Consider the following 227731-nt stretch of genomic DNA (forward strand, 5'->3'; position numbering starts at 1 on the left):
CGTCGGGCGCCGTGCAGACCAGTCGCAGGCCGGTCGGGTCCGAAGCGCCCTTGGACTGCTGCGGGTCGGGCATCGACGGCGGGCGGTTGCCGGTCGGCGTGGCACCCTCCTCCTGGTCCGGCTGCTGTGGCGGCGGCGGTGCGGGCACCGTGCCGGCGGGCAGCGCGGCGATCGTGCCGAGGAGCGCGCAGTCGAACGGCCCGGGGCCGTTCTTGATCTGGGCGCGGATCGTGCCCGTCGAGGCGTCGGAGATCTGGTACGCCTGCTCGCCGTTGAGGTCGGCGACGATGCCGTAGCCCGCGTACTTGGCGGAGGCGATCGGCATCCCGGCGGTCACCGTCGACCGGTCGTCGACCAGCCGGCCGCCGAACGTCGAGCCGGCCGGGGCCTCGACGTAGTTCGGCGTGCCGTCGGCCCAGACCGTGGCGACGCGCGTCGGTTTCGTCGGCGTGCTCTTGGCTTCCGGCACGTCGAAGTAGCGCACCTGGCCGGCCACGGGCGCGGTGAGCCCGAAGACCGGGTTCATCGTCACCTTGCCGGTGAGGCTCACCTTGTTGGTGAGGTCCTGGCGGGACGGTTTGGCGGTGGTCATCGTCGTGCCCCGGGGAGCGAATTCGGGATTGGCCGCCTCACCGCCCCCGGATGAACACCCTTGCGCGGCGACCAACACCGCGGCCACGCCGACCACAAGCCCCAAACGAGACACCGATTTACCCCCACCCAGAAAATCCGCCGGTCCGGCCAACCTACCGACATGACGCGCCACCCCCGCACGGGGTTGCTCCCGAGCCGCGCCGTCGCCGAACCTCCGCCGAATTGTCTCCGTTCCGACACCCACTTCCCATCTCCAATGCGATGGGCGGCCCGTCTGGTTTACCTGTTGCGGAGGGTTCACTACATGAGGTGAAAGGGGCGTCAACCAGGCACTTTTCGGCCATGCTGGTCGTTGCCGGTGAAAAAACACGGCGCGGCGGCCCGGCGGCCCCCTCCGCTCGGATCGGCGCGTGCGAGCCCGATGCGTGGCGGGAGGTTGCTCGGGGGACGGGGACGAAGGAGAGGCCGGAGAGATCGGCGGCGCGGCCCGAGGTGACGGTGGCGCGACCCGGGCTGCGCGGCCCGCGGCACAGCCCGGAGTGGCGGTGCTTCGCGGGACTCGGCGCGGCTCGCGGTCGGCACGGCCTCGCGGAGACCGCGGTCGGGTCGGCCTGACGTGGTCGGTGCGGTCCGGGGCAGTGTCCAGCCCGGTGCCCGGCGCGGCCTGGAGAGGTGTGGGTCGGGGGCGCATGGGGCGGCCCGGGGCTGGGGTGGCCCGGGGTCTGACTCGGTGGGCGATTGGCGCCGCGTACATCGCTGGCGCGTCCGGTCGCACGGTTGGCGGGCTGGCGCGTCCGGTGGGCGCGGCTCGCGACCGGGCGTGCGCGGTCCGACATGGGCCACGGTTCGACATGGACATGGCCGGGTTCGGGTTGGGCTCAGGTGTGGCTGCGGCGCGCTGCCGATCGACGGGCCTGTGTGGTGCGACGGCGGCACGCGATGAGGAAGCCCGCGGTGGTGCGGGCTGCTTGCGTCCCCTGATGTGCCCGGTATGCGGCGAAGTCCAGCACGAGTCCAGCACGGGACCCGAGCGTCCCGAAGTGGTTGGTCGGAAGGGCGGACGGGGGGTGTTGGGCGGGAGGCGAGGCGTGGATGGCCGGTGGCGTGTGAGTGGCACGCGAGGCGCTGGGGGTGCGGCGTGGAGCGGGGCTAAGGGGTGGAGTGGGAGGTGTGGGGTTGTGGGTTACGGGGATTGGGTGCCGGCGATGTTGACCATCCAGGTGATGCCGAACCGGTCGACGCAGGCGCCGAACTCGTCGCCCCACATCTGCTTTTCCAAAGGCACCGTCACCTGGCCGCCCGCGGACAGTTGGTCCCAGTAGCCGTGCAGTTCGGGGGCGTCGTCGCCGCTCAGGCTGATCGTGATGTTGTCGCCCGGGTTGTGCGGCATGCCGGGCGGGGTGTCGGCGCCCATGAGCGTGAAGCCACTGGGGGTCTCCAGTTGGCCGTGCATGATGTTGTTCGCCTCTGGTGCCTCGGGTGGGCCGTAGTCGCCGAAAGTGCTCAAGGTCAGGGCTCCACCGAACACCTCCTTGTAGAACTCCATCGCCTCGCGCGCATTGCCCGCGAAGCTGATGTACGGGTTCAGCCGGGAAGCCATCGGGTCCTCCTCTGACTCGCCCCCTCCACGTGTCAGCCATCGTCGCAAGTGGTTGACCAACCCGCGACTGGAAGTGCACCGACCCGCGACTGGAAGTGCGGGGAACTGGAAGTGCGGGGAACCGTTAGTGGTCGACCGGGGTGAGGGTTTCCGCCGCCACGTCCGCCGTCACCTCCGCCGCCACGTCCGCGGACGCCTCCGCCGCGGGTTGGCCGCTCAACCGGGCGAATCTCGCGATCGCCTGCCGGGCCAGCCTCGTCGCCTCCACGGCCAGCGCCCGCCGGTCCCCCACCCCGTCCACCACCCTCGCCGCCAACCGCGCCAACTCCTCCGCCTGCCGGGCGATCGCCACGTCCCCCTCATCACCGCCCAACGGAAACCGGTGCGACGGCGGCAACCGGACGCTCTCCCCCAACGCCCGCCGGTAGAGGGCACGCTCCAACGCCTCCACGGTGCGCGGCTCGGCAGGCCACAACTCGGCCTCCGCCACCGGATCCAGCAGCAGCTCCAGGCGAGCCCGCACGGTCGCGCCCAGGGTGCCCTCCGCCTGCCCGATGAACACGACCTCCCCATCCGGCCCGTACAAGGCGAAGCACCCCACCTCCACATCCCCCCACCGCCGCCCGGCGTCGTCACGTGCCGCGAGGCCCCGGTCCAACGGGGTAGGGGTCGGCCGGGGACGGAGAACAGCCTGCTGCCACCTGCGCCGCCACCGGGCGACCTCGTCGTCGTGCCGCCGCAGGTCACCACCGTCGCGGTGACGCAGCACGGCACGCACGAAAGCCTGCACGAACTCGGCCTTGGGCATCCGCTTCCCGGTGAGCACCTCGCTCACGGTGGCGGGCGGCAGGGCGGCCAGCTCGCGGATCCGCGCGTAGCTGGGTTTGCCGCACTCGACGTGGAGGGCGCGCAGGCTCTCCGCGAACTCGTAACCGGACACTCCGCTTCCTTTCCGGATCGGTCGGTGCACCCGCACAACCGCCCGAGCGCCGGAAAGGATTCGGGCCTCCATTCGGGAACGTTCGGCGCGCCCACCCGCTGTTAACCGACGGTGATCAACCGGCACCACCCGCGAGCTGCGGAGTTAACAAACCGTTGCGAGAAGTTTCATCACCGACCACCAACCCGGTACGCCGTTCAGGGGAATCACGCAACCACCGGACGGCGTCCCACCCATTGGTCGCCGTTTGACACCCCGCAGGGCCGGCGCGACTATTCCGGCCATTCGCCGCGCCCATTTCCCGACTCATTTCGGCAACCGAGGGGTGTGCATGTTGTCCAACTCGCCGCCAAGGCGAAAAATCCTGATCAGCGCCGTCGCGGTCGTGCTGGCCGCCGGTGCGGTGACCTACCCCGGCGGCACGCCGAGCGCGTACGCCGACGTGCGGACCACGACCGACACGAAGACCGCCTCCGACGGCAAGCAATACTGGGTGAAGAACCACCTGGTGGGCGGTTCGGCGGCGCCCGGTCAGCAGCGGAAGAAGTGGTTGCTGGTGTGGGCCGGTGACGAGAACGTCGCCGACACCCTGGTGAAGGACGTCAAGAACCTGCCGGGCTCGCTGGGCGGCGGCCTCGGGAAGGTCGTGAACGCCTTGCCGGGCCCCGATTTCCTGGCCGTCATCGACGCCACCGAGGGCTCGCCGTCGTACGGCAAGGTGGTCAACACCGCCACCGTCGGCCCGCTGGTCGAAAACGAGCCGCACCACATGCAGTACGTGTGGCACAAGGGGGACACCGTCTACGCGGGCGCGTTGTTCGCCGCCGCGACGTACGCGTTCGACGTGTCGGCGCTCCCCGAGTTGCGGCTCAAGGGGATCAGCCTCCCGACGAACACGTTGGGCGGCTCGGTCCCGGACGCGTACTGGACGTTGAAGGACGGCACGGCGTACGGCACGTACATGGGCGGCCCGGTGGTGCCCGGACCGCACGTGTACGCGAACGGGCAATCCGTGGTGGGCAACGGTTTCGCGGGCAGTCCGGGCGCGCTGGTGCGGTTCGACCGGACCGGCCGGGTGCTGTCCCAGACCTCGGCGGCCACGCCGCAGGGCGACAACGCGGAGCTGTGCGCGAACCTGCCCCGGCTGTCCGCGCCGACATGCGCCAACCCGCACGGCATCCAGGCCCGCGAGGACCTGAACACGTTGGTCACCAGCGACTACGCCGAGCCGCGCAACATCATCCTGGACCCGGTGAAGCAGCCGTCGCCGTACCTGCGCCGCCCGACCGTGCGGACGTGGGACATCACCGACCGGGACAACCCGAAGCTGCGCGCGGTGTCGTACCTCCAGGACGGGCCGCGGGCGGATCCGGCGGACCCGCTGCACGCGGAGTCGCGTGCGGTCATGGAGACCACGGTGACGAACCTGCCGCACCACAAGGGCGCGTTCGCGCAGACCATGCAGGGCGGTGCGGTGCACTACACGCCGGACATCACGGCCGCCGAACCGCACTGGTACGAGGTGTTCGACGACGGCGCCGCGAACAAGGCGATCCACGCGGGCAACGACAGCAACGGCGGCGGCTCGAACGGCGGCTGGATCCAGACCAGCCCGGATGACAAGTACCTGTACCGCGCGATCTCCGGACGGGCGAAGGGCGCGCTGGGTCCGAACGACCCGGGCACGACGGGCGGCGTGTACGTGCTGGACATCCAGCGGTTGCTGGCCGCCGGTCCGGACTTCCGGTGCCGCGTCGACACCTTGGCCGAGGCGCGCAACGGTGGTGCGGAGGCGGACTGCCCGACGTTGGCGGGCGCGGCCCCGATCAACCCGGGGCAGCCGGCCGCGGGACCGCACTGGGGCGCGTACGACAACTTCGAGCTGGACTCGGACGGCCTCTACCGGGAGACGTCGTCGCCGCGGCGGATCGCCGTGTCGAACTACTTCGTCGCGCGGTCCGGTTTGGACGGTGACCACCGGGTGAACGTGCTGTCGGTGGACCCGGACGGGAAACTGGCCCTGGACAACGACTTCAGGGACGAGTTCAGCGGCCAGGTAGGCGTGAACTTCAACCGGCGGGACTGGCCGCACGGCCCGTTCGGCAACGCCAAGCCGCACTCCGAGCTGTTCGTCGTCGCCGACGCCGACGTGAAGTGATGGAGCACCCCCACGGCGGTCTCGACGTGGTCGGGACCTCTTCCTGGACGCTGGCGCTGCGCCTGGTCCTGTTGCTGGCGACGGCTTTCGTGGCGGGTGCCGGTCTGGTCACGCGAGTGCCGGTGCCGGGCGGGGCCACGACGCGGAACACGGCGCGGGAAAAGCGGAACACGGCGCGGGAAACGACCGAGACGCGCGAAACGTCCGAGGCGCGGCAAAGCACGGTGCCGGACACCATCGGTGCCGCGCAACCGCCCATGGCGCGAAGCAACACGGCCAACGCGGCGCGATCGACTGTGCTGCAACGGAACGCGGTGCGCGTCACGGTGGGCGCGGCGGCGGTTGCGGTCGTGTTGGCGGTGGTGTCGGTGGCGGTGCTGGGTGTGCACGTCGCGGGTGCGGCGGTGCATGTCGGGCTGGTGGTGGCGGTGCCCGCGTTGTCGCGGTGGCCCGGGTTGGCGCGCGGAGCCGCGGTGCTGCTGGTGTTGCTGCTGGTGGTCGAGACCGCCGCCGGGGGTTCGGGTGTCGAGTTCGTGGTGGACACCGCGTACGTGGCGGCGGCAGCCGCGTGGTTCGGGGTGGCGCTGTCCGGTTCGGGCACCCGGCCGCTCGTGCTCACCCTCGGGGTGGCGCTGGTGGCGGCGGGCGTGACGCGGTTGGTCACGTCCGGCGTGGCGGTGGACCGGCGGCTCGTGACGACGCCGCTGGGCCTGGTGCTGCTGGCGGCGGTGGTGTCGCCGGTGGTGGCGGTCGCCCTGCGGGGACGTCGGGTCGCGGTGGTCGGCGTGGTGCTCGGGTTCGTGGCGTGGAGCGCGTTGGCCGCGGTGCCCCGGCCCGCGGAGCTGCCGACGCCGGGTGTGCCCGTGCTGGCGGAGGTCACCCTGGCCGGGCAACGGGTACCGGTCCTGGTGACGCCGCACCGGCCGGGCCGCAACCTGGTGCACCTGCCGGCGAGCGCGGTCGACGGCGTCCGGGTCGCGGCGGGTGGTCCACCTTCGCCCGCGCTGCCCCGGGTGGGCGCGGAGGGCACGTGGGCGGAGGTGGACCTGCCGGCGGGACGCGGTGACGTCGTGCTGTCGGTGGGCGACGACTCCGCCTCGGTCGACGTCGACACCGGTGACGGCCCGGCGGTCGTGGTCGACCCGGAGTGCGCGAGCGCCGCGTTGGGCGGCCTGATCGCCGGGCGGCGGGAACCGCTCACCACGTGCCCGGCCGACCGACTGCCCACCGAGGACGAGGAGTCGCTGCGGCGGCTGGTGGACTTCCTCCGGGACCGCGGCGCGCCCGGCGTCACGCTCGCCGCGGACACCACCACGCGTGGCACGCGTGCCGCCGCCGCGGTGCGTGCCGCGGCGGCCGAAGCCGGTATCCGGGTCGACGCGGAACCGAAGGAGGACAACGCTTTGCTGGTCGTGTCGGGGTGGGAGGCGGCCCACGCGGCACTCGACACCGCCACCGCCCAGCAGGCGGAACGGCCCGTCTACGCGCACGGCCTGTACGTCGCGCCGTGGCTGCTGACCACACCGCTGGTCAGCGCGGTGACGACGGTGTCCGTACCACTGCGGTTCGACCCCCGGGAGCCGCTTCCGGTGGGGTACGCGGTGGCGCTGGGCAACGGGTTCGGCGGCGCGAACCCCACCCCGGCGGGGTTCACCGCGTGGCAGGGCGGACGACCGGCGGCCGGTGGTGTGCGGGTGTTCGCCGCCGCGCAGGTCACCGTGATGCCGATGGGTCCGGGTGAGCCGCACGCGCCCGGGATGCCGATGTCCGAGGAACTGGCCGGCCAGTGGGTGCCGAAGGCGACCGTGGTGCCGGTCAGCGAACTGCTCACCTGAGGAGGGAAACGACGTGAAACGCGTGACGGCAGTGGGTTTCGCGGTGCTGGCGCTGTGCCTCGCCGCGTCGGGTGTCGCGAGCGCCGACACCCCGGTCTGGGTGCTGCCCGGGGTGGACCTGGGCGGTGTGCTGGGCCCGACGACCGGTGTGCCCGGCGGGCTCGCCCCCGTGTTCGACCTGGTGAAGCTGATCGGCGGCTAGGAACCGCCACCGAGGGAGGAGAACCATCGTGAGGAAAGCCGCACTCGCCGCCGCACTCGCCGGGCTGCTGCTGACCGGGGCCGCGGCCCCGGCGTGGGCCGACCCGGCGGTCGTCGACGAACCGGACACCAGCGACCTGCACAACGTCTGGACGTTCACCCCGGTACTGGGCGTGCCCCTGCTCGGGCTCGTGCAGTCGGTGGTGAAGGCGCCCAACGGGATCATCCCCAACTGATGGCAGACCGGCCCGGTCGCCCCGCGCGGCCGGGCCTCTCCCCAAGGAGCAAACCGTGGCGACGGTCAACAGGTTCCTCTCCTCACCCACGTCGTGCGCCGCACCCGTGCCGAAGCCGGAAGAACCGGTGCGCGTCGTGCCGCTCGCCGTCTCGGGCGTGCTCGCGGTCGGCCTCACCTGGTACGTGTGGGCCGCGCACGGCGGCCGGTACGGCGTGCTGCTGGCGCTCGGGCTGGGCCTGGGTTTCGCGTTGTTCCACTCCCGCTTCGGCTTCACCTCCGCGTGGCGGCAGCTCGTGGCGGTCGGCAACGGGCAGGGCGTGCGGGCGCACAGCCTCCTGCTGGGCACCGCGGCGACGTTGGTCGCGCTCGTCGTGTCCACGGGTTCGGGCTTGTTCGGCGCGACGCCGAAGGCCACCGCGGGACCGCTCGGGCTGGCGTTGCTGGTGGGCGCGGTGTTGTTCGCGGTGGGCATGCAGCTGGGCGGCGCGTGCGCGTCCGGCACGCTGTTCGCGGTCGGGGCCGGTCAGTCGGCGATCGTGTTGACCCTGGGCGGGTTCGTGGCCGGTTCGGTGTTCTACACGTGGGCGTTCCCGGTGTTCGACGGGTGGCCCGCGATACCGGGCGTGCTGCTGGCGGACCACGTCGGCTGGTTCGGCTCGTGGGTGGTGACGGTCGTCGCGCTGCTCGGGATCGTCGCCGTGACGCGGGTCGTGCAGGCCCGCCGCAACCCGCCGCCGACGGACGTCGTGCCGACCGCGAGCGGTCTGGCGCGGGTGGTGCGCGGCTCGTGGCCGCTGCTGGTCGGCGCGGTCGTGCTGGGTGTGCTGGCGGGCGCGGTGTTCCTGGTGTCCGGCGGCACGTGGGGTGTCACGTTCGCGTTCGCCCTGTGGGGCGCGAAGCTGCTGCAACTCGTCGGGCTGCACCCGGAGACGTGGGAGTTCTGGCAGGCGCAGGCGAACGCGCGGTCGCTGGCCGCGCCGATCTGGACCGACCGCACCAGCCTCACCGACATCGGCATCATGGTCGGCGCGGCGGTGGCGGCGTCGGCGGCGGGCACGTGGCGGGCGCACCGCGACATCCCGTGGCGGACGGCGCTCGCGGCTGTGCTCGGCGGTGTGCTGATGGGCGTGGGCGCGCGGCTCGCGGGCGGCTGCAACATCGGCGCGTACCTGGGCGGGATCTCGGTGGGCAGCCTGCACGGCTGGTTGTGGGGCGCGTTCGCGCTCGGCGGCACGTGGCTCGGGCTGCGGCTGCGCCCGTTGTTCGGGCTCGGCGTGCCGAAGCCCGCCGACAGCGTCTGCTAGGCCAGGCAGGCACGGACGGCGGCCCGGTACACCGCCGTCGCGATGTCGTGGTGGCGGTCGCCCGCCTGGCTGAAGTGCTCCAGGGTCACCCCGCTGTTGACCTCCAGCACCGACAGCCCGCCCGCGACCGCCACCACGTCGACGCTCGCGAAGCGCAGGTCCAGCACGCGCATCGCGTTCCGCGCCACGGTGCTCAGCTCGGCGGTCGTGGCGGGGTCCACGGCGAGGTCCGGTCGCGCGCCGAACCGCAGGTTGTGCCGCCACTCGCCGGGTGCGATGGCCTTGCGGTACACCAGGAGCACCACGTCGTCGAGCACCACGACGCGGTACTCCTCGGCGACGTCGAGGAACGGCGACACCGCGATGGCCCGGTAGCGGACCGACAGGTGGTGCAGGTGCTCACGGGCCTCGACGTCGTCACGGGCGCGCAGCACGTCCACGCCGCTGCTCTCGCGGTGTGGTTTCAGCACGGCGGGCAGGCCCACGGCGGTGCGGGTGAAGCCGAGCGGGTCGGCCAGGCCCGCGAACCGCAGCAGCCGGTGCGGCACGGCGCGCACGCCGCCCGCGGTGAGCAGTTCGAACGTCGCCACCTTGTCCGTGGCGATCTGCGCCGCCGCGGCGTTGTTGAGCGGGAACACCTGGCCGATGAGCAGCACGCGCCGGTCGCCCGCGACCAGTTCGGCCAACCAGTGGTCGGAGTGCCACCGGACCCGCGCCCCGGCCGCCGCGCCCGCCTGTTCGATCTGGGCCACGAATCGCCGCAGCCCGGTCTGCTGTCCGCCCGCCACGGGCCAAGCCAAGCACGCGTGTGGTCGCGCGGCGTTTCGGGGGCGGTGCCGCGTGCCCCGGCCGAGGTGGGAGGGCGGTGGTGGGTGGGTGGTCCCCGGAACCGCGACGGGTGGGTGCCGCGGCGGGTGGGTGCCACGCGGCATGATCGTTTCATGCGGATCGTCGTGGTCGGGGCGAGTGGGCTGGTGGGGCAACACGTGGTGGCCGCGGCGGGGCGCCGCGGGTGGGCGGTCACGGCGGTCGCCCGGACCAGCCGGGACGGGGTGGACCGGGTGCTGGACGCGACGTCCGCCTCCACCGCCGAGTGGCGGGAGGTGGTCGCCGGGCACGACGGCGTGGTGTTCGCCGCCGGGGTGGACGACCGGGACGTGCCCCGCCGGCCCGCCTACCCCGTGTTCCACCGGGGCAACGTGCGGCCGGTGGAGCGGCTGTTCGCGGCGGCGCGGGAGGAGGGGCTGACACGGGGCGTGGTGCTCGGCTCCTACTTCACGCACTTCCACCGCGCGCACCCGCGGTGGCGGCTCGCGGAGCACCACCCCTACATCCGCAGCCGGGTGGAGCAGGCGCGGGCCGCGCGCGTGGCCGCCGGGTTCCCGGTCGCCGTGCTGGAGCTGCCCTTCGTGTTCGGCCGGGCGGGCGACCGGCTGCCGAACTGGTCCGCTCCGCCGGCCCGGTGGGCGCGGTCGCGTTTCCCGCTGGTGGCGCCGCCCGGTGGGACGGCCGTGACCAGCGCCGGACTGGTGGCCGACGCGGCGGTCGAGGCGCTGGAGCAGGCGTCGGGCGCGGACGTGCCGGTCGGTGGTGAGGACATCACGTGGCGGGAGATGTTCGCGCGGGTCGCGGACGCCGTCGGCCGCCCGCGCCGCGTGCGTGGGCTGCACCCGGCGGTGCTGCGGGGCGCGTTGCGGCTCACGGGAGTGGCACACGCGCTGACCGGCCGGGAGTCCGGGCTGGACCCGCGCGTGCTGGGTGACCTGCTGACTCAGCCGCTGTTCCTCGGCGACGCGCGGCCGGGTGCGGTGGCGGACGCGTTCCGCGAGACCTTCCGGGACTGACGTCCACCGATCGGCCCAATCTGACCGGGCAGGTTGAGTTGATCGCGCCGAACGTGAACCATTGGTTCCACCAGGGGGATTCCGGCACGGGGAACTCGGGGGGGAACCATGGTCGGCGAACACGACGTCACCGGGTCGACCGCTATGGGCCGGGCCGCACGACGTCGTTCGCCGGAACACGGGGAGCTTTCCCGCTGAACGGCATCCGCACATCGAACCTCTCGTGCGCGCGGTCCCGGTGATGCGCCCGGACCTGCCTGAACGGTGTCGCGCGCACCTCGGGCTTGGGGGGCCGACGCTGTGGACGACGCGCCCATCGGCACGCGCACGAGGATAGTCCTCGCGGAACGCAGGACGCTTTTCCGGATAGGTATGCGGAAATTGCTCGACGAAGCACCGTGGGCCGAGGTGACGCACCAGGTCGACACGTTCGCCGGCCTCACCCGGCACACCACGCGACCACCCGACGTGGTGGTGCTGGGCTGCCTCGCCGACGTGCCGCGCCCACCGCTGGCCGCCCGCCGCTTCCTGGCCGGCCGACCGAGTTCCAGCGTCCTGCTGGTGGACGACCACGCGGACCTGCCGGACACGCCGCGGGTCGGTGTGCTGCCGCTGTCGTCCGGCCCGGACGAGTTCCTGTGCGCGATCCGGCTGCTGGCCGCGGGTTACGCGTTCTCCGCCGCGCCCACCCCGCGCGACCGCCCGCCGCCGGAGCGCATCACGCGTCGCGAGACCGACGTGCTGCGCCTGCTGGTGTGCGGGCGGACGAACTCGGAGATGGCTCGGCAGCTCGCGCTGACCGAGAGCACCGTCAAGTTCCACGTGCAGAACCTGCTGCGCAAGCTGCGCCTGCCCAACCGGGCCAGCGCCGTCGCCTACGCCTACGAGACGGGCCTGATCAACGTGGGCGAGCTGTCCGACACCGCGCGGAGGCGGTGAGCCTTGGTCACCCTCACCGACGGGCAACGCGGCGCACTGGGCGCGGCGACCGCCATGTTCTGCGTGGGCACCTTGACCGGCGTGTCGCCCGCACTGCACCACTACCCGGTCTACGGGGGTCAAGCGGTCCGCTACCTGGTGGGCGCGTTGCTGCTGCTCGTCGTGGCACGGGTGTTCGGCAAGGGGTTCGTCCGGCTCACCCGGCGTGAGGTGTTGTTCCTGGCGGCACTGGCGCTGACCGGGTTGACGGCGTTCAACGTGCTGATCGTGGAGAGCACCCGGCACGCCGACCCGGCCGCGGTGGGCACGGTGGTGGCGGCGGTCCCGATCGTGCTGGCCGTCGTGGGCCCGGCGGTGGAGCGGCGCAGGCCCGCGCCGCGGGTGCTGGTGGCGGCCGTGGTGGTCGTGGCGGGTGTCGTGGTCACCGGCGGGTTCGGCGGCGGTTCGCCGGTGGGGCTGCTGCTCGCGTTCGGCGCGCTGGCCTGCGAGGCGGGTTTCTCGCTGCTGGCGCTGCCGGTGCTGGGCAGGCTCGGCGCGATCCGGGTGTCCGCGTACTCGGCGGCGCTGGCCGTGCCGCAGCTCCTGCTGGTGGGTGTCGTGGTGGACGGCGCGGCGGTGCTGCGCGTCCCCACCGCCGCCGAGGCGCTGGCGCTGGCGCACCTCGCGGTGGTGGTCACGGTGTTCGCCTTCCTGTGCTGGTACGCCGCGCTGCCCCGGCTCGGCGCGGACCGCGCCGGGTTGTTCTCCGGTTTCCTGCCGGTCGGCGCGGTCGTGTCCGCGGTCGTGCTGGGCACGGGTCAGCCGCGGTTCGCCGACCTGGTCGGCGCGTGCCTGGTGCTGGTGGGGTTGGCGATCGGCCTGCGGCCGGCGCGGCGGCGGGCGGCGGTGGCCGCATGACGTCCCACCAGGTGGTGGCGCTGCTGGTGGCGCTGGCGGCGGTGGTGTTGCTCGCGCGTGCGTTCGGCTGGCTCGCCACGCGGGTCGCGCAACCCGCTGTGGTGGGCGAGATCGTGGCGGGCGTCCTGGTGGGGCCGACGTTGTTCGGCGGCGCGTTGTCGGACGCGTTGTTCCCCGTCGACATCCGGCCGATGCTCAGCTCGCTGGCCAACGTCGGCCTGGTGTTCTTCATGTTCCTGGTGGGCCTGGAGTTCAACCGGGACCTGCTGCGCGACCGGGTCGGCACGATCACCGCGCTGTCGCTGGGTTCCATGCTCACGCCGTTCGTGCTGGGCCTGCTGCTGGCGACGGCGATCCGCCCGGCGGACGACCGGGTGGCGTTCGTGCTCTACCTGGGCACCGCGATGGCGGTGACCGCGTTCCCGGTGCTGGCGCGGATGATCTCCGACTGGGGCATGGGCGGCACGCGGGTCGGCGTGCTGGCGCTGGGCGCGGCGGCGCTGGGCGACCTGCTGGCGTGGTCGATGCTGGCGGTGGCGATCGCGGTGCTCGGCGCGGGCGGCGCGAGCCAGTGGCGGTTGCTGCTGGTGCTGCCGCTGGCGGCGGTGAGCGTGCTGGTGGCGCGCCCGCTGCTGGCGCGGCTCGCCCGCGCGCGGCGCGACATGTTCGCCGCCGTGCTGATCGGCCTGCTGGCGTGGAGCGCGTTGACCGAGTGGATGGGGCTGCACTTCATCTTCGGCGCGTTCCTGTTCGGGTTGATCATGCCGCACGGCACGGACCTGCGTGGTCACGTGACGCAGCGCATCGAGCAGGTCGGGAAGGTGTTGCTGCTGCCGGTGTACTTCGTGATCGCCGGGCTCCAGGTGGACCTGTCCGGCGCCACGTGGTCGGGGCTCGCGGAGTTCGGCCTCGTCATGCTGGTCGCGGTGGGCGGCAAGTTCGCGGGTGCGGTCGGCGCGGCCCGGTTGTGCGGCCTGGACTGGCGGCGGTCCGCGACGCTCGGCGCGTTGCTCAACACCCGCGGCCTGACCGAGCTGGTGATCCTCGGCATTGGCCTGCAACTGGGCCTGCTGGACCGGCCGCTGTACTCGCAACTGGTGCTGATGGCCGTGCTGACCACGGTGGCGACCGGACCGCTGGTGAAGCTCCTGCACCGGGAGCGGGAGCCGGTCGCGGTCTGAGGTGGGTCAGCCGGCGACGTCGGCGAGCACCGGGTCGACCAGTGCCACCAGGCTCGCCGCCGCCACCTCGATGGTCTCGTCGGCACGCCCGCTGCCGCAGTACACCGTGCCCATGTCCGGCACGGAGGTGTGGAACACGACGGTGCGGTCGGCGACCTCGGTCAGCGGGCTGATGCCGCCGGGCGCCATGCCGAGCACCGCCAGGTCCTCCTCGTCCGCGCGACGCAGCCGGGCGCGGGGCACCCCGGCCGCCCTGGCGATCCGGCCGTAGTTCGCGGGCAGCGCCATCGGCATGGACACCAGCACGAACCGGCCGTCGGCGCGGAACGCCAACGTCTTGAGCAACTGCGCGGTGGGCAGCCCGAGTTCGCGCTCGACGTCCTGGTGGGTCCGGATCGGGGTGTGCCGGAAGGTCGCGAACGGCACGCCCGCGGCGGACAGGATCTGCGCCGGCGTGGCTCCGCTCATCGGCCGAGCATATCCGGCGCGGCCACCGGGACGCGGCGGCGCATCAGGCCGTCGAACACCAACCGCATGACCGGGCGGCCGGAGTCGTCGGCGAGGTCGCCGCGCTGCCGCACCACCCCGCGGTCCGGGCGGGCCAGCGCCGGCGCGACGCCGAGCACCGTCACCCGCCCGACCAGGAGGTCACCGGCCCGCACGGGGCGCAGCCAGCGCAACTGCTCGACACCGGGCGACACCTCGGCGGCGGAGTCCAGCACCACGGTCGCCACGTACAGGCGCATGAAGACAGCGGCCACGTGCCACCCGCTCGCGACAGGCGGTTCACCCGCACCGCCGACGTGCCGGGGTTGCGGGTCGTACTGGTGGGCGAACGCGTGGATCTCGGCCGCGGAGAACCGGTGGCCGCCCAGTTCGTGCACGTCGCCGACCCGGAAGTCCTCGAAGTACCGCACCGTCAACCCCTCAGGCGCGGGAACAGCGCCGCGGCGGCGGCGCCGATGCCCGGCCGGTGCGCCGCCACCTCGCGCCGGGTCCGCTCGACCACGGGCGCGGTCATGAACGGGAAGTCGGTGCCGAACAACACGTGCCCCGGCGCGGCGACGGCGTCCACGCACGCCAGCGCGCCCGGTGCCGACGACTGGGCGGTCTCGTAGTAGAGCCGGGCGAGGTCGTCGGCGACCGGCGCGTCCCGGTCGGGCAGCACCCAGGTGCGGGCCAGTTCCAGCCGCCCGGCCAGGAACGGGATGGCGCCGCCGCCGTGGGCGAGCACGAACCGGATGCCGGGGAACCGCCGCAGCGCGCCCCGGAACAGCAGGTTCGCCACCGCGCGGGTGGTGTCCGCGACGAAGTCGACCAGCGGCGGCGGCACGGCGGTGGCGAAGTCCGGCGCACCCGTGCAGGAGCACCGGTAGCCGGGGTCGGGGTGGACGAGCGCGACCGCGCCGCGCCGGTCGAGTTCGGCGAGCAGCGGGTCCAGGCCGGGATCGCCGAGCAGCGCGCCGTCGGCGAGGCTCGCGGGCAGCACCACGCCGTCCGCGCCGAGCACGTCGAACGCGTGCGCGACCTCGGCCAGCGCGGCGGGCACGTCGGGCAGCGGCAGGGTGGCGAGCAGGCCGAACCGGTCCGGGTGGGCACGCACCACGTCGGCGGTCCACCCGTTGACGACGCGGACCAGGCGTGCCGCGTCGGGCAGCAGCAGCGCCCGGTCCGGCAGGAGCACCGACAGCACGGCGGCGGCGATGCCGTGCTCGGCCATGACCCGCAGCGAGTCCTCGGCCGCCCAGCGCGGCACCGGCACGCCGGGTGCCAGGTGGGTGACGCCGCGCGCGGCCAGCTCGTCGGCCAGCCGCCCGTGGTAGGCGTGGTGGTGCACGTCCACCCAGCCGGCGGGCAAGTCAGGCCCCCGCCGCCGTGACGTCGGGCAGTGCGGACAGGGCCGCCTCGATCTGCTCCGCCGGCAACGCGTAGTCCTCCAACCGCCCGGCCAGGAACTCGTCGAACGCGCCCATGTCGAAGTGGCCGTGGCCGGAGAGCCCGAACAGGACGGTGCGCGCCTCCCCCGCCTCCCGCGCGGCCAGCGCCTCGGCGACCGCGCCCCGCAACGCGTGCGCCGACTCCGGCGCCATCACGAAGCCCTCGGCGCGGGCGAACCGCACGGCCTCGGCGAACACCTCGTTCTGGTCGTAGGCGCGGGCCTCCACGTAGCCCTCGTCGTGCAGCAGGCACAGGGTGGGCGCGTCGCCGTGGAAGCGCAGGCCGCCCGCGTGGATGGGTGGCGGGATGAAGCCGTGGCCCACGGTGCGCATGGGCAGCAGCGGGCCGAGACCGGCGGTGTCCGGGTGGTCGTAGGCGAGCCGGCCGCGGGTGAGCGTCGGGCACGCGGCGGGTTCGGCGGCGACGAACCGGGTGCCGGTGCGCGTGCCGGTCAGGGTGTCGGCGAGGAACGGGAACGCGAGGCCCGAGAAGTTGGAGCCACCGCCGACGCAGCCGACCACGACGTCCGGGTAGTCGTCCGCGATCTCCAGCTGCCGCTTGGCCTCCAGGCCGATCACGGTCTGGTGCAGCACCACGTGGTTCATCACGGAGCCGAGGGCGAACCTGGTGTCGTCGTGGGCGAGGGCGTCCTCCACGGCTTCGCTGATGGCGATGCCGAGGCTGCCGGGCGAGTCCGGGTCCCGCGCCAGGACGTCCCGCCCGGCGCGCGTGCGCGTGCTCGGCGACGGGTGCACCTCGCCGCCCCACGTCGCCATCAGCGTCTTCCGGTGCGGCTTCTGCCGGAACGACGCCCGCACCATGTAGACGGTGACCTCGACGCCGAACAGGCTGCCCGCGAACGACAACGCCGAGCCCCACTGGCCCGCGCCGGTCTCCGTGGTCACCCGCCGCACGCCCTGCCGCGCGTTGTAGAACACCTGCGGCACGGCGGTGTTCGGCTTGTGCGAGCCGGCGGGCGACACCGCCTCGTACTTGAAGTAGATCCTGGCGGGCGTGTCCAGCGCCTTCTCCAGCCGGTCGGCGCGCACCAGCGGCGAGGGCCGCCAGATCCGGTAGACCTCGCGCACCTCGTCGGGGATGTCGATCCACCGGTGCGGGCTGAACTCCTGCGCGACGACCTCGTCCGCCAGCAGCGGCGCGAGGTCCTCGGGCCGGACCGGCCGGTGCGTGGCGGGGTGCAGCGGCGGCGGCAGCGGCCGGGGCAGGTCGGGCAGCACGTTGTACCAGCGGGTGGGCAGGTCGTCCTCGGACAGCAGGTACTTCTTCACGGCCAACAACGTCCCCTCAGAACATCGGCGCCTGGCTGGGCGCGCGCAGGGTGCCCAGGTGCTTGTGCCACAGGTGGTCCGGGTTGTTCTCCACCTCCCGGGTGATCTCCCGCATCCGGGTCAGGGCCGCCGGCTCGTCGCCGTCGTAGACGTCGCCCTGGAGCATCCGGAGCACGTCGAGGCGGTAACGCGGGTCGGCGACGAACGCGGTGAACAGGATGTTGAGGCGGTAGTAGATCGAGATGAACTCGTACCAGTTGCCGACCGCGCGACGCAGCTTCGACTCGTAGCGCCCGAACGAGGGCTTGCCGAAGTCGCCGGTCTCCGCCGCGTCGAGGATGTCGTGGGACGCCAGGCGCGCGCTGTTCATGGCGACGCTGACGCCGCTGGAGAAGATCGGGTCCACGAACCGGGCCGCGTCGCCGACCATCAGCCAGCCGTCGCCGCACACCTGCCGCATGGCGTAGCTGTAGTCGCCCTCGGGTCTGAACGGCCGGACGCGCTCGCTCGCGCGCAGCGCCTCCGCCAGCTCGGGCCGGGTCCGCACGGCCTGCTCGAAGAACGCGCCCCACTGCCGCCCGGCGGCGGTGAAGTGCTTCTTCTGCGTCACCACGCCCACGCTGGTGACCGTGTCCGTGATGGGTATCTGCCACACCCATGTGTCGGTTATCGGCAGGAAGTGGATGAAGATGAAGTCCGCCCGCGCGTGGTCCACCGCGAGCGCCGCGCGGTCCAGGCCCTCGAACCAGGTGTGGATGGCGTACTGGTTGAACACCGGGTCCGGCGCCTTGAGCCTGAGCTGCCTGCCGAGCAGCGTGCCGCGCCCGCTGGCGTCCACCACCAGGCGCACCCGCAGCCCCACCTCGCGCCGGCCCATGGCGAACACGACCCGCTTGCCGCGCCCGTCCGGTTCGACGCGCCGGACCCGCACGCCCTCGTACACCTTCGCGCCCATGGACTCGCTGTGCTGCAACAGGAGCAGGTCGAACCGGCCGCGGTCCACGTGGTAGGTGTAGTCCTGGGAGACGCCCCGCTGGTCCCGTTCCCGGAACGCCACCTCGGCGGCCCGGAAGCCGTGCGCGAGCCGGAATCCCAGGGTCGGGACGTCACCGCTGGTCGCCGACGTCCACGCCGCGCCGTACTTGCGCGGGAAACCCGCCGCGTCCACCTCCGCCAGGGCGCCGATGTCGGCCAGCACGGGCGTGGTGGCGGGTATCAGCGACTCGCCGACGTGCGGTCGCGGGAACAGCTCCGCCTCCAGCACCACGCAGGACAGCCCGGCGCGGGCGAGGTAGGAGGCGATGGTCGAGCCGGCGGGCCCACCGCCGACGACACCGACGTCGAAGTCGAACTCCGGCACCGCGCCTCACCCCCGGATCCCGCGGTGTTCCCCCGCCAGCTCCAGCACGAGCCGGGTGATGCCGTCCAGGTCCCGGAAGTGGTGGCCCACCATGCGCTCGGCGGGCACGTCGACGCCGAACCGCTCGCCGATGAACACCACCAGCGCCGTCGTGGTCAGGCTGTTCAGGATTCCCCACTCGAGCAGCGGGGTGCGCGGTCCGATCGTCACGCCGGGCGAGTCCAGCACCCGCTCCCGGATGAACGCCGTCAGCGCGTCGAGCACCTCTGCGTGTTCCATGCGCGTCGTCTCCGTGTCCGCACCGCCGAATGGGCCTCGGATGCTATGCAGTGTGGAAAACGGTTGTCTTCCTTCGAAGTGGTGGGCGACGCCGGCCGTTCGGCGGTGCGGGCACCTGTCCGTGCGGCCGGGTGCGGGCCGTTATTCCAGTGGAGGACAACGCCGACCGCCCCGCCTACGCTTCCGTCGCGTGGACCTCGGGTGGCAGGCGGCGACGCAGGCCGAGCACGACCGCATCCGGGCGGAGGTCGCGGCGTGGCCGGACGACCGGTCCCGGTGGCGGCGCGCCGGGCACGCCGGGCTGCTCGGCTACAGCGTGCCGGTCGCGCACGGCGGGTCCGGGCGCGGTTTCCTCGACACCGCACGCGCGATGGAGGCGTTCGGCGCGGGTTGCGCCGACATGGGCCTGGTGTTCGCCGCGTTGGCCCATCTGTTCGCGTGTGCCATGCCGATCGCCGAGCACGGCACGCCGGCGGTGCGCGACCGGGTGCTGCCACGCCTGTCGTCGGGCGAGTGGGTGGGCGCCAACGCGATCACCGAGGCGGACGCGGGATCGGACGTGGGCGCGCTGCGCGCCACCGCGCGGCGCGCCGGCGACCACTACGTGCTGGACGGCGTGAAGACGTTCGTCAGCAACGCTCCCCTGGCCGACGTGCTGGTGGTGTACGCGTCGACGGAACCGGCGTTCGGTCACCTGGGTGTGACGGCGTTCATCGTGCCGCGGGACGCGCCGGGGCTGTCGGTGGAGCCGTTCGACAAGGCCGTGCTGGCCACGTGCCCGGCGGGCGAGGTGCGGCTGACCGCGTGCCGGGTGCCCGCGGACCACGTGCTGGGCGCACCGGGGCGGGGCGCGGCGGTCTTCCAGTCGGCCATGCGGTGGGAGCGGACGTGCTTGTTCGCCGCCTTCCTGGGCCGGGCGGACCGGTTGCTGGCGCGGTGCGCGGCACACGCGCGGGAACACCGCCGGTTCGGCCGGCCGATCGGCGCGAACCAGGCCGTGTCGCACGGCCTCGCGCGGCTGCGGGTGCGGCTGGAGGCCGCGCGGCTGCTGCTGTGGCGGGCGTGCGCGCGGCTGGACCGGGCCGAGCGGGCGGTGTTCGACGTGGCGGCGGCGAAGCTCGCGGTGAGCGAGGTGGCGGTGGACGTGGCGGCGTTCGCGCTGCGCCTGCTCGGCGGCGCGGGGGTGCGCGCGGGTTCCGGCGTGACGCAGGACCTGTTGGACGCCATGGCCGCCACCACGTTCTCCGGCACCACCGAGATGCAGTTGGAGCAGATCGCCGGGGAGACGGCGTGGTGACGCTCCTGCACGACCTCGTCCGAGCGCACGCGGGCAGCACCGCGACCGCCGTGACCGCCGAGGACGGCCGCCTCACCTACGCGGAGCTGGACGCGGCGGCCGACCGGCTCGGGCACGCGCTGGCCGCCGCGGGCGTCGGTCCGGGTGACCGGGTGGCGTTGTGGCTGCCCAAGTCGCCGGCGGCCGTGGTCGCGACGCAGGCCGTGCTGCGGCTCGGCGCGGCGTACGTGCCGGTGGACCCGCTCAGCCCGCTCGACCGGGTCACGCGCGTGCTCCGGGACTGCGCGCCCGCGGTGGTGGTCACGACACCGGACGGCGCGACCGCGCTGGGCGGCGGGTTCCCGACGCTGTGCCCGGAGCCGGGCGGCGGACCGGTCGACCCGCTCCCGGACGTCCGGTCGTCGCCCGACGACCTCGCGTACGTGCTCTACACCTCCGGCTCCACGGGCACGCCGAAGGGCGTGCGCATCTCGCACCGCAACGCGTTGGCGTTCGTGGACTGGGCGGCGGCGGAGCTGGCGGCCGGGCAGGCGGACCGGTTCGCCAACCACGCGCCGCTGCACTTCGACCTGTCCGTGCTCGACCTGTACGCGGCGTTCCGGGTCGGCGCGTCGGTGCACCTGGTGCCGCCGGAGACCGCCTACGCGCCCCGGCTGCTGGTCGACCTGCTGGCCCGGCGGCGGATCACCGTGTGGTACTCGGTGCCGTCGGTGCTCGTCCTGATGGCCCGCGCCGGCGGTCTGCTCACCGCCGACCTGCCGCACCTGCGTGCCGTGCTGTTCGCGGGCGAGCCGTACCCCGTCGACCACCTGCGCGACCTGCGTGCGCACTTCCCGGCCGTGCGGCTGCTCAACCTGTACGGGCCGACCGAGACGAACGTGTGCACCTACCACGAGGTGGGCGACGTCCCGGACGGCTGGACGCGCCCGGCGCCCATCGGCCGGGCGTGCTCGGGCGACCGGGTGTGGGCCGTCCGGGACGACGGGTCGCCCGCGGCGGAGGGCGAGGAGGGCGAGCTGCTGGTGGCCGGGCCGACCGTGATGCTCGGCTACCACGGCGCGCCGCCGCACCGCGGCCCGTACGCGACGGGCGACCGCGTGGTGCTGCGTGACGGCGTCTACCACTACCTGGGCCGTCGCGACGGCATGGTGAAGGTCCGCGGCAACCGCGTCGAACTCGGCGAGGTGGAGGCGGTGGTGCAGTCCCACCCCGACGTGAGCGAGGTGGCCGTGGCCGTCGTCGGCACCGGGGTGGACGCCCTGCTCACGGCGTACGTGGTGCCGGTCGAGGGCCGCGTGTTCGGCCTGCTGGACGCCAAGCGCCACTGCGCGGCCCGGCTGCCCCGCCACCTGGTCGTGGACCGCGTGCGCGTCGTGCCCGCCCTGCCCCGCACGGCGAACGGCAAGGTGGACCGCCGCGCGCTGGCGACCGGCGCGAGGTGCGGCGCGCCCCGTTGACCGGATACTGGTGGTCGTCGGGAGGAGCGGCGATGCGGGTACTGGTCACCGGCGGCACCGGTGTGCTCGGTGGGCGGGTCGCGGCCCGGCTGCGTGCCGCCGGGCACGACACGCGGGTGATGAGCAGGCGGCCCGGCACGGAGGCGACCGCCGACCTGCGCACCGGTGAGGGCGTGCGGCGCGCGGTCGCGGACGTGGACGCCGTGGTGCACTGCGCGACCGGGCTGCGGGGGCGCGTGGAGGTCGAGATGGCGCGCAACCTGGTGACCGCCGCGCACGACACCTCGCCGCACCTGGTGTACGTGTCGATCGTGGGCGTCGACCGCGTGCCGCTCGGCTACTACCAGGGCAAGCTCGCCGCCGAGCAGGTGTTCGAGCGGTCCGGGCTGCCGGTCACGACGCTGCGCGCCACCCAGTTCCACCACCTGCTCAGCCGCCTGTTCGACGGCATGTCCCGGCTGCCGCCCGCGGTGCCGCTGCCGCGGCTGCGGGTCCAACCGGTCGACCCGGGCGAGGTGGCGGACCGGCTGGTGGCGCTCGCCGTGGCCGGGCCGGCGGGTCGCGTCGCGGATTTCGGCGGCCCGGCCGTGCGGGACACCCACGACCTGGTGCGCGCGTTCCTGCACGCCCGCGGGCGGCGGCGGGTCGTGGTGCCGGTGCCCGCGGTGGGCCGGGTGTTCCAGGCGTTGCGGGCGGGCGGCAACCTGTGCCCGGAGCACACCGACGGCCGGCTCACCTACGAGCAGCACCTCACCGGCGCGCAGCCGTAGCCGCCCTGGACCGTTCAGCGCACCGCCGTCGCCATTCCCACGCGCGGTGGCCGTAAACCCTACGTACGGATCTGTTCATCAACTGCTACGCATGGTTACTTGGCTCCGGGAGCCACCCCCTGTTGCAAGGGCTCCCAGCAGTTCCCTGCCCACAAGGAGATCACCATGCTCGTGCGAAAGGTCGCGCGCGCGGCCGTGCTGGCACTGGGCGCGATGTTGCCGCTCGTCGCGGTCACCGCGCCCGCCGCGAACGCGGCGGAGCCCCAGGTGTTGGTGCGGACCCTGTACTACGACACCAGCCAGGCCCAGGAGTTCGTGGCCGACTGGGACAAGGCCGCGGAGAACTGGAACAACTCGGTCAGCAACGTCAAGCTGGCGAAGAAGGGCCCCGGCACACCGACCAACATCCGGATCTACGCGGACAACGGCTGGCCGCGGGCGATGCCGACCTCGCTCGGCAACGGGACCGTGTACATGGGCCGCCAGGCGGTCCAGCAGGGCCACTACCGGCCCCGCATCACGACCCACGAGATCGGCCACATCCTCGGCCTGCCCGACCGGCGGACCGGCCTGTGCACCGACCTGATGTCGGGTTCGAGCGCTCCGGCGACGTGCAAGAACGACCTGCCCAACAGCGCCGAGCGCGCCGAGGTGGACCGCAAGTTCCGCGGCCAGCTCGCGACCGCCGACGTCCGGGCGGCCGGCTACGCGAGCACGGAGTGCTTCGTGTACTGACCCGCCCCGTTCTCGGGACGGACCCCGCGGGGCGGCCACCCGCCGCCCCGCGGGGTTCCCGGCGGTCCGGACACCCGCCCTCCGCCCGGCTCGGCGGACACGGGGTTCACCGCCCGCGCCGGTCCACCCCGCGCCACAGGTCCCCGGCCGACGCCGGACCCCGCCGACACCGCAGGCCCCGGCCGCACCGGTCCTCCCCCGCGCCGAACCTCTCCGCGCCGAACCTCTCCGCGCCCCCGGTCCCCCGCCTGCCCGGCTCGCCCGATGAGCGGCGATCAGGCGTGCCACGCCTCCCGGCCGTGCCAGGGGGACGCGGCGACGTCCGCACGGGCGCGGCGCAGGGCCCGGCCGCCCAGGCGTTCCAGGTAGACCTTCCCGTCGAGGTGGTCGACCTCGTGCTGGAAGCACCGCGCTAGGTACCCCTCGGCGGTGATCGACAGCTCCTCCCCCGCCAGGTCCAGGCCGGTGCACCGGACGTGCATCGCGCGTGGCGTCGGGTAGGCCAGGCCGGGCGCGGACAGGCAGCCCTCCTCGCCGTCCTGGAGACCGCCGGGCAGCCGTTCCAGCACCGGGTTCACCACGCACCCGCGTGCGCCCGGCCCGCAGTCGTACACGAACACCCGCAGGTCGACACCGACCTGGTTGGCGGCCAGGCCCGCGCCGGGCGCGGCGTCCATCGTCTCGAACATGGCCTCGACGAGCCGGCGCAACCCGTCGTCCACCCGCTCCACCGGCCGGGTGGGCGTGTGCAGGACGGGTTGGCCGAACAGGACGATGGGCAGCCGGTTCACCGCGGCAACTCCTCGGGCGTGACGAGCGGGAACAAGCGGGTGACCAGCGCGACCGGCACGGCGTCCGGCGGGCGGGACGCGGGGTCGTCGGCGCGGTCGAAGTAGGGCGCGACCAGGTCCAGGATCGACGCGGCCAGGGCGTCCACCTCGTCGGGCGTGAGGTGCGCGGTGTACGCGGTCGCCGCCTGCCGCCGCCACCGCGCCGGGTAGCGGTCCCGGTCCGCGCGCCACCGCGCGTACCGCCGGTCGTCGCGGGCGTCCAGGGCGTCGGCCACGTCCGCACCGCCCACGAGCCGCCACGGCTTCTCGCGACCCGCGCCGTCGACCGCCTCCACCAGCCCGAACCGGGCGAGCCGACGCAGGTGGAACGACGTCGCGCCGCTGTTGGTGCCCAGTTCGGCGGCGGCGCGCGTGGCGGTCAGCGGTCCGCCGGCGAGCAGGTCGAGCAGCGCGAGCCGCACCGGGTGGCTGTGGGCGCGGGCCAGGTCCTCCTCGGTACCCATGACCGCAAAGTACACTTTGCAAAGAAAACTCTGCAAACCCGGCGGGCTCCCGACCTCGGGCGCAAGCTACGTTCTCGGTCATGACGCCCAGCCCCGACGTCGACCCCGACTGGAGCCAGTGGCGGCGTCCGGGCCCCACCGCCGCCCAGCGGCGGCGTGACGGGTGGCTCGCGCTCGCCGTCGTGGCCGGGTCCGCCACGGCCACCGTGCTGGTCAACAGCACGGGTGCGACCGCCGTGCCCGCGCTGCCCGAGCAGCTGCTGCTCGGCATCGCCGTGGCCGCGCCGCTGGCGGTGCGCCGGCGTTACCCGCTGGTGGTCCCGGTGCTGGTCGGCATCGCGTTCATCGCCGCGCAGTGGCGGCAGGTCGGCGACAACCTGCTGCCGTCGATCGCGTTGTTCATCGCCATCTACACGGCGGGCGCGTGGGGTGCCGACCGGGTCGCCGCGCGCCGCGTGCGGATCGCGGTCATCGTGGCGATGTTCGCGTGGCTCGGGTTCGGGCTGGTGCGGTTCCTGGTGCGGCCGTCGCCGTTCGAGGGCGTGGTCGGACCGCTCGACCCGGTGCTGGCCTCGGTGCTCTACAGCATCGGGTTCAACATGATGTTCTTCCTGTCCGCGTACTACTTCGGCGGCATGGCGTGGCTGTCCGCCCGGCGGCAGGCCGAGCTGGCGCACCGCGCCGAGCAGCTGCGGCTGTCCCAGGAGCAGAACACGCGTGGCGCGCTCGTCGCCGAACGCGTCCGCATCGCCCGCGACCTGCACGACGTGGTCGCGCACCACGTGTCCGTGATGGGCGTGCAGGCGGGTGCGGCCCGGCGGGTGCTGGACCGCGACCCCGAACTCGCCCGCTCCGCCCTGCACACCGTGGAGGAGACGGCGCGCACCGCGATCGGCGAGCTGCGCGGCCTGCTCGGCGTGCTGCGCGACGAGCCGGACGAGGACCCCGGCACCCCCGACGAGTCGCCCGGCCTGGCGCAGCTCCCGGAGTTGGCGGCGCTGGCCCGGTCCACCGGGCTGGAGGTGGCGCACGGCGTGTACGGCGACCCGCGCCCGGTGCCCGAGGGCGTGGCGTTGTCGGCGTACCGGATCGTGCAGGAGTCGCTGACCAACGTGGTGAAGCACGCGCACGCCCGCAAGGCCGACGTGCGGGTCCGGTACCTGGAGGAGGCGCTGGAGGTGGAGGTCGCCGACGACGGCCGCGGACCGTCGGGCGCGCCCGGGCGCGCCGGGTTCGGCCTCGTCGGGATGCGTGAACGGGTCGCCGTGCACGGCGGCAGGCTGGAAGCCGGCCCGCGGCGCGGCGGCGGCTACCGGGTGCGCGCGAGGTTCCCGGCATGAGCGCGTTGCGGGTGGTGCTCGCCGACGACCAGGAGCTGGTGCGGGCGGGTTTCCGGGTCATCCTCGGCACGGAGGACGACATCGCGGTGGTCGGCGAGGCGCGGGACGGCCTGGAGGCGGTCGACGTGGTCGACCGGCTGTGCCCCGACGTGGTGTTGATGGACGTGCGGATGCCCGGTGTGGACGGGTTGGAGGCGACCCGCCGCATCCTCGGCCCGGCGGGCGCGGAGCACCCCGTCAAGGTGGTCATCCTGACCACGTTCGACCGGGAGGACTACCTGTTCGAGGCGTTGCGCGCGGGCGCGAGCGGTTTCCTGCTGAAGAACTCGTCGCCGGAGGACCTGGTCGAGTCGGTGCGCGTCGTGGCGCGTGGCGACGCCCTGCTCTCCCCCGAGGTGACCCGGCGGGTGATCGCGCGGTTCTCCGCGCCCGGCCCGGCGGCGGGGCGGCGGCCCGACGAGCTGACCGACCGCGAGTTCGAGGTGCTGGTGCACCTCGCGCGTGGCGCGAGCAACGCGGAGATCGCGAGCGCGTTGTTCCTCGGCGAGACGACGGTCAAGACGCACGTGTCGCGCATCCTCGCGAAGCTGCGGCTGCGCGACCGGACGCACGCCGTGGTGTTCGCCTACGAGCACGGGATCGTCGCTCCCGGGCAGCGGTGACCGGGCGGGGTCCTCCGCGCGGAGGACCCCGGGTGTCGATCGCGCGCCGGACGTGCGGAGCACCACCCGCCGCATAGCGTCGGGCCATGCTCACAGTGACGTCGATCGGTCGCAGCTTCGGCGACCACCGGGTCCTGGACGGGGTGTCGTTCGAGGTCCGGTCCGGGCGGATGACCGGGTTCCTCGGCGCGAACGGTTCCGGGAAGACCACCACGATGCGGATCGTGCTCGGCGTGCTCGCCGCGCACAGCGGCACCGTGACCTGGCGCGGCGAGCCGATCACCGGCGCCGTCCGGCAGCGGTTCGGGTACATGCCCGAGGAGCGCGGCCTGTACCCGAAGATGGGTGTGGCGGAGCAGATCGCCTGGCTGGGCCGGCTGCACGGCCTGGACACCGCCGCCGCGCGCCGCAACACCGACCGGCTGCTGGACCAGCTCGAACTCGCGCACCGCGCCAAGGACAACCTGGAGGAGCTGTCGCTGGGCAACCAGCAACGCGCCCAGGTCGCCGCCGCGCTGGTGCACGACCCGGAACTGCTGATCCTGGACGAGCCGTTCTCCGGCCTCGACCCGATCGCCGTGGAGACCGTGCTCGGCGTGCTGCGCGACCGCGCGGCGAGCGGCGTGCCCGTGTTGTTCTCCAGCCACCAGTTGTCCGTCGTGGAACGCCTGTGCGACGACGTGGTCATCATCTCCGGCGGCCGCATCGCCGCCGCCGGGGCCCGGGACGAACTCCGCACCCGGTACGGCAAGCCGCGCTACGAGCTGGTCGTGGCGGCCGACGCGGGGTGGGTGCGGGACGTCCCGGGCATTTCCGTGTCCGATGTGGACGGACCGCGGGCCGTGTTCGAGGTGGTCGCCGAGGGCGCGGAGCAGACCGTGCTCGACGCGGCACGCCACCGCGGACCGGTCCGCGGTTTCACCCCCGTCGTGCCGACGCTCGACGAGATCTTCCTGGAGGCGATCTAGATGGCGGACGGCAACCGGGGCTTCGTCGCGGCGACCCGGCTGGTGGCCGAGCGCGAGGTCCGGACGTTCCTGCGCGCCAAGGGTTTCTGGATCGGCCTCGCCGTGGTGGTGGTCGGCCTGTTCGCGTTGTCGGTGCTGCCCTCCGTGCTCGGCGGCGGGCCGACGAAGGTCGCCGCGGTCGGCGCGAAGGCCGCGGCGGTGCTGGCGGACAGCGGGCTGGAGGTGCGTGCCGCGGACGACGTCGACGCCGCGCGGGAGCTGGTGCGGTCCGAGGAGGTCGTGGCTGCGGTCGTGCCGGACGACGCCGGGCAGTCGGCGACCGGGTTGCGGGTGGTCGCGTTGAACGACCCGCCGGTGGACGTGCTGGCGTCGCTGCGCACCGCTCCCCCGGTCGACCTGCTCGACCCGTCCGCCGTCAGCCAGGGGCAGCGCCAGCTCGCGATCATGGTGTTCGCGCTGGTGTTCCTGCTGTTCGGGATGAGCGGGTCGGCGATCGCGCAGAGCACGGTCACCGAGAAGCAGACCCGGATCGTGGAGATCCTGGTGTCCACCATCCCGGTGCGCGCGCTGCTCGCGGGCAAGATCGCGGGCCACACCCTGCTCACCCTCGGGCAGGTGGTGGTGGTCGCGGTCGTCGGACCGGTGGCGTTGAGCCTGGGCGGGCACGCCGAGCTGCTGCACCTGGTCGCGCCGGCGCTCGGCTGGTTCGTGCCGTTCATGGTGCTGGGCTTCGTGCTGCTGGCCGGGATGTGGGCGGTCGCGGGCTCGCTGGTCAGCAGGCAGGAGGACCTGGGCTCCAGCATGGGCCTGGTGATGCTGCTGGTGTTCGGGCCGTACTTCGCGGTGATGTTCCAGTCCGACAACGCGGGCCTGATGACCGTGCTGTCCCACGTGCCGTTCTCGGCGGCGATCGCCATGCCCGTGCGGATGTTCGCGGGCCAGGCGCAGGCGTGGGAGGCGGTCGTGTCGCTGGGCGTGCTGGCGGCGACGGCGGTGGTCGTCGTGCTGCTGGCGAGCCGGCTCTACGCCGGTTCCGTGATGCACACCGGCGGCAAGATGGCCCTGGCGAAGGCGTGGGCCGGCCGCGACCAGGCGTGACGCGACGCGTGCGCGGGTGGGCGACACCAGCCCACCCGCGCACGCGTGCCGTGATCAGGCCGCGGCGAGCACCGGCGCGGGCCACGAGTCGACGGCCCACTCCACCGGCCCGTCGGCCGCCCGCGCGTCGAAGCCGCGCGCGAAGCTCTGGTTGACCCAGTTCGCCTCGGCCGCGCTCGGGTTCGGGTTGCGGCACGCCGTGCCCGCGCTGCCGCCCGACATCAGGATCGAGCAGTCGCCGTTGTAGTTGTCGCGCAGGCCCAGCGAGTGGCCCATCTCGTGCACGACCACCCGCAGCGGCGAGTAACCCTGGTTGATCTGGTTGCGGTCCAGGTAGATGACGCCGGAGCCGTGGCCGATGGAGGCCCGCGACCCGCCACCGCTGACCACGTAGATCTTGATGTTGCCGCTGCCCTGGGTCTGCGACATGCGGATGTTGGGCACGTGGCTGTTCCAGATCTGGATCGCCTCCGGCAAGTACGAGGCGTACTCGCCGCCGCCGCTGACGGTGATCGCGCGTGGCGCCGCCGCCGACGCGGACGGCGCGACGACCACCAGCGCCGCCAGGGCGACGCCCACCGCCGCACCGAGAACTCTGCGAAGCAATGCAGGCTCCATTCATTGCAGGGAATCGACACCGGTGGTTCTCCCGCACCAGCCGGGGAAATCGGCCGGGAACCACCGGGAAACGCAGGGACGACTTCACCGTAGCGAGCCGGTCCGGTGGCGCAAGGAGCCGTGCTCCCACCACGCGGACTCGTCGGAGCGGCCGTTCGGCGCGGGTCCCGTCGGCCCAGGTCCGCTACCCTGCTCCGGGTCGGCTGCCCGGAAAAACCCTGGAATTCCGGGGCGGATCGGTGCGACGGAGGTGCGGCGTGGGACCGGACACCGGTACGGCGTTCAGCGGCGCGCTCAGGTCCGCCATCCGCGCCAGCGGGCTCACCCTCCACGGCGTGCAGGCCAGGCTGGCGCGTCGGGGCGCGCGGGTGTCGGTGGCGGCGTTGAGCAGCTGGCAGTCCGGCCTCAACCGGCCCGAGCGGCCGGGCTCGCTGCGCGCGGTGGCGGAGCTGGAGGACCTGCTCGGCCTCGCGCCCGGTGAGCTGGTCGCGCTGCTCGGCCCGCGCCGGCCACGCGGCAGGCGGTCACCCGGGCGGCCCCGCGTCGACGTGCTGCCGCAGTCCGCCGCGGTGACCGCGATCGTGGACGAGATCAGCCCGGACCGGTTCGACGGCGTCCGCCTGCTGTACGTGGAGGAGCACGTGCGGGTCAACCCGGACCGCTCCCTGCGCGAGGTCACCACCCGGTCGGTCGTCCAGGCCCGGCGCGACGGCGTCCGCCGCTGCTTCGCGGTGAACTTCGCCGATTCCGCCGCCGACCTGGACCTGGTGCGCACCGTACCGCTGCACCGCTGCCGGCTGGGCCGGGTGCGCCGGGACCACGCCCGGCGGGTGGTCGGCGCGGAACTGCTGCTGGACCGCGCCTACCGCGCGGGCGAGGTCTTCACCATCGAGTACAAATCGGTCATGGGCCAGCCGGTGTTCGACGCCGAATACTTCCGGGCGTTCACCACACCGGTTCCGCTCTACGTGCTGCAAGTGGATTTCGCGCGGTCCATGCTGCCGGTGCGCTGCCACCGGTTCGAGACCCCGACCTGGGCGCACCCGCGGGCCGACCGGGAGATCGACCTGCTGGACCAGCACAGCGCGCTGGTCGCCGCGGAGGACATCACGGCCGGCATGTACGGCGTCCGCTGGGAGTGGTCGTAGCCGGGCTTCCCGGGCACGTCACCACCCGCGTCGCGTGGCGTGTGCGGCGGGTCACCCGATCGACGGGACGCGGGTGGCCCGCCGCCGACCCGGGCCTTCCGCCACGCCGCTGTTGCGTATAGTTCGGGCGGATTCCGCTGGCCTGGTGGCCGAGCGCCCCCCACGTCACGAACACGAAGGACGGTTGGCTTGTGACCGCCGAGGCGACCTCGACCGGCGAGAGACGCACCATCACGTACGTCTTCCCGATCTACAACGAGGCCGGGAACATCGACCTGCTGCACAAGACCGTGTCGGCGGTCGTCGAGCCGCTGTCCGACCGGTACCACGTGAACTTCATCTACGTGGACGACGGCAGCAAGGACGACTCGCTGACCCGCCTCCGGGCGCTGGCCGACGTGGACGACCGGGTCACCGTGGTCGAGCTGGCCCGCAACTTCGGCCACCAGATGGCGGTCACGGCCGGTCTCGACCTGGCCGACGCCGACGCCGTGGTCATCATGGACAGCGACCTCCAGGACCCGCCGCGGGTCAGCCTGGAGCTGGTGGCCAAGTGGGAGCAGGGCTACGAGGTGGTGTACGCCCAGCGGCGCTCCCGGCAGGACACCGCGTTCAAGAAGTTCACCGCGAGCGCGTTCTACTGGCTGCTGCGCAAGGTGGCGTCCATCGACATCCCGCGCAACACCGGCGACTTCCGGCTGATCGACCGCAAGGTCGTGGACGAGCTGCGCAAGTTCCGCGAGCGCGACCGCTTCCTGCGCGGCCTGGTCAGCTACATCGGGTTCCGGCAGACCGGCGTCCTGTTCGACCGCGACGAGCGGCACTCGGGCGTCACCGGCTACCCGCTGAGCAAGATGGTGCGGTTCGCCGCGGACGGCATCCTCGGCTTCTCCGTCGCGCCGCTGCGGCTGATCAGCCGCATGGGCTACTTCATCTCGTTCCTGAGCTTCCTCGGCATCCTGTACGTGGCCGGGGTGAAGCTGTTCGCGCCGGAGACGGCCGTGCCGGGCTGGGCGTTCATCACCATCGGCATGTTCTTCCTGGGCGGCATCCAGATCACCATGCTCGGCGTGCTCGGCAGCTACATCGGCCGCACCTACGCGCAGGTGCAGGGCAGACCGCTCTACAGCGTCGCTTCCGTGTGGACCGCGGCGAAACCACCCGCGCCCGCCGTGAGCGCGGAAAGCCTCGTGCCGTGACGCCGGGACTCGCGACCAAGCTCCGCTTCGGACTGGTGGGCGTGGCCAACACGCTGGTCGACCTCGCCCTGTACGCGGTGCTGTCGCTGGCGGGCGTGCCGCTCTTCCCGGCCAACCTGGTGTCCACGACGGCGGGCATGGCGTGCAGCTTCACGCTGAACCGCGGCTTCACGTTCCGCGCCCGCGCCGGTGACGTGCGCGCGCAGGCGGTGTTGTTCTTCGCGGTCACCGCGTTCGGCCTGTGGCTCGTGCACCCGGTCGTGATCGCCCTGACGGCCGACCTGTTCACCGGCGCACACCCGGTGGTCGCGACCACCGGCCCCAAGATCTGCGCGCTGGTCTTCGGCCTGGCGTGGAACTACCTCCTCTACAGCAAGGTCGTCTTCAGACCGAAGGAAGCCGCCTGATGACGGACTTGATCACGCCCGCGCCGACCGCGGCGGAAGCGCGCCGGCCCGCGACGCGGTGGCACGCCCTGGCTGCCTCGGACTGGGCGCGGACCCTCGCGCTGGTGCTCGCCTGGCACGCGGTGCTGACCGCGGTCGCCGTGTTGTTCCAGGGTTCCCTGCCGATCGGCGAGGGCTACCCGGTGCGGGTGCTCGGCCCGGACGCCACGCTGCTGTCCCACACCTACCGGTGGGACGCCGAGAACTTCCACCAGATCGCCAACGGCGGCTACGCGAACCCGGCGACGCCGTGGGTGCACGCGTTCTACCCGTTCTTCCCGTTCTGCGTGTGGCTGGTGGAGACGGTCACGTTCGGCGCGCTCGGCTTCCTCGCCGCGGGCATGGTGGTCAACCTGGTGGCGACGTGGCTCGCGGCCACCGCGCTGCTGCGGATCGCCCGGCACTTCACGGCGGGCGAGCGTGCCGCGTGGCTGACCGTGGCGGCGTTCCTCACCGCGCCGACCGCGTTCTTCCTGCACGCGTTCTACAGCGAAGCGGTGTTCTGCGCGCTCGGGTTCTGGGCGTTCCTGTTCGCGCTGCGCAGGCAGTGGGTGTGGATGGGCCTGTGCCTGATCCCGCTGACCGCCACCCGGATCACGGCCGTGCTGTTCGTCGGCCTGTGCTTCCTGGAGTTCTGGCGGTCCCGGGACTGGCGGTGGCGCGGCCTGCTGTCCTGGCACCTGCTGTGGTTCCCGGCCGCGGGGCTGGGCGTGGTGGCGTACGCGGTGGTGCTGAAGGTCGTCACCGGTGACCCGCTCGCCATGTTCCACGCCTACGAGACCGTCTCGACGTGGGGCTACCACGTCGCGGACCCGAACATCCCCGGCACGGTGCTGCGCGAGCTGACCGAGTCGTGGCGCGCGGTCGCGAGCGGGCGGCCGACCAACTGGCAGCTCCTCAGCCACCTGCTGCCGATGGTGGGCCTGGTCGTGCTGGTCGCCTCCTCGGTGTACGCGTTCGTGGCGCTGCGCAAGGACGGCATCCCGCTGGCGGCGTTCGGCCTGGCCTCGTTCGTGATGTTCACGCTGAACAGCAACGTGGTCTCGGTGCACCGCTACCTGCTGCCGTGCCTGGTGATCTACGTCGCCATGGTGCTGGCCGCCCAGCGCCGCCGCGTGCTGCGCCCGGTGCTGCACGGCTGGATGTACGCCACGACCATGGTGCAGGCCGCGGTGTTCCTGCTGTTCGTCTCCGGCAACTGGGCGGGTTGACCGCGTCGAAAGCTCCCGTCGACCCGCCACGTGCGGGATGATCCGGATCGCAGCGGGTGCGGCGAGGGGGATGTTCGATGGCGCGGGTGGTCGGCGACCGGTACGAGCTGGTGGCACCGCTGGACTCCGGCGGCATGGGCCGGGTGTGGCGGGCGCGTGACCTGGTGCTCGACGTCGACGTGGCGGTCAAGGAGGTCTGGCTGTCCCCCGGCGTGACGGGCGACGAGCGCGCGCGGCGGCTGGCGCGGGCCAAGCGGGAGGCGCGGCACGCCGCGGTGCTGCGCGACCACCGCAACGTCGTGGCGGTGCACGACGTGGTGGTCGAGGACGACGTGCCGTGGATCGTGATGCGGCTGGTGCCGGGCGAATCGCTGGACAAGCGGCTCGCGCGGGGACCGCTGACCGCGGTCGAGGCACGCCGGCTCGCGGGCGACCTGCTGGACGCGCTGGAGGCCGCACACGCCGCCGGGATCGTGCACCGCGACGTCAAGCCCGCCAACGTGCTGCTGTCCACCGGCGGCGACGCCCTGCTCACCGATTTCGGCATCGCCGTGCGGGACACCGACACCACCATGACCGCCGCCGGCGCGTTGATCGGCTCCGTCGAGTACATGGCGCCGGAACGGCTCAACGGCGAGGACGGCTTACCGGAGAGCGACCTGTACTCGCTCGGCGTCACCCTGTTCCACGCCGTGGAGGGGATCTCCCCGTTCCACCGCGACACGCCCACCGCTACGATCACCGCCGTCCTGCTGGCCAAGCCGCCGCGGCCGGTCCGCGCGGGTCGGCTGGCCACCCTGATCGGCCGCCTGATGGAACGCGACCCGGCGGCACGCCCCACGATCGCCGAAGCGCGGGCGATGCTCGCCACACCGCTGAAGGCCACCCGCGTGATCAGGAGGCCGCCGGCCGCACCACGACGACGACCCGCACCCGCCAAGCGCACGTGGCCGAAGGCCGTGGCGTGGACGGCGGTCATGCTGATCGTGCTGCTGTTGTTCACGTTCCGGGACCAGTTGTCCTCCACCGCGTCGCGACTCGACGCGACCGGCGCCACGACGACCACGACAGCGGTGCCGACGACCGACGAACCGGCGACCCGCACGACCACCCCGCCGGCCACCCCGACCACGGTCACCACCGACGGCTTCGGACCGTCCGACCTGGACGACGCGTCCACCGACGACACCCCGGTGACGGCGGACGCGTTGCTGCCCGAGACGTTCACCGACGCCGAAGGCGTGGTGTACGAGCGGAAAGCGGGCGGCACGCGGGCGTGCGTCACCGACTACCTGGGCCCGAAGGTGCGTGCCCTGCTGACGCGGTCGGGCTGCGCGCAAGCCGTCACCGGGACGTTCGTGGACCGGTCGGGGCAGGTCCTGGTGATGGTGTGGGTGGTGCCGATGAAGGACGACACCACCGCGAGAACCGCTTACAGCTCCTACGAAGCCGACACGTGGGGCATCATCTGCCCGCCCGACGGTCCCGGCGGGTCGGTGTGCGCACGGGGCGCCAACACCACCGACGCGGTGAAGAGCAGCTTCACCCGCCGCACGCACCGGTACCTGGTCCACGCCACCGCGCTCCGCATCGACCTCACCACCGACCGCGGCGCCGAACCGCGGCTCGACGCCGCCGCCGAGCAGGCCGTCGACGTCGCCGGACCGGTCAACCACCCCGGAAACCGCTGACCGTCCACGGAGGACGCACCGCGCGGGGGATGATGGGATCATGAAGCCGACCTTCGTGTTCGTGCCCGGTTCGAGCAGCAACTCGTTCAGCTGGGCCCCTTTGCAACGGGAACTCGCCCTGCTGGGACAACGCTCGCTGGCCGTCGACCTGCCGGGGCACGGCTTCGCCGGCGGGTACACCACCGCCTACCAGTCGCCCCAGGACGCCACCGCGCTGGCCACCACGCCGTCCGCGCTCGCCGGCGGCACCCTGGCCGAGGCCGTCTCCCACGTGCTCGACGTCGTCCGCCGGGCACGCGAGCACGGGCCGGTGGTGCTGGTCGGCCACAGCCGCGGCGGGCTCGCGGTCACCGCCGCCGGCAACGCCGAGCCGGACCTGCTGGACCGGGTGGTGTACGTCGCGGCGTGGTGCCCGGTGGACGTGTCCGTCGACGAGTACATGCGGTCGCCGGAGAACTCGACCAGCGTGCTGCTCACCCACCTCGGCAACGCGCTGGTCGCCGACCCGGCGGAGATCGGGGCGCTGCGGATCAACTGGCGCACGGCCGACCCGGAACTGTTGGCGGCGTTGAAGACCGCGTTGCTCGCGGACGGCACGGACGAGGAGTTCCTGGGCGTGCTGAGCACCATGCAGCCGGACGAGATCCTGGACGCGGGCGGCGACGCCGACCGCGCGCGTGTCGACACGTGGGGCCGCATCCGGCGCACCTACGTCCGGCTCACCCGCGACGAATCGCTGCCGCTCGCGCTCCAGGACCGCTTCATCCGCGAGGCGGACGCGCTGACCCCGGACAACCCGTTCGACGTGCGGTCGCTGGAGAGCAGCCACGTCGGCTTCCTGGTCCGGCCGCGGGCCGCGGCGGAACTGCTCGCCGGTCTCGCCGGCTGATGGTCGGGTGCGGTCCACGCGCCCCGAGCACGTGGACCGCACCCCCGGTGCGGTCGGCCGGTCCCGATCCGGCCGACCGGTGGTCACGCCGGCGCGTCGCCCAGGCGGTCCACGACGGCCGTCGTGGCGGAGCTGGACTGACGCACCGTGCCCCGGGGCAACCGGCCACCGTCCTCGGCCACCACTTCGCGCCCGCCGATGAAGTCACCGTTCGACGGGTCGACGATGACCTCCACGAAGTCCTCCCGCCAACGCACGCCGAGCGCGGTGCCGGCGCGGCCGTCCAGGTTCGCCCGCTCCTCGGTGACCCGCAGGTCCGGGATCAACGCGAGCGCCCGGTACAGGCGTGCGCGCACCGCGGCGGGCAGCCGACCGGACATCAGGGCGTCCCGGGCGGTCATCAGCACACCGCCGGGCCCGTCGCCGCGGTCGCTCGCCAGCAGGTCGTAGAGGGCCCGCGGGTCCTCGGGCAGCGACGCCAGGAAAGCGGGTGTCGGGTTGCCCCAGTCGCCGTGCGCGCACCGGTCCGGCTGGTCCGCGGCGAAGTAGGCGAAGTTGCCGCACGGCGCGCGGAACTCGCCCTCGCGGTTCGACGGGCCGCCCGGCGTGCCCGTGCCCTCGTGACCCGGCAGCCACGTCGCGGGCCCCTCCACCACCTGCCGCTCCAGCCACTCACCGTCGAGGGCGGCCGGGATCCACTTCTCGTTGCGCAACGCCTGCTCGTACGCGGCGGTGCCGGCCACGTCGACCAGCGTGATGCCCTCGTACCGGCTGCGGACGTAGCGGTACTGGTCGGGCCGCATGGGTTGGTCGGTGACCGACGTCGCGAGGTCGGCCGCGCGGATCAGGGACGCGGCGGCGGCCGTGTCCGCCTGCTCGACGCCCTGCACCAGCACACCGCCGACGGCGACCGCGACCGCCGCGGCGGCGACGGCCACCCACCGGCGGCGCTTGCGGGTCGCCGGCCCGCCCGCCAACGCGGCGGCCAGTTCCGCCCGGCCCTCCGCGAGCCGCGCGGCGGTGGGTTCCGCCTCGTCCGCGGCGACGCGGTCCAGGGTCCGGTCCAGCAGCAGGTCCAGGTCACGCATGGTCGTCCCCCGTGTCGGTGAGGTGGTCGGCGAGCCGGGTGCGCAGGCGGGCCCGTGCGCGGTGCAGCCGCGTGCGGACGGTGGCGACCGGCACGTCCAGCGCCACCGCGATCTCGCCGGGCGAGAGCTGCGCCCAGGCGGTCAGCAGCAGCACGTCCCGCTCCTCGCCGCGCAGGTCGGTCAGCCAGCGGGTGAGCGGGCCGGCGAGGGCGTCGGCGTCCGCCGCGCCGGTGGCCCGGTCGCCGACGTCGGCCACGTCCGTGCGGCTCGCGTGCTCACGGCTCCACGCACGCAGCTTCCGCTCCTCCGACCGCACGTGGCGGCGCAGCAGGTTGGTCGCCACGCCGTACAGCCAGGCCCGCAGGGTGTCCGCTTCGAACACCTGGCCGGCGCGCTGCTCCCAGAGCGCCAGGAACGCCTCGGACACCACGTCCTGCGCGGTGTCGGCGCCCACCCGGCGCGCCACGTACCGGTGCAGTCGCGCCGCTGTCGACTCGTAGAGGGTCAACAGCGACTGCTCGTCCAGCACCACCCGGGCGGGTGGTCGTGTGGGCGCCATCGGCGCTACGTCGCTTCGCACACCGGTACCTGCCCCCGGACGCGGTTCGCGTTCCCGGCCTGTGGTCACCGGCACACCCCGTGACGACGACCGGGCCGGTCGCGTGCGCGGCCGGCCCGGTGCGTGAGGGGGGATGTCAGTCGTTGCCCGCTTCGAGTGCGGCGTGGTCGAGCAGTTCGTCGTCGGCGACCTTGCCGCGTGACGCGATCGCCTCCGCGCCGCCCTCCGGCATCGCGCCGATCAGCTTGGTCGGGGCCACGCGGGCCGCGCTGATCAGGCTCGACTGGCGGCTGCCGACCATGCCCAGCCCGGCGTACTGCTCCAGCTTCGCGCGGGAGTCGGCGATGTCCAGGTTGCGCATGGTGAGCTGGCCGATGCGGTCGACCGGGCCGAACGCCGAGTCCTCGGTGCGCTCCATGGACAGCTTGTCCGGGTGGTAGCTGAACGCGGGGCCGGTGGTGTCCAGGACCGAGTAGTCCTCGCCGCGGCGCAGGCGCAGCGTCACCTCGCCGGTGACGGCCGTGCCGACCCACCGTTGCAGCGACTCGCGCAGCATCAGCGACTGCGGGTCGAGCCAGCGGCCCTCGTACAGCAGCCGGCCGAGCTTGCGGCCCTCGTTGTGGTAGGCGGCGAGGGTGTCCTCGTTGTGGATGGCGTTGACCAGGCGCTCGTAGGCGATGTGCAGCAGGGCCATGCCGGGCGCCTCGTAGATGCCGCGGCTCTTGGCCTCGATGACGCGGTTCTCGATCTGGTCGGACATGCCCAGCCCGTGCCGGCCGCCGATGGCGTTGACCGCCAGCACGAGGTCCACGGCGGTGGTGAACTCGGCGCCGTTGACCGTCACCGGGCGGCCCTGCTCGAAGCCGATCGTCACGTCCTCGGTGGGGATCTCCACCTCGGGGTCCCAGAACCGCACGCCCATGATGGGTTCGACGAGTTCGATGCCGGCGTTGAGGTGTTCCAGCGCCTTGGCCTCGTGCGTCGCGCCCCAGATGTTGGCGTCGGTGGAGTACGCCTTCTCGGTGCTGGCGCGGTAGGGCAGGTCGCGGGCCAGCAGCCACTCGGACATCTCGGTGCGCCCGCCCAGCTCACGCACGAAGTCGGCGTCGAGCCACGGCTTGTAGATCCGCAGCGAGGGGTTGGCGAGCAGCCCGTACCGGTAGAACCGCTCGATGTCGTTGCCCTTGTAGGTGGAGCCGTCGCCCCAGATCTGCACGTCGTCGTCCAGCATGGCGCGCACCAGCATGGTGCCCGTCACGGCCCGGCCGAGCGGGGTGGTGTTGTAGTAGGCCCGGCCGCCCGAGCGGATGTGGAAGGCGCCGCAGGCGAGCGCCGCGAAGCCCTCCTCGACCAGCGCGGCGCGGCAGTCGACCAGCCGGGCGATCTCCGCGCCGTACTTCTCGGCGCGGCCCGGGACCGACGCGATGTCGGGCTCGTCGTACTGCCCGATGTCCGCGGTGTACGTGCACGGCACCGCGCCCTTCTCACGCATCCACGCGACCGCCACCGAGGTGTCGAGACCGCCGGAGAAGGCAATGCCGACGCGTTCGCCGGCGGGGAGGGAAGTGAGCACCTTGGACACGTTCGGAATTATGCACGACGCTGCATGATGATGCATAACCGGGTCCTCGAAGTGTCCGAGTCGGCCTTCCACGTCGGGGAGCGGGGTGGCGGCGGGCGGACCGGCCGCTGACGGTGGCGGCCTCTGGGCGGGGCTCGGGGTGCGCGGGGGCCGCGCCGCCGCGTCGCGATCCGGCTCGGTGCGGGGCGGGCGCGGGGCGGACGCGCGGCGGGCGCGGGGCGGGGCAGGCGCGGGGCAGGGCGGACGCGGGCGGGCGCGGGGCGGGGCAGGGGGCTCAGCGCGGAACGGGCGTGGGGCGGGGCCAGCGCGAGGCAGGCGCGGCGCGGGGCAGGCGCGAGGCGGGGCAGGCGCGCGGCAGGCGCGGCGCGAGGCAGGGCGGGCGCGGCGCGAGGCGCGGCGCGGGGCGGGGCAGGCGCGAGGCAGGGCGGGCGCGGCGCGAGGCGCGGCGCGGGGCGGGGCAGGCGCGAGGCGGGGCAGGCGCAGGGCGGGCGCGGCGCGGAGCAGGCGCGAGGCGAGGCGGGCGCGGGGCAGGCGCGGGGCGGGGGCGGGGCAGCACGGTGGGAAGAGGGAGCGGGGTGGCGGCGCGTTCCCACCGCGACCGAAGCCCGTCCACTGTCGTACCCCCTCCGTACGCTCGGCCCCACCGAAGAAAGGGGCGGAACGTGGGCGCGCGGGAAACCACAGCACAGTCCGAAGAGGACAAGCTCGTCCTGCCACCCCGCTGGCGGCAGACCGTGCACGTGCGGGCCGGTGGGCGCACCGCCTCGAACGCCCGGCCGGCACCGCGGTCCGCCGGCCACGTGCGGAACGCGCTCGCCGACGACGACGAAGCACGCGCCATCCTGCACGACACCGAGCCCGGCCTCGCCGAGGTGGTCGCCGAGTACCTGGCCGGTGCGCCGGAACCGTTCGGCGCGGCGGGTGCGGCCGTGGTGTTGGCGCACCTGCGCAGGTCCCACGTCGACGCACCGGTCGCCGACGCCTGGACGGCCGAGCACGGGCTGCCCTTCGCCGCCCGCGCCACCGCCGCGCTCGGCCGCGTGCGCCTGCACTGGGCCGACACCCGCCCCCACCTGGAGTTCACCCCGCCCGACCTGCTCTTCGCCCGGAACACCGAACCACCCGCGCTCGAACGCACGCGCGCGCTCATCGCGGCGGCCGGTGCGCCCGACGAGGTCGGCGAGGCGCTGTCCGCCTTCCGCGACACCCCCGGTGGCCGGATCATCGCCGCTTACCTGCTCCCCTCCCGCGCCGACTGGGTGGCGGAGGCCCTGGACGAGTCCCGGTGGCACGGGCAGCCGTGGGTGGGCTGGACGCCGCTGATCGCCGCCCTGGGCACGGCCGAGCAGTTCGCGCGGATCGCGGAGCACCCGTCCGCGCAGGACGACGTGCGCACCCCGACCGCGCTGCGGACCGTCGTGGACGGCATCGGCGCCGCTGTCGCGCCGACCCTCGCGCGGCTGCTCGACGCCACCGGGCCGACCGACCGCGCGGCACGCAAAGCCCTGCTGGAAACGATCGCCGTGCTCCCGACCGACGAGGCGTTCACGCTGCTGCTGGACCGCGCCGACAACGCCGAGGTGGCCGCGCACCTGTCCCGGGCAGCCGGTCGCTTCCCCCGCCGCGCGCTGCGCCTGCTCACCGAGGCCCGGACGACCGACACCGCCGAGCGGCTGCTGCTCGGGCACGCCGAAACCCACCCGGACCTCGTCGCGGCACTGCCCGAAGCGGCACGGGCGGTCGTCGAGCGGGTCCGGGCGGCGCACGCCCGCGTGCCCGAGGCGGACCCGGCGGAGCTGCCGGCGTTGCTGGTCGAACCGCCCTGGCTCGCCCCGCGCCGCACCCGGCAGGTGGTGCACGGGCTCCGACCGCCGACCGGGGCGGGCGTGTCGTGGGCACCCGGCCAACGCGCGGACTGGCTCGCCACCGAGGTCTTCACCCCCGACGGGCTGGACTGGCCCGAGGTCGTCCGCGGCTTCCACGACGGCACCGCGCCCGAGGTGGAGGTGATCAGCCTGTTCGCCCGCGGCCCGGAAGAACTGGCCCGGCCGCTGCTCGCGCACTGGAAACCCCGGTACGCGTGGGACGTCGAGAGCTGGGGCCGCCTGGTCGCCGCCCGCTACGAGCTGGACGCGCTACCCGTGCTGCTGCACCTGGCCAAGAGCAGCCCGGTGGCGGTGAGCGGGCTGCTCGGACCGTTCACGGACGACCGGGTCGCGCACCGGGTGGCGGACTGGCTGGTCCGGCTGAAGTCGGTGTGCGCCACCGCGATCGGGTGGCTGCGCGGACACGCGAAAGCCGCCGCGCGGTACCTGGTGCCCACCGCCGTCGGCACGCCCGGCCCGGCCCGCCGCGCCGCCGAGGCCGCCCTGCGCGTCATCCCCGACGAGGCGGTGGCGGCGGCGCGTGAGCACGGCCCCGAGGTGGTCGCGGTGGTGTCCGCCGACCTGCTGGACGCGTTGCCCGCGAAGGTGCCGACGCCGGGCAGGTGGGCCGATCCCGCGCTGCTTCCGCAGGTCCTGCTCGCCGGGCGGCGGCGGGCGTTGCCGCGGGTGGCGGTCGGGCACGTCCTGACGATGGCCGCGATGTCCGCCCCGGACCACGTGTACGCGGGCGTGCCGGTGGTGCGGGAGCTGTGCGACCCGAGATCGCTGGCGGAGTTCGCGTGGGCGTTGTTCGAGCGGTGGCGCGAGGTCGGGATGCCCGCGAAGGAGGGCTGGGGGCTGACCGCGCTCGGCCTGTTCGGCGACGACGACGCGGCCCGCTCGCTCGCCGCGTTGATCCGGGTGTGGCCGGGCGAGGGCGGGCACGCGCGGGCCGTCACCGGGCTGGACGTGCTGGCCGCCATCGGCACCGACACGGCCCTGGCGCAGCTCAACGGCATCGCGTTGAAGGCCAAGTTCAAGGGGTTGCGGGAACGGGCGCGGCAGAAGATCGCCGAGTTGGCCGCGGCACGCGGCCTGGGCCCCGAGGAGCTGGCCGACCGACTGGTGCCGCGCTTCGGCCTGGACGACGCGGCGACGCTCACCATCGACTACGGGACGCGCCGGTTCCTGGTCGGGTTCGACGAACAGCTCAAGCCCCACGTCGTGGACGAGACCGGCAAACGCCGCAAGGACCTGCCGAAACCCGGCGCGAAGGACGACCCGGAACTGGCACCCGCCGAGCACAGGCGGTTCGCGGGGCTGAAGAAGGACGTGCGGTCCGTGGCGGCGGACCAGATCGCCCGCCTGGAAGCGGCGATGGTGCGCGGACGCCGCTGGTCGGCGACCGAGTTCCGCGAGCTGTTCACCGGACACCCCCTGCTCTGGCACATCGTCCGCCGCCTGGTGTGGACCACCACCGACGGACACTCCTTCCGCCCCGCCGAGGACCGCACGCTCGCCGACGTCCACGACAACACCTACACGCTCCCCGACAACGCACACGTCGGCATCGCCCACCCCCTCCACCTCGGCCACGACCTCCCCGCCTGGGCCGAACTGTTCGCCGACTACGAAATCCTCCAACCGTTCCCCCAACTCGGCCGCCCCGTCCACCACCTCACCGCCACCGAACGCACCGCCCAACGCCTCACCAGGTTCGAGAACATCCCCGTGCCCACCGGCCGCGTCCTCGGCCTCACCCAACGCGGCTGGGTGCGGGGCGCACCGCAGGACGGGGGTGTCGAGCGCTGGATCACCCGGCCACTGCCCGGCGGCGGTTCGGTGGTGGCGAGCCTCGACCCCGGCATCGCCGTCGGCGCGGTGGACGTGCTGCCGGAGCAGCGGTTGTCCGCGATCTGGGTGGACGCCCGGCGGGACGGCACGTGGCACCCGCGTGGCGAGCGGGTGTTCGGCGAACTCGACCCGGTCACCGCGTCCGAGCTGATCGCCGAGCTGACCGCGGTGACCGCATGAGCCGTCCGAAGTGGACGCTCAGTCGAGCTTCGCCCCGTACACGCGCTCCACGGCCAGCACCAGCAGCACCCGCCGGTCGGCCACCATCACGGACCGGTACTCGTCCCAGTCGGGGTGCTCGCCCGCGGCCCGGCGGTAGTAGTCCACCAGGGCCTCCACCTCCGGGCCGTGCGGGTCCGCGCCCGGCCCGGTGACCGTCACGACGCCTTCGGCGGTGGCCCACGAACGGCCGTCCGCGCTGGTCACCTCCAGCGCGGCGCGCGCGTCCCGGCGCAGGTTCGCGACCTTGGCCGTGCCCACGCGGGCGGAGACCAGCACGACCTCGGCTTCGCGGTCGTAGTGCGGCGTGACCGGGGAGAGCTGGGGGCGGCCGTCGGACTTGAGGGTGGCGAGGACGCCGAGCTTGCTCTCGGCGAGGAGTGCACGCGGGTCGAACTGCGCAGCGGTCATGCCGCCATCATGGCCCCTCCCCCCGGTGCGCGGGTCAAGGCGTCGTCGGCGCGTCGCGCCGGATGTCGTGGAGATCGCGGGACCGCGTCTCGCCCGCCCACAGGAACGCGACCACCGTGCACGCGAGCGTGGCGCACAGCAGCAACGCGACCGGCAGCGTCGACGGGAAGCGTTGCAGCAACGCCACACCGGCGATCGGGGCGAGCGAACCGCCGACGACGGTCGCCGCCTGGTAGCCGAGGGACGCCCCGGTGTACCGCACGCGGCTCGGGAACAGCTCCGCGAAGAACGCGGCCTGCGAGCCGGTCAGCAGGCCGTGCAGCGCCAACCCGACCACGACCACGGTGGTGACCACCGGGAACCGACCGCCGTCCACCAGCGGCAGCCCGACCAGCGACCACACCGCGATCACCACCGCCAGCACGAGGCTGCACGGCCGCCGCCCGAACCGGTCCGACAGCAACCCGCCCACCGGGATCGCCACCACCTGGAAGACCGACGCGATCGTGGCGGACGCCAGCACCTCCTCCCGGGGCATGTGCACGATCCGGCTCAGGTAGGACAGCAGGAAGATGCTGAACGTGTAGTAGGTCGCCTTCTCCCCGACGTTGGCCAGCGCGGCGATGAGCACCGACCGGCGGTGGTGGCGCAGCACCGTCGCGATCGGCGCGCGCCCCTCGTCGGTGGCGGACTCGCGCGCCGCGAGGAAGACCGGGGACTCCTCCACCGACCGACGCAACCACACGCCGATGACCACCAGCACCACGGACAGCAGGAACGGGATGCGCCAGCCCCACGCCAGGAACTGCTCGTCGGTGACGCGCAACCCCAGCAGGGCCAGCACCCCGGTGGCGATCATGTTGCCCAGCGGGCCGCCGGTCTGCGGCCAGCTGCTCCAGAACCCGCGCCGGGCCGCCGAACCGTGCTCGGCGACCAGCAGCACCGCACCACCCCACTCGCCGCCCAGCGCGAGCCCCTGCACGAGGCGCAGCGACGTCAGCAGCACCGGGGCGGCGACGCCGATCGAGGCGTAGGACGGGACGAGTCCGATGGCGACCGTCGCGCCACCCATCAGCACCAGGCTGAGCGACAACGTCCGCCGCCGACCCACCCGGTCGCCCAGGTGGCCGAACAACACGCCGCCCAACGGGCGTGCGACGAAACCCACCGCGTAGGTCACCAGCGCCAACAGCACACCGGTGAGCGGGTCGCCGACGGGGAAGAACACCTTGTCGAACACCAGCGCCGCGGCCGTGCCGTACAGGAAGAAGTCGTAGAACTCGATCGTCGTGCCGGCCACGCCCGCGCCCAGTACCCGGGCGAACCCCTTGCGCCGCGGTGCTTCGCTGGACATCGCCCCTCCGTCGAAGGTCCGACAACGGAACGTAGAGCCCGCCGCGACGGGCGGTCAACCCGCGGGCGCGTCAATCGCGGCCCAGGGCGTGCGCCCACGTCGTCATCCCGCGGGTGCGTGCCGCGGTGGCCGTGGCCACCGCCAACGCCACCAGTGGTACCGCGATCGGCAGCGGTGCGCCGTTGGGGCGGGACAGCGGCAGCCACGCGCCGACGTCGGGCACGGTGTTCTGCACGACGCAGCACGCCAGGAACACCACGACGGTCAGCACGGGCGCGGTGACCGGGCCCAGGAGCACCCGGGCCAGGACGCCTGCCGAGGTCAGCACCACGACGTTGGCCGGCATGTAGTGCCACGGCGCGTCGGCGGCCACCACGGCGACCCCGGCGGCCACGACCAGCAGCGCCAGCGCGGCCACCGCGGGCACGACCAGCGCGGCCCACCAGGCGACCCGCCGGGTGCCCAGCTTCTCCCACTCCACCATGCGCGGCGCGGTCAGCCCCGCCGCCACCCCGCCGCACGCGGTCGCCAGCAGCTCGATCAGCGGGATGTCGCGTGGTGGTTGGAAGGTCGCCAGGTCGACCGGGATCGCGATGCGCGCGCCCAGCGCCGCGAACACCGCCGATCCCAAGCACAGCAGGACGACCGCACGCGCGCCGTGCGCAGCCAGGTACCGCACTACGCGAACTCCGCCCCGTACCGGCACTGGGCCACGTTGTCGTCGTTGGCCGCGAGCCAGGCCCGGATCTCGTCCGGCGGCTTGGCGAAGAACCCGGTCGTCGGTGGCTGGTACGGCGCCTCGGAGGGCAGCGTGATGCCCGCCTGGTGCCGCAACCACCGCGCCAGCTCGCCGGCTCGCGCGATGCCCGCCTCGTACGTGGCCCGGTCGCCGGTGACCCGGATGCCGCGCAGGCAACCGGCGAAACCCGCCATCGCCGTCGACACGTCCTCCCCCGCCGTGTCCCGCGTGGTCTGGTCGAGCAGCAACCGGACCACCACCCGACCGGCCGGCACCTCACCCGGCGGCAACGACGCCGCGTCGTGCACGCCGGCGACCGCGGCGGGTGTGCGCCCGTACGCCCGGACCAGCGCGGCCACGGTGGCGGTCAGGTCCGGCAGGTCCGCGTCGTGCGCGGGGTGCACGCACACCTCCACGCCCTCGACCGGCTGGCAGCGCCGCGGCGGGTCGGCCGCCGCCGTCACGCGGGTGGCCGGGTTCACCGCCGCCACGACCAGGAACACGGCCAGCACGGCGACCGCGCCGAGCGCGGGCAGCGCCGTGCGCGCCGGCCGGTCCGGCGACCGCCCGAGCCGCGAGGCCAGCACCATCGCGCCGCCGATCGCGATCAGGGCGAACGCGCGGAACAACAACGCCGTCGCCGTCTCGTGCTCGTTGGCCGCCAACGGGTGCCACTGGACTGGCAGCACCGCGCCGAACGCGTCGAGCACCACCTGCGGCAGTTGGAAGAGCAGGAACACCAGCACGGCGACCAGGACGGTGAGCACCGGCAGCGGCGCGACGGCCGCGAGGAACTGGCCGATCGCCACCGCGAAGGCCAACCCGAGGTAGCCCAGCAGGATCGAGCCCGCGGCGGGACCGCCGTAGGTCGCGTCGGCGGCCGTGCGCGCGAAGATCGGCAGCAGCCCGACCGTGTACGCCACCGCGCACACCGCCCAGACCCGCGTGAAGTTGGCCCAGTGCTCGGGTTTCCCGGTGCCGCCCAGGCGCGCGGCGGCGAACAGGCCCAGCGGGCGGGCCAGCGTCGCCCAGCGGTGGAACGCGATCGCGGCGACCAGCGGGCCGACCAGCGCCAGGTGCTCGTGCGCCAGCGCCGAGGTGGCGGGCCACTCGGGTCGCCGGCCGAAGTGCTCCACCGACATGCCCGCGGTCACGGCGAGCACGAGGCCCGCCGGCAGCAGGGCGGTGACCGGTGCGAGCGGCCACGCGATGCGGCGGATCACCTGTCCTCCCGACCGAGCAGGCGTTCGTAGGCTTCTTCCAGGGCGGCCGCGGTGACCTCGGCGCCCGCCACGAGTTCGGTGAGCGGTCCGTGGAACCGCAGTTCGCCTTCGTCCAGCACGGACACCGTGGAGCAGAGGTTCGCCACGTCCTCCACCAGGTGCGTGGCGAGCACGACGGTGCGGGTCTCGCCGATGCGCTCGACGACGCGCCGCAACCGCACCCGCTGACCGGGGTCGAGGCCCACCGTGGGCTCGTCCAGCACGACGATCTCGGGTTCGTGCGCGACGGCGGCGGCGATGCCCGCCCGCTGCCGCAGGCCGCCGGACAGCGTGCGCACCGGCGCGTCCGCGCGGTCCACCAGGTCGACCAGCGCCAGCGCCCGGTCCGCCGCCGCGCCGGCCGCGGTGCGGTCCAGGCCGTTGAGCCACGCCGCGTAGGCGACGGTGTCGCGCACGCGCATCGACGGCACCAGCGAGAACCGCTGCGGCAGGTACCCGACGCGCCGGCCGCCCGCGCCGCCCCTGGTGTCGGCGACCGTGATCCGGCCCGACCGCGGCTCGCGCAACCCGACCAGCAGGGCGAGCACGGTGGACTTGCCCGCGCCGTTCGGGCCGACCAGCCCGGTGATGCCCGCGGGCACCGCCCAGTTCAGGCCCGTCAACACCGGTTTGCGGCGGTACGAGTAGGAAACGTCCTCGAAAGCGACGATCACGTGCGCGTGGTCCTCCATTCCGGCTCCCCCTTCACGCGAGCGCCCGGTGGCGCCGGGTGTGCACCCCCGACGCCACCGGGACGCGCGTCCGTCAGCACAGCAGGCGGCGCTGGCTCTCCGGGGAGGTCTGGCCCGTGTCGGTGCGGGCCTGGTTGTAGTAGTTCGCGTGACCCTCGCGGTCGCAGGGGCCCGCTCCGTTCACCGAGCCGTTCACCAGCCGGGCCGAACCGTATCCGATCTGCGGGTCCGGCCAGAACGAGATGTCCGCGAACAGCCAGGACTGGAGGTCGACGTTGTCACCGCAACCGCTGCGGTTGACCACGCCGTGGACGAACGAGAAGTCCTCGTACGGCGCGTTCGCCGACACCTCGCAGGCCAAGGGCTCGGCGGCGGACCAGGCGGGCGTGACCGTGAGCGCGACGCCGCCCACGGTCAAGCCCAGGACCGCCATCCAGCTCATCGCCTTTCTGGACAGGAAGGACCTAGACCACGTAGCTGATGCCACTATTCCATGCCCCCTCGGAATATGTCACCCATATGGGGCACCACGGGATTCCGCGCGCACGCCGAGGTCGGGTTCTGCACCCATCTCCCGGTTGTCACCGCCACTGCCGCGGCCACCGCACGACGCGGACTTCCATCCCCACCCCAGTACATCGGCCACTGAACCAGTCGTGGTGCGATCTGTCAATTGTCCTTTTCGGAGGCTCGCGCCGAGACGAATCACCCTCCCCCGATGGCGCATTGCGCGTGCCCCAACCACTCCGCTTGATCACCCAAAGGAGTGATAGCGCATTCCCGCGGGCCGAATATCGCGATTCGCCGCCCGCCTGCCGCCCGACGACGCGTCGACCGGGGCGGACCACGCGTCGTGTCCTCAACGGACACCGCCTTCGCGACCGCTAGAGCCGCTGCCAGAGGGATGCCGTGTTCGGCGGTTCCCAGCCGGCCAGGGACGTGTGCGGCTGGAGGCAGCGGTACGTCGCGCCGCCGTAGGTCACCCTGACGCCGGCCGCATACGAGACGCCCACCGCCCACGGGCCGGTCACCGGCGGCGTGGTCGGTTCGGTCGTGGTCGGTTCGGTGGTCGGTTCGGTCGTCGTGGTGGTCGGCGCCGGGCCGGAGCCGACCTGGAGGTCGACGCAGTTGTAGAACGCCATCGCCGTGTCCGCGATGTTCCACACCGCCAGCAGCTTGATCCGACCGGTGCGCCCGCCGAGGCCGACGTTGTGCCGGACCGTCGTGCCGGGCTGGCGGCCGTGGTCGTCGAACTCGGCGACCTTGGTGCCGCCGATGAAGTATTGCCACGTGCTGGTCGAGTGGTTGGCGAGGATCGCCCAGCTGAACGCGACCGAGTCGCCGACCCGGGTGGCGGGCCACGCCTTGCGGTCGTCGTTGAGGGGCGCCCACCGGCCGTCGCCGCCGTGGCAGTTCTGCTGGCCCTTGGGCCCCTCCACGCTGCCCGGCTCGTAGATGATGTCGCCGCAGTCGGACACGCGGCCCTCGAAGCACATGGCCTGGCGGCTGGGCGGCGAGGTGATGTAGCCGTGGGCGCTCGCCGGCGCCGCCGACACCACGACGAGGAACGGCGCGACGCCCACTCCGGCGAGCAATGCCGCGAACTTGCGTTTCAGGCTCATTGTCCGGCTCCTCCGGAAGTCAAACCCCAGCAGGGGTCCGAAATGCGCGGCGGCGGGCCGAACCGTATTCGCGACCCGGGTCGGCGGTCAAGGAAGCACCTGGCTCGGCGGTCGGAAGAAGTTGCCGCAAGTCCGCAATACCAGGAAGAACCGCCTGGTCGGTACCGCCATGATCGGTTCCGATGAGCGATGAAGACGAAGTGCCCGAGGAAATCCGGTTCATACCCGGGAATTCAGTGGACGGCCCGTTCACCGGAATACAGGTGGGTATCGTCAACGGTGACGTGCGGCTCGGCGGTGACCGCGTGCCGCGCCTGGTCGTGCTGCGCGCCACCAGCGCGGAACTGGACGACGTGCGCCACCACTTCACCCCGCCCGGCGGGTACGGGACCGCGCGGCGCGTGCTGCTCGAACGGGGCGTCGTGGTGCTGACCGGTCACGGCGCGGGCCGGTCGTACACCGCGCGCCGCCTGCTGGTCGAGGCCGGGGTGGCGGCGGTGGCGGAGGCCAACCCGGAACTGCCGCTGGGCGCGTTCCACGGCCTGGCCGCCGACACCGGGTACGTGTGGGACGTGCGTGATTCGGCCCGCGACCCGTTCGACCGGGCCGAGTTCGAGCGGGTCGAGCGGCTGGTGCGCGCGACCGGGAGCCGACTGGTGATCGTGCTGGACGAGCCCGTGCGGGCACCGTCCTCGGCGGCGGCCCACGTCGTGCCGCTGACCGCGCCGCCCGCGTTCGACGTGGCGCGGGAGGAGTTGCGGCGGCGTTGCCCGGACGACCACACCGAGCCGCTGCGGGTGCTCGTCGAGGACCTGGCACTGGAGGACGGCGCATCGCCCGAGAAGGCGGTGCGGGCGGCCGACCTGGCGGTGCGCGTGCACCGGGGCCTGGACCGCGACACGGCGCTCCAGGCGCTGCGCGAGCACGTCGAGCAGGCCGTCGAACGCCACCTGGCGGAGCGCACCGACCTGGAGTTCGCGTTGTCGTTCGCCGTGGCGCTGCTGGAGAACCAGCCGTACGACGAGGTCGTGGCGCGGGCGCTCACGCTCGCCGAGGCCCTGCGCGCGACCAGTCCCGACGACGAGCCGCCGCGCGCGTTCTCCTTGTCCAAGAGGGACGTGCTGACCGCGGTCGCCGCCACGACGACCGTGCGCGACCACCCGGACTACCCGGGCCTGGCGGAGGAGACCGTCCACTTCACCCGCCAGGGCTGGGCGGACGCGGTGCTGCGCAAGCTGTGGCGTGACTACCCGCTCGCCCACGACGTGCTGTGGCGGTGGATGAGCGACCGCGACATGACGACCCGGTTCGCCGACGCGGTGCAACGCGCGGTGGTCGCGATCGTCACCGGCATCCCGGCCCACGAACCGCTGCGGCTGGTGCACGACCTGGCCCGCCGGGGCGCGGTGGCGCACCAGGAACTCGCGGCCAAGGTGGTCGCCCGGCTGGACGGGCGGTACCGCGACCTGGTGTCGCGCACGGTCGAGTCGTGGACCACCGGCACCGCCTACGAACAGGCGACGGCGGTGTGGTTCAGCCTCGCCCCGTCCGAGTCCCGGCCGCTCGCGGAAGCCCTGCGGCGGCTGGAGCTGATCGCCCGGTCGGCCAAGGCGACGCCGCGCAACGCCGTGGTGGCCGCCGTCCTGGAACTGCTGCGCACCGAGGAGCACCGCGCGGACGTGCTGGACCGCGTCGAGTCGTGGCTCGCCAACCGCCGCCTGGCGCACGTCGCCCTGCCACTGGCGATGTGGATCACCGGTTACTACCCGTACGCGCTCGCCGTCGAACTCACCGAAGCGCACCCCGCGCGGATGAGGGCTCTCGCGCACCACGCGCTGACCGCCCCGGAGAGCCGCGACGCCGCCGTGGAGCGCTTGGTGGAACTGGCCGACGAAGCGCGGTTGCGGGATTCCTCGGCGGCCCGGCTGGTGCACCTCACCCTGCTGCTCACGCCGACGTTCCGGTGGCCGGCCCGGCACCGGGCCGTCGTGGCGCTGAGCGCGGCCCACCCCGCGAGCCGCGGCGCGCTGCGGCACGCGTTCCGGGTCGCGGCGCGGGTCGGGGGTGGCTGACCCGACCGTCGGGTCGGGCAGCGGATGTCGCACCCGTGGACGCCCGCGTGGGCAGTTTGGCCGGCGGGCCGGCGCACGACACTGGACCGGTGAGAGCGCGAGGCGACGAGCGGGTCGCCGCCGAGGGATCGGACCGCCGCACCACCGCGCCCCGCCGCGCGCTCACCCCGTCGGCGTTGCACCGCCTGCAACAGGCCGCGGGCAACCGGGCCACCGCGCAGCGGCTCGCCGGGGACGTCCGCGGGGGCACGCGGTTGGGCGCGCTGGAGGCCGACGTCGCCGCGAAGCGGAAGGCCGTCACGCACCACCCGACGGCCGCCGCGGAGGCGGGTGCCGCGCACGCCGCCGCCAAACCTCCCCCGGACGACCGCGAAGCCCTGGGCAAGGCGGCGCAAGCGGAGCGGATGCACGCCGCCCGGCCGGGTGCGTTCGACCAGGCCGCGTTCGTCCGGGCGGTGCGGGAGGCGATCGCGGCACGCGCGCCGAAGAACCTCGACGAGGCCGACAGGTTCGGCGACTCGGGTCGAGCCGACGCCGTGCGCGACACCGTGCGCGGGCAGGTCGCGGTGCACGGCAAGGCCGCCGCCGGTCCCGTGGAGCGCACCACCGCCGCGCCACCGGAGCCGGTGGCGGGCAAACCGGTCACGCCGCTGCGCCCGGACGCGCCGCCGCCCGCACCCGCACCACCCGACCCGGCGATGGCGACGCCCGACCCGGCACCGCCCGGCGCCGTGGCCCTGCCGACGGGTGCGGTCGACCGGAGGATGGCCGACGCGCACGTCACCGACGACCTGCTGGCGAACTCGGGTGAACCGGAGTTCACCGACGCGTTGGCGGACAAGAGAACGAGCGAACGGCACGCGGCCACCGCGCCCGGTGAGGTCCGCGCGGCCGAGCGCCGGACGCTGCGGGACACCAGAACCGCGGCCGCGGAGACCGGTGCGGCGGCCATGGCCGCGTTCGCCGCCGAGCGCACGCGGGCGGGCGCGGACGTCACGACGGGCAAGCGGGACGCGCGGGGCCGGCACGAGGCCGGGCGCGCCCGGGTCACCGCCACCCTCCAGAACGTCTTCGACGCCACCAAAAAAGACGTCGAGGACGTGCTGACCGGACTCGACGCCAAAGTGGACGCCGAGTTCACCACCGGTGAGAAGGCCGTGCGGGACGCGTTCACCGCCGACCACAAGCGACGCATGGCGGCCTACAAGGACAAGCGCTACTCGGGCTTGCTCGGCGCGGGTCGGTGGCTCAAGGACAAGTTCGCCGGTCTGCCCGCGGAAGCCGGCCGGATCTTCGACACGGCCCGCGAGGGTTACGTCTCCGGTATGCGGCGCGTGATCTCCGACGTGGCCGAGCTGATCGGCGTGGAGCTGAACCACGCCAAGCAGCGCATCGCCACCGGTCGCGCGCGGATGGCCGAGGCGGTGCGGTCGCTCGCGCCGGAACTGCGGTCGATCGGCCGCGAGGCGGCGGCCGGGTTCGCGCAGCGGTTCGACGGGCTGGCCGAGTCGGTGGACGCCAAGGGCGCCGAACTCGTGCAGACCCTCGCCACCCGCTACCGGGACGCGCTCAAGTCCGCGGACGACGAGATCGCCGCCGCGCAGGCGGAGAACCGGGGCCTGGTGGCGAAAGCGGTGGCGGCCGTGGGCGCGGTGGTCGACACCGTCCTGCGGCTCAAGGAGCTGCTGCTCGGGGTGCTGGGCAGGGCGGCGACCGCCGCGGCGGCGATCATCCGGGACCCGATCGGCTTCCTCGGCAGGCTGGTGGGCGCGGTCGGCGCGGGTTTGCGGTCGTTCCTCGGCAACATCGCCACCCACCTGCGGAAGGGCCTGCTCGGCTGGCTGCTGGGCGCGCTCGCCTCCACCGGCCTCCGGTTGCCCGCCCGGTTCGACCTGCGCGGCGTCCTCGACCTGGTGGCGTCCGTGCTGGGCCTGACGTGGGCCGCGATCCGGGGCCGGGTCGTCGCCAGGGGCGTGCCCGACCAGGCGGTGACGGCCGCCGAGGAATCCGTGCCGCTGGTGCGGAAGGTCCGCGAGGAAGGTGTTTCCGGACTGTGGGAGGAGGTCGGGGAGCAGGTCGGCGACCTCAGGGAACGACTGTTCGGCAAGATCACCGAATACCTCGTGCCGACGGTCCTGGTCGCGGGTGTCACGTGGCTCTTCTCGCTCCTCAACCCGGCGTCCGCGTTCGTCAAAGCCGTGAAGATGATCATCGACCTGGTCACGTTCGTCGTGGAGCGCGGAGCGCAGCTCGCGGAGTTCGCCCACGCCGTGCTGGACGCGGTGACCGCGATCGCCGCGGGCGGCACGGGCGGGGTGCCCGCGTTGATCGAGAACGCCCTCGCGCGGTCCGTGCCGGTGTTGATCGGCGCGCTGGCGGCGATCCTCGGCATCGGCGGCATCGCGGAGAAGGTCCGCGGTTTCGTGCGGTCGCTGTCCGAGCCGGTGCTCAAGGTCGTGGACCGGGTGGTCGACCGGGTCGTCGGGCCGGCGAAGCGGCTGTGGGCCAAGGCAAGAGGCGGCCGAGCGGGCGCCGGCGGACCGGGCGCGGCGAGCGGCACGCGGTCGTTCGCGATGGCGGGCAGGCCGCACACGCTCACCGCCGACCTGCGGGGCGGGCGGCTGCGCGTGGTCATGGCCAGCACGCCCGGCGCGCTGCTCGCCAAGGCCGAGGCCGCCCGCCGGTCGTCCGACGAGGCGCACCGGCCGGAGGTCGCCGCCGCGCTCGCCGCGTTCACCGCCGAGCACGAGCCGAAGATGCGCGCGATCGAGGCGAGCGGGCGCAGCGCCGACAACAAGCAGCGCGAGTTGGACCTCCTGCTGCGTGACATGGCCGCCGACCTCGTCGCGATCGGCACCCGGTTCCGGCTCCAGGACCTCGGCTCCTACGCGGCGCTCGGGTTGGGCGAGATCGAGCTGAACCGCGTGGTCCACGACGCGCTGGGCATCGCCCGCAACCGCGTGCTGGGCAGCCGCGCCGCCACCGCGGGCACCGAGCCCAAGGACGACGACGGGCTGAAGCAGCGCTTCGAACGCCTGATGCACAACGCCAGCAGCGCCTACCGCCGGGCGGGCGGGGCCACCATCGGCGCGGGTGAGGACGTGCACCGCTTCCGCGGCAACACGTTCCGGTTCGCCGGTGCCACCTACTTCGTGGACCACCAGCACAACTACATCGTCCCCGACCAGCGGGTCGGCCCGAACCGCGGCGCGCTCGACGGGCGGGTGTTCGTGTCGAGCCGGCCGGTGGTCCCGTCCCGCGCCGCGCTCGACGGCGACCCGGCACGCGGCCTGCTGGAGGAGTTCGCGTACACCACGCACCAGCACAGCGGGCGCCGCTTCGCCGAGCTGGCCCGCCTCGCCGCGTACGGTGGCACGGTGGAACCGAACGCCGGGACCATGCTGCTGGCCGCGCTGGTCGCCGAAGCCGAGCGCAACCCCAACGCGCACATCACCAACCTGCTGCTGCTCGAAGAGGGCGCGGACCGCCGGTTCTACGACGACGCGCCGATGACGCGCGGCGGCTCGGACAACCCGGTCGCGCGCCGCGACCGGACGTTGGCCGACCTCGGCTCCGTCGTGCGGCTGCCACCCGCCGAGGTGACCGACGCGGAGATCGCGTTGGTGCGGCGGCGGTTCGAGGCCAGGGAGGGCATGTCGCTGGCCGAGGTGGTCGCACACCTCGGGGCCGACACGACCAAGCGCGACCTGGTTGAATTCCTGGTCCGGGCGGCCGAGCGGCTGTAGGAGGCGTGATGTCGGGCGGTGCCGCGGAATCCCTCGTGCGGGCACGGCTGGCGGCCGTGCGCCGGTCGTTCGAGAACGCGCTGGCCGCGCCCGGCGACAACGCCGTGCCCGCCCTCGACGTGGACCTGCGCGTGGACCAGGTGCGGCAGGTCGTCAGCAGCTACGGCGGACCGGAGTTCTGGGAGGAGCGCGCGGGCCTGCGCTGCCTGGCCAACCGGGAGATCCCGCAGCGGTTGTTCCTCGGCTTCGTCGTCGGCCGCAAGCGCGAGCTGCCCGCCGACCTGGCCGTGGTGCTGCTCGCCGAACTGTGCCGCGACCGGCCGCGCCGCGCGGTGGTCGAGATGGACGCGGCGAACCTGGTGAACCTGCTGGTGGTGGCACCGTTCCACGCGCCGGGCCTGGAACTGCCGATCTGGTTGACCCTCGCCCACGACCTGGCGACCGGCGACGACCGCCGCGACGTGTTCCACCGCCTGCCATCCACCCGCACCGCCTACGACCCGCTGCACGCCGAGATCCCACCCGGCGCGCCCTACGGCGACGACCTGCGCCCACCGCGGGAACCGCCGCCCACCGCGGCGGCGTACCGGTCGGCGCTCCTCGCCGCCACCGGCCCGGACCCGGACGCCTACGTGCGTGCCCACGTGTTCGAGCGCGTGGCGGCGCTGCTCGCGTGACCATTGCTCCCACGCGCTCGCCGGCGGGAGGATCCCGGGACGGACCATTCGCCGACAGGGAGCCGATATGCGAAGACGATGGGCGACAACGGGCGCGGGCGCGGTGCTGGCCGGGGCGATCGTGGTGGGCGTGCCGACACCGGCTCTGGCGAACTGGCAACCGTGGGAGAACCTGCAGGGCATCGATCTGATCAGCGCACCCGCGTTCGCGCCGGGCACCATGATCTACGCGCGCGACACGTCGTCGAAGTTGGTGCGGACCTCCGGCAGCGGGTGGGAGCAGGTGCCCGGTGTCGAGCCGTACGAGAACGTCTCGGTGATCAAGGGCAGTCGGGGCGGCACCACGGATCCGACGGAGATCTACTACCGGGGCGCGGGGTTGCACGTGCGCTACCTCGACACCGTTCGGATGTGCCACGTCGGGGCGGGCTGCTGGTGGGAGTCCTACAACGGCGACACGAACGGCACGGCGAGCAGCACACCCGCCGCCGTGACCCTGCACCCCGGCCGGGTGGACGTGTTCGCCCGCTCCACCGAGGGACGGTTGCGGCACAGTTGGCGGTACGGCTCGGCGTACGAGGTGTGGGCGCCGTGGGAGGAGTTCGACGGCCCCGCGTTCAGCGAGCACCCGGCCGCGGTGAGCTGGCGGTCCGGCACGCGCCTGGACGTCTTCGTCCGGGGCGAGGACGCCCACCTGTGGCACAAGTGGTGGACCGATGGCGTCGGCTGGTCCGGCTGGGAGGACCTGGGCGGCGACATCGCCTCCGCGCCCTCGGTGATCTCGTTCGACGACGGCCGGCTGGACGTGTTCGCCCGCAGCGCGGGCAACACCCTGCTGCACCGCTGGTGGACCGCCGGCGGTGGCTGGTCGGGGTCGGAGGACCTGGGCGGCGACATCCGCCACTCGCCCGCCGCGGCGAAGACCGGCCACCGCCGGATCGACGTGCTGGCCACGGGTGGGGACCGCAAGCTGCACCGGATCTGGTGGGGTTGAGCCGTCCGGGTGGGGCCGGTGCGCCCGGCTCCACCCCGTTTTCGTGGACATCGCGTGACGCCGCAACACTTCCGAGGCGCTACGTCGGGCACGCCGTCCCTCACGCCGGACCCGTCCGGACGGACGTGTACCGCCGGCCGTGACCACGGGATCGCCGGAGGGGGTGACAGTGCCGCGTGAAGGGCTGAACCACGTTTCGCGCCATGGTTCGCGGGGTCGGCCAAGCGCGACGATCGGAGCACGGCGGCCTCATGAACCGCGTCCGGCCCCGGCAGACCGCCGACCGGGGTGCGAGGAGGACTGGCACATGACGCACACACCCGTCCGGGCACCGGAATCCGTCGAGCAGGTGATCGAGCGGATGCGGGCCATCGACGCCGAACTCCACCCGCGGGACGGCATCGCGTGCTTCAACCGGACGTACCTGCGGGTCACCGAGCTGGTGGGGCGCGACATCGCCGACGGGTTCTTCGCGGACCCGGACTTCGTGGCACGCCTGGCGGTCGTGCTCGCGGGCCCATACTTCACCGCGGTCGACGCGGCGCGGGCGAGAACACGACCGCCGGTGCCGTGGAAACCGCTGTTCGACGCACGCCACGACCGCACCATCTGGCCGGTCCAGTACGCGTTGGCCGGTGCGAACGCGCACATCGCCCACGACCTCCCGCTCGCCGTCACCACCACCTGCCGGGAGCGGGGCACCACGCCGGCCACCCCGCCGGTGCACGCGGACTACCTGCGCGTCAACGAACTGCTCGCCGAGGCCGGGGCCGAGGTGCGGGCCGAGTTCGAACCGCGGCTCCGCAAGCTCGCCACCGCCGACGCCGAGCGCTTGCGGCACGTGGTCTCGGGTTTCGACATCTCACGTGCCCGTGACGTCGCGTGGGGCACCACGCTGACCTTGTGGCAGCAGCGCGACCTCAAGCCGCTGCACAACACCACGCTGGCCACCGTCGCGCACGAGGCGGCGATCGCCGGTTCGCTGCTGCTGACGCCCGTGGCCCCGCCGCCCGCGTAGGAGCCGCCTCAGCGGTCGCGTGGCGTGACGCCGTGCAGCATGAGGTCGGTGACGATGGCCGTGAAGTCGCGGGACGCCGTCCGCCCCGCCTGGATGGACCACGCCGCGCCGACCACGAGGCTGTAGAAGGCGTCGGTGAGCCACGCGGGCGTGAGGTCGGGCCCGAACTCGCCGCTCTGCCTGCCCCGCCGGAACAGCTCCACGATCCGCGCGTCGATCTCCAGCCACGCGGCGGGCTCGCGGTCGAGGTCCAGGTCGAGGCTCTGCGAGTACAGCAGCGCGAGGTAGGGCGACACCGGCTCGCACGCGGCGACCAGCCGGCGCAACGCCTCCGCCGCCGGGCCCTCGTCCAGGTCTGCCGCCTCCACCGCCTCGCCCAGCAGGGCGACGGCGAGGTCGTCGAGGGCGGCGAGCAGCGCACCGCGACCGGCGAAGTGGCGGTGCAGGGTGGCGCGGCTGACGCCGACGGCCTTGGCGATCTCGTCCTGGGTGGCGTTCGGGCGGCGGCCGAGGAAGTCGGCTGCCGCGCGCAGCATCTGCTCTCGGCTCATCGTCACGCGCACAGGGTAGGGCGATGAACCCGTCTCGCCCTGGCCAGGCCCGGCACACTGTGAGACAAAAACGTCTCATGCGATGTACAGTTGCCTCGCACCCAGGGACCGCCGACCGAGGAACGAGCCACCATGAGCACCGCTCCGCCGCTGGACCACCGAGCAGAACGCGCGCCCGGCCGCTGGGCGGCACTGGCCGTCCTGTCGTCGGCGGTCCTCGTGGTCGCCGTCAACGGCACCGTGCTGTCGCTGGCCACGCCGTTCCTCAGCGAAGCCCTCCGGCCGACGGCCACCCAGCTGCTGTGGATCGGCGACGTGTACGCGTTCGTCCTGGCCGGCCTGCTGGTCAGCATGGGCAGCCTCGGCGACCGCATCGGCCGCAAGAAGCTGCTGCTGATCGGCACCTCGGCGTTCGGCCTGGCGTCGCTGCTGATCGCCTACGCGCCCACCGCCGAAGCGCTCATCGCGGGCCGGGCCGTCCAAGGCATCGCCGGGGCCACCCTGATGCCGTCGACCCTGGCGCTGGTCCGCACCACCTTCACCGACCCGCGCGAGCGGACCACGGCGGTCGGTGTCTGGGGTGCGGCCCTGTCCGGCGGCGCGGCGGCCAGTCCGCTGCTGGGCGGCTGGCTGCTGGAGCACTTCTGGTGGGGCTCCGTGTTCCTGATCAACGTGCCCATCGCGGTCCTCGTGGTGGTCTTCGGCGTCAAGCTGCTGCCCGAGTCGAAGAACCCCGCGCCGGGGCCGTGGGACGTGCCCAGCGTGCTGCTGTCGACGGTGGGCGTGGTGGCCGTCGTCTACGCGATCAAGGAGTTCGCGGTGCACGGCGCCCGGCTGGACGCCGTGCTCGCCCTGCCCGCGGGTCTGCTCGCGGTCGCCCTGTTCGTGCGCAGGCAGCTCACGCTGCCGTCACCGCTGATCGACGTGCGGCTGTTCCGCGACCGCGCGTTCACCGGCGTGGTGGGCGCGAACCTGCTGTCGATCTTCGGCCTGGCCGGGCTGATCTACTTCCTGTCACAGTTCTTCCAGCTCGTCAAGGGCTACGGCCCGCTGCACGCGGGCGTGGCCGAGATGCCCGCCATGCTGGCGTCGGCCGTGACGGGCCTGCTGACCGGGCTGGTCGTGCGCCGCACGTCGGTGCGCGTGGCGATCTCCGGCGGGTTGGCGTTGACCGCGGCGGCCATGCTGGTCCCGGCGTTCGTCACGCCCGACACCGGCTACCCCCTGCTCGGCGTCTCGTTGTTCCTGGTGGGCACGGGCACCGGCCTGACGTTCACCGCGGCCGGCTCCGTGATCCTGTCCGCCGTGCCCGAGGAGCAGGCGGGCGCGGCGTCGGCGGTGTCCGAGACCGCCTACGAACTGGGACTGGCGCTGGGCATCGCGGTCCTGGGCAGCCTCGTGATGGGCGTCTACCGCGGTTTCACCGTCCCGGCGGGCGTGCCGGCCGAAGCCGCCGAGGTCGCCGCCGGGTCGCTGGGCGGCGCGGCGCACGTGGCCGCGAGCCTGCCCGCCGACCAGGCGGCGGGCCTGCTGACCGCCGCCCGCGCGGCGTTCACCGACGGCCTGGCCATCGCCTCCGGCATCGGCGCGGCGCTGCTCCTGGCCGCCGCGGTGGTGGCGTCGGTGATGCTCAAGCGCCGCTGACCGGCTCCTCGGGGGCGACCAGGCCCGACCGCCACGCCCACGACGCGACCTCGACCCGGTTGCGGGTGCCGAGCTTCCCCTGGACCGACGCCAGGTGCGTCTTCACCGTGGACAGGGACATGTGCAGGCCCGCCGCGATCTCCTGGTTCGTCAGGCCGCGGGCCACCTCCCGCACGACGTCGCGCTCCCGCGCCGTGAGCAGGCCCGGGTCGGGTCCGGTCCGCCGGCGGGAGAACCGGGCCAGCAGGCGCACGGTCACCCGCGGCGAGATCAACGCGCTGCCCTGCGCCGCCGCGCGCACGGCCTCCACCAGCAGGGCCGGCCCGGCGTCCTTGGTGAGGAAACCGGCGGCCCCGTTCTCCAACGCGGTGTGCACGTACTCGTCCAGGTCGAACGTGGTCACCACGACGACCTTCGACGTGGGCGCGAGCCGCCGGGTCACCTCCAGCCCGTCCAGCCCCGGCATCCGGATGTCGACCAGGCACACGTCCGGCGCGTGTTCCCGGGCCGCACGCACCGCGGCCACCCCGTCGGGCACGTCCGCGACCACGGTGATGTCCGGCTGCTTCTCCAGGATCATGCGGAAGCCGACCCGGACCATCTCCTGGTCGTCGGCGATCAGGACGGAGATCACCGGCCCGCCCGCGGCAGCTCGGCGGTCACGCGCCAGCCGTTCGCCACCGGGCCCGCGCTGAACCGGCCGCCCAGCAGGGCGACCCGCTCCCGCATCCCGACCAGGCCGTACCCGCCCGGCCCCCGTGCCGCGCCGGGTTCCCCGTCGTCGGCCACGACGAGGCGCACCACGCCGGGCGCGTGGGTCAACGCCACCTCGACGGCGCTCGGCCGGCGGGCGTGCTTGCGCGCGTTGGTGAGCGCTTCCTGCACCAGTCGCAGCAGGGACCGGCCCAGCTCGGGCGGCAGGTCGGGCGGCAGGTCGACGGTCAACCGCACCGGCACGCCGGACCGCCGGGTGCGCTCCACGGCGGCCAGCACGTCGGCCGCCAGGTCCGTCGACGTGGTTTCCGGCTCGCCTTCCCGCAACGTGCCGACGAGCGTGCGCATCGCGCCCAACGCCTCCGTCCCGCTGCGCACGATCCCCGGCAGCAGCCGGTGCGCCGCGCCCGGGTCGTCGTCCGAGACCTCCTGCGCGGCCTGCGCCTGCACGAGCATCCCGGTCAGGTGGTGCGCCACCACGTCGTGCAGCTCGCGTGCCAACGCCATCCGCTCCTCCCGCTGCACCGCCGACACGACCGCGGACATCCGCGCCTCCCGTTCCCCGTCCCGCGTGCGCAGGAACCAGCCCGCGCCGACGGCGAGCGACCCGATCAGCAGCGAGCCGACGACGTTGGTCGGCGTGAAGGGGAACCCTCCACGCGCCCACGCCGCGTGAGCGCCCACGGCCATGAACGCCGCGACGACGGTCACGGCCACCTTCGGCGACGCGCCGCGGACGACCGCGACCACCACCACGCCGCACGCGGCGGTCTCGACGACGGACAACGGGCTGAGCAAGCCGTCCAGGCCGGTGTGCCCGATGTCGAGCACCACCGAGGTCACGGCCACGGACCCGACCGCGACGGCGCTCGCCGCGCGCGGGTACCGGCGCGCCGCCAGGGCCACCACGCACGTCGGCACGGTCAGCAGCCACGCGAGGAGCTGCCCGTCCCAGCCCGGCAGCACCCAGTCGAGCTGCACCGCCGACAACGCGCCGAGCCCGACCACGATCGGCCACTGCCGGCGGAGTCCGTCCACGGTGGACACCGTACTGACCCGCGTTCCGGAGCCGCATCGGTCATCCGGCCGACCCGGAATGGCGTTCCGGCCGAGGCGCGCGACCCGGGCCGCCGCCCAGGATCGGGGCCATGGTGCTGACAGCTCGCGGGGTGACCAAGCGGTACGGGGACGTGGTGGCGCTCGACGGCGTGGACGTCGACATCGCGGCCGGCGAGGTCGTCGCGGTGGTCGGCCCGTCCGGCGCCGGCAAGACCAGCCTGCTGAAGGTGGTGTCGGGCGTGCTGACCGCCGATCACGGCGAGGTGCGCGTGGCGGGTGTGGCGGTCGGCGGCCTGTCGGAGGCGGAGCGCGGCGTGCTGCGCCGCACGACGTGCGGGCTGGTGTTCCAGTCCGGGATGCTGGTCGCCGAACTCACCGCCGCGGAGAACGTCGCGCTGCCCCTGCTGCTCGGCGGCGCGCCGTGGTCGGGTGCGGCGCGGGCGGCCCGCGAGTGGCTGGACCGGCTCGGCGTCGACGGGCAGGCCGACCGGCGGCCCGACGCGTTGTCGGGCGGGCAGGCGCGGCGGGTCGCGATCGCCCGCGCCCTGGTGCACGGGCCCGCGCTGGTCCTCGCGGACGAGCCGACCGCCGCGCTGGACAGCCGCACGGGCGACGCGGTGGTGACCGCGCTGCTGACCGCCGCGCGGGCCGCGGACGCGGCGGTCCTCGTCGTCACGCACGACCCGGCCGTGGCCCGACGCGCGCACCGCGTGATCGAGTTCCGCGACGGGCGGGTGGCGGCATGACGCGGCTCACCTTCGCGGTGCTGCGCGGCGACCGCGACGGCCGGGTCGCCGTCGTGCTCAACGCGCTCGCGACGGCCGTCGGCGTGCTGCTGGTGCTGTGGTTGCTCGCCGTGCCCGCCGCGCTCGACGCGCGCGAGGCCCGGTCCGCGTGGCGGGCGGGCGCGGCCGGTGACGCCCTGACCGTCGCGGTCACGCGGGACGAGTTCGGCGGGCGGCTCGTGGAGCGGTTCGACGTCACCGCGCCCGACCCCGGTGCGGTGGCGGTGGCGGCGGGCATCCCCCGGCTGCCCGGACCGGGCGAGGTGCTGTTGTCGCCCGCGCTGGCGGAGCTGACGCGCACCACGCCCGCGGCACGCCTCGGCGACCGCTTCCCCGGCCGGGTCGTCGGCGAGCTGGGCGCGGCGGCCCTGCGGTTCCCGGACGAGCTGGTCGCGGTGGTCGGCCACCCGGTCGGCGCGGTGGCCGGACCGGGTCGCCGGGACCTGCTCGGCGGGCCGCCCGGCGACGGCGGCGAGGCGGCGTACCTGTTGACCGGCGTCGGCCTGGTGGTGCTGGTGGTGCCGTGCCTGGTGCTGGTGGCCTCGGTGGGCAGGCTCACCGAGGCCCGGCGGGCGCGGCGGCACGCGGCGTTGCGCCTGGCCGGCGCGACACCGGGGTGGACGGCGCGGATGACGGCGGTGGAGGCGGCGGTCGGCGCGGTGCCGGGCGGCGTGCTGGGCGTGGCCCTGGCGACACCCGCGGCCGGTCTCCCGGCGGCGGTCCCGTGGGGCGGCGGCACGTGGTTCCCGGCGGATTTCACACCGCACCCGGTGACCGCGGTCGTGGTGGCGGTGCTCGGGTCCGCGTTGCCGGTCGGCGCGGCGGTGCTCGGGCACGTGCGGGAACTCCGCCGCCCGCCCGTCCCGCCCGGCGACCGGCGGGTCACCGCGCGGCGGCTGCTCGTCGTGCTCGCGGCGGCCGGGGTGTTCGCCGGCGGGCTGGTGGCCGCCGGCGAACTGGCCGGGCGGCACCGGCTGCTGCTGGTGCCGGTCGGCGTCGGCGGGGTGCTGCTGGCGCTGGTGTTCGTCGGGCCGGTGGGGACGTGGCTGGTCGGCCGGGCCGTGTTGCGCTCGCGCCGCGGGCCGTGGGCGTTGCTGGTCGGCCGCCGGCTGGCGGGCCGCCCGGTGGCGGCGTTCCGGGCGGCGGCGGGTGTGCTGGTGGCGGTGTTCACCGGGTCCCTGGCGTTGACGACGGCGCCCGCGCTGGAGGCTCAGGTCCGCTTCGACGACGGCACGTGGCGGCCGGGCGCGGTGGTGGCGCACGACGTCGGCGCGCCCGGGGTGGACGCGGCCCGGCAGGCGGCCGACGTCGTGCCGATGACCACCGCGCTCCTGGTGTCGCGGGGGCGGTCGCACCCGGCGGTGGTGGGCCGGTGCGCGGACGTCGCCACGGTGCTGACCGGGCTGGTGTGCGCGCCGGGACCCGCCGTGTACGCGCCGGGGCCGCTGGAACCCGGTCTGCGGCTGCACGACCGGACCGACCGCTCGTACGCGGCGGTCGCGCCGGACGCCCCGGTCCGGCGGCACGGCGGCGGCCCGCTCGTGGTCGTGGACCCGGAACTCGCGCCGTCACTGGCCACGCGACCCAACAGCGTGGCCGTCGTGACCACGCCCGAGGACCGGGACGTCCGGCGCACGGCCCTGGCGCGGGCGCTGCCCGGTGTCGCGCTGACCGACCGCGCCGGTACCGACGCGGTCGGCGTGACGTTGCTCGGCGACCTGGAACGCGTCGTGCTGGTCGGTCTGGCGATCGCCGCCGCGCTCGGCGCGGGCGGCGCGGCGGTGGCGGCGGTCGGCTCCGTGCTCGACCGCCGCCGGGTGCTCGCCGCCCTGGTCGCGGCCGGCACGCCGACCCGCCTGCTGCGCCGTGCGTCGCGGGCGGAGGTGGTGCTGCCGGTGTGCGTGCTCACGCTCTTCGCGTGCGGCGCGGGTGTCGTGGTCGGCGTCGGGCTGCTGAGCGTGACGTCGGGCGTGCCGGACGGCACCGCACCCGTGCTCACGCCGTGGATCGCGGCACCGGCGGTGGCGGGCGCGGTGGTCGCGCTCGTCGCGGCGGTCGCGGCGGGGTGGGCGTTGCGGCGCGTCGGGATCACCGAGCACCACTGAGAGCACTGCTTTCCGAGCGCGCCGGACCGGCGCTGAACGAGGGTGGGTCACGTGAGGATGTCCGGCGGTTTCCGCTCCGCGCTGGTGATCGGCGGGCAGGGTGTGCGGACGCGCAAGCTGCGGACGTTCCTGTCGGCGGTCAGCCTGTTCCTCGGTGTCCTCGCGGTGTTGACCGTGCAGGCGGGCGCGGAGATCGCGGAGCGCGCGATGCTCAGCGGGGCCGAGCTGACGCAGGGCGTCGACGGACGGCACGCTCCGGATGGGCGTGCCGGGGGACGGCGACGCGCCCGAGGTGGTCGAGCGGACGTTGGCCGGGCGCACCGACGCGGCGGCCGTGCACACCGCGAGGGCCGTCATCGGCGAACCGGGCGTGCGGCCGGTCAACGACGGCGCGCTGCCGTTCGACCGCCCGCGTGCCAACGGCTCGTGCCCGGCGGGTTGCGCCGTGGACGGCCAGGCGGTCGAGGTGAAGCTCAAGGCGTTGACCGGCGACATCCGCGCGTTCCGCCCGTTGCGCGTGGTTTCCGGGCAGTGGCTGGACTTCACCACCGCGCCGTCCCTCGCGCCGGGCGTCGTGCTGAACGAGGAGGCGGCGAAGGGCCTGCGGCAGCACCGGGTGCCGGCGGAGATGGCGGTGACCGGTGCGACGGCCAACCTCACGCCGAGGGTCGTCGGCGTGGTGACCGACGGCGATCCGCAGCCCTCGGCGTACGTGCGGGTGGACGAACTGCGCACCTGGGTGCCCGGCGGGGACGGGTCGCGGATGACGGTCATGTTCACGCCTTCGTCGGGTGAACTGGCCCGCACCCTCCGTGCCCGCCTGGTCGCCGCGGGCGTGGCCGAGGAGGCACTGGCGATCGACGTGATCGACGCGCGGGCCGAGGTCGAGCACCAGTTGGCGTTGCTGCGGTGGATCTTCCTGGGCATGGCGGGCCTCGTGCTGCTGATCGGCGTGGCGGGCGTCCTCAACGTGGGCCTGGCCGCGGTCGGCGAGCGGGTCGAGGAATTCGCCCTCCGCCGTGCCGTGGGCACACCCCGCCTCCTGCTCGCGGCCATCGTCCTGGCGGAAACCCTGCTCACCGGCCTGCTCACCGCCGCCGCTGTCGGCGTGGGCGTGGTCGGCCTGCGGGCGGCGGCGTCCGTCCTGGCGCACCCCGCGCTGACCGGCGTGGCGTTCCCGTGGCAGGCGGCCGTCGCCGGCGTCGTCGCCGGCCTGACCGCGGGCCTGCTCGGCGGCCTGGTCCCGGCCATCCGCGCGGCACGCATCCCGATCGCGGCGGTGATGCGCGCCTGACCGGCAGGCGCTCCACAAAGTTTCCGATCCGAAAACTTGCGTGACACGTAAGTTTGGCTACGCTGGTGCCCTCGGATCAGGAGGAGGCGCGGGAACGTGGACGTGGTGGTCGTCGGTGGTGGGCCGAACGGGATGGTGGTGGCCGGTGAGTTGGCGCTGGGCGGGGTTCGCGTGGTGGTGCTGGAGCGGAACGCGGGGGTGAATTCCGAGCCCCGGTCCAACGGGCTCGTCGGGCAGGTCGTCCGGCTGGTCGACCGGCGCGGCCTGTACGAGCGGCTGGCCGGTCGGGACGGGCCGCCGCGGGCCAACGACGGCTACTTCATGTTCGCCGCGCTGCCGCTCGACCTCGGGGTGCTCGCGGACAGCCCCGTGCACAACCTGCCGGTGCCCGAAGCCGACATGGTCCGGGTGCTCGCGGAACGCGCGCGGGAACTCGGGGTCGACATCCGGCGTGGCCACGAGGTGGTCGGGCTCGGGCAGGACGAGGACGGCGTCACGCTCACCGTCGACGGTCCCGACGGCGCGTACCGGCTGCGCACCCGGTACGTCGTCGGCGCGGACGGCGCGCACAGCTCCGTCCGCAAGGCCACCGGCATCGGGTTCCCCGGCGTCACCCACGACCGCACGACGAACCGCACCGCGCACGTCACCGTGCCGGCCGACCGGCTGGACCCGGCGTCGGGGGCGCTGCTCGTCCCGGGCCACGGGCCGGTGCTGCCGTTCCTGCCCATCCGCACCGCGCGCGGCGGGTTCTCGTACGCGCCGCTGCCCGGCCGTCCCCCGCTGGTCGCCACCACCGAGTGGGACCAGCCGGCGTCCGACGCGCCGATGAGCCTGGACGAGCTGCGGACCAGCGTCCGCCGCGTGCTCGGGGCGGACGTGCCGCTCGGGCCGCCGCCGGGACCCGGCCCGCACGTGCTGCGCAGGCTCGACGGCGGCAACACGCGGGTCGCCGAGCGGTACCGGGACGGGCGGGTGTTCCTGGTCGGGGACGCCGCCCACGTGTTCTCCGCCGGCGGCACCGGGCTCAACGTCGGCGTGCAGGACGCGCTGAACCTGGGCTGGAAGCTCGCCGCCGCGGTGCGGGGCGACGTCGACGTCCTCGACACCTACGAGGCCGAGCGCCGTCCCGCCGCCGACCGCACCGTCACGTTCGCCCGCGCCCAGGGTGCGTTGCTGGCACCGGGCGACGACGTCACGGGCCTGCGCGAGCTGTTCGGCGAACTGCTCGCCCAGCCCGGCGTGGTGCGGGTGCTCGCCGACCTGGTGGCGGGCGCGGACGTCCGCTACCCGATCGGCGAGCACCCGGCGGTCGGCCTGCCCGCACCGGAGCTGGACCTGCGCTTGGACGACGGCGTGGTCCGGCTCTCGGCGCTGGCGGCGGTCCGGCGGGCGCGGCCGGTGCTGGTCGACCTCACCGCCGGGGGCCTGCGCGTGCCCGGCGTGGAGGTGGTCCGCGCCGAGGCGGACACCGACCTCACCGCCCTGCTGCTGCGCCCCGACTCGTACGTGGCGTGGGCGTCGAACGATGCCCACCCCGACGAGGACGCGTTGCGCGCGACCGCCCGCCGGTGGTTCGGGCCGGTCACTGGTAGGAGATCATCACCGGTGTCGGCCGACGGGTCATCGTCTGCTCCGGCGTGAGCATCGGGTGGTCCTCGTCGTAGAAGTTCTTCCACCCCAGCGGCAGGTCACCGGGTCGCGCCCCGACCACCGCCGCCCAGGTGTCGTCCTTCTGCGCGGTGGAGCCCTGGCCGTCCATGTGGATCAGCACGGCCAGCTCGTCGCGCGAGGTGTCCAGCGCCTGCTCGTCGCGGATCATGGTGAGCTGGAACTGGTGCACCACGACCAGCTTCTGCGGCAGCTTGGCGCGGGCCGTGAGGTCCGCCAGCCACGTCGTGACCTCGTTGATCTCCGCCGCGTCGACGCCGCCGATCTGGCGCAGCGGCACCTGGTCGGGACCGAGCTTCCACTCCGGGTCGATCGCCAGGCCGACGTTCGGCATCTCCAGCAGCGACGCGTAGCGCTTCGCCTGGTCGACCAGCGCGGCCCGCCCGGGTTGCAGGTCGAGCACCACGTAGAGCCCGGCCTCGCTCGCCCGCCGCACCCACGGGAGCAGCGTCTCCACCTCCGCCTCGCCCGAGTAGTCGCCGTCCGGGCCGGGATCGCCCTGCGCGACCGTGGCGATGATCTCGAACGCGGGCGTCACCGGCACGTCGCTGAGGGGTTCGTACTGCTTGGCCAGCTCCTTGGCCCGGGTGATGCTCTCCTCCACGTCCTGCTCGCCGAGCACGCCCAGCACGGGCGCGCCGGGGTGGCCGTACAGGCAGACCAGCCGCCGGCCGGGCAGCACGAGCTGACCGCCGCCGGGCAGGGCGGGCGCCTGCGCCGCCGTGTCCAGCCGGGCACGCAGGCGCTCACCGGACCCGAACCGACCGCCCAGCGCCAGCACGGAGCCGGCCGGGCGCCGGTGCAGCTGCTCGACCACGGCCGGGTCGGCACGCGGGTCGGCGCCGCGCACGGTGACCACCTCGGCCCGCGCCGCGCGGGCGGTCGCGATCGCGGTGGCGTCGTCGCGGTCAGGGTCGACCAGCACGGTGACCCCGGCGGGCTCGGGCGCGCGGGTCGCCGGCAGCCCTTCCGGCGACGTGCCGTCCGCGGTGGCGTCGACGCCGACCACCGACGCCGGACCACCCCACGCCTCGACCTCACGACGTGCGTCCGCGCCCACCGCGACCACCGAGCCGGGCGCGAGCCTGGTCACCTCGCGGCGCACCTCCTCGGGTCCACCGGCGGCCGTCAGCAGCACGGGCACGCCCAGCCGCTCGGCCGCGGCGCCCGCGGTGCGGACCGCCTTCTCGTCACCGGCGGACGCCACCACCACGACCGGAGCGCTGCGGAACAACGCCGCGCTGGCCGCGACCGCCGACTCCACCCCGGGACGCGCGTCCAGCACGGTCGTCGGGCCGGACGGGACCACGACCTCGGCGACGGGCGCGTTCGCCCCGGTCGTCGAGGTGGAATCCGCCGAGCCGATCGTGCACCCGGCGAGCAGCACGGCCGCCGACGCGCCCGCCAACCAGCGCCGCGACCTCGCGGACAGCAGATTTCGCAAGCCCTTTCCTCCAGTCCGGGTGACCACCTGGCCACCGTATCGGCCCCGCGGCGGGTCGGCAGGACGGACCACTCGCCGGGGGCGAAGACGATTCGCCGCACGACTGTCTACAGTGGAATGACAGTAGCGGAGTCCGCGGTACCGCTCATTTCGGGTCCACAGTGGACCAAACGCGTCGTGCAGCCTGCACCTCAGGGCTTTCCGGGCCCGCGCAGGCACGGAACACCACCCCGGGAAGCAGCCGGGCGACCCGGTCGGTGTCCGCACCCGGCGGATCGCGAGTTGCGTTGGTCACCCGTTCGAGTCGTCGGCCACCGCGGGACGCGTAAACGCGGACCCACCCGGGTAGCAACCGGTGGTGGCCCAGACGACGGTGGTGATCGCCACGCGCGACCGCGCGGACGAGTTGGTGCACACGTTGGAGCGCTTGCGGGAGCTGTCGGTGCCCGTGGTGGTCGTGGACAACGGGTCGTCCGACGACACGGTGGCCCGTGTGCGACGGGATTTCCCGTGGGTGGACGTCATCGAGCTGAAGCACAACGTGGGCGCGTCGGCACGCAACCACGGTGTTCGACGAGCACGCACGCGGTACGTGGCGTTCAGCGACGACGATTCGTGGTGGGCGCCGGACGCGCTGGTCAAAGCGGAGGCGTTGTTCCGGCGGTACCCGCGGCTGGGCCTGGTGGCGGCGCGGATCGTGGTCGAGCCCGAGGGGCGCGTCGACCCGGTGTGCGCCGAGATGGCGTTCTCGCCGCTGGGTCGCGCCGACGACCTGCCCGGCCCCTCGGTGCTGGGTTTCGTGTGCTGCGCCTCGGTCGTGCGCCGCGGGGCGTTCCTGCGGGTGGGCGGGTTCAACCCGGTGCTGTTCTTCCCCGGCGAGGAGCGCCTGTTCTCCTGGGACCTCACCGCGGCCGGGTGGGCGTGCTGCTACGTGGACGACGTGGTGGCCCACCACCGGCCGTCCAAGGTGCGCGGGCCGTCCGCCGTCCGGCGCCGGGCGGAGCTGCGCAACGACCTGCTCACCACGTGGCTGCGGCGCCCGCCCGGGGTGGCGCTGGCCGAGGCGGTGGCGCTGGGCAGGCGCGGGGTCGGCGACGAGGACGCGCGGGCGGCGCTGGCCGGCGCGCTGCGGAAGCTGCCCGCGGTCGTCGGGCAGCGGCGTCGCCTGCCCGCCGAGGTGGAGCGCCAGGTCGCGTTGCTCGACCGGTCGGCCCGCGTGGTGTCGCCCGCCCGCTGACGCGTCAGCCGTCGGCGGCCCGCCACAGGTCGCTCAGCGCCGCGTTGACCGGCCCGGGGTGCTGGACGTGCGGGTAGTAGCCCGGCACGGTCAGCAGCTCGGCGCCGACCCGCTCGGCGATGACCTCGGCCGCGGCCATCAGCGGCGCGCCGGCCAGCCGCCGGTACTCCGCCGGCGCGCCGGACCAGTCGCCACGCACCACCAGGGTCGGCCACGGGGCGTCGGCCAGCGGTTCCAACGGCGTCGGCGCGTCCCAGCAGGGCCGCTCCCCCATCGCCGCGCGTGCCGCCCGCAAACGCTCGGACGTCGGCTCGGCCGGCGTCATGCCCACGGCCTCCGCGGTCAGCCGGAGGTAGTCGTGCGGCGTCAGGTCCGGCGGCAGCGCCACGGTGGCGGAGCGGTTGCGCCGCAGGGCTTCGGCCACGACCGGGTGCGCCTCGGCGGCCCGCAGGGCGCCGGGCTGGATCAGGCACAGCGACCGCACGAGGTCCGGGCGGCGCGCGGCGGCGAGCATCGCGCCGACCGCGCCGTAGGAGTGGCCCACCAGGTGCGCGCCGGAACCGAGCAGGTGGACGACGTCCTCGGCGTCGACGGCGTAGTCGGTCGTGTGCGGGCCGGCCAGGTCCGGGCTCGCGCCGTGACCACGCCGGTCGACCAGCAGCAGCGTGCGCTCGACTGCCAACGGGCGTTGGTTGCCGAACCCGTAGAGGTCGTCCGACCCCCAACTGAGGACACCGTGGACGAACACCGCGGGAGGAGCGTCGGCGGGACCCGGTAAGACGGTCGCATGAACGGCTGCCATGCCGTCACGGTAGTACCCGGTTGTCGCACAACGCGCACAAAGCTCGCATCGAACGCGGACATCCCGCGGGCACCGTCGGAGGGGTCAAGCTCCGGCTCCACCTGTGAGGGAACATGTTTCGCCGTTGGTCGTGCGCGTCCGTGAAGGTCCTGCTGGTCGGTGTGCTCGCGTTGGCGGCCTGCTCACCCGGCGGGTCCGGCCCGTCGGCGCCCGCGGCGGAGGAGGACGGGAGCATCCCGGAGAACACCGGCATCTCGCCCTACCGGTCCGAGCACGCCGCGATCCGCAAGCTCGACCCCGACCTGCTGGCGGCCGTGCGGCAGGCGACGGAGGACGCCAAGGCGGCCGGCATCAAGGTCACCGTGACCTCGGGTTGGCGGAGCAGGGCCTACCAGCAGCGCCTGCTCGACCAGGCCGTGACCCGGTACGGCAGCGTGACCGAGGCACGCCGGTTCGTCAGCACGCCGGACACCTCGGCGCACGTGACCGGCAAGGCCGTCGACATCGGCCCGACCGACGCCGCCGACTGGGTCGGCCGCAAGGGCGCGGCCTACGGGTTGTGCCAGGTGTACACCAACGAGATGTGGCACTTCGAGCTGCTGACCACGCCCGGCGGTGAGTGCCCGGTGCAACGCGCCGACGCGGCGGGCTGACCGGTCAGAGCGGTGTGTGGGCGGGGTCGACGCGCTCGCCCTCGGGTACCGGTCCGGGCGGGGTGCCGTCGCCGAACGGCCGGCCGCCGAGTGCTTCGCGGCCGTGCGGCGTCACCCAGCCCGACAGGTCGGGGCCCTTGGGCACGATCTGCGACGGGTTGATGTCCTTGTGCACGACGTAGTAGTGCCGCTTGATCTGCGCGAAGTCCACCGTGTCGCCGAAGCCCGGCGTCTGGAACAGGTCACGCGCGTAGGCCCACAGGTTGGGCATCTCGTCGAGCTTGTTCCGGTTGCACTTGAAGTGCCCGTGGTAGACCGGGTCGAAGCGCACCAGCGTGGTGAACAACCGCACGTCCGCCTCGGTGATGGTGTCGCCGACGAGGTACCGGCGGTCGGCCAGCCGGTCCTCCAGCCAGTCCAGCGCGGTCCACAGCCGGTCGTACGCCTCGTCGTACGCCTCCTGGCTGCCCGCGAAACCACACCGGTAGACACCGTTGTTGACCTCGGTGAACACCCGCCGGTTCACCTCGTCCAGCTCCGCGCGGTGCGCGGCGGGCAGCAGGTCCGGCGCGCCGGGCCGGTGGAACTCACGCCACTCCGTGGACAGGTCGAGCGTGATCTGGGCGAAGTCGTTGGTGACCACGGCGCCGCTCGTGGTGTCCACGATGGCGGGCACGGTGATGCCGCGCGGGTACTCGGGGTCGCGCTTGAAGTACGCCTCCTGGAGGCGCTCGATGCCCAGCACCGGGTCGCGGCCACCCGGGTCGAGGTCGAACGTCCACGAGCGGGCGTCGTGCGTGGGACCCGGCAGCCCGAGCGAGATCGCGTCCTCCAGGCCGAGCAGCCGACGCACGATGACCGACCGGTTGGCCCACGGGCAGGCACGCGCGGCGACCAGCCGGTACCGGCCGGGCTCGGGGGTGAAGCCGTCCCGCCCGTCCGCCGTGATCCGGGTCGTGATGTACCGGGTGTCGCGAGTGAACGCCTTGCCCTTCACCGAGTACGTACCGCCCGTGCTGTGCTCCGGGTGCGCGTTGGTCTCACTCACGTCCCCGAGCGTACGCCCGCGTGCTACGGCTGCGGCGCGGGCAGCAGGTCGGGGAACCGGGGGGTGCCGAGCAGCACGCCGTCACGCGGGATCCAGAGGCGCTTGGCGACCTTGAGGATCATGGAGACCTCGGCGTGCACCACGGCGTCCACGCCGGACAACTGGTCGTCCAGGAAGTCCGCCAGCGCCAGTTCGTCCTGGAACACGGCCTGGCAGAGCAGGCTCGACGTGCCCGCCACGCGGGCCAGGTAGCGGGTGCCGCCGTACCGGGTCAACGCCTCGGCGACGGCGGTGGCGTGGCCGAACTGGGTGCGCAGGCCGATGATGGCCTCGGTCCGGTAGCCCAGCGCGCCGGGCTCCACGTCCACGCGTGGCTGGAGCAGTCCTTCGTCCAGCAGGTTCAGCACCAGGCGGCGGGCACGTGGCTGGGTCATGCCCAGGGCGCGGGCCAGGTCGGCGTAGGCCAGCCGCGCGTCGTCCCGCAGCAGGGCGACCGCGGTGCGCTCCTCCTCCGACAACGGGCGCGCGCGCTGGGCGAAGTCGGGCACGGGCCGGGCCAGGGCGGCGCGTTGCCCGGCGGTCAACCGGGGCAGCCGCCAGGAGGACGCCTTGCGGACCACGCGCAGCTCGATCTCGCTGCGGGTGGCCAGGATGCCCGGCACGGCGGGCAGGCGGGAGGTGAGGAACGCGGCGCGCTCGCCGCGGCCGGGCACGGCCGTGCAGTAGACACCCGCGCTGTCCGCCGTCGTGCAGCAGAAGACCACCTCGGGCATGGCGGTCAGGGTCTCGGCGACCTGGTGGATCAGCCTCGGTTCGGTCCTGATCCAGCTGTGGACGCGGGTGCCCTCCGACACCAGCGACCGGTGCACCTCGCACACGAACCGCAGGACGCCCGCCTCGGTCATCCGGTCGACCCGCCGCGCGACGGTCCGCCCGGTCGTGCCCAGCACCTCGGCCACCCGGTCGAACGCGGCGCGCGGGTCGAGCTGGAGCGCGGCGATGATGTCCAAATCCACGTCGTCCAGAGCGGCTTCGCTCTCGGCGGGTCGCGCCGCAGTCACCATGCGTTGATCCTAGAGTCCCGGAAGCGCGTCGGATTAGAACGATCAATGCAGAGCTATTGACGCAATCGTACGTGAATGCTTCTGTATGCGTCCATATCGTACGGACAGCCCCAGGAGGACTGCATGGCCCACACGCCGACGAGAGAGCGGGAACCCGCGCTGCTGCGCTTCCTCGGCGTGGTGGAGCGCGCGGGCAACCGCCTGCCGGACTCGTTCTGGCTGTTCTGGATCCTCAGCGGCGTGCTGCTCGTGGCCAGTTGGCTGGCGAACGGCGCGACCGCCACCGCGCCGGGGCAGGGCAAGCCGATCGTGGTCCGCACCCTGCTGTCCGGTGACGGCCTGCGCAGCATGATCGGCGACGCGGTCGACAACTTCGTGTCGTTCCCGCCGCTGGGCCTGATCATCGTGGTGATGCTCGGCGTCGCGCTGGCCACCGAGACCGGGATGCTGCACGCGTTGCTGCGCGCGAGCATCGTCAAGGTGCCCGCCGGGTGGCTGACCTTCGCCCTCGCGTTCACCGGTATGACCGCGCACGTGCTCGGCGACAGCGCCTACGTGGTGCTCGTGCCGCTGGGCGGCGTCATCTTCCACATCCGCGGTCGCAACCCGATCCTCGGCGTCGTGGTGGCGTTCGTGTCCATCTCCGCCGGTTACGACGCCAGCCCGCTGGTGACGCCGACCGACACGTTGCTGTCCGGCCTGTCCACCACGGCCGCGAAGCTGATCGACCCGACGTACGTGGTGACGCCGCTGTCGAACTACTTCTTCGCCCTCGCCTCGTCCGTCGTGCTGGCCGGCGTGATCACGCTGGTCACGGAGAAGGTCCTGGTCCGCCGGGCCGCCGCGCTCACCGTGGACGCGCCGCCCGCCGCCGACGTCACCGGCTCGGTCCAACTGGCGGCCGAGGAGCGGCGCGGGCTGCGCCGGGCCGGGCTCGCCGTCGGCCTCGTGCTGGCCGCCTGCGTGGTCGCGCTGGTCCCGGCCGGCTCGCCGCTGCGCGGGGAGGGCGGTGGCATCCTGAACTCGCCGCTGCTCAAGGACGTGGCGGTGGTCATCTTCCTGGTGTTCTTCGTGGCCGGCCTCGCCTACGGCCTGTCGGTCGGCAAGATCCGCCGCTCCGCCGACGTGCCGCGGCTGATGGCGGACGGCACCAAGCCGCTGGCGCCCGTGCTCGTGCTGTTCTTCGCGATCTCCCAGTTCCTGGCCTACTTCAAGTGGACCAACCTGGGGCCGTACCTGGCCATCAAGGGCGCGAGCGTGCTGGACGGCGCGAACATCAGCACCCCGCTGCTGCTGCTCGGCATGATGCTCGTGGTCACCTTCATCAACCTGGTCGTGACCAGTGGTTCGGCCCAGTGGGCGCTGGTCGCCCCGATCTTCGTGCCGATGCTGATGCTGCTCGGCGTCTCGCCCGAGCTGAGCCAGGCCGCCTACCGCATCGCCGACTCGTGCACCAACGCGATCACGCCCATGAGCGCCTACTTCGTGATGACGCTCGGCTTCATGCGCCAGTACCGCAAGGACGTCGGCATCGGCACGCTCACCTCGATGACGCTGCCCGTGGTCGCCACCATGCTGGTGGTGTGGACGGCGTTGCTGATGGCCTGGTGGGGCCTCGGTCTGCCGCTGGGCCCGGGGGTGCCGGTCCGATGAGCACCCCGATGATGGACTGGTTGAGCGAACGGCTGCCCGAACTCGTCGCCGACCTGGAACTGCTGGTGGGCGTCGAGTCCCCGAGCGACGACGCCGAGTGCCTGGACCGGATGGCGGCCCTGCTGGAGCGGTGGGCGCTGGAGCGGCTGCCCGCCGCGACCACGCGCCGCCAGGCGCACGGCGCGCTCGGCGACGTGGTGGAGGTGCTGGTCGAGGGCGCGGCGCCGGGCGAGGTGCTGGTGCTCGGCCACTACGACACCGTGTGGCCGCGCGGGACCCTGGCCGAGTGGCCGTTCACCGTCGCCGACGGCGTGGCCACCGGGCCGGGCGCGTTCGACATGAAGGCGGGCCTGGTGCAGTCGGTGTGGGCGGTGGCCGCGCTGCGCGCCCTGGACGTGCCCGCGCCGACCGTGCGGTTCCTGTTCACGCCGGACGAGGAGATCGGCAGCAAGGCGTCCCGGGAGGTGATCGAGCGCGCCGCCGGGCGGGCCACCGCCACCCTCGTGCTGGAGCCCGGCGTGGACGGCCGCGTGAAGACGCGCCGCAAGGGCATCGGGCTGTTCGAGGTGGACGTGCGCGGGGTCGAGGTGCACGCCGGCCTGGACCCGGAGAAGGGCGCGAGCGCCGTGACCGCGCTGGCCGAGGTCGTGCTGGCGTTGCGCGACATCGCCGCACCCGAGCGGGGCACGACCGTCAACACGGGCGTGATCACCGGCGGGACGCGGACCAACGTCGTGGCGGGCCACGCGCGTGCCGAGGTCGACGTCCGCGTGGCCACCGAGGAGGAGGCGCGTCGCGTCGACCGGGAGATCGCCGCGCTGAGCGTCACCGATCCCCGGGTGGAGCTGGTGGTGACCGGCGGCTGGAACCGCCCGCCGATGACACCGAACCCCGGCAGTGCCGAGTTGCTGCGCCGAGCACGCGAGGTCGCCGCCGCGCACGGCCGGGACCTCGGCGAGGTGGCGGTGGGCGGTGCGAGCGACGGCAACTTCGTCGCCGCGACCGGTCGCCCCGTGCTGGACGGCCTGGGCGCGGTGGGCGACGGGGCGCACGCGCGGAACGAGCACGTGCTGCTCGACCGGATGCCCTACCAGGCCGCGCTGGTGGCCGGTCTCCTGGCCGCGCTCGCCGAGGACCCCCTCGCGGCGGGCTGACGGCGGCGTTGGACTCCGCCCCCGTCTCCCGGACCCGACCCGGGGCGGGGTCCGACAGCACGATTTCGTCCGGGTCGTCGGGCGGTGGCACGAGGCTCACCGCCGCGGAGCACGCGGAACCCCGGGAGGGCCGACCCGGGGTGGAGCGCTCGTCCTGCGGAAGACGCCTGCTCGGTACCGCGTTCCACCCACCGGGTCGATGCGGTCGGGACTACGAGGCGGTCCCGGAACCGGCGTCGGGCGCGGGGCTCGGTACCGGCCGCGGGTGGTCGGCCACGCCGGTCGACCCGGCGGTCCAGTCCGCGCCCAGCCGCGTCCGGCGCGGGTTCGCGACCGCCCGCCCGGTGTCTGTCTCCTGCATGTTTCCCTCCAGGTGAGAAGCGCACACGGCGCTTCCTTGATTACCGGTGACGGATACCGGCCAAACGATGAGGAACGTCACTCCGACCGGAGGAGAGCGACCGCCAATGTAATCACGTCCGCGATCACCGCCGAACGCGTGGTCCGGCGGCTCAGTCCAGCAGCGCGAGGTCGTCGGGCACCAGGGTGGTCGACCTCACCAGCTCCCGCAGCAGGTTGTCGTTGAGGGCGTTGCCGACGGGTTCGCCGACCTCCTCGCGGGTCAGGTTCGGCACGCCGCGCCGGGACAGGCGGTCGCGCACGGCGGCCACCCGGTGCTCCACCCGCTTGGCCGTCCAGCCGACCAGCGGCTGGACGGCGGCCAGGCGCAGCGCGGCCTCCTTCCACGTGAGCGGTTTCGGGTTGGGCTCGCGCAGCAGGTAGTGCCACCCCAGCGCGGCGAGCATCACGCGTTCCTCGGCGTTGATCGGGTGCGGGCGCGGCGGGTCGGTGACGTCGTCCGGCCGGGCGCGGGGGCGGTCGCCGTCCGGGCCGGTCACGAACACCTCCAGCAGGTGCTCGCGGTCACGCGAGCCCGGGACGTGCACCGGCGTGTAGCCGGGCGCCAGCGGCACCGCGCCCTCGTCCCCGAACAGCCACCGGCCACGCGGCAGGCGGATCGGCCGCCGCCCGGTGTTGCGCAGCCACCAGTGGCCCCGGTGGTGGGTCAGCTCACCCTGCCTGCGGCTGACCTGCCGGTCGTCCTCGCCGAGGCAGACGTGCACGTCCGGCCGGTTGCGGCCGAAGTAGACGATCCGGCCCTCGCGCGGACCCACGGCGTACCCGCCGCCGATGGCGAGCGCGTGCAACGCGCCCGCCATGGCACGCGGCACACCACGCGCCAGGCTGTCGTGCCCGCCGGGCAGCACCAGACCGCCGACGTACCACAGTTCCGGCTCCACCCGGACCTCCTCACCGGCGGCAGTCCGCGCCGCGCACGCCCTTCGACCGACTCTCCACCACCTGGTCGCCCTTGGTGCCGCGCACCAGGAAGCAGTATTTGCGGCCCACCTCGACCGGCACCTTCGCCGTGCGGTCGCGCTCCGCCAGCACGGCGGTGCTCGGCCCGCCCTCGGGCCAGGCGACTACGGCGAAGAACAGCCTGTCGTCGTTCGTGGTCCAGGTCAGCGACACCCGGTCGCCGAGGTCGGTGGGCTCGTCCAGCACCACCTCGGGCGGCGGCGCGGCGACCGGCGGCGGTGGCGGCGGCTCCACCCGCCGCGCCGCCCACACGCCCGCCACCAGCGACACCGCCAGCACGCCCGCCGCGGCGACCGGCCACCGGGGCCACGCCCGCCGCCGCGCCCGCTGCCCCGGCTCGGCCGCGCGCACCGGCAGCGACCGCTTCCCGGGGTCGGGCGCGAGCAGGCGGCCGATGGCCGTGGCCAACGCCACCGGGACGTCGGGCCGGCTGATCGCGGGCACGGGGTCGGACAACACGCGCAACACCCGCTCCGCCGTCATCTCCCCGATCCGGCTGGGGTGCGGCGACTCGCCGGTCAACGCGAAGTGCAGCACCGCGCCGAGCCCGTACAGGTCGGTCCGCGCGTCGGCCACGCCCGTGCGCAACGTCTCCGGGGAAACCCACTCGATGCCGTGCAGCGGGTCGCGGCGGAACGCCTGCCGCACGTGCGCGCCGAAATCCGCGAGCACCGGCTCGCCGGTGGCGCGGAACAACACGTTCGACGGGCTCACCCCGCCGTGCAGCACGTCGACGCGCCGGGCGGCGACCAGCGCGCGGGACAACGCGTCACCCAGCGCCGCCACGTCGTCCACGGGCAGCGGGCCGTCCCGCCGCACGCGGCTCGCCAGCGATTCGACGCACAGCTCCATCCGCAACGCGTGCCTGCCGTCCACCAGCTCCACGCGCTCGACCGGCAGCACCGGCGCCGAGAGCCGGGCGAGCCGGTCCCGGTCGCGCTCGATCGCGGCGACCGCGCGCCGGTCGAACCTGCCGGGGAACACCTTCAGCGCACTCCCCCCGACGTCGTACACGTCGGCGACCGGGCCACGACCGAGCAACCTCATCGAACCGCGAACACCGCCCTGAGCCGCGCGCCGACCGGTCGCCGCGCGAGTGCCCGCCGGATCTCCCGCACCGCCGACCACGCCGCCGCCACGTCGCCGCCGCCCGCGCCCGCACCCGACCACAACGCCACGTCCAGCCCGGCCGCCAACCGGTGCAGACCGTCCACGACGGACCGGTCGGCCACCGCGGCCAGGTCGCGCGCGGTCATGCCCGGCGTGACCGGCGCGCCGTGCGCCCGCAGGAGGTCGCGGGCCTCGCACCAGGCGGCGACCACGCCACGCGTGCCGGTGAGGCGTCTGCGCCGCCACGTCCGGACCGCCTTCACCACGGGCACGGCGAGCACGGCCACCGCGAGCAGCGCCAGCAGGCCGAGCCCGACCAGCGGCACCAGGCGCGGCAGGTCGAACCCGGGCCCCGGCTCCGCCGACGTGGTCGGCGGTGGCAGGGGCGGGTCGGGCAGCCGGTCCGGCGGCGGCAGCCCGGCACGGGCCGCCGCCGTCACGCGCTCCAGCGGCGACCGCGCCGAGTCGTCGCCACCGGCCGCGCCGGCGGGGTCGAGCGGCACCCAGCCGACGCCGGTCACCGCCACCTCCGGCCACGCGAGCACGTCGCGGTTGCGCACCACCACCGGACCGCCGGCCGGCGGCCGGGGCGCGCGGTAGCCCACCGCCAGCCGGGCCGGGATGCCCACGATCCGCGCCAGCACCACGTACGCCGCGGCGAACTGCTCGCTGGTGCCGCGCCTGGTCTCCAGCAGGAAGTCGCGCAGTTGCGGCCAACCGCTGCCGGTCGGCAGGTCCGCGCCCGTCGCGACCCGGTACTCCCGGCTCAGGTACTGCTCCAGCACGAGCGCCGTGCGGAACGTCGGCCGCGCGCCGCCGGTGGCGGTGCGGGCGAGGTCCGCGACACCGGGCGGCACGATGCCCAGGCCGCCGGGCACGACGTCGGTCGACAACCCCGAGTCCCGCAGCCGTTCCGGGTCCACCTCCGGCGCCCACCACCGCAGCTCGTACTCCACCGGTCCGGCGCGGTCCGGCGCGAGCAGCGCCCCGGTGGTCCGGTCGACCAGCGGTGCGACGCCGTCCACCGCCGCGGGCATGGCCTGGCTGGGCAGCCACGGACCGGAGCCCGCCACGGTGAGCCGCGCGGAGTGGGCGGCCGTCGGCACGGTGACCTCGGGCGGCGGCCCGATGCCCACGCCGAGCCGGTGGTACCGGTCCGGCGGCGTCCACGTGACGCCGTCGAAGTCCTCCAGCACCACCAGTCGCCAGCGGTCGACCGGCACACCGCCGGAATGGCTGAAGACCACCTCGTCCGGGTTCGACAACCGGGTCGCGACCTCGCTCAGCGGGCTCGCGGCGCGTGGCAGCGCCGCGGGCGCGGACCGGCTGTCCCGCAACGAGAACGCCGGCCCCGGACCGAGTGCCGCACCCGCCACGCCGGCCACCAGGCACAGCGCGACCGTCGGCACGACCGCGCCACGCGCCGCCCGGGAGCTGAGCAGTCCGGCCACGGCCGCGGCGTAGCCGAGCGCGACCAGCGCCGCCCACACCCCCGACACCGCGACGAACGCCTGGCTCAACGCCACCAGCACCAGGCTCGGCAGCACGGCGACCGCGGGCCACCGCAGCAGCTCGATCCCCGCCATCGCCGCGAACAACACCAGCAGCGGGACGAACAGCAGCAGCTCGGGTTCCGGTCGCACCGGCCACGTCGACTGCAACGTGAGCTGCCAGGAGTCGGTGAACCCGGCGACCAGCGCCCGCACGCCGTCCACCGTCGGCAGGCCGTGGAAAGTCGTGTGGGGCAAGGAAACCCCGGTCAACGCCAGCAGACCGAGCAGGAACGCCAACGCGGGTCGCGCCGGCCGCAGCGCGGGCAGCCGCTCGCACAGCTCCACCGCCGCCCAGCAGGCCACGAGCACGGCCACGACCGGCAGCACCAGGGCACGCAGCCCGAACACCGGGGCGAACAGCAGCCCCGGCACCGCCGAGGCGGCCAGCAGCCAGCACGTGCGGGTCCTCATCGCGCCACCACCGCCTGCCAGCGCGACGTGGCGTCCAACGCGTCCGTCGCACGCAGCACCCGGGCGCCCGGGATCACCGGCGCGGCGCCGCGCAGCGCGACCACGACCACGTCCACGTACCGCGGGCGCACCGCGGCGAGCACCGCGACGTCCGCGGCCGACACCGCCGAGGAGACCACCACGAGCATCCCGCCGCCCGCGTTCGCCAGGGCCGCGGGCACCAGCGGCGAACCGGGCCGGCCCACGCGCTCCACGACGCACAGCTCGTCCAGGAACCGCCGCACCGCACCGGATCCCGGCGCGGCGGCGACGTCGAGGCCGCTCGACGCGACCAGCCGGCAGCGGTGCTCCTCCTTGGCCGCCGCGACGACCAGGGACGCCGCCACCTCCACGGCCTCCTCGAACTCCGGCTCGGCGGGCGTCTCCTCCCGGTTGTCCAGCAGCACGGTGAACTGCGGCTGGTGCGGGTCGGCGTAGTCCCGGATCATCAGCCGGCCGGTGCGGGCCGTCGCCTTCCAGTGCAGGTGGCGCACCTCGTCGCCGGGCACGTACTCGCGCACCTCCCGGACGTCCAGCGAACCGCGCGGCGAGGTCTCGGTGGCCGCCCCGTCGTGGTGGTGGAGCGGGAGGCTGCCCGCCACCGACCGCACGGGGTGCGTGCGCGGGTAGACCCACAACGTCGTGGTGCCGCCCAGCAGCAGCTCGGACCGGCCGAGGCCCAGCGCGTCGGTCCGGCGCAGGCGCAGCGGCCCGACCTCGTGCCTGCCGCGCCGGCCGGTCGGCAGCTCGTTGAGGTACGACTGCTCCGCGCCGGCGGCGAGGGACCGCACGGTGACGGTCAACGCGTGGTCGCCGACCCGGTCCACCGCCGTGAAACCGGCCTGGCGGCGCGGGGCCGGGTTGTGGACGCGCAACGTGATCCCCGCCCGGCCACCGCGTTCCACCCGGTCGCGGAACAGCTCCCGGATCACCTCAACCCCGGGCCGCCGGGCGGTCACCGCCAACGCGGCGACGACCGCGCCCACCGCGATCGCGCCGAGCGCGAGCAGCAGCGGGTGGCCCGCGACCAGGCCGAGCGCGACCAGCGCGACCGCGCCGACGAGCGTGCCCGCGCCGCGCCGGGTCAGCCGCACGGTCAGGCCCCCGCGGCGCCGGCGACCGGCACCGGGATCTTGGCCAGCAGGTCCGCCACCACGTCCGCCGCGCCGCGCTGCCGCAGCTCGGCGTCCGGGGTGAGGATCAGCCGGTGGTCCAGCACCGGGTGCGCGACCTGCTTGATGTCGTCGACCGTGACGTACTCGCGCCCGTGCGTCGCCGCGAGGCCCTGCGCCGCGCGGATGAGCGCGATGCTGCCGCGCGGGCTCGCGCCGTAGCGGACGTCCGCGTACTGCCGCGTGGCGGCGGTGAGGGTGGCCGCGTACCGGACCAGCGCGGTGTCGATCCGGGTGCCGCGCACCTCGGCCACGGCGGTCTGGAGGGTAGGGATGTCCACCACGGCGGGCAGTTCGTCCGGGTCCACCCCGGCGCGGTCGCTGATGATCACCATCACCTCGGCCTCCAGGCTCGGGTAACCCATCCGCAACCGCATCAGAAACCGGTCGAGCTGCGCCTCCGGCAGCCGGTAGGTGCCCGCCATCTCGATCGGGTTCTGGGTGGCGATCACCAGGAACGGCCGCGGCACGTCGTGGCGCACCGCGTCGACCGTGACCCGCTGCTCCGACATGACCTCCAGCAGCGCCGACTGGGTCTTGGGCGTGCCGCGGTTGATCTCGTCGGCCAGCACCACGTTCGCGAACACCCCGCCGGGGTGGAACACGAACTCCTCGCCGTGCTGGTGGTAGACCTGCACGCCGGTGATGTCGCCGGGCAGCAGGTCGGGCGTGAACTGGATGCGGTTCCAGGTGCCGCCGATGCTGCGCGCCAGGCAGCGGGCGAGCGTGGTCTTGCCGAGTCCGGGCACGTCCTCGATCAGCAGGTGGCCCTCGCTGAACAACGCGGCGACGGCCAGCCGCACCACGTCGGGCTTGCCGCGCACCACCCGCTGGACGTTGGCGGCTATCCGTTCGTAGACCTCGCCGGCGCGGGTCGGCTGGGTGGTCACGGTTCACTCCCAGGTGATCGTGTTGGAGTGGACGACTTCCTGGCCGGAGGAGGTCAGCACGGTGACCCACACGGTCTCGCCGGGAACGTCGTAGTTCAGCTTGTTGTAGTTGGCGGCGCCGTTGGCGTCCGTGGTGAAGTCCTCGGTGCGGACCTCGTCGTTGGAGTTGGAACTCAGCCGGAGCTGGTAGCGCTGGTTCGAGTCGAGCCCGGTCATGGTGGCTTCGACCCAGGCGCACGCCGGGGGGTGGCAGTTGTCGGTCTTGGAGGGGCCGCCCTGCTTGATCGTGGCGGAGGCGGTGCGCACGGGCTCGTCCCGGACGGTGACGGACGCGGGTTGGCCGTCGATCTGCCGCCCGTCCGGCGACCGGGTCACGGCGCGGATGGTGAAGGTGTACGCGGTGGTGGCCGCCAACTGCGCGTACGTCACCTCGGTCCCGGTGGTCGTCTGCTCCGGCTGCCCGCCGCCGGTGACCAGGTAGTGCACCAGCACGCCGCCGTTGAGCGCGGGTTCGCCCCACATGATCGTGACGTTGCGGGTCGGTCGGTCGTCCACGTCGTACTTGGCCCGCGGGTCGACCGGCGGGTCCGCGGGCGAGACCGGCGCGACGGGGGTGACCGGGTTGGAGGACGTGCCGGGCCCCTCCCCCACCTGGTTGGTCGCCGACACGGTGACGACGTAGCGCTCGCCGTTGGCCAGGCCGCCGACCGACGTCGTGGTCGCGTCGCCGCCGACCACGGAGGAACCCGCGCCGCCGCCGCTGCCCCGCCAGGACACCAGGTAGGACGTGATCGGCGCGCGGTTGTCCGGCGCCGCGCCCCACGTGACGGTCGCCGTGCCGTCACCCGCCTGCGCCACGACCGACGGCGGCGCGCCCGGTCGGCCGGGCGGCACCGGTGGCGGCGTGGTCACGTCCGGGACGCGGGTCTCCGGAGGCGGGTCCTGCCGCGCCACCGGTGGTTCGGCGGTCCGGCCGGGCACCTCGCCCCGGTCCGGCTGGTCGCCCTGCCCGCCCGGCCGGTCGGGGGTGCCGGTCTCGCCGCCGGGCACGTCCACCGGTGCCGTGGGCACGGGCTTACCGGCCACGTCGACGCCCTCCACCCGGCCGTCCTTGGCGACCACGAGGACCTGCGTGCCGTTCGCGTCCTCGACGTAGACCCGCGCGTCCTCGCCCTGGGCCAGCCGGGGCCGGCCGTCCTCGCTCCGCACGGACTTCTCGTCGCGCTGAACGCCGTCCGGGCCGAACGTGAGCACCGCGCCGCGCTGCCGGTCCACCAGGGCGACCACCTCGCCGGTCGACACGGGACCGTCGTACTCGCCCGCCGGCAGCGCGACCGTGACCGGGTCGGCGGGCCGCGGTGAGGTGTCCACCAGCAGCAGGCTGCGCCGCACCGGGTCCAGGACCGCGATCCGACCGGCCAGGTCCCGCGCCGCCGGCCGCGAGTTCGGCGACAGCGAGACGCCGAGCGGTTTGCCGGGGCCGAACACGCCGTTGTCGACGGTGTGCCACTCGCTGCTGAACAGGTCGACGAAGCCCGGCCGCCCACCCACCACGGTCAACGCGCCCGCGTGGTCGGCGGGCGCGTTGACGGGGCAGCCGGAGAGTTCGACGGCGTCCCTGGCGATGGTGCAGATCGAACCGGCCCCGGTGCGGTGCAACCACATCGTGCCGTCGTCGGTGACCACCGGGTTTCCGACCGCGCCGCCGACCGGGATGGTCGCGGTCGGGTCGCCGAGGCGGACGACCTTGCCCGCGTTGCGGTAGACCGCGTACGGGCCGCCGACCACCTCGATGCCCAGCGGCGTCTCGTCGGTGGGCGGGGTGGTCGTGCCACCCGGTGACAGCGTCGACTTGTCGAACGAGGTGATCCTGGTCGGCCCCACCACGTAGCCGCTCTTGTCGCCCTGCAACACCTGGCTGCCCACCTCGGCGTCCAGCGGCAGCCGCGCGTCGACGTTCGACGTCCCGCCGTCGATGTGGAACACCGCGCCCAGCACGGAGTTGTAGACCCAGTGGCCGGTGGTGGCGAACGGCGCGGCCGACAGCGGGCGCGCGGGTCCGACCAGCGCGGCGGTGACCGCCGCCGCGACCAGGACCGCCAGCACCGCGTACGGTCCGGTCTTCGGTGACGCCGAGGGCTTGGTGGTCACGGGGGCAACCTATCCACGGCGGCCGGGGACCGGTCCCCGTCAGCGCCGCCGCTGGGTTCAGGGGTGTGGGTGGAAGCTGTCCCGGATGCGCGCGAACAGCGGTTGCACGGCGCTCCAGCGGTCTTGCAGCGCCGTGGCGTCGCCCGCGTGCAGCGAGAACGTCACGGTGTAGACCGATTCCCCGCGCGGGATGGCGGAAACCCGCGTGTGGAACCAGGTTCCGCCGACGACCGCGCGGTGCGTGTACTCCAGGTCGGCCGAGGAACCGTTGTCGGTGAGGGCGAGTTGGCGGAACTCGGCGTTGTCCTGGTTCTCCCGCTGCGCCTTGGCCTCGTCGACCAGGTACGCGGGCGCGGACACCCCGGGTTTGGTGGTGTCCCGCAACACCCGCACGGTCACCCCGCCCGCCTTCGGGTCGACCTCGCGGCTCGCCCAGATCACGTCGCTGAGCGGGCCTTCCGCCGACGAGTAGCGCGGCCAGTCCACCGGCACGCCGATCTCGAAGTCCAGCCGCGGTTCCCGCTGGTTCTTCAGCGGCACCGGCGTGGTGGTCGCGCCCGGCGCGGAGGAACCGAGCGTCCCTCCCACCCGTGACTGGTCGACCAGCAGCACCACGGCCACCACCACGCCGATGGCGAGGATGATCCCCGCCGCGATCAGCGGCGGGCGCGTGGCCGGGCGCCCGGTCGGCACCGGGTCCAGCGTCGGGTCGCCGGGTGAGGCACGCGTGGTCGGCGGCGGGAGCGGCGGCGGCAGGGTGCGGGTGTTCGGCGTGGTCTCGCCGACCACTGTGGTCGCGCCGCCCGGGTACCGCTCGGGCACGGTGATCCCGCGCCGCGCCGCCGTTTCGGGCGTGGTGTCGGGTGCCGCGGCGAAACCGGCCAGCTGCTCGATGGCCTGCCGCGCCGTCCAGCGCTCGGCGGGTTTCTTGCGCAGCAGGCCCTGCACGATCGGCCACAGGCGGCCGATGTTCGGGTGCGGGTCGGGTTCCTGGGACAGCGCCGCCGCCAGCGTGGCCTGGATGTCCGGGCGCTGGAACGGCGTCCGGCCGACCAGCATCCGGTAGAGGGTGATGCCCACCGACCACATGTCGGCCGCGGGCAACGCTTCCTCGCCGAGGATGCGTTCCGGCGCGATGTACTCCGGCGCGCCGGGGATCTGCCCGGTCGCGGTGAGCACGGACGCGCCGTCGATCAGGGCGATGCCGAAATCGGTGAGCACCACCTTGTCGCCGACCAGCATGACGTTTCCCGGTTTCACGTCGCGGTGCAGCACGCCGTTGGTGTGCGCGTAGTCGAGCGCCCGCACCACCTGGAGCCCGATCCGCGCGGCCCGGCCGATCGGCATCGGCCCTTCGGCGTCGAGTTCCTCGCCGAGCGAACGGCCCGCCAGGAGCTGCATCACGATCCACGGGAGTCCGCGTTCATCGGTGACGACGTCGTGCACGGTTATGACACCGGGGTGTTCGCTCAACTTCGCGGCGGCTCTCGCCTCGCGCAAAGTGCGCAGCACCTCCGGATCGGTGTGCTTGATGTCCCGACCGCGCGGCTGGATCTCCTTGACCGCCACGTCCCGGTGCAGGTACTCGTCGTGCGCGAGCCACACGACACCCATGCCGCCCCGGCCGAGCGACCGGCGCAGGCGGTACCGCCCGACGACCAACCGCTCCTCGCCCTCTGCCACGCCGGTAATGTACCGGCCACGGTGCGTGCTCGACACGAGGACCGACTACATCCACCACCGATGGAGCATATTCCCCTGAACAGCGGGAACGTCCCGACATGAGCACCGTTCGGGTTTTCGCGCGCCTCAAGCGGGTCACGCCGGCGCATTGCCGCCGAACCGACGAAGTCCTTGCCAACGCACGCATTCCGCGTGACTCGGAATGATCGCGCCGTGCCGTGCGTGCCCTCTCGGAGGCGGCATGGCAACACGGAGCGCCGTCGGTACACCTGAAAGAACCCGACAATCACCCACGTGGGCCACGGGAAATCCGAACGGTCCGGTGAGGACAGTCCTACCGTGGCATGGCACGGCTACGCACCTGACCGGCAGGAGACCAGCGATGACCGGAAACTGGGCGCACGCCCGCAGGGTGGGCGCGGCAGTCGCCCTGATCGCGGCGTCCGCCGCGGCGACCACCGGCGCGCCGCCGGCGAGCGCGTCACCCGGCGGCTCCGACCGGCCGGCGGCCGTCGTCACGGGGAACGCGCCGATCAGCCGCGCCGCGGTGCGCGAGCGCGCCCGGTCGTGGATCGACGAGCGCGTCCCGTACAGCCAGCAGCAGCACCACACCAACCAGCACGGCACCTACCGGCAGGACTGCTCCGGCTACGTCTCGATGGCGTGGGGCATGGACGCCAGCTACACCACGGACACCCTGCGGCCGTTCATGGACGCCGTCGACAGGTCGGACCTGCGGACCGGGGACGCGTTGTGGCGGCACGACAACGAGGTCCAGCACATCGCGTTGTTCGTCGGCTGGTCGGACGCCGCGCGGACGCAGCCCGTCGTCTGGGAGGAGCGCGGCCAGGCGCACGTCACCGAGCAGCGCGTGTGGAGCCGGGAGTGGGCCGACACGTTCCTCCCCCGGCGCTACAAGAACATCATCGAAACGCCCGGGGCTTAGCCCCCAGCCGGGATCGACCGGACCACCGAACAGGCGACCCGCCGGAAACGAGCAGCAGCGTGCACCGCAAGACGACACCCGTCGCCCGCCTGGCACCCGCCGTGGCGATGGCGCTCCTGCTCGGCGGGTTCACGACCGGCGCGGCGGCCGACCCGGCGACGGACCCCGAGGAGATCTGGCCGACGCAGGTCAACTCCAGCGCGAGCCTCACCGCGCTGCCGTGCGCGCCGGACGGGCCCACGTCGGCCGACGAGGAGGCCGCCACCGCGCTGAACCCGGTGCTGCGCAACAAGATGCGGGGTTACCTCAACGCCTACAACATCTCCTGCGCCCGCGCGGTCGTGCAGGCGGTGCAGGCCCGGGGGCTCAACGAGCGCGCCGCGGCGATCGCGATCGCGACGACGATCGTGGAGACGAGCATCGCCAACCTCGACGGCGGCGACCTCGACTCGGTCGGCCTGTTCCAGCAGCGGGCCACGTGGGGCAGCTTCGCCGAGCGCACCGACCCGCCGATAGCGACCAACAAGTTCCTGGACGTGATGCAGGGCTTCTACCCCAACAGCTCCTGGAGCACGGCGTTGATCGGCGACGTCGCCGCCGACGTCCAACGCCCCGCCGCGCAGTACCGGTACCGGTACGGCGTGGAAGCCGACGACGCGGTCGCGATCACGCGGCACCTGTGGACCTCGCTGGTCGGTTTCGGCCGCGCCGAGGTGGTGCGGGTCGGCGCCGACGGCGTGCTGAGCGGCACGCGCAACGACGACGCGTTCGCGGGCGAGTGGCACGCGCCCGCGGACATCGGCGTCGACACCACCGAGCACACCCGCCTCCGCCTGGCCGACCTCGACGGCGACGGCCGGGCCGACCTGGTGCGGATCGGGTCGAACGGCGTCCTGACCGCGTGGTGGAACAGCAACGCCCTCACGGGGAAGTGGTACGCGCCCGTCACCGCCGGCAGCGTCGGCGGCGCGGACCACACCCGTCTCCACTTCGCCGACCTGGACGGCGACAACCGCGCCGACCTGATCCGGGTCGAGCCCGACGGCACGCTCACGGTGTGGCGCAACACCAACGCGTTCGCCGCCCAGTGGGCCGCACCGACCGCCGTCGGCGGCACCGGCGGCGCGGACCCCACCCGCGTCCACCTCGCCGACCTGGACGGCGACAACCACGCGGACCTGATCCGGGTCGACCCGGACGGCACGCTCACCGCGTGGTGGAACAACAACGCGTTCGCGGGCCAGTGGCACCCGGCCGGCGCGGTCGGCGCGATCGGCGGCGGCGACCACACCCGCGTCGTGTTCGCCGACCTCGACGCGGACGGCAAGGCCGACCTGGTGCGCGTCGAACCGGATGGCTCGCTCACCGCTTGGCGCAACACCAACGCGTTCGCCGCCCAGTGGGCCGCACCGACCACCATCGGCGCCGTCGACACCACCGACCACACCCGCGTCCACTTCGCCGACCTCGACTGACCCCGCGCGGTCAGCGGAGCGCTTCGCGGACGGTCTCGCGCAGCCAGCGCTGCGCCGGGTCCGCGTCCAACCGCGCGTGCCAGGACAACCGCACCTCGACCTCCGGCAGCGGCGCGGGCACCGGGAACCAGCGCAGGCCCAGGGCGCGGCCGTGCTGCTCGGCGAGGCGTTGCGGGGCGAGTCCGACGTAGTGGCTGGAGGCGACCAGAAGCGCGGCGAGGGCCGAGGTGGGCACCACGGCCGCGACGTGGCGTCGCAGGCCCGCCGCGGTGAGCGCGTCGTCCAGCGGTCCGCGTGCCCGACCGCGGCGGGACGCCGAGACGTGGGGGTGTTGGCACAGCTGCGCCAGGGTCGGGCGGCGGTGGCGGCCGAGGGGGCTGTCCGCCCGGACGATCCCGACCACCCGGTCCCGGTACAGCGGCGCCGACCGGATGTCGGGCGCGGTGCCGTCGCCGACGCCGATGTCCAGGTCCACCGTGCCGTCACGCAGTGCTTCGGCGCTTTCGCCGCCCTCCGGGACGAAGCGCAGGACGACACCCGGCGCGACCGCCGCGGTGGCCTCCACCACCGCCGCCGCCAGGGTCGCGGCCACGCCGTCGTTGATGCGGATCGTGAAGGTGCGGTCGAGTTCGGCGGGCGTGATCCCCCGGTCGTCGTTGACCAGCGCCGACGCCTCGTCGAGCAGGGACCGCACGCGTGGCGCGACGCGCAGCGCGAACGGCGTCGGCGTCATCCCGCGACCGGCGCGGACCAGGATCGGGTCGCCCATCGCCCGCCGCAGCCTGCCCAGCGCCCGGCTGGTCGCTGGTATCGACAGGTTCAGGCGCTCCGCCGCCGCCGTGACACCGCCCTCCCGGAGCAGGGCGTCGAACACGCGCAGCAGGTTGAGGTCCACAGGCACAGTTGCAGCGTACGCAAGTGTCCCTTCCAGGAGTTGCGTGGCACGAGGGCTGTGCCCGTCCCTAGCGTCGACCCCATGCCATCGAACGTTCTGCGCGCCGACCGTGCCCGGTCGCCGCGGCGAAGCACGCCACGCGGTCTGACCGCGGTGATGTGCGCCTGCGTGGTGCTCGTCATCGGGATGGTCGCGGCGGTCAACCTGGCCGTGCCGATGCTCGCCGCGAGCGACCCGCACCCGTCCGCGTCGGTGCTGGTGTGGATCGTCGACACCTACGTGGTCTTCTTCGCCTGCCTGGTGATACCGGGCGGCGCGGCCGGCGACCGGTTCGGGCGCAAGGGCGTCCTGCTCACCGGCCTGGTGTTGTTCGCGGTCGGCGCGGCGGTGTCGGCGGCCGCGCCGAACGCGGCCGTCCTGCTGGTCGGCCGCGCCGTCACCGGCATCGGCGCCGCGGCGGTGCTGCCCAACACGCTCGCCGTGCTGCTGCACGCCGTTCCCGCCGAGCGCAACGGCGCGACGATCGCCACCTGGGCGGCGATGACGGGGATCGGCGGGATCGTCGGCAACGTCGGCGGCGGGCTGGTCCTGTCGGGCGGGTCGTGGCGGTGGCTGTTCGCCGCCGCGCTGCCGGCCGCGCTGGTCCTGGCCGCGTTGGCGGGACGCGTCGCGCCGGTCTCCCCGCGCCACGAACGCCACCTCGACCCGCTCGCGGCGGTGTTGCTGGTCGGCGCGTCGGTGGCGTTGCTCATCGGTGTCGTCCAAGGCCCGGAAGCGGGGTGGGGCAGCGCGATCGTCGTCGGCGGGTTCGGGTGCGCGGCCGTGCTCGGCGTGGTGTGGGTGGTGGTGGAGCTGAGGGCGGAGCACCCGTTGCTCGACCCCCGCCTGTTCCGCGTGCCCGCGCTGCGCAACGCCTGCCTCGGCATGACCGCCATCTTCTTCGGCATGTTCGCGCTGTTCTACGTCAACGCGTCGTTCCTCCAGTACGGCAAGGGTTTCGACGTGCTGCGGGCCGGTCTCGGGATCATCCCGCTGACCGTGCCGATCATCATCGGCGGACGGCACGTCGGCCGCCTCGTGCGCCGGGTCGGCCTCGACGCCACCATCGCCCTCGCGTTCGCGTTCGTCGGCGGTGGGCTGCTGGGGCTGTCCACGAGCGACGAGGGGACGCCGTACTTCGCGTACGCCGCGTGGCTCGTGGTGACCGGGACCGGTGTGGCGTTGGCGCTGCCGACGCTCTCCGGTGTCATCGCCGGGTCGCTGCCACCCGAGCGGGCGGGGGTGGCCACCGGGTTGCAGGCCACCACCCGCGAGTTCGGCAGCGCGCTCGGCGTCGCCGTGATCGGCACGGTGCTCACCGCCCGGTTCGCCTCCGCGCTACCGCCCGACCTCCGTGCCGGTCACGACCCGAAGACCGTCGCACAGGCGCTCGCGACGTCCCCGCCGGACCGCGCGCACGACGTCATCACCGCCTTCACCACCGCCACGGAGGCCGGGTTCCGGGTGATCGGCGTGTCCGTGCTCGTGCTCGGCGGGCTCGTCGTCGCGCAGTCGGCGCTGTCCCGACGTCGGCGCTCCGGGTGAGGGGCCGGGTCACGAGCCGATCAGCAGGACGTGGAGGTCCCACGCCCCGTAGTCCTCGTTGAAGACGGCGGCGTACTCGGCCCACGCACCGCTCTCCACCCCGCTGCGCCCGGTGGACGTGCACAGCGGCTCGTCGTGGTAGGTCGCGATGTGCTCCCAGCGGTTCGCTTCCGGTGGGGACGCGTGGCGGGTCGTGAAAAGCGCTGCGCCCACGCCCCCGGGCAGGGTCAGCGCGGCAATGGCCATGGAGGCGATCAAGTACCGCATCACGTGCCTCCTCATGAGGTGTGCCGGGCGGGTGTCCAGCGCTTCGGTTCGTCCACCCTCGGGTGCCACGTGCGCCGGGCGCGACCCGCGTTTCGCCGACCTCCACCCGAACGTGTGGGGGGCCTCGTGAAGAAGGTGGTCGGTGCGGCGGTCGCCTCTCGGCGAGTGGCACGACGCGGCTCCAGCCGAACGGTATTCCGCGAAGGCTATGAGATGAGGCCCGGGGGACACGGACCGCACCGACCACCCTGCACAACGGCGCGCGGGCCGCTGGTGTTCCCCGTTCGTGGTGTTCTACGTCTCACCCGGCCGGCGTGCGGGTACCCGAGCGGTGTGAGCACGCAGCCGCGGGTCGCCGCGTCCAGCGAGCAGGTCGACGAGGACGGTGTCCGGCAGCCGTCCGGCGACGTGCACGCCTGGACCCCCGGCTCGAACCAGACGCTGTGCGGCCAGGCGCTGAGCCGCAGCCGTCTGGGCCGCTTCCCGCACGTGCCGTGGGCGGACGCGGTCTGGCTCACCCGGACCGCTCCGGCGGACCTGCGGCTGTGCCCCCGCTGCGCCGCCGCCACGACCCCGCGCGCCGAGCGCGGCGGTCGCCGGTGGCGCCGCGTCCACCCGCGCCCGTAGGGCCGACCGGGGGTCGACCGGGGGGCCGACCGGGGAAGCGCTCCCACGGCGGCAGAGACGCCGCGTGGCCACACCCGCGAGCCCGGCGACCACCGCGCCCGCAGCGCCCTCGCCCAGCCGCGCCCACGAGCCCCGCGACCACCGCACGCGCAGACCCCCAGCCCGCGAGCCCCGCGACCACCGCACCCGCAGACCCCCAGCCCGCGAGCCCCGCGACCACCGCACCCGCAGACCCCTCGCCCGCGAGCCCCACATCCACCGTGTTCGTCCACAGGGGACCCGGTGGTTGCGGGCCCGTGGCGCGGGTACTCGCCGGTCATGCTGAAACACGCGCTGTGGCAGGGGTTGGTCGCCGGGACCGTCGGGACGGCGGTGATGACGCTGGGCGAGAAGGTCGAGCAGCGGCTGACCGGCCGGCCGGACTCCTACGTGCCGGCCAGGGTGCTGGAGCGGCTGGCCGGGATGCCTGAGCGACCGGGCGGGCCGTCGAGGGCGACGAACCTCGCGATGCACTTCGGTCAAGGCGCGCTGGCGGGCGTGATCCGGTCGTTGATGGCGAACGCGGGCGTGCGCGGACCGGTCGCGTCCGCGATGTTCACCGCCGTCCGGTTGAGCAACGACCAGATCCTGGAGAACGCGACCGGCGTCGGCGCTCCGCCCCAGACCTGGCCCCGGAAGGAGTTGGCGGTGGACGTGCTGCACAAAGCGGTCTACGCGTTCGCCACCGGGTTCGTGGCCGACGCGCTGGCCGCCCGCCGGGGTCCGGGACCCGGTCAGCGGCACGCGGGGCGGGTCCCGGGGCGCCACTCGGATGTCGGACCGCTCCCGGACCACAAATGAGGACCGTACCTGTCCGCGATGGGTGTCAGGGTGGCCTCGACATGCGGAATACCGCGCACCACGCCAGAGGAGCACTCCGATGAGCCGCCACGTCCAGGTCACCTTCGACGCACACAGCCCGCGCGCGCTGTCCAGGTTCTGGTGCGAGGTGCTGGGCTACGTCCACCCCGGCCCGCCCGGCGTGGAGGTGCCCGCGGGCGTCGACCCGCTGACCGCCTGGGACGACTTCCTCGCGCGGATCGGCGTGCCGGAGGACCAGCGCGACACCAGGTCGGCCATCGAGGACCCCGAGGGACGCGGACCGCGGATCTTCTTCCAGCGCGTCCCGGAGGAAAAGATCGCGAAGAACCGCGTGCACCTCGACGTCCGCGCCGCACCCGGCCTCCAGGGCGACGAGCGGATGGCGGCGCTGGAGGCGGAGTGCGCGCGGCTGGTCGGGCTGGGTGCGACGCGGGTGCGCCGCCACGAGCCCGAACCGCCGATGAGCGCCGGCTTCATCGTGCTGCTCGACCCCGAGGGCAACGAGTTCTGCCTCGACTGAGCGTCAGGGGTTGATCAGCGAGTTGAACGCGCCGTGCACGTCGCCCTCGGACGCCGTCACGTACATGTCGGAGTCCGGTCCGGTGTCCAGCCGGTTGAACGTCGTGTAGTTGACCACCGCCGGGCAGCTCTCGCCGTCGATCTCCAGCGTGGTCTCCGCGACCAGCCGCCCGGTCTTCACCTCGAAGGCCCGGACCGGGATCGCGATCCGGTGGAACGACACGTCCTTCTCCCCGCTGAAGGTCCCCGAGAACAGGTACGTGCAGGTCTCCTTGACCGAACCGTGGGCGACGGCGCCGGCGCAGATCACCAGCGTCGCGTTGGCGACGTCGCTCACCAGCCAGTCGCCCGGCAGCCGCTTGGTGTGCTCGTTCGTGCCGGCCACCCACGCGCGGTTGGGGCTCTGCGCACCGTACGGCGCGGCGGCGCTGTACGGTGCCGGCGCGTCGCAGTATTTCGGCTTGTCCGCCGACGGGCTGGCGAGCAGCGCGCGCACGTTGGCGAGTTCGATCGCCCACGTAGCCTTCTGCACGCCGTCCTTGGCCTTGGGCGCGAGTTCGTGGTTCGGGTACTGGTCCAGCAGCTCCTGGTAACGGTCACGGGCCTCGGTGAACGAGGACGCCGACATGAGGTCGTCACCGCACTGCACGAACGCCGCCGGCGCGACGCGCGGCAGCACCTCGTTCGCCCGGTCCAGCGCGTTGCCCTTCGTGCCGCGCTCGCGCAGCCACTCGGTGAGGTCGCTGGTGTCGCAGGCGTCCTTGGTCGGCAGGGCGGACAGGAAGCCGTCCAGCGCGCGGTCCACGACCCGCTCGTAACCCGGCAGCTCGGCCAGCGCCCTGGTGAGCCCGGTGAACCCGTTCTCCAGGGCGTTCGTGTCGCCGGTCAGGGCGGTGCGCAGCTGGGCGGACGCCGCGTCGAGCCGCCCGCACGCCCGCACGGTGTCCTCGCCGCGCACGGTGAGCGGCGCGTTGGCGACCCGGTGCCCGAACCACAACCGGTCCACCGCGGCCACCGCCTGCCCGCAGTCACCCCCGTCCCGCGCCGCCACCGAGTCACCCTCGATGCCGGCCGCGTCGAAGCGCAGGAAGCCCACCGCCAGCAACACCGGCACCGCGGTGGCGAGCGCGATCACCCGCTGCCGTCGCGCGGCGGCACCCGACCCGCTCCCGCGGGCGAGCCGCCACCCGTGCGCGATCATCGCCACCCACCACAGGACGATGACGATCTCCAACCACAACGCGCGAACCGCCGCGACGTGCACCACCACCAACGCGAGGGTGATCACCCCGGCCAACAACGCGAGCCGCTTGCGCCCCAGCAGCAGGTAGCCGACGCCGAACAACGAGGCGTTGCCCACCGCGGCAGCCGCCGGGTCGACCACCCGCACCGGCGCCTCCGCCGCCACCGGCGGGTTTTCGCCGTGCTGCCATCCGGCGTTGGCCACCGGCAGGACGACCGGGATGCCGTACGCCGGCGTCGCCATCGCATCGGTCGCCTCGGACGCACCCGGAGCCCACGGATCACCCGCCGGCGCGGAACCCGGAGCCGGAACCCCGACCGGCGGTTCCGGCTCCGCGGGTGCGGCTTCCGCGCCAACGGCCCGCTCTTCCACCCCGGCCGCCGGTTCCTCCGCGGCGGCACGCCCTTCCTCCCGCGCGGGCTCCTCCGCCGCGGCCACCGGCTCGTCCACCACCCCGGCGGATTCCACCCCGGCGGGTTCCACTGCGGCCGACTCCACTGCGGCCGGTTCCCCGGCCGCCGGCGAACCGGCCGCCGACGGCCCTTCCGCCGGGGCGGGCGCGATCTCCTGCGGGGTCGGCGGCCCCGACGAGGTACCCGCGGGCTCCGGCGCGGGTGCCGGGGAGGTCGCCGAGGCGGGCGGCAAGCCCTCCGGGTCGGGCGTCGACTGGTTCACTGCGGTCCTCTCCGGGTGCACGTCCTGAGCGCCTGTCGAGACGGTGATCCAATGCTGACGGCTGAGGCGGTCCCGTGTCCCGCAATCCGGCGGTCTGCCCGACCGGAAACTTCCTCCCGACCCCCATCACCCGGCGCCGGTGGGCCATCCGGCCCAGCACCGCACGCCCACCGCTACCCGACGCGGAGGGTGATCTTGCCACCGCTGTGGCCGCCGGCGCTCTCGAATTGCGCACGCGCCGCCTCGGACAGCGGGTACGCGGCGGCGTGCCGCACGACCAGCCGACCGGACGCGGCCAGGTCGCCGAGTTCCGCCAGGACACCGGTGTTCTGGTCGCCGGGCTCACCACCGGAGAACGTGATCCCCAGCTCGAACGCCGCCGGGTCGGCCAGCGTGACGATCCGCTCGGTCCCGCCGAGCAACGCCACGGAGTCCGGCAGCGCACCGAAACCCGCCGCGTCGAGCACGGCGTCGACCCGCAACCCGGTGTCACGCACCCGCCGCACCAGGCCGTCCCCGTACCGGACCGGGATGGCGCCGAGCGCACGCACGGTCTCCGCGCCCCGTTCGCCCGAAGTCCCGATGACGGTGGCACCGCGGGCAACGGCGAGCTGCGTGGCCAGACCACCGACGACGCCACTGGCACCGTGGATCAGCAACACGTCACCGGCGCCCACGGACAGCAGCCGCAGCCCGCGCAGCGCGGCCTCACCGGCGACGGGCAGCGCGGCGGCGTCCGCCCAGCTCAACGACTCCGGCTTGCGGACGATGACGGAGGCCAGCGCGAACTCGGCGTAGGAACCCGTTCGCGCCCAGCCGAACACCTCGTCCCCCACCGCGACCGGCGCGCCGTCCCCGACCGCGTCCACGACACCGGCCAGCTCCAGTCCGGGCCGGTGCGGCAGGCGCAGCGGGATGACGTCGGCCATCGCACCGCCGCGCAGCTTCCAGTCCATCGGGTTGACCCCGGCGACCCGGACGGCGACCCGGGCCTGGCCGGGCCCCGGCTCGGGAACGGCGACGTCGTGCGGGCGGAGGACGTCGGGGCTGCCGTACTCGGCGAATTCGATGGCGCGCATGGGCTGCTTCCTGTCGTGGTGACACCGCCCGGCCGATGCTATGCCCCGCGCCCGGTTCAGCTCGGCGCGCGGTCCGTGCGCAGTGCTTCCTCGACCGCCTCGGCGATCCGCCGTTCCGTCGCCGCGCTCCGGCGGCGGGCACGCAGGCGGACGAGCACGATGATCCCCGCGATGACCACGAGCGCGGCCAACCACGTCCACGGCACCGCCCAGGTGCTCGCCGTCGCGGTCACCTCGGCCGGCGGGGAACCGGTGTCCCCGCCCTCGACCCGCGGCACGAGGCGCACCGACGCCTCCAGTCGCACGAGCGGCGCGACGTCGGCCACCTCAGCGGTGAAGTCCATGTGCGCGCCCGGCAGCAGCTCCGGCACGGTGAGCTTCTGCTCCCCGCCGCCGAGCCCGAACAAGCCCCGCACGGCCACGGTCTGCTCGCCGCTCATGCGCAGGTTCCCCGTGTTGGTGACCCGGAACCCCACGGTGGCCGAGCCGAGGCCGAGGGGGTTGGCCGTGCCGTGGTAGTCCACAGACAGGTCGCCGATCTCCAGCACGGGCTTGGCTTCCCCGCCTACCCGCAGGTGGATCCGGCTGCCGAGCCTGCGGTCCACGGACACGCCGTCCGCCGCCTCGGGCACGGCCAACGAGGTGACGATGCCGCCGCTGTGGTCACCGGGCCCGACGTCGGTGGGCACCGTGATGGTGAACGGGACCTCCACGGTCGCCTTCGCCGGCACCTCCACCTGCGGCGCGGCGAGGCGCACCCACGAACCCAGGCCGGTGGACTTCTCACCACGCGGCAGGAGGTCCAGTTGGCCGCTCGTGGTGGTGAACCCGTCGGCGGCGTAGACCAGCAGGCTGATCGGCCGGTCGCCGTGGTTGGCGATCGCGATGGCGTCGCGGACGGTGCTGCCCGGGTCGGCCGCGTAGCTGTAGTTGGGGCGGCTGTCGCCGTGGTCGGCGCTGGCGGCCGGGCGCACCCCCCAGGTCACCTGGTCCTGGGCGGCGCCCGCGCCGGGCGGGGCGGTCAACGCGATCCAGGCGAGCACGGCGAGGACGAACAGGGGGCGGCGCATGGGTATCTCTCCAGAGGGGTGGTGGGGCGACGCGCAGCGCGTCGCCCCACCGAGGGTGGTGAAAAGAGGACGACTCAGCCGAGAGCGGTCAGGGTGAGGGTCGCCCGGTAGGTGCCGTCGGCCACGTTGACCGGCAGCCGCAGGTCGAGGTCGGCCCGCAGGACCGACGAACCGTCCGCGTGACCCACCGGCGCGCTACCCAGCGTGGCCGACTGGGCCAGGCCGTCGCCGCCGAGGAACCCGGACGCGACCGCCGCACCCGCGACCGCGCCACCGGCGTTCTCACCGAGGAACGGCGCCCAGCCGAGGTACTTGCCGCTGAACGTCTTGCCGGCCGACGTGAAGTCGCCGACCCGACCGGACAGCGACCACCGCGGCGCGTCGCGACGGGTGTCGGTGACGCGCACCGGGTTCAGGGAACCGGTGGCGGCGAAGTGGTCACCGGACTGCTTCGCGGTGCCGAGGTCGACCACGCCGTTGCCGCCGTCGATGCTCCACACCAGCTCGCCCGGCGCGCGCTCGGGCACGGTGACCTTGATGCGCTGCTCGTCGTCACCCGCGGGGGCCTCGACGTTGGCCTCGGTGACGTGCTTGACGCCGTTGCGCTTGGTGATGGTGAAGGTGTCGAACAGGTCGCCGACCTGCTCGCGCTCCGGGGAGTCGGCCTTCTTCTCGGCCACGTAGGACCGGTAGGTGACGGTGTCGCCGTTCACCGAGATGACCTGGTAGGTGGTCACGCCCTGGCCGCGCTTGACCTGCGTGGCGCCGTTGCGGGTCCACACGTTGTCGTCGGCCGGGGCCAGGGTGTAGTGCTTGGCGCCCGAGTTGCTCACCGCGTAGACCGGGCCCGTGGTGATGCCGGGGGTCTCGGTGGCGTCGGAGTTCTTGTAGCCGCGGGCGTAGGTGTGGTCGTGGCCCATCAGCACGAGGTCGATGTTGCGCTTCTCGAACACCGGGACCCAGTTGGCGCGCAGCACGGGCTCGTCACGGCCGGTCGAGGTGCTGTAGACCGGCTGGTGGAAGGTCACCACGGACCACTTGCCCGGGTTCTCGGCCAGCACGGTGTCCAGCCACGCCGCCTGGAACTCGACCCACAGCGGGCCCGGGGCCGGGCAGTCCACCGCGCACGACGGCAGCGACGGCGGCCTCAGGTAGCCGGTGTTCTGGGTGGCGTTCAGCGTGATGAAGCGGACGCCCTGGTAGTCGCTGAAGTACACCGTCTCCTTGGCGACGTTCTCCCAGTGGGCGAAGTACGCCGCGGTCTGGCGGGCCGCGTCGGTGTCGCCCTTGGCGCGCTCGGCCAGCGCGCCGATGTTGTTGACGTTGGGGTGGTTCGCCGGGTACTCGAAGTTCATCTTCCAGTTCCGCAGCGCACCGTCGCCGGTGTACTCGTGGTTGCCGGGCGCGGCGAGCACCTGCGTGGTGGCGGCGCTCTCGCCCATGCCGTTGAACCAGCTGGTCCACTGGACCTGGTTGCTGGTGTCGATCAGGTCACCCGCGTGCACGCTGCCCGCCGAGTTCGGCGCCTTGGCGTTCGCGGCGGCGACCACGGCCGGCCACGTGGAGTCCAGGCCGATCTGGGCGTCGCCGTAGTACAGGAACTCGAACGGCTTCGCCTCCTTCGAGGCGGACCGGAACGGGCGCCAGCGGCTCCAGTCGTTCTCGTTGCCCACCCGGTACTCGTACGCGGTGTCCGGGGTCAGACCGGTGGCCGTGGCCGAGTAGTGCGTGTAGTCGACGCCGTTGAGGTTGCTGGTGTCGACCGCGGTCGCCGCGATGTCCACCACCGCGCCGCCGTCCGCGGTCCGGAGCTGGACCTTGCCGCCGGCCGCGTCGGTGCTGCGCCAGGTGAAGCTCTGCGAGTCGGTCGGGGTGGCGGTCGGCGTGAGGATGACCCGGCTGGTGTTCGTCGTCTGGGCCGAGGCGGCCGGACCGGCCAGGGCGAACGCCCCCGCCACGACCGACCCGACGACCGCGGCGGCCACCACGGTGCGCGAGCGTCCGCCGACGCCGCGTCTCTGCTGGGAAGACATGCTGGGAAGTGCTCCTTCGCTAGGGGTGGTGCGCGCCGACGCTCGCACAACAACCCCAGCCGGTTGAGGAACGCTCATCAAACTCCGGATGACCATTCATGAACAGCTGGAGATTTCCGCACATGCACATCGCCGAACGTGGTTCAACGGTGGGTTCCCTTTTACCGCCCGCAACCGGACAGGTCCGGTCCGTCACCACCAGCCGCAGGTCACAGCCGTGACCGAACCCAGCGGGCAGGTGGTTCGGTAACCATTCGGCCACTCGACCGGACCAGCTACCGAATTCACCGCGCGACCGGGCCGGGAGTTTTTCCCGAACGACCCGGGAATAGCGTGACTACCGTTCTCCGACCGGCCCGCCCGCCACGTGGACGCCGTCCACGCCGGTGTCCGCGGTGCGGAAGGAGGCGGCGGTGTCCGGCCAGACCTGCTCCTCCCACTCCTTGAGCGACATGCCGCGCAGCCGTGCCGGGTCGCGGCCGGGCACGGAGTCCGTCGCGAGCAGGACGTAGGGCGCGCAGGCCAGGGCGCACGCCACCTCGTCCCGTTCGGCGTGGATCGCCTTGGCGGCGATGTAGGCGACGGGGTAGCGGACGCCGTCGTAGTCCTGCCCGCACAGGGTCATGCTCTTGGCGACCGCGTCCCGCCGAGTCTTGAGGTACTCGACCATCTCGTGCGGCGGCATGGTGGGCGCGGTGCCGCAGTCCTCGATGAACAGGCACGCGTTGGCCTCCCGGTCCGGGGAGATGGCGATGCCGATGATCGCCCACGCGTACCCCGGGCCGTCCTTGGGACCGCTCAGCACCGCGCTCTTGTTGGCGCACACCACCTGCGCGCCGGGCAGCGGCGGGTGGCGGCGCTCACCGGCCGCGCTGTGCCCGAACAGCCGCTCGGCCGCCGCGAGCAGCGGACCGGCGCTGTGGAACGCGACGGGGTCGATCGACTTGCCGCGTTCCGCGAAGAGCGCCACCTCGGCGTCGCTGAACAGGTCCCGCGAGGTGAAGAGGGGTTGGTCCGGCAGGTCGGCGACGGCCAGGTCGTAACCCCACAGCGCGCCGTTGAGACCGCAGAACGATGAGGCGGTGACCATGTTGATCTGGCTGATGTTGGCGTCGTTCGCCTCGCACCGGTCGTAGGACACGATGCCCTCGGTGCCCTCGTCCAGCTCACCGACCAGGACCTTGCCGACCGAGAGCTTCATGGTGGCGATGTAGCCGGTGCCCGCGCTGCCCAGCGAGTCACCCCTGCCGATGGGTGTGCCGTAGCCCGAGGCGTGCGCGGGTTCCGCGCCGATCGCGTCGAGGATCGCCCTGTCGACGCGTGAGGTGGGGTTCCGGGACATCCGCGGGCCGCCTTCCGGGATCGGGTGTGACCCAGCTTGGCAGCGCGGGACCCGGCGGCAAGGTCCGTCACCTGGACGGGGAACCGTTGGCCACCGCCAGGTGACGGCGGTTCAGGCGGTGAGCACGAGCCTGCCGAACACCCGGCCGGCGTCCAGCTCCCGGTGTGCCGCCGCGGCCTCCGCCAGGGGCAGCACCTCGTGCACCACCGCCCGCAGCTCCCCCCGGTCCGCGGCGGCGAACTGGTCGGCGGTCACGGCGCGGCGGTCGGCTTCGGGCACCGTGTTCGCACTGAACGTGGCGAACGACAGCGATCGCTGGAACGCCGCGAACACCGCCGTGCCGAAGTCCGCCGGCGGGTGACCCCCGACCAACCCGACCGCGACCAGCCGACCGTTCGGGTTGAGCTTGTCGAAGAACAACGGCAAATCCCCACCCGCCACGACGTCGACGATGACGTCGTAGCCCGCGGGACCCCCTCCCCCGCCGACGCGGTCCAGCACGTGCGTGGCCCCGAGTTCGCGCAACCGGTCGCCGCGCTCGGCGGACGACGACGTCACCGCCACCGCAGCGGCGCCGGCGAGCACCGCGAGCTGCACCGCCACCGTGCCCAGGCCGCCGGCCGCGCCGCGCACCAGCACGGACTCGCCCGGCGTGAAACGCGCGTGGCGGAGCGCGAAGTGGCCGACCGTGCCGGGGTTCCCGAGCGTCACCGCGTCGACGGCCGAGAGCCCCGCGGGCAACGGCACGACCGCCGTGGTCGGGACCGCCACGCGCGTCGCGTAACCCCCGCCCAGCCCCGTGAACGCCCACACGCGCCGACCGAGCCACGACGCGTCGACACCGTCGCCGACCGCGCTCACCACACCCGCCACCTCGCCGCCGGGCACGTAGCCCACCGCGAAGCCGAACTCGGCCAGCGCACCCTTGCGGATCAGGGCGTCACCGCCGTCGACGCCGATCGCCTCGGTGTCGACCAGCACCTCCCCCGCGCCGGGGGCCGGGTCGGGCAGGTCCACGACCGCCAAGCCGTCGGGACCTCCGAAAGCCTTGACCGCAACCGCTTTCACCGCTTCCTCCTTCAGGATCGCCTGCTGCGACGCGAAGCTAACGGACGCACCCGTCCGTTTCGCTAAAGTGAGAGCGGTGGACGACCTTGTGACTCGGACGCCGCGCGCCGACGCCCGGGAGAACCGCGAACGCATCCTCGAAGCAGCACGCGCGGTGTTCGCCGCCGAGGGCCTGGGCACGCCGATGCGGGCGATCGCCCGCCGCGCCGAGGTCGGACCCGCCACCCTGTACCGGCACTTCCCCACCAAGGAGGCGTTGGTCACCGAGGCGTTCGCGGGTCAGCTCCGGGCGTGCCGGGACATCGCGGACGAAGGGCTCGCGGACCCGGACGCGTGGCGCGGGCTGCGCGTCGCCATCGAGAAGCTCTTCGAGCTGCACGCGCGCGACCGCGGTTTCACGGCGGCGTTCATGGCGGCCTACCCGAGGGCGATCGACTTCGCCGCCGAGCGCGACCGCGCACTGCGGGCCATCACCGAGCTGACCGGTCGCGCCAAGGCGTCCGGCCACCTCCGGCGTGATTTCGTCCCGGACGACCTGCTCCTCGTCCTGATGGCCAACAACGGCATCCAGGCGCCCTCGCCGAAGGCCCGCGTCGCGGCGTCCCGGCGCTTCGCCGCGCTCGCGGTCCAAGCGCTGCGCGCGTCACCGGACGCCGCGCCGCTGCCCCCGGCGGCACGGCTCATCCCCTGAGCGCGGCCCCGCCCACCGGCACGAGCCCGCCCAGGGCCGCCGGCAGCGGACCCCGGTGCAGGACGCCGAGGCGTTGCGTGGCACGGGTGAGCGCCACGTACAGCTCGGCCGCGCCACGCGGACCGTCGGCGAGGATCAGGTCCGGGTCCACGACCAGCACGGCGTCGTACTCCAGGCCCTTCGTCTCCGACGCGGGCACCGCACCGGGCACGCCGGGCGGTCCGATCACGACGCTCGTGCCCTCCCGTTCGGCTTCGTCCCGGACGAACTCCTCGACGGCCGCGGGCAACTCGTCCTCGGTCACCTGCCGGGACCACGGCCGCACACCGCACGCGCGCACCGATTCCGGCGCGCGGACACCGGGCGCGAAGTCGGCGAGCAACGCGCCGGCGACGTCCATGATCTCCGCCGGGGTGCGGTAGTTCACCGTCAGCGACCGGTAGACCCAGCGACCGGGCACGTACGGCTCCAGCACGGCGTCCCACGACGTCGCACCCGCCACCGAGCGGCGCTGGGCGAGGTCGCCGACCACCGTGAAGGAACGGCCCGGACAACGCCGCATCAGCACGCGCCAGTCCATTTCGGACAGTTCCTGCGCCTCGTCCACCACGACGTGCCGGTAGGTCCAGTCCCGGTCCGCCGCGGCCCGCTCGACCAGTTCCCGCGTGTCGCGCTCCAGCACGCGGTCCGCCAGGTCCTCGGCGTAGACGAGGTCCTGCGCGAGCAGGTGGTCCTCGTCGTCCATCATGTCCTGGCGGTCGACGTGGAGCAGGTCCAGCACCCGCCCGGCGTACTCGGTCTCCCGCGCCCGCTCGCGGGCCGCGGCGCGGTCGCCCGACCCGTCGCGGCCGACGAGGTCCACGAGTTCGTCCAGCAGCGGCACGTCCGACACGGTCCAGGCGGCGCCGTCGGCACGCCACAACGCCTCGTCCGCACCCGCGGCGCGCAGGCGCTCCCGCGACGAGTAGAGCCCCGCCAGCACGTCCTCCGGCGTCAGCACCGGCCAGAGCCGGTCGATCGCGGCGGTGAACCGGTCGTCTTCCGCGAGTTCCTTGACCAGGTCCGCGCGCACGCGCTCCCACGCCTGCTTGTCGTCGCGGCTCAGCCAGCCGCGGCCGATCCGCCCGATCGCCCGCTCGGTGAGCGCCCACGTGATGATCTCGGTGAACACCGCGCGGGCCTCGTTGTGCGGCAGCTTGCTCGCGCGCGCCTCCTCCCGCGCCCACTCGGCGGTCTCCGCGTCGATGCGCCCCGTGACACCGCCCAGCTCGACCGGGATCGGCTCCTCCGGCAGCCGCTGCCGGTCGGCGACCGCCGCCGCCAGCACGTCCAGGATCTTCAGCGAACCCTTGAGCCGCGCGGCCTCCGGCGTGTCGTCGGCGGTCACGCGCAGGCCGGGCACCAGGTCGCCGGTCGTGGTGAAGACCACGTCGGACTCGCCCAGCGACGGCAGGACACGGCCGATGTGGTTCAGGAAGGCGGGGTTGGGCCCGACCACCAGCACACCGTGGCGCTCCATCCGCTCGCGCTGGGTGTAGAGCAGGTACGCGACGCGGTGCAGGGCCACGACGGTCTTGCCGGTGCCCGGACCGCCCTCGATCACCAGCACGCCGGGGTGGTCGAGCCGGATGATCTCGTCCTGCTCGGCCTGGATCGTCGCCACGATGTCGCGCATACCCGGCCCGCGCGGCGCGTTGACCGCCGCGAGCAGCGCCGCGTCACCCCGGTCACCCGCCTCCGGGCGGCCCAGCACCTCGTCGGTGAAGTCGACCACCTGCCGGCCGCGGGTGTGGAACTGGCGGCGGCGGCGCATGTTCTCCGGCGACGCGGCGGTGGCCACGTAGAAGGGTCGCGACGCGGGCGCACGCCAGTCGAGCAGCACCGGCTCGTAGCCGTTCTCCTCGTCGAACAACCCGATCCGACCGATGTACGAGCGCTCGCCCGAGGTGGTGTCCAGGCGGCCGAAGCACAGCCCGTTGTCCGCGACGTCCAGCCGCTTCACCTCCTTACCCAGCGAGCGCACCTCGACGTCCCGCTCCATGGGCGTGCCGCCGTTGCCCCGCAGCGCCGCGCGGTACTCCCGGCGGACCCGCGCGCGCTCGGCGTCGAGCCGCGCGTGCAGGCCGGCCACGTAGCCCCGCTCGGACCGCAATTCCTCTTCGTACCCCTGAGTTGACACTCGCCCCTCACAGCGGCTAATCTGGCGTTGTTGCGGCGGGTTCTCCGAGTTGTACACGGAGGACACGCCGATTTTTCATTGTCCACCACGCGTCAAGCCGCCGGGGGTGCGCCGGGCCGCGCGGTGGCGACCCGGCGCGTGTCGTCAGGGGCGTTCGACCCGACCGGCCGCCGCGGCGTTGTCGGCCCACGCCTGGCTCCGGTTGGCCGGCAGCACGCACACGTCGTCACCGGGGAACGCTTCCCGCCACACGTAACCGGACACGCACGTGTGCGGCCCGTACGGACCGTTCACCCACCGCGAAGCCGCGACCGCGTTGTCCGCCCACGCCTGCTGACGCACCGCGGGCACCACGCAGGTGTAATCGGCGTCATCCGCCTCACGCCACACGTACCCGGCCTTGCAGGTGTTCGGACCGTAGACGAACCGCGCGGGGTTGACCCGGTCGGCCGCCGCCGCGTTGTCCGCCCACGCCTGACTGCGGTTGGCCGGCAGCACGCACACGTCGTCACCGGGGAACGCTTCCCGCCACACGTAACCGGACACGCACGTGTGCGGCCCGTACGGGCCATTCACCCACCGCGAAGCCGCGACCGCGTTGTCCGCCCACGCCTGCTGACGCACCGCGGGCACCACGCACACCCGGTCGCTCGGCCGGGCCTCGCGCCACACGTAACCCTGCAAGCACCGCTCGGTGATCTCCGAGGAGACGCTGACCGAGGCGTTGTTCGCGTCCTGCCAGTTGATCTGGACGGAGACACCGTTGGCGTACAACGACTGCACCGGGTTGCGCGTGCCGCCACGCGTGCGCAGGAGGTACGGCGTGCCGTTGCGCACCTCGTGGATGAGCACGGTGTTGGCCGGGATGCCCGCGCTCCACCCGGTCTTGGCGCGGTACTCGACGGTGTAGTAGCGGAACGGGTCGGCCGGGTCGAACGGGATGCGCAGCAGCTGCGGACCCGCGTTGCCGGGCAGTTCCAGCGGTGCGAGCGTCACGGTGCGCGTCCCGATCCCGTCCGAGCCCAGGGTCCGCACCCGGGAGCGGGGCAGCCAGCCGAGCTTGTCGCGGAAGTAGCCGTTGAGGCCCACCGCGCTGGTGCCGAACCGGGCCGTGCCGAACGCGTGGATGTTCATCGCGCTCATCTCGTCCCACGGGTCGTCGTACTCGCCGATCTGCGCCCAGTCCACGTTGCGGTAGGTGGGGTCGTCGGAGAACGAGTGGCCGAGCCCGTACCCGTGCAGCATCTCGTGCGCGGCGAACCCGACGTTCCACGCGCCGGGGTCGAGCACGACCCGGTCACCCGCCGCGCCGGAGTCCGCGAAGTCGTTGAGGATCGCGATGATCCGGTGGCCGGCCGGCACCTGGTACCCGTTGGCGGCGGCCGTGCCCACGCAGTCCTGGATCTTCGTCCAGCGGTCCTTGGCCTGTTCCTGGGCGAGCGTGTACGGCATGGTGTACCAGCCACGCACCACCGAGCCGGACAGGGTGATCCGGCCGCCCGACTGGTCGGTGAAGTAGTCGGCGAGCCCGCCGAGCCCGGTGCCGTCCCGGGTCAGGAACTCGCGGAAGAACTGCGGCGCCCGCGGCTCGGCCGCGCGGTCGGCGAACTTGCACAGCAGCACCGACCACCCCGTGTGCCCGCGCACCGGCACGGCCTGCGCCGGCGCGACCACCACCACCCCCGCGATCGCGACCGACAACACCGCCGCCGCCAGTAACCGATGTCGGATCACTGTCCTCGCCTCCATCCGGTAGCCAGGCCGGCAGTGTCCTCCGCACCGCTGGGCCACCAGTCCGCAAAAAGCGGCGCGGTCGTGGAATGAAAACGTCCGCCGGAATTCGCATGGGTGTTGTTCCCCATCCGACGACGACCGAGTGGCCCAGGGCGCGGACGTCGAGCCGACGCCACCCCCCGGCATCCACAGCGGACACCCGGTTGTCCGCCGACAGCGAATCCGCTCACAGCAGCGACGCCACCCGTGTCCGGCGACGGGGCGGCATGGTCGGGGCATGACCAATGACGACAGGCAGCTGTTCGACCACCGGCTGCGTGAACGCTTCCTCAGCCAGCGGGTGTTGGTGCTCGACGGCGGGCTGGACGACGACAACGGGACGGTGCTCGCCACGCAGATGCTCTCCCTCGCGAGCGATGACCCCGAGAAGGACATCGCCCTGTGGATCCACTCGCCCGGCGGTTCGGTGCCCGCGATGCTGGCCATCCGCGACGTGATGCGCCTCGTCCCGTGCGACGTGACGACGCTCGCCCTCGGCCTCGCGTGCAGCGCCGGGCAGTTCCTGCTCTCCGCGGGCACACCGGGCAAGCGCTTCGCCCTGCCCCACGCCCGCATCCTGATGCACCAAGGCTCGGCGGGCATCGGCGGTTCCGCGGTGGAGGTGGAGGTGCAGGCGGACGACCTGCGGTACACGCGGGACACCGTGCTCCGGCTCATCGCGGAGGACACCGGTCGGCCGCTCGACCAGATCTTCACCGATTCCCTGCACGACCGCTGGTTCACCGCCGAGCAGGCGCTCGACTACGGCTTCATCGACCACGTGGTCCGGGAACTCGGCCAGGTGGTACCCGTGCGCAGGCACGAGCTGGGACTGGGCAAGGGGGTCCGCGCATGAGCACCTACACCATCCCCAACGTCATCACCCGCGGCCTGGGTGGCGAGCGGATCATGGACGTCTACTCGCACCTGCTGTCCGAGCGGATCGTCTACCTCGGCACCGCGATCGACTCCGGCGTGGCGAACGCGTTGATCGCCCAGCTCCTGCACCTGGAGGCGGACAACCCGGACCAGGAGATCAGCCTCTACATCAACTCCGCGGGCGGCGACCCGGCGGCGATGCTCGCGCTGTACGACACCATGCGCTTCATCAAGGCCCCGGTGGCGACGACGTGCGTCGGCCAGGCGGTCGCGGCCGGCGCGGTGCTGCTGGCGGCGGGCCGGGCAGGGCACCGGTTCGTGCTGCCGCACAGCCGGGTGGTGCTGCACCAGCCGGCGGCGCAGGGTCGCGGCACCATCCCCGACCTCATCCTCCAGGCCGACGAGGTGGTGCGGGTGCGCACCCAGCTGGAGGAGATCCTGTCCGCGCACACCGGTCACGACGTGGCCGAGCTGCGGCACGACACCGACCGGGACCGCGTGTTCGACGCGGCCGGCGCCGTCGCCTACGGCCTGGCCGACCACGTCCTGGAACACCGGTCCTGACTCAAGCGGCCATGAGCACGGGTCCCCCGGGACGCGGACCCGCGCTCCGCCGCACGACCCCGGCCACCCCGACCAGCAGGTCCGCCAGCTCCAACCCCAGCGCACCGGACACCGCGGCGATCATCTCGCTGGAGGGCTCCTTCCGCCCCCGCTCGATCTCCGACAGGTACTGCGGCGACACCCCGGCCCGCTCCGCCACGTCGACCAGCCGGGCGCCCCGCTCCTCCCGCGCGTCCCGCAGGCACCGCCCGAGCACCTCGCGCCACAACGGCTCACGTTCCGCAGAAGCCCTGCGGTGGAAGGGAAGGATGTCCGCCATCCGGTCATCCTGACAGCCCGCGGCTCCGGCACCCACCCGTTCAGCTTTCGGCGGAACGCCGACGGACCCGGAGAACAACAGGGGATTTCGGCGGCACCACCCCGCCACGTTCAACGTATAGCGCACCGGGGGCCTTGTGGCAAGGCCCGGGTGGTAGCGCAGAATCTGCGGCCGTTGGCGGTGCGCGGCCGGAAAACGGGAGTGCCGGCCGCCGCGGGACTCACCGGATGGGCGGTTCATGTTCGACGTGATCATTGCCGGGGCCGGGCCGACCGGCCTGGTGCTGGCCGCCGAGTTGCGGTTGCACGGTGTGCGCGTGCTGGTGCTGGAGCGGGAAGCGGCGGTGTCCGTCCGGTCGCGCGCGCTGGGCCTCCACGTGCGCAGCATCGAGGTGCTGGACCAGCGCGGCCTGCTGGAGCGGTTCCTCGCCCGGGGGCGGAAGGTGGTGGCCGGCGGGTTCTTCGCCGCCATCGACGTGCCCTGGCCGGAGGACCTGGACACCACGCACCCGTACGTCCTCGCCATCCCGCAGAGCACCACCGAACAACTGCTGGCCGAGCACGCCACCGGGCTGGGCGCCGACATCCGGCGCGGCTGCGAGGTGGTCGGGTTGCGCCAGGACGACCGCGGCGTGTCCGTCGACCTGGCCGACGGCGCGCGGCTGAGCGCGCGCTACCTGGTCGGCTGCGACGGTGGCCGCAGCGCCGTGCGCGAGCTGCTCGGCGTCGGCTTCCCCGGCGAACCCGCGCGGGCCGAGACGATGCTCGGCGAGGTCGTGCTGACCACGCCGCCGGCGGAGGTCGCCGCCGTGGTGGCCCGTGTCCGCGTGGACGAGAAGCGGTTCGGCGTCATGCCGCTCGGGGACGGGGCGCACCGCGTCATCGTGCCCGCCCGTGACCTGACCGGGAACCGCCCGCCCACCTTCGAGGAGTTCCGGCAGCGGTTGCGGGAGGTGGCGGGGTCGGATTTCGGTGTGCATTCGCCGCGGTGGTTGTCGCGTTTCGGTGATGCGACGCGGTTGGTGGAGCGGTATCGGGTGGGGCGGGTGTTGTTGGCGGGTGATGCGGCGCACGTGCATCCGCCGACGGGTGGGCAGGGGTTGAACCTGGGTGTGCAGGACGCGGTCAACCTGGGGTGGAAGCTGGCGGGTCGGGTTCGGGGCTGGGCGTCGGAGGGGGTGTTGGACTCCTACCACGCGGAGCGTCACCCGGTGGCGGCGGCGGTGTTGGACAACACCCGGGCCCAGGTGGAGTTGCTGTCGTCCGGGCCGGGCGCGCGGGCGGTGCGGCGGCTGTTGACGGAGTTGATGGACATCGACGTGGTGAACCGCCGCCTGATCGAGAAGATCACCGCCCTCGACGTCCGCTACGACTTCGGCGACGACCGCCTCGGCCGCCGGATGCGGGACCTGCACCTGAAACGCGGTCGCCTCTACGAGCTGATGCGCAACGGCCGCGGGTTGCTGCTCGACCGGACGGCACGGCTCACCACCGCGGGATGGCACGGCCGGGTCGACTACGTCGTGGACACCGGCGCGGACCTGGAGCCGCCCGCCGTGCTGCTGCGCCCGGACGGCCACGTCGCGTGGGTCGGCGACGACCAACGCGACCTGGACGACCACCTGCGCCGGTGGTTCGGCGCGGCGGCCTGAGGCACGTCAGGTGTTCTTGTCCGCGAACGTCCAGCGGTTGGCGGCCAAGGCGTCGTGGGGTTCACGACGGGGACCGCGGCCGTGCAGGGCGGTGTAGTCGAACGGCGTGCGGGTCGCCGTGGACCAGCCGCGCGCGGTGAGGGCGGCGGCCGAGTCGGGGCGCGGGTCGTCGTCGAACAGGGCCAGCAGGTCCACCCCGATCTCCTGGCGCGCCACCCGGTACACGGCGCTCTGCCGGACCCGGGGCACCTCGCGGAGCGCCTTCACCTCGTACGCCAGGCGGCTGCCCGGTGCGCTGAGCCGGTCGACACCCGCGATCACGGCCTGCTCGACGGCGCTCGGCAGGTACAGCAGCAGGCCCTCGGCGAGCCACGTCGTGGGGCGCGTGGGGTTGAAACCCGCGTCGAGCAACGCGCCCGCCCAGTCGTGCCGCAGGTCCGTCGCGACCGGCACGCGCACCGGGCGCGGGTGGGCGCGCAGGCCGTCGAGCACGCGGTGCTTGAACGCCAGCACCTCCGCCCGGTCCAGTTCGTACACCGTGCTGCCCGGCGGCCAGTCCAGGCGGTACGCCCGCGCGTCCAGCCCCGCGCCCAGCAGCACGACCTGGTTCGCGCCCTCGCCGACCGAACCGGTCACGAAATCGTCCAGCACCCGCGTCCGCAGGCCGAAGTAGCGGGACAGCCGGCCCCAGAGCGGGTGCGCGTCGCCGCCCGGCACGTCCTGGAGGCGCACCGGCCACCGGGCGGTGGCCCGCGCCGCGCGGACGAAGTGCTCGGCGTACCGGTCGTGCGCCAACGCGTCCGGCCGACCGCTCTCGATGGCCCTCGCCGCGGCGACCATCAACGCCGTCAGGCCGACCCCGCTCTCGACGCCGCCCACGCCCCGCTCCTTCCCGGTCCGGCCGACCACGCGTCGAGCGGCACCGTCCGCGCGCCGTAGACGCGGCGCATGAACCGGAACACGTCGTCACCGGACAGGTGCAGGCTCGTCGTGCAATCGGTCAACACCGTGACGTGGAAGCCCTTCTGGAACGCGGTGCGCGCCGTGGAGTCGACGCAGACGTCGGCGTACACACCCGCGAGCACCACGTGCTCCACGGCACGCGACCGCAGGTGCGACTCGAACCCCTCGGCCAGGAACGCGTCGAAGCACGCCAGTTTGGTGAACACGTGCTCGTCCGCCGCCGGCGTCACACCGCGGAACTCCGCGCCCCAACTGCCGTCACGGCACTTGGGCGCCTTGCCCAGCGCCGCGTCGCGGGCACGCCAACTCGCACCCTGGTGCACCATGTCGCCGACGAACCGGACGAACACCACCTCGGTCCCGTTCGCCCGCGCCACGTCCACCGCACGCGCCGCGCGCGTCGTCACCGCGGCCAGGTCCTCGGGCGTCGCGCCGTGCCGACCGCGAACGACCTCCGGGGCGCAGAAGTCGTTCTGGAGGTCGACCACGACCAGGGCCGTGCCGGGCGTCATCCGGCAACGGGCACGCCGTCGTGCCGCTCCAGCTCGATGAGGAGCACGTTCACCAACGCCTGGGTCGTGTGGTGACCACCGGTGTCGGGTGTGCGAATACCGTTGCGCGCCAACGCCGCCAACGCTTCCTCCACCTCCGCGACCGCGCCCGTGCAGCCGACGCGCTCCGCGACGGCCGCCGCCGCGCGCACCGTGGCGACGGGGTTGACCACGCCCTGCCCGGCGATGTCGTCGGCGGACCCGTGCACCGTCTGGTACTCGACCAACCCGGCCACGTCCGGGTGCAGGTAGGCGTTCTCGCCGCACCGGTCCTCCGGCCGCCGCGTGCCGAACCGGTGGAGCAGCACGGCGTGCATGATGTCGCCCCACTCGTTGCCGGCGACGATCAGCGTGCGCGGCAACGGTTCCCGCGCCAGCAGGTCCCGGTTGGCGGTGTCCGGCTGGCTCAACCGGACCGCGACGCCGTGCTCCGCCACGAACTCGCGCACCCACCGCTCGAACGCTCCGTCGAGCAGGTGGAACTTGTACGCCAGCACGACTTCCGCCGGTCCGGCCGGCCAGCGCTCGCGGGCGCGGCGCAACGCGAAGGACAACACGTCCCGCGTGACGTCGCGCCGGAACACCGTCGTGCGCTCGACCACGCCCGGCGAGTGCTCGTTCTCCCCGGCGTAGAAGCCCTGCGCCTGGTCGCGCACCACCATCAGCTCGCCGAGGACGTCGACCTTCACCGCGCGCAACCGCTCGCGGACCTGGTAGAGCGACTGCGCGTTGACCGCCGTGCGGAACACCACGTCCACGCCCCGGCGCACCAGCCCGCGGCAGAACTCCTCGTAGTGCTCGGCGTCCTCCCGCGTCCGCTCGCGCATCGCCGCGAGGTCCGCCTCGTCCCGCAGCGAGAAGTACGAGTGGTAGACCCGCGGCGAGCGCTCCACCGCGACCGCCACCCCGTGCCGCGCGGCGAGCACTCCCAGCACCCGCTCGAAAACCGCCGCCAGCTCCGCTCCCGTGCCCCGCCCGACCGCCAGCCCGACGACCGCCCCCACGTCAGCGGACCGCTTCGCCGACGAGGCGGTCCCCCGCGATGCCGTCCTTGTCCGGTGCGTAGAACTCCACGATCGCCTGCCGCCACGCGTCGACCTCGACCAGGTCGGCGGCGGACGGGCCGAGCGCGTCGAACAACGCGTGGACGTTGGGCTCCGCGAACCCGATGGCCCGCATCAACGCCAGGAACCGGGGCCTTTCCACCAGTCCGTCGCCGTCCGGGTCGCCCAGCCGGGACAGGGCGTCCGCGAACACCGCCACGGTCGCGTCGAACCGCTCCGGCGACAGCACGCAGGCGCGGAACTCGGCCCACGTCACCTCGCCGTCGCCGTCCGCGTCCAGCGTGGCGAGCAGAACGTCCCAGTAGCCCCGGAACGCCGCGACCACCGCCTGCTTGTCCTCCTCGGGTGAGCCGTCGGCGACCGCCACCACCCGCCCCGCCATCAACTCGAAGTCCTCCTGGTCCAACCTCCCCGTGCCGTTCGCGTCGAACAGGGAGAAGACCAAAGAAACGCGCTCGACAGCGGCATCCCGCATCTCCGACCAACCTTTCGAGGCACACCGGACGACAGAGCCGACCGTAGGCGACCGACGACAGCCGGTGCTCCTCGTTCACCCGAAAGGAGTTGATTCCCGCTCGGCACGCATAGCGGATCGCGCCGGGAAGCCGCCCCAGTGCGGTGAAGGCGGAAACGGTGGCCGGGCACGGGTTTCCGCGCCCGACCACGCGCCGCGCGTCAGATCACGCCGAGGGCCAGCATCGCGTCCGCGACCTGGATGAAGCCCGCGATGTTCGCGCCGGCCAGGTAGTTGCCCGGCTTGCCGTACAGCTCCGCCGACTCCAGGCAACGGTCGTGGATGCCGTGCATGATGTCGGCGAGCCGCCGCTCGGTGTGGTCGAAGCTCCACGAGTCGCGGGAAGCGTTCTGCTGCATCTCCAGGGCGCTGGTGGCCACACCGCCCGCGTTGGCCGCCTTGCCCGGCGCGAAGAGCACGCCCGCGTCGGCGAACAGCCGGACGGCGTCCGGCGTGCACGGCATGTTCGCGCCCTCGGCGACGATGGCGCACCCGTTCTTCACCAGGGTCGCGGCGTCGCGCCCGTTCAGCTCGTTCTGCGTGGCGCAGGGCAGCGCGACGTCGCAGGCGACGTCCCACACCGACCCGCCCTCGACGTACCGGGCGTCGGTCCGGGCCTCCACGTAGGTGGAGACGCGGGCGCGGCGCTTCTCCTTGATGTCCTTGAGCAGGTCGAGGTCGATGCCCTTCTCGTCGACCACGTAACCGTTGGAGTCCGAGCAGGCGATCACCGTGCCGCCGAGCTGCCGCACCTTCTCCGCCGCGTAGATGGCGACGTTGCCGGAACCGGAGACGACCACCCGCTTGCCGTCGAAGGAGTCGCCGCGGGCCTTGAGCATCTCCTCCACGAAGAACACGGTGCCGTAGCCGGTGGCTTCGGTGCGGACCTGCGAACCGCCCCACGTCAGGCCCTTGCCGGTCAGCACGCCGGACTCGTACCGGTTGGTGATCCGCTTGTACTGGCCGAACAGGTAGCCGATCTCCCGGCCGCCCACGCCGATGTCGCCCGCCGGCACGTCGGTGTGCTCGCCGATGTGCCGGTACAGCTCGGTCATGAACGCCTGGCAGAAGCGCATGACCTCGCCGTCGGACCGGCCCTTGGGGTCGAAGTCCGACCCGCCCTTGCCGCCGCCGATGGGCATCCCGGTGAGCGAGTTCTTGAAGATCTGCTCGAAGCCCAGGAACTTGACGATGCCCAGGTAGACCGACGGGTGGAAGCGCAGCCCGCCCTTGTACGGCCCGAGCGCCGAGTTGAACTCGACCCGGAACCCGCGGTTGATCCGCACGTTGCCGGCGTCGTCCACCCACGGCACCCGGAAGATGATCTGCCGCTCCGGCTCGCACAGCCGGCGGATCACGGCCGCGTCGCCGTACTCCGGGTGCTTCGCGACCACGGGACCGAGGCTGTCCAGGACCTCGCGCACCGCCTGGTGGAACTCATCCTCGCCGGGGTTTCGACGCAGCACCTCGTCGTAGATGTCGCCCAACTTCTCGTCCAGGATCGGCACTCGCCCACTCCTCGGTCACCCGTCGCGGTCCGGCGGGGCCAGTCATCCCCACCCAACGCATTCCACCTCATGAGGCGGGGCACCGGCCAGCATGTGTTCCGGTGGTCCTCACCACGAATTCCCGCGACCGACCACTGAGCGCTGCGCTCCGGTCACCGGCACGCGATCGCCGACGGGGCCGGGACACCCCGCCCGGCGGGGGTGCCGGCGAAGCACGGGCCGACGCCACTCGATCGAGTGAAAATTCGAAACCGCGTCGGAACCGCCTTTCATGCCAGGCGTGCCGGAATTTTACCGCCGGCAGGAGAAAAGCCCGAGGTCGTCGAACGCGAGCGGGTGCCGGACCGGCAGGTTCCCGGACTTCCCGGTTGACATCCGGCGATCGGGCTGTCTCCGCACTTCTCCGCTGATAGCGGGCGATTTCGCCGCCGAACACCCGCCGAAGTTGATCATATGAACCCGAGTAGGGCCGTTTGCGCCTGATCAACCTCCTGCGCGATTCTTACCTTCATGTCAAAGAAATCACAGGTCCCACCCGCTCCGGGTGGCACCCGCGGGCACCCGCCCGACCCCGCCGGGTTACCGCCCTCCCAGCCGGTGCGGCCACCGGCGGAGGTCGACGTGTCGCCACGCGCGAGCGCGCTGATCTCCCTCGCGGAGCACGCCGCGGGCCGGCTGAGCTACGCGGTGCGCGCCGTCCCGGACCAGGAGGCGCTGGTGTACAGCCTCCTGCTGCGCGACGTGCTCAGCTCCGCCCGGCTGTCCGGGCACACGGTCTCGCCGATCGAGACGTGGAAGGCGGCGTTGATCGCGCACCACCCGCGTGGCGCCGGCGGGCGCGCCCGCGCGGACGTGGACGCCGCCACGGGGGACGACCCGCTGTCGCGGTTCGTCCGCGCGGCCCGGTTGCTCGCCGACGAGATCGCCGAGGGCGAGCCCGCCGACGCCGCCCTGCTGGGCCGGGTGAGCGCGGTGCTGACCGGGCACGAGCCGGGGTCGACGGGCGACGGGTTGCGCCGCACGGAGAGCGTGCTCACCGCCGGTCCCGACGGTCCGCCCTATGCCCGCGCCACGCCCCCGGACCAGTTGCCGTCGGCGCTCGCGGCGTGGGACGAGTGGCTGGCGGGCCCGTTCGAGGGACCGCGGCTGGCGAGGATCGCGGTGGGGCACGCGGTGCTGGAGCTGAACCAGCCCTACCCGGTGGCCAACGGGCACGTGACCCGGCTGTTCACGACGGCGGAGCTGGTGCGCCGCGGCCTGGTGGACGTGCCGGTGCTGTCCCTGTCGCCCTGGCTGGACGACCACGGCGAGGAGTACCACCGCCGCCTGCTGAGGGTCGCCGAGCACGGCGAGTGGTCGGCGTGGGTGGAGTTCTTCGCGCGCGGAGTCCAGGAACAGGCGTTGGCGACCATCGAACTCATCCACGCCCAGGCCGAACTCCGCGAGGAGCTGGCCAGATCCGTCAGCGGCCCGCCGTCGCTGCGCAAGGTGCTCGACGCGCTGCCCACCGCGCCGGTGACCAGCATCCAGGCACTGGTCGACCTGCACGGCCTCTACGAGCGGACCGCCGCGCAGATCACCCGCGACCTGGAGCGGCAGGGCACGTTGCGCGCCCTGGTCGAACGCCCGTTCCGGATCTTCGTCTGCGACCGCGCGATGGACGTCCTGTCCCTGCAACGCGCCGCCGTCACCGAGCACGTCCGGGACGCCTTCCGGCCGCCTGCCGACCCGCCGTCGACCGCACCGCCCGAGGAAACGACACCATGACCGCGCCACGTCACCGCCGTCCCCGTTCCTGCCGCACCACGCGTCGCGGCCGGGTCCTCTCCCGCCCCCGCCCGCCCCGGCGGCCCGCGACGCCGCGCCGACGCCGCTGGGGTGCGCTGCCCCGCGTGCGACCGCTGCTGCACGGCGCGGTGGGCTCAGCGCTCACCCGCCTGATCCGGTGGCTGCGTGGCCACGGGTGAGCGCGTCGCGTCCGGGCCGCGGAAGCGGTCCGGACGCGCCGGCGGCAGGTCCGCGCCGGGTTCCCGGCCGAGCAGCAGCCGCAGGCGTTCGGCGGCCGGCTCGTCGTGGTCGACCAGCAACGCCAGCGCGTCGAACCACCGCCGCCGGGCGGACCGCGGCTCGCCCGCGGACCACAGGGCCCGGCCGACCCACTCCAGCACGACGGCCTGCTCACCGGGCGGGAAGTCCGGCCACGCCCGCACCACCTTCTCCGCGCGCAGCAACGACTCCGCGGCCGGTTCCACGCGGCCGTACGCCAGCAACGCGCTGCCTTTCGCCGCCAGCACGCGCACCAACCCGGCCCGCGCGTGCGGCTCCTGGCCCTGGTGCAGCGATTCCAAGCGCTCGTAACACCCGAGTTCGCGATCACCACGCCGCCGGGCGGCGAACATGTCGGCACGCCGCCACAGCACCGCCGCCATCCCGGGCCGGTCGCCCAGCCGCCGCCACACCTCCCACTCCGCCGCCGCCACCTCCTCGGCCTTCGCGAGGTCGCCGTGCCGCTCGGCCCACTCCGACGCCGACCGCAGCAGACCGGCCAGCGCACGGGGGTCGCGCACCGCCGCGGCCGCCGCCGCGCCCGCGTCGCCCACCGCGTCGGCGACCGCGGAGTCGACGCCGACGATGCCCGCCCAGGCCCACAACCGCGTGGCCAGCGCGACCGCCGCCGCCGGCACGCCCAGCGCCACGGCCAGCCGCAGCACCGGCACGGCGATCGCGATCTCCTCGCGCCCCGGTCCCGGCAACGCGGCGGCGGCGCGCTCGACCAGCGCGCGCACGCGTGGCGGGTCCAGTTCCGGTGCCGGTGCGGGTGCGCGCGCGAGCCAGCCGTCCGAGCGCCACCGCGGCTCACCACCCGGCGGTAACAGCTCGTGGGCGGGCACACCGGACAGCGTGGCGACGTCCCGGTTGGTGACCTGCGCCACCACGCCCGGCGGCAGGGCGGTAACATCGAGAAGCGTGAACAGCGCGGACAGGTCGTCGGCTTCGGCCCGTGCCTGATTCACCGGCTACAACTCCCTCGTCGGTCGTCCCACCACGCCCTTGGGCCGGTCCGGTGGCCGCCTCCACGTCGCGACGCGACCCCTGATCATTCCGCGCCGGCACCGCGTGCGGAGCCCCCCGGACCGTCATCCCCGGCCGCGTGGCCGGGATGTACCCGATCGGCGGTACGGGGTCGGACGCACCCAAGCAAGATCATCATCGCTAGTCAACCACCCGGGTGGCACGGTCCCACAGCCGGCCGAACCGGGCCCGGCGAACCGTGACCGCGCCACCCACCGCCAGTCCGAAGTGGACGGTGGTTGAGCGCCTCACCGCCGGGTTCCGCCCCAGTCCCAGCCGGTGAGCGCGGCACGCATGGAGCGGGCGGCGGTGGGCGGGCGGCTGTCGGCGTTCCAGTACAGCGTGACCACGCGACGGCAGTCGGGGCTGTCGACGGCGATCCACTCGACGGGCGAGGGCGCCGGGCCGCGGCGGGCGAACGCGGGCACCAGGCCGATGCCGAGCCCCGCGCCGATCAGGTCCGCGATGGCGCTGGGCTCGTCGCTCTCGCAGACGATCCGCGGCGTGCGACCACGCGCGGCGAAGAGCCGGTCGAGCAGCCGACGCGTCCAGTGCCCCTCGCGCGCGGTGACGAAGGGCTCGTCGGCGAGTTCGTCGACGCTCACCACCGCGCGACCGGCCAGCGGGTGGTCACGTGGCGCGCCCACCCCGACGGGCTCTTCGAACAGCCGCGCCGAACCCAGGCCGTCCGCGCCGATCGGCTGCGAGGCGACGCACAGGTCGACGTCCCGCGCCCGCAGGCGACGCGCCATGTCCTCGGCGGGCGACCAGTGGAGTTCGACCTCGACGGCGGGGTGGTCCCGCTTGTAGGCCGCCAGCGGACCGGTGAGGGTCAGGAAGGTCTCCGACGCCAGCCGCACGACGCCCGCCCCACCGCCGGCGGCCTCGGCGACGGCACGCCGTCCCGCGTCGAGTTCGCCGAGCGCGCGTTCGACGTGGTCGCGGAAGAGCCGGCCCGCGTCGTTCAGCCGCAGCCGGCCACCGCGGTCGAACAGCGGCGCGCCCAGCTCGCCCTCCAACCGGGCGATGGTGCGGCTCAGCGACGGCTGGGCGACGCGCAGCTCCTCGGCCGCCCGGCTGAGGTGCTCCAGCCTGGCCACCGCCAGGAACTGCCGGAGCGTGTTCAGCTCCACCATGCCTCTCCGGTCATAGCGTCATAGCAATATTGATCTTAGCCAGGATAACCCGCCGGACATAGGTTCGTGGTCGTCGGATTTCACCAACGAGGGGGGACGGCTCATGGTCACGAGCAGCCTCGGGTCATCCGCCGCACAACGCACCGGACCGGTCGGCTGGGTTCTCCGGGCCGTGGTCAGCGCGCACGCGGTGGCGATCGTCGGCCAACCGGTGTTCGCCGGGGTGTACTTGACCGGCGACTTCGACGGGCTGAGCCGGCACGCGGTCGGCGCGGACGTGGTCACCTCCATCGGCTACCTCCAGCTGATCGCGGCGGTCGCCGTCTGGGTCCGGCTGCGCCGGGTCGGTCCGTTCCTGTCGACCGCGGCGGTGGTGGTGGCGGAGACGGTGCAGTATTTCGCCGGTTTGGCCGGTGCGTTGTGGTTGCACGTCCCGTTGGGCGTGATGACCGTCGCCGCGCTTGTCGTGCAGTTCATCGCCGTGTGGCGGCAGCCCCTCCGGCGCGTGCGCGAGGAGGCCCGTGATGCGCGGTGAAGACCTGACCAGGCGGCGGGTGCTGGGCATCGGCGGCGCGCTGGGCCTGATGGCCGCCACCGGGCTGGCCGCCGCGGGCGGGATGGCACGTCGACCGCCGACGACCGGCGCGGAGCTGCGCAGCGCCGTGCCGCTGCCGCCGCCGTTCCGGGTGCCGCTGCCGGTGCCGCCGGTGCTGGCGCCGGTCGGCGCCGACCGCTACGAGATCACCCAGCGCGCGACGACCGCCGAGATCCTGCCCGGCGTCAGGACTCCACTGTGGACGTACGGGGGAGCCTTCCCCGGACCGACGATCGAGTCGCGTCGCGGCCGGCCGATCACCGTGACGCACCACAACGAACTACCCGTGCCGACCGTCGTGCACCTGCACGGCGGGCGAACGCCGGCAGCTTCCGACGGGTACCCGACCGACCTCGTGCTGCCCCGCGATTGGCACGCCGGGCACGGTATGCACGACCCGCGTGCCGTGGTGACCGAGCGGACCCGGGAGTACACGTTCCCGATGGACCAGCGGTCGGCACTGCTGTGGTACCACGACCACCGGATGGACTTCACCGCACCGGCGATCTGGCGCGGCCTGGCCGGGCTGCACATCGTCCGCGACGACGCCGAGGACGCCCTCGGCCTGCCCGCGGGTCCGCGCGAGCTGCCGCTGATGATCGCCGACCGGGCGTTCGCCGCCGACGGCGCTTTCGCCTACCCGTCCCTCGACCCGACCCTGCGAGAGCTTCCGGGCGTGCACGAGCCCTACGTCGCGGGCGTCCTCGGGGACGTGATCCTGGTCAACGGCGCTCCGTGGCCCGTGCACGAGGTCGACGCGGCCCGCTACCGGCTGCGCCTCCTCAACGCCTCCAACGCCCGGCACTACGAACTCGAAGCGGTCACCGAGGACGGTCGGCGGCTCGACCTCGTCCAGGTCGGGGCCGACCAGGGCCTGCTGGCCGGGCCGGTCACCCACCGGGTGCTGCCGATCGCGCCGGCCGAGCGCTACGACGTGGTCGTCGACTTCGCGGACGTCCCGGTCGGCAGCCGCGTCGTGCTCGTCAACCGGCTCGGCGTCGACCGCACGCGGGACGTGATGGCGTTCCGCGTCGCGCGCCGGGCCGCCGACGACAGCCGCGTCCCGCCCGTGCTCGCGACGGACCTGCCGACCTGGCGGCGGGAGGACGCCGTCACCGTCCGCGACTTCGCCTTCCGCGCGGGCCGCGTGCACGGCCGCCACGGGTGGCTGATCGGTGGCCTGCCCTTCGACCCCGCCCGCACCGACGTGACCACGAACCTCGGCGACGTCGAGGTGTGGCGGCTGGTGGCCGACGTGCACCACCCCGTCCACCTCCACCTGGTCGGCTTCCGGGTCCTCTCCCGCGGCGGCCGGCCACCGCTGCCCCACGACGCCGGCCTGAAGGACACCGTGTCGTTGCGGCCCGGCGAATCTGCGGAGATCATCACGCGCTTCGACGGCTATCGCGGTCGCTACCTCTTCCACTGCCACAACGCCGAGCACGAGGACATGGCGATGATGGCCAACCTGGAGGTCGTCTAGGACGGCTCCACGCGGACGATCCCGGGCTGCTCCGCCCCGGCGGGTGACCCTCGTCAGCGTGGCCGCGTCCGGATGATCTCGCGGGTTCGCGGTTCGTGCGCTTGCCTGGTGGCAGGAGCGCCCGGAAGGAGCACCGCACGGTCAACACCTCGACGTCACCAAGGACAGCAGCGGCGACGCAAAACCGGGCTACGCCGGGAAGGAGCAGCCCGTCGCGTGGTGCGGCCCCGCGGTGAGCGAGCCGAGAAGTCACAACCGGGAAGGCACTCGAATGGGCAGGGCGAGAATGGCCGCGGCCACCGCGCTGGCGGCCTGCGTGTTGCTCGTGGCCGGTGGCACGGCCGGGGCGGAAGCGGCATACGACAACATCTCCATGCAGAAGCAGGAGAAGACCCAGTGGTGCTGGGTCGCCTCCGGCCTGACGATCGCGAAGTACCACGGTCACGGCAGCACGCAGGCGGACTTCTGCACGCGGGCCAAGCCCTACTACGGCTGCGACAACCACCCCGCCACGCTGGACGACATGGCACGCGCCTGGGGCAGCCTGGGCATGACGCACACCGGCACGGGGTTGAGCAGCGCGGCCACGTTCAACCAGGTCCTCACCGAGGTCAAGGCTTCCCGCCCGCTGGGCGCGCGCATCGGCTGGTCCTCGGGCGGCGGCCACATGAACGTCATCTACGGCTTCGACACCTCGAACAACACCATCGGCGTGGCCGACCCGTGGCCGAACGCCACCACCTACACCTGGTGGAACTACAGCGACTACGTCAGCAACAACTCGCACAAGTGGACCCACTCCCGGATCGGCATCTCCCGTTGAGGCAGGCGACATGCGCGCAACACCGATGACCGGCGGAGCAGTGGCGTCGCGCCTCGCCCGCCTGACCGCCGTCCTGGCCCTGGGCGCGTCCGCGCTGCTGTGCGCCACCGGGCCGGCCACCGCGGCCCGGGACCCGCTCCCGGCCGACATCCCGGACTACCAGGCCGCCCTCACCCTGGTGAAGTCGACCCCCGTGCTCGAAGCGGTCTGCCGCTTCGTGAGCGTGCCGCTGCCCCGGGGCGAAACCGGGACACCGCAGGAGATCCCCGACAAACCCGACCCGTGCGCGGCGCTGCCGACCTTCACGCTCAAGGACCCGGTGGCGGTCAACGAGATCACGCCCGCGTTCGTCGCCGGAACCGCCCAACCCACGGCGATCGAGGCGGTGCGGCTGAGCCACCTGGTGTCGACGGCGAGCGTCGCCGTGAACGACCGGAAGGTCACCGTCATGCTCGCCCGCACCGAGGGCGGTGGCTGGCACCTGGCGGCGGTGCGCGAGGGCGACGGCGACTTCGCCCACGCCGGCATGGCCGGGGTGGGCGACCTGGTGTTCACCGAACCCCAGATCCGCGGCTGGTACCGGTTGCGGCTCCTCACGGTCACGCCGCTCAACGACCCGGCGCGGGAGGGTCTGGGCGGGCGGGAGTCCATGTCACTGGCCGACTACCAGAAACTGGTGAAGTCCCGCTACGCCGACAAGCTGGCCGGCTCGGAGTACGACACCGGGGGTTTCTCCAGCGGCTACAGCACCGCGAGCGGTGAGGCGGGCGACGGGCCGTCGACGGCCCCGCTGGTCGTCGGCGGATCGGCGGTGGCACTCGCACTCGTGGGCGGCGCGCTCCTCCTCCTCCGCCGCCGCGGTCCACGACCCGCGCGCCACAACGACCTGCCCGGCACCGCCTAGCCGAACAACCGGTGCCCGAGGGGTTCGCCGGGAGCGGGGCCGGGCAGGACGAGGAACGTGGCGGAAGCCGTGGCGGTGGTGAAGGCCATGAGGTCGTCGGCCTCGTCCAAGCGGTGCTGGGTGGCGGTGAAGGTGCGCAGGTCCCGCTGGTACGAGATGAACAGCAGGCCGGCGTCGCCGGGACCGTTGTCGTAGCTGTAGCCGCGCCGCAGCATGGCGCCGCTGCCGGTGGCGGCCGGGTTGGCGCGGCGGACGTGGGCGTTGACCGGCACCACGTAGCGGCCGTCGGGCGTCCGGGCGGCCAGGTCGACGTGGTCGGTCAGGCCGCCGCCGGTGAGCGGCGCGCCGTCGGCGCGGCGGCGGCCGACGACGGCTTCCTGCCGGTCGAGCGGTTGCGCCAGGAACGCCGCCAGGTCCACGCGGAGCCGCCGGACGACGGCGACGGTGCCGCCCGCCACGGCCGCCGGCGCGGAGAGCCAGACCTCCCGGTCCACGGCCGCACCGCGCGGCACCTCGATGCCGTCGAGGAAGCCCAGGACGTTGCGGCCGATGCGCTGCCCGGCCTGCCGGAAACCGCGCTGGGACCAGCGCGGCGCGGCGCCGACCTCCCGGGCCACGAGCGTCGTCGTCGCCGTGACGTCCACCGGGTCGCCGGCGCACACCTGGACCATCAGGTCGCCGCCCCGCGCCGGCGTGGTGATCTCCTCGCGGTCGAAGGCGGGCAGGTCCCGCGCGCCCGGCAGGGCCGGGTCGACGGCGGCGACCAGGCGGGGCCCGAGCCCCACGGTGACGGTGAGGTCGGCGGTCGCGGTGCGGACGACGTCGGTCAGGCGGGCCAGCAGCGGGCGCACGTCGCCGGGCACGTCGTAGACGGCCAGGCCGAGGAACGCCTGCGGCGGGTCGGGGCGGTCGACCCCCGCTTGCGTACGGGCGACCACGGGCGACCACGCCACCGGGGAAGAGCCCCGGCGGCACGCCGACAACGACGCCAGGGCGAGCAGTCCACCGGCGACCACGCCTCGTCGGGTGAATTCCGGTCGATCACGCACGGTGCTGATTCTGTCACGCTACGATCAGGCCGCTGGTCCACGGCCCGTACCCATTCCGGTGAACCGCGTCAGGAGTCCGCCCGGTGTCCCGCCTCCACGCCCTCCTCGCCGTGCCGGCCGTCCTCATCGCGGCCTGCACCGGCGAGGCGGCCGAGCCCGACGGCGCACGCGTCATCCGCGTGCCCCGGGACCAGGCGACCATCGGGTCCGCGGTGGCCGACGCCCGGCCGGGCAGCCTGGTCCTGATCTCACCCGGCGTGTACCACGAGAGCGTCCACATCCGCACCGACCACGTGACGTTGCGGGGCACCGACCGCAACGGCGTGGTCATCGACGGGCAGGGACGGCGCAGGCACGGGGTCGTGGTGACCGCACCGGCGGTCGTCGTGGAGAACCTGACCGTGCGCGACCACCTGTTCAACGGCGTGCTGCTCACCGGCGCGACCCGCGACGGCGGGGAACCCGACGCCCGCGGGGCCGACGGCTACCAGCGGTTGGACCCCGACCGGTCGCCGCCGCTGGAGGGGTTCCGCGTCCGGTACGTCACCGCCGCGAACAACGGCCTCCACGGCATCTACGCGTTCAACGCCCGCCACGGCGTCATCGAGCACAACTACGCCTCGGGCAGCGCCGGCTCCGGGCTCCACGTGGGGCAGTGCAAACCCTGTCACGTCCTGGTGACCGACAACGTCGCCGAGCACAACGCCGTGGGGTACGAGGGCACCAACGCCGGCATCGGGTTGTGGGTGCTGCGCAACCGGTTCACCCGCAACCGGGTCGGGATGAGCATCGGCTCCGACTACCTGGAGGCGTTCCGACCGCAGGAGGACTCCGCGGTCGCGGGCAACCTCGTCGCCGACAACGCCGAGCCGCGCACCCCGCAGCAGGCCGACGGCGGTTTCGGCATCGGGATCGGCATCGGCGGCGGGCAGCGCAACACCGTCGTCCGCAACCTCGTCCGGGGGCACCCGCGAGCCGGGCTGGTGCTCACCTCCACCGAGGACATCCCCGCCATCGGCAACAACGCCCACGCCAACGCGTTCGCCGACAACGCCGTCGACTTCGCCAACACCGCCACCGGACGGGCGCCCAGCCGGGACAACTGCCTGCGCGGCAACACCGCCGCGACGGCGCACCCCGCGGACCTGCCCGTGGCCGACTGCCCGCCCGCCGGCGCGGACCTGCCCGCCGCGCCGCTGCCGCGCGCGCCCCGGGCGCCCGCCGGCACGTCCTTCCGCGACGTGCCGCTCCCCCCGGCCCAACCCCAGCTGCCCGACCCGGCCACCGCCACCGTCGAACGGCTGCCCCCGGTGCCGCCGCTGGACCGGGTCACGCTGCCCGATCCGTCCCTGCTCGCCGACAGGAGCCGACCGTGACCCGCCGCCTGCTCGCCGCCGTCGCCACCGCGCTGCTGCTGGCGGGCTGCTCGGGGCCGGGCACGACACCCGCCGCGGCCGACAACCCGCGACCGCTCACCACCGACGAGGCCGAGCGCATCGCCCTCGTCCGCTTCGCCAACCACCAGCGCGGGCGCGGCGCCGTCATCGGCGTGATCCCCAGCGCGGGCCGCAACCTCCACCTGAACGCCCGCGTCGACTGGCGCGACCGCCGCGGTTACGGGACGGTCCACGCCACCGAGCCCACCGGTGAGCGCATCGGCTACCTCCTCCAGTGGACGTCCTCGGCCATCGCCGTGGCGCACGAGTGGGCGGGCGGCCTGCCGGACCAGCCACCGGCCACCGTCGAGTGGAAGTCCCGCCCGCCCGCGCCCCGGCACAACACCGTCGACGCCGCCCTGCTGATGACCCTCGACCTGGCCACCGACCGGCCGGAGAACGCCCAGTCGCTGGCCCGGAGCGACGCGCGCTGGCTGCGCTCCGAACGCCTCGGCAACGGTCACCTCATGGTGGTGGCGGGTCCCGGTCCCGCCACCGACAACACCCGGCGGGACCGCGTCCGGTACTGGATCGACGGCGGTGGTGCGCTGCGCCGCGTCACCGCACCCGTCGGCGGCAACGGCGACGTCATCACCCTCGACCTCCCCGACCAGGACTCCCCGGAGGTCCCGCCCTTCACCTGGCGCTGAGCACCGGGCGTCAGAGGGCACGGGCGGTGATGTCGCCGTCGTCGGTGGTCGCCCGGATCTCCAGGTCGACGTCCCCGGTGTTGCGGAGCGTGTTGTGGACGCGACCGCGGGCGGTACCGGCGTCCAGCGCGGCGGAGACGCCGGCCGCCGCGCCGACCGACACGTGACCGGCCCGGGTGCGCAGGACGAGGGTGCCGCCCCTGGCCTCGGCGATGTGGATGTCGCCCTTGGCGGTGCTGATCTCCGCCGAGCCGTGCAGGCGGCCGACCGAGACGTCGCCGGCGGCGGTGGTGGAGCGGACGCTCGTGGCCTCGTCGATCTTGATCTCGCCGTGCGAGCCCTCGAAGACGACGTCGCCGAGCCGCCCGACACCCCGGAACTCCGCGCCGGCCGCCTTCGCCTCGACGCGGGAACCGGCGGGCAGCTGGACCGTCACCTCGACGGCGCCGGAGGCCCCGAGGAGCTGGTTGCGCACGGGGGTCTCGACCCGCAGCACGCCGTCGACGCAGTCGACCGAGGTCTCCTGGGCCGCCCGCACGTCCCGCCCCTTGGCGGCGTCCGCGGGCAGGACCTCGACCACGGTGTCGGCGCGGTCGGCGGCGATGAACCGGACGAGGCCCGCCGGGATGTCGAGGACGGCGGAGATCGGGGCGGGGGTGGTGAACTTCGACATGGTGTTCAACTCCGGTGCTCGTTGTTTCTGACACCGGAAACGCTACGTTGCGATCACTGATCGGGCAACAAGCTTGTTGCACTTTTACAGCGTTTTTGCTGTTCAGCGCATGAACATCATTGCAATGGGCTTGGAATCTAACGCAACGATCATCCGTCCGGCGTTGCAATGGCCTGTGAGTGAACGCTACCGTGGGCGCACCACGCGAACATTGGAGGGACCACGATGCCGGGCGGCAGGCTTACCCAGCAGGAACGCCGGCAGATCGCGCTGGGCCTGGCCGACGGCCTCGCCTACGCGGAGATCGCCAGAGGACTCGACCGCCCGACCTCCACGGTCACCCGCGAGGTGATGCGCAACGGCGGCCCCACCGCCTACCGCGCCGACCTGGCCCACCGCGCCACCGAGCACCGGGCCCAACGGCGTCGGCCGGCCACGCCACGCGGGACGCCGGCGGCACCGCGGTCCCATGGGCGCGACGCCGAGGCCGTGCGCGAGTACGAGGAGGCGTTCACGGCCCTGCTCATGCAGTCCGGCCTGCCCAGGATGATGGCCCGGACGCTGACGTGCCTCTACACCACCGACGCGGGCAGCCTCACCGCCGCCGAACTCGTCGGGCACCTCCAGGTCAGCCCGGCGTCGGTCTCCAAGGCCGTCGCGTTCCTGGAGGGCCAGGGCCTCGTCCGGCGGGAACGCGACGAGCGCCGGCGTGAGCGCTACTCGGTCGACGACGACGTCTGGTACCAGTCGATGATCGCCAGTGCCCGCTCCAACGCCCAGCTCGCGGAAACCGCGCGGCAGGGCGTCGGCATCCTCGGCCCGGACAGCCCGGCCGCCGCCCGCCTGGAGAACATCGGGCGGTTCCTGGACTTCGTCGGCGAGGCCATCACCCGCGCCGCCGAGCAGGCCCGCGACATCCTCTACGCGAAACCACTCGCGGACGGCGACGCGGACCGCGGGTAGGCCATCACCCCGGACCTCCCCGACCAGGACTCCCCGGAGGTCCCGCCCTGGCGCGAGCACCGCGCGGGTCGGCGCTTCGCGACACCGGTTGTGACAGCGCGTCCCCGGCACCGGCGACGTCCTGTCGCACGCGGACGCCGGGGCGGCGGCAGGGGGGAGCCGCGCGCCCCGGCTGGTGAGCGGCGCTTGACTGGGTGGGCGCCGCTCGGGTCCTCGCGGTCAGCCGGCGTCGTTGACCGAGCGGCGGACCGTGTCGCGGCGGTCCTCGACCTCACGCCAGCGGTCCCCGTACACGACCTCGGTGATTATCGGGTGACGCAGGAAGTCGTGCGGGAACCCCAGCGAGGGCGCGCTGATCTTGTCCAGCCGGGCGGTCTGCTCGTGGTCCAGCCGAACGTCCAGGCTGCCCAGGTTGTCGAGGAGCTGCGCCTCCTTGGTCGCGCCCAGCATGGAAATCACCGAGCCGGGCCTGCCGCGCAGCCAGGCCAGTGCCACCTGCGCCGGTGACCACCCGCCCTCGGCGGCGACGGCGACCACCTCGCGGACGATGTTGTCGACGTGCTCGCCCTTGGGGCTCCACGACTCGACGCGGTCGAGCCTGCCCGCGGCCGACGCGTCGAGGTACTTCCCGGTCAGCAGGCCCTCCGCCAGCGGTCCCCAGGCCAGCACCGCCAGGTCGAAGACGCGGGACATGGGCAGCAGCTCGCGCTCCGGCGTCCGCTCGAGCAGGTTGTAGCGCAGTTGCACGCCCGCGAACGGCGTCCAGTCCTTCAGCTCCGCCAACGTGTTGGCCTGGGCGATCTCCCACGCGGGCCAGTCCGACACCCCGACGTAGCGGACCTTGCCCGCGCGCACCTGGTCGTCCAGGGCACGCATCACCTCCTGGACGGGGGTGAGCGTGTCGCGCGCGTGCACCCACAGCACGTCCACGTAGTCGGTGCGCAACCGGCGCAGGCTGGCCTCTAAGGAGGACACCAGGTTCTTGCGGTGGTTGCCCGCCGAGTTGACGTCGCCGGGGCGGGTCATCGAGGTGTACTTGGTCGCCAGCACGAACTCGTCGCGCCGGCCTTCGAGCAGCTCGCCGAGAATGGTCTCGGAGGTGCCGTTGGTGTAGGCGTTGGCGGTGTCGATGAAGTTGCCACCGGCCTCCGCGTAGCGCTCCAGGATGCGGGCACTGGTGTCGCGGGCGGCACCCCAACCCCAGTCCTCGCCGAACGTCATGGTGCCCAGGCACAGCTCGGACACGCGCAGACCGGTCCGACCGAACAGGGTGTAGCGCACGTTTCGTCCCCTCGTCGTGTTCGGGTTGGTTCTCAGGTTCGCGCCGGCGCGGACAGCTCGGCAGCCACTCCGGCGTCCAGTTCGACTGGTGGCGGCGGCGCAATTCTCCTCCAGGTGCGCCAGTGACCCGGTGCCCCGTATCGCGAGGACTACGGGCGAGCGGTGCAACAGCCACGCCGGCACCCGTTGCGCGGGCGTTCCGCCGCGGCGAGGTTGCCGGTGTCCGGTGGGAACCACGGCAGGAAGGCGATCCCCTCCCGCTCGCAGTGCTCCAGCACCTCCTCGTGCGCGCGGTCCACCACGTGGACATCGGGGTTCCTTCCGGTCGTACCCGTGCTCGCGCGTTCACCGGGACTGGTGGGACTTGCCGATCAGGGCGGGGACCAGCAGGAGGGAGATCAGGGACAGGACCGGACCGGCGACCAGCGACCAGGTGAACGCGGTCGTGTAGCCGACGGGATCGGTGGCCGTGCCGAGCACGGCGAAGAACACGAGCCCGATCACCGCGACACCGAACGCGACGCCGATCTGCATCAGCGTCTGGATCACGCCCGAGGCGGAGCCCGCGTCGCCTTCGGGCACGTCCCGCAGGGCCGCGCCGATCAGCGGGCTGACGCCGAGGCCCTGGCCGAGGCCCACGACGAACAACGCGGGCGCGAGCAGCCAACCGGTCATGTCCGCGCCCGCGACGACCACGCAGACCAGCAGGGCGATGTTGCCGACCACGTTGACCGCGTACCCCAGGCTGAGCACGTGGTCCCCGATCCGCCGCTGCACGCGGGGCGCCAGCACCGACCCGATGCCGAAGGCGACCGCGAGCGGGCTGAACGTCAGTCCCGCGTACAGCGCGGAGTGACCCAAGCCGTTCTGCAACTGGAGGGGCAGCAGGAAGAACAGGCCGCTGTTGCCGGCGAAGAAGATCAGCGCGATGGCGTTGCCCGCGCTGAAGCCGCGGATGCGGAACAACGACGGCGGCACCAGCGCGAACCGGCCCTGCCGGGTGCGCCGCTGCTCGTAGGCGACGAACGCGGCGAGCGCGGGCGCGGACAGCACGAGCAGCGCGATCAGCCACAGCGGCCAGCCGAACTCCCGGCCCTGGATGAGCGGGAACGTCAGCAGCGCGAGGGTCGCGGTGAGCAGGCCGAGCCCCGGCAGGTCGAGGCGGGGCCGGACGGCGGCACGGGTGCGCGGCAACGACACCGCGGCGGCGGCGACCGTCGCCAGGGCCACCGGGACGTTGATCAGGAACACCGCGCGCCACCCCAGCCCGAACAGGTCCGCCTCCACCAGCACGCCGCCGATGAGCTGACCCGCGATCGAGGCCAGCGAGATGGTGGCCCCGTACACGGCGAACGCGGTGGCGCGCTGCCTGCCGGTGAAGGTCAGTTGCAGGATGGACAGCACCTGCGGGTACAGCAGGGCCGCGCCGACCGCCTGCACGACGCGGAACACGATCAGGACCGGCGGGTTCGGAGCCAGGCCGCAGGCGAGGGAAGCCACGCTGAACAGGGCCGCGCCGATGAGGAACAGCCCGCGGTGGCCGTGGATGTCGCCCAACCGCCCGGCCGGCACCAGCAGCAGCCCGTAGACCAGCACGTACCCGCCGATGATCAACTGGATCTCGGCGAACGTGGCGGACAGGTCGGTGCGGATGGCGGGCGTCGCCACGTTGACGATGAAGTCGTTGAGCATCGACAGGAACGTGCCGGTCATGACCGCCACCAGCACCAACCACCGGCGGCCGGTCGTCCTCCCGGCGACGGCGGACGACGTGTGCGACGCGGACATGCCGGAATCGGTTGTCGCAGCCGAGCGTGGTCGCGGCCGGCCGGCCGAACAACGGCGGAGTCCGCAACGCTCGTTGAACTGGGCTGAACCATCGAGGGGGAGAGCGGTGGAACTGCGTGAGATCGAGTGCTTCCTCGTGGTCGCGGAGGAACTGCACTTCCGGCGGACCGCGGAACGCCTGCACCTCTCGCCGGCGCGGGTGAGCCAGACGATCCGGTTGCTGGAGCGCCGGATCGGCGGGGCGTTGTTCGAGCGCACCAGCAGGCGCGTGCGGCTGACGGCGCTGGGCGAGCGGTTCTACCGGGAGGTGCGCCCCGCCTACCAGGAGCTGCACCGCGCGATCGACCACGCCTCGGCCGCCGCGAGAAGCGCGGACGGCCCGCTGCGGCTGGGTTTCCTCGGCACCGCGGCCAACGAACTCACCACCGACGTCCTGGGCCGCTTCCGGTCCCGCCACCCGGACCACGTGGTGACCTTCAGCGAAGTGCGTTGCGCCGACCCGCTGGGCCCGCTGCGCGCGGGCGACGTGGACGTGCTCATCACGCGGCTGCCCGTGCGCGAGGACGACCTCACCGTGGGGCCGGTCCTGCTGTCCGAACCGCGGATGCTCGCGGTGCCGAGCGGCCACCGGTTCGCCCACCGGGAGTCCGTCGACGTCGAGGACCTCGCCGACGAGGCGGTGGTGGACGTCGCCGGCCCGGCGCCCGGCTACTGGTGGGAGTTCCACGCCCCGGCGCGCACGCCCAGCGGTCGGCGCATCCCGCGCGGGCCGGTGGTGACCACGTTCCAGGAGTTGTTGGCACAAGTGGCCGCGGGGCTGGGCGTCGCGCCGGTCGTGGAGTCGGTGTCGCGCTACAACGCGCGGCCCGACGTGGCGCTGGTGCCCATCCGCGACCTGCCCGACTCCGAGGTGGCGCTGGTGTGGCGCACCGCCGAGGAAACCCCGCTGATCCGGGCGTTCGCCAGGATCGCGGACGAGGTGGCGCACGCGCCGGGCGTGCACGCCGTGCCTGCCTAGCGGTTCGCGGCGGCGAACTGCCGACGGGCGCGGGACGGCCCGCCACGGGAAGCGGCGCGCGGACCGGGTCGCCGACGTCACTCGGCGGGGGTGCGCCGCCGGCCACGCGTCGGCGTGGACAACGCCGCGAACCAGTCGTCGGTCCCGGTTTCGGCGCGGCGGTGGCGGATCGTGGTCACACCGGCCGCGCGGGCGGCGGCGAGGTCGGCGGGCGCGCTGCCGATGAACACGCACGACCGCGCAGGCAGGGCACCGGCGTGGACCGCCGACGGCACCAGGTCCGGGGCGACGCGATCCGACTCGGCACGCCCGACCAGGCGGCGCACGTGCTCCTCCAGCCCGTGCAGCACGAGGAACGCCCGGACCGCCGCCACGTCCAGCGCGGCGACGACGGTGATCTGCACGCCGCCGGCGACCAGTGCAGCGAACGCGTCACGCACACCGGGCACCGGCTGCGCGGCGGCCACCACCGCGTGCTCCACCCGACGCCACTGCGCGCGCACGGCCCGCTCGGTGGCCGGACCGATGGTCCTCGCGTGGGCGAGCACCACGTACGGGTCGCGCGTCCGCGACACCTCCCACGGCAACCGGTCCTCACCCACCATCGTCCGCAACCGGTCGGCGACCGACCCCGTCGCCAACGCCCCCGCGACCGGCCCGTCCAGCGCGACCAGCACGTGATCCCACTCCGCCCGTAACTCCTCGGCACGCACGACGTCCCCGTCCCTCCGCCCGACACCCGACCAGTCGGACCGTACCGGCGTGCCGCCGGTCAGCCCCCGGGGTTCACCAGGCCGGCGTCGTAGGCGAAGACGATGGCCGCGGCGCGGTCGCGGGCGTCGAGCTTGGCGAACAGGCCGCCCACGTGGGTCTTGACCGTGGACTCGGCCAGGTGCAGCCGTTCGGCGATCTCGCGGTTGGACGCGCCGCGCGCCATCAGGCGGAGGACGTCGAGTTCGCGTTCGGTGAGCGTCGCGGCGCGGTCGTCGGCACGCGTCGGGGGTCGGGTCAGGCGTCGGTAGGAGTCGAGGATCGGGCCGAGCAGGGTGCCGTCGATCCAGGTGCCGCCCGAGGCGACCGTGCGCACCGCCTCGATCAGGTTCTCCGGCGTCGCGGACTTCAGCTCGAAACCCGCCGCGCCGGCGTCGACCGCGGACCAGAGCATCTGCTCGTCGCCGAAGGTGGTCAGGACGCAGACCGGCGGCCCGCCCGCGGCACGCACCCGGCGCGTCGCCTCGATCCCGTCCACCACCGGCATTTGCACGTCCATGCACACCACGTCGGGCTTCCACCGGGCGACGGCGGCCACGACCTCGCCGCCGTGGTCGCACTCGCCGACGACCTCGATGTCCGGCCGGCTGCGCAGGACGAGCGCCAACCCGGCACGCACCATCGGCTGGTCGTCCACCAGCAGCACGCCGATCACGCGGCGGCTCCGGCGAGGCGGCGGGGCAGGCCGGCCCGGACCACCCAGCGCGCCCGGTCCGGCCGGGCCTCGAAGGTGCCGTCGATGGCGGACACCCGGTGCGCCAACCCGGTCAGCCCCATCCCGGCACGTCCCGGCGTCGTGCCGAGCGCGCTCTCGACCCGGACGGTGACCCGGTCGTCGACGATGTCGATGCGCACCTCCGCCTCCGGTGTCCGGGCGTGCTTGGCGACGTTGGTGAGCGCTTCCCGCAGCACGTCGTGCAGCACGATGCGCGGCGCGGCCGACACCTGGTCCATGTCCCCCTCGATCTCCACGTGGACGCGCATCCCGGCCGCGCGGTAGCCCTCCACCAGGCGCTCGACGTCACCCGGTTCGAACGGTTCGAGCGACCGCGCGCCGCGGTGCATGAGCAGCAACGCCTGGCGGAGTTCGTCCATCCCCCGCCGGCCGACGTCCTCCGCCTGCCGCAGGGCGTCGGCGACCGCGGCGGTCCCGGTGGGCGACGCTTCGAGCGTCATCCGCGCGCCGGACAGGTGCAGGAGCACGACGCTGAAGCTGTGCCCGACGAGGTCGTGCAGCTCCCGCGCGATGCGCTGGCGGTCCTCGGCCACGGCGGTCTCGGCCAGCTTCGTGCGGGTCCGCTCCAGCTCCTCGATCAACGCCCACTGCCGGCGGGCCAGGTGGCCGAAGCCCCAGCCGATCAGCAGCCCGCCGAACCAGATCCAGCCACCGATGCCGTCGTGCCAGCCGTTGGTGTCGAGGAGCCGGATCACGAACGGCGACACCAGGCACAGCACCACGAGCACGTGCTCGACCCGCCGCGGCGCGTCGGCGGCGACCACGGCCAGCGCGACGGTCAGCACGAGGTAGGCGCTCTGGGTGACCACCAGCGCGTCACCGACGACGGTGGGGACCGCCACCCACGAGAGCAGCAGCCAACCGGGCATCGAGCGCCACCACACCCGCACCACCAGGGCGGGCGTGATCGCCACCGCGAGGACCCAGCCCCAGTCGACGGCGTAGGCGAGGTTGAGCACCCCGGCGCCGGTGCCCAGCACGGCGGCCCCGACGGCGAACTGGTCGCGACCGCGTGGCAGCGAGGGCATATCCCGGAATCCTAGATCAGCACACCCCCGTGCCTCCTCCCCCGGTAGGAGGCACGACGCCCGCGTGGTACCGGGGACCCGGTGGGAACGGCACTCCGCGGCGAAGACCGCGGACCCCGGTGACCCCTAACTTCGGAGTCGTCCGACCGCGAGAGAACGGAGTCCCCGTGACCACGCCGAAAACGACCAACCCAGAAGCAACCAACCCGGAAGCAACCGGAACAGAAGCGACCACCACCGGCACCACCCCGGGAACGCGGACCCGGTCCCGACGGCGCGAGCGCGTGTGGTGGGCACTGGTCCTGGTCTCCGCGGTCGCCGTCTCGGCGATCTCCGCGCTCCCGTTCCTCACCCTCGACCCGGCGAGCAGCCGCATCCCGCTCAACCCCGGGGTGGCCGCGCACTACCTGTCGCTGGTGGTCCACGGCCTGCCCGGCGTCCTGCTGTTGGCGATCGGGCCGCTCCAGTTCGCCCGGCGGCTGCGCGTGCGGTACCCGGGGGCGCACCGGGTGCTCGGCCGCGTCTACCTGGTGAGCCTCGCCTTCGCCGCGGTCGCGGCGGTCTTCGCGGCGACCTTCTCGGTCAGCGGCCTGCCGGCCCGGGTCGCCTTCTACCTGCTGGCGGCGGCGTGGGTCTACACCGCGGTCCGGGGTTACCGCACCATCCGGGCGGGCGAACTCGGCCTGCACCGCGTTTGGATGATCCGCAACTACGCGCTGAGCTTCGCCGCCGTCCTGCTGCGCGTCTTCCTGGTCACCGGCGAGGCGTTCCTGGGTGTGTTCCCGTCGCTCGACTACGCCGACGTCTACACGACCAGCGCCTGGGCGTCCATGTTCGTCAGCGCGCTGGCCGCCGAATACTTCGTCATCGCCCGGCTCACGGACCCGTTGCTGCGCCGCAAGGTCCGCGCGTGACGCCCGCGCCCGTCACACCACGTCCCGCCAGTGCTCGGGGATGGGTTCGGGGCGGACCGGGTCGCCGTTGACCCGGTCGTGGTGGAACCAGTGGCGGAACTCCGCCGGCTCCACGATGCGGTTCTGGTAGCCGCGGTAGTTGTCGATGTCGTCCTGCGCGGTCCGGTGGGTGGTGCGGCGGAGGTGGCGGCGGTGGCAGATCTGGTAGTCCATGCGGTGCAGGTGGATCAGGTACAGGTCGGGGTCGTGGTTGGTGGCGTGGTCGATGCGCTCGTGGAAGCCGCCCAGCCACGTCATCGGCACGGTGGCGAGCAGGGGCTTGGCGTACAGCGGGTTGGCGAACCAGGTCGAGCGCTGGGCGAGCACGCCCCGTCCCGGGTCGAGCGCGGGTTCGCGGTCGTCGAGGTGCAGCACCTCGTACCCGGTGCAGTTGACGAAGTCCTGGTCGAACCGGTCGATGTAGCGGCCGAGGTCCCCGTGACGCGGGTCGGGCGCGACGATCTCGTCGACGTCGGTGCTCAGCACGACGTCGTACCGGTCCACGAGGTCGTGCTGGTGCTGTTGGACGACGTCGCGGTGCCAGTCGCTGCTGAACTCGTCGTGGTGGACCGGGATGCGGTGGAACCGGTCGTCCGGGGCGAGGTCGGGCGCGGGCTGGTGTTCGAGGACGTGGATGTCCTCCGGTGCGAAGAAGCGGGAGTAGTAACGCAGCCAGATCGGGAAGAACTCCGGTTCGTCGCGGACGAGGGTGAGCACGGCGCGGGTGTTGCGGCGGCGGCCGGCGGGCCGCAGGGACCAGCGCTGCTGGGGCCCGTGCCAGAAGTCGTGCTGGGCGAGCCGGGGCTCGGCACCGCTGTCGCCGTCCCACAGGTCCAGGTACTTGCCGCTGGCGAGGTTGGCCAGCGCGTGCTCGCCGGAGCGCAGCGGCACCAGCCGCCACAGCTGGTGCGGTGCTCCGCCCCGGTCGTCGTCCAGCACGACCTCCGCGCCGTTGTGCCCGGCGGCCCCGGCCACCGTGAGCAGCATCCCGCCGGCGGTGTTGCGCACGACGACGGTGTGCCGCGTGGCGGGCACGGGGGTCAGCCGCCAGCGCTGTGCGGGGTCGTCGCCGTCGGGCTTGCCCTGGCGGACGCGCCTGCCGTCGGCGGTGAGGGCCTTGCCGGTGGCGGTGTTGACGAGCCGGTGGGTTTCGTTGTGCGGCAACGCCATGTCAGACGCGCTCCAGTCGCCAGTGCTGGTTGTGGTTCTGCCGGTAGGTCGGGTAGTCGCCCCAGTAGAAGTATTGGAAGACCGGTGCGTCGCGCTCGGTGCTGCCGCCCCGGATGTCGAGGACCTTGCCGGTGTGCAGGTTCTGGATGCGGAACACCGGCGCACCGCCGGCGGGCGAGCCCACCGGGATGAGCAGCCACTCCTTGTGGGGGCCGCTGGGATCGGACCGGGTCAGCACCTCGGCCCCGTCGGCGGACGACATGCCGACCACCTCCAGGTACCGGTCGCGCGCGGGGTCGCAGTTCTTGATCCGGTAGCCGCCACCGCTGACCGGCACCAGCTCCCAGTGCTGTGCTTCCAGGCCGGTGTAGTCGTTCTGGTCGACGTTGGCGCCGTCGCCGGTCCAGTTCGGGTCGTCCAGTTGCAGGTACAGGTCGCTGAGCGTGCTCTGGACGCGGTAACGCCCCGCCAGGTCCGGCACGGTGATCTTCACCCGGGTCGACCCGGTCTTCACGCCGTCCACGACCACGTCGACATCGCCCTCCACCGCGATCTCCCGGGTCACCGGCGCACCCGCGGGCGAGGTCGCGCCGGGGAAGTGCAACTGGAAGTCGAGCGTGTCCGGGTGCGCGCCGGTGAAGGGCCCGTAGCCACCGGCGGGGCTGACTTGGACGAACGGCGCGATGACGTGGTCCGGCACGAGGGAGACGTTGCCCAGCGTGGTGATGCCCGCCGTGCCGAGGTCGATGATCGTCTGGACCACGGTGGCCGGCGTGATGCCGTCCCGGTAGGTGCCACCGGTCGCGGCGGCCACCCGGGAGCCCTGGCCGGCGGTGCCGCCGAGCACACCGCACAGGCTCTGGTAGACGGTGCCGCCGGACACGGGCACCGGGTCGCCGTTGAGCCCGGAGGTCGGTCCCGCCGCCCCGGTGCTGATCGCGAGCACGAAGATGTTCCGCGCCTGCAACTTCGTGGTCGCCGAGTGCTCGGTGATGTCGTAGGTCAACCCGGACACGGCCTGGCAGATCGGGTCGTGGCCGGGCATGTCGCCGATCCAGACGACGATCCGCTTGGCGTCGGCGCGCCAGCCGATCGAACCGCCGGGCGGTTGCGCGAGCTGGTCCAGGGCGTAGAACTGGCCCTCCGCCCCCGTGCTGCCGCCACCGGCCGCGGCCCAGGTGCGGATGCCCGCGGTGGCCGCCGCGGGGCTCGCGCCCAGCGGCACCTGGTGGCGGAAGCGCTCGGGCTGCGGGTCCTCCATGTCCTTGTAGTCGCCGACTCCGAAGTGGACGTCGGCGCCCACCGAGTTCGCCGCGTTCACCAACCGGTTCAGGATTTCCTCGACCCGGTCGCGGACCGCGCCGATGACGCCGCCCATGCTGCCGGTGCTGTCGGTCAGGAAGTAGACGTCGATCTTGGGCAGCACGCCGCTGCCGGGCAGCCGGACCTGCACCTGTTCCTGGTGCGCGCCGGGCGATTCGAGGTCGGTGGCGAGGTCGATGGTGGCCGGGAAGAGCTGCGCCGTGACGGGCATGGTGGAACGCCTCCTCGTCCTGCGATCGGGCCGCTCGGTGACTCGCGACCGTCCGCCCAGGATTGCGATTCCGCGCCGGCAGCGGAATGACCGGGCGGGACGCTCAACCCGAACGTGTGCACTTGGTCGCACAACGCCCGCCGACGCCCCGAACCACCCGCGCAGGGCATCGGAGGTCGGTGCCGAACCACCCTGCCCAGCGATCTTGCCGGGCCTCGGCGGTCCGTCGTTCCGGCAACCCGGTGATCACCGGAATCCGAGCCCGGAGTCGTTCTCACGGTGAGCGACGTCGATACCTCACCTGAACGGGGCACAGTCGCTGCGCCGTCGTGGAAAGTGCGGTGAGGTGGGGGCAGAACTTGGGGAGGGTCATGTCTCTGATGGCCAGCACCGGTATCGGTGCGGTCCTGCTGACGGTGTCGGCGTTGGTTCGTATCGGATTGGGGACGTCCTCGCATGAGGTCAGGGACGAACGTGGTTCGCGGGGCGAGCACGCGGAGTTCGCCGAGCAGCGTGTCGCTGGTGATCCCGGCGCACAACGAGGAGGCGTCGATAGCGGAGACCATCCGGTCGTGCCGGGCGCAGACGTACCCGATTGACCGGATCTTCGTCGTCGCGGACAACTGCTCGGACCGCACCGCCGACATCGCCCGCGGCATGGGTGTCGTGGTGATCGAGGGCAAGGGCGGCTCGAAGGCGTCGGCGCAGAACATGGCGTTGCCGCACATCACCAGCGACGCCGTGGTCGCGCTCGACGCCGACGCCACGCTGAGCACCCGCGCGGTCGAGTTGATGATGGGCACGCTGCGCCGGGGTTACGCGGGCACCTGCCCGTCGGCGCTGCCCCGGGACACCACCACGCCCTACAGCCGCTACCGCACGGTGTACCACGCGATCTCCAACGGCTGGATGCGCCCGTTGCAGGACGTGTTCGGCCGTCAGCTCGTGCTCAGCGGGATGGCCAACTGCCACCGCGTCGACGTGCTGCGCGAGGTCGGCGGATTCCCCGACGACAACATCACCGAGGACTTCAACCTCACCTGGACGCTGCACCGCCTCGGCCACCGGGTCGGGTTCACGCCCGACGCGTTCGTCTACACCCGTGAGCCGACGTCGTTGCGCGAACTCCTTTCCCAGATGCACCGCTGGACGGCGGGGTTCGCGCAGACCATGGTCAAGCACCGGGCGCCCATGGTGGACGGCGGGTCGTTCATCGTGGTCACCTCCCAGGTGCTCGACTCGCTCGTGGGCGGGTTGGCCACCTGCACCCTGGTGCCCTACCTGGTGCGGCACGGGGTGGTCCGCGGGTTGAGCAGCTGGTGGCGCCCGCTGTGGTTGCTCGTCGCCGCGGCGTCGATCGCCGTGGCCGTGCGGCAACTGGGCTGGCGCACGACGATCAGGTGCCTGCCGAGCTGGCTGGCCCTCCAGTACCTGACCGGACCGCTGACCGCCTGGTGGCTGTTCCGGGAGTGGGTGCTGGGCCGCCGCCTCACCAGTTGGACCGGGCGGCACGGGCGCCGGCCCGCGATGACCCCGGTGTCCCGGCGGCGCAAGGCGGTCCTGGCCGCGACCGCGGTCGCCGCGGCGGCGGGCGTGCTCCGCCGTCGCTCAGCCGGCCGGGCGCGGTAGCACCGGCCCGGTGAGGTCGGCGTCCGGGAACCGGCGGCGGAAGTCGCGCAGCCGCCACTCGTACGCCTCGGCCGCACGCGTCAGCAGCCGACCCTCGACGTGTGGCCGCGCACCGCCGCCCGACCGCGTGGTGCGGTCGCACCACGTCCGCACGGCGGCTTCGACCAGCATCGACACCCCCACCGCCGCGGGCCCGGCGCACCGGCGTGCCACGCGGCTGTCCGGCACGGCGTCCACCACGCGTTGCAGCACCCGCCGCACCGCCACCGCGGTCACCGCCTGGGACAGCCAGTTGACCCCGGCGTCCGCCACCAGCGACCCGCCACGCCCTGCCCGTTCCACGCGGCCGGCCGCCGTCCGCAACACCTGCGGCAGCACCGACAGCAGCGGCACCACCGCCTGCGCCCCGGCGTCCGGGCCGACGACGCTGACCGGGATCAGGGCGGCGCCACCCGCCCGCGCCCGCCGCAGGACCGCCGCGAAACCCGGCAGCTCGGCCAACGCCCGGCGCACCCCCGCCAACGAGGCCCGCCCCTCCAGCAGGTCCCACTTGGTCACCACGAACCGCACGGCCCTGCCCCGGCCGGGCACCAGCTTCCACACGCCCGCCATGGCGTCCTCGAAGCCGTCCCGGTCGCCCGCGAGCAACCCGGCGACCCGTTCCCCGTCCAGGACGCACAGCACCGCGTCGGCGGACCGCGCCCTGGCCGCCAGGGCGCCGGCGGCGGGGTGGCGCTTGTCCGCCACCGCCGCGCCGGCGTAGTCGACCAGCCGCGTCTCGAACAACGCGCCGCCGTCCGACCTCGCCTCGTACCACAGGTCGACCAGGCGGTCGGCCACGTGCCCCGCGTCCGACAGCACCAGGGCGGTCACCGGGTCGGGCACGAGCGCCGGGGCCGGGGCCGCGTCCCACTCCGCGAGCCCCTGTTCCATCGCGGCCAGCAACCGGCTCTTGCCCGCGTTCGCCGGACCAACCGGGACGATGTCGATGAACGGCACGCCCCGCACCGTAACGACGACCGGAGCACGCCGTCACCCTCCGCGCCCCACGCCGCGATCACCCACCGGCACCACCTGCGGGGCCATCCGAGCCCTTTGTGGACACGCCCGTGGGACAACGCCCGGGGGAACGCACACCCAGCATGGCGGGGAAAACGCTTGCGCCGACGTGCCGACCACGCCGCCGGGGGAACCCTGCCCGGTGCCGGGTGATTGACCACCGGGCGGGGTTCCCGCTCCGCGCACGAGGTTTAACGCGGCCACCGCGGACCACCCCTGGTGGAGCGACGACGCACAGGAGGCGGCTTTGCGGGAGGTGACCGACCTGGACGAACTCGTGGCCCTGGTGGAGGACCGGGGCGACGAGTTGTTCATCCGGTGGTCCGTCGGCCCGTCCGACGACCCCGAGACCAGTCGGGACGCGTTGACCGGCGTCCCGCTGCCCGGTTTGTCGGCCAACGCCCTGGCGATCGAGCCGTGGTGGGCGGGCCGGTCACCGCGGCTGTGGGTCGCGCGACGCCTGTACGACTACCACCACCTGCCGAGGGTGCGCGGGGCCGGTGTGCGGCCGTGGGTGCTCGCCGGGGAGGAGGTCGGCCGGGGACCGGACAACGAACCCCTCGTCGTGTGCCACGAGCCCGTCGCCTGGATCGCCGACTCGGTGCTCGACCAGGCACGTGACCTGATCGCCTCCCGACCGGCGAACTGGGGACCGCTGGACCGGGAGTCGCACGGCGACGAGTGACCGGATCGGACGCACCCCAGGGCGTCCCGTCCCGGATCAGGCGCAGCCCGCCCCCCACCCACGGGCGTCCCGCATCAGGCGCAGCCCGCCCCACACCCACGGGCGTCCCGCATCAGGTGCACTGGAACTCGACCTCGACGGGCCGGTCCGGGCAGTGGGGGCACATGAAGATGTACAGGTTCCCCACGTCGCCCAGCATCATGTCCATCCCCCGCGGCACGGTGCGGTAGTCCGGGATCAGCTCCTCCTCCACCGACTCCGGCACCACGGCGCGACCGAAGATCCTGAACCCGGCGGGGTCGAACACCTCGTCCCGCTCGATCACGGTGTGCCCGGTGCCGCCGTCGACCGTGGCGAACCGCACCTCCTTCTGGAAGGCCACCTCGGCACGCGTCTCCACCGGCAGCCACGTCCGCCACGCGCCGACCTCACCGCTGGCCACCGTGAGCAGCGGGACCATCCGGTGCCCCCGGTCGCACTCGGGCTCGACCGGGCTCTGGATCCAGTCCGGCCAGCCGCCGACCTTCGTGCCCGGCGCGGTCGCCAGGTCCGCGCGGTACCGCCACTCCTGCCCCCGCTCCCACGCCGAGATCCGCTCACGCAGCTCGTCCGAGGGCAGGTCGTCCCAGTCGGGGTACTCCACCACCCGTTCCGGCGCGATCCGGCACGGCGTGGGCAGGTACTCCTCCTCGCTGAGATCGCGGTCCGGCTCCGGCGCGGTGGCCACGGCGGTCACCGTCGAGGCGTCACGCCACCACACGCGCGGCAACGGGGCGTAGTGCGGGTCGTGGTCGGTCGGGCACCACAGGACCTGGCACACGTCGGTCCCCTCGGGGAACGGCAGCTCCGGCACGTCACGCGCGTAGAACTGCGCGATCGCCACCATGGGCAGCCGGGCAGCCGGGTCGTCGGCGTACTCCACGCGCCGCACCCGCCGGATGTCGGCCTCCACCGCCTGGTACGCGCGGTAGAGCGCCGCGTCGTGCGGCGACGCGCCGACCGCCCGGTGCGCCTCGACCAGCCGCCGCTCCAGCTCCCGCCCCTCCGCACTGGTCAGCGGCCGGGGATCGGGGTGGTCGACCTCGCACACGGGCCACGCCTCGTCCGCCGGCCACAGCAGCGGCCCGCCCAACGAGGACTCCCGCACCGTGGTCGCACCCGCCCTCGGGTGCAGGCGCACCGCCGTCCGCGCCAGCCCGGCCAGCTCCGGGAACAGCTCCGCCACGTCGACCGGCTTGTCCGGTGTCGTGAAACGCATGATTCCAACCCCCCTGAGTCAAGGACGGGTCGATGCTCCCACCGGGGACCGACAATCCCGCGCTCACGAGTCCGCGTCGGCCCCCGCTCCGGGTCACGGGCCTGGACGACGCCGGGTGCTTCTCCTTGCCCGCCGACCGGTCACCGCCGCATCCTCGGGTCGTGCGTGGGATCGGGGTACCGGGGCGGGCAGCCGCCGTCGACGGCTTCCGGGCGCAGTTCGTAGTGCCAGGGCTCGTTGCCGTAGACCTGGCACAACCCGTACGCGGCACCGTGTTCCGCCAACCACTCCCTCGCGGCGAAGCCGACGTCGACCGCGTTGCCGGACACGTGCGGTGAAGTGTCGGGCGTGGCGACCCACCGCGCGGCCTCCTCTTCGGAGCCGCGCTCGGCCACGGCCGCGCGGAGCAGCCGGTGCTGGTACTCCGGCGCACGCCACCCGCTGTTGACGTGGAAGACGACACCGTCCTGGGCGGCGTCCGCCGCGGCGGCGCGGAGCGCTCGGAGCAGATCGGGCTGGAGGTTCGCCACACCGGGGTACTCGTCGTCGAACACCGTCACCCCGCCGGGAAGGGCACCCGTGCCGGTCCGCGGCTCGGCGTTCCGCGCTGCTGTTGTCCGGTTCATGCGCCCAGTCAAGGAGGCGCGCCGTCGTCAGCCCGTATGCGATTTCCGATATGCCGCCGATACGGCAGGCTCGTAGCATCGAAGTCATGCGCGTGTTGATCGTGGAGGACGAGCCCTACCTGGCCGAGGCCATCCGCGACGGGCTCCGCCTCGAAGCGATCGCGGCCGACATCGCCGGTGACGGCGACACCGCGTTGGAACTGCTGGGGGTCAACAGCTACGACATCGCCGTCCTCGACCGCGACATACCGGGTCCGTCCGGTGACGAGGTCGCCCGGCGCATCGTCGCCTCCGGCAGCGGCACCCCGATCCTGATGCTCACCGCCGCCGACCGGTTGGACGACAAGGCCACCGGCTTCGAGCTGGGCGCGGACGACTACCTCACCAAGCCGTTCGAACTCCGCGAACTCGTGCTCCGGCTCCGGGCGCTGGACCGCAGGCGCGCCCACAACCGGCCGCCGGTGCGGGAGATCGCGGGCCTGCGCCTGGACCCGTTCCGCCGCGAGGTCTACCGGGACGGCCGGTACGTCGCGCTGACCAGGAAGCAGTTCGCCGTGCTGGAAGTGCTCGTCGCGGCCGAGGGCGGCGTGGTCAGCGCCGAGGAGCTGCTGGAGCGGGCGTGGGACGAGAACGCCGACCCGTTCACGAACGCCGTGCGGATCACCGTGTCGGCGTTGCGCAAACGGCTCGGCGAGCCCTGGGTCATCGCCACCGTCGCGGGCGTCGGCTACCGGATCGACCCGGGCGACGGTGACGGGCGCCGGTAGGGAACACCGACGCCCGTTTCGGCTAAGCGATGGGGAAGTCGAAGTACGTGTCCGGGTGGGGTTCGTCGATCAGCGCGTAGTGCCACCACTCGGATTCGTAGGCCCGGAAGCCGCAATCCTCCATGATGGAGCGGAGGTGGTCGCGGTTCCGCGTTTCCTCCTCGGTGATCCCGGCCGCGCCGTGGTGGGAAACCGGATCCATCAGGTCGTGACCACCGCCCATGGCCGCGAGTTCACCGGTTTTCAGGTGGTAGAGCGTCAGGTCGACCGCGCCGCCGCGGCTGTGCCCGGACCGGGCGGCCACGTACCCGCGTGCGAACATCGCGGCCCGGTCGATGCGCGGGTAGTGCCGGGCCTTGGTCCGGCCGTTCTCCGGCTGCCTCGACCAGCGCACGAAGTGGTCGACGGCGCGCTGCGGGCGGTAACCGTCCCACAGCAGCAGGTCGAAGCCGAGGGAGGCCGCCTTCTCGCGGGCCGCGCCGAGGGCGGCGCACAGGGCGGTCGTGCCGACGACCCGGTTCACGAGGTAGCCGTCCACGGGTTTGCCGGTGAAGTTGTCCCAGGTGGCGTACTTGGCGTCCCAGCGGACGCCGGGCAGGATCCCGTCCACGAAGGCGAAGCCGTCCGGCAAGGTCATTTCCCGCCCAACGCCGTCGACACGACCCGGTCCAGCACGTCCGCGAGCGACAACCCGGCTGCCGCCATCATCCGCGGGTAGCGGCTGTACGAGGTCATGCCGGGCAACGTGTTGACCTCGTTGAGCACCACGGTCCCGTCCTCCCGGAGGAACATGTCCACGCGGGCCAGCCCCCGGCAGCCCAGGGCGCGGTAGATGGCCCTGGCGGTCTCCTGGACGCGCTTTCGCGCCTCCGCCGGGATGTCCGCGGGCACGGTGACCGTCGAGTTCGCGGACCCGGTCTCCGGGGAATCCTCCTGGTGGATCTGGAAGAAACCGTGGGACAGGCCGATCCGGTCCACCTCGCCGACGACCAGGTCCGCGCCGTCGTCCAGCACGGCGCAACCGACCTCGCTGCCCACCACGGCCGCCTCCACCAGCACCTTCGAGTCGTACTGCCGCGCGGCGGCCACCGCACCCGGCAATTCCTCCGGGCGCGACACCTTGCTGACGCCGAACGACGACCCCGAGCGCGCGGGCTTCACGAACACCGGGTACGTGAAGAGGTCGGGGTCGGCCTCCGCACCCGCCGGGACGGTCCGGAACTCCGGTGTGGCGATCCCCGCGTCGCCGACCACGAGGTAGGTGAGCGACTTGTCCATGCACAGCGCGGAACTCTGCACATCGCACCCCGCGTAGGGGATGCCGGAGAGTTCCAGCAGGCCCTGCACCGCGCCGTCCTCGCCGAGCTTCCCGTGCAGCACGGGCAACACCACGTCCAGCCCGATCGACTCGTACCGGCCCTGCTCCAGCACCAGCAGCCCGCGTGCCGTGCTGTCCGGCGGCAACACGACCGGCCGGCCGCGGGCCGCCCAGTCGCCACCGGGTCCGTCGCAGAGCAACCAGGCGCCGTCCGGCGTGATCCCGATGTAGTACGGCTCATACTTCGCGGTGTCGAGGTGCTTCGCGACCTCCCGCGCGGACTTGACGGAAACGGGGTGCTCCTCGGAACGCCCCCCGAACACGATGCCGACGCGCGACCTAGCCATGCCGTTTCCCGCTTTCGTAGTTCAGGCAGTTGAGGAGGGAGTTCTCCACGGTGTCCCGCAACGCGTGGTCCGTGTAGTAGGCGGTGTGCGGACTCACCAGGACGTTCGGCAACTCCTGCAACCGCAGCAGCAGTTCGTTCCCGACCGCCTCCCCCCGGCGGTCCGAGTAGAAGATCCCCCGCTCCCCTTCGATCACGTCCAGTGCCGCACCGGCCAACCGCCCGCTCTCCACCGCCGAGAGCAACGCCTCCGTGTCGAGCAGCGCGCCGCGACCGGTGTTGATGACGTACGCGCCGTGCTTCATGCGCCCGATGCGACGGCGGTCCAGGAGGTGGTACGTGTCCGCGTTCAGCGGGGTGTGCAACGTGACCACATCGCTCTGCCGCAGCAGGTCGTCCAGGGGGACGTGCTCGACCGAGGACTTGGGGTACTTGTCGTGCGCCAGCACGCGACAGCCGAAAGCCCGCAACCTGCCGACGACCGCGGCCCCGATGTGCCCCGTGCCCACCACCCCGACCGTCAGGTCGCGCAGCTCTTTCCCCCGCACGTCGCCCAGCCGGTAGTCGTGCGCGTCCACACGCCGGACCATGGCCTTCGCGCCCCGCACGGCCATCAACGTCAGCATCAACGTGTAGTCGGCCACGCTGTCGGGCGAGTAGGCGACGTTCTCCACGGAGATGCCGACGCTCTCCGCGTACTTCACGTCGATGTGGTCGAACCCGACGCTGCGCGTGGACATGTACGTCACGCCGATCCGGCTGAGCGCACGCAAAGCGGCCTCACCGACCCGGGTCCGGTGGTCGACGCTCACGCACCGGTGCCCCAACGCCAGTTCCACGTTGTCCTCGCCCAGCGGCGAGTCCGTGATGGACGGCACGACGCCGAAGCGAGGCGCCATCTCCCGGAACAGAACGGCTTCGTCCGATCCGCACCCGTAAACCGCGACTCCCACCTCGGGGGCGGCCGGGTGCACCGGCGATCGAGCGCGACGAGCCGTCGCCGGTACTGGTTCGCGGTAGCTCACAGCGCTCAGTCAAGCCACCCCGACGTTCCGACCCCGTATCCGCTTTTCCATATGTCGGCGATACACGGCCGTTGGCCACGCCCGTGCCTCGGATGCAATACCCTAGGGCGCTCCGGCAGGACACCTCCGGCTCACCAGCGGAAGAACAGGGAGGCCGCACGGATGCGGCGGCTCAAGTCGGCTCAGGTCGCCAGTGCGGGGGAAACCCTGGTCCAGCAGGCGTTCCAGCGCGTGGGGTGGCTGTTCCGCCGCCAGGACGAGGACTTCGGCATCGACGCGCAGGTCGAGGTGGTCGACGGCGAGGAGGTGCTCGGCCTGCTGGTCGCCTTGCAGATCAAGAGCGGGCCGAGCTACTTCCGGGAGCCCGGTGACGGCGGGTGGTGGTTCCGGGAGAACACCGCGCACTTCACCTACTGGCTGGGGCACTCGATCCCGGTGGCCGTCGTGCTGGTGGACATGGCCGACGAGGTCTGCTACTGGCAGTTGATCACCGAGGCGACCGTGCGGCGGGACGCCGGCGCCACCTGGAAGGTGTGGGTGCCGCGGACCAACGTCGTGGACGGGTCCGCCGTCACACCGTTGCGCGAGGCCGCGGAAGCGCGGGTGCGCCACCGGTCGGTGGGTGTGCCCGCCGGTCGGCTGGGCGCGGCCGACCTGGAGGTCCACGCGGCGACGTCCGGGAGCGGCGCCCATGCGGAGGAACCCCCTCAGTACCTTGTCCGACCGCACGACGCCGTGCTGGACGAGCTGGTCGGCGGCGCGCTGGGCACACCGCCGAGGTCCGGTCTCGCGGTCCTCGTCGCGTCGTCGGGCACGGGTAAGACCCGGGCGTTGTTCGAGGCCCTGCACCGGCCGGTCGCCGTCGGCGGGACGAGCACCAGCCTCGTCGCGAGCGGGTGGCGCGTGTGGCCCGCGGTGAACCCCCTGCCGCCCAGCCGCTTCCTGGACGAGCTGCCTCTCGTGGGGCCCAGAACCGTGGTGTGGCTCAACGAAGCACAGCGGTACCTGCTGGATCCCTCCGCCGAAACACGCACGAACATCGCGACCGCGCTGCGTGAACTGCTCACCGACGAGTCCCGCGGGCCGGTGCTCGTGCTGGGCACGCTGTGGCCCGAGTTCTGGAGCAGCCTCACCAGGAAGCGCCCGGAGAACGACGAGTTCGTCGCGGCACGACGCCTGCTGGAAAGCGGCTACCTCCGGGTGCCGGAGCAGTTCACCAGCGCCGAGATCGACGCGGCCCGGCGGTCGGGCGACCGGCGGATCGCGGAAGCGGCGGGCAAGGCGGCGCACTTCGCGGTGACCCGGTACCTGGCCGGCGCGGAAGACCTCCTCCACCGGCTCGCGACCGCCGGGACGGCGGAACTCGCCGTCCTCCACGCGGCGATGGACGCCCGTCGGCTGGGGCACGACGGGGTGTTGTCGGAACGCTTCCTCCGGGAAGCCGCGCGCGGCTACCTCACCGACGCCGACCGCGCCCGCGCCGATGCCGACCCGTCCTGGTTCGCGGACGCCACCGCCGACCTCGTCCGGCCGGGCAAGGCCAGTGGTCCCGCGCTGCACCGCGTCCCGTTCGGCTACCGGCTCGACGACCTCCTGGACGAGGAGGGCCGCCGGTCACGCCGGTTCGAGTTCCCGCCCGCCGGGTTCTGGTCGGCCGCGGCGGAGGGCGACGTCACCCCGGCCGGGCGGCTGCGGCTCGCGGAGAGCGCCGAATCACGGATGCGCCTGCGGATCGCGGTGCTCCTGTACGAGGCGGCGGGCGGCGAACAAGCGGGTCGGAGGCTGTGCGACATCGCGCTGAAGTTCGAACGGGCAGGCGTTCCGCGGGTCGCCGATCGCCTGGTCAAGAGCGCCGTGGCCGCCGGTCTGCCCAGCGCGTTGACGTCGCTGGCGATGACACGTGCCGGCAGTGACGGGAAAGAGGCCGACGTGCGGCGACTCTTGCGACAAGCGGCGGATCTGGGTGATCTCGAAGCGTTCGACCGCCTCGCCTCCCGACTGGAACTGGACGGCGAGAGCCACGCGGCGGAGGCGACCGCGCGGGAAGCGCTCGCGCTGGGCTCGTGGGAACCCACCGTCTCGGTCGCGGTGTTCCGCGACATCGACGACCCGGCGGAGGCCGAGCGACTCGTCCGCGACCTGCCGCCGGAGCACAGATCGGCCGCGCTGACGGAGTTCGTCTCCCAACTGGCGAGCGCGGACGGGTTCGACAGCGCGGAGCGGACGGCGATCTCGGCGGCGGCGGACGGCGACCTGTCCCCCCTCCTCGCGCTGGCCGACCACCACTCGGACGCGGAACGCCCGGCGGAAGCCCGCCGCCTGCTCAAGATGGTGCGCCCCAAGACGTTCGAAGACCGGATGCGCTCGGCCGCGAGCCACGCCCGTGCGGGGCAGGCCGCCAAGGCCGCGTCACTGGTGCGGCAGGCGATCGAGAAGCACTCCGGCACCCCGGGGCAACTCCGGGTGTTCGACAACCTGTCGGATCGCGTTGCCGACTTCGCCGCGAAGCACCCTCAAGACCTGTCCCAACTGGCTCATGCGTTGCGCGAGGGGAAAGAGGAGGAGTTGGCCCGCCGGCTCTTCGACGCCCGGGACCGCACGCCGGAAGAGCCGAAAGAGCCGGAGGAGCAGGACGACGACCCGGATTACGGGGTGGATGAGGCGTATGCGAGGTTGGCCACCTGGCACGCGAAGCGCCGTGAGTTCGCGACGGCGGAGGAATTCGCCTTGAAAGCAGCGGCGTTCGGGGCTTCCGGCGGATTGCTGGAGGTAGGCCGCGAACTGCTCCTGCACGGGGATCTCGACGGGGCCGAGCGGCTGGTCATGCGGGCGTTGAACATGCATGACCGCCACTCGTGGGGCAACCCCGTGACGATGCTCGCCGAGATCCGCGACGACGGCTCTCTCCCGCTGTTCGGCGTCGAAGCGGACGGCACGACCGCCCGACCCCGGTGAACCGCGCGGTGCCTGCGTCAGATCCGTTCCAGGACCCAGTGCTGGTTGTGCTTCTCGCGGTACGTCGGGTAGTCGCCCCAGTACCCCTGCTGGGACACGCGTGCGTCGGGGTCCAGGCTCTGGTTCCGCACGTCCAGCACCAGCCCGGAGTGCAGGTTCTGGATCCGCACCACCAACCGGCCCGCGTCGGGCGCGCCGGCGGGGACGAACAGCCACTCCTTGTGGGGACCGTTGGGGTCGGACCGGGTCAGCACCTCCGCGCCGTTCGCGGTCGACATGCCGACGACCTCCAGGTAGCGGTCGCGGGCCGGGTCGCAGTTCTTGATCCGGTAGCCGCCGCCGGGGACCGGGACCAGTTCCCACTCCACCGCCGGGATGCCGCTGTCCACGTTCTGGTCGATGTTGGCGCCGTCGCCCGTCCAGTTCGGGTCGTCGAGCTGGAGGTACAGTTCGCTCAGCGTGCACCGGATCTTGTAGCGCCCGGTCAGGTCCGGCACGGTGATCTTCACGCGGGTCGACCCGGTCTTCACGCCGTCCACGACCACGTCGACGTCGCCCTCCACCGCGACCTCCCTGGTCGTCGGCGGCGACGTGGCGGCGGTCGCGCTGGGGAACTCCAGCTCGAAGTCCAGGTCCTGGGGGCTCACGCCGCTGAACGGACCGTAGCTCGCGGGGTGCACCCGCACGAACGGCGCGATCACCGTGCCGGGCACGAGGCTGACGTTGCCGATCGTGGTGATCCCGGTGGTGCCCAACGTGATAATCGTGTTCACGACGGTGGCGGGCGTGATGCCGTCGGTGTAGGTGCCGCCGGTCGCGGCGGCGATCCGGCTGCCCTGGCCCGCCGCGCCGCCGATGGAGCAGTTGCCCTGGAAGGGCGTGCCGTTGGACAGCGGCACGGGGTCGACGTCCAGCCCCGGTCCGCTCGAACCCGACGGGGTGCTGATCACCAGCACGGAGATGCCCTGCGTCTGGAGCTTGTGGATCACCGAGTGCTCGGTGATGTCGTAGGTCAGGCCGGACACCGCCTGGCAGATCGGGTCGTGGCCGGGCGCGTCGCCGATCCACAGGACGATCCGCTTGGCGTCGGCGCGCCAGCCGATCGTGCCGCCGGGTGGTTGGGCGAGGTGGTCCAGGGCGAGGAACTGGCCCTCGGCGGTGGTCGTGCCGCCGGCGACGCTCCACGCCTGGATCCCGTTGGCCGCCGCCGCCGAACTGGACGTCAACGACACCTGGTGGTGGAAGCGCTGGGCGAGCGGGAAGTCCAGGTCGCGGTAGTTGCCCACGCCGAAGTGGAGGTCGGCGGCCACGGTGCCGGCGGCGGTCACCAACCTGCTCAGGATGTCCTCGACGTTGGCGCGTACCGCGTTGATGATGCCCGTCATGCTGCCCGTGCTGTCGACGAGGAAGTAGACGTCGATCTTCGGTATCACCCCGCTGCCGGGCAGGTGCACCCGGACCTGCTCCCGGTGGCTGCCCGACCCGCTCGGGTCGGCCGAGAGATCGATGTTGAACGGAGTCGGCGGTGTGGTGACGGGCATGGTGTGGCGCCTCCTCATCCCGGCCTCGAGGACCGTTCGGTGCTTGTCGGAACCCCACCGAGAATCACAACCAGGGGCCCGCGGGGGAACAGCGGATCCGGCCGGTCAACCCGAAAGTGTGCTCACGACCGCGGAGCGCCCGGCGCTCCGCGGATCACCCGCGCAGGTCACGGCCACCGGACGCGGGTGACCGGCTCGGTGCTCCCGACGCGGCCGTTCTCCGCCGTGCCGGTGACCGCGGAACCGCACCCGGCGGCCACACCCCACCACGCCTTCACGGTCCGCGACGGCGGCACCGGATCACGGCCCGCACCTGATCGAGCTATCCCGCGTAGCGGATCGGGCATATCGCGGACGTATCGAAAACCGCATACGCCGTCGCAACGCCCATCCCCGTTCAGTGGAGGCGCACATCGGCTCTCGGAAGGATCGTGGTCATGGCTCCCGCGGGTGGCGTCAACCGGCGACGGCTGTTCGGGTGGGGCGGGCTGGTGGCGGCCGGTGTGCCGCTGGTGGGCGCGGGACACGCCGACGCCGCGCCGGAGCACGTGCCGCCGGAGACCCGGCCCGGCGGGGCCTACGACCAGTACATCGGGCGGTTGGCCGAGCAGGGCAGGTTCTCGGGCGTCGTGCTGCTGTCGCACCGGGGCCGGACCGTGCTGTCCCGCGCCTACGGCATGGCCGACGAGGAACGGGGCATCCGCAACCACGAGGGCGTCGCGGTGAACCTCAGCTCGGCGAGCCAGCCGTTCCTGGCGGTGGCCGTCCTCCAACTGGTCCAGCAGGGGGCGCTGGCGCTGTCGGACACCGTGGGCACGCACTTGGCGGGCTTCGCCGCGGACGTCGCCGAGCAGGTGACCATCCACCACCTGCTCACCCACACCTCCGGATTGGCCGCCCCGATGCCGGACTGGCAACGCGTGTTCCACAGCCGGGACGAGGTGCGCGAGCACCACCGGCGGTGGACCCGGCAGGCGGCGCTGGTGGTCCCGCCCGGTTCCGGCGACCAGAGCCACACCGCCGGCGGCGGCGCGGGCCTGGCCATCGCCGCGCAGGTCGTGGAAGCCGTGTCCGGCATGACGTACTGGGATTACGTGCACGAGCACGTCTTCCGCCGCTCCGGCATGACCGGCTCGGGGTACTACACCCGGCCGCAGTGGCTCGCCGACGAGCACATCGCGCACTCGTACATGCTCCAGGCCGACGGCAGCCGGGTGGACGCCGTCCGCAACCTGGACAAGGGCGGCCACGGGCCGCAGTTGGCCGGGCGGAACCCGGCCCGCGGCTTCATCGGCCACGCCTCGGGCGACGCCTTCGCCACCGCGCCCGACCTGGTCCGGTTCGCGCACGCGCTGCGTGCCGGCACGGTGCTGGAGCGGCCGTTCGCCGAGTTGTTGACCGGCGCCAAGCTCCCCGGGCCCACGCGCACGTCGTTCACCGCCTACTCGGGTCCGCTCGACCTCATGCACGGTCGCCAGTGGGTGTTCGGACGTGGTGGCGTGACCGGCGGCAGCAGCGCCAACTGGGACGTGTACCCGGACACCGGCTGGGTCGCCGTCCTGCTGAGCAACCACGACCACATCCCGCTCGGGGAAATCCTCCAGCAGCAGGCGCAGGCCATCACCGGTCGGCCGGTCGACCCGCCGGGCGGCGGCTGACGCGCCACCACGGGCACACTGGACGGCACGGTCGAGCGGAAGCGGGGACGGCGTGATCAAGGACTGGCACGGGTTGCTGGGCACGTTCACCGGCGTGGCGCTGCTCACGGTGGCCGTGCTGCCCCTGGCGGTGCTGGTGACCCGGGCGCGGGCACGCCGACGACGTGCGGCCGGGTTCCCGCCGGCGTCCGCGTGGCGCACCTCGTCGGCCGAGGTCGGCATCGTCTACGGGACGGTGCCGTGGGCCTGGATGATCCTGTTGCCGGGCGCGGCGGCCGGGACCGCCACCGGTCGGACGAGCCTGGTGCCGCTGAGCGACCTGGTCACCATGTCGACGGGCCAGGTCGTCGGCAACCTGCTGGTGTTCGCGGCGCTGGGCGCCCTCGTGCCGCTGCGGTTCCCCGCGTTCGCGTCGACACCGCGGATCGCGGCGCTGGCCGCGGCGTGCTCGGTCCTGCTCGAAGCAGCGCAGTACGCCCTGCGCCTGGACCGGGTGTCCTCCGTGGACGACGTGCTGCTCAACACCGCCGGCGCGGTGCTCGCCGCACTGCTGTCACGCCGCTGGTGGTCGCCCTCGGTGGACCGACCCCTACCCGTCCCGGCGCGCTGAGGGATGCGGGAGCACGCCGTGCACCGGCGGAAAGGTCTCAGCGTCCGGCTCAAGCTCACCCTTAGCTACGCGGGTTTCCTCATGCTCGCGGGCGTCCTGCTGTTCACCGCCGTGGTGGCCTTCTACCTGTGGGGCCTGCCCGACGACGCGATCTACATCTCCGACGACCTGTGGGTCGACCGCGCCGTCATGCTGCGCGCCTTCACCCGGTTCATGGGTCACGTGCTGGCGCTCCTGCTGTTGTTCGGCCTGCTGGGCGGCTGGCTCCTCGCCGGTCGGATGCTCGCACCGCTGACCCGCATCACCGAGGTCACCCGCCAGGTCACGAGCGGGTCGCTGTCCTACCGCATCCGGCTCCAGGGCCGGAACGACGAGTTCCGCGAACTCGCCGACGCCTTCGACGCCATGCTCGCGCAACTCGAAGGGCACGTCGCCGAGCAGCAGAGGTTCGCCGCCAACGCGTCCCACGAACTGCGCACCCCGCTCGCGATCTCGCGGACGCTCCTCGAAGTCGCCCGCAACGACCCCACGCGGCCGCAGGGCGAACTCGTCGAACGCCTGCACACCGTCAACACGCGGGCGATCGACCTCACCGAGGCGCTGCTGCTGCTCAGCCGCAGCGACCGCCGGGACTTCGCCCGCGAGCCCGTCGACCTGTCCCTCATCGCCGAAGAGGTCGCCGAAACGCTGCTGCCGCTGGCCGAACGACGCGGTATCGCGCTCGACGTCACCGGCGAGATGACACCGGCCAACGGCTCCGCGCCGCTGATCCTCCAGTTGGTGGTCAACCTCGTCCAGAACGCCATCGTCCACAACCTCCCCACCGGCGGCGCGGTGACGATCCACACCGAACCCCAGCTCGGCGCGTGCGTGCTGCGGGTCGAGAACACGGGTCCTCCCCTCGCCCCGGAGCTGGTGCCGACCCTCACCGAACCGTTCCAGCGCGGCACGGAGCGCATCCGCACCACCGACCACGCCGGCGTCGGCCTCGGGCTGGCCATCGTGCGCAGCATCGTCCGGGCGCACGACGGGACGCTCGAACTCACCTCCCGGCCCACCGGCGGTCTCCTCGTCACGGTCCGGCTCCCCGGCCCGCCGCCGGCTCGAAAAGCCTTGGACGGGTACGCGTGGCGCGGGTCAGGATGGGCGGCGGACCGAGCCCACCGAGAGAGGCCCGCGGATGCACGTCTTCCTGGAAACGGAGCGGTTGCTGCTGCGGCGGTTCACCGCTGACGACGTCGACGACCTGGTCCGGCTCGACAGCGACCCCGAGGTGATGCGCTTCCTCACCGGCGAACCGACGCCGCGTGCCGAGATCGCCGACGTGGTGCTGCCCGCGGTCCTGCGCGACTACGACCGCGGCCCGGCCGGTCGGTGGGCCGCGGTCGAGCGGGACGGCGGGCGGTTCGTGGGCTGGCTGGCACTCCAGCCGCCGGCGGACGGCAGCACCGCGGAAGTGGAGCTGGGCTACCGGCTCATCGCCCCGGCCTGGGGTCGCGGGTACGCCACCGAGGGCGCACGCGCGTTGATCCACAAGGGTTTCACCGACCTCGGCGTGCAACGGGTCTGGGCGCAGACCATGGCGGTCAACACGGCGTCCCGGCGCGTGATGGAGAAGGCGGGCCTGAGGTACCAGCGGACCTTCCACGTGCACTTCGAGGACCCGCTGCCCGGCACCGAGCACGGCGAGGTCGAGTATGAGCTGCTGCGTGCCGACTGGGCGGCGCGTGGCTGACTACGCGGGGAACCCCTCGAGCACCCGGTGGACGAACCGCGTGACGGCGGGACGCTCGGGTTCCGGTGCGGGCAGGCACCGTTGGCGGTCCAGCGCGGCCCCGACCAACGCCCGATCCGGTCCCGTCACGCGGCCGAGCGCCCACCGGCCGCCGTCCACTTTGGACACCAGTGCGCCGTCCACCGCGAATCGCCAAGCACGGCAGGCGTTGAGCACCGCGTACTCCCCCGGCGCGTGCTCGGCGGCCCAACGCAGCTCCGCCGCCAGTTGGGCGAGCACCAGGTCCGCGGCCACCGGCGCGAACACCTCGGTCGCCGGGCGGCCGGGTCCGACGAGGCGTCCCGCACCGCGGCAGACGGCGAAGTGCAGCACCAGGTCGGGGTCCCCCTCGTGCCCGTGACCGTCGACGACCTTGCGGTCCTCGGGCGCCGTGGTGATGTGCAGCTCGAACGCGGGCCGCGCCGCGGGGCGCAGGGTGGCCGCCAGGGTGACGACGCTCAGCTCCAACCCGCGTGCGGGGCAGGGCAGCCGCTCGTCGCTCAACCGCTCGGCGACGGCGGACCGCTCGGCCTCCGCCATCGGCGTCTCGCAGACGACGACGACGTCGACATCGCTCCGCCGCGCGTCGAAACCGCCGAGCACCGCGGAGCCGTGCAGGTAGGCACCCACCAGCCGCCGACCGAGCACCGCGGCCACCTCGGCGGCGACGTCCCGGGCGTAGCGATCCGGCCGACCACCCATGATCAGCACTATAGGGCGTGATCACGCGCGGCACCGGGCAGGAACCTCCCCCGGCCGACCGGCGCGTGTGCTGTTATGGGCGACTCCAGCGACTGGAAGGACACGATCCCGTGGACATGGAGCAACTGCTGTGGCGCTTGGCGGACAGGTACGCGCCGGCTTCACTGGTGCCCCACGCCAGGCCCAAGCGGTTCGACCACGCCGGTGATCTCGTCGTGGGCGACGGCCGGGTCAGCTGGGACACGCCGGGGTGGACCGAAGGGGGGTTCAGCCACGCGCTGCCCCCGGGAACGCACCCGGTGCACGTGGGCGCCTACACCGACGAGGACCGGGACCTCGTGAGCGTGGTCGTGATCCCGCTGGCCGAACCCGCGCGGATCGCCGCGGCGAGGTGGAACCGCCACGGCTACGACGACATCCACCCCGTCGAGGACTACGCCGTCCTGTGGGGAGAGGACGCCATGCGCGCGACGCTCCCGCACGAGGACGGCCTGCCCTCGTTCTTCCCCGGCGCGCGGGACCGGATCGCGGCGGAGGGCGGACGTGGTTGGCCGAACGTGGTCCTGGACCGGGAAACCGGCGCGAACGCCCTCGTCTTCCCGGTGGAGGCGGAGAACGTCGACGGGCACGAGATCACCGACGACGACGGGAACCTGCTCTGCCTGGTGCTGACGGCGTTCGACCGGTGAACCGGCTCAGCCGAGGGTGCCGGTGGCGAGCAGACCGCCGTCCACGCGCACGGTCTCCCCGGTGATCCACCGCGCGGCGTCGGAGGCCAGGAACGCGACCAGGCCCGCCACGTCCTCGGGCTCGCCCAGCCGCCGCATCGGGTAGGCCGCAGCGGCCTCCTCCTCCCGGCCGGTGTAGAGCGGTTCGGCGAACCGCGTCCTGACCACCGCCGGCGCGACCGCGTTGACCCGCACCACCGGACCGAGCTGCCCGGCCAGCTCCTCGGTCAGCCGGATCAACGCGGCCTTGCTCGCGCCGTACGCACCAATGACCCCGGTCGAGCGCAACCCGCCCACGGAGGCGATGTTGACCACCGCGCCGCCGTGGTCGGCCATCCACGCCCGCCAGGCGAGCTGCACGAAACCCAGCGCCGCCACCACGTTGGTGTCGAAGACCTTGCGCACCGCGTCGAGGTCGGCGTCCACCAGCGGCCCGGACAGCGGGTTGACGGCGGCGTTGTTGACCAGCACGTCGAGCCGCCCGAACCCCTCCACGGCCGCGCGCACCGCCGCCGCGCGGTGGTCGGCGTCGCCCGCGTTGCCCGGCACCGCCAGCACCCGCCCGCCGGCCGGCCCGACGACCTCGGCCGCCCCCGCCGCGTCGGCCAACGCGGTCGCCGCCGCGCCCAACGCGTCCGCCTTGCGCCCGGTGATCACCACCGACGCGCCCCGCGCGAGCAGTTCCCGCGCGATCCCCCGACCGATGCCCCGGCTCGCACCCGTCACCAGGGCGACCCGGCCCGCGAAGTCCCGGCTCACCGCCCCGCCGCCGCACCCATGCGCTGCTCCGCGAGCAGGTCGGCCGCCGCGCCGGGCAGGACGCCCTCCGCCTCGGCGCGCGCCAGGATCGCCGACGTGGTCTCGAAAACCTCCGCCACCCGCGTGGTGAGCTGGTCCGGCGGCAGCCCGCGCAGCTCGCCGGCCGCGTGGATCGCGCCCCCGGCGTTGGCCACGTAGTCGGGCACGTAGAGCACGCCGCGGTCGGCGAGCCGCTGCTCCACGTCGGGGTGCGCGAGCTGGTTGTTGGCAGCGCCGCACACCACCGCCGCGGTGAGCACCGGCACCACGGACTCGTCCAGCACACCACCCACCGCGCAAGGGGCGTAGACGTCCAGGGGCGTCCGGATCAACGCATCGGTGTCGTCCACGGCGACAACGCCGGGGAACTCCGCCAGGACCTGCCGCACCGGCGCGTCGAGCAGGTCGGTGACGACCACCCTCGCCCCCGCGCCGACGAGGTGCCGCACCAGCAGCCGGCCGACCTTGCCCACCCCGGCGACACCGACCACGCGGTCCCGCAGGGACGCCTCGCCCCAGCGGTGCCCCGCCGCGGCGCGCATCGCCTGGAACAGGCCGAGGGCGGTCGCGCTCGTCGTGCTGTCCGTGCCGTCGGTCGACCGGGAATGGCCCGCAGTCCACGGGCACACGCGGGCGACGACGTCCATGTCCGCCACGTCGGTGCCCAGATCGCAGGCCGTCGTGTACCGACCACCGAGGGAAGCCACGAACCGACCGAAGGAGAGCAGCAGCTCCTCGGTCTTGACCCGCGCCGGGTCGCCGATGATGACGGCCTTGCCGCCACCGAAGTCGAGCCCGGCGAGCGCGTTCTTGTACGACATGCCGCGGGACAGGTGCAGGGCGTCGGCAACGGCCTCCTCATCGGTGGCGTACGCGCGAACGCGGGCACCGCCGAGGGCCGAGCCCAGGGCGGTCGAGTGGATGGCGATGACGGCCTTGAGGCCCGCGGCCGGGTCCTGGCACAACACGACCTGCTCGTGGTCGAACGCGTCGGGCAACGCCTTGAGGTGGAACGGGTCCATGCTTCCTCCTGGGGTGGTGGTCACGACCGGACGTGCTGCCCCGGCGCGGGATCGGTGGCGGGGTGCCGCGCGCTGCCCGGGTCACGCGCGGGCACGAGCCCGTCCGAGCGGTCGGCGAGCCACCGCGTCCACGCCTCCCACCACGACTCCGACCGCGTCGTTGCGCGGGCCGACCAGACGTCGGGGTCGGCGGGCAGCGGGCCGTCACCGACGCGGTGCGCGGCACCGGGACGGGGCGGGTTGACGATGCCGCCGACGTGCCCGGAGGGCACCAGGTGGAAGTCGACGTCGCCGCCGAGCAGCCGAGCACTGTGGTAAACGGTTTCCCACGGGACGATGTGGTCCCGGACGCCGGCCACGACGAAGGCGTCCTGCGCGACCGCGGCCAGGTCGACGGGCCGGCCCTGGAGCCGCAACCGACCACGTGCCAGGGTGTTGTCCGCCGCGATCCGCAGCGTCTGCTCGAACAGGGCGCGCGGCACGTCGATCCCGTCCTCGCTCCACGCCCAGATGTCGAAGGGGCGTGGTCGTTCGCCGAGGAACCAGCCCGCGACGAGGGGACCCCACACGGTGTCCCGGGACCGCAGCAGGTCGAACAGCAGCCCGATCCGCCCGCCGTCCACGAGGCCCGCGTGGTTGGTCAGGAGCCGGGTCAGCAGCCCGATCTCCGCGTCCTGCCACGGATCGCGCTCCGGTGGGGACGGGTGGTCCAGCGCGGACATCAGCAACGTCAGCGAGGCCGCACCCCGTTCACCGCCGGCCGCGAGCCAGGCGGCGGCCCCCGCGGCGAGCAGCCCGCCGGCGCAGACGCCCACCAGGTGCGCCGACGCCGTGCCGGTGACCTCCCGCACGACGTCGAGCGCGCGCAGCGGAACCCGGCGGAAGTAGTCGTCCATGCCCAGGTCGGCGTGCTCCGGTCCGGGATCGCGTTGGCTGACGGCGAACACCGTGAAACCCCGGCGCACCGCCCACTCGACCAGGCTGCGGCCCGGCGCGAGGTCGTAGATGTAGAACTTGTTGACCCACGCCGGGATCAGCAGCAGCGGCACCCGGTGGACCTCCGGGGTCCGCGCCGCGTACTGGATCACCTCCACCAGGTCGTCCCGGTGCACGACCCGGCCCGGTGTCGCCGCCAGGTCCACGCCCAGCCGGTAGGAGCCGGACGGCATCTTCGCGGGCCGGCCCCGCCGGCGGACCAGGTCCTCCAGGGCGTGCCCCGCCCCGCGGACCAGGCTCGCGCCGCGGGTGGCCGCGGCGCGGCGGAGCACGGCGGGGTTGCCGAGCGGGAAGTTGGTCGGGGCCAGGGCATCGGTGCAGACCTGGGCGAGGAACCGGAGCTGCCGCCGGTGCCACACCGGCACGAACCGGCTCTGGGCGGCGTCCAGGACGTTGCGGCGCCACACCAGGTAACCCCGGAGCAGGAGCCGGTAGCCGATGACGGAGTTCCAGACGGGGTCGTCGAAACGGCGGTCGTCGGGGTCCGGTTCGTACGACATCGCCATCCGCGACTCCTCGGCCGACGGCCACCCGTGCGGCAACCGTTTGACAGCAACGTAGAACCGCTCGTCACGCGCGGGGCAGGCGCATCGGGGGGCGCACGGGCACGGGACAGGGGTACAAGGCGCGCGGCAGTGGCGCACGGGGCCGTTCGCACCACTGAACGCGACAACCGGGGCACATCTCACGTGGGAGCCCGGGAGCGGTGCGGACCGGCGGTGCGACCGGGTGGTGGCCCCCGAAGCGCAGCGCAGCGGGATCCCGCGGTGGCCACACGAGACCGCACGACCGCACGACAGGGCCGGCACGTGGCGCTTATCTTCCGGTGGTGCGGATTCGCGGGCGCGCGGCGATCCGACCCACCCGGCAGCGACACCGATCCGGAGGATCACCATGCACAGCACCATGCCGGACGACCCGCTCACCATCGCCCGCATCCTGCGACACGCTTCCTCGGTCCACGGCTCCGCCGCCGTGTCCACTTGGCACGGAGCCGGTTTCCACCGCCGGAGCTACGCGGAGGTGGGTGAACGCGCGGCCCGCCTGGCGCACGCGCTCCGCACCCGCCTCGGCGTGCGCACCGGAACCGGGCCGCGGAGCGGGCAAAGCGTCGTCGGCACCTTCATGTGGAACAACGCCCGCCACGTGGAGCTGTTCCTCGGGGTGCCCGCCATGGGCGCCGTCGTGCACGCCCTCAACGTGCGCATGTCGGCCGCGCAGCTCGCCTACGTCATCCGACACGCCGGCGACGAGGTGGTGGTCGTGGACGCGGACCTGGTGGAGGTGATCGCCCCCGTGCTGGCCGGGTTGTCGGACACCGTGCGGCACGTCGTCGTCGCGGGTTCCCCGCCCGGCGACGGGCTCGACCACCTGGCGGACTTCCCCGGCGAGGTGCACGACTACGAGGAGCTGATCGCCGGGCAGCCGGCCGACTACCCGTGGGAGGAGGACCTGGACGAGCACACCGCCGCGTCGATCTGCTACACGTCCGGCACCACCGGGAACCCCAAGGGCGTCGTCTACAGCCACCGGTCGGTGTACCTGCACGCCCTGCACGTCGCCGCGCCGAACGCGTACGACCTCAGCGCCCGCGCGACCGCCTTCCTCATCGCGCCCATGTTCCACGTCAACGGGTGGGGCATCCCGCACGCCGCGTTCCTCGCCGGCGCGGGCATCGTGCTGGCCGACCGGCACCGCACCCCGGCCGCGCTCGCCCGCGTGATCGAGGAGGGCCGGCCGACCTTCGCGGCCGCGGTGCCCACCGTGTGGGCCGCGCTGCTCGAAGAGCTGGACGCCCGCGGCCACGGCACGTCGAGCCTGCGCCGGGGGATGGTGGGCGGCGCGCCGTGCCCGCCCGCGCTGATGGCCGCCTACCAGGACCGGCACTCCGTCGAGCTGCTGCACGCCTGGGGCATGAGCGAGACGTCGTCGCTGGTGACGACATCGCTGCCGCGCCAAGGGCTGACCGCCGAGGAGGAGTGGTCGCGCCGGGTGAGCCAGGGCCAGTTCCCGGCGGTCTCCCGGTTCCGGGTCGTCGCGCCCGACGGCGCCGTCCTGCCGAACGACGGCGTGAGCGCCGGCGAACTCCAGCTCCGGGGTCCCTGCGTGACCGCTTCCTACCACGGCGGCCCCGGGTCGCCCCGGGTCCGACCGGCCGAGAGCTTCACCCCCGACGGCTGGCTGCGGACCGGCGACATCGGGAAGGTGTCACCGGACGGGTACCTCACGCTCACCGACCGGGCGAAGGACGTCATCAAGTCCGGCGGCGAGTTCATCTCCACCACGGAGGTGGAGAACGCCCTCGCGGAGCACCCCGCCGTGGTCGAGGCGGCGGTGGTCGCCGTGCCCGACGAGCGCTGGGGCGAACGGCCGCTGGCCGCCGTGTCGCTGCGCGCGGGCAGCGGTGTCCCGACGGAGGAGCTGCGCGACTTCCTGGCGCGGCGCGTCCGGTCCTGGATGGTGCCCGAGCGGTGGACCGTCGTGGACTCGGTGCCGAAGACGGCGGTGGGCAAGTACGACAAGCGCCGCATCCAGGACCAGTACGCGCGGAACCTGCTCGACGTCGTGCTCCTCGACCGGCGACCCGGCGGCGGGCGCTGAGCCGGGTGGTGCGCCGGCCGCGGCGCCGACCGGGCGGAAACGCCTTGGCGGGGCACGGGAATCACCCGCGCCGGTACGCCCGCGCGCGGGAGTGGGCGGCGGCCACGACCGCCGCCGCCCACTCCCGGTCACCGGCGAGCGCCCGGTGACCCGCCCACTTCCGGCGCAACTCCTCCCACAACCCCGCTTCCGTCCACGCGGTGAAGCGGCGGTGCGCCGTCGCCGGCGAGACGCCGAAGCACGACGGCAGGCCGCGCCACGCGCAGCCGCTGGTCAGCACGAACACGACGGCGGTGAACACGACGCGGTCGTCGAGCGGGCCGGTGCCGCCGCCCTGCGGCCGGGGCGTGAACCGCGGGACCAGCGGCGCGGCCGGCGCCCACAGCGAATCGGGTACCAGGCGGCGTGACAGGGTCTCGTCCACGTCGGGACAGCATGACGCCCGGTCCCGCCCGTCCGCGCGGTCGGTCGGTGGCGCGGTGGGCTCCCCGCGCGCGAGCACCGCCCGGTGCGCGCGCCCCGCACGCCTCCGTCACCGCCTCCGCACGCCTACCGTGCCCGCCCACGCCGCACATAGCGTCGGTGGGGCCGGAAGCCCGGATTCGGCACGAACCGCGGCCGACCGATCGCCGCGCTTCCCCGCGCGCGCCCGGCATCGGCGCGAACGCACAGTCGACCGGCCGACGCCCGGGTAAGAGCGCGAGGAAGGACCACAAGACATGACGACCGGTTCATCGGCAGTGAGCACCACGGTCATGGACCACATCCTGGACCGCCTCGGCGCCCTCGGGGTGCGGCACCTGTTCGGGTTGCCGGGGGACTACAACCTGGAGGTGCTCGACCGCGTCCTGGCCCACCCGAAGGTGAAGTGGGTCGGCACGGCGAGCGAGCTGGGCGCCGCGTACGCCGCCGACGGGTACGGGCGCGTCAACGGGTTCGGCGCGCTGCTGACCGCCCTCGGGGTGGGCGAGCTGAGCGCGATCAACGGCGTGGCGGGCGGTTACGCCGAGCGCGTGCCGCTGCTCCACATCGCGGTCGGCCCCACCCGGGCCACCGAGCGGGAACGCGCGAAGGTCCACCACACCGCGGCGGACGGCGACTTCGACCGGTTCGCCCGCGCCCACCGGCAGGTGGTGACCGCCGACGCCGTGCTGCGGCCCGAGGACGCCGCCGCGGAGGTCGACCGGGTGCTCAGGGCTTGCCTGCGCGAGAGCCGGCCGGGGTACCTGCGGGTGCCGCGCGACGTCGCGCTCGGTCCCGTCACGCCGACCGGCCCGCTGGACGTGCCGGACCTGAAGGCCGCCGACCAGGACGGCCTGGAGGCGTTCCGCGCCGCGGCCCGCGCCCGGCTCGCCGGTGCGCGCGACATCGCCGTCCTGGCCGACTTCCTGGTCGACCGGTTCAAGGCCCGGGACGAGCTGGCGGCCCTGCTGGCGGCCGGTGCCCTCCCGAGCGCGACCCTGCCGACGGGCAAGACGGTGGTGGACGAGAGCACCCCGGGGTTCCTCGGGGTGTACGCGGGCGCCATGAGCGGCACGGTGGTCCGCCACACCATCGACCGGGCGGACCCGCTGATCCTGGCGGGTGCGGTGCTCGCCGACATGAGCACCGGCAAGTTCACCCACGAGTTCGACCCCGCGAAGGCCATCGACCTCGGGCCCACGACCGCCGCGGTGGACGGCGTCACGTTCCCCGGCGTGCCGCTGGCGGCGGCGTTGAAGGTGCTCGCCGAACTGGTCCGCGAACGCGACCGGCCCGGCGAGCCGGGCCGCGGCGGCCCGACCGGGTTGGCACGCCTGGCCGCGACCTCGTCCGCCCGGCTCAAGGAGTCCGCGACCGCGCTCAGCAGGCAGGTGTGCGGGTCGGTGCTCCCGCTGACCCAGTCCTACCTGTGGGCGGCGGTCGGTCGCGCCCTGCGGCCCGACAACACCGTGGTCGCGGACGACGGCACGCCCCTGCTGGGCATCGTGGACCGCCGCTTCCCGAGCGGCGCGCGGTTCGTGGGTCAGCCCCTGTGGGCGTCCATCGGCTACGGCATCCCGGCCCTCCTCGGCGCCCAGCTCGCCGACCCGACCCGGCGCGGGCTGCTGGTCGTCGGCGACGGCGCGGCCCAGCTCACCGCGCAGGAACTGGGCACCATCGGCCGGCACGACCTCAAGCCGATCGTGGTGCTGGTCAACAACGACGGCTACACCATCGAGCGGGTGACCCACGGCCTCCGCGCCGTCTACAACGACATCGCCCGCTGGCACTGGGCCGACCTCCCGGCCGCCCTCGGCGTGCCGCGACCGCTGGTGCTGGCGGCACACACCCCGGCCGCGCTGGACCGTGCCCTGGCCCGCGCGGTGGCCACCCCCGACCGGTTCGTGCTCATCGAGGCGTTCACCGGCAAGGACGACGTCCCGACGTCGCTCAAGCGCCTGGTCCTCAACCGGCCCGACCGGGCGCGGTGGGTGCCCTGACGGGTGCGCGGCCAGGACGGGGCCGGTCGACGCGGTCGACCGGCCCCGTCCCGTCACCCCGCGTCCAGCCCGGCGAGCAACGCGCGGGCCGCCTCCTGCTCCCCCCGCGCGGCCAGACCACCGCAGAAGTCCTTGAGGTCGTCGACGCACTGCGCGGAACGCAGCTCGCCGAGCAGCTCCACGGCCTGCGCCGCGGTGTCCCGGCTCTCCTCCACCTCGCCCAGCCGCAGCCGCGCGGAGGCCAGCAGCAGCAGCCTGAGCGCCCGCCGCCGGGCCCGGTCCGGCGGGCAGCCGCGCAACGCCTCCCACGCCCACCGCGCCGCGTCCTCGGGCCGGTCGAGGTCCCGGGAGCAGCGGGCCAGTTCCTCGGCCAGGTGCGCCCGGTCGACACCGGCGCCCCACTCCGGCACCTCGCCGGAATCACCACGCGCCAACGACTCCGCCGCCTGCCCGGCCGCCTTCTCGCAGGCGCGGGCGTCACCCAGCAGGGCGTGGGCACGTGCTTCGGCCACGTGGCACGCGACCCGGGCGGTCGGGGCGCCCGGCCCACGCACGCCCTCCTGCGCCACCCTGGCGAGCTGGACGGCCTCGTGCGGGCTGCCCAGCCGCAACGCCACCCGGCTCATGCCGGCGGCCAGCACGTACGCGCCCATGCCGCGGTCACCGGTGGCCTGGGACAGCCGCAGCGCCTGGATGTAGTAGCGCTGCGCGAGACCCGGCTGCCCGGTGTCGACCGCCATGTAGCCGGCGAGTTCGGTGAGCCGCGCCGCCGCGCCGAACAGCTGCCGCCCGGTGGACTCGGCGGAGCAGCCGGTGAGCAGCGAGTGGACGACGCTGTCGAGGTAGTGGACGACGACGGGGCGGAGGCGACCGCTGCCGAACCGGTGGTCGAGCCCGGCGAAGGAGGTGATCGTCGCACGCACCACCGCGACGTCCGCCGCGCCGGTACCGGGCGGTCCGGCGCCCGCGACGGACGGGTCCGGCTCGGCGATCAGCCAGTCGCGGCTGGGTTGGACGAGCACGGACGTGGACAGCCGCTCGCCCGCCGGCAGGTCGAGGCGGCTCGCGTCACCACGCCACAGCGCACCCGCCTCCCGGAGCGCACCCGCCAGGGTCGGCTCGAACCGCAGCCCCGGGATCGGTGTCGTGCCCGGCGCGGGCACCATGCCGATCTCGTCCACGGTCACCGTCCGGCCCAGCTTGCGGCCCAGCGCCTGGGCGATGATCGCGGGCGCTCGGCCACGCGGTTGCTGCCCGCGCAACCAGCGCGCCACCGACGTCTTGTCGTAACGCAGGCCGAGTCCGTGCTCGGCGCCGCACATGTTCACCCGGCGGGCCAGGCCGGTGTTGGAGCACGCCGCTTCCTCCATCACAGCGCGCAACCTGTCGTTCGCCTTCCGATCAGCACGCGGTCGTGCGCCCATGGCGCCACGTCTCCTTCGCAAGCGTGGTCGAAACCGGTGCCAGCGGTCGGCGGACACCGGCTCGCCCCTCCCGGCATCCGCGCAATACGCGGCGACACCGAATAGGTGGCCTCAAATTAATATTCCGGTGAGCTGTCCCACGCGGTCCGGCACACCCGGCCGACGGGTGGCGCTCCCGGGCAATTTCCCGGGCGTTCCGAAGTGAGTGACGGACGTCACCACGGGGGCGGAAAACGCGTTCACCGCGGACAGCGGTCAAAGCACTCCCACTACCGCTCGACCGAACGCCGGCGTCGTCGCACGGCGAGTTCCTGCGTGTTCCGAGGTTGTCGAGCGCCGCGCCCGGGGCGGGCGAAGACCTTGCCGGGTGGTCCGCGCCGGCGGCATCGGCCGCGTGCGGTATTCGAGCCGACGCTACCTGAGGGATGCCGATCCCCGTGTCCACGGGGCTTCAACCCCTTCCTTTCCGAATTTGACGCACCCACTGGCAGTCTGTTTTTTCGGCGGCACGAGTCATGCTAGGTGCAGTCACGAGGGGCGTGGGTAGGAGCCGATGGGGTGAATCGGGAAGTCCCTTGCCGGGCGCGTCGCAATTCGGCCCTCCGGTCCGCGCGCCACAACAGCCGCCTAGGCCGAGAGGATGCCCGGTTTCGGCCGGTTCGTCGCCTGTCCTTCCCCTTGCGGGGGCCGTGCCGTGAAAACACGCCGACGCGGCACGCGCGACCGTCACCCCGTGAGGTGCGCACCGGTCGGTCTCCCGCCGGGTGCGCGCGGGGAGGCGCACCCGGCGACGAACACGCCTCCGGTGCCGCCGTTGCGCCTCCCGGCACCCCCTGACGCGCGCCTACCGTCGCGTTGCCGGCTCCCGTCCCACGAAGACGGAGCGCCGCGCACGACCCGCAACCGGCCCACGGGCACCGATCACACAGGAGATCCCGATGAGCACACCCACCGCCGAGAGGGACGTGCCGGTGCGGGAGCACTGGACCATTGTGGACGGTCGGGCGACCCGCTACCTGGAAGCCGGGAGCGGTCACCCCGTCGTGCTGATCCACGGCGAGGGTTCGGTCTCCGAGACGTGGTACGACGTGCTCAAGGGCCTCGGCTCCGGTTACCGGGCCATCGCCGTGGACCTGCCGGGTTACGGCTACACCGAACCCGTCGGAGACGCCACCCCGCAGGGGCTCGCCGCGTTCGTCTGGGAGTTCGCCGAGGTCCTGGGCCTGTCCCGGCCCGCCCTCATCGGGCACTCGCTGGGTGGCCTGGTGGCCGTGCACGCGGCGTTGCGACAGCCGACGCGGGCAGCGGCCCTGGTGCTGGTCGACTCGGCCGGCCTGGGTCGCGCCGTCAACCCGGTCATGGTGCTCCAATCCGTCACGCCCCTCGGCGACCTCACGCGGTGGCTGATCCCGCTGCTCCCGTACGGCCCCGAACTGCTCGTCGGCGCCGTGGGGCTGATCGGCGCGGTCCGCCCCTGGCGGATCTCCGCGCGCTGGTGGCGGAGCCAGGTACAGGCGGTCGCCACCCCCGGCGCGCTGGACACCACCCTGGACTCCAACCGGGCGGCCGTCGGGTTGCTGGGACAGCGGCACCCCGTGCTCGGCCGGCTGCGCGAACTGCCGCAGCCGACCCTCGTCCTCTGGGGCATCCGCGACCTCCAGGTCCCCTGGTGGCAGGGCGTCCTCGCCCGGTCCCGGCTGCGCAACGGGCGGCTGAAGCTGGTCCTGATCAGCGGCCACCTGCTGCCGTTGGAGCGCCCCGCCGCGCTGATCGCCGCCGTGCGCCCGTTCCTCGCCACCGCCGCCACCGCAGGAGGGAACCCGTCATGAGCGACGTCACGGACGTCACGGACGTCATCGTCGTCGGAGCCGGCCTCGCCGGCCTGGTCGCCACCTACGAGTTGACCCGCGCCGGCCGGCGCGTCGTGGTCCTCGACCAGGAGAACGAGGCGAACCTCGGCGGCCAGGCGTACTGGTCGGAGGGGGGTCTCTTCCTCGTCGGCACGCCCGAGCAGCGGCGGCTGGGCATCAAGGACTCCGCCGACCTGGCGCTGTCGGACTGGATGGCCTCGGCCGCCTTCGACCGCGACCGCGAGGACGCCTGGGCCCGCCGGTGGGCCGAGGCGTACGTGCGCTTCGCGGCCGGCGACAAGCGCAGCTACCTGTACGGGCTCGGGCTGCGCGTGCTGCCCATCGTGGGTTGGGTGGAGCGGGGCGTGGGCACGGCGACCGGTCACGGCAACTCCGTGCCGCGGTTCCACTACACCTGGGGTTCGGGACCGGAGGTCGTGCGCGTCTTCCGCGACCCGGTGCTCGCCGCCGCCGCGCGTGGGACGGTGACGTTCAAGCACCGGCACCGGGTCGACGAGATCGTGGTGGAGGGCGGTGCGGCGGTCGGCGTGCGCGGCGCGGTGCTGGTCCCCTCGGCCGAGCCGCGGGGCGTGCCGTCCAGCCGGGAGGAGGTGGGTGGGTTCGAACTGCGGGCGCGGGCCGTCCTGGTCGCCTCCGGCGGGATCGGCGGCAACCTCGACCTGTACCGCGCGCACTGGCCCGTCGACCGCCTCGGGCCCGCGCCGGCCTCGCTGCTGCAAGGGGTGCCGGCACACGTCGACGGGCGGATGCTGGCCATCACCGAGCGCGCCGGCGGCGCGGTCGTCAACCTGGACCGGTTGTGGCCCTACAGCGAGGGGTTGAAGCAGCACACCCCGGTCTGGCCGAAGCACGCGGTGCGGTTGCTGGCCGGCCCGTCGCCGCTGTGGCTGGACGCCGCCGGGCGACGCCTGCCACCGCCGCTGTTCCCCAGCCACGCGAACCTGCAAACCCTCGGGCACCTCAACCGCGCCGGCAACGCCCACTCGTGGCTCATCATGACGCAGACGATGGTGGACAAGGAGTTCGCGTTGTCGGGCTCGGACCAGAACCCCGACCTGACCGGCAAGAGCCTGCCGCTGCTGTTGCTGCAGTTCAAGAAGAGCCTGATGCCGACCGTGCGCGCGTTCCTCGACTACGAGGAGGACGTCGTGATCCGGTCGACGCTGCCCGAACTGGTGCGGGCCATGAACGACCTCACCCCGGAGACGCCGCTCGACCACGAGCGCGTGGCGCTGGAGGCGGTGGCCCACGACCGCCAAGTGCGCCACCACTACTCGAAGGACATGCAGGAGTGGGCCGTCCGGAACGGACGCGCGTACCTGCCGGAGCGGTTCATGCGGATCGCGCGCCCGCACCGCCTGCTGGACCCCGCGCACGGCCCCCTCTTCGGGATCATCCTGCGGCCGTTCTCCCGCAAGACGTTGGGCGGAGTGCAGACCACGCTCGAATCACAGGTCGTCCGTCCGGACGGGACGGTCGTGCCGGGTCTGTACGCGGCCGGCGAGGCAGCCGGCTTCGGCGGCGGCGGCGTGCACGGGTACAACGCCCTGGAGGGCGGCTTCCTCGGCGGCTGCGTCTTCTCCGGCCGCGCGGCCGGCCGCGCGATGGACCGCCGACTCGGCTGACCCGCGCGATCCACCGGTGGAAACCGCCGCCCGCTCGGCACCGGGCACCACCCCGGTGCCGAGCCCGGCCGCGGGTCGCGCCGGTCAACGCGACTGGCGAACGCCCCGCCGCCAGACGTCGGCGATCGACCGGGTCGCCGCGATGTCGTGGGTGGGGTCGCCGTCCACCAGCAGCAGGTCCGCACGCAGGCCCGGCGCGATCCGGCCGCGGTCGGCCAGCCCGAAGTGGCGTGCGGGCAGGCTGGTCGCCGCGGCGAGCGCTTCCTCGTTGCCCAGGCCGCTTCGCGTCAGCAGGTCCAGTTCCCGGTGCAGGCTCTCGCCGTGCGCCGGGGCGAACGGCGTGGCGTCCGTACCCGCCAGCAACGGCACACCCGCCTCGTGCAGCACACGCGCGGTGCGCACGGCGTTGTCGCCACTGCCGGCCGCCGCGTGGTCGGCCGCACCGGACCCGTGTCGGCTGATCTCCGCGAAGTACACCAACGTGCTCACCACGAACACGCGCTGCGCCGCGACACGCGCGGCCAACTCGGCGCTGTCGGGCACCTCGTCGGCCCAGACGTGCGCGAGACCGTCCACGCCCGCGTCGAGCGCCACCCGGACCTCGGCCGCGGTGATGGCGTGCGCGACCACCTTCAGGCCGGCGGCGTGCGCGGCCTCCACGAGGGCCGTCACGACCGCGGGCGACAACGTCGGCAGGTCCGCGCCGTGCACCGCGCCGTCGTCCACGACGACCTTGAGGTAGTCGATGCCCTCGGCCACCCGCGCCGCGACGAACGCCCGCGCCTGACCGGCGTCGGCGACGGTGTCGAACGGCCCGACCGCGTCACCGAAGGAAGCCGCGTCGACGAGCGCGGCCATGAGCTGACTCGGGTGCCCACCCGGTGCCGTGGCGAGCGTGCCCGCGCTCCGGACGTCGGCCACGTCGTCGCGCTCGGCGGCCAGCGCGCGCTGCCTGGCCAGGTTCGCGGGCAGGGAGAACATGTCCAGCTCGGTGGTCACGCCGAAGGCGAGCGCCTGGGCCAGGTTCCCGTCGAAGACGTGCGTGTGCGCGTCGATCAGGCCGGGCAGCAGCGTCTTCCCCGCCCCGTCCACCAGGACGTCGACCGGCTGCCCGTAGGGTTCCGCGATCCGGTCGCCGTCGATGAGCACATCGGCGCGTGCCGTGGTCAGCGAGCCGTCGAACACCCGGACACCGCGGATGAGGGTCCTCATTGCCGTCTCCTCTCGCGAGCCGGGGACTTCCCGGCTCGTGCCAACCAAGAGCCCGGCGACGCGGACCCACGTGACACGGCGAGACGCAGGACACACGTCGGGGGCGCGATGGCGGGAAGGGGGTCGTCCCGCCACGCACCACGTGCTCGGTGCGCACACCGAGAGCGATGTACGACCCGTTCACCACCAATGCGACCGATCTCATGTGGAGCCGACCGGGAAACCGGGTTCACCTGGGCCGGTCCACTACGCCGATCCGCTTTTCCACGCCCCCGGAACACCACCGCGGTGCCGGTCGGCTACCCGGCTGACCGGCGGGAACAGCGGCGGCACGCGGTCCCGCGGGTCGACCAGGTGGGACCGCCGCACGTGGTTGCCGCCGGCGAGAACGCCGGAATAGGTTCCAGGACAACGATTTCCGCCGCTCCTCGAAGCCGCCGCCCCGCACGCGGGCGCTGAACTCCGGGAGGCACGCCTTGCACAGCACGATGCCGGACGCCCCGCTGACCACCGCCCGCATCCTGCGGTACGCCACCACGGTCCACGCCTCCTCCCAGGTCGCCACGTGGAACGGCGAAGGGCTCGACACGAGGAGTTACGCGGAGGTCGGCGAGCGGGCGGCACGCCTGGCTCACGCGCTCCGCGACCGGCTGGGCACCCGCACCGACGAGCAGAGTGTGATCGGGACGCTCATGTGGAACAACGCCCGGCACCTCGAACTCTTCGCCGCGGTTCCCGCGATGGGCTCCGTGCTGCACACGGTGAACTGGCGGATGCCCGCGGACCAGATGACCCACACCATCGCCCACGCCGGTGACGAAGTGCTCGTCGTGGACGCCGACCTGTTGGAACCGCTCGCCCCGGTGCTCGCGCGGCTGCCGGACACCGTGCGGCACGTCGTCGTCGCCGGTCCCGGCGACCACGAGGCGCTGTCCGGGTTCACCGGCGGGGTGCACGACTACGAGGAGCTGATCACCGGCCTCCCCGGCGACCACCCCTGGCAGGACCGCCTGGACGAGCACTCCGCCGCGATGATCTGCTACACCACCGGCACCACCGGGAAGCCCAAGGGCGTGGTCTACAGCCACCGCTCGATCTTCCTGCACTGCTACCAGGTGCTGTCGCCGAGCCACTACGGCATCAGCCCGCACGACACCCTCTTCCCGGTGGTGCCCATGTACCACGCGGGCGGCTGGTGCATCCCGCACGCGGCCTTCTTCACCGGCGCGGGGTTGCTGCTGCCCGACCGCTTCACCGGGGCCGCGCCGCTCGCCCGCATGATCGACCGGGGCCGGCCCACCTTCAGCGCCGCCGTGCCCACCGTCTGGTCCTCGCTGCTGCCGGAACTGGACACCCGCGCGCACGACACCGCGAGCCTGACCCGGGTCTACGTGGGCGGTTCGGCTTGTCCGCCCGCCCTGATAGCCGCGTACCGCGACCGGCACGCCATCGAACTCCTGCACGGCTGGGGCATGACCGAGACCATGGGGTTGGTCAGCGCGGCGGTGCCACCCCGCGGTGCGGACGCCGACGAGGAGTGGGCCTACCGCCTCAGCCAGGGGCGTTTCCCGCCATCGGTGGAGTTCCGGCTCGTCGACCCCGACGGCGCTCCGGTGCCCCACGACGGCGTGGCCACCGGCGAACTCCACCTGCGTGGTCCCGACGTGACCTGTGCCTACCACGGCGAAGGCGCACCCGAGGAGCACTTCACCGCGGACGGCTGGCTGCGGACCGGCGACGTGGGGTCGATCAGCCCCGACGGCTACCTGAGGCTGACCGACCGCGTGAAGGACGTCATCAAGTCCGGCGGCGAGTCGATTTCCAGCGTACGGCTGGAGAACGCGCTGATGGAGCACGCCGCGGTGGCCGAGGCCGCCGTCATCGCGGTGCCCGACGACCGCTGGGGCGAGCGCCCGTTGGCCGCGGTGTCGTTGCGGCACAACGGAACAGACCCGGCCGAGCTGCGTGACTTCCTGGCCGAGCGCCTCGACGCGTGGATGGTGCCCGAGCGCTGGGCGGTCCTGCCCGCGGTGCCCAAGACCTCGGTGGGCAAGTACGACAAGGGCGCCATCCGGGACCAGTACGCGCACGGGCTGCTGCCCGTCGTGCGGCTCGACCGGCACCACGGCGCCCGAGCCGACACCGGGCGGCCGGGACTCGTCAACGGGTGACGCCCTTCCGCCCGCTCCGGCGGAACCCACCCCGGGGGACGAACCACATCCCGTTCTCGTGCCGGGACCCCGCGTCGACGGGGTGCCGGCCCCACGAAGACCGAGGAGAGCAAGAGATGAGCTTTTCCCCAGACCGGCACCGCGCGTTCCGCGCCCGCGACATGGGCGCGCAGAAACCCAGCGGGATGCCCGTGCACAAGTACGCCCCCTACCAACCCATCGGGCTGGCGGACCGCACCTGGCCCGACCGGCAGCCGACCCGCGCGCCGCTGTGGGGCAGCGTGGACCTGCGTGACGGCAACCAGGCCCTGCTGGAGCCGATGGACGTCGCCCGCAAGCGGGTGCTGTTCGACCTCCTGGTCTCCATGGGGTTCAAGGAGATCGAGGTGGGCTACCCCGCCTCGTCGCAGGACGACTACGACTTCGTCCGGCACCTGATCGAAACGGACTCCATCCCCGACGACGTCATCATCCAGGTCCTCTGCTCCATGCGGATCGACGCGATCGAGCGGAGCGTCGAAGCGGTGCGCGGAGCACCCAGGGCGGTGCTCCAGTACATCAACCCGACCTCCGCCGCGCAGCGCCGGGTCGTCTTCCGCGCCACCCGCGCGGAAACCGTGGCGCTGGCGCTCAACGGCACCCGGCACGCCGTGCGGCTCCAGGAGCGACTGCGGGAGACCGAGCTGTACCTGTCCTACGTGCCGGAGTCCTGGAGCCAGACCGAACCGGACTTCGCGGTGGAGATCTGCAACGCGGTGCAGGAGTATTGCGCTCCCCGCACGGACCGCACGCTGCGGATCGCGCTGCCCGTGACGGTGGAGTGCTTCCCCCCGCACGAGTTGGCGGACCGCATCGAGTACACGTGCCGGCACCTGGCGCACCGGGACCGGACCATCCTGACCCTGCACCCGCACAACGACCGCGGCAGCGCCGTGGCGGCGACCGAACTGGCCGTCCTCGCGGGTGTCGACCGGGTGGAGGGCTGCCTGTTCGGCAACGGCGAGCGCACGGGCAACGTGTGCCTGCCCACCCTGGCGATGAACCTGTACTCCCAGGGCATCGACCCCGAACTCGACCTGCGCGACCTGGACCGCGTCCGCGCCGTCGTCGAGGAGTGCAACCAGATCCCGATCTCCGCCCGCCACCCGTGGGTGGGCGAGTTCGTCTACACCTCCTTCGCCGGCACGCACCAGGACGCCATCGCCAAGGGCCTCAAGGCCCGCGAGGAGGCGGGCGACCCCGACGCCGTCTGGGACGTGCCCTACCTCGCCGTCGACCCGCGCGACATCGGGCGCAGCTACCAGGCGCTGATCCGCATCAACACCCAGTCCGGCAAGGGCGGCATCGCCCACCTGCTGCTCAGCACGCGCGGCCTGCCGCTACCCCGGCCGTTGCAGATCGACTTCGCCCACGTCATGCAGAAGTTCTGCGAGCAGCGCGGTGGCGAGGTCGGCGCGGACGAGCTGTGGGAGCAGTTCGCGCGGCGGTACGTGACGCCGGGCGAGTCGGCGGCAGACCTCCTGGAGGTCCCCGCCACCGAGTTGACGCCCGGGAACTGGAAGAACTCGGTGAGCCGAGTGTTCGACGCCCGGGAGGTACCCGGCGCGGTCCAGGGCGTCACCGTGGAACGGCTGAAGGGACGCCCCGGGTACGCCGCCTTCTGCGAGACGGCGGTGCACGGGCGATCCCTGTGGGGCGTGGGCATCCACGCCGACGAGGCGGAAGCGGTCCGGGGTGCCGCGCTCGCCGCCGCCCGCCGGAGCCTGGACGAGCAGCGGGCCGCACCGCACGCCGAGGAGCCCGTCGCCTGAGTGCTCGACCGGCCCCGCACCCAAGAGGTCCCGCACCACTACGTGAGGAGAGGATGCCATGTCGCACAGCAGGAGCATTCGCCTGGCGGTGGTACCCGGCGACGGCATCGGTCCGGAGGTGGTGGCGGAAGGGCTGAAGGTCCTGGCCGCCGTGCTGCCCCAGGACGTCAAGCTGGAGACCACCGAGTACGACCTCGGCGCGAAGCGGTGGCACGCCACCGGGGAGACCCTGCCGGACGCCGACCTCCGGTCGCTCCGGCAGCACGACGCGATCCTGCTCGGCGCGATCGGCGACCCCACCGTCCCGTCCGGTGTCCTGGAACGCGGCCTGCTGCTCAAGCTGCGCTTCGCCTTCGACCACTACGTGAACCTGCGCCCCGGCAGGCGCCACGCGAGCGACGGCCCGGCCGTCGACTTCGTCGTGGTCCGGGAGGGCACCGAGGGCCTGTACGCGGGCAACGGCGGCACGCTGCGCACCGGCACCCCCGCCGAGGTGGCCACCGAGGTGAGCGTCAACACCGCCTACGGGGTGGAGCGGGTGATCCGCTACGCCTTCGAGCGCGCCGAAGCCCGGCCCCGCCGGAGGTTGACGCTGGTGCACAAGAACAACGTGCTCGTGCACGCCGGGGGGCTGTGGCAGCGCACCTTCGCCGCGGTCGCCGCCGAGCACCCCGCCGTCACCACCGACTACCTGCACGTCGACGCCGCCACGATCTTCTTCGTCACCCGGCCCGAGCGGTTCGACGTGATCGTCACCGACAACCTCTTCGGCGACATCCTCACCGACCTGGCCGCGGCCGTGACCGGCGGCATCGGCCTGGCCGCCAGCGGCAACATCAACCCGACCGGGGCCTACCCCTCGATGTTCGAACCGGTCCACGGCTCCGCGCCGGACATCGCGGGCACCGGCCGGGCCGACCCGACCGCGACCGTGCGGTCCGTCGCGCTGCTCCTGCGCCACCTCGGCCACGCCCGGGAGGCGGACCGGGTCGACGCCGCCGTCGCCGCCGACCTGGCCGAGCGCGACCCGGCGGCGGCGCGCGGCACCGAGCAGGTCGGCGACGCGCTCGCCGCGCGCCTGGCGGGTTGAGCCGTCCCCCGACCCACCGCTCCCCACTCGCCCCACGAACCCACCCAACCCGCCGACCACACCACCGCCCCCACCCGCCCGGCGGGTCGAGCCTTCCCGCCGACCACACCACCGCTCCCCCACCCGCAGATCGGCGACACCCCCGCTACCCGCCCCACAGACCAACCCAACCCACACAGCACAGCCCGCTCCCACCCCACCGCTCGGAGGAAGCTCATGGCCAAGACACTGGCGGAGAAGGTCTGGGACGACCACGTCGTCCGGCGCGCCGAGGGCGAGCCGGACCTGCTCTACGTCGACCTGCACCTGCTGCACGAGGTGACGTGCCCGCAGGCGTTCGACGGGCTGCGCAAGGCCGGCCGGCGCGTGCGGCGCGCCGACCTCACCATCGCGACCGAGGACCACAACACACCCACCATCGACATCGACAAGCCGATCGCGGACCCGGTGTCCCGCCTCCAGCTGGAGACGCTGCGGAAGAACTGCGCGGAGCACGGGGTCCGGCTGCACCCGCTGGGCGACGTCGAGCAGGGCATCGTCCACGTGGTCGGGCCGCAGCTCGGGTTGACCCAGCCCGGGATGACCGTGGTCTGCGGCGACAGCCACACCTCCACCCACGGCGCGTTCGGCGCGCTGGCCTTCGGCATCGGCACCAGCCAGGTCGAGCACGTCCTGGCCAGCCAGACGCTGCCGATGTCCCCGTTCCGGACGATGGCCGTCACGGTCGAGGGCGAGCTGCCGCCCGGCGTCGTGGCGAAGGACCTGATCCTGGCCGTGATCGCCCGGATCGGCACCGGCGGCGGCCAGGGCCACGTCATCGAGTACCGCGGCCCGGCCATCGAGAAGCTCTCGATGGAGGCCCGGATGACGGTGTGCAACATGTCGATCGAGGCGGGCGCCCGCGCCGGGATGATCGCCCCGGACGAGACCACCTTCGCCTACCTCAAGGACCGCCCGCACGCGCCCAAGGGCGCCGACTGGGACGCCGCCGTCGCCGACTGGCGCGCCCTGCGCACCGACGACGACGCGACCTTCGACCGCGAGGTCGTCATCGACGCCTCCACCCTCTCCCCGTTCGTCACCTGGGGCACGAACCCGGCGCAGGGCGCACCGCTGTCGGCCTCCGTCCCCGACCCGGCCGGCTTCGCCGACGCCGGCGAGCGGCTGGCCGCCGAGAAGGCGCTGGAGTACATGGGGTTGACGGCCGGCCAGCCGTTGCGGGAGATCGCGGTGGACACCGTCTTCCTCGGGTCGTGCACCAACGGGCGGATCGAGGACCTGCGTGCCGCCGCCGCCGTGCTGCGGGGGCGTTCGGTGGCCGACGGGGTGCGGATGCTGGTCGTGCCCGGGTCGGTGCGCGTCGCGCTCAAGGCCGTGGAAGAGGGGCTGGACAAGGTGTTCACCGCCGCCGGCGCCGAGTGGCGGCACGCGGGCTGCTCCATGTGCCTGGGCATGAACCCCGACCAGTTGTCGCCCGGCGAGCGGGCCGCGTCCACCTCCAACCGCAACTTCGAGGGCAGGCAGGGCAGGGGCGGCCGGACGCACCTGGTCTCCCCGCAGGTCGCGGCCACCACCGCGGTCCTCGGCCACCTGGCCTCGCCCGCCGACCTGTCCGACCTGCCCGCGACCACCGGAGCCTGAGCCGCCATGGAACCCTTCACCACGCACACCGGCCGGGCGGTCCCGTTGCGCCGCGGCAACGTCGACACCGACCAGATCATCCCCGCCCGCTGGCTGAAGAAGGTCACCCGGGACGGCTTCGAGGACGGGCTCTTCGACGCCTGGCGCAAGGACCCGGAGTTCGTCCTCAACCAGCCCGCCCGCCGGGGCGCGACCGTGTTGGTGGCCGGGATGGACTTCGGCACCGGCTCGTCGCGCGAGCACGCCGTCTGGGCGTTGCAGAACTACGGCTTCAAGGTCGTCATCTCGGCGCGCTTCGGCGACATCTTCCGCGGCAACTCGCTCAAGAACGGCCTGCCGGCCGTGACCCTGCCGCAGGAGACCGTCGACCGGCTGTGGGCGCTGACCGAGGCCGACCCCGCGGCCGAGGTGACCGTGGACCTGCTCGACCGCGAGGTCCGCGCCGCGGGGATCACGGCGGGTTTCGAGCTGGACGACAACGCCCGATGGCGGCTGCTGCACGGCTTGGACGACATCAGCCTGACGCTGGAGCACGAAGCCCGCATCGCGGAGTACGAGCAGCGCCGCCCCTCGTACCGGCCACGTACCCGCAACCGGTAGCCGACGGCTTCGCCCGTGCGCACGCCCCACCGACGTCGGTCCGGTGGGGCAGCGCCGCCGCGGTCCGGTGAGACGCGGGACACAATTCCGTGCTGCCACGTCACGTCCCGCACGTCGGGGACGCTCTTGGTCGGTGCACAGCGATCGGAGGCGTCGTGACTGATCCCGCTACCCGGGGGTTCCTGGAGCACCGCGAACTGCTGTTCGCCATCGCGTACACCATGCTCGGCAGCGTGTCCGACACCGAGGACGTGCTCCAGGAGACCTGGCTGTCGTGGTCGCGCGCGGAGTGGGAGCGGGTCGACAACCCGCGTGCCTACCTGGTGCGCATCGCGGTCAACCAGGCCCTCGCCCGCCGAGCCGCCCTCAACCGCCGCCGGGAGACCTACGTCGGCCAGTGGCTGCCCGAACCGGTGGTGACCGACGCCGATCCCCTCGCGCGGGCCGAGTCGTCCTCGATGGCGTTGCTGGTCGTGCTGGAAACCCTCAGCCCGGCCGAACGCGCGGTGTTCGTGCTGCACGAGGCGTTCGGCTACGCGCACACCGACATCGCCGCCATGCTCGGCCGCACCCCCGAAGCCGTGCGGCAACTCGCCCACCGCGCCCGGCGGCACGTGCGGGCCCGACGCCCCCGCTACCGGGTCGACGCACGCGTGCAGCAACAGGCGACCGAACGCTTCATCGCCGCCACCCTGGGCGGCGACCTGGACGCGCTCATGGACGTCCTCGCCCCCGACGTGACGCTGTGGACCGACGGCGGCGGCAAGGGACCGGCAGCCAGTCTGCACCCCGTCCGCGGTCGGGGTCGGGTCGCCACCCTGCTCACCACCGTCGCGCGGAACGCTCCCGAGAACGTCGAGATCCGGTACCGCCACGTCAACGGCGACCCGTCCGCGCTGCTGTTCACCGACGCGTCGCCGTTCGCCGTCCTGGTCCTCGACCTCACCGCGGACGGCGACCGGGTGCGGGGCGTCTACTCGGTCACCAACCCGGACAAGCTGAGCCGCATCGGCCACAATGATCTCCGTGACGAACCGCGGTGATCTGCGCCGGCGCCTGGCCCACGTGCGGTGGATCGCGGGCGGCACCGGGGCGGGCAAGAGCACCGTCACGCGACTGCTGGCCGAGCGGCACGGCGCCGTCGTCTACGACGGGGACGCGGCCGAGCGGGCCTGGGTACCCCGCTTCACGCCGGACCGCCATCCCCGCGCGTGGGCGGCATTGCGGCTCACGCCCGAGCAGCGCGCCCAGCGCACGCCCGAGGAGACCTACCGGGAGATGCCCAGCCTGCACGGCGAGACCATCGACCTCCTCGTGGCAGACCTGTTGGCACTGCCCGACGACCGCCCGGTCCTGGTGGACTACTTCGGCAACACGCCACGCGACATCGCCCCGCTGCTCACCCGGCGAACGCAGGCGATCTTCCTGCTGCCCACACCCGGGTTCCGCCGGCACGCCCTCACCACGCGCTTCGCGGACCCGGCCCGGGCACACGCCAACTGGGGCTCCGGCGACCACACCCGGGCCCTGGCCAACCGCCTGGCACGCGACACCCTCTGGGACGCCGAACTCCGCCGCCAGGCGACCGAACTGGACCTGCCGACCCTGACCGTCGACGGCACCCGGACCGCCGACGCGGTGGCCACCCACCTGTCCCACCACTTCCGCCTGACCACGCCTCCTCCCGGTGGCGGTCATTGAGGTTCGCCGGGCCGGTCGTACGCCGCAGCCCGGCGGTGCGGCGCGTCCAACGGCCGGGTGCGGGCGAGCCAGGGCCCGCGGGTACGCCGCCGCCTCCAGCCGGCGGTCACCGGGCCGGAGGGCCAGTCGCCGCGTCTTCCGTTACCGGGCACGGGATTCGTCGTGGTCACCCTGCCGGGGTAGGCGCCCGCGAGGTGCTTCGCGGTCATGGCTCGGGTGAGGTCTCCGACCCGGTTCTGGGTGCTCGTCATCGGCGGCGGTGTCCAGGTAGTGGTCGAGCAGCCGGAAGGCCCGCGCCGCCTCGGGCGGCAGGGTGCGGTACGAGCAGTGGAAGACCGCACGCAGGTCCGCGTTCAGGTCGCTGGTGTGGAACGCGTCGGGGCGATCGGGTTCCAGCGCCGGTTCCCCGGCCGGCGACGCGCGTGGTCGTGCGCCCAGCGCAGGGCCGGCCACGTCTTGCCCCCGCCCGCCGGGCCGATGATCGTGGTCAGGGCGGCGCGCGTCCCGGTGAGGTCGGCCAGTTCACGGGTCCGCCCGGTGAACCTGGCAGGCGCGGCGGGGTCGCGGTGGTCGGCCGGCGGGTTCCCCGGCCGACAGGATCTCGCGGTGGAGTCGGCGGAGCGGACCTCCCGGGCCGATGCCCAGGTCCCGGCGCAAGCGCAGGCACGCCCGCGCGAACGTGCCCAGGGCGTCGGCCCGCCGCCCGGCTCGGTGTTGCGCGAGCATCAGCTGACCGATCAGCCGCTCGTCCAGCGGGTCGTCCTCGACCTGGTCGACCAGTCCGGGGACGAGCGCGCCGTGGTGCCCCAGGCGCAGTTGGAGATCGGTCCAGTCCCGTTGGGCCGCGCGGCGTTCGGCGGCGAGGGTTCCCCCGAGCCGGTCCAGCCACGCGCAGTCCACGCCGGTGAAGGCGTCGTCCCGCCACAGGCCCAGCGCTTCGGACAGCAGCGCCGGCGCGTGGCCGTCGTCCGCCCGCGCCCGGCCCAGCAACGCGTGGAAGCGGTGCAGGTCGACCGATCCGGGGTCGACCGCGAGCACGTAGCCGCCGGACCTCCTGGTCAACGACACCGCACCGGCGAGGCGCTTGCGCAGCCGGGACAGGTAGCTGGACAGGGTGCCCCGCGCGCTGCGCGGCAGGCGGTCGGGCCAGACCCGTTCGAGCAGGCGACCGGTCGGCACGACGTGGTTGGCCTCGACCAGGAGCAGTGCCAGCACGCAGATCTGCCGCGGCGACCCCAGGTCCACCGGCTCACCGTCGATCAACGCCTCCACAGGGCCCAACAAGCGGAACTCGATGGCCATCGCGCATCCCCAAGCCTCCGCTCCCTCCCCGGTGATACCGCAGCGGAGCCGCGGGTTCAAGGAATTCGCACCGCGCGGTGCACCGACCACGGCCCCGCGGGGGCAAGCGAGCCCACCGACCACGACGTCGTCGGCCGGAGCGGGCGACACCCGACCGAGCCGTGGGCGTCAACGGCGTGATCCGGCACCGGCACGAGCGGTGCGGCGTGACTCGGGATCCGGCGTCCGCGCCTGGACGCACCACGCCGGGGTCCGTCGACCCGCGCGTCAGTGGTCGTCCGGACCGGGGACGACGATCCGCAAGGAGTCCCGCAACTGCCGCGCGGCCCGGGGGTCGAGGGGTGCGAGGAACCGGCGTTCCGCCTCGTCGCTCGCCTCGGTCGCCCGCCGGAGGACGTCCTGCCCGGCGTCGGTCAGCTCGACCACGTTGCGCCGCCGGTCCTCGGCGTCCGGGTGGCGCGACACCAATCCCTTGCCCTCCAACGCGTCCAGCATCGCGACCATCGTCGTCCGGTCGATGCCGAGCCGTCGGGCCGCCTCCTGCTGCGACCTCGGCACGCGCCCGGCCACGGAGAGCAGCACACCCAGCTCCCGGCCGTCGATGCCGTGCGGTCGCAGCGCTTCCGCGGTCAGCTCCGCCATCCGCGCCTGCGCGTGCTTGAGCAGGTAGACCAGATTCCCGCCCAACTCGGGGCTCCGCCCGTCAGTCCTGGACACCCGCCCACCCTACCGCTAGCCTGATCGTCAGCACTACTGACAATCAGTCGAACTACAGGAGACACGTTGATCCTGGTTACCGGGGGTCTGGGGTTCATCGGCTCGCACACGGCGCGAGCACTTCTCGACGTCGGCGAGAGCTGCGTGCTGGTCCAGCGGCGGAGCGCCGCACCGCCGGCCGACCTCGCCGACGAACGGGTGGCGGTGGAGCGGGCCGACATCACCGACCTGCCCGCGCTGCTCGACATCGGCCGCCGGCACGAGATCACCGGCATCGTGCACCTCGCGGGTTCCATGCCCTGGCCGGTCGAGGCCGGCGATCCGGTCGAAGCCGGCCGGAAGGCGATCGGGAGCCTGTTCAACGTCGTGCGGGCCGCCCGGAGCTGGGGCGTGGCACGCGTCGGCGTCGCGAGCACGATCGGTGTCTACACAGGACTTACCAACGACGGCCCACTGCGCGAGGACATGCCGTTGCCCATGACGGCGCCACACCCGATCCCGACCTTCAAGAAGATCGGCGAACTGCTCAACGGCCACCTGGCCGACGCCACCGGCACCGAGATCGTCAACTACCGCATCTCGGCCATCTGGGGCCCACGCGGACACGCGGCGGACCCGTTCTTCGCCGCACCGCAACTCGTCCACGCCGCCGCACGCGGCACCACGCCGGACCCCTCCTCACTGCGCTCCATGCACGCGGAGGACGCCGTCGACCTGTGCTACGTGAAGGACTGCGCTCGGGCCATCGCGCTCCTGCAGGTCGCGGAACGGCTCAACCACCGCACCTACAACGTCGCCGCCGGCCGTGCGACGTCCAACGCCGAGGTCATCGCCGCGATCAAGGAGGCCGTCCCGGACGCCCGGATCAGCCTCCCCACCGGTGGTGCCGGCCGCCGGAGCCACCTGGACATCAGCCGGCTCCAGCAGGACACGGGCTACCGGCCCGGCTACGACACCACACGCGCGGCCGCCGACTACGTCGCATGGCTGCACGCGGGCAACGAGCGTTGAGCGCGGTGTCACGGTCACGCCGTACTCCGTGACCTGCCGGGGTGCATCCCGGTTCCGGACGGTTGACGCACGCCGACAACCGACCTGGTCCTTCGCCACCATCGGAGCACGGACAGCGGAGTCAGGGGGTGGCGGGATGTCGGGAACCGGGGTTCGGCGGTTGCGGTGCGCGTTGGTGGCGGCGGCGCAGGTCGTGGCGCTCTCGTCGGCGATCGCGGTCGGGACCGCTCCGGAGGCGGGCGCGGCGATCAACCACGCCTTCTACGCCGCCACGGAGCGCGTGCGGTCCGACCCCGCCGGCGCGGGCGTCACCCGGACCGCCGCGCAGGTGCCGCAAGCCGCCCACGACGCGGTGGCCTTCTGGAGCGCACCGGCCGCCGGGCGGACGCAGGTCACGACGAACCTCCCGCGGCCCGCCGGCTACCCGCCGACGAGCGTCATGTCGCCGACGCTGTCGGCGACGCAGCGGTGGCCCACCGGACCCCGCCTCCCCATGTTCGGGACCGCCCAGCCGTTCTACCAGTTCTACTGGGAGGACAACACCACCAACCCCCCGACCTACCACCGGGCGGCTTACGGGGGCGAACACACCAACGGCGCGCTGGACGAGAAGAGCTTCACGCGCTGCTTCAACGATTCCTTCTCCCGCAACGACTGGAAAACGCTTCCCGGCGGGATCCCGACCACGCTGACCGCTGCGATCACCGCGGCGAACGCCGTGCGACTGCTCTACTACCGGCCCGGGACGCCCGGGTTCCCCACCGGCCAACGCGGTGTCCGGAAGTTCGCCAACCCGTACGGCGCGAACGCCTACTCCGAGTACGACGTCGGCACCGTGCAGGTCCAGGTCAGCTCCGGTCAGTTGCAGTGGGCGGGCACCGGGCGCGGGCGTGACCGGTTGGTCCGCAACAACGTCACCCACGAGGTCTACTACACCGACGACCACTACTGCTCGTTCACGTTCCTCGGCGTCGTCCACTGATTCACAGGGAACGGGTGGCCTTCGTCAGCGCACACGCCTTGAACAGGCCGTCGAGGAGCTTCCTGATCGTGTCGTCGGTGAGGTTCCAGACCTTGTGCAGGGCGTCGGCGACGGCCTCCCGGGAGAGGTTCCACACGTCCTTGAGGTAGGCGGCGGCCTGCTCGGCGGCGACACCCGCCCGCTTCAGCAGCTCCGCCGCCTGCTCGGCCGCGACGTGGTAGGCGTTCTTGAGGATGTCGGCCACCTTGCCGCCGACGGAGATGACGCCCTTGCCGACCAGTTCCGCCCACTTCCCGACGTCGGAGACGAGGGCTTCCAGGAACCTGCCGGGGTTCTTGGCCAACCAGTCCACGATCGCCGCGGACAACCGGTTCCAGTCGGTCACCGCGGCGCCCAGCGCGATGTCGACGGCGAGCTTCTCGCCGGCGACGGTGACCGATCCCTTGAGGTCGAGGGCAACCGCCGCGCCGATGACCAGCTTCGCGCCCGCGCTGAACCCGACGCCCCGCAACACCTGCCCGCCGGGGATGACCGGAACCGCGTTGTGGAGCACGTCGGCCGCGGTGGTCAGGTCGATCGCCTTCAGCTCGACGTCCCAGGAACCGGCGTAACCGGATTTGCCCAGACTGCTCCGCACGGCAAGCTGCCCGAGGTCGGCGGGCGTGACCGTGAACGTGAAGTCCCACCCGCCGCTGGTGTTCGCCTTCGCCTTGACCTTCGCCTCGACCGCCAGGAGCACGAGCCTGCCCGACAGGTACAGCAGGTCGCCGCTGTCGCCGCCGGTGAGCACCAGCGTGTTCAGGCTCGCCGAGGGCCCCTTCTCGTGCTGGTCCGCGTCGGTCAGGGCGAACACCCCGGGACCGCCCAGGACGATGGCCTTGTCGATGTTCCCGGAACCCTTGACACCGGTCTTCGGCACGACCTCGACATCGAACCACACCTGGTGGTCGAGCACGACCAGGTGGCCGTGGCTGTGGTAGCCCTGCGGCAGGGTGCGCTTGGTCGGCTTGTCGTACCACCCGCCGGGCTTGAGCACGATCGACAGCAGGAAGTCGTCCAGCCCGAACTCGTCCAGCACGTCGCCCAGCCACTTCGGCACGTCCTGGCCCGCGATGAGGCGGGCGACGTCCCCGAGGGTGACCACCCGGCTCGCGACGAGGTGGAACCGGAAGGCGTCCAGGAACGGCACGCCGTCGCGGAGGCCGCCCGCGAGCAACAGGTCCAGGGAGATCGTGGTGCCGCCACCGGAGAAGGTCAGCTTCCCGCCGCCGCCGATGTCCACCCCGCCCGCCCCGTCCAGGCCGAGGGAACCGAAGAAGTTCTCGATGGTGACACCGCTGATGCCGAGCGGGTCCTGCCACGCGCCGGAACCGACGGGCGGCGCGGTGCCCTGCTGGAGCTGGTGCTGCCACTGCTCCTGCTGCTCGGGGCTGTCGGCGAGCACGAAGTACAGCTCCGCGGTCGGCGGGCTGCTCAACGCGAACCGCCCGCCCACCGCGCACTTCACCGGCGTGGTGTGGTTGCCGTTGAGGTCCTTGACCGGCACGGTGAACGCGGCACGCAGGTCCGCCGCCACCGGATCGGCGGTGACCCGCAACCACACGCCCCGGAAGCCGTTGCCGCCCTCGGCGAGCCGGATCGAGAGCGATGACTTGGCCAGCGGCGACGCCAGGACCGCCGTCAGCTCCACACCCGCCCGCGCGCCGAAGAACGGCTTGATCGCCTCCTCCAGCGACCCGGCGAACCCGACGCGGGCGAACAGGGTGACGCCCTTGGCCAACGGCTCCTTCAGGCTCGCGGGCAGGTTGTCGGTGGCGGGCAGCAGGCCGTCCGGGATGGGGGTGCCGTCCACCGTGCACAACGCGAGCCCGGTGTTGCCGAACCGGACGAGGTCGGCGAGCACGGCCAACGGCTCCGGGAACCACGTCCAGTCCTTGAGCCACAACGCGCCGGCGAGCGCGGTCACCGGTTTCCCGGTGGCGCCACCGCGTTTGACGTGGGCCAGGAAGGACACGTCGGTCACGCCGATGCCGGCGGTGCCGCGCAGCGTGAGCGTGAACTCGGTGCCGGTGGGGTTGTTGGTCGCCTGCCCCGACTCCAGCTCCAGGGTCACCCCGACCCGCTTCACGGTGATCGCGGGCAGCCCGTCGGGGAGCCCGAGCTTCCCGGCCAGCGCGTCGAGCACCGCGGTCAGGGAAACCTGCCGCACCTCGCCGCCGAGCGTGAACCGGCCGGGGATGTCCCAGCGCGCGCCGAACGCCAGGGCCGGTTCGCCGGCGTCGGCGGGGGTGATCGCGGCCCGCGCGTCGAGGCGGCCGGTGAGCTTGCCGCTCTTGCCGGGGTGGTCGAGGTCGATGGACGCGGAGGTGAGTTCGACGGCCGCGCCGCCGAGGCCGAGCCGCCACTTCCCGGTGCCCACCTGCGCGGTGACCCGCCAGGCCCCGGACGGCACGGTGGCGGTGAGCCCCACCCCGGAGAGCACGACGTTCGGCACGTCCTGCCCGACGTCCACCTTGAGCGCCTTGAGCACGTCGGCGATGTTGACCACCCCCACCGTCTCCAGGTCGAGGGACGCCGACTTGGCGGACCCGGACCCGGAGAACGTGACCACGGCTTGGAAAACGGCGCTCGCGAGGTCCACCTCGGCGCCGCCGGTGACGACGACCTGCCGCGTCCCGCCGCCGAACGGGTTGACGACCTGGAACGAGGCCGTGCGGTCGGTCAGCGTGCACAGGCCGTCCAGGACGCTCCAGTCGCCCGCCAGCCCGACCGTGATCTCCACCCGTTCCACGAGTTTGGCGAGCGAGGTGCCCGGCCGCAGGACGATCCGGGCGCCCCGGACGACCGGGGAGTCACCGAGGTCGAACCCGCCTCCGACCGCGCCGGTCAGCCCGCCGTCCGCGCCGAGCCACTTCGCGAACCCGTCCAGCGGGCGGTGCTCCGCGGTGGGCGGCGCGTCGGCGGTCAGCTCCAACCATGGTCGCGGGTCCGGACCGGGCAGCTCGCCGGTCAACACGATCGCGCGGGAGACGCCGGGCGGGGTGAGGCCGGCGGTGATCCGCACGTGGTGGTCTTCCGGCGTGACCGCGCCCTCCAGCGGCTCGGTCACCACGGCCACGGCGAACGATATGTCCATTGTGGACGACTTGGCCGGTGGCGAGGCCAGGTCGAGCACCGGGTGCGCCGACCCGTCGCCCGCCTCGCCGTTCGGCGTGATCGTGCCGGCCAGTTCGAGCGCTCCTCCGTCGAGCAGCAGGAAATCGGCCAGGGGCCGCCGCGCCGATACGTTCTTCGCGGCCAGCCACGCCCCCGCGGCGAGGGCGGGGTGGTCGGAGCCGGCGGGGCGCGCCTCGGAGGTGAGGAACAGGCGGCTGCCGTCGGGGAACGCGAAGGTGTCGAGCGCACTGCCCCGGGTGGCCGGGAACCAGGCGGCGAACGTCCACTTCGCGGGCAGGGTCAGCGGCAGGTAGAGGCCGGGCACGCCGTCGTCGACCGGCGTGCCCGCGCCCGCGTCGACCAGACCCACCTCGATCGTCACCGGGCCCAGCGCGCCGAGTCCGGGCAGGTGCGGTGTGCCGGCGACCGTGACGACCGAACCCGACCGACCGAGTTCGGCCTTCTCGACGGTGAGCGCGTCGCCGAACCACGCGCCGACCAGGCGTGCCGCCCGGTCACCGCCCGCCTGCTCCAGCGCGGTCGCGGGCAGCGTCAGGGTTCCCGCCGTGACGTGATTGCGCAGGAGTGTTTCAACCGCGTCGATTCGCATACAGGCCAACACCTTCTGGCGAACGCCCCGAGGGCGGTGGGGAGTGCGGCACGAGTCGTCCGTGCCGGAGTCGGCGAATGCTATCGCCGTTGGGTGTTCCGGCGGACAGGTGAGCGTGTTCCCGCCGTTCCTCTAAGCCATTCCGGGTAGCTTCCCCGCACGGTGGAGTTCGAATCGGCCATTCGCACGCCGAAGGGTGGTTTCGGGGCGCAATCCGCAGAAGTGCCGTGACACTGGGTGGAGATAGAGCGCCACCGTGCCCTGGAAGTGTTACGGGGCAGCCGAATCGTGGCGCCTCCTTGACCGGCAGACACGCACCTCAGCAGACTCGGCGAAGCTGCCCGCACGTTCCGCACCGGTTGCGGCGAAAGGTCTGCTGAAGATGAAATTCGATGTTGTGGTCGGCATGGACGAGAAGTCGTTCTCACTGGGCGTCGCGGAGTTGCACAAACGCGAGGATGCTCACAAAAAATTCTTCCAGGGCACGGTCGAGAAGAGTCCCTTCAAGTGCGACTGGAACGTTGTCGACGCCCCGGCGGTGGTCTTCGGCCCACCGGACCCGGGCAAGTGGGCCGCCTCCTACGACGGGTCCGGCAAACACCCCGCGGGCCCCGTGCCGCCGGCGGGGAACACCTTCCGGTTGCACCTGCCCAAGCTGCACATCGTGCTGTACTCGGGCGGCAAACCGCAGCCGGCGGTGGAAGGCCCGGTCGAGATCTACGCGCAGGTGGCGGTGTCCGGCGGCAAGCTCACGATCACACCGCTCGCCGTCTGGTTCGACGAGTCGAAGATGGACCCCAACGACCGCGCGTTCGTGGCCGGTTTCGTGCTGCCCGCGGTGTTCAAGCAGGTCGGCGGGGTGCTCAAGGGCATCGACATCCCGCCGCTGCACTTCGCGGCCGGCAGCGTGCCGATCGACCTCAGGATCACCGAGGTGACGCTCGGCGGCGGCCGGCTGCTGATCGCCGCGCTCGCGGACAAGTCGAACGGGGCGGCGGCGCCGGCGACGTGGCCGACGGCGTCGACCTTCGTGCTGGTCAACCGGGACTACCTCGGCGCGCTGGTCGGCGCGGCGGCGGCGAACTTCAAGGGCAAGGACCTGGGGAAGTTCGACAAGGGCGGTTCCGCCGGGTCCATCTCCGGGAGCGCCAAGCTCGAAGCGATCAAGAACGTGAAGATCCTCGACGACCCGACGACCGCTTCGGCCGGGCTCGACGTGTCCTTCGACCTGACCGCCAAACTCCTCGGCTCGAAGTGCGCGCTGTCCAAGGCCGCCAAGAAATCATGACCCGGGCTGTGCCCTGAAGGGAGCAGGTATGGACTACGACGTCACCACCGACCCGGAGTTCCCGGTCATCACGGTCAAGGTCTCGGTCAAGGACGGCGCCGACCAGGAATTCCTGATCAAACCGATCGACGTGGCGGACTTCAAGGTGCACCTGAAGGCCAAGGGGGGATTCGACTCCAAGGTCTTCGAACCGATCGCGAACGAGGTCGCGAACAGCGCACCGGGGATCGTCAAGAAGAAGGTCAAGGAGATGGACGGGCACACCGTCAAGCTGGAGAAGGGCATCGGCTACACCATCGTGGTCGAGGGCGTCAGCATCCCGGTCCAGGCGCAGCACCTGAAGTTCGCCCAGCACGACAAGCACCTCCTGGTGACCGGCGATCTCCACATCCAGAGCGGCAAGTGAGGAATCGCCATGACCGCACACCGAGGAACCCTCACCATCACCACCCCGCCGGCGATCCCGCTCGCCCGGACCGTGCAGATGCCCGACGGTTTCGAGTACGACTCCGGTGCCCTCGGCTTCCGGCTGGAAGACCTGGAGATCCTCCCCGTCGAAGCACCCGCGGCGCGGCCGGTGGCCGTCGACGGCGGGACGACCGTCGCGCTCCCCTCCTTCGAGGTGCGCGCCCGCTACCGGGTCGAGGCCACCCGTGATGCCGTGGCGACCGTCGACGGCGGCGGTGACCTGTCCGAGCTGCCGGACTCGGCGACCGCCCCGCGCACCGGCCGGGACATCACCGACCACGACCGCGACGAGTGGGTGGACAACGCCAAGGCCCAGGAGGACAAGCTCAACAAGACGCCGAACGGGCAGAAGCTGGTGAAGACCTACTACGAGCACAACGAGGTCTACGGCGAGCTGTTCGAGACGGACAAGGGCACCTTCGTCCGGGACGTCTGGTCCAAGAAGGGCGGGACCACGCAGATGGCCGCCCACACCCACGGCGCGGTGAAGCAGGACGACGTCGTCAACCAGGGCGAGTACCCCAGCCTGCGCACGGACGACCAGGTCAGCTACAACGCCGCCGCCTTCGCCCGTCACGACGCCATGACGCAGTACACGAAAGCGCTGGACCCGAACTACGACCCGCTGGACCCGGACAACGTCGCGGCCAAGTACAAGAACGCCGTGGAGGCCAGCCTCCAGTTCCGCACGGCCGTGCGGAACGACACCGGCAACACCGACAAGGCGGTGACCCAGATGCGGTCGGGCGCCGTGTACGAGGCGGTCGAGAAGCACTCCGGCGGCCTCCCCGAGGTCGGCCCCGAACTCCTCCACGCCTACCTCGCCCCGCACGAGACGACGTGGTCGGCATGGGAGGAGGGGCAGCACGACGAACTCCTGTTCCACCACAACAACGCGATCGAGGGTCGCGCGGCGCTGCGCGCGGCCGATACGCCGAAGGAGGTGTTCTCCGGTGGGTGCTTCGCGCACGTGACCGGTGCGACCGCGGTGATCGGCGCGGACGGCGCGGTCCGGGTCGACCTGCCCGAACTGGCGGTCGAGGTGGACGACTCGGCGTGGACGGGCCCGGCGGGCGACGTCGCCCGGCAGCACCTCGAAGCCGGCGCGTTCCTGCCGGACCTCCTGCGCGGCCTGGTCGCACAACGGCTCCGCGAGGCCGTCAACGGCCAAGACCCGCGCGTAGTGGCGGTCGAGGCGCGATGACCGCCGTCGAACCCCGGCCGCCCCGCCTGGTCCTGGGCGCGGGCGGCGCCGGGGACCCGGTGACCGACACCTGGCGGACGTTGCTCGCCGACGACCTCCGCCAGTACGCCGAGATCCTCGACGCGGCGCTGGAACCGCAGGCGGAGTACCTGACCGCCACCGAGCGCGGCCTCTACACCAGGGGCAAGAAGCTGCGGCCTCTGATGATGGTGTTGTCGGCGCGCCTGGTCCACGGGCCGGGCGAGCTTCCCCGGAAGGTCGCCCGCGGCGCGGTGTCGCTGGAGATGCTGCACGTCGCGACGCTCATCCACGACGACGTCATCGACGACTCCGCGGTCCGCCGCGGTGTGCCGTCGGTCAACGCGGCACGCGGTCCGGGCGCCGCGGTCATCCTCGGCGACATGCAGTTCGTGCAGGCGGTGCGGGGCTTCGTGGAGTCGATCGACACCGACCGGGACATGGAACTGGTCAAGACCGTGCTGGACGTGGCGTTCCGGATCTGCTGCGGTGAGCTGGACGAACTGCGCGTCGACCCCTCCTGGCACGAAGAAGTGCTCAGGGAGCGCTACTGGGAGACCATCGACCGCAAGACGGCGGCCCTGTTCGCGCTGGCGTGCGAATCCGGGATCAGCCTGGTCGACGGCCGCACCGCGGACATGCGGCGGATCGGTTTCTACGGCAGGCGGGTCGGCCGCGCGTTCCAGGTCATGGACGACCTGCTGGACCTGGTCCAGGACGAAGCCGCCTCCGGGAAACCACGCGGCATGGACCTCGCCCGGCGCAGGCCGTCGCTGCCGATCGTGTACGCGATGGCCGAGCTGGGGCCGGCGCACCCGGTCAGCCGGGTGATGCGCGGCGACCAGCCCGTGCCCGACGACCTCGCACCGCTGATCGACGACATCCGCGACACGAGCGGCTTCGTCCGCGCCTACGCCGACGCCCGCCGCCAGGTCCTCGACGCGCTGGAGTACCTGCGCCCGTTCCCGCGCAACCGCTACCGCTCCGCGCTGGAACGGGTCGCACTGCACGTCGTGGACCGGAGTCCCTGACACCCACCGGGAGAGCGCCATGAGCGAAGGTCTGCTCCGATTCGTCTTCAACACCCTGCTGACGAGGTTGAACAACCCCGGGCACAAGCTGTGGCTGCCCACCCAGCTGGAGAAGATGACCGACTCGACCGGGCAGCGCATCCTGCCGCTGAGGCCGGGCGCGTGGCAGGTCGGTGACCTCCGGGGCTCCAGCGGTGAGGCCGTGCGCGAGCCGTTCATCACCCGGTTCACGACCTACTTCCAGTTCCACGCCAGGAAGACCCAGCCGCCCGAGTTCGACCCACCGGTCAACGCGACCGAGTTCGAGGTGGTCCCGGCGCCGGACGCCCAGGCGCCCCGGCTCGACACCACGGACATCGAGGTCCGGGGACTCCAGAACGCCTGGGTGCGGCCCGGTCCGGAGGTCACCGCGGCCGGCGGCGGCTACCACCTGCGGCTGACCGTCCAGTTCGGACACTACACCGACAAGGAGCCCGTGGCGGTCGACGTCGCGGGCAAGTACGCGCTTCGCCAACGAATCGCCATCGCCGACGAGGGCAAGAAGACGCCCACCGAGCGGAAGGTCAAGACGAGCCTGTTCTCCTGGCCGGTCCACGACATCGTCGGCAACGGCTCGTTCGTCATGGAGATCAAGGGTTTGTGGGCGGACATCGACTGCGACGTCGACCCCGGACCGGACGGCAGGCTCGCCGTCACCGTCCGCCACATCGAGACCCGGGGCGAGCAGAGCGGGCAGCCTCCCGGTTTCTCGCTGCTGCGGGACAAGCTCACCATCGACATGAACCTGCCCGAGGGTGCGAAGAAGGACTGGTTGGACACCGCGCAGAAGGCGTTCGACACCCCGGACGCGCGCGCCGAGTTCGACCAGAAGCTCAGGGAAACCCTCAACCAGGCCGACAACCTCGGCCGGCTCGGCAAGACCTTCGGCGACCTCCTCAACGACCGGCTCGAAGGCTCCCTCGGCAAGGCGACCGGCACCGCCAAGTCGGTCGACGACAACCTCTTCGACCGGGTGCGGCACGCCGTCAACGACGAGCAGAGCCCGTGGTACCTGCCGGTCGGCGTGTTCAGCGTCAAGGAACCCTCGCTGGACCCGTACGCGATGAAGGAGGCGAACCTCGGCCCGGATTCGGACCTGCACGTCAAGAACGTCCGGCTCACCGGCATCACCCTTGAAGGGCTCGCGAACGCGATAGCACCCGCGCCGGGCATCGTCTTCACACCGGGCGTCCGGGCGGAGGTGCGGCTGGGGACGTTGCCGGACGGGACGGCGATCCGGTTGCCCGGCAAAGGCGGCGAGACGAAGCACGTGCGCAACCCGATCACGTTGACCTGCGGGATCGAGGTGGAGTTCGACGCGGGCGGCACCGCGAAAGGTCAGGTGACGGCCCGGATCCGCGACTCGGACGCGCACATCGAGTTGGACACCGGTGGTGGCACCGAGAACTCGTTGAACACCCTTGAGGTCAAGGCCCGCGCGGTGGTGCTCAAGATCGCGCCGGAGCACCTGGACATCGACCTGAAGATGAGCGGCCAGTTCGGCACGCTGATCAACAGTTGGCTCCAGGGCAAGGACGCGAAGCAGCGCGTCGTCGACGAGCTGAACAAGAACATCCTGAAGGAGAAGGAAGGCATCGACAAGTCGCTCACCGAGAACATCCGCAAGCTCATCGCGTCCAAGCTCGACGACTGACAACGGCACTCACCGACGGGAAGGAACCCTCGCCATGGCAGACGTCACGTTCGGCCTCTCGGCCGAAACCCTCAACGACATCGTCCGCAACGTGCACAAGCAGCTCTACCCCAAGCACTTCCGGGACTCCAAGAAGATCGAGCGCGGTGGCGTGAAGGGCGAGCTGTCCTGGGACGCGGCGTCGCCACCGGTGCTGGTGCTCAAGGAGGAGGGCAACGCCATCGGGCACGACGCCGTCGACTTCCCGGAAGGCACGTTGCCGGAGGGGGTGGCGCAACGCATCCTGGACGTCTACCAGGGACGCTCCTTCGAAGTGCTCCTGGAGAACGTGAGCCTCGTGCTGAAGCTCGACAACACGGCCACGCCCCAACCCGTTACCGCGAAGATCACCGTGGTGGCCGTGATCGACATCTCGGGCAACCGCCTCGCGATCAAACCCCTGTCCGCCAAGGTGTCCACCGGCGACCCCAACGACGACGCCTTCTACAACGGCGCCGTCGTGCCGGCGGTCCTCGAAGCGCTCGGGGACGTGCTCGGTTCGATCAAGCTGCCCGCGCTGGAGTTCGAGGGCATCCACCTGACCACGCCGAACGCGCTGGTGTCGGACAACGTCCTGGTGTGCCAGGCGAACCTGGCCGGCAGGCCGGTGCCGCCGCAGCCGCTCCGCGGCCACTGGCCGCCCGACCCGTTCTTCGTGCTGCTGGGTCCCGACGCCGTCCGGGCGGCGGTGGAGCTGACGGCGAAACACCTGGAGGGCAGGGAGTTCAGCGACAAGGGCGAGAAGGGTTTCGGCATCGGCACCGGCTACTACGAGGGCCGGGTCACCATTCGGAACGTCCGGTCCAGCGGGCAGGTTTCGTCGAACCTCGAAGCCGACGTCACCGCGACCATCAACGGCAACGGCGGCGCGGGCATCAAATTCCCCCTCAACAAGTCGATCGACGGCCACTTCGACATCGTCGCGCACCCGGACCCGACGGCCACCGTGCGGCTGAGCCTCCACGGGACCGAGCTGTCGGGCGTGGTCTCGGGGTTGAGCAACTTCGAGGTGAAGTTGGAGAACCACCGCGGTGACTTCGGTGACGGGGTCCTGGTGTGGGCGGCGAACAGCCTCTCCGGCTACATCACGTCCAAGGTGCGGGAAGGTGTGCTGGGCAAGACGTTCTCGCTGTACCAGGTGCCCGCGGTGCACGTGAGCACCGAGGGCGTGCACCTGGAAGTGGCGCCGACCGGCCTCGCCCTGCAAAAGTCGTCGAGCGGCCTGCTGGTGATCACGGGCAACGTCGCCATCGCGAGCGTCAACGTGACGTACGCGCTCGCCTAGCCACGCCTCCTCCGGAACCGTGTTCCCGACCGATGCGACGTGCCCGCTCCCGGGCGGGCTCGTCGCTCAGCGGACGTTGGCACGCAGGGCTTCCAGGTAACGGTCCATGGAGTGGTCGCGCACCCCGGCCGAGGTGGCGGCGAAGGGGTCGGCGCCGAGCCCCTTGGCGCGGTCGGCCAGGCCGCCCACGAATGACGGCTGCTGGTCGCGCAACCGGCCCTCCGCGTCGATGTGGTGCAGGGTGGGCGCGTGCTTGAACACCGGCGCGGGTGGGACGAGCGGGACCACGTCGTTGTTGTTGACGAACCGGTGCGTGCGGTCGGCGAACGCCTCGTCGTGCGCCTCGACCAGGCTGCGGTCGCAGACGCGGGGCTGCCCGTAGGTGTAGACGCCGTCCGCGAGCAGCCGGGGGTCCTCGAAGTACAGGTGCAGCGCGGCCAGGAAGGCCAGGGCGCCACCGAGGCTGTGGCCGGTGAACCAGATGGTCTGGTCGTTGTCGCGCAACTCCACCACGGCGTCGCGGACCTCGGGGTAGATCGACCGGAGGGCCTGGGCGAAGCCGTGGTGGACGTAGCCCTTGTTCGCCGGACCCGGCCACGGCGGCGTGCTGCCGTCGGACAGCCAGTCCTGGATCTTCCTGGGCTCGGTGCCGCGGAACCCGACCAGGATCATGCGGTCGGAGGCGGCGGTGTACGCCTGGGTGTCCTCCAACGGGAACGGCGGGGTGAACACGGTCTCGTGGTGGCGGACGCGGTCGAAACCCCACTCACGGGCCGTCCGCTCGATCTCCTCCGGCGTCCGGTACGCGAGCTTGGCGGCCTCGGCCATCCAGTACGCCTGCCGCGTGCTGTAGCCGGTCGAGGTGTGGTCGATCGTCCGGACGGACATCGGATGCCTCCTCGGCGCTCGGGATTCGTGGTGTCACGCCCCGTTGTAGTGCCGACCGGCGCACCCCGCCCGATCTGCTCACCCGATAGTGGTCGCCGGCCAGGGTTCGGTGGCCCGCCAGTTCGCCAGCGGCGTCGACAAGCCGTCGGCCAGCAGCGGCAGTTGCGGGACGAGTGCCACGCAGGCGACCACCTGGAGGTCGCGCAAGCGCTCCATGGCACGCAGCACGCCGGTGTCGACGGCACGCAGGCCCAGGTCGACCGCGGCGGCGTTGTAGGCGGCGACCGCCTCCTCGCCGGTGTGCGCGAGGTCCCACTCGACCGGCGCCACGCCGACGTGCTCGAAGTCCGAGTACAGCGTGGAATCCGCGGTTTCGATCATGTTGTAGTACGGGGCGTCGCCGTGGACCACCTGGAGGGGGACACCGGGGAACATCCGCGCGAAAGCGGCGGGCGACGTGGTGGCGGGCGAGAGGACGGCCCACTCCGCGCGGGCGCGGGCCAGGTCGGCGGCGGGCAGCAGGTCCTCGCGACCCTCCAGGTCGGCGAAGGCGAGGTCGACGTAGCCCTGGATACCCGGGAAGAAGCCGGCTTCGCCCGGGTACTCGGCCAGGACCGAGTGGAGGCGGGCCACGGCGGGCATGTGCTTCACCACGTCGTAGTCGTTGGGGAGCACGCCGTCGACCTTCTCCCAGAAGGTCATCGTGAAGCCGTCCCGTTCGACGGGCTCCGCCGGCACGAGTCCACTCGGGACGACGGTCGGCTCACCACGCGACGCCAGCCACCTCGTCACGTCCAGCTCCGCGCGCTGGAAACCCGTCGAAGTCGTGCCGCGCGGGGACACCACCGGCACGCGTGCGACGACCGGCGACGGCGCGAGGTCCACGACCACCGAGAAGACGTCGTACAGGACCTTTGCCCCGGACGCGTCCAGGCCCAGCGCGGTCGCGGCGTTGACGGTGGCGTCGAAGGCACGTCGCGTGCGGGCGGAGCGTTCTTCCTCGGTGATCATGAGCGTCACCCTAGGTCGGGACCGGGCGCCGCGGCGAATCGGCCAGGGCTCAAGCGTGCTCCGGTGCGAGCAGGTAGGCGAGCACCATTTCGGTCGTCTCGGTGGCCCATGTGCCCCAGGTCATGTCGTCGGGCCAGAACCGGCACGTCGCGGCGCGGTGCACGCAGGAGCCGATGACGGTCCGGGAGGCCATCCGGATCGCCATCGCGGGGTCCGGGTGCCGCACTTCCCCCATGCACGGTCGGGCGGCTTCGACGAACGCGTGCTGGATCGTGGCCAACGCCTGGAAGCTGCGTTCCCGCGCGTCCGCGCGTTGACCCTCCAGCAGCTCGGGGAAGATCCGGTCGTGCCGCGTGAAGGTGTGCGCCAGCGCCCCGGTGAACGCGTCGACGACCCCGCGCAGGCCGGGTGCCGGTGACCGGAGAGCTTCCGCGACGCTGGTCTCCAGCAGCCCGAGCACCTGGTCCTTCACCGCGCGCAGCAGTTGTTCCTTGCCGGAGAACCGGCGGTAGATCGCGCCCACCGACCTGCCGGCCCGCTCCGCGACCGCCGCGATGGTGAACTCCTCCAGGCCCCGGCTGGCCAGCACGTGCTCGGCGGCGGCCAGCACCCTCTCCAGGGACTCCTGGCTGCGGGTTTGCTGCGGTGGCCGGAAGCCGACGGATCGCTCACGCACCGATCGCACGTTACCTCCCGCGGACGGGCGCCCGCGCCCCGACCTCGTATGCGAATGATAACTTGCATTCGCATCCACCGGACGGCGCAGGACGGAGTCAGCATGGCGAGCATCGAGGTGCGGGGCGCCCACGTCGAGTTCCCGATCTTCGACGCGAGGTCCCGCTCCCTGAAGAAGCAGGTGCTCGGCAAGGTGGGCGGGAAGATCGGGACCGACGCGAAGGTCCCGGTCATCGAGGCGCTTCGGGACATCACCCTGTCCCTGCGCGAGGGCGACCGGGTGGCCCTGGTCGGGCACAACGGCGCGGGCAAGTCCACGCTCCTGCGCCTGTTGTCCGGCATCCACGAGCCCACCCGCGGCAGCGCGCGGATCGTCGGGCGGGTCTCCCCCGTGTTCGACCTGGGCGTCGGCCTGGACCCGGAGGTCTCGGGCTACGAGAACGTCATGATCCGCGGCCTGTTCCTCGGCATGAGCCGCAAGCAGATGGAGAAGCGCGTCGACGACATCGCGGAGTTCACCGAACTCGGCGATTACCTCGGCCTGCCCCTGCGAACGTACTCCGCCGGTATGCGGGTGCGCCTGGCGATCGGCGTGGTGACCACCATCGACCCCGAGATCCTGATCCTCGACGAGGGCCTTGGCGCGGTCGACGCGGCGTTCGTCACCAAGGCACGCGGGCGGCTGGTCGACCTCGCACAGCGGTCCGGCCTGCTGGTGTTCGCCTCGCACGTGGACGAGTTGCTGCGCGCCCTCTGCACCACCGCCGTCTGGATGGACGAGGGCCGGGTGCACATGCACGGCCCGCTGGACGAAGTCCTCGCGGCGTACAACGGCGCGGCCGACACCCGTTGTCCGGAATCCGATGTCCGGATGCCCTGACCCGGCGTCCGGACAGCAACCCGGTGCTACGAATCGACGTCCGCTTCGAGCAAGAGGAGGACGTCATGGGGAAGTCTTCGAGCAGGGCGGCGACGGTCGCCGCGGCAGTGCTGGTGGGTGCGGGCCTGGTCGCGGCACCGCACGCCTCCGCCAGGCGCACACCGGCGGGGGTGATCTCACCGGCGCAGGTCGCCACCAGGTGTTACGACGGCGAGAACTGGCACGAAACCTGCCACATCTCCAACCGCGGCGCCGGCAACAACGTCCTCCGGGTGACGGACCTGTACGGCACCGTGGCCGTCGGCCCGCAGGGGCTGGGGGCGGACCTGTGGAACGCCGGCACGAACGACGGGCAGCACATGAGGCTCTACAACAGCAACGGGGGTTGCCTCACCGCGAGTGGCACGATAGGCGCGAACACCTACGTAAAGCCGTGCGACGGGTCGGCACAGCAGGAATGGGGCTACAGCAGTGACGACACGATCTTCCACTACGCCTCCGGCACCTGCCTGACGATCTACACCTCCACCACCCCGGCCTACGCCTACACGGCGATCTGCCAACCGACAGCCGTGCAGCGCGCCAAGTGGTTCTCCTGGCGCTGAAACCCCTGTCGGGCCGCCCGTGTCGCGCGGCCCGGCTTCTCCGCGGGCGCATGGTGCTGATGCCGCACCGGCCGGCGGGACCGCAGTCACCGCGGACAGGTCGTCACCGGGCGGGCAGCACTTCGACGCTGCCCGCTCATCCGGCACAGCGGTGGGGCCCGGCGGAACTCGTCGCGCCGACCGCGGCGGTTTCGACCTCATCCGCGTCCGGGCTGTGCCATGCTCCTCGACGCTGTTGTCGCCAGGGGGGCGGGAGTACGCGGTGAAGACGCCCGACGAGTGGATGCGGGAGTTCGAGGCGAAGATCGCCGACGCGCAGCACAAGGCTGCCGCGGTGCAGGAGGGGCTCGCGGGCGCCCAGGGTGCCGCGACCTCGAAAGACGGGTCGATCACCGTCACGGTCGCGCCCAACGGCGCGTTGACCGACCTGAAGTTCACCGCCGACGTCATGCGCCGGTCGCACACGCAGCTCGCCGCGGAGGTCGTGGCCGTCGCGCGGGAGGCCCAGCGGGCGGCGGCGGTGCGGGTCGCGGAGGCGTTCGGCGCGGTCGAGGGCACGGACTCCGAGACGTACCGGGTCATCACCGAGTACCTGCCCGCGCCCGTCGAGGACGAGCCGGAACGGCCGCGGTACGCGTTCGAACAGGAACTCGAAGAGCCGGCACCACCGCCACGCCGGTCCGCGCCGCCACGCCCGGCGGACGACGACCGCGATTTCAGCAGCGAGTCCATCTTCCGGAACCAGTAGGTCGGCAGTGGCAGAGGCAGAGGGCACGACCACCTGGTCGACGGGCGCGGGTGTGGTCGACAGCGTCAACGGGCTGGTCACCTCGCTGACCGCGGAGTCCGAGGGCGAGGGCGTCGACGTCATCGACGTCGCGCTGGGTGGCGCGGGCGTCGTGGTGGACCTGGTCGGCGTGGCGGCGAACCCGTTGAGCGTGCTGGCATCGGCGGGCGTGGGGTGGCTGCTGGAGCACGTCGACTTCATCCGGGAACCGCTGGACGCGTTGCTGGGCAACCCGGACGAGATCAACGCCAACGTCGACCAGCTCAAGCAGGCGGCGCTGGAGATGAAGGCGATCGCCGAGGAGCACCGCCGGGACCTGGGTTCGGTGTCCGACTGGGAGGGCGGGTCCGGCGACGCGTTCCGCGCCGAGATGGACACGATGGCGGCCGAGTACGAGGCGCTCGGGTCGACCATGGACGGCACCGCGGCGATCTACGCGTTGTCCGGCGCGCTGGTGTGCGAGCTGCGGGCGCTGGTCTTCGGGTGGATCTCCGACCTGATCGGCGAGCTGATCGCGGGCGCGTTGATCGCGGCGGCGTCGGCGGTGGTGACCGCGGGCGGGTCGATCGCGGCGTACGCGGGGTTCGCGGGCACCCGCGCGGCGATGCTGGCGACGAAGATGGCGACGCGGCTGTCGAAGCTGGGCGCGGCCATGGCGCGCATGGGCGGTCGGATCGCCGAGCTGGCCGACAAGATGCAGGGCCTGGTCAAGGGGTTGGAGCGGTTCGCCGAGTACGGCGGGTACGCCAAGACGGCCTACGACGCGGTCAAGCCGTACGAAATGCCGCCGGCCAACGCCTGATGGCCGGCAACCGGACCGGTCGCGGTTCGCACCACGGCGGTGACAGCGGCAGGCCCGCGTCCCCACCACCGTCCACTCCGGACACTGGCGGATCGGTCAGTGGCCGCGGCACGCGGATGGACACCAACGCCGTCGAGGACCTCGGCGGCCGGATCACCAACCGCGGTGAGCAGTTGCGGACGGGCGTCGCCGCGAAGCTGAACATCAACGCCGGTGCCGGCAGCGCGGGCGTGTTCGGGCAGGTCGCGATGATCCAGGCCGACCGCGCCATCGCGACCGCGCGCACCGGCGCGGACAAGGCGGCGGAGGCGGCGGACCACGCGGGCGCGAAGACCAAGGCCACCGCCCAGACGGCCCGCGACACCGATCGTGCGGCGGCGGAATCGTTGCGCCGCATCGAAAGCCGTCCCCCGGCCGCGACGCCGTCCGGCTCGACGGGCACGGGCACGCCGTCCTCGACCTCGACCGGAGCCGGCCGCCGATCCGCCCCGCCGACACCGCCCGGTGGCCCGACCGGCACACCCGCGACGACCCGCCCCGGCACCGCCGCACCGCCCACGAGCACGCCACCGTCGTTGGGCAACCGCCTCGGCGGTCCACCGACCACCCCCGGTGGTCCCGGCAGTCCGGCTCCCGGATCGACACGTCCCGGCAGCGCACCGCCCACCTCGCACGCCACCGGACCACAGGCGGCGACTCGCCCCGGGAACGTGCCGAGCGGGCTCCCGGCAGGCGGGCCGCGACCGGGTGGTGTGCCCGGCGGTGTTCCTCGGCCCGGCGGGGTCCCAGGCGGAACGCCCGGCCCGGCACCACGTGCGAGCGGTCCTCCCGGCGGTGCGCCGCGGCCGGTCAACGCCGCCGGCGGGATGCCACCGCAAGGCAACGCGCGACCGGGCGGCCCGCACGACGCTCCCCGCACCCCACCGGGAACGCGGCCGACACCGGCCGGGAGCGCACCGCACCCGGCGCTCCCACCTTCCCGGCAGCAGCCGAACCCCGGCCGGCCACCGCACCCGGCACAGCCACCGCAGCCCGGAATGCCCCCGCGGCCCGGACAACCGCAGACCGGACCGCGGCCCGCGGGACATCCCCTCCCCGGACCGCCCCACCTCGGGCGCACTCCGCGCCCTCCCGCGGGACAACCGCCGCGGCCCGGACAACCGCCGTTCGCCGCGCCACCGCCCCGCTACGCCCCACCGAACGGAACCCACCCGCCTCGGGCGTTCACCCCGCCACCCGGCGGGCAGCACCCACGCCCACCGCACGCACCGGACTTCGGCCAACGCCCCCACCAACCGGGAACACCCGCCGGCACCCCGAACCCACCGGTCGCACTGCACCACGTCGCCCCGTCGTCGTACGGCGTGTCCAGAGTGGCCGTACGGGACGTCCCCGGGTGGACGCGGGACGAGAACGCGCTCTACCGCGGCGACACCCGGTCGCCGGAGCAGATCCGCGCGGCGGGCGGGTTCCACCCGCACCGGCCGGACGCGCCCGACCTGCGGCGGCACGTCCACGGTGACACGAACGCGTTCGTCAGCACGTCCACCGACCGGCAGGTCGGCGTGGAGCGGGCGGGGCACGGCGCCGTCTACGTGATCAAGGCACCGGGCGGGATCCTGACCGACCCGACCATGCGCGCGAACGGGGACCCCCGCGGGTACGGCGAGTCGGAGGTCCTGTTCCCGGGCGGGGTGGACTGGCGGTACGTCGCCGGGTGGCACGAGGTCGCGTACGACCCCGGTGCGGGCAGGCTGGTGCCCGGCCCGTTCGTGCCCAACCCGGACTACATCGGCGACCGACCCGACCCGGCGGCACGTCCACCCGACACGACCGGCCTCGCACACCACCAGCCCAGGCCGCACGTCGACCAAACCCAGCCCTCGTTCGGTCCCATGGGCAGCGAGGCGTGGGAGCGGCGCGAGGCGGAGGCCCAGCAGGCGCGGCAACCCCAGCCGACCGTCGAGCAGGAACGCCCACGCGGGTTCGAGACGCGGGAACACCGTCCCCAGCGCCCGCTGGGCGAACGGCTCCGGGAGCTGCCGGACGAGCGGCTGGACCGCCACCGCAAGCACATGCAGGCCACGCCCGCCGGCATGTCGATCTTCCCGAGCGGCGAGAGCGGCGAGCGGTACTCGGCCAACCAGGTGCCGAAGATCCCCGGCAGGTTCGTGGTCGACGTGCACGGCGCGGCCGGTTCCGTCCGCGTCGACCGCTCGAACCTGTCCGCCGACGACCTCGCCGACATCCTGATGGCCAACCCGGACTGGGACCGCAGGACGCCGATCACGCTCGCGGGCTGCCGGACGGGCCAACTGCCGGACGGTTTCGCGGCCCGGCTCGCGGAGCGCACGGGCGTGCCGGTCACCGCGCCGACCACGGACGCGTGGGTCGACTACGACGGCAACATGTTCGCGTCCGACACGCACGGCACGCCCAACGGCGACCGCCCGGGTTGGCCGCCGAACGGCGAGTGGCACACCTTCGGCCCCGACGGCTCCCACCACGTCGACGACAGCCCCTACCCGCCGGGCCACCCGCCGACGTGGGGCGACGACCTGCCGGCCGAAGCGCCGTCGCACGCCACCCAGCGCGGCGCGGTGGTGTCGGAACTCAAGGTCCTGGAGCCGAACCAGGTGTCCGGCCGCTCGATCCTCAAGGACGTGCGCGAGGAGTACGTGCGTGACTACCGCGACCGGATCGAGCAGCAGGGCAAGCAGGTCGCGGTGATCCGGTTCGACCCGCAGCCGTCCGACCCGGACTCGTGGAAGGCCAAGATGGACGCCTCGCGTGCCTCGGCCGACCAGAAGGAGAAGAACATCGGCGCGCTCGGGTACCAGGTGCACCACCACCTGCTGCCCCCGAACACGACGCGCGGCGACCTCGAACTCCTGATGGCGCGGTACAACAATGACAGCGATGTGAGCGGCATCATCCTCCAGATGCCCGCGCCGGAGCGGTTCGAGGACTTCGTCGAGCAGATCAACCCCGAGAAGGACATCGACGCACTGCTGCACAACAACACCTCGCCGCACGACGCATGCGCGACCGCGGACGGCATCGTCCGCGTGGTGGACCCGTTCCTGGAGGGGCGGCCCACGGTGGCGGTGGTCGGCTCGGGCGGGTTCGTCGGCGGCGGTGTGGTGCGGCTGCTGGAGCAGCGCGGCGCGGACATGGTGTTGCTGGACTACGGCGACGACCTGATGCGCGTCCGCGACGCGGACATCGTCGTCTCGGTCACGGGCGCGCCCCGCATCCTCGGGCCGGAGCACCTGCACGAGGGTCACCTGCTGGTGGTGGACTCCGGGTTCGTGCCCCAGCCGGGCACGAAGACGATCCTCAGCGACGTGCGGCAGGAGGCGTCCGCGATCCCCCGGCTGGTCACGCCCGTGCCGGGTGGCATCGGGCCGGTGGAGATGGCGGTGCTGCTGGACCGCCTGGTGCGCCGGGACGTCGACCCGGACCTGCCGCCGTGGCGGGTGGTGCGCCCGTGACCGGGTCAGAACTTCCAGCCGAGCGCCCGCACCGTCTCGGGCACCGGGTCCAGCCCGAGGTCGCCGTAGCGTTCCCGGAACTCCGCCGCCCGGTAGTCGCGGTGGCTCTTGACCTCGTCGTGGTAGTGCCCGTTGAAGTAGAGCAGGTCGGCGACGACGAACTCCTCCGGAGCGCCGTCGACGTACCAGGCCGAGAACTCACCGAAGTGCTGCACCCACACGACCTCGTCCCACGGCACGTCCACCGAGTCGCCCACCGCCGCACGCAGGGCCTCGGCCGGGCGGTCGAAGTAGCCCAGCGTTCGGCCCCGGGGGTTGCTGCGGATCTCGGTGAACACCGCGACCGGCGGCAGCGGCGGCTCACGCAGGACGAGCCGGGCCAGGCAGTGGGCGTCCTGGCTGTCCCGCCGGTGCTCGTAACGCAGGATCATCCGGATCTGGGTGCCCTGCTCATTGGTCACCACGTCGCGGTGGTCCTGCCCCATCGGCGCACCTCGTCGGACTCGGCTCCGGAAGCGGGACCCGGTCGACGCCGGGCGCGCCCGCGGGACGAACGCTACCAGCCGCGCCACCGGTTTCCCGCCGTTCCGCCGACGGCCGCCGACCGCCGGGCGATATCGTCGGGTGCACCGAGTGCAGGGGAGATCTCCGCGTGAGCGAGCCGTTCGACATCGCGATCCGGGGCGCGGAGGCGTTCCGCTTCGAGCACGCGCCCGAGGCGACGGCCTACGTCGCGCCCGACGCGACGGCGGACGAGAGCTGGCCGCCGTTCGACCTGGGCGGTCGGCCGGTGCGCCGGATCCCGTTGTCGGAGTTCGAGTCGGTGGTGTCGATCCGGACGTGGCGGGTGCCCGCCGACGGCGTGCCGGAGCAGACCGACATCGACCCGTTCGAGGGACACCTGGCGGTCGGTGAACGACTGGTGCAGGTGCGCGAGGCCGCACCACCGCCGGGCCTGTGGCCGCCGTACCCGGTGGTGCCCGCCGGCGACTCGTGGCCCCGCGGGTACGAGTCGGTGCTGGACGCCTTCGAGGAGGAGCTGCCGAAGCTCGCGCCCGAGGGGTGGCGTGAGTTCACGGTCGAGTGCCGGGCCACGGCGCGACGCGTCGAGCTGGAGGCGACCGTCACGCCCGACGACGGCGTGCCACGCGCGTGGTCACCGCCGCCGCTGGTCGGGCAGTGGCTGCACCGGCTGCGGATGCGGGACTACAAGGCCACGTTCGGCGTGTGGTCCACGGCGCGGTTCGAGTTCAGCCGGGACGAGCCCGTGCGCCGGCACTTCGACATCGAGGCCAAGCCCGCGTGGGTCGTGCCCATGACGTTCCGCGAGGAGCTGGACCACTACGCGGACGAGCTGCGGTTGCTGCCGCGCCGCCCGGAGGCGATCTTCCCGTGGCTGTACGAGGCGGCGGCGAAGGTGCAGCAGCACGCGGCTGGTCGCGCGCTGGCGTACCCGGACCTCGTGGACCCGGAAACCGAGCCGGCGGCGTTGATCGCGCCTGTTTTCGACGGCGTCGACGGGAACGGCCGCCCCGCGGCGTACCGGCCGATGATCGGTGCGCGGGAACTGCCCGCGATCCTGCGGTACCTCGACGGCGCGCCGCTCGCGTTGTCGGGGCGCGGGTTGGCCGCGGACCGGTTGAGCGACGACGACGAACCCATGGTGCCCGTGGGCTACCGGACCGACGGCCGGTGGGTGTGGCACACCTCCGTGGCGTACTACCTGCAAAAGTATTACGTGCCCCCGGTTCTGCCCCTGGTGGACCACATCCGGCGGCAGCGCTACCGGCTGCCCGAGCGGGTGCCGTCGATCGCGCTGGGACGTGCGGCGGACCTGGCGATGGGCCGGTACGACAACGGATCGCGGGCGGAGAAGGCGTACGAGCGGGCGCTGGAGCCGTTGTTCGACGTGCTGCGGACGTGCCAGACGAGTCCCCGGCACTACCGGCTGGGCGGTCACCAGGACCAGTCGTGGTGCCTGGTCCGTGACGGTGACTGGTACCTCGTGTACTGGGCCGAGGGCAAGGAAAAACAGCGGCTCGTGCGGTTCGCGGACGTGCGCGAGGCGGTCGCCTGCTTCGCCGGGCACGTGCAGTTGGAGCAGAACGCGCTGCGGTACGACGTGGACGAGGAGCTGCCGTGGTGGCAGGCCCCGTTCACCGTCGCGTCCGAAGTGGACCCACCGCTGTCGGAGTACGGCGAGGTGGCGTTGACGATGGCCGTCGACCTGGAGGTCGACCGGTACGGCACGCCGGACGGCAACACCGGCTACGCCGCCGACACGCCGTTCGAGCAACGCGGGCTGCCCGCCGAGCACGCGGGCCGCGAGTACCACCGGTACCGGCTGCGCGGTCCGTGGAAGGTGGTGACGGCGGTGTCGCCCGCCGGCGGGCGGCTGTACGTGCTGCCCCGGTCGTTCGCGGACTACCTGGCGTCGGGCGACGTCGAGGAGGTCACGCCGAACCACCCCGGCCTGCCACCGGTCACGGACGCCCTGCGTGCCGAGGCGCTGCGCAACCCGGGCGGCTGGGTGTGGTGCGCCGACCCCGACGTGGACCCGCGCTTCATCCAGGGCGTGCCGGACTTCGCGCTGCTGGGCGCGTACCGCGTCGGCCCGACCGGCGAGCTGACCGGCGAAACGCACCTGAACCCGTCCTACCGCCCCTCCCCCCGCCGGCGCGGCTACCCGGAGCCGCAGTCGGACTTCGAGGCGGTGCTCGGCTTCGTCGCGGCCGGCTGGCTGCCGCAGGAGCGCGTGCTCCAAGCCGTGCTGGAGGGCCGGTTCCTGGCGGAAACCGATCCCCGCGGCAACCTCCGGCTGGGCCGGACCCCGTCCGGCACGCGGTTCCTGGCCGTCTACTCGTCACCGGCCTACCTGCCCGCGGGCGTGCGGACCACGCAGGTGCCGGGACGCGCGCTGCTGCCCGTGCTGGCGGGCACGACGCTGATCGTCAACCCCGGCGGGGAGATGAGCATCGAGCTGCCGGGTGACGACCTCGTCGCGGCGGGTTCCTGAGCGGCGGTCAGTGGCTCGCGCTCAGCTCACCGGTGAGCCTGCCGTGCAGGCGCGCGCTGCGCGGGTCGAGGCCGGTGATCTCGACGGCCTTGCCGCGCTGGGCGTACCTGGTCCGGACCGCGTCGAGCGCGGCGACCGAGGAGGCGTCCCAGATGCGCGCCGCGCTCAGGTCCACCACGACGCGGGGTGGGTCGCTCGCGTAGTCGAACCGGTCCACCAGGTCGTTGGCGGAGGCGAAGAACAGCTCCCCGGTGACGCGGTAGACGACGGTGGCGCCGTCCGGGTCGGTGACGGCGGTGACCTCGGCGACGTGGGCGACGCGCTTGGCGAAGATGACCATGGCGGTGATGGAGCCGACCACGACGCCGACCGCGAGGTTGTGGGTGATCACCACGCAGGCGACCGTGACGACCATGACGGTGATCTCGCCGAGCGGCATCCGGCGCAGGGTGCGGGGAGCGATGGAGTGCCAGTCGAACGTCGCGAACGAGACCATGACCATGACGGCGACCAACGCGGCCATCGGGATGTCGGAGACGATCGGGCCGAAGACGATGCACAGCACCATGAGGAAGGCGCCGGCGAGGAAGGTCGACAGGCGGGTGCGCGCGCCGGAGACCTTCACGTTGATCATGGTCTGGCCGATCACCGCGCAACCGCCCATGCCGCCGAAGAACCCGGTGACGACGTTGGCGACGCCCTGGCCGATCGACTCGCGGGTCTTGTCGGAGCGGGTGTCGGTGATGTCGTCGACCAGCTTGGCCGTCATCAACGACTCCATCAGCCCGACCAGCGCCATGGCGAAGGCGTAGGGGGCGATGACGGTGAGGGTGTCGAGGGTGAGCGGGACGTCCGGCAGGCCCGGCACCGGCAGCGAGGAGGGCAGCGCGCCCTTGTCGCCGACGGTCGGCACGGCGATGCCCGCGCCGACCGTGATGGCGGTGAGCACCACGATCGACACCAGCGGCGCGGGCACCACGGTGGTGATCTTCGGGAAGAACACCATCAGCACCAGCCCGCCGAGGAGGAGGGGGTAGACCGGCCACGGGACGTCGCGGATCTCCGGCACCTGCGCCAGGAAGACCAGGATCGCCAGCGAGTTCACGAAGCCCACCATCACCGAGCGCGGGATGAAGCGCATCAGGCGGGCCACCCCGAGCACGCCGAGCACGACCTGGAACACGCCCGCGAGGATGACCGCGGCGACCAGGTACCCCGGGCCGTGCTCGTGGTTGAGCGGGGCGATGACCAGCGCGACGGCACCGGTGGCGGCGGAGATCATGGCGCGGCGACCGCCGACCACCGAGATCACCACCGCCATGGTGAACGAGGCGAACAGGCCCATGGCGGGTTCGACACCGGCGATGATCGAGAACGAGATCGCCTCGGGGATCAGCGCCAGCGCGACGACGAGGCCGGCCAGGACCTCGGTGCGCCAGACCTTGGGGTCGCGCAGCCAGGCGGGGACCGACGCGCGTGTGGGAGAGGACAAGGGAGCAGGTACCCGTCGTGCTCGGGCACACCTCCGGCCGGGCCGGGGTGTGCGGGGTGGGACGGCGGTGCCGGGTCGCGCTCTCCGTGGTGGTCCCACCGGAGGCGACACCGACCCCGACACGACGGCGCGGCAGGCCGCTCGCCGACTCTACCCTGACGTTAGGGTAGGTTTGGCCGGGGTGTGTCGGACATCCCGCGCACGAGAAGGACGGCGGACGTGGGCGACGGGCGCATGCGCATCGGCGAGGTCGCCACGCGCACCGGGCTGTCCCTGCGCACGATCCGCCACTACGAGGAAACCGGCCTGGTCACGCCCTCCGCCCGCTCCCCCGGCGGTTTCCGCCTCTACACCGAGACCGACGTGGCCCGCCTGATGGTGATCCGCCGCATGAAGCCGCTGGGCTTCAGCCTGGACCAGATGCGCGACCTGCTGGCCGCCACCGACCGCCTCGACGGGGGCGGCCTCGACGCCGGGGAGCGCGAGGCCCTCGTGGAGCGCGTGCGCGGCTACGAGCGGGTCGCCGTCGAGCAGATCGACCGGCTGCGCGTCCAGTTGGCCCGTGCGGAGGACTTCGCCGCCACCCTGCGCGCCCGCCTGCCCGACGACAGCCGGCCCTGAGCACCGGCTCGACCGCGCGGCTCCGTCACGACCAGCGTGCCAGCTCCGCGTCCACACGGGGATCAGTGCGAACCCATACCTCACCGGAACCGGCGCCCGGCGGGCCGTCCACGCGCTCAAGCCCGAGCGCCCGCACCAGCCCCAGCAACTCGTCCCGCTCCTCGCCCACGTCCTCGACCGCGTCCCCGTCGAAGAAGACGTAGTGCACGTCCCAGCGGTCGTTGTACCCGGAGTCCGCCCAGATCCGGCAGAAGCTCGTCACCGCACCCGGGTCGAGCGCGGCCCGCGCGGGCTCGGCGACCGCGGCGAAACCCCGCGCCACGTCCTCGGCCCTCCACCCCTCCACGGCCTCCGCCACCGCGGCGGGCGTGAAGTCCTCCATCGCGAGGAAACCCTCCAGCAGGCCGACCCCGGTGTCCTCGACGCCCAACCCGGCCTCCTGCAAGCGGGACACCAGGCCCTCCGCCATGGCGCACGGGCCCGAGAAGGTGAAGACGCCCGTCGCGGGCACCGAAGAACCGTGCGGCACCAGACCCAGGAGGTCCGCCGGCACCCCGTCGTACAACCCGGCGGCATCGACCAGCGCACTGGCTGGGTCGAACGTCACCACCAGCCCGCGACCGTCATCGGCGAACCAGGAGTCGACGGTGCCGAAACCGCAGTGCGTGACCCCGTCGACCGACACGGGCTCCCGGCCGGAGGCGTACGTCAGGACCGCCAACCGACGACGCAGCTCGCGCGGGTGCGTTCGGCGCAGCACGGAACCGTCGAACTCGAACCGGAGTCGCGCGCGCTCCAGGCCGGGAACGTCCGGCAACCAAGGACCGTGCCGGTCGAGGGCGGCGAAACCACCGCGGGCGAAGTTCGCCAACTGGGTCCGGTAATCGCCCCGGTTGGTGACGAGGCGGTACTCGGTCCGCGCCCCCTTGGTCCGGCTGATGCTCCCCGCGCCGAACGAGAACACCAGCGCCTCGTCGTCCTCGCCCTTGATGGAGACCGACGTGTCACCCTCGTGCTCGTCGACGAACTCCTGGAGCGCTTCGAGGGCGGTCTGCGCCCCGCCCGGAAGCCACTTCCGCTCGTCGCCCCCGCCGTCGTGGAAAGTCAGTGGTCGCATCGCCGTCCCTCGTGTCGGACCACAGCCTATTCCGCGCCGGCACGACGAAGCGGGACCCCTCCCGCGCACGGCTTCCTAGGGTGCGCCGAACCCCTTGGGAGGCATTGATGAGGAAGATCCTGACGCTCACCGCCGTGCTCTCGCTGCTGGCGACCGGCACGGCGGCGGCGGAGTTGCCGGTGAGCGGGGTGATCGCGAGCGGCGACGACGGCAACGTGGCCGCGAACGTCCTCGACGGCGATCTGAACACCCGGTGGTCGGCGCAGGGCGACGGCGCGTGGATCCGGTTCGACCTCGGCGCCGCGAAGACGGTGTCCGGACTGGACATCGCGTGGCACAAGGGAGACACCCGCACGGCGCTGTTCGACGTGCAGACCTCCGGCGACGGCACCGCCTGGGACACCCGCGCATCGGGTGTGACGAGCCGGAAGACGTCGCGGCAGGAGCGCTACGACATCCCCGACACCTCGGCGCGGTACGTGCGGATCGTCGGGCACGGCAACTCGTCCGGCAACGGCTGGAACTCGATCACCGAGGTGGACGTCCGGGAGGCGGGCGCGCCGCAGCCGTGCGGTGACAAGCCCGCACGGGTGCTCGACCTGCGGAACTGGAAGGTCACGCTCCCGATCGACAACCCGGACAAGGACGGCACGCAGCCGCTGGAGATCACCCAGCCGCAACTGGACGACTACGCGCTCGACCCGTGGTTCGTCGTCGGCGAGAACTGCGCGGGTGTCCGGTTCCGCGCACCGGTCAACGGCGTGACGACGCCGAACAGCAAGAATCCCCGTTCCGAACTGCGGGAGATGAACGGCTCGCGCCTCGCGAGCTGGTCCGCCAAATCCGGCAGGCACACCATGGTGATCGACCAGGCGATCACCGAACTGCCCAAGCAGCGCCCGTACGTGGTGGCCGGTCAGATCCACGACTCCAGCGACGACGTGACGGTATTCCGCCTCGAAGGCGAAAAACTGTGGCTCACCAAGGGCGACACCACCAACCACAAGCTCATCACCGACAACTACGTGCTCGGCACCCGGTTCGAGGCGAAGTTCGAGGTCAGCGGCGGTGAGGTGCGCGCGTTCTACAACGGGCGGCTGATCGACACCATCGACGCCGACTTCACCGGCGGCTACTTCAAGGCAGGTGCCTACACCCAGGCCCACTGCGGCAATTCCAAACCGTGCAGCAGCAAGAACTTCGGGCAGGTAACGGTGTACGGGCTCACCGTCACGCACTCCTGATCGACTTTCTTCTCGCCATTGGCGCATAGTGGGCACCCGCCGAATTGGCTAGGCTGCGCAGAGTGCGCACGGGCGATGTGGTTGACGGCCGTTACCGGCTGGAAGACGCGAAGGGCTCGGGTTCGGGTGGCACCGTCTGGACCGCGTTCGACACGAAGCTGAAGCGGAAGGTCGCGCTCAAGCGCCCGCACGAGGCGGTGAGCACGGACGAGAACCGGCAGCTCCGGCGGGAGGCCGAGATCGCGGCCCAGGTGCACCACCCGAACCTCATCGCGGTCCACGACTGGGTGGACGACGGTTGGCTGGTCATGGAGCACATGGCGGCGGACAGCCTCGACAAGGTCGTCGTGGGCGGACCGCTGCCGGTGGAGCGGGTCGCGCGGATCGGGATGCAGGTCGCGGGCGCGCTCGCGGCCCTGCACGCGCATCGGATCGTGCACCGCGACGTGAAACCGGGCAACATCCTGCTCGGCGACCACGACCTCGCGAAGCTCACCGACTTCGGCATCTCCGTCTGGCACGAGGCGACCGGCGCGGACGACGCCCGGATCAGCGGCACACCCGCCTACACCGCGCCGGAGGTCGCGGCCGGGTCACCCGCCCGCGAGCCGTCGGACGTGTTCTCGCTCGGCGCGACGATGTACGCGGCGCTGACGGGCGCACCGCCGTTCGGCACCGGCGACCCGGTCACCGTGCTCGCGCGTGCCCGCGACAGCCGGATCACCGTGCCGGACGGCCCGCTGGCGCCGCTCATGACCGGGATGCTGGACCACCGGCCGAATCGGCGTCCGACCGCGGACGAGGTGCGGCGGCGGTTGCGGGAGATCGTCGGCGACTGGGCTCCGCCGTCCCCGCCGCCCGCCCGTGAACCGCCCTGGCGCCGCCGGCGCGCGCAGTTGGTCGGCGCGGGCGTCGTCATCGCGGGCCTGGCGGTCGCGGTCGTGGCCATGACGCGATCGGACCCGCCCGGCCTGATCGGCGACGAGCGCACCGCCGAGCCGTGCGCGCTGCTCCGCGCGAGCGACTTCGCCGAGTTCGGCCCGCCGGAGCTGAAACCCCGCTGGGCCAACTTCAACCGCTGCGACGTGCTGATCGACGTGCGGCGGGAGAAGAAGCTCGACGTCGAGGTCCAGTTGGTGACCATGGCGTCGCAGACGCGGGCCCAGACCTGGCGCACCATCGCGACGCCGCCGTTCGAGGTGCTGGACATCCCCTCGGGCGACTCGGAGTGCAACCGCGTCGTGCTGGTCGACGACCGGTACGGCGTCCGGGTGACCGCCGGGTTGGCCGACTCGCCGCAGGACCTGTGCCGGATCGCCGACATCGCCGTGGGCACCGTGCGGGAGGTGCTCCGGGAAGGCCCGATCCCCCGGCGCGCCGAGAACTTCCCGCCGGGGTCGGCGGCGCACATCGACGCCTGCGAGCTGCTGCCGGACGACGCGCTGCCGGGCCTGACCGCCGGTGTGGACGTCTTCGGCGGCTGGTCGTGCAAGTGGTACACGGCCATCACCAATTCCAAGGTCCACGTGCGCTACGACCAGCACGCCAGCAGATCCGATGTCGAGGGGCAGCTCAGAACCGTGGGCGGCCACGTGGCCTACTGGGAGGTGTCCGGCGACGAGTGCACCTACCGGGTGCCTTATCCCCCGTCGAACCAACCCGAACGCGCCTTGGTGGACGTGTTGCTGGTGACGGTGGAGAACGACCAGCCGGCGGAGCAGCGGTGCGCCACCGCCGAACAGCTCACGAAAACGGCCGCGGACAACATGCACCGCTGACCGGGAGGGGTCCCGTCGCGGGTCGTCAGACTGGTTCACCCAGGCGACTTCGAGGAGCGCTCATGAACCATGACAGCCTGGTGCGCGGTGTGCCGCACACCGACCCGGGTGCGGTCGTCGTGCTCGCGGTGAGCGGCCGGGTCAGCGCGGAACCGGTGGAGGGCAGGACGATCCGGTTCGGCCGCAACCGGCCCGAGGTCGACGTCTGCGTCGGCGAGACCGACCTCCGGGTCAGCCGGCAGCACGGGTTGCTCACGCGGCACGCGGGCCGGTGGTGGGTCCGCAACACCGGTCAGCTGCCGATCCGCCTGCCCCGCACGCGGTTGCTGTTCAAGGACGAGGACCCGCTGTTGCTGCCCGACGGCTACACGCCGTTGTTCGTGCGTGGTTCCCGCGACCGCGAGCACCTGCTGGAGGTCTACGTCGCCGGGGACGACGGCAGGCAACCCACCACCGCGCACAGCACCGCCACGGTGCAGCCGAAGCGGTGGCGGCTCAGCGACGACGAGCACCGGCTGCTCGTCGTGCTCGGCCAGCGCTACCTCCTGCACGAGGCGAACCCGCAACCCGTTGGCAGGCAACACGTCGCGGAGATGATGGCGGAGCTACAGCCGGACCGCGGGTGGGACGTCAAGCGGGTCGACCGCGTCGTCGCCGACGTGCGGCAGCGGCTGTCGGCGGCCGGTGTGCACGGCCTGCGCCGCGAGGAGGTCGGCGAGCCGGTCGGCAACTCGCTCAACCACAACCTGCTCAGCGAACTCGTGCTCTCGACCACGCTGGTGCCACCGGATCTGGCGGTGCTGGACGAGTTGTGCTGACCGGGGCGGCGGGCCGGTGGCGCGACCGGCCCGCCGCCGGCGTCAGTCGCCGATGCGGCGCAGCCACTCCTTGACGATCGGGCGGGTCGCGGGGGTCGCGTGCACCCAGCGCTGCCCGCGGCCGTCGACGTAGCGGACGACCAGCCAGCGACCGTCCGGGCAGTCGATCGTCGTGACGAACGACTCCGAACGCCTGCGCCGACCGTACCGCTCGCGCTTGGCCGCGAAGAGCTTCGCGACGCCGGTCCGGGGACGTCGCATCAACTCGGCCAGCGCCCGCGACCCCGGCGCTTCCTCGGCGCGGGCGTTGATGGACGATCCCCGGCCGGGCGGCACCTCCGGCAGGCAGGCCGCGAGCGTGTCCGACGGATCGCCGTCCAGCGCGCCGATCCGCACGTGACCGTTGTCCCGCAAGGCGAACACCCCGTCCCGCCCGGCCTTGGCCGCGATGACCGGCAACGTCACCTCGTGGTCGTACGCGATCCAGCCGAAGCACTCGGAGTCCGCGAACGCGAGCACCCGCAACGCTTCCCGCACGTCGTCCACCCGCACGCCCTCGCGGTGCAACGACTGCTCGACTTCCCGGGCGTCGGCCTCGGCGGGCGGCACGTGCAGCAGGGTGTGGTGCTCGCCGAGGTCTTCGCGGTGCCACAGCACGTCGAACGCCGTGTCGGACAACACCACCGGCTCGCGCAACATCAGTCCTCCCCGATCACGGGCGCCACGCTGTCGGGCAGCCGGCCGATGAGTGCTTCCGAGTTCTCGTCCAGGTGCACCGCGCGCTTGTACTCCTTGTCCTCTTCCCGTGCGCGTGCGGCGTGTGGCGTGACGCCACCCATGCCCGGCATTCCGCCCGTGGCAGCCGCTGTCGTGCCGCGCGCGACGACCGCCGCGGCAGGGGTCTCGGGCGTCTTGCCGAGCACGGCGGAGCGCTCACCCGGGGCCAGTGGGGTCCGCTGCGCCCTGGTACCGGTGGGATCGCCGATGCCGATCCCACCCGGCAGCACCGCGGCGCCGCCGGCGAGGTGGTCGCCCTTCGGGACGTTCGAGACGTGCGCGGTGTCCACAGCCGACAGCGGGCGAGGCGCGAGCGGCACTCCACCGGGCACACCGGCGGACCAGTCGGCGACCGCCGTCCGGTCACCCCGCTGCTGCTTCGGCGTCGGCTGACCGATCGGCACCCGCCCCGCGGCCGCGCCGTCGCCGCCGGCGCTGCTGCCCGAAGTCCTGCCACCGCCGCCGGTCGACGGCGGAGCGGAGGCCGCCTCGCCGCCCGCCGACCCAGCCGACCCAGCCGATGAGGGCGTGGTGGTGCCCGCGTTGCCGACCTGCGGCGGCGCGGACCCCGCGGGTCGCACGCCGTCCCCGCTCGACGCCTGCACGGTGGTGGCCGCGCCCTGTCCGCCGGCCCCGCCCTGAGGCGCGACCGGCAGCATCGCCTCGTTCCGCGCCGTTGCCGCGACGTACTCCTGGTACACGCGGCGGTTGTTCGAGTCGGCCTCGAACCACTCCTTGCGCGCGACCTCGTTGTCGGTGTCCCACGGCGTCAACTCGTCGAGGAGCGTCAGCTCCGGCGGTTGCGACGTCGCCATCGGCAGCACCTGTTGCTTGAGCACGTCGTAGGTCTGCGCCTGGGTCCGCAACGAGGTGTCGGTCTTGTCCAGCGTCTCCTGCGCTTGCTGGAGCGCCTGCTCGATCGGCCGCACGGCCCGCGCCGCCGTGTCCGCGGCGTTGCCGCGCCACGCGGTCAGCATCTCGGCGGTGAGCCGACCCAGTTCGTCGCCCAGGCCCTGGATCCGCGTGCGCGCGTCCTTCGACACGTCCGCCGCCTGGTTCAACCCGTCGGCACCGGTGCCCTGCGACACCATCCGGTAGATCTCGAACCCGCTGAGCCCCATCGTCATCCCCCCACCCGCCGGTGGTTGGCCTGCTCGGTCCGCGCGTACTGGTCGACCGACGCCTTCAACTCCTCGATCCGCGTCTGCAACTCCCGCTCGATCCCCGCGACCGAGTCGAGGTGCGCCTGGCCCGCCCGGGAGGCCGCGGTGGTGAAGGAGGTGGTCGCCGGGTCCGGCATCGGCGGTTCGATCCGGGCGAGCAACCGGCTCTGCCGGTTGGTCGCGACCAGGTCGTCACGCACCGCGCCGTGCTTCCCGACCACCTCGTGAAGAGTGTCGATGGCCACGTCGAAATCGCTCATGGCGCGCAGCGTGGCACCACTGGCCCAGGACCCCTCCCGACCAGCGGGCCGCGGGTGCCACACCCCTCGGTGCGGTGGCACCCGCGGCGGCGGATCAGGCGTCGTAGACGCGGACCCAGTCGACCTCGAACACGGCCGGGCGCAGGCCGCCGGAACCGGTGAAGTTGTCGAGCTGGATGTTGAGGTGACCCGACGGCATCGCCTGGATGTCACCGCGATCGGAGCCGGCCCCACCCGACCGCCGGAACCACTCCACGCCGTCCACGTAGCCGACGAGCCCGGAGGAGGTCCACTCGAAACCGAAGTTGTGCCACTCGGTCATGTCCACCGGGCAGCGTTCGAGGTGGATCTTCTTGTCCTTGGGGCTCTTGGGGTGGTGCAGGAACCCCTCCAGGCACTGGGCGTCCGGGTTTCCGTACTCGACCCAGTCGTACTCGCCGTCGACCAACCGCTTGCCCGAGGTCGGCCAGATCAGGTGCAGCACGTGGTAGAGCCCGCCGGAGGGGCCGGTGTTGTGGGAGCGGGACCGGATCTCCCAACGGCCGTACTGGCGGTCCAGCTTCTGCCGCAGCCACCCGGTGTCCCCGTTGGCCTCCCCGCGCATCGTCATGACGCCGTCGGCCACCGAGGTGTTCTTGGCACACCGGCGGCCGTTCCCACCGTGCCCCGGCCAACACCCGGCAGTGCCACCCTCGGATCCGCTGGGCACCGCCCACTTCGCGGGGTCCACCGCCCCGGCGCGGTCGAACTCGTCGGAGATCGGCAACGGCGATCCCCACCCGTTGCGAACCGCGGCCTGCGTCCGATCACCCGCGAACGGCACCCCCGGTTCCGCGGCCCACGCCACCGGCTGAACCACACCCGTCACGGCCAAGGTGAACAACACCGCCATGACAGGACTCCTGCGTCGTCGCATGAGGTCTCCTTTCGTCAGGAACCTCACCCTGTCGACCGCAGTTGGGACCCCTCCCGGGTGTCGTGGCGTGTCATGCGGTGTTGCTCGCCATCCGCGACGCCCCTTCGGCGAGCACGTGACCCGCCTTCATCGCGTCGGGGGCGTTGGCGATGTCGAGGCGCGCGTCTTCGGCGTGCGGCAACGCTTCCGCGAGTCGCAGGTACTCACCGGACTGACGTCCCACCGGGCCAGGAGTGCGCGCAACTGCTCACCCACGGCGAGGTGCACCTCCGATGCGGCCGGAGGGGTCCGACGACAGGGCGGCCCCGGGTGGTACCCGAGGCCGCCGGTTGGGTCAGCGGGTCAGCCGTGCCGCCACTGCTGGTTCGCGGTGCCGGTGCAGTTCCACAGCTGGACGGTCGCCCCGAGTCCCGGGTTGGCCGCGGAGATCTCCAGGCACCTGCCGGTCAACCGGGTGCGGATCTGGGAACCGTCCCACCACCACTGCTGGGAGGGCCACTCGCGGTGGCAGTCGAACATGTTCACGGCTCCCCCGAGTTCGCCGTTCGACGCCACGACGTCGAGGCACTTCCCGTTGATGGCGTTGACGATCTGCCCGTTGACCATGTCGAACAGCTCGGACGGCCAGCCGGTGCAGTCCCACATGGTGACCATGGCGCCGTTCCCGGGGTTGCCGTCCCGGACTTCGAGGCACCGGTTGTTGTAGTTGGACCTGATGTTCAGCATCGTCGGCCGCGCCAGGTCCGGTGCGGACGCCGCGGCGGGCACGGGGTCGGTTCTCCCCGTTGCCGCGGCGGGCAGGAAGAACGTGCCGGCGACCAGGGCTGCCACGCCCGCCAACGACATCATTCGGCCCAATCGTCCCATTACCTGCTCCTGTTCCATCGGTGTACCCGGATGCCGCAGAACGGAGGAGCATTCGACGCACGAGCGCTCCGCCATCCGCTTCCCGCCCCGGGAATTCGTGGTGCGCCGGAGTACACCGAACCGGTACGGCAATTCTTTGCAGCCTTCTTGAATGCGCAGCTCGGCACGCCGGGCCGCCGTGCGTAGGCTGTGGGGACTCAGAACGACGAGGGGACCTGGCGACGTGCGGGCGGTGACGTGGGCGAGCCGGTTCGGGCTGCTGTTCGCGTCGGCGTTGATGGTCTTCGGCGTGGCGACGGGCCCGGCCGGGCTCGGGGAGCTGCCCCAAGGCGGCGTGTCGTCCGCACCGTCCATGCACGACGACCGCGGGTTGTGGCTGCGGGTGTCGTCCGCGGTGCGGTACGCGCCGGCCGAGGTGCAAGCGGACACCTGGTGGGCCGTGTGCCCGTGGGCGTTCGGCACGCCTCCCCGACCGGGACGGCTGTGGCTCTGCGGGGCGGAGCGTTCCGGACCGGCGGTCGTGGCGGCGGTTCCCTGGTCCAGCAGGGCTCCGCCGATCTCCTGACGCGAACCAGGTGTCGGAAATCCGGGCGCCGTCAGCGAGGTCGTACCAGCGACTGCGGACGGTGGCGCCGACGTGCGCCCACGCCCTCGTGAGGAATCCGTAGATGTCTTATGTCGTGATGATTCTGCTGATCGCCGTCCTGGTGACCGCGATCGGTTTGCAGGTGAAGATGTTCGCCAAGGACAAGCCGCTGCTCGGCGTCTACAGCCTCGGCCTCATCATCGGACCGGGAGCACTGCTGGCCGTGGCGTACGCGGCCGTGGCGTAGGAATCCGGTGCCCTGCCGGGAGCGTCCGGCAGGGCACCGGCCCGAGCCGGCGAGTCGGTCACGACCCGGGGCTGGACCACCGGGTCGTCCGGGAACGAGGTCCGGCTCAACGGGCTTCCGGGGCCGGAGTGGACGGCCGGACTCCCCGTCGGGCAACCCGACCCGCCCACCGCGCCCGCACCGGCCGTTCCCGGACCGATCAGCAGGCCCTGACGACGGCCGTGTGGGCCTTGCTGCCGAGGTCGAGGATCCGCACCTGCCGGTTGCCGGCGGGCACGCGGACCTCGTAGGTGCCGGGGCTGACGGGGTAGCCCAGGTAGCTGCCCGCCGGGGCGGCCCCCGTGCCCGCGATCATCGAGCCGTTGGTGCGGTGGATCGTGGTGGAGACCGCCTTGCCGCAGTTGTTGGAGATGAAGATCTTGCCGGTCGCGGCACTGGCGGAGCCCACGCCGAGTACCGAGACGACGAGACCTGCGGTGGCCAGACCGGTGAGAACGCGCCGGGTGGTCGTCATGGTGCTCCTCCGGATGGATGTCATGGGGTCGGCGGCAAGCTAACCGCGGACACGCCCGCGCGCTGTCGGTCGAACGACCGACAGCACCCCTCACGGCGTGAAGCCGGGCAGGACGTCGCGGGCGATCTCCTCCATGACCTCCTCGACCGGGCGGCGGGACGGGCGGAAGTTCAGGGCCACGTGGTTCACGCCCACCGCGCGCAGCCGGTCCAGGTACTCGACCAGTTCCTTCGCACCCAGCCGGGCGCCGAACCGCATCGGGTGCGTCGGCGTGTTCGGGTCCTCCGCGAGGTCGACCAGCATGGTCGTCAGCAGGGGTTTGAACACCGGTGTCGCGTGGTGCCAGTAGTCGGCCACCTCCGCCATCGCCGCCGGCGGGCGGTGGTAGGTGAAGTGGCCGTCGAGGTGCTCGGCGATCCACGCGACGGTCTGGCCACCGCGCCCGGCCATCACCAGCGGCAGGTGGCCGGACGGCTTGGGCAGCACCGCGGTCGTGCCCGGAGCCCACGCCGAGCGCAACGCCGCCACGCCGGTGCGGACCAGTTCGGCACGCGCGGCGTGGTCCACGCCGAACGCCGGGAACTCCACCGGCCGGTCGCCGGACGCCACGCCGAGCACCAGCCGGCCGCCCGACAGCCGCTCGACCGTCGCGGCCATCTTCGCCACCTGCAACGGGTGCCGCAGCGGCAGGGCGATCGCCGCGGTGCCCAGCACGATCCGGGACGTCACCGCCGCCAGGTAACCCAGGTACGGGAACGGGTCGAAGACCTGGCCCGCGTCGCCGAACGACGGGTCGTACAGCGGGACGTCGCGCAGCCACAGGGCGGCGAAGCCCAGGCGGTCGGCGAGGACCGCGCGGTCGTGGTGGGCGGCGAGGTCGGGTTCGCCGGGCAGCCGGCCACCGGGCACGGCGTCCGGCGACCAGTCGTTGTCCAGCGGCAGCTCGACGCCCAACGTGAGCACACCGGGTGCCCTCACGGGGTGGCTTCCGCCGGCACCGGGGCGGTGCGCTTCTGCAAGGACCCCGACACCAGCGTCACCGCGAGCGCGGCCACCGCCATCGCCGCGCCCACGAGGTTCGGCGCGGTGTAGCCGCCACCCGCGTCGATCGCGACGCCGCTGAGGTAGGCGCCCACGGAGATGCCCAGGTTCGCCGCGGACGCGGCGGCGGCCGAGGCCAGCGTGGGCGCGCCCGCCGCCTTGTCGATGGCCCGGGTCATGAAGCCCGGCACGGTGGCGAAGCCCGCCGCGCCCAGTAGCACGAGCGTGATCACGGCGAGGACCTTGTTCGCGGAGGTCACCACGAAGACCAGCAGCACCACCGCCAGCACCGCCTGCGCCACGTACAGCGTGGGCAGCTGGGCGCGGTCGGCGAAGCGCCCGCCGATCAGGTTGCCGGTGACCAGCCCGACGCCGAACAACACCAGCAGCGGCGTCATGGCACCCGACGAGAAGCCGGTGACCTCGGTCATCAGGGGTGCGATGTAGCTGAACGACGCGAACAGGGCGCCGATCGACAACGCGGCCGTGGCCAGCGCCAGCCACACCTGGAGGCGCTTGAACACGGCGAGTTCGCTGGCGATGCGGGCGTCGACGGGCTTCGGCGTGGCCGGCACCATCGTCACCACGCCGACCAGGCTGACCAGGCCGATCCCCGTGATCATCCAGAAGGTCGAGCGCCAGCCCAGGTCCTGGCCGATCCAGTTGCCCAGCGGCGCGCCGACCACGTTCGCCACGGTCAACCCGGTGAACACCAGCGAGATGGCGCGGGAGCGCTTGTCCGGTGCCACCAGGTCGGCGGCGACCACGGAGGCGATGCCGAAGAACGCGCCGTGGCAGACGGCGGCCAGCACCCGGCCGGCCATCAGCAGGCCGTAGCCGGGCGCGAGGGCGGACAGCAGGTTGCCGACGATGAACAGGCCCATCAGCAGCACGAGCATGGTCTTGCGGGACTGCCGCGTGCCCAGCGCCGTGACCACGGGGCCGCCGACGACGACGCCCAGCGCGTAGCCGGAGATCAGCAGACCCGCCGAGGTGATGCTGACGGACAGGTCGTTCGCGATCTCGGGCAGCAGGCCCATGACCACGAATTCCGTGGTGCCGATGCCGAAACTGCTGATCATCAGCGCGACGAGTGCGAGTGGCACCGCACTGCCCCCTTCACCGGACGCGGCCGTCACGACTGAGCGGCCAAAGAGTATGTATGTGCATAGTTTGTGCAGAACTAATATGCGTGTCAAGCTTATGCTGGCACGCATGTTGTCCAGCGCAGTGCTGCTGATGCAAACTGATCCGTGAAGGAGGTGCTTGATGGCGCAGGCCGCGGAGCCACAGCCCAGGATCGAGCTGCCCACGGAGACCGAGCGCCAGTGGCACCGCCTCCGGCTCGCGGTCAGCCGGGTCAACGACCGCCTCGAACGCGCGCTCGGCACCCATCAGCTGTCGCTGTCCGAGTACACGGCCCTGTCCGCGCTAGCGTTCTCCGACGACGGCGGCCACCTGCGCCAGCAGGTGCTGGCCGACGCCGTGCCGCTCAACCAGAGTTCGCTCAGCCGCCTCGTCACGCGGCTGGAGCGCGAAGGGCTGACCGAACGCTACCACTGCCTCAACGACCGGCGCGGCGTCTACACGCAGATCACCGAGAAGGGCCGGCGCAAGGTCGACGAAGCCCGCGAGGTCTACCTCGACGCCCTGCGCGACGCGCTGGCCGAGGAGGAAGCCGACGACTTCCTCACCGCGTTGTTCGCCGTCCGGGCGGAGTGACGCCCGGCCGCGGGCAGCACCCGGGCCGGACGTCGCGACCACGCGTCACACCGCCGTGACCCGCCCGTCGACGGCCAGCACCAGCCCGTCGTCCTCGTACCGGGCACGCACCGCGCCGAGGTCGGGCACGGTCAGCTCCACGTCCGCCACCGGCCCCAGTTGCGGGCCCGCGATGCCCACCACCCGCATCCCGGCCGCCCGCGCGGCCAGCACCCCGCTGCGCGCGTCCTCGACGACCACGCACTCCCCGGGCGGCACGCCCAGCAGCCGCGCGGCCGACAGGTAGCCCTCCGGCGCGGGCTTCCCGGCGGTGACGTCGTCGGCCGTGACCAGCACCTCGGGCTTCGGTATCCCGACGGTGTCCAGCCGGGTCGTGGCGACGAGCCGGCTGCCGGACGTGACCACCGCCCACGTGCCCGCGCGCAGGCTCGTGACCAGGTCGCGGGCCCCGGGCACCGGTTCGAGCGAGGCCAGGTCGGCGATCTGCTCCGGTTCCAGCGCCAGCGCCTCCGCCGGCGCGTCCAGCTCCGGCGCCACGATGCGGATCGTGTCGACCGCGGGCCGTCCCGGCGTGAGCGCGACGACCTCCTCCGGGTCGAACCCGCGCCGCACCGCCCAGCGCCGCCACATCGCCTGGATCGCCGCCTCGGAGTTCACCAGCACGCCGTCGAGGTCGAACAGCACGGCGGTGCAGCGAAGGTTCATCTCGGTGTCCTTTCGGCGGCGTCAGGCGGGCAGCAGGGACAGGTGTCGGCGCGGGTCGATCCGACCGTGCTCCTCCAGTTGCGCCACGGCGTCCTCCAGGAACAACACGCCGAACAGGTAGTGGCCGGCGGCCAGCTCGATGGGGCTCAGGTCCACCGCGCTGCCCGCGCCCGCGCGCTTCTTGATGTCCGAGAGCCGGCACGCGGCCTCGGCCAGCAGGTGGAAGCCGTGCGAGAGCAGCAACCTGTCCCGCCACCCCGGGTCGTGCGCCACGACCGCGCGCACCCCGGCGTGGTTCTCCAGGAACTCCACCAGGTCCTCGGCGCTGCGCCGGTACGCCGGGTACAGACCGCCCCGGTGCGCCACCGACACCGCCTCGTCGGCGCCGTAGTCGATGACGAAGCCCTCGCGCAGGCCGACGTCCCAGACGGTGAGGCTGAACAACAACTTCGCCAGGTCGTAGACGACGTCCCAGTTCGCGATCGAGCCGCGCGGGTCGATGATGCGCAGCGCCGGGTCGGCCGGCGCGGTCATCAGCACGTTGCGCGTGTTGAGGTCGCCGTGCGCCGGGAAGTGCAGTCGCGCCGGGTCGATGCCCGAGGTCAGCTCGGGCCGGTCGCGCAGCAGCTTCGCGATCGCCAGCGGGTTGCGGCACGAGCGCCCGTTGATGGTGATCCGGTCGCCCTCCACGTACTCCGCGGGCAGGTGCTTGCTCAGCAGCCAGTACCGCCGCTCCAGCCGGTCGGCGTGGATGTCGGCGATCGTGCCCGGACCCACCTCCGACTCCGCCAGCAGCCAGCCGTGGTCGGCCAGCGCGGTCAACGTCGTGCCGAGCTGGGTGAAGAAGCGGTCCACGTCGGGCGTGTCGGACCGCAGGCAGGCGGCGACGTCCTCGCTGGGGTAGAACGGCATCGTGTACGCCGCCCAGTTCTGGCCGTGGAACTCGCGCAGCTTCTCGGTGTAGACGGCGGCCAGGTCGGGCGCGTCCGCGCGGATCTTGTCCAGTTGGCGCAGCTTCACCCGGAACGAGTCCAGGTCGTGCCCGTCGACCGCACCCGGCATGTCGACCAGCAGCTTGAGCACCTGGAGCGAGCCGTCACGCATCCGCAGCCGCACGAGGCGGGCGGGCGAACCGCCCTCGGTCAGCTCCGCCTCGACGGTCGCGGACAACTCCGCGCTCAGCTCGGCGATGAGCGCGTCCTCCTGCGCACCGGTGTCGTGCGCGAGTGGTGCGATCGTGGTCATCGTGTACCTCTCAGACGCCCGTCGCGGTCAACGCGACGGCATCGGTCCGGGCGGGGGCGGTGCGCAGCGGCGTGGTGTAGTGCTCGACGGCCCGCTCCACCGCGGTGCGCAGCCGGGTGTCCAGGTCGAAGCCGCGCGCCTGCGCGACCTCGTGCGCGACCTGCTTGATCTCCCGGAACTGCTCGGTGTTGAAGGTGTAGTGACCGGCGATGACGGCCCGGTCGTAGTCGGACGCGCGGGTGTCCGGCGACATCCACTTCGACCACGAGCGCGACTCGTAGGCCAGCGCCAGGAACCGTTCCAGCTGGACGCGCAGTCCCAGTTCCTCCAGCACGGCGACGAACTCGCGGGTCTCCACCACGCCGAACTCCGGCGCGATGTTCATCGCGTGCACGCCCGCCGCGTCGAGCGTGCGGATCGTGGCCTCGTCCAGGTAGTCGCAGTTGTGCGCCTTGAGCGCGATGCCGCGCCGCTCGGTGGCCCGGACCAGCGCGCGCACGGTGAACGCGACGGCGGCCGGCGCGGTGATCATCGCACCGACGTTGCGGGTCTCCTGGACCTTCGTCGCGGTCTGCGCGACGACGAACGTGGGCTTGGGCAGCCGCTCGGCGGCCAGCAGCGCCAGCGCCTCGTCCAGCTGCTCCTCGAACTCGCCGGGGTGGTTGGTGTCGTGGCCCTGGTCCTCGAAGCCGATCTCGAACATGGTGGCCGCGCCGATGGACCGCGCGTACTCCACGCACTGCCCGTACAGCTCGACCGCGCGGCGGACCGCCAGGTCCGGGTCGGCCACGCCGTCGAGGTCCATCGACGTGTCGATGTGCAGCAGGTCGAAACCGCGGCGGATGTCCTCCTGGTAGGACTCCAGCGCCGAGGCCATCGCGGCGTCGCCGGACAGGCGCTCGGTGCGCTCCCGCACCGACTGGTACGGGCCGCCGTGGTCGCGGCACAGCAGCACGAGGCGGTTCGGGTCGTGGGACCGGACGTAGTCGGCGAACGCCTCGGTGTCCCACCCCTCGACGTAGCCGCCGCCCTGCGAGGCCGCCTCGACCTGGCGGCGGCTGGGAATCAACATCAACGGCTGCCCGTGCCGCGCCGCCACGGCGATGGTCGCGTCGACGGCGTTGCGGGACATCGGCCCGATGCCGACTCGGGACGGGACGTGAACGGGTTCCTGGGAAGTCATGTGTGACCCTCTGCAACTCGGCGGCACCGCGACGCGCGGCGCCGGTTTCGGGTGCGCGCGACCGGCCACGCCCCTCCGGGGTGGCTCGTCGCGCGTCGGAGCGCCGGACCGGCGTGCGGTCCGTCGGATCTCACCCAGCGCGGTGCGCGGGGGTGGTCAGGGCCGGGTGGCGGCCCAGGAGATGCCCTGCAACAGCAGGGTGGTGGAGTCGGGGACGCGGAGGTCGGCGAGGTAGTGCCCGACGGACGTGTAGAAGACGCGGCCCTCGCCCCAGTTGCGGGTCCACGCGACGGGCGAGGTGTGCCCGTCGATCCACGGGATGTGCTCGCCGGTGAACGTGGTCTCGGCCAGCACCTCGTTGGCCGGGTCGACGTGCATGTAATACTGCTCCGAGGCGACCTCGAAGTCGTGCACGCCCTTGGTGACCTCGTGTCCGGTGTGGACGATGCGCACGGTGTAGGGCACGCGCACGCCCTCGCCGCCGGGGTGCGACACGCAGTTCCCGCCGACGATCATGTTGTAGAGCAGGCTGGCGCGGAACGACGCGCCCATGCCGTGCCAGCCCGCGACGCCGAGTCCACTCGCGACGGACGCGGAGAACCGCTCGGCCACCGCGGGGTCCAGGTCCTCGGTGGGGTGGCTCTGCGTCCAGCCCAGCAGCACGGCGGCGAACTCCGAGAGGTCGTCACCCAGCCGCGCCGGGTCGGCGGTCAGCTCGACCTCGAAACCCCGTTGGTGCAGCTCGGGGATCAGCCAACCCGCCACCTCGCCGGGTTTGTGCCCCGGCCAACCCCCGCACAGGTACAGCAGTCGTGACATCGTTCCCCCAGTGAATGCGTGTCAGGAGCGCAGAGATCTGTTGTAGGCGACGACCACCTTCGGGTCCTCGGCGAGGAAGTACCCCGGCGTGCAGTAGCCGATCGTGGCGAAGTCCAGCACGCCGTCGCCGTCGAAGTCCGCGACCGCGATGCGCGCGGCGGACTCGGTCGACACCAGCTTCTTGGTCCACAACCCCTTCGCGGCGTCGACCGCCTTGTAGTAGACGACGCCCTGCCACGGGCTCGGCCCGCGCAACGCCACCAGGAACTCGTCGTCGCCGTCCTGGTCGAAGTCGGCGCACACCAGGTCGTGACCGGGTCCCTCGCCGAGTTCGTTCGGGTCGCCGTAGACGTCGAGCACGGTCCGGCGACCGTCCTCCGTGTACACGGCGACTGTGTTGCCGTGGAATGGTTCCAGCGACGCGACGTACGTGGTGCCGCTGCTCGCGAGCACACCCCGGGACGCGGTGTTGCCGCCCCGGTAGCCGGTGCGCCCGACTTGACCGACCTCGCCCGCACCGATCGGGACGGCGTCCCACCCGTCGCCGGCCCGGGTCAGCTCGGTCACGCCCTCGGCGCTGGACAGCAGCAGCGGCTGCCCGGCCCGGGGTCGCGTGCGGTTGGCCGGCACCATCTCGTGCACGACCGAGTAGGACGTGACGTCGATGGTTTCCTCGTGCCACGGCACGGTTTCCGGGTTCTCCGGCCGCACGAACGAGGTGAGCCGCACCGGTTCGGCGACCGCGCCCGGACCGCCGCCGGGACCCACCATGGGCGCGGCGAGCACCCGGTCGTCCAACACCAGCACGCGGTGCGCCGAGCAGAGCTGCCCGATGTCGAACTGCCGCCACGCGCCCTCGGCGCCCGGGTTGCGCAACCACGACACCATGCCGCTGTCGGGCGCGCACGCGCGCAGCGTTTCGCCGTAGTCGTGGCACACCACGATGTCCAGCGAGCCGTCACCGGTGAGGTCGGCGGTGTCCAGTGCGACCGGCCGGTGCAGGACGGCGATCTCCCGCTCGGTCCAGGTGGGGTTCTCGAACCAGGCGATCCGCCCCTCGGCGACGCCCGACACGATCAGATCGGCCCGCCCGTCTCCGTTGAGGTCGGCCGCGTGGATCCAGTACCCGTCCGCCAGGCCGCTCGCGACGACCTCTATCTCGAACTCCGGGGAGATGATGGACATGCGGTCGCTCTCCAAGGAAGCCAAGGATATACATGACCAGTCATTAATGACGTAAGCAATGTTGGCATGTGCATGGACTGCCCGCAAGGGCATGGACACGGAGCGTCGCCCACCCGAAGCGGCTCGTGCCGACAAGTGATGCGCGGCACTCGCCGCGTTCATCCTTGCGGCGCAACGGGAGTCGCGTAGAGGCGTCGCACAGGTCCGCCATTCGGCGTCGTCGCGCGGAATTCGGTGATCGACGCCATGGTGATCGACCGCGGCAACAGCGGTCGGTGCGACGCAGGTCAGGCGGTGCGGGACGATCCGGATCGGACTCCACGCCCATTTCGACACCGATCGGCTCCGCATGGTTTTCGCTTGCGCCACTGGGGAAAACCGAAGTTGCCGGCACGGGTGTCGCGCAGCGGAAACACGGTGTTCACGCCCGGGAAACGGGCGATGTCCACCTGTCGGGCCGCCCGCGCGGAAATCCCCGCCCCACGTCGGCCGGCCACGGCGTCGACCGCGAGCCGGTCCCGCACACCGCAATCCCCGACCGGCAGGCCGCAATCCCGCGCATTCTCCCCCGGCCCGTTTGGACACCGGTCGACGCACCGGAGGCCGACCGGCCCGAGGGCCTCTCGCCCGACGGGCGCGCGGCACGACCCAGATTTGCTAGATTCTGAATATGGTGAACACCGAGAGCGTGTTGCGCCGGGACGGCGCGGTGCTGTGGTACCGCGACCTCCCCGGCCCGCGGCGTCCGGTCGTCTTCGTCCACGGCGCCGGGATGGACCACCGGATGTTCGAGGCGCCCGCGCTCGCGCTGCACCGGGCCGGGCACCGGGTGGTCCTCTGGGACCTGCGTGGTCACGGCGCGTCCACCCTCGACACGCGGTTCACCGCCACCGCCGCGTTGGACGACCTCGTCGCGCTG

The 227731-nt window shown here is 73.0% G+C and carries 204 protein-coding genes and 1 pseudogene (2 of these 205 only partly in view); 100 read left to right on the top strand and 105 right to left on the bottom strand.

Annotation, left to right across the window (positions count from 1 at the left end):
* The 3 genes from KZQ38_RS07850 to KZQ38_RS07860 form a co-directional block, all read right to left on the bottom strand.
* Positions 1 to 592: the 5' portion of an efflux RND transporter periplasmic adaptor subunit gene (locus tag KZQ38_RS07850; RefSeq protein ID WP_257900961.1), read on the bottom strand. Its footprint begins 293 nt before the window's first position; the window shows 592 of its 885 coding nt (coding positions 1-592); its start codon is at positions 590 to 592; the stop codon falls past the left edge of the window.
* A gap of 1185 nt (positions 593 to 1777) precedes the next feature.
* Positions 1778 to 2194, bottom strand: coding sequence for a VOC family protein (locus KZQ38_RS07855; RefSeq protein WP_219439969.1), 417 nt, complete (start codon positions 2192 to 2194; stop codon positions 1778 to 1780).
* Positions 2195 to 2318: 124 nt separating this feature from the next.
* On the bottom strand, positions 2319 to 3134 hold the full coding sequence (locus tag KZQ38_RS07860) for a hypothetical protein (protein WP_219439970.1): 816 nt from the start codon (positions 3132 to 3134) through the stop codon (positions 2319 to 2321).
* A 331-nt stretch (positions 3135 to 3465) separates the two neighbouring features.
* On the opposite strand from KZQ38_RS07860, the gene KZQ38_RS07865 reads away from it, so the two are divergent.
* The 5 genes from KZQ38_RS07865 to KZQ38_RS07885 are packed head-to-tail and all read left to right on the top strand — an operon-like array spanning position 3466 to position 8870.
* Entirely contained in the window at positions 3466 to 5292 is a 1827-nt protein-coding gene (locus KZQ38_RS07865) for a selenium-binding family protein (protein ID WP_219439971.1), read from the top strand.
* On the top strand, positions 5292 to 7127 hold the full coding sequence (locus KZQ38_RS07870) for a hypothetical protein (protein ID WP_219439972.1): 1836 nt from the start codon (positions 5292 to 5294) through the stop codon (positions 7125 to 7127). Before KZQ38_RS07865 ends, KZQ38_RS07870 begins: the two co-directional genes overlap by 1 nt.
* A 22-nt stretch (positions 7128 to 7149) precedes the next feature.
* Positions 7150 to 7329 carry a hypothetical protein gene (locus KZQ38_RS07875; RefSeq protein WP_219439973.1) on the top strand — a complete coding sequence of 60 codons (180 nt, stop codon included), beginning with the start codon at positions 7150 to 7152 and terminating at the stop codon, positions 7327 to 7329.
* A 28-nt stretch (positions 7330 to 7357) separates the two neighbouring features.
* Complete coding sequence (locus tag KZQ38_RS07880; RefSeq protein WP_257901177.1) at positions 7358 to 7564, top strand: hypothetical protein; 207 nt, start codon at positions 7358 to 7360, stop codon at positions 7562 to 7564.
* 55 nt (positions 7565 to 7619) lie between these two features.
* Positions 7620 to 8870 (top strand): YeeE/YedE family protein, encoded by a 1251-nt coding sequence (locus KZQ38_RS07885; protein WP_219439974.1) that lies wholly within the window; start codon positions 7620 to 7622, stop codon positions 8868 to 8870.
* Here the strand turns inward: KZQ38_RS07885 and KZQ38_RS07890 are convergent.
* Entirely contained in the window at positions 8867 to 9658 is a 792-nt protein-coding gene (locus tag KZQ38_RS07890; protein WP_219439975.1) for an ATP-grasp domain-containing protein, read from the bottom strand. The two genes, KZQ38_RS07885 and KZQ38_RS07890, sit on opposite strands and share 4 nt — an antisense overlap.
* Before the next feature lie 153 nt (positions 9659 to 9811).
* Here KZQ38_RS07890 and KZQ38_RS07895 point away from each other — a divergent pair, with 153 nt between their 5' ends.
* From KZQ38_RS07895 to KZQ38_RS07910, 4 genes are all read left to right on the top strand, one after another.
* Positions 9812 to 10714, top strand: a complete 903-nt coding sequence (locus tag KZQ38_RS07895) for an NAD-dependent epimerase/dehydratase family protein (protein ID WP_219439976.1) — start codon at positions 9812 to 9814, stop codon at positions 10712 to 10714.
* 372 nt (positions 10715 to 11086) lie between these two features.
* Positions 11087 to 11653, top strand: coding sequence for a response regulator transcription factor (locus tag KZQ38_RS07900; protein WP_219439977.1), 567 nt, complete (start codon positions 11087 to 11089; stop codon positions 11651 to 11653).
* Between the two features lie 3 nt (positions 11654 to 11656).
* The gene (locus tag KZQ38_RS07905) at positions 11657 to 12550 is read left to right on the top strand and encodes a DMT family transporter (protein ID WP_219439978.1); all 894 of its coding nucleotides are present in this window, start codon (positions 11657 to 11659) and stop codon (positions 12548 to 12550) included.
* Positions 12547 to 13731 carry a cation:proton antiporter gene (locus KZQ38_RS07910; protein ID WP_219439979.1) on the top strand — a complete coding sequence of 395 codons (1185 nt, stop codon included), beginning with the start codon at positions 12547 to 12549 and terminating at the stop codon, positions 13729 to 13731. Before KZQ38_RS07905 ends, KZQ38_RS07910 begins: the two co-directional genes overlap by 4 nt.
* Positions 13732 to 13737: 6 nt before the next feature.
* Here KZQ38_RS07910 and KZQ38_RS07915 read toward each other — a convergent pair whose 3' ends face one another.
* Genes KZQ38_RS07915 through KZQ38_RS07940 form a run of 6 tightly spaced genes read right to left on the bottom strand, consistent with a single transcriptional unit; the run spans position 13738 to position 18597 of the window.
* A complete protein-coding gene (locus KZQ38_RS07915) occupies positions 13738 to 14199 on the bottom strand; it encodes an aminoacyl-tRNA deacylase (RefSeq protein ID WP_219439980.1) in 462 nt (153 codons plus the stop codon).
* Entirely contained in the window at positions 14196 to 14648 is a 453-nt protein-coding gene (locus KZQ38_RS07920) for a hotdog family protein (RefSeq protein ID WP_219439981.1), read from the bottom strand. The genes KZQ38_RS07915 and KZQ38_RS07920 overlap by 4 nt, the downstream gene beginning before the upstream one ends.
* A 2-nt stretch (positions 14649 to 14650) precedes the next feature.
* Entirely contained in the window at positions 14651 to 15589 is a 939-nt protein-coding gene (locus KZQ38_RS07925) for an amidohydrolase family protein (protein WP_219439982.1), read from the bottom strand.
* Position 15590: 1 nt separating this feature from the next.
* The gene (locus KZQ38_RS07930; protein WP_443706232.1) at positions 15591 to 16967 is read right to left on the bottom strand and encodes a TrpB-like pyridoxal phosphate-dependent enzyme; all 1377 of its coding nucleotides are present in this window, start codon (positions 16965 to 16967) and stop codon (positions 15591 to 15593) included.
* Positions 16968 to 16974: 7 nt separating this feature from the next.
* The gene (locus KZQ38_RS07935) at positions 16975 to 18318 is read right to left on the bottom strand and encodes an NAD(P)/FAD-dependent oxidoreductase (RefSeq protein WP_219439983.1); all 1344 of its coding nucleotides are present in this window, start codon (positions 18316 to 18318) and stop codon (positions 16975 to 16977) included.
* 6 nt (positions 18319 to 18324) lie between these two features.
* Positions 18325 to 18597, bottom strand: coding sequence for an acyl carrier protein (locus KZQ38_RS07940; protein ID WP_219439984.1), 273 nt, complete (start codon positions 18595 to 18597; stop codon positions 18325 to 18327).
* A 190-nt stretch (positions 18598 to 18787) separates the two neighbouring features.
* Here KZQ38_RS07940 and KZQ38_RS07945 point away from each other — a divergent pair, with 190 nt between their 5' ends.
* From KZQ38_RS07945 to KZQ38_RS07960, 4 genes are all read left to right on the top strand, one after another.
* Positions 18788 to 19894 carry an acyl-CoA dehydrogenase family protein gene (locus KZQ38_RS07945; protein WP_308258302.1) on the top strand — a complete coding sequence of 369 codons (1107 nt, stop codon included), beginning with the start codon at positions 18788 to 18790 and terminating at the stop codon, positions 19892 to 19894.
* Complete coding sequence (locus tag KZQ38_RS07950) at positions 19888 to 21351, top strand: amino acid adenylation domain-containing protein (RefSeq protein WP_308258303.1); 1464 nt, start codon at positions 19888 to 19890, stop codon at positions 21349 to 21351. Before KZQ38_RS07945 ends, KZQ38_RS07950 begins: the two co-directional genes overlap by 7 nt.
* A gap of 32 nt (positions 21352 to 21383) precedes the next feature.
* On the top strand, positions 21384 to 22121 hold the full coding sequence (locus KZQ38_RS07955; RefSeq protein WP_219439986.1) for an SDR family oxidoreductase: 738 nt from the start codon (positions 21384 to 21386) through the stop codon (positions 22119 to 22121).
* 165 nt (positions 22122 to 22286) lie between these two features.
* The gene (locus KZQ38_RS07960) at positions 22287 to 22856 is read left to right on the top strand and encodes a snapalysin family zinc-dependent metalloprotease (RefSeq protein ID WP_219439987.1); all 570 of its coding nucleotides are present in this window, start codon (positions 22287 to 22289) and stop codon (positions 22854 to 22856) included.
* 275 nt (positions 22857 to 23131) lie between these two features.
* On the opposite strand, the gene def is transcribed toward KZQ38_RS07960, so the two are convergent.
* Together def and KZQ38_RS07970 are read right to left on the bottom strand one after the other, a co-directional pair.
* Positions 23132 to 23647 carry a peptide deformylase gene (def, locus tag KZQ38_RS07965; protein WP_219439988.1) on the bottom strand — a complete coding sequence of 172 codons (516 nt, stop codon included), beginning with the start codon at positions 23645 to 23647 and terminating at the stop codon, positions 23132 to 23134.
* Positions 23644 to 24150, bottom strand: a complete 507-nt coding sequence (locus tag KZQ38_RS07970) for a winged helix-turn-helix domain-containing protein (RefSeq protein WP_219439989.1) — start codon at positions 24148 to 24150, stop codon at positions 23644 to 23646. The genes def and KZQ38_RS07970 overlap by 4 nt, the downstream gene beginning before the upstream one ends.
* Before the next feature lie 80 nt (positions 24151 to 24230).
* Here KZQ38_RS07970 and KZQ38_RS07975 point away from each other — a divergent pair, with 80 nt between their 5' ends.
* The 4 genes from KZQ38_RS07975 to KZQ38_RS07990 all read left to right on the top strand — a co-directional run bounded on the left by KZQ38_RS07975 (position 24231) and on the right by KZQ38_RS07990 (position 28218).
* Positions 24231 to 25490 carry a sensor histidine kinase gene (locus KZQ38_RS07975; RefSeq protein ID WP_219439990.1) on the top strand — a complete coding sequence of 420 codons (1260 nt, stop codon included), beginning with the start codon at positions 24231 to 24233 and terminating at the stop codon, positions 25488 to 25490.
* Positions 25487 to 26152 (top strand): response regulator, encoded by a 666-nt coding sequence (locus KZQ38_RS07980; RefSeq protein WP_219439991.1) that lies wholly within the window; start codon positions 25487 to 25489, stop codon positions 26150 to 26152. The genes KZQ38_RS07975 and KZQ38_RS07980 overlap by 4 nt, the downstream gene beginning before the upstream one ends.
* Positions 26153 to 26238: 86 nt before the next feature.
* Entirely contained in the window at positions 26239 to 27120 is an 882-nt protein-coding gene (locus KZQ38_RS07985) for an ABC transporter ATP-binding protein (RefSeq protein WP_219439992.1), read from the top strand.
* Positions 27121 to 28218 carry an ABC transporter permease gene (locus KZQ38_RS07990; protein WP_219439993.1) on the top strand — a complete coding sequence of 366 codons (1098 nt, stop codon included), beginning with the start codon at positions 27121 to 27123 and terminating at the stop codon, positions 28216 to 28218.
* Positions 28219 to 28272: 54 nt separating this feature from the next.
* On the opposite strand, the gene KZQ38_RS07995 is transcribed toward KZQ38_RS07990, so the two are convergent.
* Complete coding sequence (locus KZQ38_RS07995; protein WP_257900964.1) at positions 28273 to 28824, bottom strand: snapalysin family zinc-dependent metalloprotease; 552 nt, start codon at positions 28822 to 28824, stop codon at positions 28273 to 28275.
* 269 nt (positions 28825 to 29093) lie between these two features.
* Between KZQ38_RS07995 and KZQ38_RS08000 the strand changes: the two genes are divergently transcribed.
* The 6 genes from KZQ38_RS08000 to KZQ38_RS08025 all read left to right on the top strand — a co-directional run bounded on the left by KZQ38_RS08000 (position 29094) and on the right by KZQ38_RS08025 (position 35420).
* Complete coding sequence (locus tag KZQ38_RS08000) at positions 29094 to 29984, top strand: hypothetical protein (RefSeq protein ID WP_219439995.1); 891 nt, start codon at positions 29094 to 29096, stop codon at positions 29982 to 29984.
* A 191-nt stretch (positions 29985 to 30175) separates the two neighbouring features.
* Positions 30176 to 31183 (top strand): glycosyltransferase family 2 protein, encoded by a 1008-nt coding sequence (locus KZQ38_RS08005; protein WP_219439996.1) that lies wholly within the window; start codon positions 30176 to 30178, stop codon positions 31181 to 31183.
* Complete coding sequence (locus KZQ38_RS08010; protein WP_219439997.1) at positions 31180 to 31590, top strand: GtrA family protein; 411 nt, start codon at positions 31180 to 31182, stop codon at positions 31588 to 31590. Before KZQ38_RS08005 ends, KZQ38_RS08010 begins: the two co-directional genes overlap by 4 nt.
* Positions 31590 to 32840, top strand: coding sequence for a mannosyltransferase family protein (locus KZQ38_RS08015; protein WP_219439998.1), 1251 nt, complete (start codon positions 31590 to 31592; stop codon positions 32838 to 32840). The genes KZQ38_RS08010 and KZQ38_RS08015 overlap by 1 nt, the downstream gene beginning before the upstream one ends.
* Positions 32841 to 32917: 77 nt before the next feature.
* Positions 32918 to 34531, top strand: a complete 1614-nt coding sequence (locus tag KZQ38_RS08020; protein WP_219439999.1) for a serine/threonine-protein kinase — start codon at positions 32918 to 32920, stop codon at positions 34529 to 34531.
* A 40-nt stretch (positions 34532 to 34571) separates the two neighbouring features.
* Positions 34572 to 35420, top strand: a complete 849-nt coding sequence (locus KZQ38_RS08025) for an alpha/beta hydrolase (RefSeq protein WP_219440000.1) — start codon at positions 34572 to 34574, stop codon at positions 35418 to 35420.
* An 83-nt stretch (positions 35421 to 35503) separates the two neighbouring features.
* On the opposite strand, the gene KZQ38_RS08030 is transcribed toward KZQ38_RS08025, so the two are convergent.
* The 3 genes from KZQ38_RS08030 to argG all read right to left on the bottom strand — a co-directional run bounded on the left by KZQ38_RS08030 (position 35504) and on the right by argG (position 38649).
* Positions 35504 to 36508 carry a CU044_5270 family protein gene (locus KZQ38_RS08030; protein ID WP_219440001.1) on the bottom strand — a complete coding sequence of 335 codons (1005 nt, stop codon included), beginning with the start codon at positions 36506 to 36508 and terminating at the stop codon, positions 35504 to 35506.
* A complete protein-coding gene (locus KZQ38_RS08035) occupies positions 36501 to 37067 on the bottom strand; it encodes an RNA polymerase sigma factor (RefSeq protein WP_219440002.1) in 567 nt (188 codons plus the stop codon). The genes KZQ38_RS08030 and KZQ38_RS08035 overlap by 8 nt, the downstream gene beginning before the upstream one ends.
* 136 nt (positions 37068 to 37203) lie before the next feature.
* Positions 37204 to 38649, bottom strand: a complete 1446-nt coding sequence (gene argG / locus KZQ38_RS08040; RefSeq protein WP_219440003.1) for an argininosuccinate synthase — start codon at positions 38647 to 38649, stop codon at positions 37204 to 37206.
* Between the two features lie 662 nt (positions 38650 to 39311).
* Here argG and KZQ38_RS36945 point away from each other — a divergent pair.
* Entirely contained in the window at positions 39312 to 42548 is a 3237-nt protein-coding gene (locus tag KZQ38_RS36945) for a DUF4132 domain-containing protein (RefSeq protein WP_219440004.1), read from the top strand.
* Positions 42549 to 42566: 18 nt separating this feature from the next.
* Here the strand turns inward: KZQ38_RS36945 and KZQ38_RS08050 are convergent, their stop codons facing one another.
* The 7 genes from KZQ38_RS08050 to KZQ38_RS08080 form a co-directional block, all read right to left on the bottom strand.
* On the bottom strand, positions 42567 to 42998 hold the full coding sequence (locus KZQ38_RS08050; RefSeq protein WP_219440005.1) for a PPOX class F420-dependent oxidoreductase: 432 nt from the start codon (positions 42996 to 42998) through the stop codon (positions 42567 to 42569).
* A 34-nt stretch (positions 42999 to 43032) separates the two neighbouring features.
* Positions 43033 to 44352: an MFS transporter gene (locus KZQ38_RS08055; RefSeq protein ID WP_219440006.1), complete on the bottom strand. Its 1320-nt coding sequence runs from the start codon at positions 44350 to 44352 to the stop codon at positions 43033 to 43035.
* 70 nt (positions 44353 to 44422) lie between these two features.
* Positions 44423 to 45031 (bottom strand): hypothetical protein, encoded by a 609-nt coding sequence (locus KZQ38_RS08060; protein ID WP_219440007.1) that lies wholly within the window; start codon positions 45029 to 45031, stop codon positions 44423 to 44425.
* Entirely contained in the window at positions 45031 to 46314 is a 1284-nt protein-coding gene (locus tag KZQ38_RS08065; RefSeq protein WP_219440008.1) for a hypothetical protein, read from the bottom strand. Before KZQ38_RS08065 ends, KZQ38_RS08060 begins: the two co-directional genes overlap by 1 nt.
* Positions 46311 to 47045, bottom strand: a complete 735-nt coding sequence (locus tag KZQ38_RS08070) for an ATP-binding cassette domain-containing protein (RefSeq protein WP_219440009.1) — start codon at positions 47043 to 47045, stop codon at positions 46311 to 46313. Before KZQ38_RS08070 ends, KZQ38_RS08065 begins: the two co-directional genes overlap by 4 nt.
* A 73-nt stretch (positions 47046 to 47118) precedes the next feature.
* Positions 47119 to 47487: a hypothetical protein gene (locus KZQ38_RS08075; protein ID WP_219440010.1), complete on the bottom strand. Its 369-nt coding sequence runs from the start codon at positions 47485 to 47487 to the stop codon at positions 47119 to 47121.
* Positions 47488 to 47929: 442 nt separating this feature from the next.
* A complete protein-coding gene (locus KZQ38_RS08080; RefSeq protein ID WP_219440011.1) occupies positions 47930 to 48667 on the bottom strand; it encodes a lytic polysaccharide monooxygenase in 738 nt (245 codons plus the stop codon).
* Positions 48668 to 48849: 182 nt separating this feature from the next.
* On the opposite strand from KZQ38_RS08080, the gene KZQ38_RS08085 reads away from it, so the two are divergent.
* The 5 genes from KZQ38_RS08085 (at position 48850) to KZQ38_RS08105 (ending at position 57174) form a co-directional block, all read left to right on the top strand.
* A complete protein-coding gene (locus KZQ38_RS08085) occupies positions 48850 to 50739 on the top strand; it encodes a hypothetical protein (protein WP_219440012.1) in 1890 nt (629 codons plus the stop codon).
* Positions 50740 to 50828: 89 nt separating this feature from the next.
* Positions 50829 to 54485 (top strand): hypothetical protein, encoded by a 3657-nt coding sequence (locus tag KZQ38_RS08090; protein WP_219440013.1) that lies wholly within the window; start codon positions 50829 to 50831, stop codon positions 54483 to 54485.
* Positions 54486 to 54493: 8 nt separating this feature from the next.
* On the top strand, positions 54494 to 55162 hold the full coding sequence (locus KZQ38_RS08095) for a hypothetical protein (RefSeq protein ID WP_219440014.1): 669 nt from the start codon (positions 54494 to 54496) through the stop codon (positions 55160 to 55162).
* A gap of 67 nt (positions 55163 to 55229) precedes the next feature.
* Positions 55230 to 56156, top strand: coding sequence for a DUF8189 domain-containing protein (locus KZQ38_RS08100; protein WP_219440015.1), 927 nt, complete (start codon positions 55230 to 55232; stop codon positions 56154 to 56156).
* Positions 56157 to 56463: 307 nt separating this feature from the next.
* Positions 56464 to 57174, top strand: a complete 711-nt coding sequence (locus KZQ38_RS08105) for a DUF5995 family protein (protein ID WP_219440016.1) — start codon at positions 56464 to 56466, stop codon at positions 57172 to 57174.
* Between the two features lie 8 nt (positions 57175 to 57182).
* Here KZQ38_RS08105 and KZQ38_RS08110 read toward each other — a convergent pair whose 3' ends face one another.
* Positions 57183 to 57725 (bottom strand): TetR/AcrR family transcriptional regulator, encoded by a 543-nt coding sequence (locus KZQ38_RS08110; RefSeq protein WP_219440394.1) that lies wholly within the window; start codon positions 57723 to 57725, stop codon positions 57183 to 57185.
* Between the two features lie 132 nt (positions 57726 to 57857).
* Here KZQ38_RS08110 and KZQ38_RS08115 point away from each other — a divergent pair, with 132 nt between their 5' ends.
* Positions 57858 to 59369 (top strand): MFS transporter, encoded by a 1512-nt coding sequence (locus KZQ38_RS08115; protein ID WP_219440017.1) that lies wholly within the window; start codon positions 57858 to 57860, stop codon positions 59367 to 59369.
* Here KZQ38_RS08115 and KZQ38_RS08120 read toward each other — a convergent pair.
* The gene (locus KZQ38_RS08120) at positions 59356 to 60003 is read right to left on the bottom strand and encodes a response regulator (RefSeq protein WP_219440018.1); all 648 of its coding nucleotides are present in this window, start codon (positions 60001 to 60003) and stop codon (positions 59356 to 59358) included. The two genes, KZQ38_RS08115 and KZQ38_RS08120, sit on opposite strands and share 14 nt — an antisense overlap.
* Positions 60000 to 61121, bottom strand: a complete 1122-nt coding sequence (locus KZQ38_RS36950; protein ID WP_219440019.1) for a sensor histidine kinase — start codon at positions 61119 to 61121, stop codon at positions 60000 to 60002. The genes KZQ38_RS08120 and KZQ38_RS36950 overlap by 4 nt, the downstream gene beginning before the upstream one ends.
* 110 nt (positions 61122 to 61231) lie before the next feature.
* Between KZQ38_RS36950 and KZQ38_RS08130 the strand changes: the two genes are divergently transcribed.
* The 4 genes from KZQ38_RS08130 to KZQ38_RS08145 all read left to right on the top strand — a co-directional run bounded on the left by KZQ38_RS08130 (position 61232) and on the right by KZQ38_RS08145 (position 66970).
* Complete coding sequence (locus tag KZQ38_RS08130) at positions 61232 to 61888, top strand: ABC transporter ATP-binding protein (RefSeq protein ID WP_219440020.1); 657 nt, start codon at positions 61232 to 61234, stop codon at positions 61886 to 61888.
* Entirely contained in the window at positions 61885 to 64032 is a 2148-nt protein-coding gene (locus tag KZQ38_RS08135; RefSeq protein ID WP_219440021.1) for an ABC transporter permease family protein, read from the top strand. The genes KZQ38_RS08130 and KZQ38_RS08135 overlap by 4 nt, the downstream gene beginning before the upstream one ends.
* Before the next feature lie 259 nt (positions 64033 to 64291).
* Positions 64292 to 65326 (top strand): ABC transporter permease, encoded by a 1035-nt coding sequence (locus tag KZQ38_RS08140; RefSeq protein ID WP_257900966.1) that lies wholly within the window; start codon positions 64292 to 64294, stop codon positions 65324 to 65326.
* A 96-nt stretch (positions 65327 to 65422) separates the two neighbouring features.
* Positions 65423 to 66970 carry an FAD-dependent monooxygenase gene (locus KZQ38_RS08145; RefSeq protein WP_219440022.1) on the top strand — a complete coding sequence of 516 codons (1548 nt, stop codon included), beginning with the start codon at positions 65423 to 65425 and terminating at the stop codon, positions 66968 to 66970.
* Here KZQ38_RS08145 and KZQ38_RS08150 read toward each other — a convergent pair.
* Positions 66912 to 68441, bottom strand: coding sequence for a hypothetical protein (locus tag KZQ38_RS08150; protein ID WP_219440023.1), 1530 nt, complete (start codon positions 68439 to 68441; stop codon positions 66912 to 66914). The two genes, KZQ38_RS08145 and KZQ38_RS08150, sit on opposite strands and share 59 nt — an antisense overlap.
* A 355-nt stretch (positions 68442 to 68796) precedes the next feature.
* Between KZQ38_RS08150 and KZQ38_RS08155 the strand changes: the two genes are divergently transcribed.
* Positions 68797 to 69678, top strand: coding sequence for a glycosyltransferase family 2 protein (locus tag KZQ38_RS08155; RefSeq protein ID WP_219440024.1), 882 nt, complete (start codon positions 68797 to 68799; stop codon positions 69676 to 69678).
* A 4-nt stretch (positions 69679 to 69682) separates the two neighbouring features.
* Here the strand turns inward: KZQ38_RS08155 and KZQ38_RS08160 are convergent, their stop codons facing one another.
* Entirely contained in the window at positions 69683 to 70480 is a 798-nt protein-coding gene (locus KZQ38_RS08160) for an alpha/beta fold hydrolase (RefSeq protein WP_219440025.1), read from the bottom strand.
* A 140-nt stretch (positions 70481 to 70620) separates the two neighbouring features.
* Here KZQ38_RS08160 and KZQ38_RS08165 point away from each other — a divergent pair, with 140 nt between their 5' ends.
* Positions 70621 to 71133, top strand: coding sequence for a D-alanyl-D-alanine carboxypeptidase family protein (locus KZQ38_RS08165; protein ID WP_308258304.1), 513 nt, complete (start codon positions 70621 to 70623; stop codon positions 71131 to 71133).
* A 4-nt stretch (positions 71134 to 71137) separates the two neighbouring features.
* Here the strand turns inward: KZQ38_RS08165 and KZQ38_RS08170 are convergent, their stop codons facing one another.
* A complete protein-coding gene (locus tag KZQ38_RS08170; RefSeq protein ID WP_219440395.1) occupies positions 71138 to 72130 on the bottom strand; it encodes a glutathione S-transferase family protein in 993 nt (330 codons plus the stop codon).
* A 74-nt stretch (positions 72131 to 72204) separates the two neighbouring features.
* A complete protein-coding gene (locus tag KZQ38_RS08175; RefSeq protein ID WP_219440027.1) occupies positions 72205 to 73245 on the bottom strand; it encodes an Lrp/AsnC family transcriptional regulator in 1041 nt (346 codons plus the stop codon).
* Positions 73246 to 73368: 123 nt separating this feature from the next.
* On the opposite strand from KZQ38_RS08175, the gene KZQ38_RS08180 reads away from it, so the two are divergent.
* Both KZQ38_RS08180 and KZQ38_RS08185 read left to right on the top strand, forming a co-directional pair.
* The gene (locus tag KZQ38_RS08180) at positions 73369 to 74898 is read left to right on the top strand and encodes an AbgT family transporter (protein ID WP_219440028.1); all 1530 of its coding nucleotides are present in this window, start codon (positions 73369 to 73371) and stop codon (positions 74896 to 74898) included.
* Entirely contained in the window at positions 74895 to 76052 is a 1158-nt protein-coding gene (locus KZQ38_RS08185; RefSeq protein WP_257900967.1) for a M20 family metallopeptidase, read from the top strand. The genes KZQ38_RS08180 and KZQ38_RS08185 overlap by 4 nt, the downstream gene beginning before the upstream one ends.
* A 211-nt stretch (positions 76053 to 76263) precedes the next feature.
* Here the strand turns inward: KZQ38_RS08185 and KZQ38_RS08190 are convergent, their stop codons facing one another.
* The 8 genes from KZQ38_RS08190 to KZQ38_RS08225 form a co-directional block, all read right to left on the bottom strand.
* Complete coding sequence (locus KZQ38_RS08190; protein WP_219440029.1) at positions 76264 to 76413, bottom strand: hypothetical protein; 150 nt, start codon at positions 76411 to 76413, stop codon at positions 76264 to 76266.
* A 151-nt stretch (positions 76414 to 76564) separates the two neighbouring features.
* Positions 76565 to 77353, bottom strand: coding sequence for an FHA domain-containing protein (locus KZQ38_RS08195; protein ID WP_308258305.1), 789 nt, complete (start codon positions 77351 to 77353; stop codon positions 76565 to 76567).
* 10 nt (positions 77354 to 77363) lie between these two features.
* On the bottom strand, positions 77364 to 78479 hold the full coding sequence (locus tag KZQ38_RS08200) for a protein kinase domain-containing protein (protein ID WP_219440030.1): 1116 nt from the start codon (positions 78477 to 78479) through the stop codon (positions 77364 to 77366).
* Positions 78476 to 80506 carry a transglutaminase domain-containing protein gene (locus KZQ38_RS08205; RefSeq protein ID WP_219440031.1) on the bottom strand — a complete coding sequence of 677 codons (2031 nt, stop codon included), beginning with the start codon at positions 80504 to 80506 and terminating at the stop codon, positions 78476 to 78478. The genes KZQ38_RS08200 and KZQ38_RS08205 overlap by 4 nt, the downstream gene beginning before the upstream one ends.
* Positions 80503 to 81639, bottom strand: coding sequence for a DUF58 domain-containing protein (locus KZQ38_RS08210; protein ID WP_219440032.1), 1137 nt, complete (start codon positions 81637 to 81639; stop codon positions 80503 to 80505). The genes KZQ38_RS08205 and KZQ38_RS08210 overlap by 4 nt, the downstream gene beginning before the upstream one ends.
* A 2-nt stretch (positions 81640 to 81641) precedes the next feature.
* Entirely contained in the window at positions 81642 to 82607 is a 966-nt protein-coding gene (locus tag KZQ38_RS08215) for an AAA family ATPase (RefSeq protein WP_219440033.1), read from the bottom strand.
* 3 nt (positions 82608 to 82610) lie between these two features.
* A complete protein-coding gene (locus tag KZQ38_RS08220) occupies positions 82611 to 84758 on the bottom strand; it encodes a fibronectin type III domain-containing protein (protein ID WP_219440034.1) in 2148 nt (715 codons plus the stop codon).
* Positions 84759 to 84815: 57 nt separating this feature from the next.
* Entirely contained in the window at positions 84816 to 86441 is a 1626-nt protein-coding gene (locus KZQ38_RS08225) for a serine/threonine-protein kinase (RefSeq protein WP_219440035.1), read from the bottom strand.
* A gap of 382 nt (positions 86442 to 86823) precedes the next feature.
* Between KZQ38_RS08225 and KZQ38_RS08230 the strand changes: the two genes are divergently transcribed.
* Together KZQ38_RS08230 and KZQ38_RS08235 are read left to right on the top strand one after the other, a co-directional pair.
* A complete protein-coding gene (locus KZQ38_RS08230) occupies positions 86824 to 87387 on the top strand; it encodes a hypothetical protein (protein WP_219440036.1) in 564 nt (187 codons plus the stop codon).
* Between the two features lie 59 nt (positions 87388 to 87446).
* Positions 87447 to 88862 carry an FG-GAP repeat domain-containing protein gene (locus KZQ38_RS08235; protein ID WP_219440037.1) on the top strand — a complete coding sequence of 472 codons (1416 nt, stop codon included), beginning with the start codon at positions 87447 to 87449 and terminating at the stop codon, positions 88860 to 88862.
* Between the two features lie 10 nt (positions 88863 to 88872).
* Here the strand turns inward: KZQ38_RS08235 and KZQ38_RS08240 are convergent, their stop codons facing one another.
* Positions 88873 to 89763 (bottom strand): LysR family transcriptional regulator, encoded by an 891-nt coding sequence (locus KZQ38_RS08240; RefSeq protein WP_219440038.1) that lies wholly within the window; start codon positions 89761 to 89763, stop codon positions 88873 to 88875.
* 150 nt (positions 89764 to 89913) lie between these two features.
* Here KZQ38_RS08240 and KZQ38_RS08245 point away from each other — a divergent pair, with 150 nt between their 5' ends.
* Entirely contained in the window at positions 89914 to 91341 is a 1428-nt protein-coding gene (locus KZQ38_RS08245) for an MFS transporter (protein WP_219440398.1), read from the top strand.
* Positions 91342 to 91350: 9 nt separating this feature from the next.
* Here KZQ38_RS08245 and KZQ38_RS08250 read toward each other — a convergent pair whose 3' ends face one another.
* A complete protein-coding gene (locus KZQ38_RS08250) occupies positions 91351 to 91608 on the bottom strand; it encodes a hypothetical protein (protein ID WP_219440039.1) in 258 nt (85 codons plus the stop codon).
* Positions 91609 to 91941: 333 nt separating this feature from the next.
* On the opposite strand from KZQ38_RS08250, the gene KZQ38_RS08255 reads away from it, so the two are divergent.
* The 3 genes from KZQ38_RS08255 to KZQ38_RS08265 all read left to right on the top strand — a co-directional run bounded on the left by KZQ38_RS08255 (position 91942) and on the right by KZQ38_RS08265 (position 93616).
* Positions 91942 to 92235, top strand: a complete 294-nt coding sequence (locus KZQ38_RS08255) for a hypothetical protein (protein WP_219440040.1) — start codon at positions 91942 to 91944, stop codon at positions 92233 to 92235.
* Positions 92236 to 92553: 318 nt separating this feature from the next.
* Positions 92554 to 93075, top strand: coding sequence for a hypothetical protein (locus KZQ38_RS08260; protein WP_219440041.1), 522 nt, complete (start codon positions 92554 to 92556; stop codon positions 93073 to 93075).
* 79 nt (positions 93076 to 93154) lie between these two features.
* The gene (locus KZQ38_RS08265; protein ID WP_219440042.1) at positions 93155 to 93616 is read left to right on the top strand and encodes a VOC family protein; all 462 of its coding nucleotides are present in this window, start codon (positions 93155 to 93157) and stop codon (positions 93614 to 93616) included.
* 3 nt (positions 93617 to 93619) lie between these two features.
* Here KZQ38_RS08265 and KZQ38_RS08270 read toward each other — a convergent pair whose 3' ends face one another.
* The 6 genes from KZQ38_RS08270 to KZQ38_RS08295 all read right to left on the bottom strand — a co-directional run bounded on the left by KZQ38_RS08270 (position 93620) and on the right by KZQ38_RS08295 (position 102125).
* Complete coding sequence (locus KZQ38_RS08270; protein ID WP_219440043.1) at positions 93620 to 95533, bottom strand: hypothetical protein; 1914 nt, start codon at positions 95531 to 95533, stop codon at positions 93620 to 93622.
* Between the two features lie 173 nt (positions 95534 to 95706).
* Entirely contained in the window at positions 95707 to 96612 is a 906-nt protein-coding gene (locus KZQ38_RS08275; RefSeq protein WP_219440044.1) for an NADP-dependent oxidoreductase, read from the bottom strand.
* A gap of 56 nt (positions 96613 to 96668) precedes the next feature.
* Positions 96669 to 97682, bottom strand: a complete 1014-nt coding sequence (locus tag KZQ38_RS08280) for a WxL protein peptidoglycan domain-containing protein (protein WP_219440045.1) — start codon at positions 97680 to 97682, stop codon at positions 96669 to 96671.
* Between the two features lie 74 nt (positions 97683 to 97756).
* On the bottom strand, positions 97757 to 99715 hold the full coding sequence (locus KZQ38_RS08285) for a purple acid phosphatase family protein (protein ID WP_219440046.1): 1959 nt from the start codon (positions 99713 to 99715) through the stop codon (positions 97757 to 97759).
* A gap of 337 nt (positions 99716 to 100052) precedes the next feature.
* The gene (locus KZQ38_RS08290; protein WP_219440047.1) at positions 100053 to 101057 is read right to left on the bottom strand and encodes a histidine decarboxylase, pyruvoyl type; all 1005 of its coding nucleotides are present in this window, start codon (positions 101055 to 101057) and stop codon (positions 100053 to 100055) included.
* Between the two features lie 111 nt (positions 101058 to 101168).
* Positions 101169 to 102125, bottom strand: a complete 957-nt coding sequence (locus KZQ38_RS08295; RefSeq protein WP_219440048.1) for a zinc-binding dehydrogenase — start codon at positions 102123 to 102125, stop codon at positions 101169 to 101171.
* 76 nt (positions 102126 to 102201) lie between these two features.
* Here KZQ38_RS08295 and KZQ38_RS08300 point away from each other — a divergent pair, with 76 nt between their 5' ends.
* On the top strand, positions 102202 to 102816 hold the full coding sequence (locus KZQ38_RS08300) for a TetR/AcrR family transcriptional regulator (RefSeq protein WP_219440049.1): 615 nt from the start codon (positions 102202 to 102204) through the stop codon (positions 102814 to 102816).
* Here KZQ38_RS08300 and helR read toward each other — a convergent pair.
* Together helR and KZQ38_RS08310 are read right to left on the bottom strand one after the other, a co-directional pair.
* Entirely contained in the window at positions 102806 to 104995 is a 2190-nt protein-coding gene (helR, locus tag KZQ38_RS08305) for an RNA polymerase recycling motor ATPase HelR (protein WP_219440050.1), read from the bottom strand. The genes KZQ38_RS08300 and helR overlap by 11 nt on opposite strands.
* A gap of 144 nt (positions 104996 to 105139) precedes the next feature.
* Positions 105140 to 106729, bottom strand: a complete 1590-nt coding sequence (locus KZQ38_RS08310; RefSeq protein ID WP_219440051.1) for a metallopeptidase domain-containing protein — start codon at positions 106727 to 106729, stop codon at positions 105140 to 105142.
* 277 nt (positions 106730 to 107006) lie between these two features.
* Between KZQ38_RS08310 and KZQ38_RS08315 the strand changes: the two genes are divergently transcribed.
* Positions 107007 to 107624, top strand: coding sequence for a ClpP family protease (locus tag KZQ38_RS08315; protein ID WP_219440052.1), 618 nt, complete (start codon positions 107007 to 107009; stop codon positions 107622 to 107624).
* Complete coding sequence (locus KZQ38_RS08320) at positions 107621 to 108211, top strand: ClpP family protease (RefSeq protein ID WP_219440053.1); 591 nt, start codon at positions 107621 to 107623, stop codon at positions 108209 to 108211. Before KZQ38_RS08315 ends, KZQ38_RS08320 begins: the two co-directional genes overlap by 4 nt.
* Before the next feature lies 1 nt (position 108212).
* On the opposite strand, the gene KZQ38_RS08325 is transcribed toward KZQ38_RS08320, so the two are convergent.
* Positions 108213 to 108530 carry a helix-turn-helix domain-containing protein gene (locus KZQ38_RS08325; protein ID WP_219440054.1) on the bottom strand — a complete coding sequence of 106 codons (318 nt, stop codon included), beginning with the start codon at positions 108528 to 108530 and terminating at the stop codon, positions 108213 to 108215.
* A gap of 238 nt (positions 108531 to 108768) precedes the next feature.
* Here KZQ38_RS08325 and rox point away from each other — a divergent pair, with 238 nt between their 5' ends.
* Positions 108769 to 110181 carry a rifampin monooxygenase gene (gene rox, locus KZQ38_RS08330; RefSeq protein ID WP_219440055.1) on the top strand — a complete coding sequence of 471 codons (1413 nt, stop codon included), beginning with the start codon at positions 108769 to 108771 and terminating at the stop codon, positions 110179 to 110181.
* Between the two features lie 6 nt (positions 110182 to 110187).
* Here the strand turns inward: rox and KZQ38_RS08335 are convergent, their stop codons facing one another.
* From KZQ38_RS08335 to gdhA, 5 genes are all read right to left on the bottom strand, one after another.
* On the bottom strand, positions 110188 to 111060 hold the full coding sequence (locus tag KZQ38_RS08335) for an SAM-dependent methyltransferase (RefSeq protein WP_308258306.1): 873 nt from the start codon (positions 111058 to 111060) through the stop codon (positions 110188 to 110190).
* Positions 111030 to 111656: a cysteine hydrolase family protein gene (locus KZQ38_RS08340; protein WP_219440056.1), complete on the bottom strand. Its 627-nt coding sequence runs from the start codon at positions 111654 to 111656 to the stop codon at positions 111030 to 111032. Before KZQ38_RS08340 ends, KZQ38_RS08335 begins: the two co-directional genes overlap by 31 nt.
* Positions 111653 to 112699, bottom strand: coding sequence for an isocitrate/isopropylmalate family dehydrogenase (locus tag KZQ38_RS08345; RefSeq protein WP_219440057.1), 1047 nt, complete (start codon positions 112697 to 112699; stop codon positions 111653 to 111655). The genes KZQ38_RS08340 and KZQ38_RS08345 overlap by 4 nt, the downstream gene beginning before the upstream one ends.
* Before the next feature lies 1 nt (position 112700).
* The gene (locus KZQ38_RS08350; RefSeq protein ID WP_219440058.1) at positions 112701 to 113234 is read right to left on the bottom strand and encodes an EF-hand domain-containing protein; all 534 of its coding nucleotides are present in this window, start codon (positions 113232 to 113234) and stop codon (positions 112701 to 112703) included.
* A gap of 200 nt (positions 113235 to 113434) precedes the next feature.
* Complete coding sequence (gdhA, locus tag KZQ38_RS08355) at positions 113435 to 114775, bottom strand: NADP-specific glutamate dehydrogenase (RefSeq protein ID WP_443706235.1); 1341 nt, start codon at positions 114773 to 114775, stop codon at positions 113435 to 113437.
* Positions 114776 to 115291: 516 nt separating this feature from the next.
* On the opposite strand from gdhA, the gene KZQ38_RS08360 reads away from it, so the two are divergent.
* Positions 115292 to 116548 carry a Fic family protein gene (locus tag KZQ38_RS08360; protein ID WP_219440060.1) on the top strand — a complete coding sequence of 419 codons (1257 nt, stop codon included), beginning with the start codon at positions 115292 to 115294 and terminating at the stop codon, positions 116546 to 116548.
* Between the two features lie 155 nt (positions 116549 to 116703).
* Here KZQ38_RS08360 and KZQ38_RS08365 read toward each other — a convergent pair whose 3' ends face one another.
* Together KZQ38_RS08365 and KZQ38_RS08370 are read right to left on the bottom strand one after the other, a co-directional pair.
* Positions 116704 to 117795: a hypothetical protein gene (locus KZQ38_RS08365; protein WP_219440061.1), complete on the bottom strand. Its 1092-nt coding sequence runs from the start codon at positions 117793 to 117795 to the stop codon at positions 116704 to 116706.
* 306 nt (positions 117796 to 118101) lie between these two features.
* Positions 118102 to 118989 carry a LysR family transcriptional regulator gene (locus tag KZQ38_RS08370; RefSeq protein ID WP_257900969.1) on the bottom strand — a complete coding sequence of 296 codons (888 nt, stop codon included), beginning with the start codon at positions 118987 to 118989 and terminating at the stop codon, positions 118102 to 118104.
* A gap of 103 nt (positions 118990 to 119092) precedes the next feature.
* Here KZQ38_RS08370 and KZQ38_RS08375 point away from each other — a divergent pair, with 103 nt between their 5' ends.
* The 4 genes from KZQ38_RS08375 (at position 119093) to KZQ38_RS08390 (ending at position 122794) form a co-directional block, all read left to right on the top strand.
* Positions 119093 to 119524 carry a hypothetical protein gene (locus tag KZQ38_RS08375; protein ID WP_219440062.1) on the top strand — a complete coding sequence of 144 codons (432 nt, stop codon included), beginning with the start codon at positions 119093 to 119095 and terminating at the stop codon, positions 119522 to 119524.
* A complete protein-coding gene (locus KZQ38_RS08380) occupies positions 119514 to 121067 on the top strand; it encodes a multicopper oxidase family protein (protein WP_219440063.1) in 1554 nt (517 codons plus the stop codon). Before KZQ38_RS08375 ends, KZQ38_RS08380 begins: the two co-directional genes overlap by 11 nt.
* 271 nt (positions 121068 to 121338) lie before the next feature.
* Positions 121339 to 121890: a papain-like cysteine protease family protein gene (locus KZQ38_RS08385; RefSeq protein ID WP_219440064.1), complete on the top strand. Its 552-nt coding sequence runs from the start codon at positions 121339 to 121341 to the stop codon at positions 121888 to 121890.
* A 10-nt stretch (positions 121891 to 121900) separates the two neighbouring features.
* Positions 121901 to 122794: a hypothetical protein gene (locus tag KZQ38_RS08390; protein ID WP_219440065.1), complete on the top strand. Its 894-nt coding sequence runs from the start codon at positions 121901 to 121903 to the stop codon at positions 122792 to 122794.
* Here the strand turns inward: KZQ38_RS08390 and KZQ38_RS08395 are convergent.
* The gene (locus KZQ38_RS08395; protein WP_219440066.1) at positions 122791 to 123843 is read right to left on the bottom strand and encodes a Dyp-type peroxidase; all 1053 of its coding nucleotides are present in this window, start codon (positions 123841 to 123843) and stop codon (positions 122791 to 122793) included. The two genes, KZQ38_RS08390 and KZQ38_RS08395, sit on opposite strands and share 4 nt — an antisense overlap.
* Before the next feature lie 83 nt (positions 123844 to 123926).
* On the opposite strand from KZQ38_RS08395, the gene KZQ38_RS08400 reads away from it, so the two are divergent.
* Positions 123927 to 125219, top strand: coding sequence for a right-handed parallel beta-helix repeat-containing protein (locus tag KZQ38_RS08400; protein WP_308258307.1), 1293 nt, complete (start codon positions 123927 to 123929; stop codon positions 125217 to 125219).
* A complete protein-coding gene (locus KZQ38_RS08405) occupies positions 125216 to 125929 on the top strand; it encodes a hypothetical protein (protein WP_219440067.1) in 714 nt (237 codons plus the stop codon). Before KZQ38_RS08400 ends, KZQ38_RS08405 begins: the two co-directional genes overlap by 4 nt.
* A 10-nt stretch (positions 125930 to 125939) precedes the next feature.
* Here KZQ38_RS08405 and KZQ38_RS08410 read toward each other — a convergent pair whose 3' ends face one another.
* Positions 125940 to 126602: a DUF4097 family beta strand repeat-containing protein gene (locus KZQ38_RS08410; protein WP_219440068.1), complete on the bottom strand. Its 663-nt coding sequence runs from the start codon at positions 126600 to 126602 to the stop codon at positions 125940 to 125942.
* Positions 126603 to 126827: 225 nt separating this feature from the next.
* Here KZQ38_RS08410 and KZQ38_RS08415 point away from each other — a divergent pair, with 225 nt between their 5' ends.
* Positions 126828 to 127565: a GbsR/MarR family transcriptional regulator gene (locus KZQ38_RS08415; protein WP_219440069.1), complete on the top strand. Its 738-nt coding sequence runs from the start codon at positions 126828 to 126830 to the stop codon at positions 127563 to 127565.
* A 219-nt stretch (positions 127566 to 127784) separates the two neighbouring features.
* Here the strand turns inward: KZQ38_RS08415 and KZQ38_RS08420 are convergent, their stop codons facing one another.
* From KZQ38_RS08420 to KZQ38_RS08430, 3 genes are all read right to left on the bottom strand, one after another.
* A complete protein-coding gene (locus KZQ38_RS08420) occupies positions 127785 to 128846 on the bottom strand; it encodes an aldo/keto reductase (protein WP_308258308.1) in 1062 nt (353 codons plus the stop codon).
* A gap of 149 nt (positions 128847 to 128995) precedes the next feature.
* Positions 128996 to 129148, bottom strand: coding sequence for a hypothetical protein (locus tag KZQ38_RS08425; protein ID WP_219440070.1), 153 nt, complete (start codon positions 129146 to 129148; stop codon positions 128996 to 128998).
* A 43-nt stretch (positions 129149 to 129191) separates the two neighbouring features.
* Positions 129192 to 130634 carry an MFS transporter gene (locus tag KZQ38_RS08430; RefSeq protein WP_219440071.1) on the bottom strand — a complete coding sequence of 481 codons (1443 nt, stop codon included), beginning with the start codon at positions 130632 to 130634 and terminating at the stop codon, positions 129192 to 129194.
* Between the two features lie 106 nt (positions 130635 to 130740).
* On the opposite strand from KZQ38_RS08430, the gene KZQ38_RS08435 reads away from it, so the two are divergent.
* Positions 130741 to 131652 carry a LysR family transcriptional regulator gene (locus KZQ38_RS08435; RefSeq protein WP_219440072.1) on the top strand — a complete coding sequence of 304 codons (912 nt, stop codon included), beginning with the start codon at positions 130741 to 130743 and terminating at the stop codon, positions 131650 to 131652.
* Positions 131653 to 131729: 77 nt separating this feature from the next.
* Here KZQ38_RS08435 and KZQ38_RS08440 read toward each other — a convergent pair whose 3' ends face one another.
* Genes KZQ38_RS08440 through KZQ38_RS08450 form a run of 3 tightly spaced genes read right to left on the bottom strand, consistent with a single transcriptional unit; the run spans position 131730 to position 134187 of the window.
* On the bottom strand, positions 131730 to 132365 hold the full coding sequence (locus KZQ38_RS08440; protein ID WP_219440073.1) for an HAD hydrolase-like protein: 636 nt from the start codon (positions 132363 to 132365) through the stop codon (positions 131730 to 131732).
* Between the two features lie 59 nt (positions 132366 to 132424).
* On the bottom strand, positions 132425 to 133078 hold the full coding sequence (locus KZQ38_RS08445) for a response regulator (RefSeq protein WP_219440074.1): 654 nt from the start codon (positions 133076 to 133078) through the stop codon (positions 132425 to 132427).
* Entirely contained in the window at positions 133075 to 134187 is a 1113-nt protein-coding gene (locus KZQ38_RS08450; RefSeq protein ID WP_219440075.1) for a sensor histidine kinase, read from the bottom strand. Before KZQ38_RS08450 ends, KZQ38_RS08445 begins: the two co-directional genes overlap by 4 nt.
* A gap of 284 nt (positions 134188 to 134471) precedes the next feature.
* Between KZQ38_RS08450 and KZQ38_RS08455 the strand changes: the two genes are divergently transcribed.
* The gene (locus KZQ38_RS08455) at positions 134472 to 135101 is read left to right on the top strand and encodes a DUF2306 domain-containing protein (protein WP_308258309.1); all 630 of its coding nucleotides are present in this window, start codon (positions 134472 to 134474) and stop codon (positions 135099 to 135101) included.
* 12 nt (positions 135102 to 135113) lie between these two features.
* Here the strand turns inward: KZQ38_RS08455 and KZQ38_RS08460 are convergent, their stop codons facing one another.
* Complete coding sequence (locus tag KZQ38_RS08460; RefSeq protein WP_219440077.1) at positions 135114 to 136310, bottom strand: RICIN domain-containing protein; 1197 nt, start codon at positions 136308 to 136310, stop codon at positions 135114 to 135116.
* Between the two features lies 1 nt (position 136311).
* On the bottom strand, positions 136312 to 137844 hold the full coding sequence (locus KZQ38_RS08465) for an RICIN domain-containing protein (protein WP_219440078.1): 1533 nt from the start codon (positions 137842 to 137844) through the stop codon (positions 136312 to 136314).
* A gap of 456 nt (positions 137845 to 138300) precedes the next feature.
* Between KZQ38_RS08465 and KZQ38_RS08470 the strand changes: the two genes are divergently transcribed.
* The gene (locus KZQ38_RS08470) at positions 138301 to 139473 is read left to right on the top strand and encodes a glycosyltransferase family 2 protein (protein ID WP_219440079.1); all 1173 of its coding nucleotides are present in this window, start codon (positions 138301 to 138303) and stop codon (positions 139471 to 139473) included.
* Here the strand turns inward: KZQ38_RS08470 and KZQ38_RS08475 are convergent.
* Positions 139453 to 140472 (bottom strand): hypothetical protein, encoded by a 1020-nt coding sequence (locus KZQ38_RS08475; RefSeq protein WP_219440080.1) that lies wholly within the window; start codon positions 140470 to 140472, stop codon positions 139453 to 139455. The genes KZQ38_RS08470 and KZQ38_RS08475 overlap by 21 nt on opposite strands.
* A 307-nt stretch (positions 140473 to 140779) precedes the next feature.
* On the opposite strand from KZQ38_RS08475, the gene KZQ38_RS08480 reads away from it, so the two are divergent.
* On the top strand, positions 140780 to 141217 hold the full coding sequence (locus tag KZQ38_RS08480; protein WP_219440081.1) for a DUF6098 family protein: 438 nt from the start codon (positions 140780 to 140782) through the stop codon (positions 141215 to 141217).
* A gap of 112 nt (positions 141218 to 141329) precedes the next feature.
* Here KZQ38_RS08480 and KZQ38_RS08485 read toward each other — a convergent pair whose 3' ends face one another.
* On the bottom strand, positions 141330 to 142475 hold the full coding sequence (locus KZQ38_RS08485) for a YwqG family protein (protein WP_219440082.1): 1146 nt from the start codon (positions 142473 to 142475) through the stop codon (positions 141330 to 141332).
* 140 nt (positions 142476 to 142615) lie between these two features.
* The gene (locus KZQ38_RS08490; RefSeq protein WP_219440083.1) at positions 142616 to 143101 is read right to left on the bottom strand and encodes a D-alanyl-D-alanine carboxypeptidase family protein; all 486 of its coding nucleotides are present in this window, start codon (positions 143099 to 143101) and stop codon (positions 142616 to 142618) included.
* An 86-nt stretch (positions 143102 to 143187) separates the two neighbouring features.
* Between KZQ38_RS08490 and KZQ38_RS08495 the strand changes: the two genes are divergently transcribed.
* Positions 143188 to 143868, top strand: a complete 681-nt coding sequence (locus tag KZQ38_RS08495; protein WP_219440084.1) for a response regulator transcription factor — start codon at positions 143188 to 143190, stop codon at positions 143866 to 143868.
* A 22-nt stretch (positions 143869 to 143890) separates the two neighbouring features.
* On the opposite strand, the gene vanX is transcribed toward KZQ38_RS08495, so the two are convergent.
* Genes vanX through KZQ38_RS08510 form a run of 3 tightly spaced genes read right to left on the bottom strand, consistent with a single transcriptional unit; the run spans position 143891 to position 146431 of the window.
* On the bottom strand, positions 143891 to 144499 hold the full coding sequence (gene vanX / locus KZQ38_RS08500) for a D-Ala-D-Ala dipeptidase VanX (RefSeq protein WP_219440403.1): 609 nt from the start codon (positions 144497 to 144499) through the stop codon (positions 143891 to 143893).
* Between the two features lie 2 nt (positions 144500 to 144501).
* Entirely contained in the window at positions 144502 to 145533 is a 1032-nt protein-coding gene (vanA, locus tag KZQ38_RS08505) for a D-alanine--(R)-lactate ligase (protein WP_219440085.1), read from the bottom strand.
* On the bottom strand, positions 145526 to 146431 hold the full coding sequence (locus tag KZQ38_RS08510; protein ID WP_219440086.1) for an NAD(P)-dependent oxidoreductase: 906 nt from the start codon (positions 146429 to 146431) through the stop codon (positions 145526 to 145528). Before KZQ38_RS08510 ends, vanA begins: the two co-directional genes overlap by 8 nt.
* 288 nt (positions 146432 to 146719) lie before the next feature.
* Here KZQ38_RS08510 and KZQ38_RS08515 point away from each other — a divergent pair, with 288 nt between their 5' ends.
* Positions 146720 to 149512, top strand: coding sequence for a DUF4365 domain-containing protein (locus tag KZQ38_RS08515; protein WP_219440087.1), 2793 nt, complete (start codon positions 146720 to 146722; stop codon positions 149510 to 149512).
* Between the two features lie 17 nt (positions 149513 to 149529).
* Here KZQ38_RS08515 and KZQ38_RS08520 read toward each other — a convergent pair whose 3' ends face one another.
* Positions 149530 to 151053: an RICIN domain-containing protein gene (locus KZQ38_RS08520; RefSeq protein WP_219440088.1), complete on the bottom strand. Its 1524-nt coding sequence runs from the start codon at positions 151051 to 151053 to the stop codon at positions 149530 to 149532.
* A 437-nt stretch (positions 151054 to 151490) separates the two neighbouring features.
* Between KZQ38_RS08520 and KZQ38_RS08525 the strand changes: the two genes are divergently transcribed.
* Genes KZQ38_RS08525 through KZQ38_RS08540 form a run of 4 tightly spaced genes read left to right on the top strand, consistent with a single transcriptional unit; the run spans position 151491 to position 155056 of the window.
* Positions 151491 to 152711 (top strand): serine hydrolase domain-containing protein, encoded by a 1221-nt coding sequence (locus tag KZQ38_RS08525; protein ID WP_219440089.1) that lies wholly within the window; start codon positions 151491 to 151493, stop codon positions 152709 to 152711.
* Positions 152712 to 152763: 52 nt separating this feature from the next.
* Positions 152764 to 153321 (top strand): VanZ family protein, encoded by a 558-nt coding sequence (locus tag KZQ38_RS08530; protein ID WP_219440090.1) that lies wholly within the window; start codon positions 152764 to 152766, stop codon positions 153319 to 153321.
* An 18-nt stretch (positions 153322 to 153339) separates the two neighbouring features.
* Positions 153340 to 154554 carry a sensor histidine kinase gene (locus tag KZQ38_RS08535; protein ID WP_219440091.1) on the top strand — a complete coding sequence of 405 codons (1215 nt, stop codon included), beginning with the start codon at positions 153340 to 153342 and terminating at the stop codon, positions 154552 to 154554.
* Positions 154502 to 155056 (top strand): GNAT family N-acetyltransferase, encoded by a 555-nt coding sequence (locus KZQ38_RS08540; protein WP_219440092.1) that lies wholly within the window; start codon positions 154502 to 154504, stop codon positions 155054 to 155056. Before KZQ38_RS08535 ends, KZQ38_RS08540 begins: the two co-directional genes overlap by 53 nt.
* Here KZQ38_RS08540 and KZQ38_RS08545 read toward each other — a convergent pair whose 3' ends face one another.
* Entirely contained in the window at positions 155057 to 155797 is a 741-nt protein-coding gene (locus KZQ38_RS08545; RefSeq protein ID WP_219440093.1) for an aminoglycoside adenylyltransferase domain-containing protein, read from the bottom strand.
* A 110-nt stretch (positions 155798 to 155907) separates the two neighbouring features.
* On the opposite strand from KZQ38_RS08545, the gene KZQ38_RS08550 reads away from it, so the two are divergent.
* Positions 155908 to 156486: a hypothetical protein gene (locus tag KZQ38_RS08550; RefSeq protein WP_219440094.1), complete on the top strand. Its 579-nt coding sequence runs from the start codon at positions 155908 to 155910 to the stop codon at positions 156484 to 156486.
* Positions 156487 to 156492: 6 nt separating this feature from the next.
* Here the strand turns inward: KZQ38_RS08550 and KZQ38_RS08555 are convergent, their stop codons facing one another.
* From KZQ38_RS08555 to KZQ38_RS08565, 3 genes are read right to left on the bottom strand one after another with little or no spacing between them, the layout of a single operon-like run.
* A complete protein-coding gene (locus tag KZQ38_RS08555; RefSeq protein ID WP_219440095.1) occupies positions 156493 to 157284 on the bottom strand; it encodes an SDR family oxidoreductase in 792 nt (263 codons plus the stop codon).
* The gene (locus tag KZQ38_RS08560; protein ID WP_219440096.1) at positions 157281 to 158345 is read right to left on the bottom strand and encodes a Glu/Leu/Phe/Val dehydrogenase dimerization domain-containing protein; all 1065 of its coding nucleotides are present in this window, start codon (positions 158343 to 158345) and stop codon (positions 157281 to 157283) included. Before KZQ38_RS08560 ends, KZQ38_RS08555 begins: the two co-directional genes overlap by 4 nt.
* A gap of 20 nt (positions 158346 to 158365) precedes the next feature.
* On the bottom strand, positions 158366 to 159847 hold the full coding sequence (locus KZQ38_RS08565; protein ID WP_219440097.1) for a PHA/PHB synthase family protein: 1482 nt from the start codon (positions 159845 to 159847) through the stop codon (positions 158366 to 158368).
* 388 nt (positions 159848 to 160235) lie between these two features.
* On the opposite strand from KZQ38_RS08565, the gene KZQ38_RS08570 reads away from it, so the two are divergent.
* Complete coding sequence (locus tag KZQ38_RS08570) at positions 160236 to 161942, top strand: long-chain-fatty-acid--CoA ligase (protein WP_219440098.1); 1707 nt, start codon at positions 160236 to 160238, stop codon at positions 161940 to 161942.
* Positions 161943 to 162021: 79 nt separating this feature from the next.
* Here KZQ38_RS08570 and KZQ38_RS08575 read toward each other — a convergent pair.
* A pseudogene (locus tag KZQ38_RS08575) lies at positions 162022 to 162366 on the bottom strand (transposase); the annotation flags it as partial.
* Positions 162367 to 162697: 331 nt separating this feature from the next.
* Between KZQ38_RS08575 and KZQ38_RS08580 the strand changes: the two are divergent.
* The gene (locus KZQ38_RS08580; RefSeq protein WP_219440100.1) at positions 162698 to 164404 is read left to right on the top strand and encodes an alpha-keto acid decarboxylase family protein; all 1707 of its coding nucleotides are present in this window, start codon (positions 162698 to 162700) and stop codon (positions 164402 to 164404) included.
* A 53-nt stretch (positions 164405 to 164457) separates the two neighbouring features.
* Here the strand turns inward: KZQ38_RS08580 and KZQ38_RS08585 are convergent, their stop codons facing one another.
* Positions 164458 to 165828 (bottom strand): NsdA family TPR-like regulatory protein, encoded by a 1371-nt coding sequence (locus KZQ38_RS08585; protein WP_219440101.1) that lies wholly within the window; start codon positions 165826 to 165828, stop codon positions 164458 to 164460.
* Positions 165829 to 166766: 938 nt separating this feature from the next.
* Here KZQ38_RS08585 and KZQ38_RS08590 point away from each other — a divergent pair.
* Together KZQ38_RS08590 and KZQ38_RS08595 are read left to right on the top strand one after the other, a co-directional pair.
* Positions 166767 to 167657 carry an alpha/beta fold hydrolase gene (locus KZQ38_RS08590; RefSeq protein ID WP_219440102.1) on the top strand — a complete coding sequence of 297 codons (891 nt, stop codon included), beginning with the start codon at positions 166767 to 166769 and terminating at the stop codon, positions 167655 to 167657.
* The gene (locus tag KZQ38_RS08595; RefSeq protein ID WP_219440103.1) at positions 167654 to 169324 is read left to right on the top strand and encodes an FAD-binding dehydrogenase; all 1671 of its coding nucleotides are present in this window, start codon (positions 167654 to 167656) and stop codon (positions 169322 to 169324) included. The genes KZQ38_RS08590 and KZQ38_RS08595 overlap by 4 nt, the downstream gene beginning before the upstream one ends.
* 84 nt (positions 169325 to 169408) lie before the next feature.
* On the opposite strand, the gene KZQ38_RS08600 is transcribed toward KZQ38_RS08595, so the two are convergent.
* Positions 169409 to 170536, bottom strand: a complete 1128-nt coding sequence (locus KZQ38_RS08600; RefSeq protein ID WP_219440104.1) for an amidohydrolase family protein — start codon at positions 170534 to 170536, stop codon at positions 169409 to 169411.
* Between the two features lie 476 nt (positions 170537 to 171012).
* Here KZQ38_RS08600 and KZQ38_RS08605 point away from each other — a divergent pair, with 476 nt between their 5' ends.
* The 7 genes from KZQ38_RS08605 to KZQ38_RS08635 all read left to right on the top strand — a co-directional run bounded on the left by KZQ38_RS08605 (position 171013) and on the right by KZQ38_RS08635 (position 179550).
* Complete coding sequence (locus tag KZQ38_RS08605) at positions 171013 to 172707, top strand: long-chain-fatty-acid--CoA ligase (protein ID WP_219440105.1); 1695 nt, start codon at positions 171013 to 171015, stop codon at positions 172705 to 172707.
* 116 nt (positions 172708 to 172823) lie between these two features.
* Positions 172824 to 174518, top strand: a complete 1695-nt coding sequence (locus KZQ38_RS08610) for a 2-isopropylmalate synthase (RefSeq protein WP_219440106.1) — start codon at positions 172824 to 172826, stop codon at positions 174516 to 174518.
* 76 nt (positions 174519 to 174594) lie between these two features.
* The gene (locus KZQ38_RS08615) at positions 174595 to 175608 is read left to right on the top strand and encodes a 3-isopropylmalate dehydrogenase (RefSeq protein ID WP_219440404.1); all 1014 of its coding nucleotides are present in this window, start codon (positions 174595 to 174597) and stop codon (positions 175606 to 175608) included.
* A gap of 216 nt (positions 175609 to 175824) precedes the next feature.
* Positions 175825 to 177249, top strand: a complete 1425-nt coding sequence (gene leuC, locus KZQ38_RS08620) for a 3-isopropylmalate dehydratase large subunit (protein ID WP_219440107.1) — start codon at positions 175825 to 175827, stop codon at positions 177247 to 177249.
* A 6-nt stretch (positions 177250 to 177255) separates the two neighbouring features.
* Positions 177256 to 177849, top strand: a complete 594-nt coding sequence (gene leuD, locus KZQ38_RS08625; RefSeq protein WP_219440108.1) for a 3-isopropylmalate dehydratase small subunit — start codon at positions 177256 to 177258, stop codon at positions 177847 to 177849.
* A gap of 155 nt (positions 177850 to 178004) precedes the next feature.
* Positions 178005 to 178892 carry an RNA polymerase sigma factor SigJ gene (gene sigJ, locus KZQ38_RS08630; protein WP_219440109.1) on the top strand — a complete coding sequence of 296 codons (888 nt, stop codon included), beginning with the start codon at positions 178005 to 178007 and terminating at the stop codon, positions 178890 to 178892.
* Positions 178876 to 179550 (top strand): hypothetical protein, encoded by a 675-nt coding sequence (locus KZQ38_RS08635; RefSeq protein WP_219440110.1) that lies wholly within the window; start codon positions 178876 to 178878, stop codon positions 179548 to 179550. Before sigJ ends, KZQ38_RS08635 begins: the two co-directional genes overlap by 17 nt.
* 141 nt (positions 179551 to 179691) lie before the next feature.
* On the opposite strand, the gene KZQ38_RS08640 is transcribed toward KZQ38_RS08635, so the two are convergent.
* The 3 genes from KZQ38_RS08640 to KZQ38_RS08650 form a co-directional block, all read right to left on the bottom strand.
* Positions 179692 to 180003, bottom strand: coding sequence for a hypothetical protein (locus KZQ38_RS08640; protein WP_219440111.1), 312 nt, complete (start codon positions 180001 to 180003; stop codon positions 179692 to 179694).
* Between the two features lie 69 nt (positions 180004 to 180072).
* Positions 180073 to 180852 (bottom strand): AfsR/SARP family transcriptional regulator, encoded by a 780-nt coding sequence (locus tag KZQ38_RS08645; RefSeq protein WP_219440112.1) that lies wholly within the window; start codon positions 180850 to 180852, stop codon positions 180073 to 180075.
* Positions 180853 to 181119: 267 nt separating this feature from the next.
* On the bottom strand, positions 181120 to 181569 hold the full coding sequence (locus KZQ38_RS08650) for a MarR family winged helix-turn-helix transcriptional regulator (RefSeq protein ID WP_219440113.1): 450 nt from the start codon (positions 181567 to 181569) through the stop codon (positions 181120 to 181122).
* A 66-nt stretch (positions 181570 to 181635) separates the two neighbouring features.
* On the opposite strand from KZQ38_RS08650, the gene KZQ38_RS08655 reads away from it, so the two are divergent.
* Positions 181636 to 182580, top strand: coding sequence for an NAD-dependent epimerase/dehydratase family protein (locus tag KZQ38_RS08655; protein WP_219440114.1), 945 nt, complete (start codon positions 181636 to 181638; stop codon positions 182578 to 182580).
* Positions 182581 to 182716: 136 nt separating this feature from the next.
* Entirely contained in the window at positions 182717 to 183562 is an 846-nt protein-coding gene (locus tag KZQ38_RS08660; protein WP_219440115.1) for a ribonuclease domain-containing protein, read from the top strand.
* Position 183563: 1 nt separating this feature from the next.
* On the opposite strand, the gene KZQ38_RS08665 is transcribed toward KZQ38_RS08660, so the two are convergent.
* Positions 183564 to 187328: a hypothetical protein gene (locus KZQ38_RS08665; protein ID WP_219440116.1), complete on the bottom strand. Its 3765-nt coding sequence runs from the start codon at positions 187326 to 187328 to the stop codon at positions 183564 to 183566.
* 382 nt (positions 187329 to 187710) lie between these two features.
* Here KZQ38_RS08665 and KZQ38_RS08670 point away from each other — a divergent pair, with 382 nt between their 5' ends.
* Genes KZQ38_RS08670 through KZQ38_RS08695 form a run of 6 tightly spaced genes read left to right on the top strand, consistent with a single transcriptional unit; the run spans position 187711 to position 194354 of the window.
* Entirely contained in the window at positions 187711 to 188616 is a 906-nt protein-coding gene (locus tag KZQ38_RS08670; RefSeq protein WP_219440117.1) for a hypothetical protein, read from the top strand.
* Between the two features lie 28 nt (positions 188617 to 188644).
* The gene (locus KZQ38_RS08675) at positions 188645 to 189022 is read left to right on the top strand and encodes a hypothetical protein (protein WP_219440118.1); all 378 of its coding nucleotides are present in this window, start codon (positions 188645 to 188647) and stop codon (positions 189020 to 189022) included.
* 9 nt (positions 189023 to 189031) lie between these two features.
* A complete protein-coding gene (locus KZQ38_RS08680) occupies positions 189032 to 190288 on the top strand; it encodes a hypothetical protein (protein WP_219440119.1) in 1257 nt (418 codons plus the stop codon).
* Entirely contained in the window at positions 190285 to 191337 is a 1053-nt protein-coding gene (locus KZQ38_RS08685; protein WP_219440120.1) for a polyprenyl synthetase family protein, read from the top strand. Before KZQ38_RS08680 ends, KZQ38_RS08685 begins: the two co-directional genes overlap by 4 nt.
* Before the next feature lie 19 nt (positions 191338 to 191356).
* A complete protein-coding gene (locus tag KZQ38_RS08690) occupies positions 191357 to 193030 on the top strand; it encodes a hypothetical protein (RefSeq protein ID WP_219440121.1) in 1674 nt (557 codons plus the stop codon).
* A 34-nt stretch (positions 193031 to 193064) separates the two neighbouring features.
* Complete coding sequence (locus KZQ38_RS08695) at positions 193065 to 194354, top strand: hypothetical protein (RefSeq protein WP_219440122.1); 1290 nt, start codon at positions 193065 to 193067, stop codon at positions 194352 to 194354.
* A gap of 66 nt (positions 194355 to 194420) precedes the next feature.
* Here the strand turns inward: KZQ38_RS08695 and KZQ38_RS08700 are convergent, their stop codons facing one another.
* The 3 genes from KZQ38_RS08700 to KZQ38_RS08710 all read right to left on the bottom strand — a co-directional run bounded on the left by KZQ38_RS08700 (position 194421) and on the right by KZQ38_RS08710 (position 196929).
* The gene (locus KZQ38_RS08700; RefSeq protein ID WP_219440123.1) at positions 194421 to 195242 is read right to left on the bottom strand and encodes a lipase family protein; all 822 of its coding nucleotides are present in this window, start codon (positions 195240 to 195242) and stop codon (positions 194421 to 194423) included.
* Between the two features lie 78 nt (positions 195243 to 195320).
* Positions 195321 to 196253, bottom strand: a complete 933-nt coding sequence (locus KZQ38_RS08705; RefSeq protein ID WP_219440124.1) for a phosphotransferase — start codon at positions 196251 to 196253, stop codon at positions 195321 to 195323.
* Positions 196254 to 196302: 49 nt separating this feature from the next.
* Complete coding sequence (locus tag KZQ38_RS08710; RefSeq protein WP_219440125.1) at positions 196303 to 196929, bottom strand: TetR/AcrR family transcriptional regulator; 627 nt, start codon at positions 196927 to 196929, stop codon at positions 196303 to 196305.
* A gap of 102 nt (positions 196930 to 197031) precedes the next feature.
* On the opposite strand from KZQ38_RS08710, the gene wzt reads away from it, so the two are divergent.
* The 4 genes from wzt to KZQ38_RS08730 all read left to right on the top strand — a co-directional run bounded on the left by wzt (position 197032) and on the right by KZQ38_RS08730 (position 200002).
* Positions 197032 to 197808, top strand: a complete 777-nt coding sequence (wzt, locus tag KZQ38_RS08715) for a galactan export ABC transporter ATP-binding subunit Wzt/RfbE (protein ID WP_219440126.1) — start codon at positions 197032 to 197034, stop codon at positions 197806 to 197808.
* Positions 197809 to 197873: 65 nt separating this feature from the next.
* Positions 197874 to 198413 (top strand): ricin-type beta-trefoil lectin domain protein, encoded by a 540-nt coding sequence (locus KZQ38_RS08720; RefSeq protein ID WP_219440127.1) that lies wholly within the window; start codon positions 197874 to 197876, stop codon positions 198411 to 198413.
* Positions 198414 to 198675: 262 nt separating this feature from the next.
* Entirely contained in the window at positions 198676 to 199161 is a 486-nt protein-coding gene (locus tag KZQ38_RS08725; protein ID WP_219440128.1) for a YbaB/EbfC family nucleoid-associated protein, read from the top strand.
* A gap of 7 nt (positions 199162 to 199168) precedes the next feature.
* Positions 199169 to 200002: a WXG100 family type VII secretion target gene (locus KZQ38_RS08730; protein WP_219440129.1), complete on the top strand. Its 834-nt coding sequence runs from the start codon at positions 199169 to 199171 to the stop codon at positions 200000 to 200002.
* On the opposite strand, the gene KZQ38_RS08735 is transcribed toward KZQ38_RS08730, so the two are convergent.
* The gene (locus tag KZQ38_RS08735; protein ID WP_219440130.1) at positions 199968 to 200585 is read right to left on the bottom strand and encodes a hypothetical protein; all 618 of its coding nucleotides are present in this window, start codon (positions 200583 to 200585) and stop codon (positions 199968 to 199970) included. The genes KZQ38_RS08730 and KZQ38_RS08735 overlap by 35 nt on opposite strands.
* Before the next feature lie 790 nt (positions 200586 to 201375).
* Between KZQ38_RS08735 and KZQ38_RS36955 the strand changes: the two genes are divergently transcribed.
* Positions 201376 to 203496: a DUF8616 domain-containing protein gene (locus KZQ38_RS36955; protein ID WP_219440131.1), complete on the top strand. Its 2121-nt coding sequence runs from the start codon at positions 201376 to 201378 to the stop codon at positions 203494 to 203496.
* A gap of 5 nt (positions 203497 to 203501) precedes the next feature.
* Here KZQ38_RS36955 and KZQ38_RS08745 read toward each other — a convergent pair whose 3' ends face one another.
* Positions 203502 to 203981: a hypothetical protein gene (locus KZQ38_RS08745; RefSeq protein ID WP_219440132.1), complete on the bottom strand. Its 480-nt coding sequence runs from the start codon at positions 203979 to 203981 to the stop codon at positions 203502 to 203504.
* A 167-nt stretch (positions 203982 to 204148) separates the two neighbouring features.
* On the opposite strand from KZQ38_RS08745, the gene KZQ38_RS36960 reads away from it, so the two are divergent.
* The gene (locus tag KZQ38_RS36960) at positions 204149 to 206512 is read left to right on the top strand and encodes a type VII secretion system-associated protein (RefSeq protein WP_219440133.1); all 2364 of its coding nucleotides are present in this window, start codon (positions 204149 to 204151) and stop codon (positions 206510 to 206512) included.
* Positions 206513 to 206519: 7 nt separating this feature from the next.
* Here the strand turns inward: KZQ38_RS36960 and KZQ38_RS08755 are convergent, their stop codons facing one another.
* Positions 206520 to 208004: a SulP family inorganic anion transporter gene (locus KZQ38_RS08755; protein WP_219440134.1), complete on the bottom strand. Its 1485-nt coding sequence runs from the start codon at positions 208002 to 208004 to the stop codon at positions 206520 to 206522.
* 234 nt (positions 208005 to 208238) lie between these two features.
* On the opposite strand from KZQ38_RS08755, the gene KZQ38_RS08760 reads away from it, so the two are divergent.
* Complete coding sequence (locus KZQ38_RS08760) at positions 208239 to 208625, top strand: MerR family transcriptional regulator (protein ID WP_219440405.1); 387 nt, start codon at positions 208239 to 208241, stop codon at positions 208623 to 208625.
* 25 nt (positions 208626 to 208650) lie between these two features.
* Here KZQ38_RS08760 and KZQ38_RS08765 read toward each other — a convergent pair whose 3' ends face one another.
* Positions 208651 to 209742 carry a DUF6357 family protein gene (locus KZQ38_RS08765; protein ID WP_219440135.1) on the bottom strand — a complete coding sequence of 364 codons (1092 nt, stop codon included), beginning with the start codon at positions 209740 to 209742 and terminating at the stop codon, positions 208651 to 208653.
* Between the two features lie 107 nt (positions 209743 to 209849).
* Between KZQ38_RS08765 and KZQ38_RS08770 the strand changes: the two genes are divergently transcribed.
* The 3 genes from KZQ38_RS08770 (at position 209850) to KZQ38_RS08780 (ending at position 213582) form a co-directional block, all read left to right on the top strand.
* Positions 209850 to 210986 (top strand): polysaccharide lyase family 7 protein, encoded by a 1137-nt coding sequence (locus tag KZQ38_RS08770; protein WP_219440136.1) that lies wholly within the window; start codon positions 209850 to 209852, stop codon positions 210984 to 210986.
* Positions 210987 to 211048: 62 nt separating this feature from the next.
* Positions 211049 to 212764: a serine/threonine-protein kinase gene (locus KZQ38_RS08775; RefSeq protein ID WP_219440137.1), complete on the top strand. Its 1716-nt coding sequence runs from the start codon at positions 211049 to 211051 to the stop codon at positions 212762 to 212764.
* Between the two features lie 62 nt (positions 212765 to 212826).
* On the top strand, positions 212827 to 213582 hold the full coding sequence (locus tag KZQ38_RS08780; RefSeq protein ID WP_219440138.1) for an FHA domain-containing protein: 756 nt from the start codon (positions 212827 to 212829) through the stop codon (positions 213580 to 213582).
* A 42-nt stretch (positions 213583 to 213624) separates the two neighbouring features.
* On the opposite strand, the gene KZQ38_RS08785 is transcribed toward KZQ38_RS08780, so the two are convergent.
* From KZQ38_RS08785 to KZQ38_RS08810, 6 genes are all read right to left on the bottom strand, one after another.
* Entirely contained in the window at positions 213625 to 214281 is a 657-nt protein-coding gene (locus tag KZQ38_RS08785; protein ID WP_219440139.1) for an ESX secretion-associated protein EspG, read from the bottom strand.
* A complete protein-coding gene (locus KZQ38_RS08790) occupies positions 214281 to 215486 on the bottom strand; it encodes a WXG100 family type VII secretion target (protein WP_219440140.1) in 1206 nt (401 codons plus the stop codon). Before KZQ38_RS08790 ends, KZQ38_RS08785 begins: the two co-directional genes overlap by 1 nt.
* The gene (locus KZQ38_RS08795) at positions 215483 to 215782 is read right to left on the bottom strand and encodes a hypothetical protein (protein ID WP_219440141.1); all 300 of its coding nucleotides are present in this window, start codon (positions 215780 to 215782) and stop codon (positions 215483 to 215485) included. Before KZQ38_RS08795 ends, KZQ38_RS08790 begins: the two co-directional genes overlap by 4 nt.
* A 94-nt stretch (positions 215783 to 215876) precedes the next feature.
* Complete coding sequence (locus KZQ38_RS08800) at positions 215877 to 216674, bottom strand: glycoside hydrolase family 16 protein (protein WP_219440142.1); 798 nt, start codon at positions 216672 to 216674, stop codon at positions 215877 to 215879.
* Between the two features lie 94 nt (positions 216675 to 216768).
* Positions 216769 to 216921 (bottom strand): hypothetical protein, encoded by a 153-nt coding sequence (locus KZQ38_RS08805; protein WP_219440143.1) that lies wholly within the window; start codon positions 216919 to 216921, stop codon positions 216769 to 216771.
* A gap of 119 nt (positions 216922 to 217040) precedes the next feature.
* Positions 217041 to 217547, bottom strand: a complete 507-nt coding sequence (locus tag KZQ38_RS08810; RefSeq protein WP_219440144.1) for an RICIN domain-containing protein — start codon at positions 217545 to 217547, stop codon at positions 217041 to 217043.
* 250 nt (positions 217548 to 217797) lie between these two features.
* On the opposite strand from KZQ38_RS08810, the gene KZQ38_RS08815 reads away from it, so the two are divergent.
* Entirely contained in the window at positions 217798 to 218130 is a 333-nt protein-coding gene (locus KZQ38_RS08815; protein ID WP_219440145.1) for a hypothetical protein, read from the top strand.
* 103 nt (positions 218131 to 218233) lie between these two features.
* A complete protein-coding gene (locus KZQ38_RS08820; protein WP_219440146.1) occupies positions 218234 to 218398 on the top strand; it encodes a hypothetical protein in 165 nt (54 codons plus the stop codon).
* A 199-nt stretch (positions 218399 to 218597) separates the two neighbouring features.
* Here KZQ38_RS08820 and KZQ38_RS08825 read toward each other — a convergent pair whose 3' ends face one another.
* The 3 genes from KZQ38_RS08825 to KZQ38_RS08835 form a co-directional block, all read right to left on the bottom strand.
* Positions 218598 to 218912, bottom strand: a complete 315-nt coding sequence (locus KZQ38_RS08825; protein WP_219440147.1) for a hypothetical protein — start codon at positions 218910 to 218912, stop codon at positions 218598 to 218600.
* Between the two features lie 90 nt (positions 218913 to 219002).
* The gene (locus KZQ38_RS08830; protein WP_219440148.1) at positions 219003 to 219890 is read right to left on the bottom strand and encodes an LLM class oxidoreductase; all 888 of its coding nucleotides are present in this window, start codon (positions 219888 to 219890) and stop codon (positions 219003 to 219005) included.
* Positions 219887 to 221059 (bottom strand): MFS transporter, encoded by a 1173-nt coding sequence (locus tag KZQ38_RS08835; RefSeq protein WP_219440149.1) that lies wholly within the window; start codon positions 221057 to 221059, stop codon positions 219887 to 219889. The genes KZQ38_RS08830 and KZQ38_RS08835 overlap by 4 nt, the downstream gene beginning before the upstream one ends.
* A gap of 163 nt (positions 221060 to 221222) precedes the next feature.
* On the opposite strand from KZQ38_RS08835, the gene KZQ38_RS08840 reads away from it, so the two are divergent.
* Positions 221223 to 221675, top strand: coding sequence for a MarR family winged helix-turn-helix transcriptional regulator (locus KZQ38_RS08840; RefSeq protein WP_219440150.1), 453 nt, complete (start codon positions 221223 to 221225; stop codon positions 221673 to 221675).
* A 45-nt stretch (positions 221676 to 221720) separates the two neighbouring features.
* On the opposite strand, the gene KZQ38_RS08845 is transcribed toward KZQ38_RS08840, so the two are convergent.
* From KZQ38_RS08845 to KZQ38_RS08865, 5 genes are all read right to left on the bottom strand, one after another.
* On the bottom strand, positions 221721 to 222380 hold the full coding sequence (locus KZQ38_RS08845; protein WP_219440151.1) for an HAD-IA family hydrolase: 660 nt from the start codon (positions 222378 to 222380) through the stop codon (positions 221721 to 221723).
* A gap of 21 nt (positions 222381 to 222401) precedes the next feature.
* The gene (locus tag KZQ38_RS08850) at positions 222402 to 223625 is read right to left on the bottom strand and encodes a hypothetical protein (RefSeq protein ID WP_219440152.1); all 1224 of its coding nucleotides are present in this window, start codon (positions 223623 to 223625) and stop codon (positions 222402 to 222404) included.
* A 10-nt stretch (positions 223626 to 223635) separates the two neighbouring features.
* Positions 223636 to 224808 carry a class II D-tagatose-bisphosphate aldolase non-catalytic subunit gene (locus tag KZQ38_RS08855; protein WP_219440153.1) on the bottom strand — a complete coding sequence of 391 codons (1173 nt, stop codon included), beginning with the start codon at positions 224806 to 224808 and terminating at the stop codon, positions 223636 to 223638.
* A 156-nt stretch (positions 224809 to 224964) separates the two neighbouring features.
* Positions 224965 to 225627, bottom strand: coding sequence for a ThuA domain-containing protein (locus tag KZQ38_RS08860; protein ID WP_219440154.1), 663 nt, complete (start codon positions 225625 to 225627; stop codon positions 224965 to 224967).
* 21 nt (positions 225628 to 225648) lie between these two features.
* Positions 225649 to 226827, bottom strand: coding sequence for an FG-GAP repeat domain-containing protein (locus KZQ38_RS08865; RefSeq protein ID WP_219440155.1), 1179 nt, complete (start codon positions 226825 to 226827; stop codon positions 225649 to 225651).
* A gap of 655 nt (positions 226828 to 227482) precedes the next feature.
* On the opposite strand from KZQ38_RS08865, the gene KZQ38_RS08870 reads away from it, so the two are divergent.
* On the top strand, positions 227483 to 227731 hold the 5' end (the start) of the coding sequence (locus KZQ38_RS08870) for an alpha/beta fold hydrolase (protein ID WP_219440156.1). The gene runs 555 nt beyond the window's last position; 249 of the gene's 804 nt are visible here — the first part of the coding sequence; the start codon lies at positions 227483 to 227485; the stop codon falls past the right edge of the window.

Origin of the sequence: Saccharothrix obliqua (genome assembly GCF_019375475.1) — a bacterium.
GTDB classification, from domain to species: domain Bacteria; phylum Actinomycetota; class Actinomycetes; order Mycobacteriales; family Pseudonocardiaceae; genus Actinosynnema; species Actinosynnema obliqua.

Bases quoted from the DNA above. Each gene is read 5' to 3' on its own strand.
- KZQ38_RS07855 (WP_219439969.1), bottom strand. From the start codon at position 2,194: ATGGCTTCCCGGCTGAACCCGTACATCAGCTTCGCGGGCAATGCGCGC.
- KZQ38_RS07865 (WP_219439971.1), top strand. From the start codon at position 3,466: ATGTTGTCCAACTCGCCGCCAAGGCGAAAAATCCTGATCAGCGCCGTC.
- KZQ38_RS07870 (WP_219439972.1), top strand. From the start codon at position 5,292: ATGGAGCACCCCCACGGCGGTCTCGACGTGGTCGGGACCTCTTCCTGG.
- KZQ38_RS07895 (WP_219439976.1), top strand. From the start codon at position 9,812: ATGCGGATCGTCGTGGTCGGGGCGAGTGGGCTGGTGGGGCAACACGTG.
- KZQ38_RS07900 (WP_219439977.1), top strand. From the start codon at position 11,087: ATGCGGAAATTGCTCGACGAAGCACCGTGGGCCGAGGTGACGCACCAG.
- KZQ38_RS07910 (WP_219439979.1), top strand. From the start codon at position 12,547: ATGACGTCCCACCAGGTGGTGGCGCTGCTGGTGGCGCTGGCGGCGGTG.
- KZQ38_RS07915 (WP_219439980.1), bottom strand. From the start codon at position 14,199: ATGAGCGGAGCCACGCCGGCGCAGATCCTGTCCGCCGCGGGCGTGCCG.
- KZQ38_RS07940 (WP_219439984.1), bottom strand. From the start codon at position 18,597: ATGGAACACGCAGAGGTGCTCGACGCGCTGACGGCGTTCATCCGGGAG.
- KZQ38_RS07955 (WP_219439986.1), top strand. From the start codon at position 21,384: ATGCGGGTACTGGTCACCGGCGGCACCGGTGTGCTCGGTGGGCGGGTC.
- KZQ38_RS07960 (WP_219439987.1), top strand. From the start codon at position 22,287: ATGCTCGTGCGAAAGGTCGCGCGCGCGGCCGTGCTGGCACTGGGCGCG.
- KZQ38_RS07970 (WP_219439989.1), bottom strand. From the start codon at position 24,150: ATGGGTACCGAGGAGGACCTGGCCCGCGCCCACAGCCACCCGGTGCGG.
- KZQ38_RS07975 (WP_219439990.1), top strand. From the start codon at position 24,231: ATGACGCCCAGCCCCGACGTCGACCCCGACTGGAGCCAGTGGCGGCGT.
- KZQ38_RS07980 (WP_219439991.1), top strand. From the start codon at position 25,487: ATGAGCGCGTTGCGGGTGGTGCTCGCCGACGACCAGGAGCTGGTGCGG.
- KZQ38_RS07985 (WP_219439992.1), top strand. From the start codon at position 26,239: ATGCTCACAGTGACGTCGATCGGTCGCAGCTTCGGCGACCACCGGGTC.
- KZQ38_RS07990 (WP_219439993.1), top strand. From the start codon at position 27,121: ATGGCGGACGGCAACCGGGGCTTCGTCGCGGCGACCCGGCTGGTGGCC.
- KZQ38_RS08015 (WP_219439998.1), top strand. From the start codon at position 31,590: ATGACGGACTTGATCACGCCCGCGCCGACCGCGGCGGAAGCGCGCCGG.
- KZQ38_RS08020 (WP_219439999.1), top strand. From the start codon at position 32,918: ATGGCGCGGGTGGTCGGCGACCGGTACGAGCTGGTGGCACCGCTGGAC.
- KZQ38_RS08025 (WP_219440000.1), top strand. From the start codon at position 34,572: ATGAAGCCGACCTTCGTGTTCGTGCCCGGTTCGAGCAGCAACTCGTTC.
- KZQ38_RS08030 (WP_219440001.1), bottom strand. From the start codon at position 36,508: ATGCGTGACCTGGACCTGCTGCTGGACCGGACCCTGGACCGCGTCGCC.
- KZQ38_RS08035 (WP_219440002.1), bottom strand. From the start codon at position 37,067: ATGGCGCCCACACGACCACCCGCCCGGGTGGTGCTGGACGAGCAGTCG.
- KZQ38_RS08050 (WP_219440005.1), bottom strand. From the start codon at position 42,998: ATGACCGCTGCGCAGTTCGACCCGCGTGCACTCCTCGCCGAGAGCAAG.
- KZQ38_RS08055 (WP_219440006.1), bottom strand. From the start codon at position 44,352: ATGTCCAGCGAAGCACCGCGGCGCAAGGGGTTCGCCCGGGTACTGGGC.
- KZQ38_RS08070 (WP_219440009.1), bottom strand. From the start codon at position 47,045: ATGGAGGACCACGCGCACGTGATCGTCGCTTTCGAGGACGTTTCCTAC.
- KZQ38_RS08075 (WP_219440010.1), bottom strand. From the start codon at position 47,487: ATGAGCTGGATGGCGGTCCTGGGCTTGACCGTGGGCGGCGTCGCGCTC.
- KZQ38_RS08080 (WP_219440011.1), bottom strand. From the start codon at position 48,667: ATGAGCCTGAAACGCAAGTTCGCGGCATTGCTCGCCGGAGTGGGCGTC.
- KZQ38_RS08085 (WP_219440012.1), top strand. From the start codon at position 48,850: ATGAGCGATGAAGACGAAGTGCCCGAGGAAATCCGGTTCATACCCGGG.
- KZQ38_RS08095 (WP_219440014.1), top strand. From the start codon at position 54,494: ATGTCGGGCGGTGCCGCGGAATCCCTCGTGCGGGCACGGCTGGCGGCC.
- KZQ38_RS08100 (WP_219440015.1), top strand. From the start codon at position 55,230: ATGCGAAGACGATGGGCGACAACGGGCGCGGGCGCGGTGCTGGCCGGG.
- KZQ38_RS08105 (WP_219440016.1), top strand. From the start codon at position 56,464: ATGACGCACACACCCGTCCGGGCACCGGAATCCGTCGAGCAGGTGATC.
- KZQ38_RS08110 (WP_219440394.1), bottom strand. From the start codon at position 57,725: ATGAGCCGAGAGCAGATGCTGCGCGCGGCAGCCGACTTCCTCGGCCGC.
- KZQ38_RS08115 (WP_219440017.1), top strand. From the start codon at position 57,858: ATGAGCACCGCTCCGCCGCTGGACCACCGAGCAGAACGCGCGCCCGGC.
- KZQ38_RS08130 (WP_219440020.1), top strand. From the start codon at position 61,232: ATGGTGCTGACAGCTCGCGGGGTGACCAAGCGGTACGGGGACGTGGTG.
- KZQ38_RS08135 (WP_219440021.1), top strand. From the start codon at position 61,885: ATGACGCGGCTCACCTTCGCGGTGCTGCGCGGCGACCGCGACGGCCGG.
- KZQ38_RS08140 (WP_257900966.1), top strand. From the start codon at position 64,292: ATGGGCGTGCCGGGGGACGGCGACGCGCCCGAGGTGGTCGAGCGGACG.
- KZQ38_RS08160 (WP_219440025.1), bottom strand. From the start codon at position 70,480: ATGGCAGCCGTTCATGCGACCGTCTTACCGGGTCCCGCCGACGCTCCT.
- KZQ38_RS08175 (WP_219440027.1), bottom strand. From the start codon at position 73,245: ATGGTGACTGCGGCGCGACCCGCCGAGAGCGAAGCCGCTCTGGACGAC.
- KZQ38_RS08180 (WP_219440028.1), top strand. From the start codon at position 73,369: ATGGCCCACACGCCGACGAGAGAGCGGGAACCCGCGCTGCTGCGCTTC.
- KZQ38_RS08185 (WP_257900967.1), top strand. From the start codon at position 74,895: ATGAGCACCCCGATGATGGACTGGTTGAGCGAACGGCTGCCCGAACTC.
- KZQ38_RS08190 (WP_219440029.1), bottom strand. From the start codon at position 76,413: ATGCAGGAGACAGACACCGGGCGGGCGGTCGCGAACCCGCGCCGGACG.
- KZQ38_RS08200 (WP_219440030.1), bottom strand. From the start codon at position 78,479: ATGAGGTTGCTCGGTCGTGGCCCGGTCGCCGACGTGTACGACGTCGGG.
- KZQ38_RS08205 (WP_219440031.1), bottom strand. From the start codon at position 80,506: ATGAGGACCCGCACGTGCTGGCTGCTGGCCGCCTCGGCGGTGCCGGGG.
- KZQ38_RS08230 (WP_219440036.1), top strand. From the start codon at position 86,824: ATGACCGGAAACTGGGCGCACGCCCGCAGGGTGGGCGCGGCAGTCGCC.
- KZQ38_RS08245 (WP_219440398.1), top strand. From the start codon at position 89,914: ATGTGCGCCTGCGTGGTGCTCGTCATCGGGATGGTCGCGGCGGTCAAC.
- KZQ38_RS08250 (WP_219440039.1), bottom strand. From the start codon at position 91,608: ATGCGGTACTTGATCGCCTCCATGGCCATTGCCGCGCTGACCCTGCCC.
- KZQ38_RS08260 (WP_219440041.1), top strand. From the start codon at position 92,554: ATGCTGAAACACGCGCTGTGGCAGGGGTTGGTCGCCGGGACCGTCGGG.
- KZQ38_RS08265 (WP_219440042.1), top strand. From the start codon at position 93,155: ATGAGCCGCCACGTCCAGGTCACCTTCGACGCACACAGCCCGCGCGCG.
- KZQ38_RS08275 (WP_219440044.1), bottom strand. From the start codon at position 96,612: ATGCGCGCCATCGAATTCGCCGAGTACGGCAGCCCCGACGTCCTCCGC.
- KZQ38_RS08280 (WP_219440045.1), bottom strand. From the start codon at position 97,682: ATGCGCCGCCCCCTGTTCGTCCTCGCCGTGCTCGCCTGGATCGCGTTG.
- KZQ38_RS08285 (WP_219440046.1), bottom strand. From the start codon at position 99,715: ATGTCTTCCCAGCAGAGACGCGGCGTCGGCGGACGCTCGCGCACCGTG.
- KZQ38_RS08290 (WP_219440047.1), bottom strand. From the start codon at position 101,057: ATGTCCCGGAACCCCACCTCACGCGTCGACAGGGCGATCCTCGACGCG.
- KZQ38_RS08315 (WP_219440052.1), top strand. From the start codon at position 107,007: ATGACCAATGACGACAGGCAGCTGTTCGACCACCGGCTGCGTGAACGC.
- KZQ38_RS08320 (WP_219440053.1), top strand. From the start codon at position 107,621: ATGAGCACCTACACCATCCCCAACGTCATCACCCGCGGCCTGGGTGGC.
- KZQ38_RS08325 (WP_219440054.1), bottom strand. From the start codon at position 108,530: ATGGCGGACATCCTTCCCTTCCACCGCAGGGCTTCTGCGGAACGTGAG.
- rox (WP_219440055.1), top strand. From the start codon at position 108,769: ATGTTCGACGTGATCATTGCCGGGGCCGGGCCGACCGGCCTGGTGCTG.
- KZQ38_RS08340 (WP_219440056.1), bottom strand. From the start codon at position 111,656: ATGACGCCCGGCACGGCCCTGGTCGTGGTCGACCTCCAGAACGACTTC.
- KZQ38_RS08350 (WP_219440058.1), bottom strand. From the start codon at position 113,234: ATGCGGGATGCCGCTGTCGAGCGCGTTTCTTTGGTCTTCTCCCTGTTC.
- KZQ38_RS08360 (WP_219440060.1), top strand. From the start codon at position 115,292: ATGTCAAAGAAATCACAGGTCCCACCCGCTCCGGGTGGCACCCGCGGG.
- KZQ38_RS08370 (WP_257900969.1), bottom strand. From the start codon at position 118,989: ATGGTGGAGCTGAACACGCTCCGGCAGTTCCTGGCGGTGGCCAGGCTG.
- KZQ38_RS08375 (WP_219440062.1), top strand. From the start codon at position 119,093: ATGGTCACGAGCAGCCTCGGGTCATCCGCCGCACAACGCACCGGACCG.
- KZQ38_RS08380 (WP_219440063.1), top strand. From the start codon at position 119,514: ATGCGCGGTGAAGACCTGACCAGGCGGCGGGTGCTGGGCATCGGCGGC.
- KZQ38_RS08385 (WP_219440064.1), top strand. From the start codon at position 121,339: ATGGGCAGGGCGAGAATGGCCGCGGCCACCGCGCTGGCGGCCTGCGTG.
- KZQ38_RS08390 (WP_219440065.1), top strand. From the start codon at position 121,901: ATGCGCGCAACACCGATGACCGGCGGAGCAGTGGCGTCGCGCCTCGCC.
- KZQ38_RS08410 (WP_219440068.1), bottom strand. From the start codon at position 126,602: ATGTCGAAGTTCACCACCCCCGCCCCGATCTCCGCCGTCCTCGACATC.
- KZQ38_RS08415 (WP_219440069.1), top strand. From the start codon at position 126,828: ATGCCGGGCGGCAGGCTTACCCAGCAGGAACGCCGGCAGATCGCGCTG.
- KZQ38_RS08430 (WP_219440071.1), bottom strand. From the start codon at position 130,634: ATGTCCGCGTCGCACACGTCGTCCGCCGTCGCCGGGAGGACGACCGGC.
- KZQ38_RS08450 (WP_219440075.1), bottom strand. From the start codon at position 134,187: ATGCCCTCGCTGCCACGCGGTCGCGACCAGTTCGCCGTCGGGGCCGCC.
- KZQ38_RS08460 (WP_219440077.1), bottom strand. From the start codon at position 136,310: ATGGCGTTGCCGCACAACGAAACCCACCGGCTCGTCAACACCGCCACC.
- KZQ38_RS08465 (WP_219440078.1), bottom strand. From the start codon at position 137,844: ATGCCCGTCACGGCGCAGCTCTTCCCGGCCACCATCGACCTCGCCACC.
- KZQ38_RS08470 (WP_219440079.1), top strand. From the start codon at position 138,301: ATGAGGTCAGGGACGAACGTGGTTCGCGGGGCGAGCACGCGGAGTTCG.
- KZQ38_RS08485 (WP_219440082.1), bottom strand. From the start codon at position 142,475: ATGCGTTTCACGACACCGGACAAGCCGGTCGACGTGGCGGAGCTGTTC.
- KZQ38_RS08490 (WP_219440083.1), bottom strand. From the start codon at position 143,101: ATGAACCGGACAACAGCAGCGCGGAACGCCGAGCCGCGGACCGGCACG.
- KZQ38_RS08495 (WP_219440084.1), top strand. From the start codon at position 143,188: ATGCGCGTGTTGATCGTGGAGGACGAGCCCTACCTGGCCGAGGCCATC.
- vanA (WP_219440085.1), bottom strand. From the start codon at position 145,533: ATGGCTAGGTCGCGCGTCGGCATCGTGTTCGGGGGGCGTTCCGAGGAG.
- KZQ38_RS08510 (WP_219440086.1), bottom strand. From the start codon at position 146,431: ATGGCGCCTCGCTTCGGCGTCGTGCCGTCCATCACGGACTCGCCGCTG.
- KZQ38_RS08515 (WP_219440087.1), top strand. From the start codon at position 146,720: ATGCGGCGGCTCAAGTCGGCTCAGGTCGCCAGTGCGGGGGAAACCCTG.
- KZQ38_RS08520 (WP_219440088.1), bottom strand. From the start codon at position 151,053: ATGCCCGTCACCACACCGCCGACTCCGTTCAACATCGATCTCTCGGCC.
- KZQ38_RS08525 (WP_219440089.1), top strand. From the start codon at position 151,491: ATGGCTCCCGCGGGTGGCGTCAACCGGCGACGGCTGTTCGGGTGGGGC.
- KZQ38_RS08540 (WP_219440092.1), top strand. From the start codon at position 154,502: ATGCACGTCTTCCTGGAAACGGAGCGGTTGCTGCTGCGGCGGTTCACC.
- KZQ38_RS08545 (WP_219440093.1), bottom strand. From the start codon at position 155,797: ATGGGTGGTCGGCCGGATCGCTACGCCCGGGACGTCGCCGCCGAGGTG.
- KZQ38_RS08560 (WP_219440096.1), bottom strand. From the start codon at position 158,345: ATGGACCCGTTCCACCTCAAGGCGTTGCCCGACGCGTTCGACCACGAG.
- KZQ38_RS08565 (WP_219440097.1), bottom strand. From the start codon at position 159,847: ATGGCGATGTCGTACGAACCGGACCCCGACGACCGCCGTTTCGACGAC.
- KZQ38_RS08570 (WP_219440098.1), top strand. From the start codon at position 160,236: ATGCACAGCACCATGCCGGACGACCCGCTCACCATCGCCCGCATCCTG.
- KZQ38_RS08580 (WP_219440100.1), top strand. From the start codon at position 162,698: ATGGACCACATCCTGGACCGCCTCGGCGCCCTCGGGGTGCGGCACCTG.
- KZQ38_RS08585 (WP_219440101.1), bottom strand. From the start codon at position 165,828: ATGGGCGCACGACCGCGTGCTGATCGGAAGGCGAACGACAGGTTGCGC.
- KZQ38_RS08590 (WP_219440102.1), top strand. From the start codon at position 166,767: ATGAGCACACCCACCGCCGAGAGGGACGTGCCGGTGCGGGAGCACTGG.
- KZQ38_RS08595 (WP_219440103.1), top strand. From the start codon at position 167,654: ATGAGCGACGTCACGGACGTCACGGACGTCATCGTCGTCGGAGCCGGC.
- KZQ38_RS08600 (WP_219440104.1), bottom strand. From the start codon at position 170,536: ATGAGGACCCTCATCCGCGGTGTCCGGGTGTTCGACGGCTCGCTGACC.
- KZQ38_RS08610 (WP_219440106.1), top strand. From the start codon at position 172,824: ATGAGCTTTTCCCCAGACCGGCACCGCGCGTTCCGCGCCCGCGACATG.
- leuC (WP_219440107.1), top strand. From the start codon at position 175,825: ATGGCCAAGACACTGGCGGAGAAGGTCTGGGACGACCACGTCGTCCGG.
- leuD (WP_219440108.1), top strand. From the start codon at position 177,256: ATGGAACCCTTCACCACGCACACCGGCCGGGCGGTCCCGTTGCGCCGC.
- KZQ38_RS08645 (WP_219440112.1), bottom strand. From the start codon at position 180,852: ATGGCCATCGAGTTCCGCTTGTTGGGCCCTGTGGAGGCGTTGATCGAC.
- KZQ38_RS08660 (WP_219440115.1), top strand. From the start codon at position 182,717: ATGTCGGGAACCGGGGTTCGGCGGTTGCGGTGCGCGTTGGTGGCGGCG.
- KZQ38_RS08665 (WP_219440116.1), bottom strand. From the start codon at position 187,328: ATGCGAATCGACGCGGTTGAAACACTCCTGCGCAATCACGTCACGGCG.
- KZQ38_RS08670 (WP_219440117.1), top strand. From the start codon at position 187,711: ATGAAATTCGATGTTGTGGTCGGCATGGACGAGAAGTCGTTCTCACTG.
- KZQ38_RS08675 (WP_219440118.1), top strand. From the start codon at position 188,645: ATGGACTACGACGTCACCACCGACCCGGAGTTCCCGGTCATCACGGTC.
- KZQ38_RS08680 (WP_219440119.1), top strand. From the start codon at position 189,032: ATGACCGCACACCGAGGAACCCTCACCATCACCACCCCGCCGGCGATC.
- KZQ38_RS08685 (WP_219440120.1), top strand. From the start codon at position 190,285: ATGACCGCCGTCGAACCCCGGCCGCCCCGCCTGGTCCTGGGCGCGGGC.
- KZQ38_RS08690 (WP_219440121.1), top strand. From the start codon at position 191,357: ATGAGCGAAGGTCTGCTCCGATTCGTCTTCAACACCCTGCTGACGAGG.
- KZQ38_RS08695 (WP_219440122.1), top strand. From the start codon at position 193,065: ATGGCAGACGTCACGTTCGGCCTCTCGGCCGAAACCCTCAACGACATC.
- KZQ38_RS08700 (WP_219440123.1), bottom strand. From the start codon at position 195,242: ATGTCCGTCCGGACGATCGACCACACCTCGACCGGCTACAGCACGCGG.
- KZQ38_RS08705 (WP_219440124.1), bottom strand. From the start codon at position 196,253: ATGATCACCGAGGAAGAACGCTCCGCCCGCACGCGACGTGCCTTCGAC.
- wzt (WP_219440126.1), top strand. From the start codon at position 197,032: ATGGCGAGCATCGAGGTGCGGGGCGCCCACGTCGAGTTCCCGATCTTC.
- KZQ38_RS08720 (WP_219440127.1), top strand. From the start codon at position 197,874: ATGGGGAAGTCTTCGAGCAGGGCGGCGACGGTCGCCGCGGCAGTGCTG.
- KZQ38_RS08745 (WP_219440132.1), bottom strand. From the start codon at position 203,981: ATGGGGCAGGACCACCGCGACGTGGTGACCAATGAGCAGGGCACCCAG.
- KZQ38_RS08760 (WP_219440405.1), top strand. From the start codon at position 208,239: ATGCGCATCGGCGAGGTCGCCACGCGCACCGGGCTGTCCCTGCGCACG.
- KZQ38_RS08765 (WP_219440135.1), bottom strand. From the start codon at position 209,742: ATGCGACCACTGACTTTCCACGACGGCGGGGGCGACGAGCGGAAGTGG.
- KZQ38_RS08770 (WP_219440136.1), top strand. From the start codon at position 209,850: ATGAGGAAGATCCTGACGCTCACCGCCGTGCTCTCGCTGCTGGCGACC.
- KZQ38_RS08780 (WP_219440138.1), top strand. From the start codon at position 212,827: ATGAACCATGACAGCCTGGTGCGCGGTGTGCCGCACACCGACCCGGGT.
- KZQ38_RS08785 (WP_219440139.1), bottom strand. From the start codon at position 214,281: ATGTTGCGCGAGCCGGTGGTGTTGTCCGACACGGCGTTCGACGTGCTG.
- KZQ38_RS08790 (WP_219440140.1), bottom strand. From the start codon at position 215,486: ATGACGATGGGGCTCAGCGGGTTCGAGATCTACCGGATGGTGTCGCAG.
- KZQ38_RS08795 (WP_219440141.1), bottom strand. From the start codon at position 215,782: ATGAGCGATTTCGACGTGGCCATCGACACTCTTCACGAGGTGGTCGGG.
- KZQ38_RS08800 (WP_219440142.1), bottom strand. From the start codon at position 216,674: ATGGCGGTGTTGTTCACCTTGGCCGTGACGGGTGTGGTTCAGCCGGTG.
- KZQ38_RS08810 (WP_219440144.1), bottom strand. From the start codon at position 217,547: ATGATGTCGTTGGCGGGCGTGGCAGCCCTGGTCGCCGGCACGTTCTTC.
- KZQ38_RS08820 (WP_219440146.1), top strand. From the start codon at position 218,234: ATGTCTTATGTCGTGATGATTCTGCTGATCGCCGTCCTGGTGACCGCG.
- KZQ38_RS08825 (WP_219440147.1), bottom strand. From the start codon at position 218,912: ATGACGACCACCCGGCGCGTTCTCACCGGTCTGGCCACCGCAGGTCTC.
- KZQ38_RS08840 (WP_219440150.1), top strand. From the start codon at position 221,223: ATGGCGCAGGCCGCGGAGCCACAGCCCAGGATCGAGCTGCCCACGGAG.
- KZQ38_RS08845 (WP_219440151.1), bottom strand. From the start codon at position 222,380: ATGAACCTTCGCTGCACCGCCGTGCTGTTCGACCTCGACGGCGTGCTG.
- KZQ38_RS08850 (WP_219440152.1), bottom strand. From the start codon at position 223,625: ATGACCACGATCGCACCACTCGCGCACGACACCGGTGCGCAGGAGGAC.
- KZQ38_RS08855 (WP_219440153.1), bottom strand. From the start codon at position 224,808: ATGACTTCCCAGGAACCCGTTCACGTCCCGTCCCGAGTCGGCATCGGG.
- KZQ38_RS08860 (WP_219440154.1), bottom strand. From the start codon at position 225,627: ATGTCACGACTGCTGTACCTGTGCGGGGGTTGGCCGGGGCACAAACCC.